The organism is Azospirillum sp. UENF 111221 (genome assembly GCF_058780625.1).
Window position 1 is genome coordinate 2,337,501 of record NZ_JBSNCH010000005.1, and the last position, 222,741, is coordinate 2,560,241.

At 68.0% G+C, this 222,741-nt stretch carries 217 protein-coding genes, 4 tRNA genes, 9 pseudogenes and 1 riboswitch (2 of these 231 running past the window's edge); of the genes and pseudogenes, 139 read left to right on the forward strand and 91 right to left on the reverse strand.

Translation table 11 applies throughout. From position 1 onward, the window contains the following. A protein-coding gene (locus tag ACWPN3_RS25830) for a glycosyltransferase family 2 protein (RefSeq protein ID WP_492239975.1) crosses the window boundary here: on the forward strand, window positions 1–795 show its final stretch. It extends 879 nt beyond the left edge of the window; 795 of the gene's 1,674 nt are visible here — the last part of the coding sequence; the start codon falls outside the window, past its left edge; its stop codon occupies window positions 793–795. 139 nt (window positions 796–934) lie between these two features. Continuing rightward, window positions 935–2,452 carry a phytoene desaturase family protein gene (locus ACWPN3_RS25835; RefSeq protein ID WP_158285417.1) on the forward strand — a complete coding sequence of 506 codons (1,518 nt, stop codon included), beginning with the start codon at window positions 935–937 and terminating at the stop codon, window positions 2,450–2,452. Between the two features lie 8 nt (window positions 2,453–2,460). Here the strand turns inward: ACWPN3_RS25835 and ACWPN3_RS25840 are convergent, their stop codons facing one another. The 16 genes from ACWPN3_RS25840 to ACWPN3_RS25915 all read right to left on the reverse strand — a co-directional run bounded on the left by ACWPN3_RS25840 (window position 2,461) and on the right by ACWPN3_RS25915 (window position 15,444). Continuing rightward, window positions 2,461–3,684 carry a beta-ketoacyl-ACP synthase gene (locus ACWPN3_RS25840; protein ID WP_109449864.1) on the reverse strand — a complete coding sequence of 408 codons (1,224 nt, stop codon included), beginning with the start codon at window positions 3,682–3,684 and terminating at the stop codon, window positions 2,461–2,463. Further along, window positions 3,684–4,409 carry a 3-ketoacyl-ACP reductase FabG2 gene (locus tag ACWPN3_RS25845; protein ID WP_109449866.1) on the reverse strand — a complete coding sequence of 242 codons (726 nt, stop codon included), beginning with the start codon at window positions 4,407–4,409 and terminating at the stop codon, window positions 3,684–3,686. The genes ACWPN3_RS25840 and ACWPN3_RS25845 overlap by 1 nt, the downstream gene beginning before the upstream one ends. Continuing rightward, window positions 4,406–4,882 (reverse strand): hotdog family protein, encoded by a 477-nt coding sequence (locus ACWPN3_RS25850; RefSeq protein ID WP_109449868.1) that lies wholly within the window; start codon window positions 4,880–4,882, stop codon window positions 4,406–4,408. The genes ACWPN3_RS25845 and ACWPN3_RS25850 overlap by 4 nt, the downstream gene beginning before the upstream one ends. Then, window positions 4,879–6,078 (reverse strand): beta-ketoacyl-[acyl-carrier-protein] synthase family protein, encoded by a 1,200-nt coding sequence (locus ACWPN3_RS25855; RefSeq protein ID WP_109449870.1) that lies wholly within the window; start codon window positions 6,076–6,078, stop codon window positions 4,879–4,881. The genes ACWPN3_RS25850 and ACWPN3_RS25855 overlap by 4 nt, the downstream gene beginning before the upstream one ends. After that, window positions 6,075–6,701, reverse strand: a complete 627-nt coding sequence (locus tag ACWPN3_RS25860) for a DUF3261 domain-containing protein (protein ID WP_109449872.1) — start codon at window positions 6,699–6,701, stop codon at window positions 6,075–6,077. Before ACWPN3_RS25860 ends, ACWPN3_RS25855 begins: the two co-directional genes overlap by 4 nt. A gap of 49 nt (window positions 6,702–6,750) precedes the next feature. After that, window positions 6,751–9,087, reverse strand: a complete 2,337-nt coding sequence (locus ACWPN3_RS25865; RefSeq protein ID WP_492239976.1) for an MMPL family transporter — start codon at window positions 9,085–9,087, stop codon at window positions 6,751–6,753. Beyond that, the gene (locus tag ACWPN3_RS25870) at window positions 9,084–9,731 is read right to left on the reverse strand and encodes a LolA family protein (protein ID WP_492239977.1); all 648 of its coding nucleotides are present in this window, start codon (window positions 9,729–9,731) and stop codon (window positions 9,084–9,086) included. Before ACWPN3_RS25870 ends, ACWPN3_RS25865 begins: the two co-directional genes overlap by 4 nt. Then, a complete protein-coding gene (locus ACWPN3_RS25875) occupies window positions 9,728–10,135 on the reverse strand; it encodes an acyl-CoA thioesterase (RefSeq protein ID WP_492239978.1) in 408 nt (135 codons plus the stop codon). Before ACWPN3_RS25875 ends, ACWPN3_RS25870 begins: the two co-directional genes overlap by 4 nt. After that, on the reverse strand, window positions 10,132–11,841 hold the full coding sequence (locus ACWPN3_RS25880) for an ApeI family dehydratase (protein ID WP_492261820.1): 1,710 nt from the start codon (window positions 11,839–11,841) through the stop codon (window positions 10,132–10,134). The genes ACWPN3_RS25875 and ACWPN3_RS25880 overlap by 4 nt, the downstream gene beginning before the upstream one ends. Then, window positions 11,838–12,419 (reverse strand): COG4648 family protein, encoded by a 582-nt coding sequence (locus ACWPN3_RS25885; protein WP_109449882.1) that lies wholly within the window; start codon window positions 12,417–12,419, stop codon window positions 11,838–11,840. Before ACWPN3_RS25885 ends, ACWPN3_RS25880 begins: the two co-directional genes overlap by 4 nt. Further along, the gene (locus ACWPN3_RS25890; RefSeq protein WP_014239597.1) at window positions 12,400–12,648 is read right to left on the reverse strand and encodes an acyl carrier protein; all 249 of its coding nucleotides are present in this window, start codon (window positions 12,646–12,648) and stop codon (window positions 12,400–12,402) included. The genes ACWPN3_RS25885 and ACWPN3_RS25890 overlap by 20 nt, the downstream gene beginning before the upstream one ends. 5 nt (window positions 12,649–12,653) lie before the next feature. After that, a complete protein-coding gene (locus ACWPN3_RS25895) occupies window positions 12,654–12,914 on the reverse strand; it encodes a phosphopantetheine-binding protein (protein WP_492239981.1) in 261 nt (86 codons plus the stop codon). Further along, the gene (locus tag ACWPN3_RS25900; protein ID WP_492261821.1) at window positions 12,901–13,683 is read right to left on the reverse strand and encodes a lysophospholipid acyltransferase family protein; all 783 of its coding nucleotides are present in this window, start codon (window positions 13,681–13,683) and stop codon (window positions 12,901–12,903) included. Before ACWPN3_RS25900 ends, ACWPN3_RS25895 begins: the two co-directional genes overlap by 14 nt. Then, window positions 13,673–14,404 (reverse strand): beta-ketoacyl synthase chain length factor, encoded by a 732-nt coding sequence (locus ACWPN3_RS25905; protein WP_492239982.1) that lies wholly within the window; start codon window positions 14,402–14,404, stop codon window positions 13,673–13,675. Before ACWPN3_RS25905 ends, ACWPN3_RS25900 begins: the two co-directional genes overlap by 11 nt. Then, window positions 14,401–14,826, reverse strand: a complete 426-nt coding sequence (locus ACWPN3_RS25910; protein ID WP_492239983.1) for a hypothetical protein — start codon at window positions 14,824–14,826, stop codon at window positions 14,401–14,403. The genes ACWPN3_RS25905 and ACWPN3_RS25910 overlap by 4 nt, the downstream gene beginning before the upstream one ends. Before the next feature lie 159 nt (window positions 14,827–14,985). After that, entirely contained in the window at window positions 14,986–15,444 is a 459-nt protein-coding gene (locus tag ACWPN3_RS25915; RefSeq protein ID WP_247873176.1) for an excinuclease ABC subunit A, read from the reverse strand. A gap of 427 nt (window positions 15,445–15,871) precedes the next feature. Between ACWPN3_RS25915 and ACWPN3_RS25920 the strand changes: the two genes are divergently transcribed. The 9 genes from ACWPN3_RS25920 (at window position 15,872) to ACWPN3_RS25960 (ending at window position 25,045) form a co-directional block, all read left to right on the forward strand. Then, window positions 15,872–16,531: a hypothetical protein gene (locus tag ACWPN3_RS25920; protein WP_098740578.1), complete on the forward strand. Its 660-nt coding sequence runs from the start codon at window positions 15,872–15,874 to the stop codon at window positions 16,529–16,531. Between the two features lie 159 nt (window positions 16,532–16,690). After that, window positions 16,691–18,328, forward strand: coding sequence for a hypothetical protein (locus ACWPN3_RS25925; protein WP_492239984.1), 1,638 nt, complete (start codon window positions 16,691–16,693; stop codon window positions 18,326–18,328). Continuing rightward, a complete protein-coding gene (locus ACWPN3_RS25930) occupies window positions 18,316–19,845 on the forward strand; it encodes a GspE/PulE family protein (protein ID WP_492239985.1) in 1,530 nt (509 codons plus the stop codon). Before ACWPN3_RS25925 ends, ACWPN3_RS25930 begins: the two co-directional genes overlap by 13 nt. Before the next feature lie 27 nt (window positions 19,846–19,872). Beyond that, complete coding sequence (locus tag ACWPN3_RS25935; RefSeq protein ID WP_492239986.1) at window positions 19,873–20,352, forward strand: hypothetical protein; 480 nt, start codon at window positions 19,873–19,875, stop codon at window positions 20,350–20,352. Window positions 20,353–20,535: 183 nt separating this feature from the next. Further along, window positions 20,536–21,240: a hypothetical protein gene (locus ACWPN3_RS25940; protein WP_492239987.1), complete on the forward strand. Its 705-nt coding sequence runs from the start codon at window positions 20,536–20,538 to the stop codon at window positions 21,238–21,240. A gap of 137 nt (window positions 21,241–21,377) precedes the next feature. After that, on the forward strand, window positions 21,378–21,929 hold the full coding sequence (locus tag ACWPN3_RS25945) for a hypothetical protein (protein WP_492239988.1): 552 nt from the start codon (window positions 21,378–21,380) through the stop codon (window positions 21,927–21,929). Next, window positions 21,917–23,437, forward strand: coding sequence for a type II secretion system protein GspD (locus ACWPN3_RS25950; RefSeq protein WP_492239989.1), 1,521 nt, complete (start codon window positions 21,917–21,919; stop codon window positions 23,435–23,437). The genes ACWPN3_RS25945 and ACWPN3_RS25950 overlap by 13 nt, the downstream gene beginning before the upstream one ends. Window positions 23,438–23,450: 13 nt before the next feature. Further along, window positions 23,451–24,632, forward strand: a complete 1,182-nt coding sequence (locus ACWPN3_RS25955; RefSeq protein WP_492239990.1) for a type II secretion system F family protein — start codon at window positions 23,451–23,453, stop codon at window positions 24,630–24,632. A 20-nt stretch (window positions 24,633–24,652) separates the two neighbouring features. Further along, the gene (locus tag ACWPN3_RS25960) at window positions 24,653–25,045 is read left to right on the forward strand and encodes a hypothetical protein (protein WP_492239991.1); all 393 of its coding nucleotides are present in this window, start codon (window positions 24,653–24,655) and stop codon (window positions 25,043–25,045) included. Window positions 25,046–25,066: 21 nt separating this feature from the next. On the opposite strand, the gene ACWPN3_RS25965 is transcribed toward ACWPN3_RS25960, so the two are convergent. Further along, entirely contained in the window at window positions 25,067–25,558 is a 492-nt protein-coding gene (locus ACWPN3_RS25965; protein WP_199237678.1) for a lytic transglycosylase domain-containing protein, read from the reverse strand. 192 nt (window positions 25,559–25,750) lie between these two features. Here ACWPN3_RS25965 and ACWPN3_RS25970 point away from each other — a divergent pair, with 192 nt between their 5' ends. Next, on the forward strand, window positions 25,751–26,701 hold the full coding sequence (locus ACWPN3_RS25970) for an MBL fold metallo-hydrolase (protein ID WP_492239992.1): 951 nt from the start codon (window positions 25,751–25,753) through the stop codon (window positions 26,699–26,701). An 18-nt stretch (window positions 26,702–26,719) separates the two neighbouring features. On the opposite strand, the gene tyrS is transcribed toward ACWPN3_RS25970, so the two are convergent. The 9 genes from tyrS to ACWPN3_RS26015 all read right to left on the reverse strand — a co-directional run bounded on the left by tyrS (window position 26,720) and on the right by ACWPN3_RS26015 (window position 34,773). Continuing rightward, entirely contained in the window at window positions 26,720–27,967 is a 1,248-nt protein-coding gene (gene tyrS, locus ACWPN3_RS25975) for a tyrosine--tRNA ligase (protein ID WP_492239993.1), read from the reverse strand. Window positions 27,968–28,183: 216 nt separating this feature from the next. Further along, entirely contained in the window at window positions 28,184–28,843 is a 660-nt protein-coding gene (locus tag ACWPN3_RS25980; RefSeq protein WP_098740568.1) for a YcbK family protein, read from the reverse strand. Between the two features lie 117 nt (window positions 28,844–28,960). After that, window positions 28,961–29,776 (reverse strand): RadC family protein, encoded by an 816-nt coding sequence (radC, locus tag ACWPN3_RS25985; protein ID WP_247873178.1) that lies wholly within the window; start codon window positions 29,774–29,776, stop codon window positions 28,961–28,963. A gap of 162 nt (window positions 29,777–29,938) precedes the next feature. Then, on the reverse strand, window positions 29,939–30,502 hold the full coding sequence (locus tag ACWPN3_RS25990) for a cytochrome b (protein WP_492239994.1): 564 nt from the start codon (window positions 30,500–30,502) through the stop codon (window positions 29,939–29,941). A gap of 17 nt (window positions 30,503–30,519) precedes the next feature. Beyond that, window positions 30,520–30,741, reverse strand: coding sequence for a hypothetical protein (locus tag ACWPN3_RS25995; protein ID WP_109449915.1), 222 nt, complete (start codon window positions 30,739–30,741; stop codon window positions 30,520–30,522). A gap of 75 nt (window positions 30,742–30,816) precedes the next feature. Further along, window positions 30,817–32,274, reverse strand: coding sequence for a sensor histidine kinase (locus tag ACWPN3_RS26000; RefSeq protein WP_492239995.1), 1,458 nt, complete (start codon window positions 32,272–32,274; stop codon window positions 30,817–30,819). Continuing rightward, the gene (locus tag ACWPN3_RS26005) at window positions 32,271–32,984 is read right to left on the reverse strand and encodes a response regulator transcription factor (protein WP_492239996.1); all 714 of its coding nucleotides are present in this window, start codon (window positions 32,982–32,984) and stop codon (window positions 32,271–32,273) included. The genes ACWPN3_RS26000 and ACWPN3_RS26005 overlap by 4 nt, the downstream gene beginning before the upstream one ends. Before the next feature lie 127 nt (window positions 32,985–33,111). Beyond that, window positions 33,112–34,065: a hydroxyacid dehydrogenase gene (locus tag ACWPN3_RS26010; RefSeq protein WP_492239997.1), complete on the reverse strand. Its 954-nt coding sequence runs from the start codon at window positions 34,063–34,065 to the stop codon at window positions 33,112–33,114. Between the two features lie 39 nt (window positions 34,066–34,104). Beyond that, window positions 34,105–34,773 carry a 4-carboxy-4-hydroxy-2-oxoadipate aldolase/oxaloacetate decarboxylase gene (locus ACWPN3_RS26015; RefSeq protein WP_109449924.1) on the reverse strand — a complete coding sequence of 223 codons (669 nt, stop codon included), beginning with the start codon at window positions 34,771–34,773 and terminating at the stop codon, window positions 34,105–34,107. Between the two features lie 403 nt (window positions 34,774–35,176). Between ACWPN3_RS26015 and ACWPN3_RS26020 the strand changes: the two genes are divergently transcribed. Further along, window positions 35,177–36,196, forward strand: coding sequence for a tripartite tricarboxylate transporter substrate binding protein (locus ACWPN3_RS26020; protein ID WP_492261822.1), 1,020 nt, complete (start codon window positions 35,177–35,179; stop codon window positions 36,194–36,196). Window positions 36,197–36,291: 95 nt separating this feature from the next. Here the strand turns inward: ACWPN3_RS26020 and ACWPN3_RS26025 are convergent, their stop codons facing one another. Next, window positions 36,292–37,260, reverse strand: coding sequence for a tripartite tricarboxylate transporter substrate binding protein (locus ACWPN3_RS26025; RefSeq protein ID WP_109453081.1), 969 nt, complete (start codon window positions 37,258–37,260; stop codon window positions 36,292–36,294). A 664-nt stretch (window positions 37,261–37,924) separates the two neighbouring features. Here ACWPN3_RS26025 and ykgO point away from each other — a divergent pair. The 10 genes from ykgO to ACWPN3_RS26075 all read left to right on the forward strand — a co-directional run bounded on the left by ykgO (window position 37,925) and on the right by ACWPN3_RS26075 (window position 49,410). Further along, complete coding sequence (gene ykgO / locus ACWPN3_RS26030) at window positions 37,925–38,050, forward strand: type B 50S ribosomal protein L36 (protein WP_012973122.1); 126 nt, start codon at window positions 37,925–37,927, stop codon at window positions 38,048–38,050. A gap of 234 nt (window positions 38,051–38,284) precedes the next feature. Continuing rightward, window positions 38,285–39,772 carry an FAD-linked oxidase C-terminal domain-containing protein gene (locus tag ACWPN3_RS26035; protein ID WP_492239999.1) on the forward strand — a complete coding sequence of 496 codons (1,488 nt, stop codon included), beginning with the start codon at window positions 38,285–38,287 and terminating at the stop codon, window positions 39,770–39,772. A 16-nt stretch (window positions 39,773–39,788) separates the two neighbouring features. Further along, on the forward strand, window positions 39,789–40,976 hold the full coding sequence (glcE, locus tag ACWPN3_RS26040; RefSeq protein ID WP_492240000.1) for a glycolate oxidase subunit GlcE: 1,188 nt from the start codon (window positions 39,789–39,791) through the stop codon (window positions 40,974–40,976). 93 nt (window positions 40,977–41,069) lie between these two features. Next, window positions 41,070–41,804: a heterodisulfide reductase-related iron-sulfur binding cluster gene (locus ACWPN3_RS26045; RefSeq protein WP_492261823.1), complete on the forward strand. Its 735-nt coding sequence runs from the start codon at window positions 41,070–41,072 to the stop codon at window positions 41,802–41,804. A 14-nt stretch (window positions 41,805–41,818) separates the two neighbouring features. After that, complete coding sequence (locus tag ACWPN3_RS26050) at window positions 41,819–42,319, forward strand: heterodisulfide reductase-related iron-sulfur binding cluster (RefSeq protein WP_492261824.1); 501 nt, start codon at window positions 41,819–41,821, stop codon at window positions 42,317–42,319. A gap of 189 nt (window positions 42,320–42,508) precedes the next feature. Then, window positions 42,509–43,216 carry a phosphatidylcholine synthase gene (gene pcsA, locus ACWPN3_RS26055; protein ID WP_109449934.1) on the forward strand — a complete coding sequence of 236 codons (708 nt, stop codon included), beginning with the start codon at window positions 42,509–42,511 and terminating at the stop codon, window positions 43,214–43,216. Between the two features lie 92 nt (window positions 43,217–43,308). After that, window positions 43,309–44,235, forward strand: a complete 927-nt coding sequence (locus tag ACWPN3_RS26060) for a cation diffusion facilitator family transporter (RefSeq protein ID WP_492261825.1) — start codon at window positions 43,309–43,311, stop codon at window positions 44,233–44,235. Between the two features lie 51 nt (window positions 44,236–44,286). After that, window positions 44,287–45,036 (forward strand): DUF72 domain-containing protein, encoded by a 750-nt coding sequence (locus tag ACWPN3_RS26065; protein WP_109449939.1) that lies wholly within the window; start codon window positions 44,287–44,289, stop codon window positions 45,034–45,036. 133 nt (window positions 45,037–45,169) lie between these two features. Continuing rightward, window positions 45,170–48,010 (forward strand): DUF2339 domain-containing protein, encoded by a 2,841-nt coding sequence (locus ACWPN3_RS26070; protein WP_492261826.1) that lies wholly within the window; start codon window positions 45,170–45,172, stop codon window positions 48,008–48,010. A gap of 83 nt (window positions 48,011–48,093) precedes the next feature. After that, window positions 48,094–49,410, forward strand: a complete 1,317-nt coding sequence (locus ACWPN3_RS26075; protein ID WP_109449944.1) for a hydroxyacid-oxoacid transhydrogenase — start codon at window positions 48,094–48,096, stop codon at window positions 49,408–49,410. A gap of 9 nt (window positions 49,411–49,419) precedes the next feature. Here ACWPN3_RS26075 and ACWPN3_RS26080 read toward each other — a convergent pair. Continuing rightward, a pseudogene (locus ACWPN3_RS26080) lies at window positions 49,420–49,827 on the reverse strand (GFA family protein); the annotation flags it as partial. 512 nt (window positions 49,828–50,339) lie between these two features. Then, entirely contained in the window at window positions 50,340–52,136 is a 1,797-nt protein-coding gene (locus tag ACWPN3_RS26085; protein WP_492240004.1) for an acyl-CoA dehydrogenase, read from the reverse strand. Between the two features lie 227 nt (window positions 52,137–52,363). Here ACWPN3_RS26085 and ACWPN3_RS26090 point away from each other — a divergent pair, with 227 nt between their 5' ends. Further along, entirely contained in the window at window positions 52,364–53,410 is a 1,047-nt protein-coding gene (locus tag ACWPN3_RS26090) for a transglycosylase SLT domain-containing protein (RefSeq protein ID WP_492240005.1), read from the forward strand. Between the two features lie 112 nt (window positions 53,411–53,522). Then, window positions 53,523–54,548: a nicotinate-nucleotide--dimethylbenzimidazole phosphoribosyltransferase gene (cobT, locus tag ACWPN3_RS26095; RefSeq protein WP_492240006.1), complete on the forward strand. Its 1,026-nt coding sequence runs from the start codon at window positions 53,523–53,525 to the stop codon at window positions 54,546–54,548. 36 nt (window positions 54,549–54,584) lie between these two features. Here the strand turns inward: cobT and ACWPN3_RS26100 are convergent, their stop codons facing one another. The 4 genes from ACWPN3_RS26100 to ACWPN3_RS26115 all read right to left on the reverse strand — a co-directional run bounded on the left by ACWPN3_RS26100 (window position 54,585) and on the right by ACWPN3_RS26115 (window position 58,196). After that, the gene (locus tag ACWPN3_RS26100; RefSeq protein ID WP_109449955.1) at window positions 54,585–55,154 is read right to left on the reverse strand and encodes a hypothetical protein; all 570 of its coding nucleotides are present in this window, start codon (window positions 55,152–55,154) and stop codon (window positions 54,585–54,587) included. Window positions 55,155–55,176: 22 nt separating this feature from the next. Next, window positions 55,177–56,325, reverse strand: a complete 1,149-nt coding sequence (gene dapE, locus ACWPN3_RS26105; protein WP_109449957.1) for a succinyl-diaminopimelate desuccinylase — start codon at window positions 56,323–56,325, stop codon at window positions 55,177–55,179. A 137-nt stretch (window positions 56,326–56,462) separates the two neighbouring features. After that, on the reverse strand, window positions 56,463–57,305 hold the full coding sequence (gene dapD / locus ACWPN3_RS26110; protein ID WP_109449959.1) for a 2,3,4,5-tetrahydropyridine-2,6-dicarboxylate N-succinyltransferase: 843 nt from the start codon (window positions 57,303–57,305) through the stop codon (window positions 56,463–56,465). A 123-nt stretch (window positions 57,306–57,428) separates the two neighbouring features. Further along, on the reverse strand, window positions 57,429–58,196 hold the full coding sequence (locus ACWPN3_RS26115; protein ID WP_492240007.1) for a pyrimidine 5'-nucleotidase: 768 nt from the start codon (window positions 58,194–58,196) through the stop codon (window positions 57,429–57,431). Window positions 58,197–58,431: 235 nt separating this feature from the next. Here ACWPN3_RS26115 and ACWPN3_RS26120 point away from each other — a divergent pair, with 235 nt between their 5' ends. The 4 genes from ACWPN3_RS26120 to ACWPN3_RS26135 all read left to right on the forward strand — a co-directional run bounded on the left by ACWPN3_RS26120 (window position 58,432) and on the right by ACWPN3_RS26135 (window position 62,949). Next, window positions 58,432–60,171, forward strand: coding sequence for a sensor domain-containing diguanylate cyclase (locus tag ACWPN3_RS26120; protein WP_492240008.1), 1,740 nt, complete (start codon window positions 58,432–58,434; stop codon window positions 60,169–60,171). Continuing rightward, window positions 60,168–61,496 (forward strand): DUF2336 domain-containing protein, encoded by a 1,329-nt coding sequence (locus ACWPN3_RS26125; RefSeq protein ID WP_109449965.1) that lies wholly within the window; start codon window positions 60,168–60,170, stop codon window positions 61,494–61,496. The genes ACWPN3_RS26120 and ACWPN3_RS26125 overlap by 4 nt, the downstream gene beginning before the upstream one ends. 30 nt (window positions 61,497–61,526) lie before the next feature. Beyond that, complete coding sequence (locus ACWPN3_RS26130) at window positions 61,527–62,159, forward strand: hypothetical protein (protein WP_492240009.1); 633 nt, start codon at window positions 61,527–61,529, stop codon at window positions 62,157–62,159. A 145-nt stretch (window positions 62,160–62,304) separates the two neighbouring features. Beyond that, window positions 62,305–62,949, forward strand: coding sequence for a hypothetical protein (locus ACWPN3_RS26135; RefSeq protein WP_492240010.1), 645 nt, complete (start codon window positions 62,305–62,307; stop codon window positions 62,947–62,949). A gap of 39 nt (window positions 62,950–62,988) precedes the next feature. On the opposite strand, the gene ACWPN3_RS26140 is transcribed toward ACWPN3_RS26135, so the two are convergent. Next, window positions 62,989–64,341, reverse strand: a complete 1,353-nt coding sequence (locus ACWPN3_RS26140; RefSeq protein WP_109453085.1) for a pentapeptide repeat-containing protein — start codon at window positions 64,339–64,341, stop codon at window positions 62,989–62,991. 333 nt (window positions 64,342–64,674) lie between these two features. Between ACWPN3_RS26140 and ffh the strand changes: the two genes are divergently transcribed. The 17 genes and pseudogenes from ffh (at window position 64,675) to thiC (ending at window position 79,415) form a co-directional block, all read left to right on the forward strand. Continuing rightward, the gene (gene ffh / locus ACWPN3_RS26145) at window positions 64,675–66,060 is read left to right on the forward strand and encodes a signal recognition particle protein (protein WP_376958309.1); all 1,386 of its coding nucleotides are present in this window, start codon (window positions 64,675–64,677) and stop codon (window positions 66,058–66,060) included. Window positions 66,061–66,121: 61 nt separating this feature from the next. Beyond that, the gene (rpsP, locus tag ACWPN3_RS26150; RefSeq protein ID WP_042704821.1) at window positions 66,122–66,478 is read left to right on the forward strand and encodes a 30S ribosomal protein S16; all 357 of its coding nucleotides are present in this window, start codon (window positions 66,122–66,124) and stop codon (window positions 66,476–66,478) included. 88 nt (window positions 66,479–66,566) lie between these two features. Next, the gene (gene rimM, locus ACWPN3_RS26155; protein ID WP_492240011.1) at window positions 66,567–67,142 is read left to right on the forward strand and encodes a ribosome maturation factor RimM; all 576 of its coding nucleotides are present in this window, start codon (window positions 66,567–66,569) and stop codon (window positions 67,140–67,142) included. A gap of 59 nt (window positions 67,143–67,201) precedes the next feature. After that, entirely contained in the window at window positions 67,202–67,948 is a 747-nt protein-coding gene (gene trmD / locus ACWPN3_RS26160) for a tRNA (guanosine(37)-N1)-methyltransferase TrmD (RefSeq protein WP_492241370.1), read from the forward strand. Between the two features lie 41 nt (window positions 67,949–67,989). Further along, window positions 67,990–68,385 (forward strand): 50S ribosomal protein L19, encoded by a 396-nt coding sequence (gene rplS, locus ACWPN3_RS26165; RefSeq protein WP_109150133.1) that lies wholly within the window; start codon window positions 67,990–67,992, stop codon window positions 68,383–68,385. Window positions 68,386–68,486: 101 nt separating this feature from the next. After that, window positions 68,487–68,621, forward strand: coding sequence for a 50S ribosomal protein L34 (gene rpmH, locus ACWPN3_RS26170; RefSeq protein WP_012973146.1), 135 nt, complete (start codon window positions 68,487–68,489; stop codon window positions 68,619–68,621). An 8-nt stretch (window positions 68,622–68,629) separates the two neighbouring features. Beyond that, a complete protein-coding gene (gene rnpA / locus ACWPN3_RS26175; protein WP_098740537.1) occupies window positions 68,630–69,016 on the forward strand; it encodes a ribonuclease P protein component in 387 nt (128 codons plus the stop codon). 15 nt (window positions 69,017–69,031) lie between these two features. After that, the gene (gene yidD / locus ACWPN3_RS26180) at window positions 69,032–69,361 is read left to right on the forward strand and encodes a membrane protein insertion efficiency factor YidD (protein ID WP_109449973.1); all 330 of its coding nucleotides are present in this window, start codon (window positions 69,032–69,034) and stop codon (window positions 69,359–69,361) included. A 55-nt stretch (window positions 69,362–69,416) separates the two neighbouring features. Further along, entirely contained in the window at window positions 69,417–71,144 is a 1,728-nt protein-coding gene (gene yidC / locus ACWPN3_RS26185) for a membrane protein insertase YidC (protein ID WP_109453089.1), read from the forward strand. A gap of 114 nt (window positions 71,145–71,258) precedes the next feature. Next, window positions 71,259–71,942: a ribosome biogenesis GTP-binding protein YihA/YsxC gene (yihA, locus tag ACWPN3_RS26190; RefSeq protein WP_109449975.1), complete on the forward strand. Its 684-nt coding sequence runs from the start codon at window positions 71,259–71,261 to the stop codon at window positions 71,940–71,942. A 13-nt stretch (window positions 71,943–71,955) separates the two neighbouring features. After that, on the forward strand, window positions 71,956–73,254 hold the full coding sequence (locus tag ACWPN3_RS26195; RefSeq protein WP_109449977.1) for a cation:proton antiporter domain-containing protein: 1,299 nt from the start codon (window positions 71,956–71,958) through the stop codon (window positions 73,252–73,254). A gap of 82 nt (window positions 73,255–73,336) precedes the next feature. Continuing rightward, window positions 73,337–74,236, forward strand: a complete 900-nt coding sequence (gene argB / locus ACWPN3_RS26200) for an acetylglutamate kinase (protein ID WP_098740533.1) — start codon at window positions 73,337–73,339, stop codon at window positions 74,234–74,236. 19 nt (window positions 74,237–74,255) lie between these two features. Next, window positions 74,256–74,552 (forward strand): hypothetical protein, encoded by a 297-nt coding sequence (locus tag ACWPN3_RS26205; protein ID WP_492240012.1) that lies wholly within the window; start codon window positions 74,256–74,258, stop codon window positions 74,550–74,552. A 112-nt stretch (window positions 74,553–74,664) separates the two neighbouring features. Continuing rightward, window positions 74,665–74,895 (forward strand): annotated as a pseudogene (locus ACWPN3_RS26210) (hypothetical protein); the annotation flags it as partial. Between the two features lie 138 nt (window positions 74,896–75,033). After that, complete coding sequence (locus ACWPN3_RS26215) at window positions 75,034–76,278, forward strand: FliM/FliN family flagellar motor switch protein (RefSeq protein WP_492261901.1); 1,245 nt, start codon at window positions 75,034–75,036, stop codon at window positions 76,276–76,278. 81 nt (window positions 76,279–76,359) lie between these two features. Beyond that, a complete protein-coding gene (locus ACWPN3_RS26220) occupies window positions 76,360–77,343 on the forward strand; it encodes a magnesium transporter CorA family protein (protein WP_109449983.1) in 984 nt (327 codons plus the stop codon). A gap of 77 nt (window positions 77,344–77,420) precedes the next feature. After that, window positions 77,421–77,555, forward strand: a riboswitch (TPP riboswitch). A gap of 132 nt (window positions 77,556–77,687) precedes the next feature. Beyond that, complete coding sequence (thiC, locus tag ACWPN3_RS26225; protein WP_492240014.1) at window positions 77,688–79,415, forward strand: phosphomethylpyrimidine synthase ThiC; 1,728 nt, start codon at window positions 77,688–77,690, stop codon at window positions 79,413–79,415. A 33-nt stretch (window positions 79,416–79,448) separates the two neighbouring features. Here thiC and greB read toward each other — a convergent pair whose 3' ends face one another. Both greB and ACWPN3_RS26235 read right to left on the reverse strand, forming a co-directional pair. After that, window positions 79,449–80,000, reverse strand: a complete 552-nt coding sequence (greB, locus tag ACWPN3_RS26230; RefSeq protein WP_492240015.1) for a transcription elongation factor GreB — start codon at window positions 79,998–80,000, stop codon at window positions 79,449–79,451. A 102-nt stretch (window positions 80,001–80,102) separates the two neighbouring features. Beyond that, window positions 80,103–83,099: an Rne/Rng family ribonuclease gene (locus ACWPN3_RS26235; protein ID WP_492240016.1), complete on the reverse strand. Its 2,997-nt coding sequence runs from the start codon at window positions 83,097–83,099 to the stop codon at window positions 80,103–80,105. Window positions 83,100–83,816: 717 nt separating this feature from the next. Here ACWPN3_RS26235 and ACWPN3_RS26240 point away from each other — a divergent pair. Both ACWPN3_RS26240 and ACWPN3_RS26245 read left to right on the forward strand, forming a co-directional pair. Beyond that, window positions 83,817–85,313, forward strand: a complete 1,497-nt coding sequence (locus tag ACWPN3_RS26240) for an N-acetylmuramoyl-L-alanine amidase (RefSeq protein WP_492240017.1) — start codon at window positions 83,817–83,819, stop codon at window positions 85,311–85,313. Window positions 85,314–85,528: 215 nt separating this feature from the next. After that, a complete protein-coding gene (locus ACWPN3_RS26245) occupies window positions 85,529–88,069 on the forward strand; it encodes a penicillin-binding protein 1A (protein WP_109449994.1) in 2,541 nt (846 codons plus the stop codon). A gap of 70 nt (window positions 88,070–88,139) precedes the next feature. Here the strand turns inward: ACWPN3_RS26245 and ACWPN3_RS26250 are convergent, their stop codons facing one another. Beyond that, window positions 88,140–89,264 (reverse strand): SGNH/GDSL hydrolase family protein, encoded by a 1,125-nt coding sequence (locus tag ACWPN3_RS26250; RefSeq protein WP_109449996.1) that lies wholly within the window; start codon window positions 89,262–89,264, stop codon window positions 88,140–88,142. Window positions 89,265–89,282: 18 nt separating this feature from the next. Continuing rightward, window positions 89,283–90,719, reverse strand: coding sequence for an MBOAT family O-acyltransferase (locus tag ACWPN3_RS26255; RefSeq protein ID WP_109449998.1), 1,437 nt, complete (start codon window positions 90,717–90,719; stop codon window positions 89,283–89,285). A 384-nt stretch (window positions 90,720–91,103) separates the two neighbouring features. Here ACWPN3_RS26255 and prfB point away from each other — a divergent pair. Both prfB and ACWPN3_RS26265 read left to right on the forward strand, forming a co-directional pair. Next, a protein-coding gene (prfB, locus tag ACWPN3_RS26260; protein ID WP_109450000.1) for a peptide chain release factor 2 occupies window positions 91,104–92,235 on the forward strand; the annotation gives its coding sequence in 2 pieces (ribosomal slippage) (window positions 91,104–91,172 and window positions 91,174–92,235; 1,131 coding nt in all). 143 nt (window positions 92,236–92,378) lie between these two features. Then, on the forward strand, window positions 92,379–92,690 hold the full coding sequence (locus ACWPN3_RS26265; protein ID WP_492261827.1) for a peptidoglycan-binding domain-containing protein: 312 nt from the start codon (window positions 92,379–92,381) through the stop codon (window positions 92,688–92,690). Between the two features lie 7 nt (window positions 92,691–92,697). Here the strand turns inward: ACWPN3_RS26265 and ACWPN3_RS26270 are convergent, their stop codons facing one another. The 4 genes from ACWPN3_RS26270 to ACWPN3_RS26285 all read right to left on the reverse strand — a co-directional run bounded on the left by ACWPN3_RS26270 (window position 92,698) and on the right by ACWPN3_RS26285 (window position 96,044). Continuing rightward, window positions 92,698–92,934, reverse strand: a complete 237-nt coding sequence (locus ACWPN3_RS26270) for a hypothetical protein (RefSeq protein ID WP_109450004.1) — start codon at window positions 92,932–92,934, stop codon at window positions 92,698–92,700. Between the two features lie 99 nt (window positions 92,935–93,033). Next, window positions 93,034–93,834, reverse strand: coding sequence for a trehalose-phosphatase (gene otsB, locus ACWPN3_RS26275; protein ID WP_492240018.1), 801 nt, complete (start codon window positions 93,832–93,834; stop codon window positions 93,034–93,036). Between the two features lie 872 nt (window positions 93,835–94,706). Beyond that, window positions 94,707–94,832 carry a hypothetical protein gene (locus ACWPN3_RS26280; RefSeq protein WP_492261828.1) on the reverse strand — a complete coding sequence of 42 codons (126 nt, stop codon included), beginning with the start codon at window positions 94,830–94,832 and terminating at the stop codon, window positions 94,707–94,709. Window positions 94,833–95,153: 321 nt separating this feature from the next. Next, window positions 95,154–96,044 (reverse strand): ROK family protein, encoded by an 891-nt coding sequence (locus ACWPN3_RS26285; RefSeq protein WP_492240020.1) that lies wholly within the window; start codon window positions 96,042–96,044, stop codon window positions 95,154–95,156. A gap of 218 nt (window positions 96,045–96,262) precedes the next feature. Here ACWPN3_RS26285 and ACWPN3_RS26290 point away from each other — a divergent pair, with 218 nt between their 5' ends. Then, complete coding sequence (locus ACWPN3_RS26290) at window positions 96,263–98,659, forward strand: ankyrin repeat domain-containing protein (RefSeq protein WP_492240021.1); 2,397 nt, start codon at window positions 96,263–96,265, stop codon at window positions 98,657–98,659. 54 nt (window positions 98,660–98,713) lie between these two features. On the opposite strand, the gene ACWPN3_RS26295 is transcribed toward ACWPN3_RS26290, so the two are convergent. Then, the gene (locus ACWPN3_RS26295; protein WP_492240022.1) at window positions 98,714–100,432 is read right to left on the reverse strand and encodes a caspase family protein; all 1,719 of its coding nucleotides are present in this window, start codon (window positions 100,430–100,432) and stop codon (window positions 98,714–98,716) included. A gap of 267 nt (window positions 100,433–100,699) precedes the next feature. Here ACWPN3_RS26295 and ACWPN3_RS26300 point away from each other — a divergent pair, with 267 nt between their 5' ends. Beyond that, window positions 100,700–100,963 (forward strand): DUF3126 family protein, encoded by a 264-nt coding sequence (locus ACWPN3_RS26300; protein ID WP_098740518.1) that lies wholly within the window; start codon window positions 100,700–100,702, stop codon window positions 100,961–100,963. A 35-nt stretch (window positions 100,964–100,998) separates the two neighbouring features. Here ACWPN3_RS26300 and ACWPN3_RS26305 read toward each other — a convergent pair whose 3' ends face one another. Then, entirely contained in the window at window positions 100,999–101,628 is a 630-nt protein-coding gene (locus ACWPN3_RS26305) for a hypothetical protein (RefSeq protein ID WP_109450010.1), read from the reverse strand. Window positions 101,629–102,350: 722 nt separating this feature from the next. Here ACWPN3_RS26305 and ACWPN3_RS26310 point away from each other — a divergent pair. From ACWPN3_RS26310 to ACWPN3_RS26340, 7 genes are all read left to right on the forward strand, one after another. Further along, window positions 102,351–103,100, forward strand: a complete 750-nt coding sequence (locus ACWPN3_RS26310) for an ABC transporter ATP-binding protein (RefSeq protein WP_492240023.1) — start codon at window positions 102,351–102,353, stop codon at window positions 103,098–103,100. Beyond that, entirely contained in the window at window positions 103,093–103,956 is an 864-nt protein-coding gene (locus ACWPN3_RS26315) for an ABC transporter permease (protein WP_492240024.1), read from the forward strand. The genes ACWPN3_RS26310 and ACWPN3_RS26315 overlap by 8 nt, the downstream gene beginning before the upstream one ends. Further along, the gene (locus ACWPN3_RS26320) at window positions 103,953–105,113 is read left to right on the forward strand and encodes an ABC transporter permease (protein ID WP_492240025.1); all 1,161 of its coding nucleotides are present in this window, start codon (window positions 103,953–103,955) and stop codon (window positions 105,111–105,113) included. Before ACWPN3_RS26315 ends, ACWPN3_RS26320 begins: the two co-directional genes overlap by 4 nt. Before the next feature lie 69 nt (window positions 105,114–105,182). Further along, the gene (locus ACWPN3_RS26325) at window positions 105,183–105,515 is read left to right on the forward strand and encodes a hypothetical protein (protein ID WP_109450016.1); all 333 of its coding nucleotides are present in this window, start codon (window positions 105,183–105,185) and stop codon (window positions 105,513–105,515) included. A 176-nt stretch (window positions 105,516–105,691) separates the two neighbouring features. Then, window positions 105,692–106,474, forward strand: a complete 783-nt coding sequence (locus tag ACWPN3_RS26330) for an ABC transporter ATP-binding protein (protein ID WP_492261829.1) — start codon at window positions 105,692–105,694, stop codon at window positions 106,472–106,474. Continuing rightward, entirely contained in the window at window positions 106,459–107,286 is an 828-nt protein-coding gene (locus ACWPN3_RS26335) for an ABC transporter permease (RefSeq protein WP_492240027.1), read from the forward strand. The genes ACWPN3_RS26330 and ACWPN3_RS26335 overlap by 16 nt, the downstream gene beginning before the upstream one ends. A gap of 49 nt (window positions 107,287–107,335) precedes the next feature. Then, on the forward strand, window positions 107,336–108,373 hold the full coding sequence (locus ACWPN3_RS26340; protein ID WP_492240028.1) for an ABC transporter substrate-binding protein: 1,038 nt from the start codon (window positions 107,336–107,338) through the stop codon (window positions 108,371–108,373). A gap of 19 nt (window positions 108,374–108,392) precedes the next feature. Here the strand turns inward: ACWPN3_RS26340 and ACWPN3_RS26345 are convergent, their stop codons facing one another. The 7 genes and pseudogenes from ACWPN3_RS26345 to ACWPN3_RS26375 form a co-directional block, all read right to left on the reverse strand. Next, window positions 108,393–109,106 carry an ABC transporter ATP-binding protein gene (locus tag ACWPN3_RS26345; RefSeq protein ID WP_492240029.1) on the reverse strand — a complete coding sequence of 238 codons (714 nt, stop codon included), beginning with the start codon at window positions 109,104–109,106 and terminating at the stop codon, window positions 108,393–108,395. Beyond that, entirely contained in the window at window positions 109,103–109,663 is a 561-nt protein-coding gene (locus ACWPN3_RS26350; RefSeq protein WP_492261902.1) for an ABC transporter ATP-binding protein, read from the reverse strand. Before ACWPN3_RS26350 ends, ACWPN3_RS26345 begins: the two co-directional genes overlap by 4 nt. A 64-nt stretch (window positions 109,664–109,727) precedes the next feature. Next, window positions 109,728–109,847 (reverse strand): annotated as a pseudogene (locus ACWPN3_RS26355) (ABC transporter ATP-binding protein); the annotation flags it as partial. Continuing rightward, complete coding sequence (locus tag ACWPN3_RS26360) at window positions 109,844–111,676, reverse strand: ABC transporter permease (protein ID WP_492240031.1); 1,833 nt, start codon at window positions 111,674–111,676, stop codon at window positions 109,844–109,846. The pseudogene ACWPN3_RS26355 and the gene ACWPN3_RS26360, both read right to left, overlap by 4 nt. A gap of 27 nt (window positions 111,677–111,703) precedes the next feature. Continuing rightward, window positions 111,704–112,987 (reverse strand): ABC transporter substrate-binding protein, encoded by a 1,284-nt coding sequence (locus tag ACWPN3_RS26365; RefSeq protein WP_492240032.1) that lies wholly within the window; start codon window positions 112,985–112,987, stop codon window positions 111,704–111,706. A gap of 154 nt (window positions 112,988–113,141) precedes the next feature. Further along, on the reverse strand, window positions 113,142–113,582 hold the full coding sequence (locus ACWPN3_RS26370) for a MarR family winged helix-turn-helix transcriptional regulator (RefSeq protein ID WP_109450029.1): 441 nt from the start codon (window positions 113,580–113,582) through the stop codon (window positions 113,142–113,144). 368 nt (window positions 113,583–113,950) lie between these two features. Continuing rightward, window positions 113,951–114,124 carry a hypothetical protein gene (locus ACWPN3_RS26375; protein WP_158285419.1) on the reverse strand — a complete coding sequence of 58 codons (174 nt, stop codon included), beginning with the start codon at window positions 114,122–114,124 and terminating at the stop codon, window positions 113,951–113,953. A 403-nt stretch (window positions 114,125–114,527) separates the two neighbouring features. On the opposite strand from ACWPN3_RS26375, the gene ACWPN3_RS26380 reads away from it, so the two are divergent. Both ACWPN3_RS26380 and ACWPN3_RS26385 read left to right on the forward strand, forming a co-directional pair. Then, on the forward strand, window positions 114,528–115,796 hold the full coding sequence (locus tag ACWPN3_RS26380; protein WP_098740506.1) for an outer membrane beta-barrel protein: 1,269 nt from the start codon (window positions 114,528–114,530) through the stop codon (window positions 115,794–115,796). A 350-nt stretch (window positions 115,797–116,146) separates the two neighbouring features. Next, window positions 116,147–116,731 (forward strand): polysaccharide biosynthesis/export family protein, encoded by a 585-nt coding sequence (locus ACWPN3_RS26385; RefSeq protein WP_109051350.1) that lies wholly within the window; start codon window positions 116,147–116,149, stop codon window positions 116,729–116,731. A 106-nt stretch (window positions 116,732–116,837) separates the two neighbouring features. On the opposite strand, the gene ACWPN3_RS26390 is transcribed toward ACWPN3_RS26385, so the two are convergent. Beyond that, the gene (locus tag ACWPN3_RS26390; protein ID WP_492240034.1) at window positions 116,838–117,032 is read right to left on the reverse strand and encodes a hypothetical protein; all 195 of its coding nucleotides are present in this window, start codon (window positions 117,030–117,032) and stop codon (window positions 116,838–116,840) included. 217 nt (window positions 117,033–117,249) lie between these two features. On the opposite strand from ACWPN3_RS26390, the gene ACWPN3_RS26395 reads away from it, so the two are divergent. After that, the gene (locus tag ACWPN3_RS26395; protein ID WP_492240036.1) at window positions 117,250–117,594 is read left to right on the forward strand and encodes a hypothetical protein; all 345 of its coding nucleotides are present in this window, start codon (window positions 117,250–117,252) and stop codon (window positions 117,592–117,594) included. Between the two features lie 55 nt (window positions 117,595–117,649). Here the strand turns inward: ACWPN3_RS26395 and ACWPN3_RS26400 are convergent, their stop codons facing one another. The 5 genes and pseudogenes from ACWPN3_RS26400 to ACWPN3_RS26420 all read right to left on the reverse strand — a co-directional run. Beyond that, window positions 117,650–118,786 carry an alginate O-acetyltransferase AlgX-related protein gene (locus ACWPN3_RS26400; protein ID WP_492240037.1) on the reverse strand — a complete coding sequence of 379 codons (1,137 nt, stop codon included), beginning with the start codon at window positions 118,784–118,786 and terminating at the stop codon, window positions 117,650–117,652. Window positions 118,787–118,797: 11 nt separating this feature from the next. Continuing rightward, on the reverse strand, window positions 118,798–120,099 hold the full coding sequence (locus ACWPN3_RS26405; protein WP_492240038.1) for an MBOAT family O-acyltransferase: 1,302 nt from the start codon (window positions 120,097–120,099) through the stop codon (window positions 118,798–118,800). 590 nt (window positions 120,100–120,689) lie between these two features. Then, window positions 120,690–120,765 (reverse strand) — tRNA-Thr (locus tag ACWPN3_RS26410). A gap of 83 nt (window positions 120,766–120,848) precedes the next feature. Continuing rightward, the gene (gene rlmB / locus ACWPN3_RS26415; protein ID WP_492261830.1) at window positions 120,849–121,364 is read right to left on the reverse strand and encodes a 23S rRNA (guanosine(2251)-2'-O)-methyltransferase RlmB; all 516 of its coding nucleotides are present in this window, start codon (window positions 121,362–121,364) and stop codon (window positions 120,849–120,851) included. A 46-nt stretch (window positions 121,365–121,410) separates the two neighbouring features. Further along, window positions 121,411–121,788: pseudogene (locus ACWPN3_RS26420) on the reverse strand (RNA methyltransferase substrate-binding domain-containing protein); the annotation flags it as partial. Between the two features lie 141 nt (window positions 121,789–121,929). On the opposite strand from ACWPN3_RS26420, the gene ACWPN3_RS26425 reads away from it, so the two are divergent. From ACWPN3_RS26425 to ACWPN3_RS26630, 42 genes and pseudogenes are all read left to right on the forward strand, one after another. Beyond that, window positions 121,930–122,015, forward strand: a tRNA-Tyr gene (locus ACWPN3_RS26425). Window positions 122,016–122,077: 62 nt separating this feature from the next. Further along, window positions 122,078–122,151 (forward strand) — tRNA-Gly (locus ACWPN3_RS26430). Window positions 122,152–122,231: 80 nt separating this feature from the next. Continuing rightward, window positions 122,232–123,422 (forward strand): elongation factor Tu, encoded by a 1,191-nt coding sequence (gene tuf / locus ACWPN3_RS26435; RefSeq protein ID WP_492240040.1) that lies wholly within the window; start codon window positions 122,232–122,234, stop codon window positions 123,420–123,422. Window positions 123,423–123,612: 190 nt separating this feature from the next. Further along, window positions 123,613–123,688, forward strand: a tRNA-Trp gene (locus tag ACWPN3_RS26440). 71 nt (window positions 123,689–123,759) lie between these two features. Next, complete coding sequence (secE, locus tag ACWPN3_RS26445; protein WP_014246876.1) at window positions 123,760–123,957, forward strand: preprotein translocase subunit SecE; 198 nt, start codon at window positions 123,760–123,762, stop codon at window positions 123,955–123,957. Window positions 123,958–123,960: 3 nt separating this feature from the next. Further along, window positions 123,961–124,491 (forward strand): transcription termination/antitermination protein NusG, encoded by a 531-nt coding sequence (gene nusG / locus ACWPN3_RS26450; RefSeq protein ID WP_012973192.1) that lies wholly within the window; start codon window positions 123,961–123,963, stop codon window positions 124,489–124,491. Window positions 124,492–124,650: 159 nt separating this feature from the next. Then, window positions 124,651–125,085: a 50S ribosomal protein L11 gene (gene rplK / locus ACWPN3_RS26455; protein WP_109451263.1), complete on the forward strand. Its 435-nt coding sequence runs from the start codon at window positions 124,651–124,653 to the stop codon at window positions 125,083–125,085. Window positions 125,086–125,089: 4 nt separating this feature from the next. After that, window positions 125,090–125,797, forward strand: a complete 708-nt coding sequence (gene rplA, locus ACWPN3_RS26460; RefSeq protein ID WP_492261831.1) for a 50S ribosomal protein L1 — start codon at window positions 125,090–125,092, stop codon at window positions 125,795–125,797. Window positions 125,798–126,106: 309 nt separating this feature from the next. After that, window positions 126,107–126,631: a 50S ribosomal protein L10 gene (gene rplJ, locus ACWPN3_RS26465; protein WP_098740499.1), complete on the forward strand. Its 525-nt coding sequence runs from the start codon at window positions 126,107–126,109 to the stop codon at window positions 126,629–126,631. 58 nt (window positions 126,632–126,689) lie between these two features. Continuing rightward, window positions 126,690–127,067 (forward strand): 50S ribosomal protein L7/L12, encoded by a 378-nt coding sequence (rplL, locus tag ACWPN3_RS26470; RefSeq protein WP_109451260.1) that lies wholly within the window; start codon window positions 126,690–126,692, stop codon window positions 127,065–127,067. Window positions 127,068–127,383: 316 nt separating this feature from the next. Further along, window positions 127,384–128,358 carry a hypothetical protein gene (locus tag ACWPN3_RS26475; protein ID WP_492261832.1) on the forward strand — a complete coding sequence of 325 codons (975 nt, stop codon included), beginning with the start codon at window positions 127,384–127,386 and terminating at the stop codon, window positions 128,356–128,358. Then, window positions 128,288–129,988 (forward strand): DNA-directed RNA polymerase subunit beta, encoded by a 1,701-nt coding sequence (gene rpoB / locus ACWPN3_RS26480; protein WP_492261903.1) that lies wholly within the window; start codon window positions 128,288–128,290, stop codon window positions 129,986–129,988. The genes ACWPN3_RS26475 and rpoB overlap by 71 nt, the downstream gene beginning before the upstream one ends. Continuing rightward, window positions 129,909–131,510 carry a DNA-directed RNA polymerase subunit beta gene (locus ACWPN3_RS26485; RefSeq protein WP_492261904.1) on the forward strand — a complete coding sequence of 534 codons (1,602 nt, stop codon included), beginning with the start codon at window positions 129,909–129,911 and terminating at the stop codon, window positions 131,508–131,510. Before rpoB ends, ACWPN3_RS26485 begins: the two co-directional genes overlap by 80 nt. Window positions 131,511–131,612: 102 nt before the next feature. Beyond that, window positions 131,613–135,787 (forward strand): annotated as a pseudogene (gene rpoC, locus ACWPN3_RS26490) (DNA-directed RNA polymerase subunit beta'). 121 nt (window positions 135,788–135,908) lie between these two features. Beyond that, window positions 135,909–136,976 (forward strand): alpha/beta hydrolase family protein, encoded by a 1,068-nt coding sequence (locus ACWPN3_RS26495; protein ID WP_492240043.1) that lies wholly within the window; start codon window positions 135,909–135,911, stop codon window positions 136,974–136,976. Window positions 136,977–137,252: 276 nt separating this feature from the next. Next, a complete protein-coding gene (gene rpsL, locus ACWPN3_RS26500; RefSeq protein WP_012973201.1) occupies window positions 137,253–137,624 on the forward strand; it encodes a 30S ribosomal protein S12 in 372 nt (123 codons plus the stop codon). Between the two features lie 12 nt (window positions 137,625–137,636). Further along, window positions 137,637–138,107: a 30S ribosomal protein S7 gene (gene rpsG, locus ACWPN3_RS26505; RefSeq protein ID WP_098740496.1), complete on the forward strand. Its 471-nt coding sequence runs from the start codon at window positions 137,637–137,639 to the stop codon at window positions 138,105–138,107. 27 nt (window positions 138,108–138,134) lie between these two features. Further along, entirely contained in the window at window positions 138,135–140,207 is a 2,073-nt protein-coding gene (gene fusA / locus ACWPN3_RS26510) for an elongation factor G (RefSeq protein WP_492261833.1), read from the forward strand. A gap of 38 nt (window positions 140,208–140,245) precedes the next feature. Next, a complete protein-coding gene (gene tuf, locus ACWPN3_RS26515) occupies window positions 140,246–141,436 on the forward strand; it encodes an elongation factor Tu (RefSeq protein WP_492240046.1) in 1,191 nt (396 codons plus the stop codon). 540 nt (window positions 141,437–141,976) lie between these two features. After that, window positions 141,977–142,285 (forward strand): 30S ribosomal protein S10, encoded by a 309-nt coding sequence (gene rpsJ / locus ACWPN3_RS26520; protein WP_012973204.1) that lies wholly within the window; start codon window positions 141,977–141,979, stop codon window positions 142,283–142,285. A 61-nt stretch (window positions 142,286–142,346) separates the two neighbouring features. Next, window positions 142,347–143,057 carry a 50S ribosomal protein L3 gene (rplC, locus tag ACWPN3_RS26525; protein ID WP_109452172.1) on the forward strand — a complete coding sequence of 237 codons (711 nt, stop codon included), beginning with the start codon at window positions 142,347–142,349 and terminating at the stop codon, window positions 143,055–143,057. Window positions 143,058–143,062: 5 nt separating this feature from the next. After that, window positions 143,063–143,683, forward strand: a complete 621-nt coding sequence (gene rplD, locus ACWPN3_RS26530) for a 50S ribosomal protein L4 (protein WP_109051340.1) — start codon at window positions 143,063–143,065, stop codon at window positions 143,681–143,683. Next, window positions 143,680–143,997 carry a 50S ribosomal protein L23 gene (locus ACWPN3_RS26535; protein WP_109452170.1) on the forward strand — a complete coding sequence of 106 codons (318 nt, stop codon included), beginning with the start codon at window positions 143,680–143,682 and terminating at the stop codon, window positions 143,995–143,997. Before rplD ends, ACWPN3_RS26535 begins: the two co-directional genes overlap by 4 nt. 16 nt (window positions 143,998–144,013) lie before the next feature. Then, on the forward strand, window positions 144,014–144,841 hold the full coding sequence (gene rplB / locus ACWPN3_RS26540) for a 50S ribosomal protein L2 (RefSeq protein WP_098740492.1): 828 nt from the start codon (window positions 144,014–144,016) through the stop codon (window positions 144,839–144,841). A gap of 12 nt (window positions 144,842–144,853) precedes the next feature. After that, a pseudogene (rpsS, locus tag ACWPN3_RS26545) lies at window positions 144,854–145,133 on the forward strand (30S ribosomal protein S19). 3 nt (window positions 145,134–145,136) lie between these two features. Next, a complete protein-coding gene (gene rplV / locus ACWPN3_RS26550) occupies window positions 145,137–145,532 on the forward strand; it encodes a 50S ribosomal protein L22 (protein WP_012973210.1) in 396 nt (131 codons plus the stop codon). Beyond that, window positions 145,532–146,281 carry a 30S ribosomal protein S3 gene (gene rpsC, locus ACWPN3_RS26555; protein WP_012973211.1) on the forward strand — a complete coding sequence of 250 codons (750 nt, stop codon included), beginning with the start codon at window positions 145,532–145,534 and terminating at the stop codon, window positions 146,279–146,281. Before rplV ends, rpsC begins: the two co-directional genes overlap by 1 nt. Before the next feature lie 12 nt (window positions 146,282–146,293). Then, window positions 146,294–146,725: a 50S ribosomal protein L16 gene (rplP, locus tag ACWPN3_RS26560; protein ID WP_014246894.1), complete on the forward strand. Its 432-nt coding sequence runs from the start codon at window positions 146,294–146,296 to the stop codon at window positions 146,723–146,725. Continuing rightward, window positions 146,722–146,928: a 50S ribosomal protein L29 gene (gene rpmC / locus ACWPN3_RS26565; protein WP_042694100.1), complete on the forward strand. Its 207-nt coding sequence runs from the start codon at window positions 146,722–146,724 to the stop codon at window positions 146,926–146,928. The genes rplP and rpmC overlap by 4 nt, the downstream gene beginning before the upstream one ends. A gap of 12 nt (window positions 146,929–146,940) precedes the next feature. Then, complete coding sequence (gene rpsQ / locus ACWPN3_RS26570) at window positions 146,941–147,195, forward strand: 30S ribosomal protein S17 (RefSeq protein ID WP_042694099.1); 255 nt, start codon at window positions 146,941–146,943, stop codon at window positions 147,193–147,195. 19 nt (window positions 147,196–147,214) lie between these two features. Further along, a complete protein-coding gene (rplN, locus tag ACWPN3_RS26575) occupies window positions 147,215–147,583 on the forward strand; it encodes a 50S ribosomal protein L14 (protein WP_012973215.1) in 369 nt (122 codons plus the stop codon). After that, on the forward strand, window positions 147,583–147,900 hold the full coding sequence (gene rplX, locus ACWPN3_RS26580) for a 50S ribosomal protein L24 (RefSeq protein ID WP_014246896.1): 318 nt from the start codon (window positions 147,583–147,585) through the stop codon (window positions 147,898–147,900). The genes rplN and rplX overlap by 1 nt, the downstream gene beginning before the upstream one ends. A gap of 10 nt (window positions 147,901–147,910) precedes the next feature. Further along, window positions 147,911–148,454: pseudogene (gene rplE / locus ACWPN3_RS26585) on the forward strand (50S ribosomal protein L5). 15 nt (window positions 148,455–148,469) lie between these two features. Further along, window positions 148,470–148,775: a 30S ribosomal protein S14 gene (gene rpsN / locus ACWPN3_RS26590; protein ID WP_098740488.1), complete on the forward strand. Its 306-nt coding sequence runs from the start codon at window positions 148,470–148,472 to the stop codon at window positions 148,773–148,775. 13 nt (window positions 148,776–148,788) lie between these two features. Next, complete coding sequence (rpsH, locus tag ACWPN3_RS26595) at window positions 148,789–149,187, forward strand: 30S ribosomal protein S8 (protein WP_085088120.1); 399 nt, start codon at window positions 148,789–148,791, stop codon at window positions 149,185–149,187. Window positions 149,188–149,200: 13 nt separating this feature from the next. Next, window positions 149,201–149,734, forward strand: a complete 534-nt coding sequence (rplF, locus tag ACWPN3_RS26600) for a 50S ribosomal protein L6 (RefSeq protein ID WP_063633869.1) — start codon at window positions 149,201–149,203, stop codon at window positions 149,732–149,734. A gap of 5 nt (window positions 149,735–149,739) precedes the next feature. Then, on the forward strand, window positions 149,740–150,102 hold the full coding sequence (rplR, locus tag ACWPN3_RS26605; RefSeq protein ID WP_098740487.1) for a 50S ribosomal protein L18: 363 nt from the start codon (window positions 149,740–149,742) through the stop codon (window positions 150,100–150,102). Between the two features lie 12 nt (window positions 150,103–150,114). Further along, a complete protein-coding gene (gene rpsE, locus ACWPN3_RS26610) occupies window positions 150,115–150,684 on the forward strand; it encodes a 30S ribosomal protein S5 (protein WP_014246902.1) in 570 nt (189 codons plus the stop codon). 2 nt (window positions 150,685–150,686) lie between these two features. Continuing rightward, on the forward strand, window positions 150,687–150,878 hold the full coding sequence (gene rpmD / locus ACWPN3_RS26615; RefSeq protein WP_042694084.1) for a 50S ribosomal protein L30: 192 nt from the start codon (window positions 150,687–150,689) through the stop codon (window positions 150,876–150,878). Window positions 150,879–150,882: 4 nt separating this feature from the next. Further along, complete coding sequence (gene rplO, locus ACWPN3_RS26620) at window positions 150,883–151,368, forward strand: 50S ribosomal protein L15 (RefSeq protein WP_434617528.1); 486 nt, start codon at window positions 150,883–150,885, stop codon at window positions 151,366–151,368. Between the two features lie 123 nt (window positions 151,369–151,491). Beyond that, window positions 151,492–152,832: a preprotein translocase subunit SecY gene (gene secY, locus ACWPN3_RS26625; protein WP_098740484.1), complete on the forward strand. Its 1,341-nt coding sequence runs from the start codon at window positions 151,492–151,494 to the stop codon at window positions 152,830–152,832. Continuing rightward, on the forward strand, window positions 152,832–153,479 hold the full coding sequence (locus tag ACWPN3_RS26630) for an adenylate kinase (protein WP_098740483.1): 648 nt from the start codon (window positions 152,832–152,834) through the stop codon (window positions 153,477–153,479). The genes secY and ACWPN3_RS26630 overlap by 1 nt, the downstream gene beginning before the upstream one ends. Window positions 153,480–153,570: 91 nt before the next feature. Here the strand turns inward: ACWPN3_RS26630 and ACWPN3_RS26635 are convergent, their stop codons facing one another. The 3 genes from ACWPN3_RS26635 to ACWPN3_RS26645 all read right to left on the reverse strand — a co-directional run bounded on the left by ACWPN3_RS26635 (window position 153,571) and on the right by ACWPN3_RS26645 (window position 156,243). Beyond that, a complete protein-coding gene (locus ACWPN3_RS26635; RefSeq protein ID WP_492240047.1) occupies window positions 153,571–154,344 on the reverse strand; it encodes a FadR/GntR family transcriptional regulator in 774 nt (257 codons plus the stop codon). Between the two features lie 163 nt (window positions 154,345–154,507). After that, a complete protein-coding gene (locus ACWPN3_RS26640) occupies window positions 154,508–155,425 on the reverse strand; it encodes a DMT family transporter (protein ID WP_492240048.1) in 918 nt (305 codons plus the stop codon). A gap of 113 nt (window positions 155,426–155,538) precedes the next feature. Next, window positions 155,539–156,243: a tudor domain-containing protein gene (locus ACWPN3_RS26645; protein ID WP_492240049.1), complete on the reverse strand. Its 705-nt coding sequence runs from the start codon at window positions 156,241–156,243 to the stop codon at window positions 155,539–155,541. 120 nt (window positions 156,244–156,363) lie between these two features. On the opposite strand from ACWPN3_RS26645, the gene ACWPN3_RS26650 reads away from it, so the two are divergent. After that, on the forward strand, window positions 156,364–157,221 hold the full coding sequence (locus ACWPN3_RS26650; RefSeq protein WP_492240050.1) for an N-formylglutamate amidohydrolase: 858 nt from the start codon (window positions 156,364–156,366) through the stop codon (window positions 157,219–157,221). Between the two features lie 18 nt (window positions 157,222–157,239). Further along, window positions 157,240–158,403, forward strand: a complete 1,164-nt coding sequence (locus ACWPN3_RS26655) for a carboxylate-amine ligase (protein WP_492240051.1) — start codon at window positions 157,240–157,242, stop codon at window positions 158,401–158,403. Between the two features lie 28 nt (window positions 158,404–158,431). On the opposite strand, the gene ACWPN3_RS26660 is transcribed toward ACWPN3_RS26655, so the two are convergent. From ACWPN3_RS26660 to ACWPN3_RS26670, 3 genes are all read right to left on the reverse strand, one after another. Then, window positions 158,432–159,526: an ABC transporter ATP-binding protein gene (locus tag ACWPN3_RS26660; protein ID WP_492261834.1), complete on the reverse strand. Its 1,095-nt coding sequence runs from the start codon at window positions 159,524–159,526 to the stop codon at window positions 158,432–158,434. After that, on the reverse strand, window positions 159,523–161,004 hold the full coding sequence (locus tag ACWPN3_RS26665; RefSeq protein WP_247873342.1) for an ABC transporter permease: 1,482 nt from the start codon (window positions 161,002–161,004) through the stop codon (window positions 159,523–159,525). The genes ACWPN3_RS26660 and ACWPN3_RS26665 overlap by 4 nt, the downstream gene beginning before the upstream one ends. Window positions 161,005–161,231: 227 nt before the next feature. Continuing rightward, entirely contained in the window at window positions 161,232–162,290 is a 1,059-nt protein-coding gene (locus ACWPN3_RS26670) for an iron ABC transporter substrate-binding protein (RefSeq protein ID WP_492261835.1), read from the reverse strand. A gap of 302 nt (window positions 162,291–162,592) precedes the next feature. Between ACWPN3_RS26670 and ACWPN3_RS26675 the strand changes: the two genes are divergently transcribed. From ACWPN3_RS26675 to queC, 4 genes and pseudogenes are all read left to right on the forward strand, one after another. Next, on the forward strand, window positions 162,593–163,918 hold the full coding sequence (locus ACWPN3_RS26675) for an O-acetylhomoserine aminocarboxypropyltransferase (protein WP_492240054.1): 1,326 nt from the start codon (window positions 162,593–162,595) through the stop codon (window positions 163,916–163,918). A 10-nt stretch (window positions 163,919–163,928) separates the two neighbouring features. Beyond that, window positions 163,929–164,744, forward strand: a complete 816-nt coding sequence (locus ACWPN3_RS26680) for an alpha/beta fold hydrolase (RefSeq protein ID WP_492240055.1) — start codon at window positions 163,929–163,931, stop codon at window positions 164,742–164,744. A gap of 133 nt (window positions 164,745–164,877) precedes the next feature. Next, the gene (locus tag ACWPN3_RS26685; RefSeq protein ID WP_492261836.1) at window positions 164,878–166,794 is read left to right on the forward strand and encodes a PAS domain S-box protein; all 1,917 of its coding nucleotides are present in this window, start codon (window positions 164,878–164,880) and stop codon (window positions 166,792–166,794) included. A gap of 85 nt (window positions 166,795–166,879) precedes the next feature. Beyond that, window positions 166,880–167,609, forward strand: a pseudogene (queC, locus tag ACWPN3_RS26690) (7-cyano-7-deazaguanine synthase QueC). 41 nt (window positions 167,610–167,650) lie between these two features. Here queC and ACWPN3_RS26695 read toward each other — a convergent pair. Both ACWPN3_RS26695 and ACWPN3_RS26700 read right to left on the reverse strand, forming a co-directional pair. Continuing rightward, window positions 167,651–168,655, reverse strand: a complete 1,005-nt coding sequence (locus ACWPN3_RS26695; protein ID WP_492240057.1) for a tripartite tricarboxylate transporter substrate binding protein — start codon at window positions 168,653–168,655, stop codon at window positions 167,651–167,653. Beyond that, entirely contained in the window at window positions 168,652–168,846 is a 195-nt protein-coding gene (locus ACWPN3_RS26700) for a hypothetical protein (protein WP_146208108.1), read from the reverse strand. Before ACWPN3_RS26700 ends, ACWPN3_RS26695 begins: the two co-directional genes overlap by 4 nt. A gap of 214 nt (window positions 168,847–169,060) precedes the next feature. On the opposite strand from ACWPN3_RS26700, the gene ACWPN3_RS26705 reads away from it, so the two are divergent. The 3 genes from ACWPN3_RS26705 (at window position 169,061) to ACWPN3_RS26715 (ending at window position 171,388) form a co-directional block, all read left to right on the forward strand. Then, window positions 169,061–169,537: a tripartite tricarboxylate transporter TctB family protein gene (locus ACWPN3_RS26705; protein WP_109452147.1), complete on the forward strand. Its 477-nt coding sequence runs from the start codon at window positions 169,061–169,063 to the stop codon at window positions 169,535–169,537. Further along, entirely contained in the window at window positions 169,534–171,036 is a 1,503-nt protein-coding gene (locus ACWPN3_RS26710) for a tripartite tricarboxylate transporter permease (protein ID WP_376958371.1), read from the forward strand. Before ACWPN3_RS26705 ends, ACWPN3_RS26710 begins: the two co-directional genes overlap by 4 nt. Window positions 171,037–171,154: 118 nt before the next feature. Continuing rightward, window positions 171,155–171,388 carry a hypothetical protein gene (locus ACWPN3_RS26715; protein WP_109452145.1) on the forward strand — a complete coding sequence of 78 codons (234 nt, stop codon included), beginning with the start codon at window positions 171,155–171,157 and terminating at the stop codon, window positions 171,386–171,388. Window positions 171,389–171,390: 2 nt separating this feature from the next. Here the strand turns inward: ACWPN3_RS26715 and ACWPN3_RS26720 are convergent, their stop codons facing one another. Further along, window positions 171,391–171,753, reverse strand: a complete 363-nt coding sequence (locus ACWPN3_RS26720) for a cupin domain-containing protein (RefSeq protein ID WP_492261837.1) — start codon at window positions 171,751–171,753, stop codon at window positions 171,391–171,393. A gap of 12 nt (window positions 171,754–171,765) precedes the next feature. Further along, window positions 171,766–172,491 carry an HAD family hydrolase gene (locus ACWPN3_RS26725; RefSeq protein ID WP_492240059.1) on the reverse strand — a complete coding sequence of 242 codons (726 nt, stop codon included), beginning with the start codon at window positions 172,489–172,491 and terminating at the stop codon, window positions 171,766–171,768. A 313-nt stretch (window positions 172,492–172,804) separates the two neighbouring features. Here ACWPN3_RS26725 and ACWPN3_RS26730 point away from each other — a divergent pair, with 313 nt between their 5' ends. Continuing rightward, window positions 172,805–173,017, forward strand: a complete 213-nt coding sequence (locus ACWPN3_RS26730) for a DUF1127 domain-containing protein (protein WP_098740467.1) — start codon at window positions 172,805–172,807, stop codon at window positions 173,015–173,017. 214 nt (window positions 173,018–173,231) lie between these two features. On the opposite strand, the gene ACWPN3_RS26735 is transcribed toward ACWPN3_RS26730, so the two are convergent. After that, entirely contained in the window at window positions 173,232–174,368 is a 1,137-nt protein-coding gene (locus ACWPN3_RS26735) for a type III PLP-dependent enzyme (RefSeq protein ID WP_109452139.1), read from the reverse strand. Between the two features lie 440 nt (window positions 174,369–174,808). On the opposite strand from ACWPN3_RS26735, the gene ACWPN3_RS26740 reads away from it, so the two are divergent. Continuing rightward, complete coding sequence (locus ACWPN3_RS26740) at window positions 174,809–175,387, forward strand: MgtC/SapB family protein (protein ID WP_492240062.1); 579 nt, start codon at window positions 174,809–174,811, stop codon at window positions 175,385–175,387. Here ACWPN3_RS26740 and ACWPN3_RS26745 read toward each other — a convergent pair. From ACWPN3_RS26745 to ACWPN3_RS26765, 5 genes are all read right to left on the reverse strand, one after another. Next, window positions 175,353–176,555 carry a multidrug effflux MFS transporter gene (locus tag ACWPN3_RS26745; protein WP_109452135.1) on the reverse strand — a complete coding sequence of 401 codons (1,203 nt, stop codon included), beginning with the start codon at window positions 176,553–176,555 and terminating at the stop codon, window positions 175,353–175,355. The genes ACWPN3_RS26740 and ACWPN3_RS26745 overlap by 35 nt on opposite strands. 111 nt (window positions 176,556–176,666) lie before the next feature. Next, window positions 176,667–176,852, reverse strand: a complete 186-nt coding sequence (locus ACWPN3_RS26750) for a hypothetical protein (RefSeq protein ID WP_109452133.1) — start codon at window positions 176,850–176,852, stop codon at window positions 176,667–176,669. A gap of 16 nt (window positions 176,853–176,868) precedes the next feature. Continuing rightward, window positions 176,869–177,810 carry a bifunctional riboflavin kinase/FAD synthetase gene (locus ACWPN3_RS26755; RefSeq protein WP_492261838.1) on the reverse strand — a complete coding sequence of 314 codons (942 nt, stop codon included), beginning with the start codon at window positions 177,808–177,810 and terminating at the stop codon, window positions 176,869–176,871. 130 nt (window positions 177,811–177,940) lie between these two features. Then, a complete protein-coding gene (locus tag ACWPN3_RS26760) occupies window positions 177,941–178,390 on the reverse strand; it encodes a MaoC family dehydratase (protein WP_042697280.1) in 450 nt (149 codons plus the stop codon). Window positions 178,391–178,855: 465 nt separating this feature from the next. Next, window positions 178,856–179,434 carry a septal ring lytic transglycosylase RlpA family protein gene (locus ACWPN3_RS26765; RefSeq protein ID WP_109452129.1) on the reverse strand — a complete coding sequence of 193 codons (579 nt, stop codon included), beginning with the start codon at window positions 179,432–179,434 and terminating at the stop codon, window positions 178,856–178,858. 169 nt (window positions 179,435–179,603) lie between these two features. Here ACWPN3_RS26765 and ACWPN3_RS26770 point away from each other — a divergent pair, with 169 nt between their 5' ends. Both ACWPN3_RS26770 and ACWPN3_RS26775 read left to right on the forward strand, forming a co-directional pair. Beyond that, entirely contained in the window at window positions 179,604–180,653 is a 1,050-nt protein-coding gene (locus tag ACWPN3_RS26770) for an alpha/beta hydrolase (protein WP_492240064.1), read from the forward strand. A 30-nt stretch (window positions 180,654–180,683) separates the two neighbouring features. Next, entirely contained in the window at window positions 180,684–181,697 is a 1,014-nt protein-coding gene (locus ACWPN3_RS26775) for a DUF6352 family protein (protein ID WP_492240065.1), read from the forward strand. A gap of 29 nt (window positions 181,698–181,726) precedes the next feature. On the opposite strand, the gene ACWPN3_RS26780 is transcribed toward ACWPN3_RS26775, so the two are convergent. Beyond that, window positions 181,727–182,791: an AI-2E family transporter gene (locus ACWPN3_RS26780; RefSeq protein WP_492240066.1), complete on the reverse strand. Its 1,065-nt coding sequence runs from the start codon at window positions 182,789–182,791 to the stop codon at window positions 181,727–181,729. Window positions 182,792–183,012: 221 nt separating this feature from the next. Here ACWPN3_RS26780 and ACWPN3_RS26785 point away from each other — a divergent pair, with 221 nt between their 5' ends. Further along, window positions 183,013–183,540 carry a CreA family protein gene (locus tag ACWPN3_RS26785; protein ID WP_492240067.1) on the forward strand — a complete coding sequence of 176 codons (528 nt, stop codon included), beginning with the start codon at window positions 183,013–183,015 and terminating at the stop codon, window positions 183,538–183,540. A 27-nt stretch (window positions 183,541–183,567) separates the two neighbouring features. On the opposite strand, the gene ACWPN3_RS26790 is transcribed toward ACWPN3_RS26785, so the two are convergent. Beyond that, on the reverse strand, window positions 183,568–184,521 hold the full coding sequence (locus ACWPN3_RS26790) for a M14 family metallopeptidase (protein WP_492240068.1): 954 nt from the start codon (window positions 184,519–184,521) through the stop codon (window positions 183,568–183,570). 298 nt (window positions 184,522–184,819) lie between these two features. On the opposite strand from ACWPN3_RS26790, the gene ACWPN3_RS26795 reads away from it, so the two are divergent. Then, window positions 184,820–185,686, forward strand: coding sequence for an N-formylglutamate amidohydrolase (locus ACWPN3_RS26795; protein WP_109452119.1), 867 nt, complete (start codon window positions 184,820–184,822; stop codon window positions 185,684–185,686). A gap of 88 nt (window positions 185,687–185,774) precedes the next feature. On the opposite strand, the gene ACWPN3_RS26800 is transcribed toward ACWPN3_RS26795, so the two are convergent. Next, window positions 185,775–186,095: a DUF1476 domain-containing protein gene (locus ACWPN3_RS26800; RefSeq protein WP_109452117.1), complete on the reverse strand. Its 321-nt coding sequence runs from the start codon at window positions 186,093–186,095 to the stop codon at window positions 185,775–185,777. Between the two features lie 190 nt (window positions 186,096–186,285). On the opposite strand from ACWPN3_RS26800, the gene ACWPN3_RS26805 reads away from it, so the two are divergent. From ACWPN3_RS26805 to ACWPN3_RS26820, 4 genes are all read left to right on the forward strand, one after another. After that, a complete protein-coding gene (locus ACWPN3_RS26805) occupies window positions 186,286–187,059 on the forward strand; it encodes an NRDE family protein (RefSeq protein ID WP_109452115.1) in 774 nt (257 codons plus the stop codon). Between the two features lie 146 nt (window positions 187,060–187,205). Continuing rightward, complete coding sequence (purC, locus tag ACWPN3_RS26810) at window positions 187,206–187,970, forward strand: phosphoribosylaminoimidazolesuccinocarboxamide synthase (RefSeq protein WP_042697247.1); 765 nt, start codon at window positions 187,206–187,208, stop codon at window positions 187,968–187,970. A 54-nt stretch (window positions 187,971–188,024) separates the two neighbouring features. Continuing rightward, a complete protein-coding gene (gene purS, locus ACWPN3_RS26815) occupies window positions 188,025–188,267 on the forward strand; it encodes a phosphoribosylformylglycinamidine synthase subunit PurS (RefSeq protein WP_014246942.1) in 243 nt (80 codons plus the stop codon). Between the two features lie 63 nt (window positions 188,268–188,330). After that, window positions 188,331–188,963 carry a DNA-3-methyladenine glycosylase family protein gene (locus ACWPN3_RS26820; RefSeq protein WP_109452113.1) on the forward strand — a complete coding sequence of 211 codons (633 nt, stop codon included), beginning with the start codon at window positions 188,331–188,333 and terminating at the stop codon, window positions 188,961–188,963. A 10-nt stretch (window positions 188,964–188,973) separates the two neighbouring features. On the opposite strand, the gene ACWPN3_RS26825 is transcribed toward ACWPN3_RS26820, so the two are convergent. Beyond that, window positions 188,974–189,957: a diacylglycerol/lipid kinase family protein gene (locus ACWPN3_RS26825; protein WP_109452111.1), complete on the reverse strand. Its 984-nt coding sequence runs from the start codon at window positions 189,955–189,957 to the stop codon at window positions 188,974–188,976. A 220-nt stretch (window positions 189,958–190,177) separates the two neighbouring features. Between ACWPN3_RS26825 and ACWPN3_RS26830 the strand changes: the two genes are divergently transcribed. The 6 genes and pseudogenes from ACWPN3_RS26830 (at window position 190,178) to ACWPN3_RS26855 (ending at window position 196,107) form a co-directional block, all read left to right on the forward strand. Beyond that, window positions 190,178–191,026, forward strand: coding sequence for a UDP-2,3-diacylglucosamine diphosphatase (locus ACWPN3_RS26830; RefSeq protein ID WP_109453359.1), 849 nt, complete (start codon window positions 190,178–190,180; stop codon window positions 191,024–191,026). Beyond that, a pseudogene (locus ACWPN3_RS26835) lies at window positions 191,023–192,022 on the forward strand (glycosyltransferase family 4 protein). Before ACWPN3_RS26830 ends, ACWPN3_RS26835 begins: the two are co-directional and overlap by 4 nt. Window positions 192,023–192,230: 208 nt before the next feature. Beyond that, on the forward strand, window positions 192,231–193,517 hold the full coding sequence (locus ACWPN3_RS26840) for a 3-deoxy-D-manno-octulosonic acid transferase (protein ID WP_492261839.1): 1,287 nt from the start codon (window positions 192,231–192,233) through the stop codon (window positions 193,515–193,517). Window positions 193,518–193,531: 14 nt separating this feature from the next. Then, window positions 193,532–194,530, forward strand: a complete 999-nt coding sequence (lpxK, locus tag ACWPN3_RS26845) for a tetraacyldisaccharide 4'-kinase (protein WP_492240071.1) — start codon at window positions 193,532–193,534, stop codon at window positions 194,528–194,530. Beyond that, entirely contained in the window at window positions 194,514–195,410 is an 897-nt protein-coding gene (locus ACWPN3_RS26850) for an LpxL/LpxP family acyltransferase (protein ID WP_492240072.1), read from the forward strand. Before lpxK ends, ACWPN3_RS26850 begins: the two co-directional genes overlap by 17 nt. Window positions 195,411–195,444: 34 nt before the next feature. Continuing rightward, window positions 195,445–196,107, forward strand: a complete 663-nt coding sequence (locus ACWPN3_RS26855; RefSeq protein ID WP_492240073.1) for a LysE family translocator — start codon at window positions 195,445–195,447, stop codon at window positions 196,105–196,107. A 28-nt stretch (window positions 196,108–196,135) separates the two neighbouring features. On the opposite strand, the gene ACWPN3_RS26860 is transcribed toward ACWPN3_RS26855, so the two are convergent. Beyond that, on the reverse strand, window positions 196,136–196,981 hold the full coding sequence (locus tag ACWPN3_RS26860) for a BglII/BstYI family type II restriction endonuclease (RefSeq protein WP_492240074.1): 846 nt from the start codon (window positions 196,979–196,981) through the stop codon (window positions 196,136–196,138). Window positions 196,982–197,168: 187 nt separating this feature from the next. On the opposite strand from ACWPN3_RS26860, the gene ACWPN3_RS26865 reads away from it, so the two are divergent. From ACWPN3_RS26865 to ACWPN3_RS26885, 5 genes are all read left to right on the forward strand, one after another. After that, window positions 197,169–200,285, forward strand: a complete 3,117-nt coding sequence (locus ACWPN3_RS26865; RefSeq protein ID WP_492240075.1) for a hybrid sensor histidine kinase/response regulator — start codon at window positions 197,169–197,171, stop codon at window positions 200,283–200,285. Window positions 200,286–200,511: 226 nt separating this feature from the next. After that, window positions 200,512–201,363, forward strand: coding sequence for an electron transfer flavoprotein subunit beta/FixA family protein (locus tag ACWPN3_RS26870; protein ID WP_492240076.1), 852 nt, complete (start codon window positions 200,512–200,514; stop codon window positions 201,361–201,363). 25 nt (window positions 201,364–201,388) lie between these two features. Then, on the forward strand, window positions 201,389–202,468 hold the full coding sequence (locus ACWPN3_RS26875) for an electron transfer flavoprotein subunit alpha/FixB family protein (protein ID WP_109452089.1): 1,080 nt from the start codon (window positions 201,389–201,391) through the stop codon (window positions 202,466–202,468). Between the two features lie 28 nt (window positions 202,469–202,496). Continuing rightward, the gene (locus ACWPN3_RS26880) at window positions 202,497–203,798 is read left to right on the forward strand and encodes an FAD-dependent monooxygenase (RefSeq protein ID WP_109452088.1); all 1,302 of its coding nucleotides are present in this window, start codon (window positions 202,497–202,499) and stop codon (window positions 203,796–203,798) included. Next, window positions 203,795–204,088, forward strand: coding sequence for a ferredoxin family protein (locus ACWPN3_RS26885; protein WP_109452087.1), 294 nt, complete (start codon window positions 203,795–203,797; stop codon window positions 204,086–204,088). Before ACWPN3_RS26880 ends, ACWPN3_RS26885 begins: the two co-directional genes overlap by 4 nt. 103 nt (window positions 204,089–204,191) lie before the next feature. Here the strand turns inward: ACWPN3_RS26885 and ACWPN3_RS26890 are convergent, their stop codons facing one another. Then, a complete protein-coding gene (locus ACWPN3_RS26890) occupies window positions 204,192–204,602 on the reverse strand; it encodes a response regulator (RefSeq protein ID WP_247873338.1) in 411 nt (136 codons plus the stop codon). A 284-nt stretch (window positions 204,603–204,886) separates the two neighbouring features. On the opposite strand from ACWPN3_RS26890, the gene ACWPN3_RS26895 reads away from it, so the two are divergent. Beyond that, the gene (locus ACWPN3_RS26895; RefSeq protein ID WP_109051293.1) at window positions 204,887–205,189 is read left to right on the forward strand and encodes a hypothetical protein; all 303 of its coding nucleotides are present in this window, start codon (window positions 204,887–204,889) and stop codon (window positions 205,187–205,189) included. Between the two features lie 55 nt (window positions 205,190–205,244). Here ACWPN3_RS26895 and nifW read toward each other — a convergent pair whose 3' ends face one another. The 6 genes from nifW to ACWPN3_RS26925 form a co-directional block, all read right to left on the reverse strand. Then, entirely contained in the window at window positions 205,245–205,580 is a 336-nt protein-coding gene (nifW, locus tag ACWPN3_RS26900) for a nitrogenase-stabilizing/protective protein NifW (RefSeq protein ID WP_109452086.1), read from the reverse strand. A 13-nt stretch (window positions 205,581–205,593) separates the two neighbouring features. Then, window positions 205,594–206,445: a serine O-acetyltransferase gene (gene cysE / locus ACWPN3_RS26905; protein ID WP_492240077.1), complete on the reverse strand. Its 852-nt coding sequence runs from the start codon at window positions 206,443–206,445 to the stop codon at window positions 205,594–205,596. Continuing rightward, complete coding sequence (nifV, locus tag ACWPN3_RS26910) at window positions 206,442–207,563, reverse strand: homocitrate synthase (protein WP_492240078.1); 1,122 nt, start codon at window positions 207,561–207,563, stop codon at window positions 206,442–206,444. Before nifV ends, cysE begins: the two co-directional genes overlap by 4 nt. Window positions 207,564–207,696: 133 nt before the next feature. Then, complete coding sequence (gene nifS / locus ACWPN3_RS26915) at window positions 207,697–208,926, reverse strand: cysteine desulfurase NifS (protein ID WP_492240079.1); 1,230 nt, start codon at window positions 208,924–208,926, stop codon at window positions 207,697–207,699. A 15-nt stretch (window positions 208,927–208,941) separates the two neighbouring features. Then, window positions 208,942–209,865, reverse strand: coding sequence for a Fe-S cluster assembly protein NifU (gene nifU, locus ACWPN3_RS26920; protein ID WP_109452081.1), 924 nt, complete (start codon window positions 209,863–209,865; stop codon window positions 208,942–208,944). A 58-nt stretch (window positions 209,866–209,923) separates the two neighbouring features. Further along, window positions 209,924–210,319: a HesB/IscA family protein gene (locus ACWPN3_RS26925; RefSeq protein WP_109452079.1), complete on the reverse strand. Its 396-nt coding sequence runs from the start codon at window positions 210,317–210,319 to the stop codon at window positions 209,924–209,926. A gap of 312 nt (window positions 210,320–210,631) precedes the next feature. Between ACWPN3_RS26925 and ACWPN3_RS26930 the strand changes: the two genes are divergently transcribed. Then, on the forward strand, window positions 210,632–211,144 hold the full coding sequence (locus ACWPN3_RS26930; protein ID WP_109452077.1) for a hypothetical protein: 513 nt from the start codon (window positions 210,632–210,634) through the stop codon (window positions 211,142–211,144). Between the two features lie 191 nt (window positions 211,145–211,335). Here the strand turns inward: ACWPN3_RS26930 and ACWPN3_RS26935 are convergent, their stop codons facing one another. Further along, on the reverse strand, window positions 211,336–212,373 hold the full coding sequence (locus ACWPN3_RS26935) for an alkene reductase (protein ID WP_492261840.1): 1,038 nt from the start codon (window positions 212,371–212,373) through the stop codon (window positions 211,336–211,338). A gap of 289 nt (window positions 212,374–212,662) precedes the next feature. Between ACWPN3_RS26935 and ACWPN3_RS26940 the strand changes: the two genes are divergently transcribed. After that, complete coding sequence (locus ACWPN3_RS26940; protein ID WP_109452073.1) at window positions 212,663–213,325, forward strand: TetR/AcrR family transcriptional regulator; 663 nt, start codon at window positions 212,663–212,665, stop codon at window positions 213,323–213,325. A gap of 3 nt (window positions 213,326–213,328) precedes the next feature. On the opposite strand, the gene rarD is transcribed toward ACWPN3_RS26940, so the two are convergent. The 4 genes from rarD to purB all read right to left on the reverse strand — a co-directional run bounded on the left by rarD (window position 213,329) and on the right by purB (window position 216,567). Then, window positions 213,329–214,255, reverse strand: a complete 927-nt coding sequence (gene rarD / locus ACWPN3_RS26945) for an EamA family transporter RarD (RefSeq protein ID WP_109452071.1) — start codon at window positions 214,253–214,255, stop codon at window positions 213,329–213,331. Window positions 214,256–214,446: 191 nt separating this feature from the next. Next, window positions 214,447–214,782 (reverse strand): Grx4 family monothiol glutaredoxin, encoded by a 336-nt coding sequence (gene grxD / locus ACWPN3_RS26950; protein ID WP_085088255.1) that lies wholly within the window; start codon window positions 214,780–214,782, stop codon window positions 214,447–214,449. An 87-nt stretch (window positions 214,783–214,869) separates the two neighbouring features. Next, window positions 214,870–215,109, reverse strand: a complete 240-nt coding sequence (locus tag ACWPN3_RS26955; protein ID WP_012973287.1) for a BolA family protein — start codon at window positions 215,107–215,109, stop codon at window positions 214,870–214,872. A 162-nt stretch (window positions 215,110–215,271) separates the two neighbouring features. Next, entirely contained in the window at window positions 215,272–216,567 is a 1,296-nt protein-coding gene (gene purB, locus ACWPN3_RS26960; protein ID WP_492240081.1) for an adenylosuccinate lyase, read from the reverse strand. Window positions 216,568–217,001: 434 nt separating this feature from the next. On the opposite strand from purB, the gene ACWPN3_RS26965 reads away from it, so the two are divergent. Beyond that, on the forward strand, window positions 217,002–220,274 hold the full coding sequence (locus ACWPN3_RS26965) for a bifunctional diguanylate cyclase/phosphodiesterase (RefSeq protein ID WP_492240082.1): 3,273 nt from the start codon (window positions 217,002–217,004) through the stop codon (window positions 220,272–220,274). A 34-nt stretch (window positions 220,275–220,308) separates the two neighbouring features. Here the strand turns inward: ACWPN3_RS26965 and ACWPN3_RS26970 are convergent, their stop codons facing one another. After that, window positions 220,309–221,067 carry a M48 family metallopeptidase gene (locus ACWPN3_RS26970; protein ID WP_492240083.1) on the reverse strand — a complete coding sequence of 253 codons (759 nt, stop codon included), beginning with the start codon at window positions 221,065–221,067 and terminating at the stop codon, window positions 220,309–220,311. Window positions 221,068–221,344: 277 nt separating this feature from the next. On the opposite strand from ACWPN3_RS26970, the gene ACWPN3_RS26975 reads away from it, so the two are divergent. Beyond that, on the forward strand, window positions 221,345–222,741 hold the 5' portion of the coding sequence (locus ACWPN3_RS26975; RefSeq protein WP_492261841.1) for a PAS domain-containing sensor histidine kinase. It continues 208 nt past the right edge of the window; only the first 1,397 of its 1,605 coding nucleotides appear in the window; its start codon is at window positions 221,345–221,347; its stop codon lies off the right edge, out of view.

Here is a 222,741-nt window from a genome sequence, read left to right on the forward strand (position 1 = left end):
ACCAATGCCGCGGGACGGCGGCATTCGCTGGACTTCCTGACGCGCGCCAACGCGGCGAAAGGCCTGCCGGCCCCGTCCTGGCGGGACGGGCTGCGACACCACATGGGCTTCGCCGTCAAGGCGCTCGACACCTTCATCGCCTGGGCCGCTCCGGAGCGCACCGGTCCCATCGCCGTCGACGGCGACGAGCCGCTGGGCCGCCTCGCCGCGGAGGGGCGTGGGGCGCTGCTGATCGTTTCGCACCTGGGCAACGCCGAATTGTCGCGTGCCCGCCTGGGGACCCGGTTTGGAAAAGACATCAACGTGCTGCTGCACACGCGGCATGCCGTCCGCTACAACCAGATGATCCGCTCCGTCCGCCCCGACGCCGCGGACCACACCATACAAGTCACCGACATCGGCCCGCAGACCGCCATCGATCTCAAGGAGAGGGTGGAGCGCGGCGAATGGATCGCCATCGCCGGGGACCGCACGCCGGTGGAGTTCAACGGCCGGGTCAGCAGGGTTCCGTTCCTCGGCCGGGAGGCCGCCTTCTCGCAGGGACCCTACGTGTTGGCGGCGTTGATGGGCTGCCCGGTTTACCTCCTGTTCTGCCTGCGCGAGGGACAGGGCCACCGCGTCACCTTCGAGCCCTTCGCCGAGCGCATCGAATTGCCGCGGCGCGGGAAGGACGACGCGCTCGCCGTGCTCGCCGCGCGCTACGCTGCAAGGCTGGAGCACCATTGCTTGCGCGACCCGCTGCAATGGTACAACTTCTTCGACTTTTGGGCTGACCCGAAGGCCGGGCCGCGGTGAAACCTTTCCACGCAGTGATACAGCCTGAGATGGCATCGATGGAGGCCGGGCGTATAGGGCGCTCGTCTCTCGCCCTGCACCGCCCGGCTTTCCTTCCATGACGCATCGTCCCTTGTCCGGTCAGTCCTCGGCATGGCCGATGCCGACGTTCGGCGGTTGGCCGGCTGGCGAGCACGAGCATCATGCGGTGGTGGTCGGCGCCGGGATCGGCGGGCTGTCGGCGGCGGCGACCCTGGCGGAGCGCGGGCTGAAGGTGCTGGTTGTGGAGGCGCACGACCGGCCGGGAGGCTACTGCTCGTCCTGGCTGCGCAAGGTCCGCGGCCGGGATGGGTCGGTGGGGCGCTACATCTTCGACGCCGGAGTGCAGGATTTCAGCGGGCTGGGGCCACGCGGACCGCTGCGGCGGCTGCTGGAGGGCCTGGGCGTGGCGCATCGCATGGACTGGCGCCGGGTCCGCCACCGCTATGTGCAGGACGGCCTGTGCCTGGATGTGCCGGACCGGCCGGCGGAGCTGGTGACGCACCTCCAGGCGCTGTTCCCGCAGGAGGCTCCGGGGATCGCCAGCTTCTTCGCGGAGATGGGGCGCGTCTACGCCGATCTCTACGCCGATGTGGATGAGACCGGCGGCGTGCCGATGCCGCCCGCCACGCTGGAGGCCATGCGGTCCTGGACCGCCCGCCGGCCCGACGCCTGGCGTTGGATGCACCGCCCCTACGCCGAGATGCTGGATACCCATCTGCGCGCCCCGCGGCTGAAGGCCCTGCTGACCACCATCAGCGAGTATCTCACCGACCGCCCCGAACTGCTGCCCGTGCGTGAGATGGCGCCGCTGTTCGGCTATTATCTGGAAGGCGGCTGGTACCCGGCCGGCGGCTCCCAGCGGCTGGCGGACCTGCTGTGCGCGGTGGTGCGGGAGCGGGGCGGCGCCGTCCATCTGCGCACCCGCGCCGAACGCATCCTGATCGAGGGCGGTCGGGCCGCCGGCATCGCCACCGCCGACGGAACGGTGCACCGGGCGCCGCTGGTGTTGGCCAATTCCGACGTGGTCGGCACGTTGACGCGGCTGGTGGACCCGGCGCTGCTGCCCAAACGCTACGCCCAGCGTGTGAGGGGGCTGAAGCGCGGCCCCACGGCGGTGCTGGTCAGCCTCGCCGTGGAGGGCGTTCCGGACCTGCCGGCCCGCGTGTTCGTCGGGGCGGACGGCCTGCATTTCGGCATCGGCAACCCGAGCGCCGTCGATGCGTCCCTGGCCCCGGAGGGCCACGCCGCCGTCAGCATGCTCTGCCTACGGCCCGAACCCGAGGCAGTCGAATGGTTCGCCGCCGACAAGGCCGCCAACCGCCGGCGCAAGGAAGCCTTCGCCGACCGTCTGGTCGCCGCGGCGGAGAGCGTGCTTCCCGGGCTGCGGGGGCGCATCCTCTACCGCCAGACGGCCAGCCCGACCACCTTCACCCGCTACGCGCTCGCCGACAATGGCGCGATCTACGGCGCCGCCCGCGGCCAATGGTGCCCGCCGAACAAGACGCCGCTGCCGGGGCTGATGCTGGTCGGCGCCGGCTGCCAAAGCGGTCCCGGCGTCGAAGCGGTGGTGATCTCCGGCATGGGCGCGGCAAACCTGGCAACGGGGTTCCCGGCGGAGGCCAGGGCGGCGGAGTAGACGCCCGTCTACCCGCGCCGGAACACCAGCGACGTGTTGATGCCGCCGAAGGCGAAGTTGTTGGACATCAGGAACTCGGTGTCGATGCGCCGGCCCTCGCCCATGACGTAGTCCAGCTCGGCGCAGCGTTCGTCCACATTGTCCAGATTGGCGGTCGGGGCGAACCAGCCCTCGCGCATCATCTCGATGCCCAGCCACGCCTCCAGAGCGCCGCAGGCGCCCAGAGAATGGCCGAAATAGCTCTTTAGCGAATGGATGGGCGCGCGCGGCCCGAAGACGGCGTGGGTCGCCGCGGTCTCGGCGATGTCGCCCCATTCGGTGGCGGTGCCGTGGCCGTTGACGAAGCCGATGGCGTCCGTCGACACCCCGGCGTCCTCCAAGGCCATGCGCAGGGCGATCTCCATGGTACCGGCCTGCGGCTGGGTGACGTGGTTGCCGTCGGAATTGCAGGCGAAGCCGACGATCTCCGCGTGGATGTTGGCGCCGCGGGCGATGGCGTGCTCGCGCTCCTCCAGGACCAAGGTGGTGGCGCCTTCGCCGATCACCAGCCCGTCGCGGTCGCGGTCGTAGGGGCGGGGGCTGGTGTGCGGGCGGTCGTTGCGGGTGGAGGTGGCGAACAGCGTGTCGAACACCGCCGATTCGGTCACGTCCAGTTCCTCGGCGCCGCCGGCGATCATGGCGTCGGCCTTGCCCCACTTGATCGCCTCGTAGGCGTAGCCGATGGCCTGGCTGCCGGAGGTGCAGGCGCTGCTGGTCGGGATGATGCGGCCGGTCACGCCGTAGAACAACCCGATGTTCACCGCCGCGGTGTGGCTCATCATCTGGATGTAGCTGGTCGCGTTGAGCGTCTTCGACGCGCCCTGGGTCATCAGCTCGGCGAAGGCGATCACCGGGGCGGGACTGCCGAAGGACGATCCGTAGGCGATGCCCATGCGCCCGCCGCGGACGAACGGGTCGTTCAGCAGGGCCGCGTCGTTCAGCGCCTTCTCGGTGGCGTAGACCGCCATCCGGGAGACCGGTCCCATGGTCCGCGTCTTCTTGCGCGGATAGCGGCTCTCCACCGAGAAGCCGGTCACCGGGGCGGCGAGGCGCGTGTTGATTCCGTGGAAACGGTCCCACTCCCCCATGGTGCGGACGGCGGTCTCGCCCTTCGCCATGCGGGCGCGGATGGTCGGCCAGTCCTCGCCCAGCGCGCTCACCCCACCCATGCCCGTGACGACCACCCTGCGCATCACACCATACCCCCGTTCACCGCGATCACCTGCCGCGTCACGTAAGCCGCCCCGTCGGAACACAGGAAGGACACCACCGCCGCGACCTCGTCCGGCCGGCCGGCCCGGCGCATGGGGACCAGCTTCAAGGCTTCCTCCATGGGCAGCCCATCGGTCATTTGCGTCTCGACGATGCCGGGCGCCACGCAGTTCACCGTGATGTTCCGCTTCGCCAGCTCGATCGCCAGCGCCTTGGTGGCGCCGATGATGCCGGCCTTCGCGGCGCTGTAGTTGACCTGTCCGCGGTTGCCGACCAGCCCCGACACCGACGACAGCGTCACGATCCGTCCGCCCCTGCGGGCCGAGACCATCGGCATCACCAGCGGCTTCAGCACGTTGTAGAAGCCGTCGAGGTTGGTGTGGAGAACCGAATCCCAATCGTCGTCCGCCATGGCCGGGAAGGCGGCGTCGCGGGCGATGCCGGCGTTCAGGACGGCGCCCCAATAGGGGCCGTGCGCCTCCATGTCGGCCTCCAGCGCGGCGCGGGCGGCGTCGCGGTCGGCGATGTCGAAGCCGAGCAGCCGGCCCTCGCCGCCGGCCGCGCGGACGTCGGCCAGCGTCGCCTCGCCGCCGGCCGCGTCGCGGCCGTAATGCACCACCACCGCGAAGCCGTCGGCGGCCAGCCGTTCGGCGACCGCGCGGCCGATGCCCTTGCTGGCTCCGGTGACCAGAATCGTCTTCTTCATCGTTCGACCTGAACTCCCTGGCTGGCGAGCAGCGCGGCCGTGTCCTCGGGCTGGTAGACGGTGAGCTGGGCCTTCGCCAGTTCGTCCCCGGTGCCCGCGCGCATCACCACACAATCGAAAGACCCAATGTTCTCGTCCCGGAAGACCGGCGCCACCGACACCTCCAACCGCTCGCCGATGGCGAACCAGGGAACGGAGGCGCGGAAGTCGCGCGTGCCCAGCAGCAGGCCGAGACGGACGTCGCCGCCGGCTTCCCTGGCCTCGGCTCCGGCCTGGGCGCCGCAGGTCTGCGCCATCCACTCCACGGCGACATGGGCCGGGGCGCCCCGCCCCGTCACCACGAAGGGCGCCCCCTCCCGCACGGTCAGCGCCGACACGAAGCGGTCGTCCACCCGTCCGACCGCCTCGTCCAGCAAAATCATCGGGCGTGCGTGCGGCAGCAAATCCTCGATGGACCACGGATACGCGCTCATCGCCATTCCCCCCGGCCCAGCACCAGGGCCACGTTGCTGCCGCCGAACGCGAAGGAGTTGCTGAGCATCGCCGCCGGTCCGGCGGGAAGCGCCGCGCCGGGGCCGATCAGGTTCAACGGCGGAATTTCCGGGTCGGGCGCGCCGTCCCACAGGTGTGGGGGCAGCAGGCCGTCGGGGTTGTGGGCTGGATTCAGGGCCAGCCACAGGAACGCCGCCTCGCACGCCCCGGCGGCGCCCAGCGTGTGGCCGGTCATCGCCTTGGTGGAGCTGCACGGGGTCGCGTCGCCGAACAGCGCGTGCACCGCCTTGCCCTCCATGGAATCGTTGAGCGCCGTCGCGGTGCCGTGCAGGTTGACATAGGCGATGTCCTGCGGCGCCAGCCCGGCGTCGTCCAGCGCCGCCCGCATGGCGGCGAAGGCGCCGCGGCCCTCCGGGTCGGGGGCGCTGACGTGGTGCGCGTCGGAGCTTTCACCCACCCCGAGAAGCTGAACCGGGGCATCCTCCGCGGTCAGCAGGAAGACCGCCGCCGCCTCGCCGATGTTGATGCCGTCGCGATTGGCGCTGAAGGGATTGCACAGGCCCGCCGATACCGCCTCCAGCGCGCTGAAGCCGCCCAGGGTCGTGCCGCACAGCGTGTCGGCACCGCCGACGACGGCGGCGTCGCACAGCCCCGAGCGGATCAGCCGCCGGGCGGACGCGAACACCTTGCCGCTGGAGGAGCAGGCCGTCGCCACCGTGTAGGCCGGCCCCGGCAGGTCGAGCGCGCGCGCCGCGAACTCCGCCGGCCCGCCGGTGGCAAGCTGGTCGTAATGAAACGGACCCGTCCACGCGCCGTCGCGGCGCATCGCCGTGAAGCCGGCCTCCGCCTCGGCCATGCCCGAGGTGCTGGTGCCGATGATCACGGCGATCCGGTGCCGGCCGTGGCGCGCGGCCGCCGTTTCGACGGCGTCGCGGATCTGCTCCAGGGCCAGCAGCAGCAGGCGGTTGTTGCGGCAGTCGTAGGTCTCCAGCCCCGCCGGGACCGGCGGCAGCGGCGCGTCCACCGAACCGACATGCACTGCGCGGCCGGGCACGAAGCCGGTGCGCGGGCGCAGACCGTCGCGGGTGCCGGCGAACAAGGCATCGGCCACCGCGACCGCCCCGGTGCCGATGGGGGTGGCGAGGCCCAGGGCGGCAAGCCCGAGCGGGTGGCTCATTGCGCCGCCGCCGCGGATGGCGCCGTGGATGCCGCCGCGGATGCTGCCGTGGACTGCACCTCGATCTCGTAGCCCCAGGCGAGGTTGGCGTAGCGCAGGGTGCCGGTCCATGGCGCGCCGTCGGCCCAGCTGCGTTCGGCGTGCAGCACCTCCTTGCCGTCGATGCGCACGCTGCGCCGGTGCGGGTCGGCGCTCAGCGTGCCGCCCGCGGGGGCGAGCGCCTTCTGCACGACCGCTTCGGGCCAGTACAGCACGACGATGTCGGCCAGCATGCTGCCCGGCCGCAGGGCCGGGGGCAGCCAGGGGGCGGTCTCCATCTTCAACCCGGCATCGCTCCAGGTGACGGTCATGGCGCGACGGCCCAGGCTGTCCACCCCGACCAGCAGGAACCGCTCCGGCGTGACGCTGATCCGGCCCTCGAAAACGAAGGTCTGCCCGTCGCGGCTGGCGGTGATGAGCTGTGCCGCCTCGATGCTCTGCCCGAGATCGGACGGGCGCGGCAGGGCCAGCGGCTCGCCGGGGGCGAGCAGCGGCGTGCTTGGGTCCGCCGGGCCGCTGCCGGGCACGGAGGCGCACGCTCCGAGCAGGAACAGGAGTGCGACCCACCCCTTATGCGTGGTCATGACGTGAGGTGATTTCCCAGAAATGTATCTAACCTAGAGCATACACCAATCAGAGTAACCGCGCACCGGTTGTGGCTTCATTGTGGCGCGCGCCGCGCGCGGCCAGCGGTGCGAAAAGAAAGGCAATGGAGATTCCGATCAGCATGGTCATGCCGAAGCTGTGCACCGCCGGAACGGCGCTGAAGGCCAGGAGCCCGAAGGACAGCAAGGTCGTCAGGGTCGCCAGCCACACCGCCAGCATGGTCACCGGCTGCTGCTCCACGCCGCTCTCCGCGCAGAAGACGGCGTAGTCCACGCCGATGGAGAGGATCAGCACCAGCGCCATGGCATGGAAGAAGGTGAAATCCTGGCCCATCAGCCCCACCGCCGCCGGCGCCAGGATGAGCGCCGCCCCGGGTGGCAACAGCGTCCACAGCCCCCCTCGCCAGCCGTAGCGCCACATCAGCACGGGCAACATCAGCAGTCCCGCCAGCCCGGTCAGCAGCAGCGCCCGGTGCCGGTACTTGGCGAGCAGCGCCGAGAAGTCCGCCGTCGGGTTCACCAGCCGGACGCCGGCCGTGCCGGCCACCGCGGCGCGCACGGCGTCCGGATCGTTCAGCCCCTGCAAGGCCACCACGTGCAGCCCCGGCCCGAGCACGAGCTCGCGCAGGAACGGCACGCTGTCCGCCGCCAGCGCTTCTTTCAGCGTCAGCACCCCGTCCGCCGCCTTGTCGTTCGGAGCCTTGTCATCCGGCCCGGCCGGCGGCAAGCCGAGGCTGGCGCGCTGCGCCGCCAGCAGAGGACCGTCGAGCGCCCCGGCGACCAGTGCGCGGTTTTCCCGTTGCGTCCGGGCGGACGGCACGAAGGCGGCCGGCATCTGGTAGCCGGCGATGCTTCCTTTCGCCTTCAGCCCGGCCAGCGTGGCGGCGAGATCCTCCTGCAGCCGCAGCGCCGCCTCGTCGTCCGCGGCCTGCACCAGCAGGAACTGCGCGGCGGTGGTGGCACCGATCAGCCGCTGGATCTCGTCCTGCTCCTGCCTCAGTTCCGCCGAGACCGCCTGCAACCGCCGGACGTCGTCGTCCGCCGACAGCCGCGCCAGCCCCACCGTTCCGGCCAGCGCGCAGCCCAGCAGGAGAACGACGCGCACGCCGCGCCAGCGGCGCTCCTCCCAGAAACCCCACAGGCCAGCCGCGGCGCGCAGCATCCAGGCGCCGTGCGTCAGCTTTCCCGCCCGGTCGAGCGAGGGCAGCCACAGCACCACCGTCAGGAAGGCGCCCACCAGTCCGATGATCGAGAAGGCGGCGATCTGCCGGAGCCCTGGAAAGGGCGCCAGCATCAGCGCCGCGTAGCCGATCAAGGTGGTGACCAGCCCCAGCGCGATGCCCGGCAGAACGTGGCGCAGCCGGTCGCGCGGGCTTCCCGACAGGGGGTCGAACAGGCTGGCGCTGTAATGCAGGCTGTAGTCCACCGCCACCCCGATCAGGCTGGACCCGAACAGCAGCGCCGCCACATGCAGTTCGCCGAACAGCAGCAGGCTTCCGCTCAACCCGACCGTCATCCCGACGCCCAGCGCCAGCAGATTGTGCAGCAGCGGTCCCGGCCGGCGGAACGCCAGCGCCGTCAGCACTATGGTGCCGACCAACGACAGCGTGCCGAGCGTGGAGGCTTCGGCGATCGCGGTCTTCGAGCCGGCGTGCGCGAAGAACACCGCGCCCAGCCGCTTCACCGTGACGCCCGGCATCTCCCCCACGGCGGCGTCGAAGGCGTCGACCAGCCGGTCCTGCAAATCCAGCTCGAACGGCTCGCCGGCCAGAACGGCGCTGACCAGAACCCAGGTCGTGCCGTTCTCGGTGACGCTGAGCATGCCCTCGTCGGGGGTGAGCCGCGACAGCGGGAAGGGCAGGTTGGTGAGGAAGGAAGGCAGCAGCAGGAACGGGTCGGTGCGCAGCAGCCCGGCGTCCACAAGCCCGGCGAAGCCGAATGCCTGCGCCTGCGCGCGGGTGGCGACCTCCTCCCCCTTGCCGGCCGCCAGGAGCGCCCGGTCGCCATCGCTGAGCAGGCTCTGGCGATGGGGAAAGTAGAGAGCCCCCAGCCGCTTCAGCCGGTCGACGTCGATACCCTCGCCGATCCGCTCCACCTGCCCCGTCGCCAGAAGGGCGTCGCCGAGCTTCGCCGCCGCCTTGCGGGCGGTTTCGCGGTCGGCGTGCCCGACCAGCACCAGCACCCGGCGACCCAGCGCCTTGGTCACCGCATCGTTGGCACGCTGCAGAACGGGGTCCTGCTCCTCGCGCGGCAGCAGGGCGAGCAGATCGGTGCGGAAGCCCAGCCCGTCGTGAAGGCGCAGCGCGAGATAGCCGCCGGCCAGCAGGACGAGCGCGAGCCAGAGCAGTGCCCCCAGCCGTCTCACGGACGCGCCGCCGAGGCCAGCAGCGCCGCCTCGTCCGCCGTCGGCGCTTCCGCGTTCAGACGCTGGTCGCGGAAGGTCAGGCGGTCGCGGTCGCCGTCGGGCTTGACGATCTCGACCTCTTCCACGAAGCGCCCGCCGCGCACGTCGATGGCGCGGATCGGCATGGTCGGGTCGTTGGTCCGGCGCGGCGTCAGGTGGAGGGTCCAGGCGTCGCGGTCGCCGCCGCGCTCAACCGCGAACATGTCCTCCAGCGCCTTCCAGTCACCGGTCAGCGCGCCGCCCAGCATGGTGTAGAGCTTCGACATGAAGGGCAGGCGCGCGGCGGGCAGGCGCATGGTCTCGTTGCCTTTCACCTCCTGCACGAGACCGGCGGGGCTCATGACGGTGGTGACTGCGAAGGGGGTCTCGGTGCGCCAGATCAGCCCGCGGCCCGGCGCCAGGGTGAAATGGCCCCCGCTCTTCAGCGGCGCCTGGAAGCCCTTGAGGAAACGCTCCTGCACGAAGGCGCCGCGCAGCACCTGCCCCTCATTGAGCGTCTCGGTGGCCAGCCTCTCGGAGGCAAGCGTCCCGGCGGCCGGCGTCTCGGCGGCCGGCGCCGGGAAGGCGGCCAGCAGGGTCAGGAGGAAAACGACGATGCGCGTCACAGCAGAGCCCTCACCTTGTCCGTGAACACCGCGGGGCATTCGAAGCACAGCTCCGCCCCCTCCTCCTTCACCGCGAGCTGCACCGTGCGCGCCTTGGTCAGCAACGTGCCGTCCTGCTCGTCATGGATGCGGTAGTCGATGCGGATGCGGTTCTCGTACTCGACCAGAGTCGCCGTGACTTTGACCGACTGACCGAAGCGAATGGGGCGCACATACTTCACATGGAGGTCGACGATGGGGAAAACGTATCCCGACGACGCCATCTCCGGGTAATTGTAGCCGATGCGGTCGAGCAGCGCGCAACGCGCCTGCTCCAGATACCGGGCGTAGTTGCCATGCCAGACCACCTGCATGGGGTCGAGGTCGTAGAACTGCGCGCGGGTGATGACCTCTGCCGAAATCATGGGGCGATCCCCTCCACGCCGATGGAGCCGGAGGACAGCGTCTCGTCCCCGCAGCGATACTCGAAGGACAGGCGGCGCCGTGCCGGGGCGTGGCGCAACGCCAGCGTCACCAGCGTGTCCGGAACGGTGACTCGCCGGAACTTCACCTGCAGCGCCTGCGCCGCCTCGATCCCGAGGCCGAGATGCGTGTTGGCGAACATCACCGCCCAATCGATCTGCGCCACGCCCGGCACGATCGGCATGCCGGGAAAATGACCATCGAGCTGCACGAGGTTGCCGGGAATGAAGAGGTCCAGCTCCACCCCGTCGGCAAGCGACCGGACGGCGCGGACATCGGGGGCGGTTGACCGGGGGCCAGCCATCTCAGGCAGGACGGCTTCAGAAAGGGCGGCTTCAGACAGGGTGGCCTCCTCGAACAGGGCGGCGATGTCGGCATGCCGACGCTTGCCCAACGCGCCATCCGGCAAACGGTTCACGAAGCGCCAGCGGCGCGGCAGGCCGGCAGGTTCCAAAACGGCGGACAATTCCCGCCGCAACGAGCGGCCGAAGCGGAAGGCGCCGATCTCCTCCAGGCGCGCCGCGCCCTCGGCGCTCGGCACCACGACGGCGCAAAGCTGCTCCAGCGTCAGCACGGCGGCGTCGGCCACCAGGGGGGAGCGGCGCAACTGCGCCTCCACCTCCGGCAAGCTGACGCGCTTGCCCTCCACCTTCGCGATCCGGTCGGCGCGGCCAAGGAGACGGAAGCCGCCGTCCCCGGCCATTTCCACCAGGTCGGAGCCGACATGCTCCCGCCCTTCCACATGCGCCGCTCCGACCCGCAGGCGACCCTCCGGGGTGCGTCCGGCGACGACGCCGGGCAGCGGGCGCCAGGGCGGATCACCGCCCTCGCGGCGGCGGTGGGCGATGGCTCCGGTCTCGGTGCTGCCGAAGATCTCGGTGACCGCTGTGCCGAAGACCGCCGCTGCCTCCCGCGCAGCGGGCTCCGGAAGGGGGGCTCCGGCCGACAGCACCAGCGCCGGACGCCGCGACGGCGGCAGCGGCGCGATGCCCGACAGCCGGGTCAGGTGCGCCGGGCTGGTGACCAGCACAGACCCCGCGTCGAGCGCGGCCGGCACCGTCTCCCACAGCTCGTGCATCGTGCTGGCGAAGGGGCGGCCGGTGACCAGCGGCCACAGCAGGCGGAAGTTCAGACCGTAGACGTGCTGGTGGGGGACCGTGGCATGCACGCGGGCGGTCGGCCCGGCCAGCCGTCCGAGCACGGCCTCGGTCGCCAGGGCTTCGGCCTCCAGCATGCCGAGGGTGCGGACCACCCGCTTCGGCTCGCCGGTCGAGCCGGAGGTGAAGAAGGTCAAGGGCGTCTCGGGATCGAGCGGGGTCAACGCCATCTCTTCGCCACCCGGCCCTTCGCCACCCGGCCGCAGATCGCCGCCGACCGGCACGGCACCGTCCGCGGTCAGGGCGGTCAGAGTTCCCGGCTGGGCGTTCGGCGGGATCGTCACCTCGGCGCCGGCGTGCAGCAGCGCCAGCAGCCCCACCGCGCCCCAATAAGCGTCCGCCGCGACCAGAAGCCCGCGCCGGCACCCCTTCAGCCGTGCCGCGTTGCCGGCCACGTCGGCCCGGAAGCGGGCGAAGGTGACGCCGTCGGCAACCGGCGCATCGTCCGGCCGCCCCACGGCGAGCAGACGGGAAAGCGGGATGGCGGTCATGCCCCGGCGTGCCTCCGGCGCATGGAGCGGCGGACCAGGACTTCGCCGCCGAACAGCAGGCCCATGACGATGTAGGCGATGAGACCGGTCCACAGCGCCCACGCCTCGTCGCTGCCCCACAGGGCCAGCGCCCCGGCGACGGCGGCGTTCGACACCAGCCAGACGGTCCACACCACGGTGACGGTGCGGCAGTAGGCCTGCCCCGACGGCGGCAGGTCGGGCTCATGGAGACGGGCGAATCGCTCGACGAGGCTGGGCGGGTGCCGCAGCGAGGCGCCGAACGCCGCCGCGGTGCCGAGGCTGAGCGCGACCGGATAGGCCTTGGCCGCCAGCGTGCCATCGAGCACGGCGAGCACGCCGACCAGGACCGCCGCCGCCGCCAGCGGAAGGCGCCAGACCCGCGCCGCAGGCGAAGAGCAAATGGCGAAGCGCGCCCCGATCAGCGCCAGGGCCACTGCCACGAAGGCCAGCGGCGGCACCGAAGCCCGCCCGCCATAGACCAGCACGGGATAGAGGGCTCCGGCGACGACCAGGGCCGCGACGCCGAGCGGGTGCAGCCTATTCCTGGAGGAGGGCATGCACACGGTCGAGAACATCGCCGACCGTGCGGACGCTCTTGAACTCCTCGGGCTTGAACTTGCGGCCGGTCAGTTCCTGCAGCTTCACCACCAGATCGACCGCGTCGATGCTGTCGAGGTCGAGATCCTCGAACAGCCGCGCCTCCCGGGAGATCTTCTCGGGCGGCACCTCGAACATGTCTTCGAGATAGCTTTGGAGGCGCGCGTAAATTTCATCCTGCGTCAGCATGGCCTCTACTCCGCATGCTGAGATTGAATGAAGCTGGCAAGAGACCGTACGTTGGCGAAATGTTGCTTCACGTCGTCCGTCACCGACTCAATCTTGATTCCGTAAGTCTTGCGCAGCGCGACCCCCAGTTCCAGGGCGTCAATGGAATCGAGGCCTAGTCCATCATTAAAGAGCGGCTCTTCGCTGTCAATATCTTCTGGGGCGATATCTTCCAGCTTGAGCGCGTCAACAATCAAAACCTTCAACTCACGTTCAAGCTTTTCCATCGGCCAACCGTTCCGCAAAATATTCTTCTAGACTGCGCACCAGCTTCCTGGCCGCCAGTGAGCGGTACTGATAGCCGAGCAACCCCGTAACGTCCAGACGATCCCCTACCATGACGCGAAAAATCGGCCGTCGCGGTGGGATCATCCACCATTTTTCGCCCTTAATGAGCGTGGGCGGATCGCAGGTTATCGTGACCGGTTGCACCTCGGCTTCCAGCAGGGTGGCCAGATTGGCGAAACCGCGGCGGAAACGGATCGGCTCGCCGGGGACGGTGCGCGTGCCTTCGGGAAAGATGATGAGTTCGTCGCCGGCCTCCAGCGCGGTGCGGCAGGCGTCGAGCAGCGCCTCCGGGTCGAGGTCGTTGCGGATGTAACCGGCGCCGCGCACCATGCCGCCCAGCCAGCGGCTTTCCCACAGTTCCTTCTTCACGATGCACTGGGCGCGCGGCATCAGCGCCATCAGAATCACCACGTCGAGCAGCGAGGGGTGGTTGGCCACCACCAGCTTGCCATGCCCGTCGCGCAGGCGCTCGGCGCCCTCGACCTTCAGGTCGATGACGCGCAGCACGCGCAGCATGCGGATGTAGAAGCGGAAGATCAGATGGATGAGGTGTTGGCAGCGCTGGCGCCGGACAGCACCCGCCGGGCTGGTCAGCGCCAGCAGCGGAAAGATGGTGGGCGCCAGGATTGCGCCGCCGCCGAACAGGAAGGCGAAGGCGAATCCGGTGGCCGCGCGCCGCCACAGCCTGTCCAGAACCTTAGCCGGCACGGTGCCACACCCAGTCGAGCCGCGCCCCGCGCGAGGTTGCCCGGGGCGCTCCGGACAGCAGGAAGCGCATGAAATCGAGCGCCGTGGACTCTGCGGCCGGCCCGCCGGCCGACGGCGCGCAGTGCAGCGCAAGCCCTTCGCCCTCTCCATCCGCGGGGCCGAGCGCCAGGGCGACCGCCAGCGGCAGGGCTTCGTCGGCTGCGGTGTGGAAGTGCGCGTATTCGTCGGGCATCGGCGCGTCGGCGTAGAGCAGAAGCACCGGTTCCGACGGGTTTTCGGCCAGGCTGGCGGCGGCCTCCAGCAGTCCGAAGGTGAAGCTGTCGGGACCGGCGGCGAGCGCCGTGTGGCCTCGGCGGTTGCCGGTGTGGATGGACAGCAACCCGGCCAGGCCGTGATGCACGGACAGGCTGAACTCGGCCGGCGACGGCAACTCGCCCTGCCGCAGCGAATCGATGATGCCGACGGTCCGCGCCAGCTCGCCATGGCCGGAGGCGAGGACGTAGCGCGCCGTCTGCGCCGCGTCGCCGCAGGCCAGCGCGGCGGCGATCAGCCTCTGCCCGATGGGCGAGGTGCGGCGGCGCAACATCATGGGGAGCGCCGGCGGCTGGGCATCGTCGGACAGGGCGGGCGCACCCGCCCAGGCCCGCCACGCGGCGCGGGTGCTGCGCTCCGGCGCCCAGGCGCACCAGCCGCGGATGGCGACACGCAGGGTTTCAGTCATGGCGCGGACGGGACCCGGGGTTCGGCCTGGCGCAGGCGCCGCTCGATCTCGTCCTGCAGCGCGCGCACCAACTTGTTGTAGGCCTGATGAACGGTTTCGCCCCGCTCCCGTAGGTTGGTCGTGGACACATGATCGATGGTGTAGCTTTCATGCGAATAGCGGATTTCGACGACCGCCTCGTGATCCTTCCATGCCTTCGTCGCCAGAATCTCACCGGGCGCCTTCCACTCCGCGGACCAGCCGCGGTCGATCGCCGCTTCCATGATCGTCCGCTGGAGGACCGCGGCTGACAGGTTGCGCGACGCCGCCGGCATGGGCTGGTCGGTTACCCGGTAGATGGGCTGCCGGCGGCTGCAGCCGCCGAGCACGGCGACCGTCGCGAGAATGAGGAAAAGCGTGCGGATGCCGGTCTGCAAAGTCATGTCCTGCCGTTTCCGGACGCCATGTGGAGCGAGTGCGGACCCTATCATGGCAGGGTCACGTTGTGGATAGAGGCGCGCATCGATTTTGCGATACGGTTGCCGGTCTTGCCGTCGATGGCCGGAGCCGTCGTTGCGACGGCAAGGCCCATGCCGGCGGCTTTACTTGGCGCCCAGCTTGACCACGGTTCCCTTGAGCGCCACGCCTGCCATGATGTTGCCGGCGCCGCACATGTATTCCGTATTGCTGTTCGTTTCCGTGTTCTTGTAATTGCTTTTGATGTCGATCACCGCGTTACCGCCTTCTTTGCGGGCGCGCTCCTGCAGTTCCAGAACGGCGCTGAGAAAGACCCACTCGCAAGCCTCCTTGTCGGATTTGTTGAATGCGTTGGTCTTCTTGTTTGTGGCCCATTCGCCGACGACTTTGACCGGATTGGGATGTTTCTGGTTGCCAAAATAAAGCTTCACGCCCTTGTCCAGCTTCTCCTGGGCTGCGGCTGTGTTGAGGGCGGACTCTATCGGAAACATCAGGTGCGCGTCCCGGGCCGAAGCGGGAGATGCGGCAGAGACAATGGCCGATGCGACGGTGGAAATCAGCGCCAGGGTAGCGGCTTTGTTCACGGTCCCTCCCAAAGAAAGAATATTTCGCAGACGATGCTATCTTAAGCGGAGGCATTGGCTGTGCAACCGCTTTCATGATTCTTCGGTTGGCGGCCGAACCCGCCTCGGACCGCCGCTGGCGGCAGAGTCAACGCCCGGTGGCTTCTCGGTGTTTCCGGTCTTTTGCCGTTCGCGACCCTTCATCCGCGGAATGGACCGCTGTGACGAGAGTGTGCGGTGGGTTGTCGGGCTATGGGGAACCCGCGCTCTACAGTCGGTGCGCAAATCAACGCCTGCGCGAAATTAACCTCTCATAAACGCCTTCACGGCGAACCTATTTTAGACAAAAGCAAGGCAGAGGGAAGGTCGCCGGGCCGGGAAGGGGCTGGCGGGCCGGCCTCCTGCCGCGCGACCACCAGCCGTGTGCCGGCCGCCCCAGGAGACATGAATGTTCAATATTTTGACCGTCATTATTTCGGTCGCTCTTACGGCGGTGATGGGAGCCGCCGGCGTGTTCTATGTCGGTAGCGCCTTCACCACCGCCGGTCCGAAGGCCGCCGCCGTCGGCATCATCCAGGCGCTGTCGCAGGTCGATGCGGCCTGGACGCTGTATGGCAGCAACGGCAACACCACGACCCTGGGTGCCGCAGGTTCGACGTTCCCGACCATGTCCGGTGCGGCGACGCAGACCGACTTGATCAACACCGGCTATCTCGCCGCCGTGCCGACCGCTCCGACGATTTCCGCCACCTGGAACGGCGTCGCCGGTGCCTACACGCTCGACCTGACCAACACGGCGACCGCCACCGGCGTCACCCAGTTCGGCAGCTTCGCCAACGGCGGCATCTTCCTGGTGCTGGGCACCACGGCCCTGTCCCAGTGCACGGAAATCGCCCGTGCCGGCGGCCAGATCTCCGCCACCGGTACGCTGGCCGTTCCCGGCACCGGCCTGACGCTGACCGTCGCCACCCCGGCCGCCTTCAACACCGCCTTCACCGGCTACAAGTTCGGCTGCGTCCAGATCACCACGGCGACCGCGCTGACCTTCAACAACGTGACCGGCATCGCCGGTGACAACAACAAGTACGTCGCCTACTACAAGTTCTAAGCGTCGTCTGAGGCGCCCTGTTGCTGACCGAAGCGCCCCGACCCCTGTGGCCGGGGCGTTTTCTTGTGATTTTCCGGGTCTTTTTCCGGAATGCGCGGCAACGGGATTGGTCCGCGACCCGGCGGCAAGATAGAGTGGGCCCGATTTGGAGGCCATGCCATGACATCGCTGATCCTGATGACGATCATGGCCATCTCGCTGGTGGCGACGACCGGCTACACCGCCTACACCATGGTCGACGCCTCGAACCGGATCAGCCAGGCGCAGCGAAGTGCCGCCGACATGCACCGGCTGGCGGCGCTGGTCGAGGCCAACCTGCGCGTTCTCGACAATGACGGAGTCGCCAGTCCGCCGGCGCCCGAGGATCCGCCTCCCCGTCCGGCAGGCGCCGCATCCGCAAAAGGGCAGGCATCGACCGGCAAGGCTGCGGCCAAGGAGCCGGCGCAGCCGGCCGGCACCCTGCCGCGCTGGCTGATGCCGGGCACCCGGACACCCTGGGGAGCGGTCTACGGCTATTGCGTGTTCGCTCCGGCATCGGACCGGGCGGCGGCGCAGCTCCGCACGGCGTCCTGGCCGGCGGGGGCGGCCGGCGGCGGGCGCAGCTACGTGGCGGCCGCACCCGCGGCTCCAACGGAGTTGGCCCGTGCCGGGGTGATCGCCGCGATCGTGGCGCCGCCGATCGGCTCGACCGCTCTGCCGGACTGCGCGGCCCTGACCTTCCGCGACGGCCGGATCGAGGTTGCCGAGGGCAGCGCCGTCGCCGTCACCCGCGGGGCCTCGGCCGATCTCGCAGCGCTGGCCGCCTCGGCGACCGTCACGCGCCATGTGGCGCCGACCGCGCAGGGCGATGCGACCGGGACCAGCCCGGCCGACGCCATGACCCTGTCGGCCGCGCTCGGCCATTGGCAGGCGACCCGGCCCTCGACCATGGTCCTGCGCCTCGCCCCCGGCCGGCACGAGCTTCCGGCGGCGCAGGTTCAGGCGCTGGCCGCGGATCAGGACGGCGGCCGGGCGGTGCGGCTGGTGCTGAAGGCGGAAGCCGCCGGAGTCGTGGTGTCCACCAACCCGCCGGACGTGGCGCTCCGGCTGCCGACCGATACCCGGATCGAGAATGTCGGCTTCGAGATGCCGGTCGAGGCGCTTCCCGGCACCCGGCTGACCTTCGCCGGCAACAACGCCATCTCGACCAACCGGGCCGCCGGGCTGCGGGTGGCGCATGCGCGGTTGGACGTCGCGGGCGGGAAGCTGACGGTGACGGCGCCCGGCGGCGACGGTGTGCTGGTCGACGGCGGCACCGCCCTGTTCCGCGACGCCGCCGTCGAGGTGACGGTGGGGGCCGGGCGCAGTGCGCTGGTGTCCTCGCTGGGGGCCGGCGTCACCTTCACGGCCGAGTCGCGGCGCCCGTCCTTGCAAGTCCATGGCAGGGGATTGCCGATGGCGGCGCTGCGCAGCGGCGGCGGCCAAGCCATCCTCGACCGGACCGATGTTGCCGTCGACAACGGCACCCCCTTCGGCATCGTCATCGAGAACGGGCAGTTGGAGATGAAATCCTCCGTCATCGGCGGGCCGGCGGCGCGGCCGGGCAGTGCCGGTGTCCTCGACCTCGGCGGGTCGCACGCGGTGGCGGACCCCAACAGCCACATCTGGTCGGCGCCCGGCGGCCGCTGCGCCCAGGGGGCGCTGTTTTCCCAGCAGGCTGTCGCGGGGGAGGGGGCGCGGGCCGTTTCCGGGGCCGCCGCATCGGGCGCGGTCCTGCCGTCGGTCGCCAACCGGGCGAGCTGGACATGCCGGTCCTGAAGCCGTCCGCCGCCTTCCGCGAAGAACTTGCCGGCTACCTGCTGCGCAAGGGGCTGGTGACGCGCGGCATCCTCGATGCGGCGATGGCGGAGCAGCGGGTGACCGGCGAACCGCTGGGCGCCATCCTGGTGCGCAACGGCTTCCTTGCCCGCACCGACCTGGATGAGGCGAAGATCAGCCACGAGACCGCCCTGGAAACGCCGGAGGCGATGGGCGGCACGCCGATCCCGCTGCCGCTGCTGGAGCGGCACGCGATCATCGTCACCGGGCTCAGCGACGATGCGGTGCATGTGGCGACGCTGCACGACGAATCGGTGGCCGGCCGGGTGGCCGCCCGTTACTACCCCGGGCGGATGGTGCGCTTCAGCAGCTTCGTCCCCGACCAGTTCGACGAGTTCCTCGACCGCGTCCGCCGGGCCCAGTCCGGGCTGGAGGACAGCGATCCGGTGGAGCAGCTGGTGTCGCGCGCGGTGGAGGCCGGGGCGTCGGACATCCACATCCTGCCGCGCCGCAAGACCTGCAGCATCTTCCTGCGGGTGGACGGCATCCGCCGCCTGATGGACGAGACGGCGTCGACCACCGCCGCCACCATCGTCGCCCGGATCAAGGACCGCTCCGGCATGGATCTGGCGGAACGGCGGCTGCCGCAGGAAGGGCGGTTCGAGGTCGAGCATCGCGGGCGGCCGGTCGATCTGCGCGTGACCACCGTGCCGTCGGTGGATGGCGAGATCATCGTCATGCGCATCCTGGACGTGGAGCGGGTGCAGCCGAACCTGGACCGGCTGGGCATCAGCCAGGTCGGCGACTGGCGCCGCGCGGTGGACCGCCGCCATGGGCTGTGCCTGGTCTGCGGGCCGACCGGGTCCGGCAAGTCGACCACCCTGAGCGCGACCGTGCGTGAGATGGACCGGCTGGGCCGTGCCATCTACAGCATCGAGGACCCGGTGGAATACCGCATGGCCTATACGGGCCAGGTGAATGTCAACCCGGCGGTCAAGCTGGACTTCGCGCGGGTGGTCCGCACCTTCATGCGCGCCGATCCCGACGTGATCGTGCTGGGCGAGGTGCGCGACGAGGAGACCGCGCAGATCGCGGTGCGCGCCGCCGACACCGGCCATATGGTGCTGACCACCCTGCACACGGGGTCGGTGAACGGGGCCATCGACCGGCTGCGCCATCTCGGCGTTCCGGCTCACGACATCAAGTCGCTGCTGCGCGGCGTTCTGGTCCAGTCGCTGGTCCGCACCCTCTGCCGGGCCTGCCATGGCGCCGGCTGCGCGGCCTGCGGCAATGCCGGCTATGCCGGGCGGACGGCCGTCAGCGAATGCGCGGTGTTCGACGAGCCCGCCGCGGTGGTCGCCGCGGCGAAGGGGGCAAGGAACTGGCGGTCGCTGTATGAGGATGCGGTCGCCAAATTCCACGCCGGCGTCACCACCGCGGCCGAACTGCGCCGCGTCTTCGGCAGCGAGGCCAAGGGTGTGGAGCAGCGCATGCCGGCGCCGCGGCCGAAGACGTGAGGCGGAAGACATGACACGTCGGCGGCGATGAACATCATCCAGGCGATCTTCGCCCTTGCCCTGATGGGCATGGTGGTGGCGGGCGGCATCCAGTACGTCAACCCTTCGGCCATGGCGAAAAGCCGCGTCGCCTCGCAGGCCGATTCCGGCTTTTCCGTGCTGGAGGGCGCCTATCGCAGCCGGCAGGCCAGCGGTGCCGCGGTGCCGGCCGCCGACGGATGGCAGGCGGCGCTGTTCCCGGCCTTCGGCACGATGCCGCCGGCGGTGTCGGGGCTGTCCTGGTCCTACGGCGTGCAGGCGGAGGGGACCTGGTTCTGCCTGTCCGGCCCGCTGTCCGGCGGCTCTGCCGTTGGAGTTGGCGGCGATCCGGTGACGGGGGCGCTGGCTTCGCTCGCCACCCGGCGGCCGGAGGGGCTGTACGAGGTGACGCGCACCTGCGGCGGGGCGGGGGGAGAGCCGGCGGGAACCATTGCCGCCACCCTGTGGATGCAGCGGACGACGCGATAGGGGAGTGGCCCCGGTCCTCACGTTGTTTCAGCCCCGGCCATTGACCGCGGGGCGTCGGCGGGCATAGAGATGCTGCGGCGCCCTGTCCGTGCGTGGTACCTTGGACGGACTGTCGCCACCTCTTTCGGTCGAGTCGGGAAGGCAGGGGCGTTCTTGGGCAGCGGCGGTCTCGCGACCAATGTCATGTACGGCTTCCTGGAAGGTGTGGAGCGCCGCGACGCCCTCGCCTATGCGCGCTCGTTCGCGCGGCGCACGGTGGGAAGCTCCGAACGCTGCTGGTACGCGGTCGAGCCGCTGTGGACCGGCTTCCTCTATGAAATCCACGAGGGCGGCCCCGGCCGGTCCTTCCTGCCCGATCTGGTGACGGAGCTCGACGCCAATCCCGGCGGAATCGCGCTGGTGCCGTCGGGACGCCGGGTGTTCGAGCTGACGGTGCGCAACGGGCGTCCGGTCGGCGGGCTGCTGCCCGAGGCCAAGAGCCGGCAGGTCCAGCTTCAGATGGCGGCGATCCGGCCGACGGTGCCGGTCGACGGCAAGGCCTATGGCGTGGTGATCCCGCCTTGGGTGACCGCCGATCAGGTCAGGCTGCGCACCATCCGGGCGACGCGGCGGATGCGGCGGGTGTCGGCGCCGGTCTCGGTGCCGCTGGCGCTGTCGTCGGTCGGCTTCGCCGCCGGGCTGGGGCTGCTGACCACCGGCGGCGGGCTGTATTACTGGTCACCGCACCGCGTGCCGCAGCCGCAGGCCCTGACGCTGGAACAGATGCCCCACCGGCAGTGGGAGGCGGCGCTGGCCGCCATCGGTCCGGACAATTATGTCAGCAAGCTGGAATACCGCGACGGCAAGTGGAGCATCGAGATTGCGGGCCAGCCACCGAGTGCCCGCTGATGCCCCCGCTGATGCTGTGGACGGTCGCCGATTTACCCATTCTCAAGCATAATGCCGGGAGTATTGCCGCCGGACCTGATGGTCGCAACCGGCGGGCGGGAACGATGGCGGACCGGGTTTCCGGGATGATGAGACAGATGGCGGGAGCGGCCCTGCTGGCGGCGTCGCTGTCGGCTGGCCCACTGCTTCCCGCTGCCGCGCTGGCGGAGGAGAGCCCGTTCCTGCCGCCATCGGCCCGCCAGGACAATCTGGAGCGGCGCCTGCAACAGCGCATCGACACCGCGGTGTCCGGGCTGGAGGAGCGGGTCGCCAAGGCGATGATCGATGCCCTCGATGGGCGCACGCGCGACGGTGCCCTGCCGCGGGCGGTCGAGGATGCGCTGACCCGCCGGATGGCGGTGCCGGGCGGGACCTTGCCCGGTGGTGCCTCCGCCGGAGCGATGGCGCCGGGCGGACGCCGCCAGGGGGCGGCCCTGGCCGGCAGCCCGCCGGGGGCGCCGCCGCTGCCGCCGCTGCCCAACATGCCGGGGTCCGCCATGTCGGCGGCCGATCTGGTGCCGTCGGGCGCCACCTTCGTCGGCTGTCTCGACGGCCGCGCCTTTTTCCAGGACCGTGCCGGCACGCCGTTCCTGATCGACCCGCGCGCCTTCCCGGCGACGGGCGGGGGACCCGCCACATGCGCAAGATGACCGTGATCTGCAAGAGCGGCTTCCTGCTGCCCGCAATGCTGGGGCTGCTGGCCTCCTGTTCCCTGCCGGAGGTGGCCGAGCTGCCGAAGCGCGAGACGGTGGTCGCCGCCGCCGAACAGCGCCTGACCGAGGACAACTCCCCGGCGGTGACCGAGGTGCCGGTGGGCCGCGGCATGCTGGTCGCCCAATCCCTGCGCCAACCGCTGCCGGCCAGCCTCGCGGCGCGCCAGATCTCGGTCAGCTTCCCGTCGGGCGAGAACACGCTGGACCGGCTGACCAGTATGATGACCTATTCCGGCGTGCCGGTCGCCACCCGGTTCGAGGGCACCGACGGGGCGGCGATGCTGCGCCAGACCCTGCCGATCCGCGCCTTCACCGGCAGCTTCACCGATCTGGCCGGCGTGCTGGAGACCGGCATGGGCGTGGTGGCGTGGTGGCAGAACGGCACGCTGTTCCTCAGCAACCGCGACCGCTTCGCCTTCACCGTGCCGCAGAACCAGGCGGTCATCGATTCGGTGATGACCGACCTGAAGACGCTGGGCGCCACCGACATCACCCAGTCGCTGCGCGGCGGGCAGGTGGTCTTCTCCGCCTCGCCCACCGTCTACAGCGAGGTGATCCAGCCCTACATCGACCGGCTGCACCGCAACATGGCGATGGTGCGCATCCAACTGGCGGTGGTCAGCCTGGGCCTGACCGACCAGTCGGCCAGCGGCTTCGACTGGAACGCGCTGGCCTTGCAGTTCAACCGGCTGCAATCGGGTGCCACCACGACGACCACCAACGGGGCGACGACGGTCAACGGTGGGCTTGGCGGCACCGTCTCGGCGGGCCAGGCACCGATCTCCGTCAACATCTCCAACCCCGGCACGCTGCTGGGGGTCAGCGGCGTGTTCAATGTCGCCGGCGCCATCTCCTTCCTGTCGAAGTTCGGCAACACCGACACCCGCCAGAATGTCGAGGTGCACACCCTGTCGGGGGCGGAGGTGACGCTGCGCAGCGGCCAGACCATCCCCTATGTCACCGGGGTCGGCGTCACCGCCGTCGGCGGGCTCGGCACCACGACCGCCGCGACCGGCAACGCCGCGCTGAACTCGCCGGGAGTGGTGGGGTCGGCGCAGACCGGCACGGTCCAGACCGGGCTGACCATCAAGCTGACGCCGCATTTCGATGCCGACAACCAGATCGTCACCATCGACCTGAACCTGCTGCTGAACAACCTGATCGAGTTCCGCGACCTGAATGCCGGCAACCAGGTCGGCATCCTGACCCAGCCGGTGACGCAGGAGCAGGCGCTGAACGACATCGTGCGGGTGGTGGCCGGCAACACGGTTGTGCTGGGCGGCCTGCAGACCGACAGCCGCGGCTTCAGCGGCAACCAGCCGACGGTGACCCGCGGGGCGATCGACAAGGGGGTGATCGGCAAGCAGGCGCAGGACATCAGCAAGGACGCGCTTTTCCTGATCCTGCGGCCGACCGTGACGGTCTTCCGTCCGGCCGCACGCTGACGGGACGGCGGCGATGGCGTGGTTCGAGGTCAGGCTGCTCGCCGGCGGCCGTGCCCGCTCCATCGAGGTCGAGGCCGCCGACGAACGCCGCGCCCGCGATGCCATCAGCGGCCGGGGCCGCGTGCTGTCGGTGCGGCGACGGCTCAAGGTTGGCGGCTGGGGCCGGCCGCTCGACCGCAACGAACGGCACATCCTGTTCATCCGGCTGGCGGCGATGCTCGACTCGCGCGTCGGGCTGGCCGAGGCGCTGCGCCGCATCGCCGCCGCCTTCCGCGGGCGCATCCGCCGCACCGCCGAACGGATGGCCGACGCGGTGGAGCTGGGCGACGACCTTGCCGACGCCATGCTGCGCCAGCCGCGCAGCTTCCCACCGGTGCTGGTGGCGCTGGTGCGGGCCGGCGGCTTCGGCGAGGGCACGCCGGCGGCACTCCGCACCGCCGCCGAGTTCGAGCGGCAACTGGCCGGGGCGCGCCAGGGCTTCCGCTCCGGGCTGGCGCTGGCGGTGCTCTATGTCGTGACGTCGGGCGTGGTGATGGTCGGCACCTCCTTCGTCCTGACGCCGCTCCTGCTCGAGACCGAGGTGTTCCGGCGGGCGGGGGAGGAGGTGAATGTCGACTGGGTCTATCTGCTGTCGAACCTGACCACCGGGCTGGTCGCGATTGTGCTGGCCGTGCTCGCCGTGCTGGGCGGGCTGGCGACCGTCGGCCGGCGGGCCGCACCGGAACAGGTCGACCGGCTGGTGATGGGGATCCCGCTCTACCGCGACATCGCGCTCGGCATCCAGCACCATGTGATCTTCCGCGAGCTGTCGCTGCTGGTGGCCGGCGGCGTGCCGATCGACCGGGTGCTGCGGCTGACCGCCGACGGCGCCCCCGCCGGTGCGCTGGCCGCCGACCTCATTGATGCGACGCGGGCGGTCGCCGCCGGGCTGCCCTGGACCGACGCCATGCGGGCGCTGCCGGGCACCGACCGCGCCTCCATCGCCGCGGCGGAGAACCGGGTGGAACTGGCGCAGAGCCTGTCGGCGCTGGCCGAGCAATACCGCGACCTCTACCTGCACGCCGTCGCGGTGGCGGAACCGGTGCTGCGCGGCCTGTCCGTCGTGGTGGTCGGGGTGGCCGGCATCGTCATGTTCGGCCTGACCATCGTGCCGATCCTGCAACTCGCCGAGCACATCGCGCGGCAACCCTTTTAAGCCGAGGAAACTCCACCGCCATGACCGGCCCCCTCTTCGCCCCCGGATCGGCCCGCACCGCCTGCATCGCCCTGTCGGTCTGCGGCGTCCTGTTCGCCGGGGTCGGAGCGGCTTTGCATATCCGCAGCTATCTGCTGGGCGAGGCGGTGGCCGAGGGCGGCAGCCGGTCGGACGGCATCTGCCTGGGGGCGGCCCGCCGGATGGGCGGGGAACTGACGATGACGCCGGAGGGCTTGCGCGTCACGCTGCCGGACGCGGTCGACCAACGGACCTCGCTGACCGATGCGTCGGGCCTGCTGGCCTTCTGCCCGGACATGACGCTGTCCTATTTCTGCATGGGGCTGTCCTGCGGTCCCGGCGGCCAAGGTGGGAAGGTCGGCATGCAGGTGGAGCTGACGCGCAAGGCGCTTTAGCTGGGTTTGCTTGGTCTGGGCTTATTTGGGCTGGCTGGACAGTGACTTCGCGGCTTCGATGACGCGCCGCAGGTAGCGGGCGTGGAACTCCGGCGTGCGGCTGTGATAGTTGCCGACGGCGGTCCAGAAATTCTCCCAGCCGACGGCGTCGATCTCCCGCCGCAGGATCCAGGCGGTGACCCGGATGTTGTAGCAGGGGTCGAAGGTCAGCGCCTGCTGCACCACCTCCGGCGGGACGCGGCCGGCGGCGATCACCGGGAACCAGATGCTGTTGATCTGCCCCGGCCCGCAATCCTTGGTGCCGTTGCTGTTGGCCGAGCAGGCGCCGGGCGTGCCCTGTTCCACCGCCAGGATCAGCCGCAGCGCATCGGCCGGCACCTGCCATTCCACCGCCGCCATGTCCAGGCAGTGCGGCGGGACGGCGGCGATGCCCTTCGGCGCGCGGTCGGCCAGGGCCGGGGTTGCGGCAACCAGCAGCGCGGATGCCAGCAGTGCGGCAATATCGAAACGCACCCACCGTCTCACCCGATGCCTCCCCCCGCGACCAGACGCATGCATGAGAAGGCGGCGGCGCCCGCTAACAACCGGTTAATTCAAACGCATTGCATGGTTTCAAGTGAAACGATATGGTTTGCCCAACCGATCAATGACGGCCGTGCGTCCCTGGAGGGTTGGGGGTATCGGCCGCGCCTGTGGAGAAAACGGATGTCCAAGAACTTCGCTTCGCACGCCGACCTGGACGAGAAGACCGTCAGTTTCGACAAGCTGTCGGACAACGCCTATGCCTACACGGCGGAGGGCGATCCCAACACCGGCATCGTCATCGGCGACGATGCGGTGATGGTGATCGACACCCAGGCGACGCCGGTGATGGCGCAGGATGTCATCCGCCGCATCCGCGAGGTCACCGACAAGCCGATCCGCCATGTCGTGCTGTCGCATTACCATGCGGTGCGCGTGCTGGGCGCCTCGGGCTATGCGCCGGAGCAGATCATCGCCAGCGAGGACACCCGCGACCTGATCGTCGAGCGCGGCGAGGCCGACATGGCGAGCGAGATCGGCCGCTTCCCCCGCCTGTTCCGCGCCGTCGAGTCCGTCCCCGGCCTGACCTGGCCGACCATCACCTTCCGTGGCCACATGACGATGTGGCTGGGTTCGCTGGAGGTGCAGTTGCTGCAACTCGGCCGTGGCCACAGCAAGGGCGACACGGTGGTGTGGCTGCCGCAGCAGAAGATCCTGTTCTCGGGCGACCTCGTCGAATATGGCGCCACGCCCTATTGCGGCGACGCCTATTTCACCGACTGGCCGGCGACGCTCGACGCCCTCGCCGCGCTGAAGCCGGAGAAGCTGGTGCCCGGCCGCGGTGCCGCCCTGACCACGGCGGAACAGGTGCAGGAGGGGCTGCGCGGCACCCGCGCCTTCACCAGCGACCTGTTCGAGCTGGTCAAGCAGGGGGTCGCGGCCGGCAAGGACCTCCGCGCCATCTACAAGGACACCTACGCCGCGCTGAAGCCGAAATTCAGCCACTGGGTGATCTTCGACCATTGCATGCCGTTCAACGTCACCCGCGCCTATGACGAGGCGACCGGCCATGTCGATCCGCGCATCTGGACCGCCGAGCGCGACATGGAGATGTGGCGCCAGCTGGAGGGCTGACGCCACCTTTACCTATCCTCACGCGGTGACGATCAGGCGGACATGACGCTTGCGGCCGGCCGACAGCACGGCCGGCGCGGTCAGCGTCGCCGCCTCGTCGGTCACCGGCCGGCCGTCCCGCCGGGCGCCGCCCTCGCGGATCAGGCGGCGCGCCGCCCCCTTGGAGGCCGACAGGCCGGCCGCCACCAGCGCATCGACCAGCGGCACGCCGCCGGTCCCCTCGGCAAGCCGCAGGATGACTTCCGGCAGTCCGTCGCCATTGGGGGCGAAGGGGCTGCCGGCCGCCGACGCCGCCCGTTCCGCCTCCACGGCGCCATGGCATAGGCGGGTCGCCTCGGTCGCCAGGACGATCTTCGCCTCGTTGATCTCAGCACCCCCCAGCCGCTCCAGCCGGGCGATCTCGTCGAGCGGCAGTTCGGTGAACAGGCGCAGGAAACGGCCGACATCGGCGTCCTCGGTGTTGCGCCAGAACTGCCAGAAATCGAAGGGCCTCAGCGCGTCGGCGTTCAGCCACACCGCACCGCCGGCGGTCTTGCCCATCTTGGTGCCCGACGCCGTGGTCAGCAACGGCGTGGTCAGACCGAACAGCTCGCGCCGCTCGACCCGGCGGGCCAACTCGATGCCGTTGACGATGTTGCCCCACTGGTCGGACCCGCCCATCTGCAACAGGCAGCCGTGGCGGCGCGACAGCTCCAGGAAATCATAGGCCTGGAGGATCATGTAGTTGAACTCCAGGAAGGTCAGCGGCTGCTCGCGCTCCATCCGCTGGCGCACCGACTCGAAGCTCAGCATGCGGTTGATGGTGAAATGGCGGCCGACGTCGCGCAGGAAGGGGACGTAGTCCAGCCCGTCCAGCCAGTCGGCATTGTCGACCATGACGGCGTCCGCCGGGCCGTCCCCGAAGGTCAGGTACTGGCCGAAGACGCTGCGCAGGCCGGCGGCGTTCGCGGCGATCTGCGCCTCGTCCAGCATCGGGCGGCTGGTGTCGCGGAAGCTGGGATCGCCGATCCGGGTGGTGCCGCCGCCGATCAGCACGATGGGGCGGTTGCCGGTGCGCTGAAGCCAGCGCAGCGCCATGATCGACAGCAGATGCCCGACATGCAGGCTGGCCGCCGTGGCGTCGTAGCCGACATAGGCGGTCAGCGCCCCGCCCGGCGCCGCGGCGGCGAGGCCCGACAGGTCGTCGGCCGGATCGCTGCAGTGATGGAGGAAGCCGCGCTCGCGCAGGATGCGCAGGAACTCGGCAGCATTGGACTGGGTCGGCATCGAAGACGTCTCTACGGTTGGCCGGGCCGTCCGGAGACTGTCTCTGTATGGGGAGAGAACCATGGCCGCCGGACTTGCGACGGCATGGTTTCGGGTATGACCGATCGACGCCGCGCTATGTGAGCGGCGGATAATACATCGGGGCAGTGAGGGCGATGCGGTCGGTCATGGCGCACTCCCTACACCGGCATGAGGGAAAAATCCAGCCTTGGACGATCACTTCCGTCCAAGCATCTGGCGGCGGGCGATGGCCCGGTGCAGCTGCATGCGTTGCGACACCGTGCGCAGGCGGGTGCTGCGGGCGCCGGGGGCGAACAGACCGTCCAGGTTCTGGCCGAACATCTCCCAACTGCGCAACGGGCCGGTGTCGATGTGCAGGAAGTGGGAGCGCGGATACCAGCCCACCCCGCCGCGCTTCAGGTCGAGCGCGCTGCGGTGCGCATCGGGCAGGCGCGACGGCAGGGTGACGTCCAGCGCGCGGCCCAGCAGGTGCTGGCTGTGCTCCGCCACGCCCAGGCTGCGGGCGGCCAGCATGGCGTTGGTTTCCGGCGTGCGGAAGGCCGACAGGATGGTCGCCTTGGACTGGCCCACCGCCTCCAGGATATCGGCCAGGAAGTCGAGCGTGCCGACGTCGACCGGCCCCTCCTTGTTGGCGCGGTGGTCGCGCAGGAATTTGCCGAGGTCGGCCATCGCGTCGGGCAGCGGGCCGTCGGCGTCGCGGTAGGGGCCGTCGAAGGTCTCGCCGGTGTGCTGGTTGGTCAGGGTCAGGCGGCGCGGGGCGGCGGGGGCGGCCATCGCGCGGTCGGACATCAGCACCAGGGCTCCGCAGCCGATCAGCAGGCTGCGGCGCTTCAGGGAGAGGGGCGAGGAGGACATGCGGTCGGTCGATCTTTCGGCGGGGCAGCGTCAGGTCAACAAAATGGCGACCGATTCGCAAATGCAAAGTGGCGGCGCATGGCGCGGCTGCATGGCAAGCAGGGGATGAGGAGCGGGTTACAGCAGGCGCTGCGCCTTGAAGCTGGTGTGCCGGCCGCCCTTGCCGATCACCAGATGGTCGTGCACGACAAGCCCCACGGCGTTGGCGGCGCGGACGATCTCCTTGGTCATCTCAATGTCGGCGCGGCTGGGGGTGGGGTCGCCGGAGGGGTGGTTGTGCACCAGGATCACGGCGGCGGCCGACAGCTCCAGCGCGCGCTTCACCACCTCGCGCGGGTAGACCGGGGTGTGGTCGATGGTGCCGCGCTGCTGCACCTCGTCGGCGATCAGCTTGTTCTTGCGGTCGAGGAACAGCAGGCGGAACTGCTCGGTCGGCTCATGCGCCATGGCGGCGGCGCAATAGTCGATCAGCGCCTGCCAGGAGGCCAGCACCGGCCGGTCGATCACCCGCTGCTGCAAGGCGCGCAGGGCCGCCGCCCCGACGATGCGAACGGTGGCGACGGCATTGTCGGTGCCGAGCGACACGCCGTCCGCCTTCAGGCCGCGCAGCCGTTCCGGTGGGGCGTTGACCACCCCCCACAGGTCGCCGAAGGTCCGGATCAGCAGCTTGGCCAGCGGCCTCACATTGCGCCGCGGGCTGGCGGCGAACAGCACCATCTCCAGCAGCTCGTAATCCTCCAGCGCGTCCGGGCCGCGGTCGAGGAAGCGGCGGCGCAGCCGTTCGCGATGGTCGAGATAATGGGGATCCTCGGCGGCGGCCTCATCGTCGGCGTCGCCAGCGGCATCGGGGGCGGGATCGGGGGTGGAGCCGGCGGTCGAGGCCAGCAGGTCGGGGAAGGGCAGGAGGCCGGCGCCTTGGCCGGCATCGTCCATTTCCGCTCCGCCTGCCGCACGTCCGGTCTTCCGGCCGCGTCCTGTCGTCTTGCGTTCTGCCATCGCCCATCGCCATGCATATGTATGGCAAAGACTATAGCGTCTGGATGCGCGAGCGCACAGGGGCGGCGCTCGCATGGGTGGAGAAAGACGGCCGCGGGATCAGTCGGCGAGGCCGGGCTGGCTGCGTCCATGGCGGCCCGGCAGCATGCGGGCCAGCACGCCGTCGCGGCGGACGAAATGGTGCCACAGCGCCGCTGCCGCATGCAGGGCGGCAAGGGCAAGGATCAGGTTGGCGCCAAGCTCGTGGATCTCCTTCACCGAGCGGCCAAGCGTGCGGTCGGCCTCGACGGGGGAGGGGATGGTGAACAGGCCGAAGAAGGTCAGCGTGTCGCCGCGCAGCCAGGTCAGCACCACGCCCACCAGCGGGATCGCCAGCATCAGGGCGTAGAGGCCGAAATGGACGAGTTGCGAGGCGCCGCGTTCGGCCGGCGTCATCTCCGGCGGCAGGGCGGGGGTGCCGCGGGTCAGGCGCAGCACGATCCGCGACAGCACCAGCCCGAGCAGGCCCAGGCCGAAGGAGATGTGCAGCCACCAGATCGTGGCCCGCATGGGGTGCCCGCGCTCGTAGAAATCCTCGCCGAAGGTCAGCAGATAGAGGCCGACGATCAGCAGGGCGATCAGCCAGTGCAGGGTTTTCTGGGTGGTGCTGTAGGTGGTGGGCATCTGGAACGCGCCTCCGTTCAGGCGGTGATGTTGAGCGTGCGGCCGCGGTTGGGGTCCGCCGGCAGGCTGGGGGTGGCGCTGCGCTGCTCGGTGGACTGGGCGCTGGCGCTCTCGCGGGTGTCGTTGTCGCGGTCGCCGTCGCTGTCGATCCCGGCCGTGGCCGTCGCGGTCGCGGACGGGCGGCTCTGGAGCGGTGACGGCATCGTCGGCAGGGCGGTCGGGGAGGTGGCGGACAGCATCGGCGGTCTTCCTGGCAGGGGCGGAAAGTCCCCACCGGTCTAGACCGCCAAGCTTACAGGGGGCTTACGGCGGGCTCACAGGGGGGCTTGCGGCACACCCGCGGCAGCCGGAATCGGACGGGCTGCGTCGCTTCGCCGCGGCATGGGCGGGAAATGCAGGGTGAAGGTGGCGCCGCCGCCGGGGGTGTCCTCGACCGCGATGCCGCCGCCATGCGCCTGCATGGTGCGCGCGACGATGGACAGGCCCAGCCCGGCCCCGCCTGTTCCGTCAACATGCGTTCCGGCGCCGTGGCGGCTGTCGCGCCCGCCCTGCCAGAAGCGCTCGAACACGCGGGTCCGCTGGTCCGGCGGGATGCCGGGGCCGCGGTCGATCACCCGCAGCAGCGGCCCGCCGTCGGCGGACTGCGCCAGCTCCAGGCTGACCGTGCTGCCGGCCGGGGCATGGCAGACGGCGTTCTCCACCAGATTGCGCAGGGCGCGGAACAGCGGGTCATGTGCGCCACGCACCGGCAGCGCCCGCTCGTCGCCGATCACCTCGATCAGGCGGCCCTTGCCGAGCGCCAGCGGGGCGAGATGGGCGGCGGCCTCCACCGCAAGCCGGGACAGATCGACCGACTCGTCGGGGGCGATGCGCAGGGCGTCCAGCCGCGCCAGATCGAGCAGCTGGTCGACCAGCCGCGCCATGCCGGCGACATCCTCGCGAATCGGGGCGCCCGCGGCGCCGATCAGCGCCAGATGGGCGTCCAGCACCGCCAGCGGCGTGCGCAGCTCGTGCGCGGCGTCGGCGATGAAGCCGCGCTGCGCCTCGTAACCGGCCTCCAGCCGGTCGAGCGCCTGGTTGACGGCGCGGACAAGCGGCAGCACCTCGCGCGGCATGCCCTGCTCCGGCAGCCGTTCCGACACGCTGTCCGGTCCGATCTCGGCAGCACGGGCCGAGGCGCGGCGCAGCGGGCGCAGGCCGCGGTGGATGATGACCAGATTGACGATGATCAGCACCAGGGCGAAGGGCAGCCAGATCCAGCCGAAATGCTCGACGAACTCCTCTAGCAGCCATTCGATGTGCAGCTCCTCCTCGCCGGAGGCCACCTGGATCCAATAGGCCCGGCCGCCGACCTCGATGCGGTGGCTGAGGCCGTAGAGCGGCGGCTCGCCGTTCTGCGCCGGCACGCGGAAGACGCTGCGCGGCCGTTCGGTCGCGCCAGGGTCGAGCGGACCGTCGACACCGCTGGAGCCGAGCAGCAGCCGGCCCCCGCCATCGACCAGGGCGAAGGAGGCGGCATTCACCCGCAGCATCGCCTGGACCGGCTCGGACAAAGTGGTGTTCAGCGTGCCGTCGGGGCCGCGCACCGCCTTCTCGATCACGCGGGCGACGCCGGACAGGGTGCGCTGGCGCATCCGGTCGTGGGTGCCCTTGAACTCGACATAGAGCAGCAGCGCCGTGGTGGCGACCGCCAGCAGCGTGACCAGCACCAGCCAGCGTGCAATGGAGGCCAGCAGCGACGGCGGGCGCCCTTTGTCCGCGCCGCCGCTCATTGCCCGCTCTCCGTGCCGGCCTCCGCCCCCTTCTCCGCAGGCACTTCGGTCAGGATGTAGCCGATGCCGCGCAGGGTCTGGACGCCGGCGGTGGCGCCCGCGGCAAGCAGCCGCTTGCGCAGCCGGTGGATCAGCACCTCGACCGCATTCGACCCGACCTCCTCGCCGAAGCCGTAGAGGCCGTTCTCCAGCGCCGCCTTCGACACCACCCGGCCGGCGCGGCGCAGCAGCAGTTCCAGCGCGTCCAGCTCGCGCCGGCTGAGGTCCAGCGGCCTGCCGGCGACGCTGGCCAGCCGGGCCGCCGAATCGAAGGCGAGGTTCCCCTGTTGCAGCACCATGCCCAGCGCCGCCCCCGGCCGGCGCAGCAGGGCGCGGATGCGGGCGACCAGCTCCTCCAGCGCGAAGGGCTTCACCAGATAATCGTCGGCCCCCAGATTCAACCCCCTGACCCGGTCGTCCACGCAATCGCGGGCGGTCAGGATCAGCACCGGGGTGGCGTCGGCGCGGGCGCGCAGGGCCGACAGCAGCGTCAGCCCGTCGGCATCGGGCAGTCCGAGATCGAGCAGCACGGCATCGAAGCCGGTGACGGCCAGGGCGGCCGACGCATCCTCCGCACTGTGGACGAGGTCGACGGCGAAGCCGGCCTTGCCCAGCCCTTCGGCGGTCAGGGCGGCCAGCCGGCGGTTGTCTTCGATCAGCAGCAGCCGCAAAGGGAAATTCCCGGAACCGGTGGGCGGGTGGCCGCGACTCTCCGCCTTTTGCCGCGCGGCTGCAAGCCGGGCAACAAAAAGGGCCTTCCCCGGCATGCCGGCGGAGGAAGGCCCCTTGCCGTCGCACTCAGACGATGGCGGTGTCCGGGATGGTTCCGGTCAGCACGGCGCGGACATTGTCGGCGATCATATGGCCGGTGCGGACGCGCGCCTCGTCGGTGGTGGCGCCGATGTGCGGGGTCAGGATCAGGTTCGGCACGCCCTGGAACGGGTTGTCGGCCGGCAGCGGCTCCGTCGCATAGACGTCGAGCAGGGCGCCGCCGAGATGGCCGCTCGTCAGCGCCGCCGCCAGTGCGGCCTCGTCGACGATGCCGCCGCGGGCGACGTTGACCAGGATGGTGCCGGGCTTCAGCCGGGCGATCACCTCGGCACTCACCAGATTGTGGGTGTCGGGCGTGTAGGGCAGGTGGAGCGACAGCGCGTCGGCACTGTCCCAGATGCGGTCGAACGACACCTTCTCCACGCCCATGCGGGCCCAGACCGGATCGTCGGCCGGCACATGCGGGTCGGCGGCGATCACCGTCATGTCCAGCCCCTGGGCACGGCGGGCGACATGGCGGCCGATGCGGCCGAAACCGACGATGCCCAGAATCTTGCCCGACACCTCACGCCCGATCAGCCGGCCGCGCGGCCATTTGCCGGCGGCCACGTCCGGCGTCGCGAAATAGGTGGTGCCGCGCACCAGCATCATCAGGCCGGCGATCGCCAGCTCCGCCACCGACACCTCGTTGGCGCCGGTGGCCGGCAGGACGGCGATGCCGCGCTGCTGGCAGGCCGGCACGTCGATGTTGTCCAGCCCGACGCCCAGCCGGCCCACCGCCTTCAGGTTGGGGAAGGCGTCGAAGAAGGCGCCGCGGATCTCCGTCTCGTTGCGGATGCAGATGGCGCGGGCGTCGCGGCCCATCGCATACAGCTCGTCCAGGCGCTTATAAAGGGTCTCGTCGTAATGGACGTCGAAGTCGCGGCGCAGCTCGTCCACGGCGCTGGGCTGCATGAATTCGGAAATGATGATGTCGGGCATGGCGGGGGACTTCGCTGGAGGGGGCGGTCGGCGGGCGGGTCAGAGCGCGATGTTGGCGGCGTCGAGATAGGGCTTCAGGTTCAGAAGCTCGATGGTCGTCTCGCCGGCTTCCAGCTTGTGGCGGTAGGCCTCTTCCGCGGCCTCGCGGGCGGCGGCCTTCGCAAGCGTGTCGGCAGCCAGATCCTGCGGCACCACCACCACGCCGTCGTCGTCGGCGACCACGATGTCGCCCGGCGAGACCATCACGCCGCCGACCACGACCGTCGTGTTGACGTCGCCCTTGGCGTCGGTTTTGTTGGTGCCCTTCATGTTGGTGCCGCGGCAGAAGACCGGGAAGCCCATGTCGCGGATGGCGGTGGCGTCGCGCACGCAGCCGTCGATCACCAGCCCGCCCAGACCGCGGGCGATGGCCGACGCGGTCAGGATGTCGCCCCAGGGGCCGGCATCGGTCATGCCCTTGAAATCCACCACCAGCACGTCGCCGGGCTTGGCCAGCGCCACCGCGATGTGGATCATCAGGTTGTCGGTCGGCCCGCAGGACACGGTCAGCGCCGGACCGCACAGCCGCATGCCGGGGAACAGCGGCTTGATCGGGTAGCCCATGGCGCCCTTCTTGCCCATGGCCTCGTGCAGGGTGGCGGGGGCCTGGGCACGCAGCGCCTCCAGCGTCACGGCGTCGGGACGGGCGAAATCCTTGTGAACGGTCATGCCGGGAACAGCCTTTCGCGAATGAACGGCATCCGGTGCGGCGTGCCCCGGACGATCCTTATGACGGGTGAATCACGACGGATAGACAAGTATTAGAATATTTTGCTGTAACTGAGAACATCGAAACGGAGGTTGATTGCTGGAAAATCGCCTCTACGATGGGTCGTGCCGCAAGAAGGCGCCAGAACGGTGTCTGATGATCGATAAAAAGCAATTGGAAGATGCCGCATCCGCAGGATCGGCGGTTCCCGGGGCGGTTCCGGGTACAACGCTGGATCGTGGTCCCGGCCGTGGCGCGGATGCGAACCGAAGGAGGCGATGTATGGATATGAAGGCGCATTCCACCGTTCAGGATGGATCGACAGGACCCGCCGCCGCGGCTGGAATCGGCCGGTTTGGCGCCTTGTCGCACGGGTTCCTGTCGCGCGGGCTGGGGCGGCTGTCGGCGGCCGCCGGGATTGTCGCCACTGGGGCCGCCGCCGGGCTGGCGGCGGTCATCGCGCTGGCGGCGCCGGGTGCTGCCCTGGCCGCCTATCCGGAGAAGCCGATCAGCCTGATCGTCGGCTATGCCGCTGGCGGCGGGTCCGATTTCATCGTCCGGTCGCTCGCCCCCTTCATCGAGAAGGAGCTGGGCGGCAGCGCCCGGGTGATCGTGATGAACCGTCCGGGTGCGGGCGGCGAGATCGGCTTCGCTGCCATCGCCGACGCCACCCCCGACGGCTACACCATCGGCCTCATCAACTCGCCCAACGTCGTGACGATCCCCATCGAGCGGCATGCGCGCTTCTCGCTCGACCGGCTCGACCCGCTCTACAATCTGGTCGACGATCCCGGCTCCTTCGTCGTCCACAAGGACAGCCCGTTCCAGACGCTGGCCGACGTCGCCGCCTTCGCCAAGGCCAACCCCAACAATGTGACGGTCGGCACCACCGGCATCGGCTCCGACGACCATCTGGCGATGCTGATGTTCCAGCGCCTGACCCAGACCCAGCTGACCCATGTGCCTTTCCCGGGCAGCGCCGACGCCCACCGCGCCCTGCTGGGCCGGCATATCCAGGTCACTTCGATGAACATCGGCGAATCGGCGCGGGCCCGTGAAGGCGACCCGATCCGCATCCTGGGCGTGATGACCGAAAAGCGGTCGGAGCAGGCCACCGACGTGCCGACCTTCAAGGAACTCGGCTTCGATGTGAAGATGTCGTCGCTGCGCGGCCTCGCCGCCCCGATGGGCCTTCCGCCGGAGGTGCGGACCCGGCTGGTCGACGCCATCGCCAAGGCGGTCCAGCATCCGGAGTTCCAGGACATCGCCCGCAAGGCCTACCAGCCGCTGCGCCTGCTGCCCTCCGACCAGTATGCGGCGGAGCTGAAGACCCAGGAGGCGACCTTCCGCACCATCTGGAAGGAGACGCCCTGGCTGAAGTGAGGGGCTGACGAAGGGATCGTGAGTTTTTCAAAACGATAAAGGGCGCCGGTGCAAGCCGGCGCCCTTTCCTTATCGTCCGAACCCTGCGGGGGCTCTTACTTCAGCCACGGGTTGGTGGCCCACAGCTCGCGCAGCTCCTTGGTCGACTCGGCCAGTTCGGCGGCGTACTGGTCCGGCGCCAGCAGGCGGATCGGCTGGTACAGCTCCTTCGCCTTGGCCTGGAAGCCCGGATCGTTGGCGGCCTTGCCCAGCGCGTCGACCAGCTTGGTCCGCACCTCCGGCGGCAGACCCTTCGGCGCCGCGATGCCGCGCAGCGACGACATCAGCGCGTTGAAGCCCTGCTCCTTGAAGGTGCCGACGCCGGGGGCCTGCTCCACCTTCTTCTCGGCCATCACGCCCAGGACGGCGATCGGGTCCTTCTGCTTGTACTGCATCGCCTCGCCGATGTTCACGGCGCTCAGCATGATCTTCTTGTTGGCCAGCGCCGCCTCGTTGGCGGCGGAGCCCTGGAAGGGCACATGGGTGAAGGTCACGCCGGCCTGGCGCTGGAACACCAGCATCGCCAGATGGTCGTCGGAGCCGATGCCGGTGGTGCCGACCGTCACACCGTTCGGGTTGGCCTTGGCGAAGGTGACGACGTCGGTCAGCGTCTTGAACTGACCTTCGGTGTTGACCGCGAAGGAGCTGGGATCGTCGACCAGATTGTAGAGCGGGTCGAGGCGGTCCAGCGAATAGCGGGCCTGGCGCTCGATCGGGATGGCGTTGACGTTCGGCGAGTTGATGGCGCCGATGGTGTAGCCGTCGGGGGCGGCGTCGGCGATGGCGGCAAAGCCGATCTCGCCGCCGGCACCGGGCTTGTTCACCACCTCGACCCGGCTGCCCTCACCCAGCTGCTTTTCCAGGAAGGGTGCCAGGGCGCGAATCAGCAGATCGGTGCCGCCGCCGGCGCCGAAGGCCACGATCATCGTGACCGGCTTCTCCGGATAGGCCGCCTCGGCGTTCGTGGCCGACATGAACAGCGCGCCGGCCGCGGCTGCCAGAGAGAGAGCTTTCCAGAACTTCATGATCCCCCCATCGATGATGCGCTGCGCAGGCGACCGCATGCGGCGTGCCATGCGCGGAACGGGACGGAGTCCGGGCCGATCCGGCACGAATCGACAACCTTTCCGACGGGATCGGCTGTAATCATGCGCGATGGCGGTCCGGATGCCGCTGAATATCTGAGGATGTTCCTACATCAGCAAGAACAGCCCTTCAACTCCGCAGCATACGATTTCGGATCGTCGCGTCAATACACCGCAGAATATTGCGAAGGATTGATGAAGCTATCAGGGTGTCATAAGTAAATACTGTGTATCGGCTCGATTGTGTGGCAGTTTTTGTTGGATTTTTTTGGGGAGGGCAAAGTCGAGAATCGTGGGCGGACAGTCATCTCCGGCCCGCCGCCCATCGGCGCCGTCTAACGCGAAGTTGTATATCTTCCATACAGTTTGCTGGACCGTCCCATGGATTTCTCTTTATTGGAGAGATGGTATCAGCATTATGTCCCATAAATATCCTATGCCCATCCGTCCTCCCGCATCTGTCGTTCCGGCGGGGTGGATGGGGCGGCAAAGGCTGAGCGGCAGGGAGGTGCTTTTCGGAGCGTTCCCGAGCGTTGACAGTCGGTGGGCACCGCACTATGGTGCGCGCCTTCAATCGAGCCGCCGAGCGTTCAGGAACAGCATCATGAAAATCGTCAACTCCCTGAAGTCGATGAAGACGCGCCATAAGGCCTGCCGCGTGATCCGCCGCAAGGGCCGCGTCTACGTCATCAACAAGCAGAACCCCCGTTTCAAGGCCCGCCAGGGCTGATCGATCCGCAAGGGTCGATCGACTGCGAGGCCGGGCATCGCGCCCAGCTTCCCGTCATCGGGTGTTTACGCAAGAGCCGCGCCTTCGGGTGCGGCTCTTGCGTTTTGTGGCCTGCGCTTTCCGCAGGATGCTTCCGGCCGGATGGGGCGGGAGCGGCATCGTCTTGTCTTACGGTTGCGGCGGATGGTACGTGTGGCGGACGAGTTCGCCGCAACGGGATAAGGACCGCCCGCCATGAAGATGCCGGTGCCGGACAGCGGGGTGATCGCCCGCCGCCGGGAGATCGTGGAGGCGTTGCGCGCCATCGTTCCCGGCGAAGGCGTGATCGTCGACGAGAACGAGCTGCGCGCCTACGAGTGCGACGGTCTGACCGCCTACCGCCAGCTGCCGATGGTCGCCGTGCTGCCCAGCACGGTGGAGCAGGTTTCGCAGGTCCTCAAAGCCTGCAAGGCGATGGGGGTGAAGGTGGTGCCGCGCGGCGCCGGCACCTCGCTGTCGGGCGGCGCCCTGCCGCTGGCCGACGGCGTGCTGCTCGGCATGGGCAAGTTCAAGCGCATCCTCGACATCGACTATGCGAATCGGTGTGCCACCGTGCAGCCGGGGGTGACCAACCTCGGCATCTCCAACGCCGTCGCGCATGAGGGCTTCTATTACGCCCCCGACCCGTCCAGCCAGATCGCCTGCACCATCGGCGGCAACATCGCCGAGAATTCCGGCGGCGTGCACTGCCTGAAATACGGGCTGACCACCAACAATGTGCTGGGGCTGGAGATGGTGCTGATGGACGGCACCATCCTGCGGCTGGGCGGCAAGCATCTGGACGCCGGCGGCTACGACCTGATGGGCATCGTCACCGGGTCGGAGGGGCTGCTCGGCGTGGTGACCGAGGTCACGGTGCGCATATTGAAGAAGCCGGCGACCGCTCGCGCGGTGCTGCTCGGCTTTCCCAGCAGCGAGCAGGGCGGCGACTGCGTGGCGGCGATCATCGCCGCCGGCATCATCCCCGGCGGCATGGAGATGATGGACCGCCCGGCCATCCATGCGGCGGAGGCCTTCGTCCATGCCGGCTATCCGCTGGACGTCGAGGCGCTGCTGATCGTCGAACTGGACGGCCCGGCGGCGGAAGTCGACCATCTGATCGACCGGGTCGAGGCGATCGCGCGGGACAAGGGCGCCTGCTACGCCCGCGTGTCGAAGAGCGAGGAGGAGCGGCTGGCCTTCTGGGCCGGGCGCAAGGCCGCCTTCCCGGCGGTGGGGCGCATCAGCCCCGATTACTACTGCATGGACGGCACCATCCCGCGCAAGGCGCTGCCGCTGGTGCTGCAACGGATGCAGGAGATGTCGGACCGCTGCGGCCTGCGCGTCGCCAACGTCTTCCATGCCGGCGACGGCAACTTGCATCCGCTGATCCTCTACGATGCCAACAAGCCGGGCGAGCTGGAGGCGGCGGAGGAGTTCGGCAACAGCATCCTGCGCCTGTGCGTCGAGGTCGGCGGCGTGCTGACCGGCGAGCATGGCGTCGGCGTCGAGAAGCGCGACCTGATGACCGACCAGTTCGACGAGGCCGACCTCCAGCAGCAGCAGCGGCTGAAATGCGCCTTCGACCCCGACGGGCTGCTGAACCCCGGCAAGGTCTTCCCCACGCTGCACCGCTGCGCCGAGCTTGGCCGGCTGCATGTCCACCAGGGGGAGCTGCGCTTCCCCGACATCCCGCGCTTCTGAGGGGCCGCTGTCAGCCATGACCATCACCACCTTGAAGCCGGAAACCACAGCACAGGTGACCGACGCGGTGCGCTGGGCGCTGTCGGCCAATGAGCCGCTGGAGATTCTCGGCAGCGGCAGCCGTCGCGGGCTGGGGCGCCCGGTGCAGGCCGGCCACGCGCTCGACCTGTCGGGCCTGTCCGGCGTCATCGCCTACGAGCCGGAGGAACTGGTGCTGACCGCGCTTGCCGGCACGCCGATGGACCTGATCCGCTCCATGTTGGCGGACCGCGGCCAGCATCTGGCCTTCGAGCCCCCCGAAGGAGGGACGCTCGGCGGGCTGGTCGCCAGCGGGCTGGCCGGGCCGCGCCGCATATCGGCGGGATCCGCCCGCGACCACACGCTGGGCATTGCCGGTGTCAGCGGCCGGGCCGAGGCCTACAAGGGCGGCGGCAAGGTGGTGAAGAACGTCACCGGCTATGACGTGCCCAAGCTGATGGCGGGGTCGTTCGGCACCCTGACCGCGCTGACCGAGATCACGGTGAAGGTGCTGCCGGCGCCCGAGGACAGCGCGACGCTGCTGCTGTCCGGGCTGGACGATGCGGCGGCGGTGGCGATGCTCGACCGCGCGCTGCGCAGCCCCTACGAGGTGTCGGGCGCCGCCCATCTGCCGGCGGGGATCGCCGCGCGGTCGGGCGTGGCCGCGGTGTCGGGGGCGGGCGGGGCGGTGACGCTGGTGCGGTTGGAGGGGTTCGGCCCGTCGGTCGCCGCGCGCGTCGCCATGCTGCGCGAGGAACTGCGGGCCGATGCCGTGCTGGGTCGCGACGAGTCGCTGGCGGTCTGGCGCGAGGTGCGGGACGGGGCGGGGCTGGAAGCCTGCTTGGGGGAGGGTGGCGACGCCCATCTCTGGAAATTCTCGGTTCCCCCGTCGGCCGGCCCCGCCACAGTCGAAGCCATCCGCCGGACGCGCGACGTCGAGGTCTTCTACGACTGGGGCGGCGGGCTGGTCTGGCTGGCGGCACCGCCCGACTCAGGTGCCGCGATCCGTGGTGCGCTCTCCGCCGGCGGCCATGCCACGCTGGTGCGGGCGCCCGAGTCGGTGCGCGCGGCGACGGACGTGTTCCAGCCCTTGCCCGAGCCGCTGATGGCGCTCAGCCGCCGGGTCAAGGAGAGCTTCGACCCCAAGGGCATCCTCAACCCCGGCCGCATGTATGCGGGTCTGTAACGGGAAGACCGATCTCGATGCAAACCAACTTCTCGCTGGCCCAGCTGGCCGACGCCGCGATCCGCGAACTCGGAGCAGATCCTGCGCAAATGCGTGCATTGCGGCTTCTGCACCGCGACCTGCCCGACCTACACCATCCTGGGGGACGAGCTGGACAGCCCGCGCGGCCGCATCTACCAGATCAAGGACATGCTGGAGAAGGGCGGCCCGCCGCCCGAAACCACGGTCAAGCACATCGACCGCTGCCTGTCCTGCCTGTCCTGCATGACGACCTGCCCGTCGGGCGTCCATTACATGCATCTGGTCGATCACGCCCGCGCCCATATCGAGGCCACCCACAGCCGCCCGCCGGCCGACCGGGCGGTGCGCGACCTGATCGCGCGGGTTCTGCCCAACCCGCGGCTGTTCCGCATGGCGCTGCTCGGCGCCTCCTTGGGCAGGCCCTTCCGCGCGATGCTGCCCAAGCGGCTGTCCGCTATGCTGGCGCTTACCCCGTCCAGCGTCCCGGTGCCGAGCTACAGCGACCGGCCCGGCGTCCATCCGGCGGAAGGACCGCGGAAGAAGCGTGTCGCCCTGCTGATCGGCTGTGCCCAGCAGGTGCTTGCCCCACAGATCAACGAGGCGACCATCCGTCTGCTGACCCGCCACGGGGTCGAGGTGGTGGTGTCGAAGGGTGCCGACTGCTGCGGCGCCTTGACGCACCATATGGGCAAGGAGGATCTCGCCCACGCCGCCGCGAAGAAGACCATCGACGCCTGGACGAAAGAGATCGAGAGCGGGGACTCGACGCCATCGTCATCAATGCATCGGGCTGCGGCACCAGCGTGAAGGATTACGGCCACATGTTCCGCGAGGATGCGGCCTATGCCGCCAAGGCGGCACGGGTGGCCGGTCTCGCCAAGGATGTCACCGAGCTGATGGACGAGATCGGGCTGGCCCGGCCGGTGGTGGAGACCGGGCAGGTCATCGCCTACCACTCCGCCTGCTCCATGCAGCACGGCCAGCGCATCAAGGAGCCGCCGCGCGCCCTGCTGCGCGCCGCCGGATTCCTGGTGAAGGAGATCCCCGACGCGCATCTCTGCTGCGGATCGGCCGGCACCTACAACATGCTGCAGCCGGAACTGGCGGGAGAGCTGCGCACCCGCAAGGTCGCGGCCATCGAGAGCACCCAGCCCCAGGCGGTGGCGGCCGGGAATCTCGGCTGCATCGCCCAGATTGCCGGCGGGACGGGACTGCCGGTGGTCCATACGGTGGAACTGCTGGACTGGGCGACCGGCGGCCCGATGCCGGATGCGCTGGCCGGACGCCCGGCCTTCCGGCAGGGTGGGGTGCGGGCGGCCTGACCATCGGGGCGGGGAGAAGAGGGCGTGCACGACAGCGTGGGCGGAACCGGGGGGTTTCGTACCCCCACAATTCTGTGTTTATCTGCGTCCAACTGTGTCAGAAAATCCGCCCGCCTCACCGCCTATCGTTCCAGCCCCCGCCCCGTTCAGGTCATCGCCTTGTCCTCGCCACCCACGGAAAACATCGGCATGAGCGCCGCCTACGGAATCACCCATCGCCTGTCGGCCTGGGGCGTTCACATCTTCACGGCCAGCGGCGCCGTGCTGGGGCTGCTCGGCCTTCTCGCGGCGGCGGCGGGCGATGCGAAGCTGTGCCTGATGTGGCTGGGCATCGCCCTGGTCGTCGACGGCGTCGACGGCACGCTGGCCCGGCGCGTCTCGGTCAAGCAGGTGCTGCCGGGCATCGACGGCTCGGCGCTGGATCTGGTGATCGATTACCTGACCTATGTCGTGGTGCCGGCGGTGTTCATGCACCGCTTCGGCCTGCTGCCGGAGGGGCTGGTCAGCATCGCGCTTGCCGCCTGGGTGCTGCTGACGGCGCTCTACTGCTTCGCCAATGTCGGGATGAAGAGCGGCGACAATTATTTCGTCGGCTTTCCGGCGATCTGGAACGTCGTGGCCCTCTATCTCTGGCTGCTCGACCTCAATCCCTGGTTCAACGCGGCCGTCGTGGTGGCGCTGGGGCTGCTGACCTTCACCACGGTCAAGTTCCTGCATCCCTTCCGCGTCAAGGCGCTGATGGCGCTGAACATCGCGGTGACCACCGTCTGGCTGCTCTGCTGCATCGCGCTGGTGGTGGTGGAGCCGGCGCGGCCGGGCTGGCTGTTCGGCCTGTGGCTGGCGACCTCGGTCTATTACGCCGCGGTCTGCGCCTGGCGGACGCTGCGCGGTCCTTGATGGCGCGCTAAAGGGAGCCCTGGGGGGAACCGCCGCGGCGGATGGACGTTGCTCATGCGCAAATCCGTCCGCTTCAGCGAAGGGGTCCCGTTTTGGCCGAAGGCTCCACCAAGGTCGTGCTCGCAGCGCTCGGCGGCAACCTGATGATCGCGCTGACCAAGTTCGTCGCCGCCGCGATGACCGGCAGCGCCGCCATGTTCAGCGAGGCGATCCATTCCGTCGTCGACAGCGGCAACCAGCTTCTGCTGCTCTACGGCATCCGCCGCGCCCGCCGTCCGCCGACGCCCCAGCATCCCTTCGGCCATGGGCGCGAGGTGTATTTCTGGTCCTTCGTCGTCGCGGTCCTGCTGTTCGGCATCGGTGCCGGCCTGTCCATCTATGACGGCTGGCACGCGCTGTCCCATCCGGAGCCGGTGCAAAGCCCCTGGGTGAATTTCGCCGTTCTGGGCTTCGCCGTGCTGTTCGAGGGTTTTTCCTGGATCGTCGCGCTGCGCGAGTTCCGCCGCGGCCAGAGCGGCGTCGGCATCCTGTCCGCCGTCCACCGCTCGAAGAACCCGTCGGTCTTCGTCGTGCTGCTGGAGGACACCGCGGCGCTGATCGGCCTGCTGCTGGCCGGCATCGGCCTGACGCTGGGCGAGGTGACCGGCAACCCGATCTTCGACGCCTACGCCTCCATCGCCATCGGCGTGGTGCTGGCGGTCGTCGCGGCGCTGCTGGCCTACGAGTCGAAGGGGCTGCTGATCGGCGAGTCGGCCGACCGCCGCGTCGTCGAGGGTATCCGCCGCATCGTCGGCGAGGAGGCGCGGGTGAAACGCCCGCTCGACGTGCTGACCATGCATATGGGCCCCGACGACGTGCTGCTGAACCTGTCGGTGGAGTTCCAGGACAGCCTGAACGCCCGCGAGGTGGAGGATGCCGTCTGCTCGCTGGAAAGCCGCATCCGCAGCCAATATCCGATCATCCGCCGCATCTTCGTCGAGGCCGAGTTCGCTGCGCGCCCGCCGCGGCCGCGACGCTGACGGAACCGCCCCGGTTCAGGGGCTTCCGCCCCATGGAATGCCGGCCGAGTGATGGCGCAACCGGCCGGGCACCCGATCCGGATCGGCACGGCGGGCTGGAGCATCCCGAAGCTCTCGGCCGCCGCCTTTCCCGTGGACGGCACCCATCTGGAGCGCACCGCCCGCGTCATGCCGATGACCGAGGTGAACAGCAGCTTCTACCGTCCGCACAAGCCGGAAACCTGGGCGCGCTGGGCGGCCTCCACCCCGCTGGGCTTCCGCTTCGCGGTGAAGCTGCCCAAGGCGATCAGCCACGACGCCCGGCTGGTGGGCGCGGAGGCGGCGCTCGACCGTTTCCTGGCCGAGGCGGGGATGCTGGGCGACCGTTTCGGTCCGCTGCTGGTCCAACTGCCGCCCAGCCTGCGCTTCGACCGCGCGGTGGTGGAGGGTTTCTTCACGCTGCTGCGCACCCGGTTCGACGGTGACGTCGTGTGCGAGCCGCGCCATGCCAGCTGGTTCACCGATGCGGCAGAGGCATTGCTGGTCTCCCACCGCGTCGCCCGCGTCGCTGCCGATCCCGCCCCGGTGCCGGGAGCGGGCGAGCCGGGCGGTTGGGATGGCTTGCGCTATTGGCGGCTGCACGGATCGCCGGTGATGTACCGCTCCGCCTACGAACCGGCGGTGCTGGACGCGCTGGCCGAGAGGCTGGCGGCGGAGGCGGCGCTGCGACCGGTCTGGTGCGTCTTCGACAACACCGCCGACTTCCATGCCGTCGACGACGCGCTGGCGACGATGGCGCGGCTGCGAGCGCTCCAGTCCTGAAACGGGTGTCGGTCATAGGTGGAATTCTCCAATGGGGGAGCCTCCAGCACGACCGAGACAGTTCATTGTTGCAAAGCTATCCTGCCACGAAACGCCCCCGGAGATGGGGCAACGGCGTGCAGGCGGTGCGGTCATGGAGTTCCTCGTCCTACTGCTGATTTTCGGCTTCATCACCCACCGGCTCGACCGGAGGCTGAAGGTGCAGGCGGCGGAGATCGCCCTTCTGCGCGGCAGGCTGGACAAGGCACTGACCGGGACCTTGCCTTCCGCCGCCGCCGTGCCGGCCGGAGCTGCCGAACCGCCCATCGGGGCGCCCGTCGGGGCTTCCGCCGGAACGCTGGAACCGGAGATCGAGCCACCTCCCGAAGCCGCGGAGATCGGCGAACCGGTCTTCGCCTCGCAAGCGGCTTCGGAAACGGAAGAGCCGGCACCGCCTCCAAGCCCCACCCCGCAACCCGCGGCCCCGCCGCATCGGACGGGGTGGCGCGAGCTGGAGGACTCTCTCGCCTCGCGCTGGCTGATCTGGCTCGGCGGCGGCACCATGGCGCTGGCGGCGGCCTTCTTCATCAAGCTGTCGGTCGATCACGGCTGGCTCGGGCCGTCGGTCCGTGTCGCGCTGGGGCTGCTCTCCGGCCTTGGGCTGATGGTGGGGGGCGAGTGGCTGCGCCGCCGGCCGATGCAGCGCGCCGTCGCCGCCTTGCAGCCGGACTACGTGCCGCCGGCCCTGACCGCCGCCGGCCTGTTCACCGCCTTCATCAGCGTCTATGGCGGATTCGCCCTGTTCGGCCTGTTCACCCCGCTGGTCGCCTTCGCGCTGCTGGCCGGCCTGTCGCTGGCCGCCATCGGCCTGTCGCTGCTGCAAGGGCCGCTCATCGCCGCGCTGGGGCTGCTGGCCGGCTATGTCTCCCCCCTTCTGGTGTCCACCGGCAACCCGGACGCCTGGAGCCTGTTCGCCTATCTGCTGGCGCTGAACGGCGCCGGGATGGGGGTGGTGCTGTATCGCGGCTGGCGCTGGCTCGGCTGGGGCGCTCTGGCCGGTGCCGCGCTGTGGCCGCTGTTGTGGATGATCGATCCCTGGCGCAGCGGCGACGAGCTGCCGACCGGCCTCTATCTGCTGCTGACCTCGGCGCTGTTCCTGGTGCCGGCGGTGCGCGGCGTGCTGGACCAGACGCTGCCGGAGCCGGCCCCCGCCACCGGCTGGCGCACGGCTTTGCCCGGCTGGGCCCGGCGCAAGCGGCGCCACCCCGCCGACCGGCTGGCGATGACGGCGACGGTGGTGTTCGGGTTCCTGATCGCCGCCATGACTTGGCGCGACTCCCATGGATCGGTGTCGCTGATCGTCCTCGGCCTGTTCGCCCTGCTGGCGATGGTCGGCGGGCGGCGGACCGAGCGGATCGCCGGCGTCGCCTGGATCGCGGCGCTGGGCGTCCTGCTGTCGCTGGCCCCCTGGAGCCTGCCCTATGTGCCGGCCAGCCCGCCGCCGCTGAATGCCGACGGCCAGCCGCTGATCGTCGCCGATCCGGCCGGCTATCCGGCGGCGGTCGCGCATTTCCTGTGGGTGGCGGGCGGATTCGCCGCGCTGTTCGGCATCGGCGGTTTCATCGCCTTGTGGGACGCGCGGCGGGCGGCGCTGTGGGCCTCGATCTCGGCGCTGGTGCCGCTCGCCCTGCTGACGCTGGCCTATGCCCTGGTGGAGCCGCCGGAGACCGCCATCGGCTGGCCGGCGGCGGCGCTGGGTCTGGCGGCGCTTCTGGTCGGCGCCACCACGCCGCTGGGGCGTCACCGCCACCGGCCCGGCGCCTCGCTGGGGCTGGCCGCCTTCGCCGCCGGCGCCACCGGCGCCATCGCGCTCGGCGCCACCATGGTCCTGCAGGAAGCGTGGCTGACGGTGGCGCTGGCGATGCAGGTGCCGGTGCTGGCCTGGCTGGAGCGGCAGCTGAGCCTGCGCGAGCTGCGCGGCGTCGCCCTGCTGGTGGCGGCGGCCGTGCTGGTGCGGCTGGCGATCAACCCCTCGGTGCTGGAGTATGAGGGCTATGGCTGGATCGCCTACGGCTATGGCCTGCCGGCGCTGGGCTTCCTGGTGGCGGCGAGCTTGATGCGGTCGGCCCCTGATGGCAAAGGCGACGATCTGGTGGTGATGGTGCTGGAGGCCGGCGCCCTGATCTTCACCACCCTGATGCTGTCGCTGGGCGTTCACCGCTGGATGGCCGGCAGCCTGGAGGCGGCGCCGTCCAGTCTGGCGGAGGTGGCGCTGCACACCCTGTCCTGGCTCGGCCTTGCCCTGCTGCTGGCGGTCGACCGGCGGTGGAGCGCGCGGCCCGTCGCGGTTTGGGGCCGGCGTCTGCTGGTGCTGCTGGCCGCCGCGACCGCCCTGTTCCTGCATCTGCTGGCGCTGAACCCCTTGTGGAACGACGAGTGGGTGGGCAACTGGCCGGTGGTCAACCGGCTGCTGCTGGCCTATGGCGCGCCGGCCATGCTGGGGCTGGTCTATCTGTGGTACGACCCGCCGCCGTCGGCGCCCTTGCGCAGTGCGGCCCCGGTGCTGCCGCTGCTGCTGATCGCCACCAATCTGGCGCTGGAGATCCGCCGCGCTTTCCAGGGGCCGGTCCTGTCCGGCTACGAGATGTCGGACGCCGAATGGTACAGCTATTCGGCCGGATTCCTGCTGTTCGCGGTGGCGATGCTGGTGGTGGGCATCCGCTTCGGCTGGGGCTGGATGCGCCATGCCGGGCTCATCCTCGTGCTGGCGGTGGTCGCCAAGGTGTTCCTCAGCGACATGTCGGACCTGGAGGGCATGTACCGCGTCGCTTCCTTCCTCGGCCTCGGCCTCAGTCTGGTCGGCACCGGCTGGCTCTACCAGCGGCTGCTGCGCCCGCCGTCGGCCGGCACGCCGCCGGAGCCGTCAGCGCCATTGGGGCCGCCGCCGACAGACGATCTGCCGACTGACAGTCTGTTGGACCAACGGACGCATTGACAGGCCGGGCGGGGGACGCTCCCATACGGTGAAGGATGGGCCGGAGCGGAAATCCGGCCCCCGCCACCGGAGGAGCAGCGCTCATGCACAGCGAGACGCACGGCAACGCCTATCCCATCCTTCCCGACGGCGAGGAGGGCTTCACCGTCGAGGCGGCGCGGATGAAGTTCGGCCCCGGCATGCTGGCGGAGCTGGGCGGCGACGCTCTGTCGCTGGGCATGACGCGGGTGGCGCTGTTCACCGACCCGCGGGTGGCGGCAACCGCTCCGTTTGGTATGGCGCTCGAGTCGCTGAAGCGGGCCGGCGTCGATCCGGTGGTGTTCGACCGCTGCCGGGTGGAGCCGACCAGCGCCTCCTTCCTCGACGCCGCCGACTTCGCGCGGGACGGCGGTTTCGACGGCTATGTCTCCATCGGCGGCGGCTCGGTGATCGACACCGCCAAGGCGGCGAACCTCTACGCCACCCACCCGGCCGACTTCCTCGCCTACGTCAACAAGCCGCTGGGCGAGGGCATCCCGGTGCCCGGCCCGGTCAAGCCGCACATCGCCTGCCCGACCACCTGCGGCACCGGCAGCGAGACCACCGGCGTCGCCATCTTCGACCATGTGGAAAAGCAGGTGAAGACCGGCATTTCGTCGCGCTTCCTGCGGCCGAGCCTTGCCGTCGTCGATCCGCGCACCATCGACAGCCTGCCGCCCGGCGCCATCGCCGCCACCGGCTTCGACGTGCTGACCCACGCCATCGAGAGCCACACCGCGCGCCCCTTCCGCTCCCGCCCAAAGCCGGAGTCGCCGACGGCCCGCCCGCCCTACCAGGGCGCCAACCCGTGGTCGGACATCGGCAGCCTTCAGGCGATCCGGCTCGGCGGGCAATGGCTTGAACGGGCGGTCAACGACCCCGACTGTGCGGAAGCCCGCGACGCCCTGATGTTCGCGGCGACGCTGGCCGGTCTGGCCTTCGGCAATGCCGGCGTCCACATCCCGCACGCCATGTCCTATTCGGTGGCGGGGATGAACCACAGCTTCACCGCCACCGGCTACGAGACGGTGGACCCGATGGTGCCGCACGGCATCTCGGTGGTGCTGAACGCCCCCGCCGCCTTCCGCTTCACCGGCCCGGCCGCTCCCGAGGCCCATCTGCGCGCCGCCGAGGCGCTGGGGGCGGACACGCGCGGCGCCGCGCCGGAGGATGGCGGCGAGCTGCTGGCGACGCGGCTGATCGGCATGATGCGGGCGACCGGCCTGCCGAACGGGCTGTCGGCGCTCGGCTATGGCGAGGCCGACATTCCGGGTCTGGTCAGGGGAGCGGCCGCCCAGCAACGCCTGCTGACCATCGCCCCGCGCCCGGTATCGGAGGACGACCTGCGCGGGCTGTATGCGGACGCGATGCGCTACTGGTGAAGGTTGCCGCTACTCTGCCATCGTTTCGCCGGAACCGCCGAACTCGGCCGGGAAGTCCTTCAGCTTCGGCAGGCCATCCCGCATCGGCAGCACGGTCTCGGCGTAGTTGACGTGGACGGCGGGGGCGAAGGGCAGGGTCGGCAGGGTCGCGGAGAAAACGTCCACGAGGCCGAGCGGCGGGTGATTGGTCATCAGATGCCCGCCGCACTTCGCGCAATATTGGCGTTGGCTGACCGGCGTCTTCTGGAAGGTCGCGAGATGTTCGGCACCTGCGGTCACGCGCACCGCGTCGGGCTTCCACAGGGTGAAGGCGTTGACCGGGCCGCCGGACCAGGAGCGGCAGGACCGGCAATGGCAATAGCCCATGGCCTCCGGCGATCCGGTGACCTCCACCTCCACCGCACCGCAGAAGCAGCTGCCCGTATGAGTTCTCGGTCTGAGTCTCTGTGCTTGTCATGGCTTACGACTTCATCTTTGTTGGTGATGCGAACAATATGACGCTATCACCGATAACAAGGATGTTCAGTTGGCCATTAGGACCATGCTCATTCGATAGGCGATAACAAAGCTCCCCGAAAAAACAGGGCAGTCGGAAACCGGCGGAAGGATTGGGGTGGACGACGCAGGGAAAGCCCCTCTCCCACTGGGAGAAGGAATGCCGCGCTGGCTTTGGCAGGATGCCATCTTGAGGGCGAATACCGTCTGGCCTGATTTTCGGCGGAACGTTGTCTGAAGCATCTGCTGAATATAGGATTAGCGTCCTGCTTTCTCGCGGAGCCCCTATGTCCCCCGTTGCCCGGTTTCCCACCCCCTTCACCGCTCAGCGCCGCCATGGCGATGGCGGCGTTGAACAGTTGAACAGGGGCCGGAAAACCGTTTCACGGCGTTTCAAACGTTCCATCCACCCCCGCAAAACAGGGGTGCAGACCTCAGAACTGGTCTTCGCTCAGCGCCATCACGGTGTTGCGGGCGCTGGCGATGGTCGGCAGCAGGGCGGGGGCGGTCGCCAGAACCTGCTCGGCGTAGAAGCGCGCGACGATCAGCTTGGTTTCCAGAAAGGCCGCGTTGGCGCCGGGCTGGCGCAGACCCTCCATCGCCTTCATCGCCGAGCGGGCGAGCATCCAGCCGCCGGCAACCGTGCCCCACAGCTTCAGGTAGGCCACGGCACCGGCGGCGGCGCCTTGTAGGTCGCCCTCCGCCTGGGTCGCGACCATCCAGTCGATGGCGCGGTCCAGCGCGTCCAGACCGGCCGACAGCTCGGTGCGGATCACCGCCAGATCGTCGCCGGGGGCGGCCCCCAGTTCTTCCACCGTCGCCCGCATGTCGGCGACGAAAGCACGGGCGGCGGCCCCCTTGTCGCGGCCGGTCTTGCGGAAGGTCAGGTCGTTGCCGTGGATGCCGTTGGTGCCCTCATAGATCGGGGTGATGCGGGCGTCGCGGTAATGCTGGGCGGCCCCCGTCTCCTCGATGAAGCCCATGCCGCCATGGATCTGCACGCCGGTGGACGCCACCTCGCAGCCGATGTCGGTCGACCACGCCTTGACGATGGGGGTCAGCACATCGACCCGCGCCGTGGCCGCGGCGCGGACGCCCGCATCCTCGTGGTGGCGGGAGATGTCCAACTGCGTGCCGGCATAGAGCGCTAGGGCGCGGGCGGCTTCCGTCTTGGCCCGCATGTCCAGCAGCATGCGGCGCACGTCCGGATGCTTGATGATGGCGACGCCGGAGCCCTTGGGATCGGCCAGATCCTTGCTCTGCACGCGGCTCTTCGCATAGTCGCGGGCCTGCTGGTAGGCGCGTTCGGCAATCGCCACGCCCTGGATGCCGACGCCGAGCCGGGCGTTGTTCATCATCGTGAACATATATTCGATGCCGCGGTTCTCCTCGCCGACGAGGTAGCCGATGGCGCCCTCGTCGTCGCCGTAGGCCATGACCGCGGTCGGGCTGGCCATGATGCCCAGCTTGTGCTCCAGGCTGGCGCAGCGCAGGTCGTTGCGCTGGCCGGGCGTGCCGTCGGGGTTGGGCAGGAATTTCGGCACGATGAACAGGCTGATGCCCTTGATGCCGGCCGGGGCGTCGGGCAGGCGGGCCAGCACCAGATGGACGATGTTCTCCGTCAGGTCATGCTCGCCATAGGTGATGAAGATCTTCTGGCCGCTGATGCGGTAACTGCCGTCGCCGGCCCGCACCGCCCTGGTCCGCACCGCGGCGAGGTCGCTGCCCGCCTGCGGCTCGGTCAGGTTCATCGTCCCGGTCCATTCGCCGGAGATCATCTTCGACAGATAGACCGCCTTCTGCTCGTCGCTCGCATGCTCGGTCAGCAGATCCACCGCGCCCTGGGTCAGCAGCGGGCAGAGGCCGAAGGACAGGTTGGCGGCCTGCCACATCTCGTTGACCGCGAAGGCGACCGTCCAGGGCAGGCCCTGCCCGCCATACTCCGGCTCGAAGGGCAGGCTGTTCCAGCCGGCTTCGGTGAACTGGCCATAGGCCTCCTTCCAGCCGGTGGCGGTGCGGACGACGCCGTTCTCCAGCTTGGCCCCTTCCTTGTCGCCCACCCTGTTCAGCGGGGCGAGCACGCCGGAGGCGAATTTGCCGGCCTCCTCCAGGATGGCGTCGACCAGATCGGGGGCGGCGCTGTCGCAGTGGGGCAGGGCGGCGATGGCGTCGAGGCCGACCACCTCGTTCAGGACGAAGCGCAGATCGTCGACCGGAGCGGTGTAGGTCATGGCGGGGCGAGTCTCCCAGGACGTATTTATGGGGGCGAATTGCTTGGTTTACCTATAGGTCAACATACAGCATCGGATGGCGCTTGGCGAGAGGGCGGGATGCCGCGTCCATCCCCTTCATCAAGGCTAGGCCAGCCATGGGGCAGCATCAACCCCCCAGCCGACTGGCACGGCGTCTGCATAGGAAAGGACGCCTCCCACCGGGGCCTTCACACGGGGATCGACCCATGACCTACGCTTCCGCCCTCGGCAATCCCAGCAACGCCGCCACCCAGGCCGCCGCCGCCTCGCGCGGTCCGGCCACTGTGGAGGCTGCCGTGCGCAATGCCAGCGCGAAGACGGGGGTCGATTTTTCCTACCTCATGGAAAAAGCTGCCGTGGAGAGCGGGTACCGCACGGACGTAAAGTCCTCCTCCTCCTCGGCGACCGGGCTCTACCAGTTCATCGACAGCACCTGGCTGCAGACGATGAAGGAGCATGGCGCCGACCATGGCTATGGCAAATACGCCAACGCCATCCAGACCCGCGGCGACGGCCGGCCCTATGTCTCCGACCCGGAGATGAAGAAGGAAATCCTGGAGCTGCGCAAGGATCCGACCGCGTCGGCTCTGATGGCCGCGGAATACACCCGCGACAACAAGGAGTATCTGGAAGAGACGGTGGACGGCAAGATCGGCTCGACCGAGCTGTACATGGCGCATTTCCTGGGGGCCGGCGGTGCCTCGAAGTTCCTGAACGCGATGCAGGAGAACCCCGGCCGCACCGCCCGCGACGTCTTCCCCGACGCCGCCGCCGCCAACAAGAACGTCTTCTACGACAAGGCCACCGGCAAGGCGAAGTCGTTGAAGGAGATTTACGACCGCTTCGCCTCCAAGTTCTCGGAGAACCCGATGGCGAATTTCGCCCCGGCCCAGGTGGCGAACGACGCGGTGCGCAAGCAGGACATGCCGGACGGCTTCACCACCCAGGTGCCGACGGCCCCGGCCAAGGCGCTGAACGGCACGCCGCTGTCGATCTATCAGGTGCTGGCGCTGAACGCGCTGGAGACGCCGGACGAGGTCGACAGCGTCAGCGGCCGCCCGGCCCGCCTGCGCGACAAGGAGCATCGCCGCATGCGCGACGAGCCGGTGCGCACCGACCAGTCGTCGGGCACCGGCGTCGCCGTGGGCTTCGGCCTCGGTCTGGGCCGGATCGTCGGCTCCGAATCGGCGACGCCGGTCGCGTCCGCCACCGCGGGCGCGGCCGGAACCGACGCGGTCTCCAAGGCGGCGTGACGCTGGAAGCGGAGCGGGGAGGGGGCAAAATACCCTACGCTGGCGCTTTGACTTGATCGCCGGATGGGTGCAAGGTCGCGCCGTTTTTGGCGCTCACCCCTCAGGACCGATCATGAGCAACCAGCAGCCCGCCGTCACCTTCGAGGAAATCCGCGCGCTCGTGCGCAACCTGCCCGGCCCCGACCTGGAGGCCGGCACCGCGGCTCTCCAGCGCGAACGGCAGCTGACCAAGCCGGCGGGCTCGCTCGGCCGGCTGGAGGAGATCGCGCAGTGGATGGCGACCTGGCAGGGCCAGCACCCGGCCGAGGCGCGCCGCCCGCGCGTCGCCGTCTTCGCCGGCAACCATGGCGTGGCCGCCCGCGGCGTCTCGGCCTATCCGGCCGAGGTGACGGTGCAGATGGTCGCCAACTTCCAGAACGGCGGGGCTGCGGTCAACCAGCTCTGCGAGGTCGCCGACGCCGACCTGCGCGTCTATGAGCTGGACCTGGAGAACCCGACCGCCGACTTCACCCAGGGCCCGGCCATGGGTGAGGAGGAGTGCTGCCGCACCATGGCCTACGGCATGATGGCGGTGGAGATGGGCGTCCAGCTGCTGTCGCTGGGCGAGATGGGCATCGCCAACTCGACCTCGGCGGCGGCGCTCTGCCTCGCGCTGTTCGGCGGCGAGGCGGCCGATTGGACCGGCCGCGGCACCGGCATCGACGACGACGGGCTCGCCCGCAAGATCGCCGCGGTCGAGGCCGGCGTCGCCGCCAACCCGCAGGTCAAGGACGACCCGTTCGAGGCGCTGCGCTGCCTGGGCGGCTACGAGTTCGCCGCCATCGCCGGCGCCATCCTGGCCGCCCGCGTCGCCCGCGTTCCGGTGCTGCTCGACGGCTTCGCCTGCACCGCCGCCGCCGCGGTGCTCTACAAGGCCGACCGCCGCGCGCTCGACCATTGCATGGTCGCCCACCGCTCGGTCGAACCGGGCCACAGCCGCCTGATGCAGCTGATCGGCAAGGAGCCGCTGCTCGATCTCGGCATGCGGCTGGGCGAGGGATCCGGTGCGGCGCTGGCGATCAACATCGTCAAGTCGGCCGTCGCCTGCCACGCCGGGATGGCAACCTTCGCCGACGCAGGCGTCAGCACGCAGGGGTGATTGTGGAGTCGGGTGTCGTGAGGGCTTCCGTGGCCCTCACAGCATCCCGTCCGCCAGATCGCTGATCGCGGCCGACAGGAACAGGTCCAGCATCACCAGCGCGGCGGCGGCAAGACCCGACAGCGACAGGGCGGTGCGCAGGACGAACCACTGGTAGGTCAGCATCGCCATCATGACGCCGAAGACGAGCGCTTCGGACACGCCCGACGGCAGCAGGCCGGCGGCGGACAACAGGATGGCCGGCAGATAGATCGCCATCTGCACAACCGCCGACCAGTTGTAGGCGGCGAGCGCACCGGGATAGAGCTGCTCCTTGCCCAGCAGAGACGCGATGCGGAACAGGGCGAGCGGGAAGGCGGTCCAGCTGACCACATAGGCGATGCCCTCCACCGTCACCAGCTGCAGGACCGGTGTGCCGTCCAACTGGTCCCACAGGCGGATCGCCAGCAGCAGCGCATAGGCCGGCAGCACCACCAGGGCAGCGTAGAAGGAGTTCAGCGCGCCGTCGGGCGTGCGGTCGAAGAACTCCATCCCCGTCCGGTCGAAGCGGGCCAACCGCCAGGCGCCGGTCAGTGCGGACAGGATGGCGGGCGTGGTCAGCGGCATCGTGGTGTCCCGGTCAGACCTCTCACCCGGCAAGGCGCGTGAACACGCCCTTCAGGATCGACTCGTAGATGGCGGTCAGCTGGCGCAGATCCTCCACCGAACAATATTCATCCACCTTGTGCATGGTCTGTCCGACCAGCCCGAATTCCACCACCGGGCAGACATTCTTGATGAAGCGCGCGTCCGACGTGCCGCCGGTGGTCGAGTATTCCGGCCGGCGCCCGGTCACCCCCTCCACCGCCTCGGCCACCAGTTCGGTCAGCGGACCCGGCGGGGTGACGAAGCTGTCGCCGGAGCAGTAGACCTCCAGCTCATAGGCGCCGCCGACGGCATCGAAGGTCCGGCGCAGCCACGCCTCGATGCCGGCCGGGGTGTGGGCGTCGTTGAAGCGGATGTTGAAGGTCGCCTTGCCCTGGGCCGGGATGACGTTGGTCGCCGTGTTGTCGACGTCGATGGTGGTCAGCGCCAGGGTGGAGGGCTGGAAATGCGCCGTGCCTTCGTCCATCGGGTCTTCGGTGATGGCGGCCAGCATGCGGACCAGCCGCGGCAGCGGGTTGTCGGCCAGATGCGGGTAGGCGACGTGGCCCTGCGCGCCGAACACGGTCAGGAAGCCGGTCAGGCTGCCGCGCCGGCCGATCTTGATCATGTCGCCCAGCGCCTTGGGGTTGGTCGGCTCGCCGACCACGCAGGCATCGATGCGCTCGCCGCGCTCGGCCATCCACTCCAGCACCTTGCGGGTGCCGTTGATCGCCACCCCCTCCTCGTCGCCGGTGATCAGCAGGCTGATCGAGCCGGCGGGGGGCCCGTCCTCCAGCCGGCGCGACACCGCGGCGACGAAGGCGGCGATGGCGCCCTTCATGTCCACCGCGCCGCGGCCGAACAGACGCCCGCCCATCACCTCGCCGGCGAAGGGATCGACGGTCCAGCCCCGGTCGCCCGGCGGCACCACGTCGGTGTGGCCGGCGAAGCAGAAGTTCGGCCCCTCGGTGCCGAGCCGGGCATAGAGGTTCTCGACCGGCTCGGTCCCCTCCTGCTGGAAGCGCAGGCGGTGGCAGGTGAAGCCCATCGGCGCCAGCGCCGCCTCCAGCACGCTGAGCGCACCGTCGTCGCGCGGCGTGACGCTGGGGCAGCGGATCAGATCCTGGGCGAGGGCGACGGGGTCGATGGTCATGCGGCTCTTTTCCAACCGGCCCGGCCTCCGCCGGTCGTCATCCCCGCGAAGGCGGGGATCCAGGTGCAGGGCCGGAATGCTGTATGCGACGCCTGGACCCCCGCCTTCGCGGGGGTGACGCTTGGTCTATTGGCGGATCAATCCCGCAGCAGGTCGTTGATCGCGGTCTTGGAGCGGGTCTTCTCGTCGACGCGCTTGATGATGACGCAGCAGTACAGGCTCGGGCCCGGCGTGCCGTCGGGCAGCGGCTTGCCCGGCAGCGAGCCGGGGACGACGACCGAATAGGCCGGGACGCGGCCCATGAAGATCTCGCCGGTGTGGCGGTCGATGATCTTGGTCGAGGCGCCGATGTAGCAGCCCATGGAGATGACGGCGCCTTCCTCGACGATCACGCCCTCGACGATCTCCGAGCGGGCGCCGATGAAGCAGTTGTCCTCGATGATGACGGGATCGGCCTGCAGCGGCTCCAGCACGCCGCCGATGCCGACGCCGCCCGACAGGTGGACGTTCTTGCCGATCTGGGCGCAGGAGCCGACGGTGACCCAGGTGTCGACCATGGTGCCGCTGTCGACATAGGCGCCGACATTGACGAAGCTCGGCATCAGGATGACGCCGGGGGCGACATAGGACGACTTGCGGGCGATGGCGCCGGGCAGGGCGCGGAAGCCGGCGTTCTGGAACTGGCCTTCGCTCCAGCCCTCGAACTTCGGCGGCACCTTGTCGTACCAGGAGGAGCCGCCGGGACCGCCGGGGATCATCTCGTTGGCGTTCAGGCGGAAGGACAGCAGCACCGCCTTCTTCAGCCACTGGTTGACCTTCCAGCCGTCCGCGGTCTTTTCCGCGACGCGCAGATCGCCGGCGTCCAGCGCGTCCAGCGCCGAATTCACGGCGTCGCGGACCGAACCGGTGGTGGCGGTGGTGAGATCGGCGCGGTTTTCCCAGGCGGCGTCGATGGTGGCTTGCAGGCTGGCGTGGCTCATGGCGCGGTCGTTCTGCTGTCGATTGTCCAAGGGACGGCACCATGGAGCCGCATCGCCGCCCCTGTCAACCATACCCGCGGCCGGCATCGGCCGGTTTGCGACAAAGCCCCCGGACTGCCCCCCTCAAACCCCCGCCACCGCCGCCAGCCAGGAGGGCAGGTCGTCGACGGTGTGGTCGATGTGGACCCCGGCGCCGACGCCGGCCTTCTCGTACTCCTTCTCGCCGCGGACCCAGACGGTGGTCATGCCGAGCGCATGGGCGGGGGCGAGGTTGCGGGCGATGTCCTCCACCATGCAGGCGTCGGCCGGATCGACGCCGTGGCGTTCCACCAGCGTGGCATAGGGGCGGGGATCGGGCTTCGGCACGAAGCCGCCGGCGGCGATGTCGAACACGGCGTCGAACCGGTCGAGGATGCCGAGCCGGCCGGCGACGTTCTCGGCATGGCGGACCGAGCCGTTGGTGTAGATGATCTTGCGGCCGGGCAGCCGCGCCAGCGCGTCGGCCAGCAGGGCGGAGGGCTGGACCCCGGTCACGTCGATGTCGTGGACATAGTCCATGTAGGCGACCGGATCGACGTCATGCTCCATCATCAGGCCGCGCAGCGTGGTGCCGTATTCGCGGAAGAAGTGCTTCTGCCGCACCCGCGCCTCGTCCATCCCGATGTTGAAATGGGTGGCGATGAACTCGTTGATCCGGAGGTCGACCTGGGCGAACAGGTTGCAGGACGCCGGATAGAGCGTGTTGTCGAGGTCGAAGATCCACACGGCGCGGTTGCGCAGGGCGGCGAGGGGATGGGGCGCGGAGCCGGAGGTGGAGCCGGTCGTGAAACCGGTCGTGGAGCTGGGCGCCGGAGCGGCGGCCCTGTCCTGGGGGGAGGTCGGGACGGTCATCCCACAAGAATGGGGCCGCCGCCGTCCGGCCGCAAGGCGCTTCACATGGTCGCAGGCGCGCAGCCGCCCTTTGGCCAAGCCGACGCTATGGGGAGTCTCCCGCGTCGTTGGTTGATTGAAGATTAACCCCTAAAGAGGTAGCATGGACCAGACCTTGTAATGGTTTACAGCCAAAGGTTTCCGCTCCGCCTGCCTCGTGGCCCGCAAGCCTCGTGGATTGCCCTCTGGGATTGCCGTGGACCTTCTTCTGACCACCGGTACCTCTGCCACCGCTTCCGCCGCCACCGGCGGCCAGACCGGCCCCGTGCCATTGGTCGCGCTGTATCCCGGCCCGGCCCTGCGGCTGGATTCGGCGCTGGCCGTCGCCGAAGCGAATGCCGAGGCGGAAGACATGATGGACAGCGATCCGCGCTGGCTGCCGGAGTTGCGCAACTGGCTGTCGGCCTCCAGCGTGGCGCCGGGGCTGCGCTCGGTGCCGGTGGAATCGCTGCGCGGGATCATGATCGTCGAATGGGCCGGCGTGCCGCTGCCCGACGGCGGGTTCCTGCTGCTGGGCCGCGACGACACGCTGGAGCGCCAGCTGCGCCACACGCTGACCGAATCGCGGCGGCGCTACAAGGATCTGGTGGAGGTCTCTTCCGACTTCGCCTGGGAGACCGGGCCGGACGGCACCTTCGTCTTCGTCAGCCATAAGGGTGCCTTGGGTTATCCGGCCGACGCGCTGATCGGCTGCGACCCGCGCAGCTTGGCGCTGGAAGAGGCGGAAGACCTGCCGATGCCGTTCGACTGCCGCCGGGCGATCGACCAGACGGAGCTTTGGCTGAAGAGCGCCGACGGCACGCCGGCCTGTGTCGTCGCCTCCGCCCTGCCGCTGTTCGGGGTGCAGGGCGACTGGATCGGCGCCCGCGGCGTCTGCCGCGACGTGACCGAACAGGTGCTGCGCTCCAACGAGCTGGCGCGCATCCGGAACCGTGAACGGCTGCTCGGCCACATCGTCCATACCCTGCGCGACAGGCTCGACGCCGCGGAGGCGCTGGCCGTGGCCGCGACGGAAACGGCGCGGGCGCTCAGCGCCGACGGCTGCCGCATCTATCGGGCGGAGGAGGGTGCGGCCGGCGGCAATGGGGGCAGCCGTGTCGTGCTGTCGCTGGTGGCGGAGTTCGGCGCCAAATTGCCGGGCGTCGGCACCGCCCTGCTCGACCGCATCGCCAACAGCGAAGGGCTGGTGACCGACCGGCTGGGCGACGTGCAGCTGATCGGCGAGCGGACGGAGTACCGGCAGGCGGCGAACGGCGCGCTGCTGGTCTGGCGCGCCGGCGATTCCGAGCCATGGGACGAAGACGACCGCCATCTGATGTCGGGCGTGGCCGACCATATCGGCATCGCGCATGCCCATCTCGCCTACCAGGAGCGGCTGCGCCGGCTGTCGGAGCGCGACGGGCTGACCGGACTGTTCAACCGCCGAACCTTCTTCGAACGGCTGGAGGAGTCGATCTGCCGGCCGGACAGCGGGCCGTCGGCCCTGCTCTATGTCGACCTCGACAATTTCAAGGCAGTCAACGACCTGCATGGCCACCAGCAGGGCGACGCGGTGCTGAAGGCCATCGGCACGCTGCTGAGCACCGGGGTGCGGCCGGGCGACCTGCCGGGTCGCCTCGGCGGTGATGAGTTCGTGCTGTGGCTGGGCCGCACCGACGAGGCGAAGGCCCGCATCGTCGCCGAACGGCTGCTGAACGGCATGCGCGATCTGGCCCACCTGTCGGCCAGTCCCGAGAAGCCGCTGGGCCTGTCGATCGGCATCGCCGTCCACACCCCCGGTCGCGGCGAATCGGTGCGGGAGTTGACCGACCGGTCCGATGCCGCCATGTACGACGCCAAGAAGAGCGGCAAGGGCCATTTTGCCCTGGCCCCCGCCTATCGGGCGGCCGCTCAGGCATCCTCCTCCGATGTTTCCGCCGCGGAGCCTATACCGTGACCCCGCCCGCCAATCCGCGTCCCGAAACCCTCGACCCCGCCGACTATGAATCCGCCAAGCGGATGGTGCAGAGCGAGGATCCGGCGGTTCGCCGGAAGGTTGCCGAGCATCCCAAGACCCGGCCGGAGCTGCTGTATTTCCTTGCCGCCGATGCCGCGGCCGAGGTGCGGCGCGCCATCGCCACCAATGCCGGCACGCCGCGGCAGGCCGACCTGCTGCTGGCCAAGGACCGCGAGGTCATGGTGCGGCAGGCGGTGGCGCGGAAGATCGCCCGCCTGCTGCCGGAGCTGTCGGCCGACCAGGCGATGCAGATCGAACGGTTGACGGTGGAATGCCTGGAGACGCTGGCCCGCGATCAGGCGACGGAGGTGCGCGGCATCCTGGCCGAAGCGCTGAAGGACCTGCCCAACGCGCCGCACGGCGTGATCAACCGGCTGGCCCGCGATGTCGAGCTGTCGGTCTGCGCGCCCGTGTTGCAGCATTCGCCGATCCTCACCGAAGAGGATCTGACCGACATCATCATGAAGGGGCCGGTGCGGGGCGCGATGACCGCCATCGCCAGCCGGCACAACGTCACAGCCTCCGTCGCCGACGCCATCGCGCGCTCGGACGACGAGGCGGCGGTGACGGCACTGCTCGGCAACCCGTCGGCCCAGATCCGCGAAGAGACGCTCGACCGCATCCTCGATCAGTCGCCGCAGCACGAACCCTGGCATTCGCCGCTGGTCCGCCGACCGCGGCTGCCGGCCCGTGCGGTGGCGCGGTTGGCCAGCTTCGTCGCCGACAAGCTGCTGAAGGTGCTGCAGGATCGCGACGACCTCGACCCCGACGCCACGCGCGGGCTGGTGGAGGCGGTGCGCCAGCGGGTGGGGCAGGCAGCCGGCGCACCGCCCGGCCTGCCGCTCGGCCCGGTCGATTTCGGCGAGGAGGCCGTCGGCGGTGCCGCCGCCGGGCCGGAGAAGCCGGTCGAGCGTCCCGGCGACAAGGCGGCACGCCTGAACAAGGAAGGCAAGCTGACCGAGAAACTGATCGAGGGCTCGATGGTGGAGGGCGACCGCGGCTTCGTCATGGCCGCCTTGGCGGAGCTTTCGCAGATTCCGCTGCCGGTGGTCGACCGCATCGTCGCCACCCATGCGCCGCGCGCCGTCACCGCCCTGGTCTGGCGCGCCGGGCTGACCATGCGCTTCGCCCGGCAGGTTCAGTTGCGGCTCGCCCAGATTCCGCCAAAAACAGCGCTTAATGCTCGGGACGGCACGCACTATCCGATGACCGATGAAGAGATGCGCTGGCAGCTCGAATTTTTCGGCGTCGAGGAGAAGGCGTGACGTTTTCCCCCTGTTCGGGTTGTCTCCGGTATGCGTGTCGCCTTTCTCGCCTTCTTCTTCGTCCTGATCGCCGCCGCCACCAGCTTCGCCGCCCCGCCGCGCGAAACGCCGGAGGAGCGCGAGGTCGCAGCCACCTTCGACGCCGCCCGCACGGCGCTGTCCGAGAAGCGTGGGTCGGCGGTGATCCCGCTGCTCACCCGCAATTCGGTCAAGACGCTGGAGTCGGTGCGCGACGCCGCCCGCCAGCCCGGCGATGCGCCCCTGCAACGGCTGGAGCCGGCGGAGCGTTTCGCCGCCATGGGGCTGCGCCGCTATCTTGGCCCGGCGGACCTGCGGCGCATGTCGGTCGGCGACATCGCCAACCATGCGCTGAAAGCCGGCTGGCTCGGGCCGAACGTCATCTCCCGCAGCGCGCTGGGGCCGGTGCGGGTGAAGGGCGACCGGGCGTCGGGCCTGCTGATGGTCGACAACCGGCCGGCGCTGGTTCCTGCCGATTTCGTCCGCGAGGGCGGGGCATGGCGCATCGACCTCGCCAGCGTCTTCACCTTCGGCGGCCAGATGCTGAAGGGCTTCGCCGCCATGGCCGGCAAGGATGAAACCGCCTACATCGGCGAACTGCTCGACCGGCTGCCGGCCAAGCCGGGAGCGATGACGGTGCAGTGATCCGGAAGCGGTTCTTCCATTCCCTTCATCCACCCTCTTTTATCCAGCCTCTTTAATCCCTCCGCCCGCATCCATCGGTGCGATTGCGGCGACTCCGGCGATTGCGTAGACTCGCGCCCGCTTCCACCAAGTGTTGGCGCCGACGATGACCGCACCGGAAGAGACCGCTTCCTCACCGACCCCCGGCCGTGCCGTGCCCTGCGGCGCCCGGTTCCGTGCCGACGTTCTGGAGCTGGCCGCCGCCCGCGGGGCAGCAGTGCCGATGCTTGTGGCCGCCGCCCTGCTGCTGGCGCCGAAGGGGGGTGCCGATCCGGGCCTGCGCGACCCGGAGGGGGAGGCGCTGCTGGAGGTGGGAGAGATCGACGCCAGCGACGGTGCGATCCGCAAGGCGCTGGCCGCCGCCCTGGCGCTTGCCGATCCCGGCGCCCGCATCCTGCCGGGCGAGGATGTCCGCCGGCTCGAAGCCGCGGTGGAGACGCTGGGCTACCGCAACAAGACGCTGGCCCACGCGCTGCAACGCCTGTCCTTCCAGCCGCTCGACGGCCGCATCACGCAGGTGCGCGACGCCGCCCAGCTGTTCGGTTTCGTCAATGAATGGTGCTTCGACGAGGATCAGGTCCGGCGGCGCTTCCGCGAATTGGCGCCGGTCTATCATCCGGACACCGGCATCGTCGCCTGCCGCGAGCGGATGGGCCAGCTGATCGACGCCCGCAACCTGCTGGTCCGCCATGTCCGCAGCGTCTACGGCTCCGGCGACTGGATGGCGCAGCGGGGCGGGCCCTCCGTTTAAAACTTTGGCCGCCTGAATTCGGAGTCCTGAACCGACCGCTCAGCTGGCCAGCCCGATCGCCTCCTCGACGATCGCCTGGTCCATGGTGGCGCCGTCCAGCACCGCACCGGTCAGGTCGGCACCGGTGAGGTCGGCTTCGCTGAGGTTGGCGCCGCTCAGGTCGGCACCGGCGAGATTGGCGCCGGAGAGGTTGGCCTTGCGCAGGTCGGCCTTGCACAGCAGCGCCATGCCGAGCCGGGCGCGTTGCAGGTTGGCCCGCCAGACATGGCCGCTCATCGTCTGGATATGGACGGGGCCGAGCTGGGCGCCGGTCAGGTTGGCGCCGGTCAGGGTGGCGCGTTCGAAATTCACCCCGCGCAGGTCGGCCTTCGACAGGTCGGCCTTGCGCAGGTCGGCCAGCGACATATCGGCTATCGCCATGGCGGCACCCGACAGGTTGGCGCCGCGCAGCGCGATGCATTGCAGGATCGCCGCCGACAGGTTGATCCCGTCCAGCCTGCGCCCCGACAGGTCCAGCGCCGACAGGTCGGCGCGCTTGCCGGCCTTGCCGCCGCTGTCGATCCAGCTCAGATGCTCCATCAGCATCTCGCGCAGGTCGTCCTCCGGGTTCTCCAGCGTCTTTGCCAGCACCGCCGCCTGGAGGTTGGGCGAACGCATCTGCGCCGCGTCCAGAATGGCGCCGATCAAGGTGGCGCCGCTGAAATTGGTGCGGTTGATGGCGCAGCCGGTCATCACCGCCCCGGACAGCCGGGCGCCCGACAGGTTCGCCTCCGTCAGGTCGGCGTCGGTCAGGTCGCAGCCGGTCAGGTTGGATCCGGTCAGGTTGGCGCGCATGAACTTGGTGCCGCGCAGGACGGCGTCGGTCAGGTCGGTCTGCATGACGAAGGCGTTGGCGATCTTGGCCCGCGACAGGTCGGCGCCGCGGATGGTCGCCGCCGTCAGTTCCGACGTCAGGACGGAATCCTCATATTCATGGGCGTACATCTCGCCGCTGGAGTCGTAATGCAGCAGCGTGCCGTCGCGCAGGTCGACCTCCACCAGCGTCGCCTCGCTCAGCACGGCGCCGCGCAGGCAGGCGCCGCGCAGATCGGCCCGGCGCAGATCCGCCTTCTCCAGGTTGGCGAGCCGCAGGTCGGCGGCATAGAGGTTGGCGTTGGCGAGGTTGGCGCCGGTCAGCCGGGCGCTGAACAGCTTCGCCCCCGACAGGTCGGCGTCGGACAGGTCGATGCCGGACAGATCGAGGTGCGACAGGTCGCGCATCTTCAGGTTGGCGCGCACGCCGCCGGGCTGGCTTTTGCGGAATGCCTGGTGCCGCAACAGGATCGCGTTGAGCTGGCTCTGGGTCAGCTTGGTTCGCGGGCTGTTGGACCCAAAGCCCTGGGCGGACGACATCGCCGGCATACCTTCTCTATTTGGTGACTCATAATCCGAAAGAGTCGCCAAAATTTGGTTAAGGGTTGATGGCTTGTGACAAGCTTGGGGCCGATAACCGCCTCCGGGCAAGGCAGACGTAAGGACGACAGCAAAAGACCGACTGTGGCGGTTGACTCGGCCTGCCGGCTTCTCTATGGTCCGCCGACCTGTCTTCCGCAAAGCCGATAGACCGGGTACCCCGGCCCAACGCCGGGTATCTCCGCCAGTCCGCGAAATTCGCGCACTGGCGCTTTCGTGCTTGTGCGGGTGGCGGCCCTGACGCTGGACCCGGAACTGGGGAACGAGTATCGCATGTTCGAAGGCCTGACCGGACGCCTGGGCGACATCTTCGACAAGCTGCGCCGCCGTGGCGCGCTGACCGAAGAGGACGTCTCCGCCGCACTGCGCGAAGTTCGCGTGGCGTTGCTGGAGGCTGACGTCGCTCTGCCCGTCGTCAAGCAGTTCGTCACCCAGGTGAAGGAACGCGCCGTCGGGCAGGAGGTGCTGAAGTCGGTCACCCCCGGCCAGCAGGTCATCAAGATCGTCCACGACAACCTCGTGGAGATGCTGGGCGAAGGCGCCGAGATCAACCTGAACGCCGCCGCCCCGGTGCCGATCCTGATGGTCGGCCTCCAGGGTTCGGGCAAGACCACCAGCACCGCCAAGATCGCGCTGCGCCTGAAGACGAAGGACCGCAAGAAGGTCCTGATGGCCTCGCTGGACGTCCGCCGTCCGGCCGCCCAGGAGCAGCTGAAGGTTCTCGGCGAGCAGACCGGCGTCGCCACGCTGCCGATCGTGCCGGGCCAGGACCCGGTCGCCATCGCCAGGCGCGCCATCGAGACCGGCCGTCTCGAAGGCTATGACGTCGTCATGCTCGACACCGCCGGCCGCCTCGCCATCGACGAGGAGCTGATGGCGGAGGTCGCGGCCGTCCGCGACGCGACCAAGCCGGTGGAAACCCTGCTGGTCGCCGACGCGATGACCGGCCAGGATGCCGTCACCGTCGCCACCAATTTCAACGACAAGGTCGGTATCACCGGCATCGTGCTGACCCGCATCGACGGCGACGCGCGCGGCGGTGCCGCCCTGTCGATGCGCCAGATCACCGGCAAGCCGATCAAGCTGCTGGGCGTCGGCGAGAAGATCGACGCGCTGGAGCCCTTCCACCCCGACCGCATCGCCGGCCGAATCCTCGGCATGGGCGACGTGGTGTCGCTGGTGGAGAAGGCCGTCGAGACCATCGACAAGGACGAGGCCGAAAAGCTCGCCCGCAAGATGGAAAAGGGCCAGGGCTTCGACCTCGACGACATGGCGATGCAACTGAAGCAGCTCCGCAAGATGGGCGGCATGTCCGGCCTGATGGGAATGCTGCCGGGCATCGGCAAGATCAAGGACCAGCTGAAGGACGCCAACGTCGACGACGGGATGATCAAGCGCCAGGAGGCGATCATCTCCTCGATGACCAAGGCGGAACGCAAGAACCCCGACCTGATCAAGGCTTCGCGCCGCAAGCGCATCGCCGCCGGTTCCGGCACTTCGGTGCAGGAGGTCAACAAGCTGCTGAAGCAGTTCGAGACCATGCGCGGAATGATGAAGCAGGTGCAGAAGCTTGGGAAGAAGGGGATGCTGCGCGGCGGCCTCGGAAACCTGCTGCCGAAGGGACTCGGCGGCTTTGGCGGCAAGGGGCCTTTCGGCTGACCTGACCGCCTCTCGAAATCACCCGATACCTGTTTGACTTGAGAAGAGAAAGTTTCGACCAATGGCTTTGAAGATTCGTCTGGCTCGCGGTGGTGCGAAGAAGCGTCCGTTCTACTCGATCGTCATCGCGGACGCCCGCAGCCCGCGTGACGGCCGCTTCATCGAGAAGATCGGCACCTACAACCCGATGCTGCCGCGCGAGCATGAGCAGCGCATCATCCTGAACGCCGAGCGCGCCAAGCATTGGCTGTCGGTCGGCGCCCAGCCGACGGACCGCGTCGTTCACTTCCTGGCCACTGCCGGCCTGGTCGAGAAGCCCGCCGTCCGCGAGACTCCGAAGAAGTCGGCTCCGAAGGCCAAGGCGCAGGAGCGTCTGAAGGCCGAGGCCGCCGCTGCCGCGGCTGCCGCAGAAGGCTGACCTTGGGGCTGAGGTTGGGTCTAAAGGTAAGGTCGGGCCGGTTGGCCCGCAGGGTTGAGGTCGTGACGACGTGCCGGGTGCTCCTTCGATGACCGCCAAAATCTGTGTCGGCCAGTTCGCGGGATCGCACGGCGTGCGGGGGCTGGTGAAGCTGCGCAGCTTCACCGCCGAACCTGCCGACGTCATGACCTACGGCCCGATGTCGGACGAGACCGGGACCCGCCGGTTCACGGTGACGCTCCAGGGCATGGTCAAGGACAACTTCCTGGCCAAGGTCGACGGGGTGACCAGCCGCGAACAGGCGCAAGCCCTGGCCGGTGTGCGGCTCTATGTGGAGCGCGGCGCTCTGCCGGCGACGGAGGACGAGGACGAGTTCTACCATGCCGATCTGATCGGCCTGCGTGCGGAACTCGCCGACGGAACCGTCTACGGCACGGTGAAGGCGATCTACGACTTCGGCGCCGGCGACGTGCTGGAGATCAGGACCGCAGGCGGGCCTTTGGAGATGCTTCCCTTCTCCAAGGCCTGCGTGCCGGTGGTCGATGTCCGGGGCGGCCGCATCGTCGTCGACCTTCCCGCCGTGATCGAGGCCCGCGAGGACTCCGGTGACGAGGCGGAGGAGGGTGAAGAGGATGGAGACCGGAGCGGGGAGGAGGGGCCGTGAATCACGGCGCCGACGGTCCGCGGGTCTGGACGGCCAAGGTTCTGACGCTGTTCCCGGAAATGTTTCCGGGGCCGCTCGGCCACTCGCTGGCGGGCAAGGCGTTGGAAAATGGAGTCTGGGCGCTGGAATCGGTGGACATTCGCTCGTTCGCGCGCGATAAACACCGCTCCGTCGACGAGACCCCCTTCGGCGGAGGGGCCGGCATGGTCATGCGGCCCGACGTGCTGGACGCGGCTTTGACTGCGACGGCGGGACCTGTGGGGGCACCGGGACGCGGCCGGGCGATTTATCTGTCGCCTCGCGGACGGGTGCTGAACCAGGAACTGGTCAAGGAGCTGGCCGCCACCCCGGTGGTGACGCTGCTCTGCGGCCGGTACGAAGGGGTGGACCAGCGGGTCCTCGATGCGCACGGCCTCGAAGAGGTCAGCCTCGGGGATTTCGTGCTGTCCGGCGGGGAGCTCGCCGCGCTCAGCCTGATGGATGCCGTGGTGCGCTTGCTCCCCGGTGTCATGGGCAATGTTGAGACGGCGGGCGAAGAGAGTTTCGAACGGGGGTTGCTCGAATACCCCCACTACACCCGGCCGGCGGTCTGGACCGACGGACAGGGTGTGGAGCGCACGGTGCCGGAGGTTCTGCTGTCCGGTCACCATGGGAAGGTCAAGGCCTGGCGGCTGGCCGAGGCGGAGAAGATCACGGAGGCCCGACGGCCGGACCTGTGGTCGCTCTACCAGGCGAGCCGTCCGGCAGTAACTGTTACGAACAAGGGTCGGCGGCAGGCTCGCCGGCGCGACCCGAAACCGGAGTGACGGTCCGCCGCGAGGCGCGCCGATAGAAAAGGGGTAGTGCTATGAACCTGTTGCAGCAGCTCGAGCAGGAGCAGATCGAGAAGGCCCTCGGTGGCAAGACGATCCCGGAGTTCTCCTCGGGCGATACCGTCCGCGTGAACGTGAAGGTCGTCGAGGGCACGCGCGAGCGCGTCCAGGCCTATGAGGGCGTCGTGATCGCCCGCAAGAACGCCGGTGTGAACAGCTCCTTCACCGTTCGCAAGATCAGCTACGGCGAGGGCGTGGAGCGCGTGTTCCCGCTGTACTCCCCGCGCATCGACTCGATCGAGCTGGTCCGCAAGGGCGCCGTCCGTCGCGCCAAGCTGTACTATCTGCGCGATCTGCGCGGCAAGGCCGCCCGCATCGCCGAGCGCACGACCGGCCGCGGCATGGTCAACGGCCGCCGGGCTGCCGAGTAAGGCGCCTTCCGGTTCGGTTCAGGTTCATAGATACGGCGCCCGGCCGTCCGGCTGGGCGCTTTCTTCCCGTCACCATCAGCAAAGTTTAAGGAGTAGGCGCCATGAAGCGCACGTTCCAGCCGTCCAAAATCGTGCGTAAGCGTCGTCATGGCTTCCGCGCCCGCATGGCCACCGTCGGCGGCCGCAAGGTGATCGCCCGTCGCCGCGCCCGCGGCCGCAAGGTTCTGAGCGCCTGATCCCCGCTATGGCGGCGCCGGGCCACGAGGTCGGGCGCCTGATGCGGCGGCCGGAATTTCTGGCCGTGGCCGGGACACGGCGAAAGCATGTGGCTCCCGGCCTGATCCTCCAGGTGCGCCGGCACGACGACAAGCAGCGGCCCGCCGAAGGCGGTCCGCCAATCCGTCTCGGTTTGACGGCGAGCCGCAAGGTCGGCAACGCGGTGGTGCGCAATCGTGCCCGCCGCCGTTTGCGTGAGGCCGCGCGGCAGATTCTGACCGTTCATGCGGCGCCCGGCCACGACTTCGTGCTGGTCGCCCGCGGCGGCACGGCCGAGCGGCCGTGGACCGACCTGCTCGGCGACCTTGCCGCCGGGCTGAAGCGCCTCGGCCTGTGGCGCGAGGCGGAAGGGTAGGAGGCTCGCGACGTCATGTTTCGCATCGCCGGCCTCAGCCCGCTCGCGCACCTGCTCCGCGCGCTCGTCTATCTCTATCGCTGGACCTTGTCGCCCTTCGTGGGCTGGCAGTGCCGTTTCCAGCCGACCTGCTCCTGCTACGCCATCGAATCGCTGGAAAAGCATGGGGCCATCCGGGGGGGATGGCTGACTGTGCGCCGGCTCGGGCGTTGCCATCCCTGGGGCGGGTCGGGCTGGGATCCCGTGCCCGATCCCGTGCCGCGGCCGGCGCCCCTGGCGCCGCATCGCTGCGGACTGCGGGAAAAGGGGCATGCGGCGGTTGCCCAGCCCGGCGAAAACCCGTAACAAGGCCGCGCACACGCCGCCCTTCTTCCAAAGGCCCCACGGCAACCGGGACGCCATGACCGACCAACGCAACCTCATCATCGCGATTGCCCTGTCGATCGCCATCCTTCTGGGCTTCCAGTTTTTCTACGAGAAGCCGCGGGTGGAGCAGCAGAAGCAACTCGCCGCCCAGCAGGCCGCCCAGACGGAGCAGTCGGTGCCGGTGCCGGCCCCCGGCGTGCCCGCCCAGCAGCCTCCGGCCACGGCTGAGGTCGCGAAGGAGCGCCCCGTCCTGCTCGCCGAGCAGCTGGCGGCCGGTACCCGCGTGAAGATCGACACGCCGGCCCTGCACGGCTCCGTCAACCTCGTCGGCGGCCGCATCGACGACCTGACGCTGGCCCAGTACCACGAGACCCCGGACCCCAAGAGCCCGGAGATCGTGCTGCTGGCCCCGGCCGGCACGCCCGCCGCCTATTATGCCGAGTTCGGCTGGGTCCCGCAGGGCGCCGGCATCGCCGCTCCGACCGCGACCACCCGCTGGACCGCCGACGGCGCCGCGCTGACCCCTGACAAGCCGCTGACCCTGACTTGGGACAACGGCCAGGGGCTGGTGTTCGAGCGCAAGATCGCCGTCGACCCGGACTTCATGTTCACGGTGACGCAGACCGTCCGCAACACCGGCACCGCCCCTGTCACCCTGCTGCCCTACAGCCTGGTGTCGCGCAGCGGCACGCCGCACACGTCGGGCTACTACATCCTGCATGAAGGCCCGCTCGGCGTCTTCAACGGCTCGCTGACCGAAGAGAAGTACGACGACGTCCGCAAGGCCGGCTCGATCGCCAAGGAGACCACCGGCGGCTGGGTCGGCATCACCGACAAGTACTGGCTGGTGTCGCTGGTGCCCGACCCGAACGAGAAGGTCACGGCGCGCTTCCTCTACAACCAGGTTGCCAACACCGACCGCTACCAGACCGACACCATGGGTGCGCCGGTCACGGTGGCGCCGGGCGCCTCGGCCGAGAACACCGGCCGTCTGTTCGCCGGTGCCAAGCAGGTGAAGCTGCTCGACGGCTACTCCGAGAAGCTGAACATCAAGAACTTCGATCTGGCGATCGACTTCGGCTGGTTCTACTTCCTGACCAAGCCGTTCTTCTACGCGCTGGATTTCCTGGGCCGCATCATCGGCAACTTCGGCGTCGCCATCCTGGTGCTGACCGTCTGCGTCAAAGCCGTCTTCTTCCCGCTCGCCAACAAGTCCTATCAGGCGATGAGCAAGATGAAGGCCCTGCAGCCCAAGATGCAGGAGCTGCGCGAGAAGTTCAGCGACGATCAGGCGCGCATGAACCAGGAGCTGATGGCGCTGTACAAGCGCGAGAAGGTCTCTCCAGTGTCGGGCTGCCTGCCGATCCTGATCCAGATCCCAGTGTTCTTCTCGCTCTACAAGGTGCTGTTCGTGACCATCGAAATGCGGCATGCGCCGTTCTTCGGCTGGATCCACGACCTGTCCTCGCCCGATCCGACGACCATCTTCAACCTGTTCGGCCTGATCCCCTGGGATCCGCCCGCCATGCTGCATCTCGGCCTGTGGCCGCTGATCATGGGCGTGACGATGTGGTTCCAGCAGAAGATGAACCCGGCCCCGCCGGACCCGATCCAGGCGAAGGTGTTCCAGTTCCTGCCCATCGTCTTCACCTTCATGCTCGCCGGCTTCCCGGCCGGTCTGGTGATCTACTGGGCCTGGAACAACACCCTGTCGGTTCTGCAGCAGTGGACCATCATGAAGCGCATGGGCGTGAAGGCCTGATCCGTCAGGTCCTGACCCCCCTGCCCAATGCCTGAGACCTGCCGCCGGCAAAGACCCTTGACGGGCCTCTGCCGGCGGTATGTTTTTTAGCCGACCCAAACGAGAGCGCCCGCCATGACCAGCCCCGCCACGCCGACCCCCGACACCCCCAGCATCGTTTCCGGCTTCGACGAGGCCGCGCTGGAGGCCGGCCGGCTGCTGTTCGCCAAGGAATGCGACTTCGTCTGGGGCGCCAACGCGCTGAACCAGCTGCCCGAGGCGGACCTGCCGGAGGTTGCCTTCGCCGGCCGGTCGAATGTCGGCAAGTCGAGCCTCGTCAACGCGCTGACCGGACGCAAGACGCTGGCCCGCACCTCCAACACGCCGGGCCGCACGCAGCAGCTGAACTTCTTCAACCTCGGCAATCGACTGAAGCTGGTGGACATGCCCGGCTACGGCTATGCCAAGGAATCGAAGGAGAAGGTGGAGGCGTGGAACGACATGGTCCGCCGCTTCCTGCGCGGCCGGGTCACCCTGCGCCGGGCGCTGGTGCTGATCGATTCGCGCCATGGGATGAAGCCCCACGACCATGAGATCATGGAGATGCTCGACCGCACGGCGGTGCCCTACGTCGTCGTGCTGACCAAGGCGGACAAGGTCAAGGCCGCGGATCTCGACAAGGTTCGCCGTGACACCCAGGCCGGGCTGAAAAAGCACCCTGCCGCCTTCCCCGACATCCATGTCACCAGTTCCGAGAAGGGCATCGGCATCGCGGAACTGCGCGCCAGCCTCGCCGCCCTGGCACTCGGCGCGGAATAGGCGGGCCGCGGCGATGGGCGGTCTGTCTCCCGCGCTGCTGTTCCTGATGCAGGCCCTGCTGCTGATCGCCGGGCCGTTTCTGCTGTGGCGGCTCGGCGGCGGTCGTCACATCGCCCCGATGGTGGTGGTCCAGATCCTGTTCGGGGTGGCGCTGGGGCCGTCGCTGCTCGGCCGGCTGGTTCCCGATCTGTGGGGCGTGCTGTTCGCACCGGCGGCGCTCGCGCCCTTGTCCGGGTTGGCCTTGATGGCCGTGGTGTTCTTCGCTTTCCTGACCGGCCTCCATCTCGATCCCGCCGAGTTCCGCGGGCGGGGTGGGGCCTTCGCCACGGTGGCGCTGTCCAGCATGCTGGTGCCGACCCTGCTGGGCGGGGCCCTGGGCTGGTGGCTGGCCGGCGCCTTTCCCGCCATGACCGGTACGCGCGCCACACCCGGCCTGTTCGCCGCCGGCTTCGGCATCTGCGTCGGCGTCACCGCTCTGCCGGTGCTGGGCGCCATCCTGCGCGAGATGGACCTGCTGGGCGACCGGGTGGGGCGGCTGGCGCTGGGCTATGCCGCGGTAAACGACGCGTTGCTCTGGCTGCTGATCACCGCGGTGCTGGCCTGGTCGACCGCCGATGGGGCGGCTGGCGGCGGCGACGCCTGGGCGGTGGCGAAGGTCGGCCTTCTGGGCTTTGCCTATGTCGGGGCGACGGTTCTGGTGGTCCGCCCGCTGCTTGACCGCCTGCTGGAGCGGGTGGCGCCGGACGGGCGGATGGGCGACACCGCGGTGGTGGTGACCTGTGCGGCGTTGCTGGCATCGGCCGCGGTGACCGAGTTGATCGGGCTGCATTATATCCTGGGCGCCTTCATAGCGGGCAGCGCGATGCCGCGCCGCTATGCGGCGGCGATCCTCGACCGGCTGGAGCATTTTGCCACGCTGATCCTGCTGCCCTTCTTCTTCACCCTGACCGGGCTGAAGGTGACCCTGACGTTGGACGATCCGGCGCAATGGACCGTCTTCGCCCTCGCCAGCCTCGCCACCATCGCCGGCAAGATGGCCGGCACCACGCTGCCCGCCCGCTGGACCGGGGAGTCCTGGCCCGACGCGCTCCGGCTCGGCACGCTGATGCCGTGCAAGGGGCTGATGGAGGTCATCGTCCTGACCGTCCTGCTGGAGGCGGGCGTGCTGTCCGGCCCCTGTTTTTCGGCGATGGTGCTGATGGCGGTGGCCGTCACCGCGCTGACCCAGCCGATGACGCGGCTGGCCGGATTGTGGCGTCCGGCCGGCGGCACGGCTGCCGCGGCCGCAGGAGGCCGTCACGGGGGTGTGTGACCGATAAATTGCCCCCTAGGCAACCGGCCGACCTTTCCGTTAAAGAAGCCCGACACTCCACCCCGACAAAGGGCATCCTCCCGTGCAGACTCCCACCCGTGACGAGTGGCTCGCCAAGGCCCGTACCCTGTCCGAAGCGCTGCCCTACATGCGCCGTTATGCCGGGAGCACCTTCGTCATCAAGTACGGCGGCCACGCCATGGGCGACGCCAGCTTGGCGGAGCTGTTCGCGCGTGACATCGTCCTGCTGAAGCAGGTCGGCATCAACCCGGTGGTCGTCCATGGCGGCGGGCCGCAGATCGGCCAGATGCTGGAGCGTCTGAAGATCAAGTCCAGCTTCATCGACGGCCTGCGCGTCACCGACAAGGAGACGGTCGAGGTGGTCGAGATGGTGCTGGCCGGCTCCATCAACAAGCAGATCGTCGCCGCCATCAACAGCGCCGGCGGCCGTGCCGTCGGTCTGTCGGGCAAGGACAGCAACCTGATCACCGCCCGCCGTCTGGAGCGCGTCCAGCGCGATCCCGACAGCAACATCGAGCGGGTGCTGGACCTGGGATTCGTCGGCGAGCCCTACAAGGTCAACCCGCAGATCCTGCATGCGCTCGCCCAGTCGGACATCATCCCGGTGATCGCGCCGGTCGGCTTCGACGTGAATGGCGACACCTACAACATCAACGCCGACACGGCGGCCGGCGCGGTCGCGGCGGCGGTGAAGGCGGCGCGCTTCTTCCTGCTGACCGACGTCGCCGGCGTGCTCGACAAGGAAAAGAAGCTGATCGAGAAGATGTCGCTGGAGGATGCCCACAAGGCCATCGCCGACGGCACCGCGTCCGGCGGCATGATCCCGAAGATCGAGACCTGCATCGGTGCGGTGGAGCAGGGCGTCGATGCCGCTGTTATCCTGGATGGCCGCGTGCCGCATGCGCTGCTGCTTGAGATCTTCACCGAGGGTGGCGCCGGCACCCTGATCGGCAAGGCCTGACGCTGCTTATGGGGACCCGATGAACGACCTGCGCAAGGACCTGCTCCGCCAGATGAAGGCCATCCGCGAGAAGATGGACCCGAAGCTGGTGGAGCGTGCCCGGCTGGCCGCTCTGGGCAAGGTCCCCTATGACAGCGACGCGGCGAAGGAGGCTGTCGGCCATTTCCTCGACGCCAAGCGGGATGGCGGCGCCTTCCGCCGCAAGCTGGAACAGGCGCTGAAGGACGAGGGCGCGATGCTGGACCTCGATGACGGGGGGAAGGCCGCGCCCGCCAAACCGCCCGAAAAGCCACGTCGCGGCGGTCGTATCGTCTAGACTTTTGGTGTTCCGCCTGCTCTCGTGGTCGGCGGTGAGCATTCGCCAGGACCCGAATCTCTGGCAGGGCCATTCGGGATCCACTCTGCGCAGAACTGCCTGGGAGGCCGGCATGGCGGCGGACGGAGTTCCCTTGTGCGGTTTGCGGACTGTGCCGGCTGACCGGCTTGCCCGTCTTCTCGGTGGCGAGGCGCCCCAGACCATTGCTGCGGTGCTGTCCGCTCTTCCAGCTGAAGTGGCGGCCGAGGCGCTGATGGCGTTGGACGACCAGCTTCAGCCGCTTGTGGTGCGCTGCCTGTCGCGCACACGTCGGCCATCCCCCGCCGCGCTCGCGGTTCTCGACCAAGTGCTGACGATGGCCGAGTCTGCGGAAGTCCGCCGTCGGGGCGGAGGCCCTCGCCCGTATTCTCGACCATGTGGCACCGGACCGGCAAAACGCGCTTCGCGTTGCCGCCGATGCCGCCCCGTGGAAACCGCCCCCATGGATACCGTCGTCGGGCCCAGCCCACCGGCGCAGGATGCGGAGGCAGGCTGGACCCCGCCGGTTCTGTCATCGGGCCTGGCGGCCCTGCTCCAGAACAGGCGGGTTTCGGTAGACCGCCTGCCGATGCTCGAGGTGGTGATCGACCGTTTCGTGCGCATGCTTGCCACCTCCCTGCGCGCCCATAGCGGTGCGTCTGTGGATGTGGCTCTGATGAGCATGCGGTCGGTGCGCTTTGCCGACTGGATCGATGACGAGACGGGCGAACGGCCGCTGATCCCGTTTCGTGCGGATCCCTGGGACGATTACGGACTGCTCGCCATCGACCGGGCCTTTGTCGAGGCGTTGGGAGAAGCCTTGCTCGGCGGCGATCCGGCCGATGTTTGCCTGCGCATTCCGTCGCGCACTCTCAGCAAATTTGATTTTGAGTTGGCGATGGGGATGGCCCACCGGCTGCTGGGCGACCTCGGAGCGGCTTTCCAGCCGGTGGGCACGGTGCGTTTCGATGCGGACCGCATCGAAACATCCCCGCGTTTTGCGACCATCGCCCGACCGTCTTGCGGCTGCATGTGCGTGCAACTCGCGGTCGAACTGGAGGGGCGGAGCGGTGGCCTGGATCTGCTCCTGCCCTATGGGCTCTTGGAACCGGTGCGCCCACAGCTTCAGTCCATGTTTGCCGGAGAACGCTTCGGCAATGATCCGTTGTGGCGCCGCCATCTGGTGCGGGAGACGCTGCACAGCATGACGACCGTGCAGGTTGTGGTCGGTACGATACAGCTGCCATTATGCGATCTGCTGGCGGCGGCAGCTGGGACGGTCTTTGCCGTCGACGGCGACTCCGATGGGGCCGTCCGCGTCGAGGTGGCGGGGCGCTCGCTGGTGACCGGGCGGCTCCGTGCCGGCAAGCGGTGCTGGCGGGTTGTCGTCGCCTCCGAACCGGATGACCTGGAGATCCCCCGTCAACTCCCCCAGATGGCTGCATCGGTGGCGGACGCCGGAGCGAAGCCGGCAATGTCCGCCCTGCTTGAGGTGGAAGTGACGCTTTCGGTCATCGTTGGCACGGTGGAACGACGCCTAGCCGACATTCTGGCGCTGATCCATGGGGGCGTGTTGGATTTGGACCGTCCGGTTCAGGCGCCGGTCGATGTCTGTGTCGAAGGGCAGGCAATTGCCCATGGCGAACTGGTTGACGTAAATGGAGGGTTTGGGGTGCGTCTGCTGGAAATGGCGAGCGCGCGGGGGTGATGCCGTCGATCACGTTGCCGTCCTGCTGTTCCACATGGGCAAAGGATAAGCTCAGTTCAAAGCCACGCGAGGAGCGCAGACTTGCTGCATGTTTTTGTCAATGACGGCGGTCTGCTGCGCTGGGACAGGGAGGCCGCAGACGTGTCGGTCACGCTGCCCGACACTGCCGTGTGGCTGGACCTGATCAACCCGACGCCCGACGAGCTGGCGCGGGCGGAGGCGCTGATCGGCACCGGCCTGCCCACCCGCGAGCAGATGGCGGAGATCGAGGAATCGAGCCGTCTGCGCGTGGCCGGTGGTGCCTTGACCATGACCGTCACCGCCCTGGTCTGGGCCGACACCGACGAGCCGCGTATCGCCACCGTCAGCTTCGTTCTGGCCGGCCGGCGGCTGGTGACCATCCACGACATCGACCCGCAGGCCCTGCTGGCCTTCCGCCGCCGCGCCACCCATGGGCAGGTCTCCGCCGCCCGCGGCGAGCTGGTGCTGGCCGCCCTGGTGGACGGGATGATCGACCGCACCTCCGTCGTGCTGCGGCGGACCGGGGTGGAAATGGATGCGCTGAACCGCCGTTACTTCCGCGGGCGCAAGCTGCGCTCCCGCGGCGAGACGCTGGACGACGCCCAGACGTTGAAGCGCATCGGCCATGCCGGCCATCTGATCGGCAAGGCGCGGATCAGTCTGGCCAGCCTCACCCGCATGACCGATTTCCTGGCGCGCGGCGACGGCTGGAACGCCGGCAAGGCGACGCGGCGCTGGGCCAAGACCACCCTGCAGGATCTGCGCGGGCTCGACCAGTATGCCCGATTCCTATCGGGAAAGGTCGCGTTGGCGCTGGACACCGCATTGGGACAGATCAATGTCGAGCAGAACGAGATCGTCAAGATCGTGTCGGTCCTGACCGTCCTGCTCTATCCGCCGACCCTCGTCGCCAGCATCGGCGGCATGAACTTCACCGACATGCCCGGCAGCCAGTCGCCCTTCGGTTATGCCAGCGCCTTGGGTCTGATGCTGCTGTCGGCGTTGCTGCCGATGGTCTATGTCCGGTCGAAACGCTGGATGTAGCGCGTTTCCACAATATGGCAGGCGGATCGTCCGCAGCGCTTTCCTTTTGACACGACCGTCCGTCGGCGGCAGGATGGGCCGCATTCCAGGGGGGTCCCGACAGGGGGCTGAGATACCAACGGCCGGGCGGCGCACTGCGCAAGCCGGCAGCGTGGTGACCCTTCGAACCTGATCCGGGTCATACCGGCGAAGGGAGGGACCTCGTGACGGGCCGATTCTCGCCCCGTCCGGCCGTATCGGCCCCGCCACGCCGGGGAAGCCATTCCGAGAACGGCCCGCACGAAGATACCGCACCTCCGTCCGCAGTCCCGGGTTTGTCCGCCCACCTCCGACGGAGAAACCCAATGCCTAAGGACTTCAACGAGACCGCCATCCGCATTTCGACCGGCCCGCTGCCGTCGTCGCGGAAAATCCACGTGCCCGGCACGCGCTTCCCCGATCTGCGCGTCGCCCTGCGCGAGATCGCGCTGTCGGGCGGCGAGCCGCAGCTGACCGTCTATGATGCTTCCGGTCCCTACACCGACGAGTCGGTTGCCATCGACGTCCGGACCGGCCTGTCCAAGCACCGCCGCGACTGGATCCTGGCGCGCGGCGATGTCGAGACCGCCGACAACGGCGTGCTGCGCGCCAAGGGTGGCGGGGCGGTGACCCAGATGGCCTATGCCCGCGCCGGAATCGTCACCGCGGAGATGGAATACATCGCCATCCGCGAAAATCTGGGTCGCGCCGCCGCCTTGGAGGCTGCCCGGGACGGCGAGGATTTCGGCGCCGAGATTCCCGACTTCATCACCCCGGAATTCGTCCGTGACGAGGTGGCGCGCGGGCGGGCGATCATCCCGTCCAACGTCAACCATCCCGAGTCGGAGCCGATGATCATCGGCCGCAACTTCCTGACCAAGATCAACGCCAACATCGGCAATTCCGCCGTGACCTCCTCCATCGAGGAGGAGGTGGAGAAGATGGTCTGGTCGATCCGCTGGGGGGCGGACACCGTGATGGACCTGTCCACCGGCGCCGACATCCACCAGACCCGCGAATGGATCCTGCGCAACTCCCCGGTTCCCATCGGTACCGTGCCGATCTATCAGGCATTGGAGAAGGTGAAGGGTAGGGCCGAGGATCTGACCTGGGAGCTGTTCCGCGACACGCTGATCGAGCAGGCGGAGCAGGGCGTCGATTACTTCACCATCCATGCCGGCCTGCGGCTGGCCCACATCCCGCTGACGGCGAAGCGGGTGACCGGCATCGTCTCGCGCGGCGGCTCGATCATCGCCAAATGGTGCCTGGCGCATCACCGCGAGAATTTCCTCTACGACCACTTCGCCGACATCGTCGAGATTTGCCGGACCTATGACGTGGCGCTGTCGATGGGCGACGGGCTGCGGCCGGGCAGCCAGGCCGACGCCAACGACGCCGCCCAGTTCGCCGAGCTGGAGACGCTTGGTGAGCTGACCAAGATCGCCTGGGCGCGCGACGTGCAGGTGATGATCGAAGGGCCGGGCCATGTGCCGATGCACAAGATCAAGCACAATGTCGAGAAGCAGCTGGCGCTGTGCGGCGAGGCGCCCTTCTACACGCTCGGGCCGTTGGTGACCGACATCGCACCCGGCTACGACCACATCACCAGTGCCATCGGTGCGGCGATGATCGGCTGGTTCGGCACGGCGATGCTCTGCTACGTCACGCCGAAGGAGCATCTCGGCCTGCCCGACCGCGACGACGTTAAGGCCGGCGTCATCGCCTACAAGATCGCCGCCCATGCCGCCGATCTCGCCAAGGGACACCCGGCGGCGCGGTTGCGCGACGATGCCATGTCGCGTGCCCGCTTCTCATTCCGCTGGCGCGACCAGTTCGCCCTGTCGCTCGATCCCGACACGGCGATGGCCTATCACGACGAGACCCTGCCGGCGGAAGGCGCCAAGACCGCGCATTTCTGTTCGATGTGCGGGCCGAAATTCTGCTCGATGAAGATCACGCAGGAAATCCGCGACGCCGCGGAGTCCGGCATGGCCGAGATGTCGGAGAAGTTCCGCCAGTCGGGTGGGGAGATTTACCAGCCGACAGCGGAATAAAGTCTGGCGGGGGGCGGGTCGCCGCCCCCTTCGTCAGTCGGCGTACCGGATCTCCAGCACTTCGACCTGTTCCAGTCCCGCCGGGGTGCGCACGTCCACCAGATCACCCTCCCGCGCCTTAAGCAGGGCACGGGCCATGGGGGAAATCCAGCTGACATGGCCGCGGTCGGGGTCGACCTCGTCGGCGCCGACGATGGTGACGGTGTTCTCCGCCCCATCCTCGCGGGCATAGGTGACGGTGGCGCCGAAGAAGACCTGTTCGCGGTTCTTCTGGTCCTGCGGATTGACCACCACCGCCGATTCCAGCCGCTTGTTCAGGAAGCGGATGCGGCGGTCGATCTCGCGCAGGCGCTTCTTGCCGTACAGATAATCGCCATTCTCCGAGCGGTCGCCGTTGCCGGCGGCCCAGGACACCACCTCCACCATCTTCGGCCGCTCCACCCGCAGCAGGTGGCGCAGTTCCTCCTGCATGCGCTGGAAGCCGGGCGGGGTCATGTAGTTCTTGAAGCCCTGCGGCAACGGTGCCGGATCGTCGAGGTCGTCGTCGTCCTGCGTGTCGGTCTCGCGGGTGAAGGCCTTGCTCATGGTCCGACCTGTCCTGTGGCAGGGGTGATAACGTCCGGGAAAAGGAAAAGGCGCCTTGCGGCGCCTTTTCCCGTTCCAGAGGTCCCGGTTGGGCCGTTGGGCTTACCGCTTCCACCAGCCGCGGCGCGGCTTGGCATCGGCGTCGGCATCGTTGTCAGCCGCAGCCGGCTCGGGAGCCGGGGCCGGCGTGGCTGCCGCGGGCTCGGACGCGGCTTCGGCCGGGGCCTCGGCAGCAGCCTTGCGCTTGCGCGACGCCTTCTTGGCCGGAGCGGCTTCGGCAACGGTCTCCGCCGGCGCCTCGACCGCAGCGGCGGCCTTGCGCTTGCGGCCCTTGGCCGGGGCTTCGGCAGCGGCCGCCGGAGTCGGCTCGGGCGCGGCTTCGACCGGCGCCTCGGCGGTGGCCTTGCGCTTGCGCGACGCCTTCTTCGGCGCGGTTTCGGCAACGGCCTCGACCGGCGCTTCGACCGGGGCAGCGGCCTTGCGCTTGCGGCCCTTGGCCGGAGCTTCGGCGACGACCGCAGGAGCAGCCGCGGGGGCGGCTTCGACCGGCGCCTCGGCGGCGGCCTTGCGCTTGCGCGACGCCTTCCTGGCGGGCGCCTTGGCAGCGTCGGCCGGAGCGGCCACCGGCGGTTCGGTGGCGGTCACCGGAACCGGGGCTTCCTCGACCGCCGGAGCGGCTTCGCCGGCCAGGATCCAGTCGAGATCGCTCGCCTCGGCCGGAGCCTGCGCCGTCTGGGCCGGAGCGACCGGAGCGGCGTCGGGCTGCTGGTCGGCGGCGTCTTCGCCGCCCTCCAGGCCTTCCGCACCCTCGCGGCGCGACCGGCGACGGCCACCACGCTTGCCGCGGCGGCGCTTCTTGCGGCCATCGCCGTTGCGCTCGCCGGCATCGGCGCCGGTCTCGTCCTCGCCGTCATCCTCATCCCCGTCGTCGCCTTCGGCGTCGGCGGAATCGGTCTCGGGTTCGGAGATGGCGGCACCGGGGATGGCTTCGGCGGCAACCGGCAGAACGCTCTCATCGGCGTCCTGGCCGGCGTCCTGATCCGCCTCGTCCGTCTCGGCCTCGCCTTCGGCGCTGTCGCCCTCGGTCCGGCCGTCCTCGCGGTCACGGCCACGGCCACGGCGGCGGCGGCGGCGGCGGCGGCGATCCTCGCCGGTGCCCTCGCCGTTGGCTTCGGCACGCTCGCCGGTCTCCTCGGCCTGCACGGCCTCGGTCTCGGCTTCCGGCTCCTCCACCGTTTCGACCGGCTCGGCGGCGAGCGCGCGGTCGGTCTCTGCCATCACGCGGTCGGCGCTGACCAGCGGGGCGTCCTCGTCGGGCAGGCGGGCCTTGTTGCGCTCCAGACGGTGATCCGGTGCAATCAGCCCGTCGTCGGCCTGGACCATCACGCTGAAGGCGTGACGCTCTTCGATCTTGGCCAGTTCACCGCGCTTCTGGTTGAGGATGTAGAGCGCGATGGAGGTCGGGACGAAGATGGTGATCTCGGCCGAGCGTTTGCGGATGCCCTCTTCCTCGATGGCGCGCAGGACGTGCAGCGAGGCGGATTCGACCGACCGGACGACGCCGGTGCCCGAGCAGTGCGGGCAGCGCTCGAAGTTGGTCTCCAGGAGCGACGGACGCAGACGCTGGCGCGACAGTTCCAGGAGGCCGAAGGCGGAGATGCGGCCGAGCTGGATGCGCGCCCGGTCGTTCTTCATCGCCTCCTTCATGCGGCGCTCGACGGCGGCGTTGTTCCGCGGCTCCTCCATGTCGATGAAGTCGATGACGATCAGGCCGGCCAGATCGCGCAGACGCAGCTGGCGCGCCACCTCGTCGGCGGCCTCCAGGTTGGTCTTGTAGGCGGTTTCCTCGATGTTGCGCTCGCGGGTCGACTTGCCGGAGTTGACGTCGATGGAGACCAGCGCCTCGGTCGGGTTGATGACGATGTAGCCGCCGGAACGCAGCTGCACCACCGGGCTGTGGATGGCGTCGATCTGCGTTTCCACCTGATAGCGGTGGAACAGCGGGATCTGGCTGTCGCGGTACAGCTGGACGCGCTGGGAATGTCCCGGCATCAGCATGTCCATGAACTCGCGCGCCGTGCGGAAGCCGGCCTCGCCCTCGACCCAAATCTCGTCGATGTCGTTGGAATAGAGATCGCGGATCGACCGCTTGATCAGGTTCGCCTCTTCATAGATGAGGCAGGGCGCCGACGACTTCAGCGTTTGTTCGCGGATGTCGTCCCACAGGCGCAGGAGATATTCCAGGTCGCGCTTGATCTCGGGCTTGGAGCGCTCCAGCCCGGCGGTGCGCAGGATCACCGCCATGCCGTCGGGAATGTCGAGATCCGACAGGATTTCCTTCAGGCGCTTGCGGTCGGCCGGGTTGGTGATCTTGCGGGAAATCCCGCCGCCACGGCCGGTGTTGGGCATCAGGACGCAGTAGCGGCCGGGCAGCGACAGGTAGGTGGTCAGCGCGGCGCCCTTGTTGCCGCGCTCCTCCTTCGTCACCTGCACCAGCATGACCTGCCGGCGCTTCACCACTTCCTGGATCTTGTAGGAGCGCAGCGGGCGCGAGCGGCGGCGCTGGGTTTCCGCCTCCTCGTCCTCGTCGCCGCCGAGCGTGTCGGGGGCGGCGCCTTCGGACGGGGCGGCCTGCTCGTCGGCGGCCTCGGCGTCTTCGCCGCTGTCGTCACCGTCTTCCTCATCGGACGCCTCGGGCGCGATGGGGGAGGGCATCGGCGACCATTCCTCGACCACCTGCTCGGGGCGGATCGGCTCGGCCATCACGGCGCCGTCGGCGGCGGCCTCGGCCCGGGCTTCCGCCTGCTCCTCCAGCCGGCGTTCCTCGGCCAGCAGGGCCTCGCGGTCGGCCATCGGAATGCGGTAATAGTCGGGATGGATTTCGGAGAAGGCGAGGAAGCCGTGGCGGTTCCCGCCATACTCCACGAAGGCCGCCTGGAGCGAAGGCTCGACCCGCGTCACCTTCGCCAGGTAGATGTTGCCCTTCAGCTGCTTGCGGCTGGCGATCTCGAAGTCGAGTTCTTCCAGCCGGTTGCCATTGACCACGGCGACCCGGGTTTCTTCCGGGTGCGTGGCGTCCACCAGCATGCGCTTGGCCATATACGATCCTCAACGGCGCGACCCAGGGAACCCGCGCGACCGGTCGGGCCGCCTGGACGCAGCGTCTGTTGTGGGCGAAGCATACGGCACGACGGACCGGAACCGCCGAACGGCGCTGACGAGAGCAGCCAGGACGGCCCGGTCGACACGCGCCGGGCTGCCGCCTTGCGGCCACAGCCAGCTTCGAGGTTTCGTCCTCTCACCGCCAATCCGAACGCGCCACCCTGCGACGTCCCTCCGGCGCGGATGGCCGGACAGGCGGTGTCGAGGGCGACGCCGCAGCCCCTTGGATCAGGCCCCGTGACCGGCGATCGGCTGACCTTCGGCTCGATGGAATCGATGTCCGGGGATCAGCGAAGCGACGCTCACCTTGGAAGTCCGACCCTGGTCTGGCGAATTGCGGTCTGTCGCAAAGATACCATAGACAAGCGATCCCTCTTGCACAACGCGGAAATGCGCCGATTCGGCGAACAAGTTCGTCGCGGGGAAGCCGGGCCGCCACCTTCCACCGGGGCAGCCCGTCCGGGGTGCGGTCCGGCCACGCCGGGGCTTGCCGTCCCCTCCACTGTTGCAGGAACGGCACCCCCGGCCGGAATTGACTCGGGCTCTGACGATCCGCGTTGAGAGCGTTGAATTGGCTGGGCTATAGCTGGTCATCCGGCGCCTGCTTGCGCTGCTTGCCCATTGCCGCACACCCTCTGCCGCCGAGGAGATTTGATGCCACGGCCGCCCAGCCTGCCCGCCACCGCACCCGACCGCCACCCGCATTCCGCCGGTTCGCCGCGCAGATCGGTTGGCCGTGTCCTCGGGGTGCTTGTGCTGGCACTGGTGCTGCTGGGCTTCGGGTCGGCCGGGATGACGGCCGGGCCGGCGACGGCGCAGACCACGGCGGCCCTGCCGTCGGCGCCGCCGCGCACCGCGGTGGTCGATGCCCGGCTGGGCATCCATCCGGACAAGACCCGCTTCGTGCTGGAGCTGAGCGACCCGGTGTCCTTCACCGTGTCGTTGGTCGCCGATCCCTACCGCATCGTCGTCGATCTGCCCGATCTGATCTGGCCCGGCGGGTCGCTGCCGATGGAGGGCAAGGGGGTGGTCGCGCGCTACCACCATGCCGGAGGTCCGCGCGGCACGCGGCTGACCTTCGAGACGGTTGGTCCCGCCCGCCTGCGCGAGGGCTACATGATCCCGGCGCGCGACGGCCATCAGCCGCGCCTCGTCCTCGACCTGGAAAAGACGACGCCGGCCGAGTTCCGGCAGCTCGCCGGGGCCGGCAGGGATGCGAAGGAGGTCGGCGGCAAGGGGCAGCTGACGATGTCCTCCATCGTGTCTTCGGCGATGGCGATCCCGGCGCCGGTTCCGGCCCCGCAGCCGTCGCCGCCCGCCGCCGATCCCGCCAGCACGGTTCCGGCTCCGCCGCCCTTCGCCCCGCTGCCGCCGATTCCGCCGGCCCAGCTGATCCCGGCCGCTCTGCCCGTCGCTCCGCCGCTGCCGGACAACAAGCCGCCGACGGTGGCGGAAAAGCCGCTGATCGTGCTTGATCCCGGCCATGGCGGCCAGGACCCCGGCGCCATCGGCGTCGGCGGCATCTATGAGAAGGACATCACGCTCGCCACCGCCAGGGAGGTGAAGCGCCAGTTGGAGGCGACCGGCCGCTACCGGGTGAAGCTGACCCGCGACAGCGACGTGTTCATCCGCCTGCGCGACCGTGTCGCCATCGGGCGCGAGGCCGGGGCCGACCTGTTCATCTCGCTGCATGCCGACAGCATCAGCAGCGGCGACATGCGCGGCCTGTCGATCTACACCCTGTCCGACAAGGCGTCCGACCGCGAGGCAGAGATGCTGGCCGCCAAGGAGAACAAGGCCGACGCCCTGGTCGGTCTCGACCTGTCGGGCGAGAACCAGCTTGTCGCCAACATCCTGATCGATCTGGCCCAGCGCGACACGATGAACCATTCCAAGCGCTTCGCGACGCTGGCGTTGCAGACGCTGGGGCGCGACGTGCCGCTGATCTCCAGCCGGCCGCACCGGCAGGCCGGCTTCGCCGTGCTGACCGCGCCCGACGTGCCGTCGGCGCTGATCGAGATGGGGTATCTGTCGAACCGGCAGGATGTCGGTCTGCTGACCTCCGGCGCGCACCGCGAGCGGCTGGGCAAGTCGCTGGCGCGGACCATCGACAGCTATTTCCGCTGGCTGCACGGCGCGCAGCGCAGCTGAAACGCGACAGCGAGGGGCGGATTACCCCTTTTGCGCCGGCGATTTCTCGCGCATGCCCTCTGCGCGTCACATTTTCCTGACATGACGGGAACGGGGGCGGCGCTTCCCGGCGCGGCGGTGTAGGATGCGCCGCCCTGTCAGGCATGGCTCGCGGTCCCACCCCGGAAAGGGGCGGGCTTCAGCCACGCCGTTCGTCGTTTCTTGCGGGATTGGTCATGCGTCTCCTTCTGTCCTTGCTGATGGCCTTCGTGATGCTGGTTCTTGCCGGCGCCGGGGGGCTGGTCTTCCTGTTCGAGCATTACGACCACGACCTGCCCGACTATACCAAGCTGGCCAACTACGAGCCGCCGGTGACCACGCGCATCTATGCCGGCGACGGGCGCCTGATGGCCGAATTCGCGTCGGAGCGGCGCATCTTCGTGCCGATCGACGCCATGCCGCGCCAAGTGATGAACGCCTTCATGGCGGCCGAGGACAAGAATTTCTACGGCCACCAGGGCGTCGACCCCATCGGCATCCTGCGCGCGATCCTGACCAACATCGAGAATTTCGGCCGCGAGCGCCGGCCGGTGGGCGCCAGCACGATCACGCAGCAGGTCGCCAAGAACATGCTGCTGACCAACGAGGTGTCGTTCGCCCGCAAGATCAAGGAAGCGATCCTGGCGGTCCGCATCGAGCGGGCCTTCACCAAGGACCGCATCATCGAGCTGTATCTGAACGAGATTTTCCTGGGCAACCGCTCCTACGGCGTGGCGGCGGCGGCGCTGAACTATTTCAACAAGGCGCTGGACGAGCTGAGCATCGAGGAGGTCGCCTTCCTGGCGGCCCTGCCCAAGGCGCCGTCCAACTACAACCCCGACCGCCAGCATGACGCCGCCATCGCCCGCCGCAACTGGGTGATCGGCCGCATGGCGGAGGACGGCTACATCACGCCGGAGGAGGCGAAGGCCGCCCAGGGGCGCCCGCTGGTCACCCGCAAGCGCGACGAGCAGGAGGTCGTGACCTCCGAATATTTCGCCGAGGAGATCCGGCGCGAGCTGGTGAAGCTCTATGGCGAGCAGGCGCTGTACGAGGGCGGGCTGTCGGTCCGCGCTTCGATGGACCCGGTGCTGCAGGCCACCGCCACCAAGTCGCTGCGCGACGGGCTGATCGCCTACGACCGCCGCCATGGCTGGCGCGGCCCGGTCGCCAAGATGGAGAATTTCGACAACTGGCCGAAGAAGCTGGCCGCCATGCCGCCGCCCGCGGGCTCCGAGGGCTGGAAGCTGGCGGTCGTGCTGAAGGACGATCAGGCGGACGGGCTGGACATCGGGGTGGCCGACGGCACCCGCGGGCGCATCCCGCTGTCCGAACTGCGCTGGGCCCGCGCCTCCAAGGACGGCGACGTCGCCGGCCCGGCGATCCGCAAGCCGTCCGACGTCGCCAAGCTGGGCGACATCCTGCTGGTCGAGGCGGTGAGCGGCCCGCCGGCCAAGGACGAGGACGAGAAGCCGGCCAGGAAGAATGACAAGTCCGCCGCCAAGGAACTGCCGCCGGGCAGCTACGGCCTGCGCCAGATCCCGCAGGTCCAGGGCGGTCTGGTGGCGCTCGATCCGCACACCGGTCGCGTGCTGGCGATGGTTGGCGGCTTCTCCCCGGCGATGAGCGTGTTCAACCGCGCCACCCAGGCGCTGCGCCAGCCCGGTTCGTCCTTCAAGCCCTTCGTCTACCTGACGGCGCTGAACCAGGGCTTCACCCCGTCGTCGCTGGTGATGGACGCGCCCTTCTCCTTCGATCCGGGCGGCGGGCAGCCGGTCTGGCGGCCTGAGAACTACAGCCACGAATTCTACGGCCCGACCCCGCTGCGCGTCGGCATCGAGAAGTCGCGCAACGTCATGACCGTCCGCCTCGCCCAGCAGATCGGCATGGACAAGGTCAAAGCGCTGGTCGAGAAGTTCGGCATCGTCGACAACCTCCAGCCCTATCTGCCGATGTCGCTGGGTGCCGGCGAGACGACGGTGCTGCGCCTCGCCACCGCCTACGCCATGCTGGACAATGGCGGCAAGCGGGTGGTGCCGACCTTCATCGACCGTGTGCAGGACCGCAACGGCAAGACCGTGTTCCGCCACGACAACCGCGCGTGCGAGGGCTGCACCAACGTCAGCTGGAAGGACGGCATGGCGGTGCCCGCCGTGCCCGACACCCGCGAGCAGGTGAACGACCCCCGCACCACCTACCAGATCGTCTCGATCCTGGAGGGCGTGGTCCAGCGCGGCACCGCGGCGGCGCTGAAGTCGCTGGGCAAGCCGCTGGCCGGCAAGACCGGCACCACCAACGACAGCCACGACGCCTGGTTCATGGGCTTCTCGCCCGATCTGGTGGTCGGCACCTATATCGGCTTTGACCAGCCGCGTTCGCTGGGCAGCCACGAGACCGGCGGGTCCGCCGCCGTGCCGGTGTTCAAGGAGGTCATGCAGGTGGCGCTGAAGGACAAGCCGGCGACGCCGTTCCGCGTTCCGCCCGGCCTGCGCCTCGTCCGCGTCAACCCGGCCAACGGCCAGTTGGCCCAGTTCGGCGACAACCGCGCCATCTGGGAAGCCTTCCTGCCGGGCACCGAGCCCAACCCCGACCAGCCGCAAATGGTGCTGGACGGGTCCTCCCAGGGGGCCGGTGCCATGATGGGCGGCGACCCGAACGCCGCCGGCTTCGGGGCCCAGCAGCCGGGGATACCGGCCCCGCCGGCCGCGGCGACGCTGGGAACCGGCGGGCTGTACTGAGCTGAAAAGAGATAGGGGCGCCCACTGCGGGCGCCCCTTTTCGTTCGCTAAAGCGGCGACACCCTGACGATCAGTGCGTCGTGTTTCCGGTTCCCGACAGCGAGGCCATCGCATCGACCGGGCAGCTGCCGAGCGGGCGCAGGTCGGGTTCCATCGCCGCGAACATCGCGCGCACGCCGTCCTCGTTGACGTGCAGGGCGTCCATGAACAGCTCGTCCTTGTCCACCGCGCGGCGGGCGTCGATCACGGTGACGCCGGCGGGCAAACGGCCCTTCAGGTCGGCGAAGAAGGCGTCGAAATTCTTCAGCTTGCCGGCATAGGTCGGGAAATAGGGGGTGATGACCACCGCCACCCGGGTGCCCTGTGCCTGGGCGCTGGCGATGATGTGGTCCAGCGCCTGCCAGTTGGCGGCGTCGGCGGTCATCATCTCCTCCGGTGCGGCGGCCAGCTGCGCCTTCATCGGGTCGGGAATGGCGCCCACCAGGGTGCGGTCGGCGGCCGGCTTCACCAGCCCGGCGATCAGCCGCATGGTCTGGTTGTTGTTGAAGGTCATCAGGTTGAAGGCGTGGTTGGCCATCCACAGCTCCTGGTTTTCCTGACGGACGAAGGCGTCGATCCGCGGCGAGTAGTAAGCCAGCAGCGGCAGGTCGGCCAGATCGTGCGGATTGTCGACCAGGCCGGTCGGCTCCAGCACCAGCAGGCGCGGCGCGCCGTGCCGCTCGACGTAATCGTCCCACAACAGGGCCGACAGGACGGTCGGCGCCCCGCCCATGCCGAGGTTGAGCGCCCGGCCGCAGGTCATGTCCTGAAGTGCCGAGACCGGGAAGTGGTTGTCCGCCCGCGAGTTGCCGAGCACCAGCACGTCGGCCGGGCCGCTGGCCGGCTTGGCGGTGGGGCCGGCCGCCGGACCGTTGGCCGGCCGCGGCTGCGTCGTCAGGGCGGCCTTCACCAGCAGGGCGTTCGGCTGCTCCTCCTGGCCGGCGGGCGGCTTGATGCCGGGCTTGGTACCCGGCTGGGTGCCCGGATTGGTCCCTGGGCCGATGGCGGGCTGCTGCGCAGCCTCGAACGGGCGGTAGACCGTCATGAAGCGATCGCTGGAGCGCAGCAGAAGATCGCCCAGCGCCGAGGCCAGAACCCGGTCCATCGCGGTGACGGTGGCGAGGATCAGCGCGATGCAAGCCAGAAGGCGGTACATGGGGAGGTCTCCGTCCGGTCAGAACTGGAAGTAGATGAAGGCGTGGTTGGCGAAGCTGCCGAACAGCAGCATCACCAGGATCAGGGCCGAGCAGGCCATCGAGCGCGCCACCACATTGGTCCCGGCATAGCGGCGGCCGGCGCCGCGCTCGACCATCATGTCGACCAGCAGAACGATCAGGCCGGCAACGGCGACGCGGATCAGCGTGCTGGCCTGCTGGTTGCCCTGCTGGAGGCCGAAATCGCCATGGCCGATGATGCCGAGGATGGTCCAGACGGTTTGCAGGTTGTCGGCGCGGAAGGGCAGCCAGGTGAGCGTCACCACGATGAAGACGAGGCCGATCATCACCAGCCGCCCGGCGGCCAGCATCGGGCCGTTGAGGCGCACCGGGCTGGCGGCTGCCAGCCGGCGCACGCCGTCCTCCACCAGCATCAGGCCGCCATGCATCGCGCCCCACAGCACGAAGGTCCAGTTGGCGCCGTGCCACAGGCCGGAGATCAGCATGGTGATGACCACGTTGCGGATGCGCAGCCAGCGCGTGCGGCTGCCGCCCATCGGCACATAGAGATAGTCGCGGAACCAAGTGGACAGCGAGATGTGCCAGCGCCGCCAGAAGTCGCGCATGCCGGTGGCGAAGTAGGGGCGGGCGAAATTCTCGCACATGGTGTAGCCGAAGATCTGCGCCAGCCCGATGGCGATCAGCGAATAGCCGGCGAAGTCGCCGTAGATCTGCAAGGAAAAGCAGACCAGCCCGATCACATGCTGGAGCGCATTGAAGAACTCCGGCTGGTGAAAGCGGGCGTCGACCACCACGGCGGCGTTGTCGGCCAGCCCGATCTTCAGGAAATAGCCCCAGATCACCTTTTCCAGCCCGGCGAAGCGCTCCTCGAACGGGATCTCGCGCGGGCGCTGCTGGATTTGCGGCAGCAGGTCGCGCGCCCGCACGATCGGGCCGGCCACCAGCTGCGGGAAGAAGGCGACGAAGGTGGCGTAGCGCATCAGCGAGCGCTCCGGCTCCTTCACCTCGCCGGTGTATAGGTCGATGCCATAGCTGAGGTTCTGGAAGGTGTAGAAGGAGATGCCGACCGGCAGCAGGATGTCCAACGTCCGACGTCCGATCTCCACCCCCAGCGAGGCCAGGGCGATCTCGGCGCTGTCGGCGAAGAAATTGTAGTATTTGAAGAAGAACAGCATGCCCAGGTTGGCGCCCAGGCTGATGAACAGGTACATCTTCTTCGTGCTGCGGTCGGGCGAGTCTGCGATCTTCAACCCGCAATAAAAGTCGATGAAGGTGCTGAGCGCCAGCAGCCCGCAGAACCGGTAATCCCAATAGCCGTAGAAGATATAGCTGGCCACCAGCAGGAAGGGCGTGAAGGCGCGCGTGCGGGCCAGCGCCATGAAGCCGGCGCTGAACACGGTGATGAACAGCAGGAAATTCAGGCTGGTGAAGCTCATCGTGCCCCCGGCAGAGGTGTCGCGCGTCCAGGCGTTCGCGCAAGGAAGGCCCTGCGCGGAATCGCGCACGGGGTGTCCGGCGGAATCGCGCAAGAAAGGTGAAGAACGACGCAGAAGATAAGCTCGATTTCGGGGAATCCCGGCCGCCGCGGTAGGGTTGTGCGGCCGGATATGGGACGTACTCTGAAATGAACCGGTCCGATGATTCCAAACGGATAGGACCACCAAGCAGGGGCTCGGCCATACTCGAAAGTGGCAAGCCGTCCCGGTGCGGCGGCGCGGTCCGGGGCGGCCCTGCTCATTAAGGGGGTGCAAGGCGGGGGACGAGCGGCTACATATGCAGCCGACACACCCTTCAACTCTGGCTGACGAGGAGGCACCGCCATGCGGGCCGAGATCGAAGCGGCCGCCGGCGAGATCAGAGAATCGCTGGCGCTGCTGAGGAGGCATCTTTGACTGGGACAATGCACTGCGGCGTCTCGACGAACTGAACAACCTCGCTGAGGATCCCAAGCTTTGGGACGATCCGACGCGGGCCCAGACCATCATGCGCGAGCGCACCCAGCTCGACACCTCCGTCGCCGGCTACCGCGCGCTGGAGCGTGACCTGTCCGACAGCCTGGAGCTGATCGAGATGGGCGAGCTGGAGGGGGACGCCACCGTCGTCGCCGATGCGGAGGCCCAGCTTTACGGACTGCGCGACCGCGCCAACAAGCTGCAGATCGAAAGCCTGCTGTCGGGCGAGGCCGATGCCAACGACTGCTTCGTCGAAGTGAATGCCGGCGCCGGCGGCACGGAGGCCCAGGATTGGGCGCTGATGCTGATGCGCATGTACACCCGCTGGGCGGAACAGCACGGCTACAAGGCGGAATGGCTGGACGAGACGCCGGGCGAAGAGGCCGGCATCAAGTCCGCGACCGTTCAGATCAAGGGCCACAACGCCTATGGCTGGCTGAAGACCGAGGCCGGCGTGCACCGTCTGGTGCGCATCAGCCCGTTCGACAGCCAGGCGCGGCGCCAGACCAGCTTCTCGGCCGTCTCGATTTCCCCGGTGATCGACGACAAGATCGACATCGAGATCAACGAGAAGGACTGCCGCATCGACACCTACCGGGCGTCGGGCGCCGGCGGCCAGCACATCAACAAGACGGACTCGGCGGTGCGCATCACGCACATCCCGACGAACATCGTGGTGAGCTGCCAGCAGGAACGGTCGCAGCACAAGAACCGCGCCAAGGCGTGGGACATGCTGCGTGCCCGCCTGTACGAGCGCGAGCTGAAAATCCGCGAGGATGCCGCCGCCGCGCTGGAAGCCACCAAGACCGACATCGGCTGGGGCCATCAGATCCGCTCCTATGTCCTGCACCCCTACCAGATGGTGAAGGATCTGCGGACGGAGGTGGAGACCTCGCAGAGCCAAGCGGTGCTGGACGGTGCGCTCGATCCCTTCCTGGAGGCGGCACTCGCCGCCCGGATCAAGGGGCAGAGCGACGACGCGCACGCCGCCGGGGGCTGACCGGTCGGAACGAAGGAAAGGGCGGTCGCTTGCGGCCGCCCTTTTCGATTCGGTGCGTTTTTGGAATGCCCATCCATGGAATGGAAGGGTGGGCTCGGCTGTTTCAACAGACTGCTACTCCAACGATGCGGAGCGACCGATCCATGAACAGACTTCTGCTTCCGGTTCTTTGCGGCGCCATGCTGCTGGCGACTCCGGCCTTTGCTGCCTGCGAAACGGACAACCTGCCCGACGAGATGCGCCGGGCCTTCATCTCCGGCGCCCAGGAGGCGCTGAACGACCATGGCTTCAACGCCGGTTCGGTCGATGGCCAGATGGGATCGCGCACCCGCACGGCGATCCGCTCCTACCAGCGCGCGGCCAAGCTGCCGGTGGACGGCTGTGCCACCCAGGGCCTTCTCGACCACCTGAATTTCAGCCAGCCCAAGATCTACGGCCCCAACAAGCCGCGCTGATCCGGCGTCAGGCCAGCATGTCGAGCAGGCGCCGGCTGTTTTCCTGCGTCGCCTGGAGCACCTTGGCGTTCGCGGCGAAATCCACCTGGGCCGAGGTCAGGTCCAGCACCACGGCGGGGTCCAGGTTGCCGGCGGCGATCTGTTCCGACGCCGCCTCGGTGCGGGCCTGCGCGTCCTGCAGGCCGTCGACGGCGCTGGCCTGCGGCCGGTAGGGCGTGGCGGTGGTGGCCGATCCGATGTCCATGGCACGCTGTCCGGCTGGTTGAGCGGCCAGCGTAGCGCGGCGGGGGTTTAGGGTTGGTGAATGGGGGCGGTGCTCCCCCGGATCGTCAACCGTCCGTCATCACCCCTGCGCCAGCCAGTCCGCCAGCCGCCCCAGGAAGGCCGCGGCCTCCGCCGGGTCGTGCAGGCTCCAGGTCGCGGCCGTCTCCGCCGGGCCGTCCATCACCCGGATGCCGATGCCGTTCCCGTCTCCCCGGCTTGCCAGGGCGCGGAAGGCATCCTCGTCGGTTTCGTCGTCGCCGAGATAGATCGGCATGGTGCCGTCCCCTTCCAGCCCCAGCGCCTCCAGCAGGGCGAGCACGGCGCGGCCCTTGTCCCAGGGCAGGTTGGGGCGAAGCTCGAACAATTCCTTGCCGCCGGTCATGCGCAGGCGCGGCTGGACCTCCACCACCGCGCGGACGACATCGGCGACCCGGGGCTTTTCGGCTGAGGCGACCTGACGGGTGTGGATGGCGATGGCGAAGCGCTTGCGCTCCACCAGCGCGCCGGCGATGCCGCCGAGCCGGTCGCGCAGATTGCTGTCGGCGATGTCGAGGTCGGGGACATACTCCACCCCCACTTGGCGGCGCAGGCCCGGACCGCGCAGGTCGAAGCCATGGCTGCCGGCATAGACCAAGCCGTCCACCGCCACCATCGCCGTCAGGTCGTCCAGGTCGCGGCCGCTGACGAAGGCGACCGGGCAGAGCGCCGACAGCCGCTGCACCACCGCGCGCGCCTCGTCGGGCATCGTTGCCAGTTCGGGACGCGGCGCAATGGCGGCCAGCGTTCCGTCATAGTCGAGGAAGAGGGCAGGGGTGCGGCTGCCCAGGGATGCGGTGAAGGCGTCGAATTCCGCCAAGGCGGAGGGGGGATGGAGGGTCAAGGCTGGGTCCTCAGCGCCGCTGCCGGTCGGAATGCGGCGGTCGGCCAATGCCGGCACGCCGCGTTGGTGTAACGGCCGGACTGCCGGACTGGCTTGCGCTCCAGCAAAAGGATTGACCCGGCTGTGGCCGATGCGCAACAGGCCCCTCCAAAAGCTGCGGCCCCACGCAGGGGCCGGCTTTGGGGGTTGCAGCGCCCCCCGCTTCTGGTACTGTTGCAGTGCAGCAAGCGATTGCTGCTTCGCCCTTCTTGGGCGTTTCCTCCCTAAACTCAAGGCCGCTGTTTCCAGCGGCCTTTTTCTTGCCAGAAAGCCCCCCGGGAAGGCAACCCCTGACAAAAGTCATAGCGCTGCGATCTTCATGTCTGAAACCGGGAGGCCGGGGCAAGAGCAGCAAGGGGCCATCGCAGCGCAGCGGGTCAAGAGAATTCAAAATTCCTTTTGTTTACAAATAGATGAAGCGGGGTTTTCCGGCTCTTCGGCGCGGCCCCCTGCGCGGCGGGCGCGGGCGGGAAGGTCGCGTCCGCAAATTTGGCGGCATCATCGGCCAGCATGTGCCCCCGGATTTTTTTCGTGCGGAGCGCGCAGGGGAGTGAAAAACCGCCGCAGGGGGAACGGAGGCACTGCCGCCGGAGGTCGAACTGTCGTATAGATCGAAGCGAAACGCCTATCCGCCGTCATCCACAGGAGCCGTTCCCATGGACATCGCCATCATGGTTCTCGCCGTCGCGTTCTTCTTCTGGCAGACCATCACCGATTGAGCGCATCGCCGACCGAACCGGCATCCGACGGTCAGGCGAACGGAAAGGGCGGTCCCATCGGGCCGCCCTTTTTCCATGTCGCCAATTCAATGCCGCCAATGGCGGACTGGCGCGTCAGTCGGCGGCGATGGGCGGTTCCAGCCGGGCATGGGCCGACGCGATCAGTTGCAGCGTCTCCATGATCGAGCCGATGGCCTCATGCAGGTCGGCCTGCTCGTCGCCGGGCAAGGTCGCCAGCACCGTTTCCAACTCGACCGCCGCGTCCTGCAGACGCGCACAGGCATGCTCCAGATGGAGGCCGGTGCCAAGGACGGCTTGCTGACCACTTGCCCCAGGATCATTTGCAGAATGCAAACGAACTGCCGGTTTTCCCGCCCGCGTCGCGTTCCGGTTTGCAAAATGCAAATGAACGCTGCTGCCCGTGGCTCGCGTCCCCAATTTCTTCCGCATCATGGGCATATCCCCCGTTCGGTCTGAAGGGAGAATGCGCAAGTCCCGTGCCACCCGTGACCGTTGGTTGCGTCTGCTGTCTCGAAAGTGGTGCTGTGGCCGGGACGCCGGTCAGTCCGGCCACAGGCGGGCGGCACCGCGCATGCCGCTTTCCGCGCCATGGCGGGCGACGGCCATCCGGGTGCGCGGATCGGCGGTCAGGGCCCAGGCGCCCCAGCGCCGCGTCACCGTCTCGCACAGGCCGGGCAGGGCGGACAGGCCGCCGCCGATCACAATCATGTCGGGATCCAGCAGGTTCAGCACCGGCGCCAGCGCGCGGGCCAGGGCATCGGCATGGCGGGCCAGCGTTCCGGCCGCGGCGGCATCGCCGACGAGCGCGCGGGCGGCGATCTCCGGCGGGTCCAGCGTCTCGCCGGTCAGATGACGGTGCAGGCGCGATAGCCCGGCCCCGCACAGCATGGTTTCCAGGCAGCCGATCCTGCCGCAGCCGCAGGGCACCGGCGGGCCGTCCGCCTCCTCGCGCCAGGGCAGCGGCGCATGGCCCCATTCGCCGGCCAGCCCGTTGGCGCCGGGCAGGATGCGGCCATCCACCACGATGCCGCCGCCGACACCGGTGCCGAGGATGACGCCGAACACCACCGGACCTCCGCCGGCCGCCGCCCCATCGGTTGCTTCCGACAGGGTGAAGCAGTTGGCGTCGTTGGCGATCCGCACCGGCCGCCCGATCCGCCGCGTTGCGTCTGCAACGAGGGAACGGCCGTCCAGCCAGGGCAGGTTGACCGCCCTTACCCGTCCGGCGGCGGCGTCCACCACACCAGGCAGGCTGATGCCGATACCGCCGGTTCCAGCCGGGTCGAGGGCGTTCACCGTCTCCGCCAAGGCGTCCAGCGTGGCGTCGAAGCCGCGGGGGGTCGGACGGCGGTGGCGGGCGAGTTCCGTCCCGTCGCCGTCCAGCGCCACGGCGGCGATCTTGGTGCCGCCCAAATCGATTCCGACTTGCATGACTGTCGCTGTCCGGATGGTGGGATATGACCGAATTTCGGCGGCAACCCTATACCTCTCCCCCGTCCGGCGGACCAGGGTTGCTTTCGCGCCGGAAGGGTCAGTCCACCCACCCCGGAAGAGAGGGGGCAACCGCCCTTTGCTCCGTCGGGGCTTGGGGGGCGCATCACTAAAGTCTCATCAGCGCATCCTTCACTGATCGGCGTCTTGAGATGTCCATGGACCGTTCTGCCCCGAAACATTCCTCGCGCGCCCGGCGCGCCGCTCCGGGCCACCACGATCCCGTTTCCGAATCCGCCGGTGTCACGGCGGCCGAGATTCGCGATGGACTGGTGCTCGCCTTCCTGGCGCGCAAAAGGCTGCTGGTGCTGGTGGGCGATGCCGGCTCGGGCCGTCCCGCCCTGTTCCGCCAGCTGGTCGAGCATGTCGAGGCCGACGGTGCCATGGCGCTGCCGGTCGCGGCGTCGGTCGGATCGGAGGTTGAGGATCTGGTCGCTGCCGCCGGCACCGGTGCCCTGCCCGATCTGGTTCCGGGGGAGGACGGCGAGACCGATTTCGACACGTTGATCGCGGCGCTGGAGGAGCGGCTGGAGCTTGCCGGATCGGGCCTGCTGGCGGTGGACAACGCCGCCGTGCTGGCACCGCCGGTGCTGGCCGATCTGGTCGATCTGACGCGGGCGGAGACGCCGGCCGGACGCTTCATGCAGGTGCTGCTCTGCGGCACGCCCGAGCTGGAAGGCACATTGGCGCGCGCCGGTCTGACCGATGAGTTGCGCGACATGGGCGTGATCTACCGGATGACGGCGGGCGGCTTCGTCGACGACGTGCGGGAGCCGGCTCCGGCGCTGCAGCCCGTGTCCCGGCCTGCGCCCCTTCCCGGGCCGATGCTGGCTGTACCGCCCCAGCCCCAGCCACAACAGGCTCCGGTGCAATCCGCCGCGATTCCACCGGCGAACGATTGGTCGGTGGGGCAGCGCCGGGAAAACCCGCCGCAAGAGACCTGGCAGCAGGATGAGCGTTGGGAGGGCCAGGGCTGGTCGCCGGACGGCGGTCAGGCCGGTGCCGTGCAGGCGCCGCGGCGCACCGCGCTTTATGCCGGGGCGGCGCTGACCACGCTGGTCCTGCTGGGCGCCGCCGGTGCCGCCATCGCCACCGCCGTGCCGGGCGCCTTCCCCGACCGTGCCCTGGCCATGGTCGAGGAGGGCTGGGCCAAGGCGCGCGATGCGGTCGAGCGCACCGTGCAGGGCCTGACCGGTGCCACGGCTCCGGCCGAGCGGCAGCATGCCGTCACGGTGCCGGTCGCACCGGCTGCGGACGCGACCGCCTCGGCCGCCATCGCTCCTTCCACCGCATCGACGGCCCCGACCACGCAGACGGCTGTCCAGGCGCCCGCCGCGCCGCCCACCGCCGGCACCCAGACGGTGTCGAAGCCGGCGCCGCCTGCCTCGACGACCGTGCCGGCGGCGGCTGCTCCGATCGAAACCGCGGCGTTGCCGCCGGCCCAGGCGCAGCCGTCGGCCGCCAAGGCCTCCTCGACCGGCAACACGGAAGCGGCGCCGGGCGTCGCCTCGCTGCCGCCGCTGGAAGACCCGTCGACGACCGCCGCGGTTCCCGCTGCTCCCGCCGCTCCGGATGCCGACACCGCCCTGCGCGTGCGGACGATGGTCGATCAGGCCCGCCGCCAGATCGCCGGCAAGCGCCTGACCACCCCGCCGGGCGACAATGCCTATGAGACGGTGCAGCGCATCCGCCAGATCGCGCCGTCGTCGCCGGAGGTGGCGGAGTTGCTGACCACCATGACGGACACCTATCGCCGCTGGGCGATGCTGGCCGAGCGGGACGGCGATTGGTCGGAGACGAAGCGTTTCTACGAGCGGGCGCAGATGATCTCGCCGGAAAGCCCCGATCTGGCCGAGCGCATCCGTGCCGCGAGCGAACAGCGGGTCTACACCGGTCCCTCCGTCGGGCCTGCCAGCGGGACCGCTATCGGCACCGCTGGCGGCACTGCGCCAGGAAGCTCCGCGGCGCCGGTGAAGGCGACGCCGGGGCTAGGCGACCGCGAATCGGTCCTGGCCCTGCTGCGCAATCCGGCGGAGCTGTCGCGCACGCTCCAGGCCGGCGCCAGCGCCGACACGCGGCTGGACAATGGCAAGACCCTGCTGATGATCGCCGCCGAACAGGGGCTGGCCGACGCGGTGCGCGTGCTGCTCGACCGCCATGCCCGCACCGACCTGCGCACCTCCGACGGCGCCACCGCTGTGATGTATGCCGCCTGGGGCGGGCATGACGGGGTGGTCCGGGCGCTGGCCGAGGGCGGCGCCGACCTCGACACCACCAACAGCGATGGCAAGACCGCGCTGATGGCCGCCGCCGCCCGCGGCCACCAGGAGGTGGCGCGCACGCTGATCCAGCGCGGGGTGATGGTCGACCGCACCACCGCCTATGGCTGGTCGGCGCTGATGTACGCCGCCAACAACGGGCACGAGGCGGTGGCGAAGCTGCTGCTCGACAGCGGGGCGAACCCCTACCGCATGGATGCCAACGGCAATTCGGCCCTGACGCTCGGCGCGTTGCAGGGGCATGTGCAGGTGGTGGAAGCCCTGAAGCCGCGCTGATCGAAGCCGGGTTGATCCTACCGGCGGATCTCGCCGGTAGCGTCTACTGGCCGTTTACTGGTCAAGGCGGACGGAACCGCGCCACATCCCGGCGCTCTGTCCGCCATTGGCGTAGTGGAAGATGCCGGGGCCGTCCGGCTGGCCGTTGCGGAACCGTCCGGCGAAGCGGCTGCCGTCGTTGAAGGTCATCACGCCGAAGCCGGACATCAGATCGCCCGACCACTCCCCTTCATAGGTCTGGCCGTTGGCGAAATGGTAGACGCCGGTTCCCTGGCGGATCGGGCGGCCCAGTGCCGTGCTGGCTCCCGAATTCGACGAGGGCTGTGCCCAGCCGCCCTCATAGCGGTCTCCGCCGGAAAAGCCGTAGCTCCAGAACCGGCTGTCGGGTCGGCTGCGCGCCCGCTCCGCGGCGGTGCGGGCATCGCCCAGCGCGCGCATCGCCTGCTGCTCCGCCTCCACCGCCGGGCCGTCCGGGCTGGAGAAGCCGGTTCCGGCCGGTGCGGTGGGGAAACTGCGCTGCTCGGTCTGGACCGGGTCGGAGTTGCCGGCGGCGGGCGGTTCGCTGCCCTGGTCCAAACCGGGGTCGCCGAAGGACGGTCCGGCCTCCACCGGGCCGCGGCCACGGGCAGCCTGCGGCGACGGGTCGGCCCAGCGGGCCGACAGCGCCCCTGCGGTGAGATAGCCGGTTCGCCCAGCCGGATCGCGCACGCGCAGCCAGCTTCCTTCCGGCACCGACTCCAGCACCGTCACGGCGCTGCCTGCCGCCAGTTGGGCGACGCCGCGGGCACCGACCGCCGGCCGGTCGAACAGGACGCCCGGCTTCGCCATTTCATAATTGCCGGGCGGAAGGCTGGAACCGGTCACCGCCGGCGGTTCCTTCGCCGGAGCGGCGGCCGGAGGCGTGGCTGGCGGGGTGGCCGGTGGCTTGGCAGGGGCGGCGGCAACCGCCGGCACCAGCACCAGAGTGCTGCCCAGCCGGTCCTGCAGCCAGGGCAACTGCCGGCCGTCGCTGCGTTCGGCCACCGAACGTGCGACCTCGGCCAGCGAATCGCGGAACGTGACCCCGGGTTTGACCATCTCGCGCGCCAGCGCGGCGGTGAAGGCATCGGGCCCCTTGCCCGACTTCGGCGGCACCGGCGGCACGCCCGGACGATGGGCATAGACGATGAACAGGCCGTCGGCCTCCATCGGCGTGCCCAGCGCGCCGCCGCCGACCCGCTGGGCCAGTGCCTCGGCGACGCCGGGATCGATCACCACGATGGACTTGCGCCCGCTGTCGCGCAGATCGCCCAGCACGCCGTCGAGGTCGAGGGCGTTGCGCGGCAGGTCATCCGCTCCGGTGGGGGCGGCATCGGCGGGCAGCAGGAATTCCCGCTCCCCCAGTCCGACGGCGAGGCCGGTGTAATAGACGAAGCCGAGGTCGGCCCCCGACAGCGCCTCGCGGAAGCGCTCCAGCGCCGATTCCATTGCGACCCGTCCGACATTGTCGGCCCGCGTCACCGAAAAGCCGGCGCTGCGCAAGGCCGATGCCATGGCGGAGGCGTTGGCGGCCGCCTGATCGGACCGGCCGTCGAGTGCTGTGTAGCGGCCGTTGTCGATGACCAGCGCCACGCGCTTGCCGGTCTCCGCCCGGGCGCCGCCTGCCTGCATGCCGCCGAAGGGCAGGGCGGCCAGCAGTGCCGCCGTCAGGACGGTCGCCTCGAGCCGGCGCCTCCACCGGCCGGCCGGGCGGCGGTCTGCATGGCTTGCGGTCGGGAGTGCGGTCTTCGTCACGGCGTTCCATCCTTACGTCATCGCGGCAGCCCGTTGCCGGGAAGCGTACCGCCGCGGGGAGCATAGCCTTTTCCGCCAGTCGGGAGCGCCGCTCATTCGGAGCGTCGGACTGTGCCGGCGTTACCCCGCGTGGGCGAGGGCAGGTCTGGGGCGGCTCTGGCGCACGTGCCACACCTCCGGTAGCAGCGGGAGATCCGGCGATGTATCGCTTTCCCTTCGCGGCGAAGCCGCCTATATGACGCTCCTTCGCAGACAACGAGGTTCGCCATGCCGCCCGCCAAGCCGTCCGCCGTCCGGATGTCCGACACCGAAATCGCCCGCGTGCAGATGTATCTGCGCAAGACGCTGGGCAATCCCAAGATCGTGATCGAGCCGCCGGCCAAGCCCGGCCAGTCGGCCGAAGTGACGGTGGATGGCGAGTTCTTCGGCACGCTGAACCGTGACGAGGACGAGGGCGAGGTGTCCTATGCCCTGAACGTCGTCATCCTGGAAGAGGACCTGCCGGAGCCGCCGGCCATTCCGCGCCGCTGATTTCCGGTTTTTTCCAGTCTATCGCCTGGGGCGCCCTAGCGGCTGCGAGCGCGAAGCTCCGCTGCCAGGGCGGCCAGCAGGGTCTGCCCGCCCGACAGGGTCAGGCCGCGGACAAGGACGATCGCCTTGTGCCCGCCGCGCCGGTGCATGACCAGCCGCACATTGCGGCTGCCGGCAGCCTTCAATTCCGCCTTCACCGCATCGTTGGGCGCCACGTTGCCGGCGACCAGCGTCATCTCCGCCTTGTGACGGTAGTCGTATGCCGGATCGATCCAGGCGACGAACAGCGGCTTGCCGCCCACCATCGGATAGAGCGCCAGATCCCGAATCGTTTCGTGCGGATGGATGCGCGCGCCGTCCACCGTCAACCCACGTTCCGTCACCCCGAGCCGTACGGCGCGGCGCTGCACCGTCTCCGACAATGTCACCACCCACAACAGCAGCACCGGCACCGCGCAGAAGGCCGCCAGCCATTGCAGCATGCCGGACAACTCGTCGGGTGCCAGCCCGGCCCCGGCGATGAAGCCGGTCGCCAGCAGCCCCGCGATCAGCAGATAGCGCGTGCGGATCACCGGCGTCAGCACCGGCGTCGCCACGAACACGGTGCCGGCCGCGCCGTCTTCGCGCGTGACTTCCAGACTGGGGGGCGGCTTGGCGGCGGGCATGTCGCTGGCGCGGTCGTGAACGGGGCGTGATCCTGTTCCGGCAGGGTGCCGCCCGTCCAGTTCTTTCGCCCTGTCCCTTCCACCGGGCATCCGCACCCGCGTTGCGTGTCCGGGCGGGATGACCTCTCGCCCCTGCCTTGAAAATGGTGGGGGCGTGGTAATCTGCGGGGCAGGAGGTGACGCGAGCCGCTTCCTGAATGACGGGACCGGTTTCCCGGCCCCGCCAATGTTGGCTTACCTATCCTGGTCCGTGTTGAAGCCGGCTTCGAACTCGAACTTCAGCTTGAACCAGAAGCGGCCGAGCCACTTCAGGAATTTTCTCACTCGCGCCACCTCCTTCCGGTTGCTGTTGGCGCATCGTGCGCGTCCTTATGCGCGAGAATACAGGGCGTGCATGTGCGTGCCAAACGCGCTGCGGTGAAAATTTCCCTCAAAGTTGCGTTCCGATGCCCTTGGGTGAGAGGGCTGGGCTTTTGCAACCCTGGTGCCCTGGTCGGGGCGGTGATAGTTTGCGGGGTGGATGATTTCTGACCAAACCGTCAGATCCGTCTTCCAAACCAGCCCGCTATCCGCCCTGTGAAGGACCGCCGCCCGTGACCTTCCCAAATCCGCTCGATGTCCGGGAGGCGTCCGCTTCCAGGCAAGGCTCGGACCGGGCCGCTTCTTCGGCCAAGTCTTCTTCGGCCAAGTCCCCGGTGGTTGTCGAGGCAAGCAAGCTCTCCTTGGTTTATCCCACGGCGGACAAGCCGGTCACGGCGCTGAGCGAGGTCGACCTGACCATCGCCAGGGGCGACTTCGTCTCGCTGATCGGTCCCAGCGGCTGCGGCAAGACCACGCTGCTGCGCGTGATCGCCGATCTGGAGCGTCCGACCGCCGGCCAGATCGCCATCGAAGGCATGACGCCGGAGCAGGCGCGGCTGAAACGGCTCTACGGCTACGTTTTCCAGGCCCCGGCGCTCTATCCGTGGCGGACGGTGGAACGCAACGTCATGCTACCGCTGGAGATCATGGGGATCGCCCGCGCCGAACGACAGGCACGGGCCCGCGAGCAGCTGGAGCGCGTCGGCCTGTCGGGCTTCGAGCGCAAGTTCCCCTGGCAGCTGTCGGGCGGCATGCAGCAGCGCGTCTCCATCGCCCGCGCTCTCGCCTTGCAGCCCGACCTGCTGCTGATGGACGAGCCGTTCGGCGCGCTCGACGAGATCACCCGCGACCACCTGAACCTGCATCTGACCCAGCTGTGGCGGGCGACCGGCAAGACCTGCGTCTTCGTCACCCATTCGATTGCCGAAGCGGTGTTCCTGTCCACCCGCATCGTGGTGATGAGCCCGCGCCCCGGACGCATCCTCGACGTCATCGACTGCGATAGCCTGCCGCGCGAGCGCACGCTGGACATCCGCGAGTCGCCGGAATTCGCCGCCATCGCCCACCGTGTGCGCGAGGGGCTGAAGGAAGGGCACAGCTACGATGACTAAGCGTGCGCTTCCCGTCACCGTGATGACGCTGCTCCTGCTGGCGGCCTGGTACATCGGGGCGGCGTGGCTGAACTGGCCGCAGGCGGCTGAAACGCTGGCGCGCGCCAACAGGCCGGCCGGCTTCGCGGATGTGCTGGCCCAGGCCTATGCGATGAAGCGGCCGATCCTGCCCACCCCCGATCAGGTGGTGGTGGAGCTGTGGAACTCCCTGACCGGCTACGCGCCGACCAGCCCGCGCAATTTGCTGTTCCATGCCTGGGTGACGGCGGAGGCGGCGCTGACGGGTCTGGCGATGGGGCTGGCGCTGGGCATCCTGCTGGCCGCCGGCATCGTCTATACCCGGACGCTGGAAGCCAGCCTGCTGCCCTGGGTGATCGCGTCGCAGACCATCCCGATCCTGGCGATTGCCCCGATGATCGTCGTCATCCTCGGCAACATCGGACTGACCGGGCTGCTGCCGAAGGCGGTGATCTGCATGTATCTCTGTTTCTTCCCGATCACGGTCGGCATGGTGAAGGGGCTGCGCTCCGCCGATCCGCTGTGGCTCGACCTGATGCGGACCTATTCGGCGAGCGGGCTGCGCGCCTTCTGGTCGCTGCGGCTGCCGGCCTCAATGCCCTTCCTGTTCGCCAGCCTCAAGGTGTCGGTCGCCATCAGCGTGGTCGGCGCCATCGTTGGCGAGCTGCCGACCGGCGGGCAGGCCGGGCTGGGGGCACGGCTGCTGTCGGGGTCCTATTACGGCCAGACCGTGCAGATCTGGGCGGCGCTGATCATGGCCTCGCTGCTGTCGGTGGCGCTGATCGCGGTGGTGCGTGGGCTTGAGCTGGTCCTGCTGGGCCGGGCGGGGGCGCGATGAGCGATTCGACCGGCGATGAGGCGACAAATCCCTACCGCACCAGCCTGCGCACGGCCGCCGATTGGGGGCTGGTCGCCATCGCCCTGCCGGCGCTGGCGGCATTGGCCCTGCCGGTGGGCGCCCAAGGCGGCGCCGTCCTCGGCTGGTTCGGCGGAACCATGGCGCCGCTGTTCCTGATCGGGGTGGTGCTGGCTGTCGTTGCCGGCGCGTCGGCACCGAAGCGGGTCTGGGGCGCCTGGCCGGAATTGGCCGGCGTGGCGCTGGCCTGGCTCCTGCCGCTGCATCTGCTGAACGAGGGGCTGGACCTGTCGGCCGGCTGGGGGCTGTGGCTGTTCCTGGTCGCGGCGACGCTGCTTTTGTGGCGGGTGATGGGGGTGCTGGCCGGCGTGCCGGGCTGGACCCGCTCCGTCATCGTGCCCGGCCTGTTCGGGCTCGGCCTGCTGGTGGGATGGGAGGTGCTGGTCCGCGGCTTCCAGGTGCCGGCGATCCTGCTGCCGCCGCCCAGCCGCATCGCGGCGGCGCTGGCCGCCAACGCGCCGGTGCTGTGGGACGATTTCCGTCAGACGGTGCTGACCTCCGTCCTGCGCGGCTATGTCATGGGCTGTGGTGCCGGACTCATTGTGGCAATCCTTGCCGACCGCGTGCCGTTTCTTGCCCGCGGATTGCTGCCGCTCGGCAATCTTGCCAGTGCCATCCCGGTGGTCGGCATCGCGCCGATCATGGTGATGTGGTTCGGCTTCGATTGGCAGTCGAAGGCGGCGGTCATCGTCGTCATGACCTTCTTCCCGATGATGATCAACACGCTTGCCGGCCTTGGCACTTCGGAGCGCATCCAGCTCGACCTGATGCGCAGCTACGCCGCCGGCTATGGCCGCACGCTGGTGAAGCTGCGGCTGCCCAATGCGCTGCCCTTCCTGTTCAACGGCTTGAAGATCAACTCCACCCTGGCCCTGATCGGCGCCATCGTTGCCGAATTTTTCGGCACCCCGGTGGTCGGCATGGGGTTCCGCATCTCCACCGAAGTGGCGCGGATGAATCTCGACATCGTCTGGGCCACCATCGCCGTGGCGGCGCTGACCGGTTCCGGCCTGTATGGCGCGCTGGCGCTGCTGGAGCGGGCGACGACGGCCTGGCATCCGTCGATGCGGGGGCGTTGACGGGTCTCGCGAAGCCGCTGGCACGGCCATTGCTTTCACCCAGCCATTCAAGCCGGCAGGGAGGTGGGCATGGCCGATGTCGTCGTTCTGAAGCATGTCCGCCTGACGCGGGCCCTGCTCGCCATCGAGATGGCCGCCGCGTCGCTGGACGGTGAGCTTGTCGCCCTGCGCACCGCCGGACAGGCCGGTCTGCTGGGCGATTATGCCGAGGAAGCCACGCTCCTGCGCACCTATGTTCGCACCTTGCGCGTCCTGTTGCAGGCGATGACCCCCGACGAGGTGGACGAGGCGGGCCTCAGCGAGCGCCATGCTTTGGCGGAAGCGGCGGTCGGCCGTTGCGCCGCCGCGCTGCGGGTGCTGGATTTGCCGGTCGGTGGTGGCCCGGTCAGCGGAACCGCCTGACGACCGCTGTCGCGAAACCGACAGCGGCTTGACGCCTTCCGGCCACTACCATACTGCCGTATGGCTGGGATGCGGAACGCCTTTCCCCTCTCCGCCGCCGGATCGCCGCGCTATAGTGGCAGGCCCAACGAACAGTCGGACTCCACCGACAAGGCTGCAGGCTTGATAAGGGCGCGATGAGGCTTCTCGTTTCCGATCTGACCCACCGCTATGACGATCTGACCGTGCTGGACGGCATCGACCTGACCCTGGCGGAGGGGGAAATCCTGGCGGTGATCGGCCCCAGCGGCTGCGGCAAGTCGACCTTGCTCGGCATCGCCGGCGGCATCGTCGCGCCGACCTCCGGCAGCATCCGGGTGGAGGGGGAGGTGCCGGACGGCTGCCTCAACCCGATCACCTTCATCTTCCAGGACTTCGCCCTGCTGCCCTGGCGCACGGTGGAGGACAATGTCGCCCTGGTGCTGGAGCATCACCCGCTCTCCGCCGCCGAGCGGCGCGAGCGCATCGACAGCGGCCTGCGCCGCATGGGGCTGTGGGAGTTCCGCAAGGCGCTGCCCAAGCAGCTGTCCGGCGGCATGCGCCAGCGGGTCGGCATCGCCCGCGCGCTGGCGGTGCGTCCGGCGATGCTGCTTCTGGACGAGCCGCTGTCGGCGCTGGACGCCCAGAACGCGCGAGCTGCTGATGGACGATTTCCTGGAGCTTTGGCGGCGGGAGAAGACCACCGCCCTCTATGTCACCCACAATCTGGACGAGGCGCTGCGGCTGGCCGACCGTGTCTGCGTGCTGAGCCGCCGTCCGGGCCGCATCCGCGAACTGGTCACCATCGAGGAGCCGCGGGAGCGCCGGCAGGAGCCGTCGGCCCAGTTTCATCTGGCCGAAGTGCGCGACCGCTTGTGGCACCTGATGAAGGCCGAAGCCCAGATGGCCGACCGGGAGATCGCCCGTGCCTGACAGCCTGAACCCGCCCACCGCAGCCGCGGCGTCCGCGATGGGCCAGCCCGTCCGCTTCCGTGGCGGCGGTTTTACCGTAAAACGCCATCCCTGGGCGGCGCTGGCCGCCTTCGCCGTGCTGATCGCGGTATGGGAAGGCGCGAGTCGTCTCGGCCTCGCCAGCCCGCTGTTCCTGCCGCCGCCGAGCGCCGTCGCCCGCGCGCTGGCCGGCATGGTGACCGACGGATCGCTCTGGCTGAACCTGAAGGCGTCGCTGGGGCGCATCGCCGTCGGCTGGGTGCTGGGCACAGCGGGCGGCATGCTGGTCGGCTTCGCCATGGGGATCTTCTCCACTGCCCGCGCGGTCGGCGTGCCGCTGGTGTCGGCCTTCTTTCCGATTCCGAAGATCGCTCTTCTGCCGCTGTTCATCCTGTGGTTCGGCATCGGCGAGCCGTCGAAATTCGCAACCATCGGCTTCGGCGTCTTCTTCCCAACCGTCATCGCCACCTACAGCGCCATCGATTCGGTGCCGCGCAACCTGATCCGCATGGCGCAGAGCTTCGGTCTGCCCTGGCGGTCGATCCTGCGCTCCATCGTTCTGCCGGGCGCCTTGCCGGGCATCCTGGCCGGCTTCCGCATCACCGCGTCGATCGCGCTGATCCTGGTGGTGGCAGCGGAGATGATCGGTGCCGAATACGGCATCGGCGCCTTCGTGCTGATGGCCGGCAATCTGATGCAGACCGACACGCTGCTGGCTGGCGTGCTGGTGCTGTCACTGCTGGGGCTCGCCATCGGCACGGTGCTGTCGCAGCTTGAACGGCGCCTGCTGAACTGGCGCTGACCGGCTTTTTCCCAAGAAACCGAACCATCCATCGGGAGGATTTCCGTCCATGACCGCCGCCATGACCCTGGCCCGCCTCACCCGGCGTGCCCTGATCGCCACCACTGGCGCCGCCTTCGCCGCCGGCACCCTGATGTCCGCCGCGCTGGCGCAGCCGCTGGAGAAGGCGACGGTCGGCGTGCTGGCGCTGTCCTCCTCCGGGCCGATCTTCATCGCCAAGGCCAAGGGCTATTTCGAGAAGGAGGGGCTGGACGTCGAGCTGAAGATGTTCACCTCGGCCCAGCAGGTTCCGGTCGCCGTCACCTCGGGCGATGCCGATTTCGGCGTCACCGGCCTGACCGCCGGCTTCTACAACCTCGCTTCCAAGGGGGCCGTGACCATCATCGCCGCGCAGAGCCGCGACGAGCCGGGCTTTCCCTTGAGCGCCTATCTCGCGACCAACGCCGCCTATGACGCCGGGCTGAAGACGCCGGCCGACCTGAAGGGCAAGCGGGTCGCCATCACCACCGTCGGCTCGACCTTCCATTACATGATCGGGCTGTTGGCGCAGAAGCACGGCTTCACGGTCAAGGACGTGACCATGGTGCCGTTGCAGGACGTGCCGAAGATGGTCGCCGCCTTCAAGGGTGGGCAGGTCGACGCCATCATCGCGCCCTCCACCGTGTCGCGGCAACTGGTGGCCGACGGTGCCGGCAAGATGCTGGGCTGGGTCGGCGACGAGACGCCCTGGCAGCTCGGTGCCCTGTTCACCGCGCCGAAGACGATGAAGGACCGCCGTCCGCTGGTCGAGAAGTTCGTCCGCGCCTACAAGACCGCGCTGGCCGAATACCACGCCGCCTTCAACGGCAAGGACGCCTCGGGCAATCTGGTGAAGGGCCCCGGCTATGACGAACTGCTGGGCATCATCGCCGACGCCACCAAGCAGAAGCCCGACATCGTCGCCGCCGGCCTGCCCTATGTCGATCCGCAGGCCCGCCTGCTGGTGGACGACATCGTCAATCAGGTGAAGTTCTGGCAGTCCGAAGGTCAGGTCGACAAGGCGCTGGATCCGAAATCGGTGATGGACCTCAGCGTCGCGGGTCAGTGAGGTTAAGGGGAGGGGGCGGTCACACCGCCAGATAGGCCGCTCTCACCCCGTCATCCGCCATCAGCTCCGTCATCGGGCCGGTCCAGCGCGGGCGGCCGGTTTCGATGACGCAGGCGCGGTCGGCGACCGATGAGGCGAAGGACAGGCTCTGTTCGGACAGCAGCACCGACAGCCCCTCCGCCTTCAGCTGCCGCACCGCCTCGGCCATCTGTTTGACGATCAGCGGCGCCAGGCCCTCCGACGGTTCGTCCAGCAGGAGCAGCGACGGGTTGCCCATCAGCGTGCGGGCCAGCGTCAGCATCTGCTGCTCGCCGCCGCTCATCCGGGTGCCGCGGCGTCCGCGCATCTCCGCGAGGTTGGGGAACAGCGCGAACAGTTTCTCCGGCGTCCAGGCGGGGGCGCCGGGGCGGGACGGCTGGCGGCCGACCTCCAGATTTTCCTCCACCGTCAGGTCGGCGAAGATGCGGCGATCCTCCGGCACATAGCCGACGCCGAGCCGGGCGATGCGGTGGGCGGGCAGGGCGGACAGGTCGCGGCCGTCGAAACGCAGGGTCGCGGCACGCCGCTCGACCAGTCCCATGATCGCCTTCAGCGTGGTGGTCTTGCCGGCGCCGTTGCGCCCCATCAGCGCCACCACCTCGCCCCGCCCGACCGTCAGGGCGATGCCGTCGAGGATGTGGGCGCGGCCGTACCAGGCCTGGAGGCCGTCGACCGTCAGCAGGGGTTCGCTCACGCCTTGCCTCCCAAATAGACGGACTGCACGCGCGGGTCGGCGCGCACCTGATCCGGCGAGCCCTCCGCGATCAGCCGGCCGCGGTCGAGCACCAGCACGCGGGTGGCGTGGCCGAAGACGGCATCCATGTCATGCTCGGTGAACAGCACGGCGAGCCCGCGCTCGCGCACCAGCTCCGCTGTCAGCGCCATCAGGGCAAGCCGTTCCGCGGGCGCCATGCCGGCGGTCGGCTCGTCCATCAGCAGCACAGTCGGCTCGCTCGCCAGCGCCATCGCCAGTTCGACCCGCTTGACGTCGCCATAGGCCAGCACGCCGCAGGGCCGGTCGGACTGTGCCGCCATGCCGACGCGGTCCAGCAGCGCCAGCGCCGGTTCGCGGAACTGGGCGGCTGCCGGGCGCCACAGCCCGAACAGCCGGCGGGCGCGCGACAGCAGGACCATCTGCAAGTTCTCCGCCACCGTCATCGAGGCGAAGGTCGCGGTGATCTGGAACGTGCGCCCGACCCCCAGCGCCCAGATGCGCCGCGGCGGCAGCCCGACCAGTTCGGTGCCGTCCAGCCTGACCGAGCCCGAGTTCGGGACGCAGCTGGCCGTTCAGCAGGTTGAAGCAGGTGCTCTTCCCGGCGCCGTTCGGACCGATCAGCGCCAGCAGGTCGCCGGAACGCAGGGTGAAGGACACGCCGCCCACCGCCTGCACCCCGCCGAAGGAGCGTTGCAGGTCGCGCACCACCAGCTCGCTCATGCCCGCCTCCTGATGCCCGAGAGGAAGCCGACGATCCCCTTGGGGAAGACCAGCACCAGCGCGACGATGATCAGGCCCAGCACCAGCCGCCACCAGTCGGTCAGGCTCATCACCTCCGACTCCAGCAGATGGAACACCAGCGCACCGGCCAGCGGGCCGGCGACGGTCTGGATGCCGCCCATCAGCACCATCACCAGCGCGTCGACCGACTGCGGCACCGCCAGCAGGGTGGGGAAGACGCTGCCCTTGGCGAAGGCATAGAGACCGCCGGCCAGCCCAGCCGCGGTGCCGGCCAGCACGAAGGCCATCCATTGGAAGCGGCGCACGTCGATGCCCACCGATTCGGCGCGGAGCCCCGAGTCGCGCCCGGCCCGCAGCGCGTAGCCGAAGGGGGCGAAAGCCGCCCGGCGCAGCAGCCACAAGGCACCGCCGCACAAGCCCAGCGTCAGCCAGTAATAGGTCGCCTTGCCCGCCGCCCAGGCCGGCGGCCAGACGCCGAGGATGCCGTTGTCGCCGCCGGTCACCGCATACCATTGGAAGGCGATCGACCAGACGATCTGGGCGAAGGCCAGCGTCAGCATGGCGAAATACAGCCCCGACCGCCGCACGCAGAACCAGCCCGCCACCAGCGCCCCCAGCCCCGCCAGGACCGGCGCCCCGGCCAGCGCCAGCGGCATCGGTGCCCCCAGATGCTTGACCAGCAGGGCCGAACCGTAGGCGCCCAGCCCGAACCACGCGGCATGGCCGAAGGACACCAGCCCGCCCAGCCCGATCAGCAGATGCAGGCTGGCGGCGAACAAGGCGAGGATCACCACCTCGGTCAGCAGGATCAGCGCGTAATCGCCGGCGACCAGCGGCGCCGCGGCGAGAAGTGCCAGCAAAGCCAGCGCCCACGGCCCGGCGTGGCGGCCGGCCGACAGCGGCACGGTAACGGTGGCGGGTGCGGTCGGCGGCACCTCCTCGGCCCGGCCGAGCAGGCCGTGCGGGCGCAGCACCAGAACCACCGCCATGAACAGGAAGACGATCACCAGCGTGATCTGCGGGAAGACCAGGATGCCGAAGGCCTGCAATTGCCCGATCAGCAGCGAGGCGAGGAAAGCGCCGGTCAGGCTGCCCATGCCGCCGACCACGACGACGACGAAGGCCTCGACCACGATGGCCATGTCCATCTGCAAGGTCACCGATTCGCGCGGAACCTGCAGCGCGCCGCCCAGCCCGGCCAGCGCGCAGCCCAGGAACAGCACGCCGGTGAACAGCCGCGCCGGATCGACGCCGAGCGCGCTGGTCATCTCGCGGTCCTGCGTCGCCGCACGCACCAGGGTGCCCCAGCGGGTGCGGTTGAACAGCAGCCACAACAGCCCGAGCACCAGCGGCCCCAGCCCGATCAGAACGAGGTCGTAGAGCGGGAAGGGCTGGTCGAGGATGTCGATGGAGCCCTTCAGCCCCGGCGCGCGGCGGCCCAACAGATCCTCCGGCCCCCAGGCCCAGGCGGTCAGATCCTGAACCACCAGAACGACGCCGAAGGTGCCCAGCAGCTGGAACAGTTCCGGCGAGCGGTAGAGCCGGCGCAGCAGCCCGATCTCCATCGCCGCCCCCAGCACGCCCATCGCCAGCACCGCGGCGGCGACCGAACCCCAGAATCCGGCCGGCGTGCCGCCGAACCGCTCGATGAGCGACCAGCCGGCATAGGCGCCGACCATGTAGAAGGAGCCGTGCGCGAAATTCACGATCCGCGTCACGCCGAACACGATGGTCAGCCCCGACGACACCAGGAACAGCGTCGCCGCGGTCGCAAGCCCGCTGAGGGCCTGGACGAGCAGGAAGGACATGGGGGGAGGCGCCGGAAACCGGGCGCCTTACTCCGCCGGCCGCATCTTGCGCGCCGCGTCGTCGGGCGGCAGGTAGTTGGCACCGTCGGCGTAGCGCCAGTCCTTCATGGTGCCGCGGCCGTTCTTCACCGTCGTGGTGCCGACATAGGCGCCCATGGTCGCCTGGTGGTCGGACGCGCGGAAGGTCACCGGGCCGACCGGGCTGTCGATGGTCAGGCCGGCCAGCGCATCGACGATCGGCTCCGCGTTGGCCGACTTGGCCTTGGTGATCGCGGCGGCGACCGCCTTCATGGTGATGTAGCCGACGATGGACCCCGCCTTAGGCGACTCCTTGAAGCGCGCGGTGTAGGCGGCGACGAAGGCCTTGTGGGCGGGCGTGTCGATCTGGTCCCAGGGATAGCCGGTGACGATCCAGCCTTCCGGCGCCTCGTCCTTCATCGGCTCAAGGTATTCCGGTTCGCCGGTCAACAGGCTGACGACCTTGCGGTTGCGGAACAGGCCGCGGCCCTCGCCCTCGCGCACGAACTTGGCGAGGTCGGCACCGAAGGTGACGTTGAAGATGGCGTCGGGCTTGGCGGCGGCGAGCGCCTGCACAGTCGGCCCGGCCTCCAGCTTGCCCTGCACCGGCCACTGCTCGGCGACGAACTCGACGTCCGGGCGCTTTTCCTTCAGCAGCTGCTTGAACCACGCCACCGCCGACTGGCCGTATTCGTAGTTGGGGGCGACAGTGGCCCAGCGCTTGGCCGGCAGCTTCGCCGCCTCTTCCACCAGCATGGCCGCCTGCATGTAGGTGCTGGGACGCAGCCGGAAGGTGTAGCGGTTGCCCTTCGACCAGGTGATGGCGTCGGTCAGCGGCTCGGCCGCGACGAAGGGCATCTTGTTGCGCGCGGCGAAATCGGCGACCGCCAGCCCGATGTGGGAGAAATAGGTTCCGGCCAGCACGTCGACCGCCTCGTTCGTCACCAGTTCCTGCGCGACGCGCACCGCGTCGTCGGGCTTGCCGGCATCGTCGCGCGAGACGACCTGAAGCTCGCAGCAGCCGATCACGCCACCTTCGGCGTTGATCTCCTCCAGCGCCAGCTGCCAGCCCTGGCGGTAGGGAATGGTGAAGGCGGGCAGGCCGGTGTAGCTGTTGATCTCGCCCACCCGCACGGGTGCGCCGGAGAATTTCACCGGCTCTTTCGCCGACTGGGCCGCGGCTGGGCCGGCAGTGAGAGCCGCCGCTGCAATCGCGATTGACAGGGTGGCGCCCAGAGCGGCGGGGCGAAGGAGCTTCGCCAGCGGCGAGGCGGTCGGGTGGCGGTGCTTCATCCTGCGGGGACCCCGGTTCGTAAGAGACCAGCGGCGTGTCCGGTCGCGGTGCGACGCAACACACCGCGTTCATAGCAAACCCGGCGCAAAAGTCACCGACTGATCGGGGTTTTCCCGCCCGTGCCCCTCCTTGGCTGCCCTCTCGGGGTGCCGCCTACATCAGGCGGGCCAGCAGCGACATGAACTGCACCCGCTCCTCCTCGCTCAGCGGGGCCAGCGTCTGCTCGTGGGCGGCGGCGGCATTCGCCATCAAATCGATGACCAGGGCCTGGCCGATCCGGGTCAGCCGGACGCTGGTGCGGCGGCGGTCCTGCGGGTCGGGCTGGCGTTCCACCAGGTTGCGTTCCACCAGCCGCAGGATCACGCCCTGGGTGGTGGCGGGATCCATGTAAGTGAGGCGGCCAAGCTGGTTCTGCGACAGCGGGCCTTCGGCATGCAGCGTGGCCAGCGCCCCCCATTGCGTGGGCGTCAGCAGCTGGTCGCCGATCACCTCGATGAAGATCGCCGAGGCACGCTGATGGGCGCGGCGAAGGCGGTGGTGAACCTGGCCGGCCAACTGGTAATCGCCGGGAGGCAGTCGTCCGAAGTCGTCCATGTCAACGGGCCCGTGGTTCGCGCCCGCCTTCGGTCCGGGGCGAAGGCTGGGGCGGACACGGACCGCCGCTCCCGGCTGCGTGGGCAGGGATGGCGCGGCGTTTCCCGCCTGTCACCATCCGATGCGTCCATCATGCGTTCCTCATGGAAAGGGTAGAAAACACAATGGGCGCAGTGCAATCTTCGCAGATGCGGCATAGAGCCACAGGAATGCGAATGTCATCGCTTGCGCAACAAAAGAAGCGCCGCAAGCCTGAAAATAAGCTGCGAACGGATTCTGTCGCAATTCGGAGAGTATGCGCCACCGATTCATGGCCGCGGCGGCGCGATACCCTTCCGCCGCCGCCGCACTTCACCGGCTGCTTTTGCTCAGGGCGTCCGTTTGGGCGGATAGCTGTCGGGCGGAGCGGTCTTTTCGGCTGGACTGACGGCATCGTCCTTTTCGGGGGGAGTCACGCCGCCCGGCGTGTAGGGCGGGGTTGTGGCGTCGGGCGGACGCTTGGTCGAGGGCGGCGGGGGCGGTGTGTCGAGTCGGCGGGTCATGCGGCACCTTTGCGGATCAAGAAACGTGATGAACAACCCGCCGCCGGGCGGGCGGTTCCAAAGCACGAGCCCTGTTGCGCCATCGGCTTCGCCTCGTTGCTCTATGACCTTCATCTTAGGACCATTTGAAAAAGACGCTGGAATCAAGCAGACCACCGCTTCAGGCCACAGTGACCGGCCGGCAGCTTTTTGTTGCGGCCACACCACAGGGGCCGGCAAAAGCAGCGGTGCATGGGCTTCACTGTTGCGTGGGAAGCACGGTTTGTTGTGTCTTTGCCGAGGATGCGTCCGCAGCGGTCCCGGCCGGGGTTCTGGCCGAAGACCGGCGGCGGCGCGCCTCCCACCAAGGAGCCGGACCCCCGGCCCAGTGAGCCGACCGAACCCAGCCAAGCGCGGTGACTCCATGAAGACCAGCACCCTTTCCCTTCTCGCCCTCGCTCTCGCCTCGACCGGGCTGACGTCGCTTCCCGCCGCCGCCCAGGACGACCTGCAGCGTGGCGAAACCGTGCTGGAGCGCCGCCGGCCGGAGCTGGAGCAGCTTGGGCTGCGCGCCGGCTCCTTCCTGTTCCTGCCGCGGGTGGAAGCCGGCGCCACCTATGACACCAACGTCTACGCCACCCGCGACAACCACGAGGACGACGTCATCTGGACGGTCCGGCCGCGGCTGGACATCAAGTCGGACTTCTCGGCCCACGCGCTGAACTTCTCGGCCTCGGCCGATGCCGGCCGCTACAGCGACCATTCCGGCGAAAACTACACGGATTATGCCGTGCAGGCCGACGGCCGCTTCGACGTGAACAAGGGCGGCGCGCTGGACGGCCAGCTGTTCCACCGCCGCAATCACGAAGGCCGCGGCGACATCAACAGCCTGCAGGGCTATGCCGAGCCGGTGACCTTCCTCACCAGCGGCGGCGAGGCCGGCTACACCCAACGCTTCAACCGCCTGCGCGCCCGCGTTTCCGGTTCGGCCCAGTACATCTCCTATGACGACGTCGACCTGATCGGCGGCGGCGTCGCCCGCCAGGGCGACCGCGACCGCTGGGAATATGCATCGGTCGGCCGTGTCGGCTACGAGTTCATCGAGGGCTACGAGGCCTTCGTCCAGGGCACCTATTCCTGGACCCGCCACAAGAACGACCGCGACGCCTTCGGCCTCGACCGCGACTCGGACGGCTACGAGGTGGTGGGCGGTCTGGCCACCGACCTGACCGGCCTGATCACCGGCGAGGTCTTTGCCGGCTACCTCGTCCGCAACTACAAGGATTCGCGGCTGGAGGATTTCAGCGGCCTGTCCTTCGGCGGGCGCGTGAACTGGGCGGTCACCCAGCTGACCGGCATCAGCGCCACCGCCAGCCGCCAGGTGCGCGAGACGTCGGCCAGCCCCGGCTTCGGCACCGCCTCCAGCTACACCCGCACCCTGGTCGCGCTGGGCGTCGACCACGAGCTGCTGCGCTCGCTGGTGCTGAACGGCCGCCTGCAATACCGCCAGGACGACTTCAACGGCAACGACCGCAACGACAAGGTCTATACGGCCGGCGTCGGCGGCACCTACCAGATGAACCGCAACCTGTATCTGACCGGCGGCTATACCTACGAAAAGCGCAATTCCAACATCAGCTCCGCCGAGTACAGCGACAACCTGATCTATCTGCGACTCGGCGCCCAGATGTAATCCAGCAGGTAATCCGCCGGAATCGGATCGGCCGGCCGGGAAAGTCCCGGCCAAAGGTCCTAAAGGTTCCGCTGAACAGGGCAGGGCGTCCGTCCTATGACGGGCGCCCTTTTCTTATGCCTGCTCTTATGATCGATGGCGATGTACTGAACAGATCCGAAGGCGGTAATTCCTCTCCACTTTTTCCCAAGCGCTTGCGAGTTGCTAGTCTCCACCCGAATTCAGGTGCGTGACCAAAGGGCGCCGCTGCAAGGCGGCCGGCGGATGGATCGGTTTCTCGGAACCGATCCGTCGAACGGGCCGGACCGGCGCTGTGGCAGGCATCCACCAGCCAGGGAAAGGGTTTAGGGATGAATCGACGTCAGGTGATCCGTGCGCTGGGCCAGGGGATCGGGTTGGCCGCGCTCGCCGTTGCCATGGTCGGCTGTGCCGGCGGCAACGACGCGCCGATGGAGACCGCCAGCGCCGGTCAGATCGGCGAATACCGTCTCGGCCCGGGTGACGCGCTGCGCGTCATCGTGTTCGGCGAAGAGCAGCTGTCCGGCGAATTCCGCGTCGACGGCACCGGCAAGGTTGCCATGCCGCTGATCGGCGAGGTTTCGGCCAAGGACCGCAACACCCGGGACCTGGAGAAGGAAATCGCTACCCGGCTGTCCGCCGGCTATGTGAAGGATCCGAAGGTCAGCGTCGAGGTGCTGAACCACCGCCCCTTCTTCATCCTGGGCGAGGTGCGCAACCCCGGCCAGTACCAGTATGTCAACGGCATGACCGCCCTGTCGGCGGTGGCGATGGCCGGCGGCTACACCTACCGCGCCAAGGAGGACTACGTCCTCATCACCCGCGGCAGCGATCCCAAGAAGGAAATCCGCAAGGCCCCGATCACCACCTCGGTGATGCCGGACGACGTGGTCCGCATTCCGGAGCGCTATTTCTAAGCAACGGTTTCCAAGAGCCAACGGCAGGACGCTGCCGGATTGCAAGAAAGCCCGGCCGGGGAGCACCCGGCCGGGCTTTCTGCCGTCTGCGGATCGGGATGTCCGATCAGGTGTCGAGCGTGTCGCCGCCCTTCTTCTGCCCCGGCGGCATGCGCTGGTTCGCGGGAACGACCGCATCGCGGGAGATACCGTGCGGCGGGGTGGTGCCGGCGGCTTCGTCGTCGGTGCCGAGCGGCGCCGCGGCGGGATCGGTGGCGGGAACCTTGTCGCCGGTCAGGCCGCGGTCGATGTCCGCGCGCATCCGATTCGCTTCCGCGCTGGGGGTGGTCGGCGTCCGGTCACCCGACTCGGGATGGGGCTTGGTCATGGTCGGCCTTTCGCGCAAACTGCTGTGAGGGGCATTCCGATGCCTTCTCCAACCGCCGCGTCCTGCCGGGGGTTCCCCGCCGGGGCATATCGGTGGGCTTATCGGCGATCGTAAGACCCGGCCCGACCACTCAACGCCATGGGAGCGCCCGATGCCCGACACCGGCCTGACGCTGTTGGCGTTCGTCATCCCGGCGATTGCGGTGACCCTGTTGCTCGTGGCCACGGTCCTGGCGGTCCGCGCCCGCGGTTGGCGGCGGCTCTATTGGGCCTGCTGCGCGATCCTGATCGCCGGCGGCAGTGCAGGGGCGGCGATTGCCCTGTGCTGCCTGTCTCCGACGGTGCTGCCCGACGGGTCCATCAGCGGAGAAATGCCCCCGACCTTCGGAGCCGGACTGATGCTGGCATTCGTGGGATGCGGCAGGGCCCTGCTCGGCCTGATCTTCGTCGTGGGCAGGGCCCGTCCGCGTCAGGGCCGGGGCGCAGGCTGGCGGTGAAACCTGACTGACAGAACTTGGAAAAGGTGAGGGTAAGCTCCCGGCCTACCCCTGTTCACTCCGCCGGGACGGGGTTGTTGAGCGAGCGTTCGACGAACTGGTAGACGACGACATCCGGCTTCTGCGCCTCGATCAACGCCTTGTCGAAGCGCAGTCCCTTGTGCTCCGTGACCACCGCCTTGCTGAAGCTTTCGGCGATGTACGGGAACATCGGGATGGTGAAGGAGTCGCGGAACCACACCACGCTGGGTGCCGTCGGCAGATCGGCGCGCAGGATGTTCTGCACGATGCCGTTCGGCATCGAGACGTCGTTGGCGCGCAGCTTGGGCGGCCTCAGGGACTCGTAGCGGACCTCCTCTTCCTGATAAACCGCGGCCAGTCCCAGCATGCGGGCGAGGTCGAGGTCGACGCCCTGGCGCATGACTTGGACCTGCTTCATGTCGGCCGGCGTCAGCGGCGTGAAATCAGGGCGGACCGTCTTGATCCACTCCACGATCCGCCGATAGCCGATGGCGAAGGCGGCATCGCCCGTCCAGTGCGTGTCGGCCTGGAGATAGACCTTCATGCTCTTCTTCGCGGCGACGAGGTCGGCGGTCATGTCCTTGAACACCAGCGGCGAGCGACGTTCCGCCAGCCGGCGCACGATCTGCTCCATCCGGCTTTCCGGGTTCACCTGGGTGGCCCAGGCCGGCAGATCCTCGAGATAGACGCGCTCCTTGTTGGGGATCGCGACCATCAGCATGGGGACGCCGCGCTCCGCCAGCCATGCCTGCCGCCGTTCCATCACGTCGATCCAGCGGTCCAGCTCCTCCGGCGAGAAGCGGTCGATGCCGCGCGTCTGCTCGAGCGCATGCTCGCCCGTATAGAACAGCCAGCCGTTCCGGCCGAGCACGACAAGCGGCGAGGTGCTCTGCCCGAACACCTTGACCCGGATGAAGTTGTTGGCGAGGACGAGATCGTTGCGGAAACCGAAATGGTCCTTCAGCCACGCCTCGAAGCGCTGCGGCAGGACGGAAAACTCGTCGAAGGTGGCGGGCAGGTCGGGCAGCTCGTTCGGCGCCCGCATTTCGGTCGCCGTCACGCCCGTCCCGACCGACAGCGTCTGGCCGATCATGGGCAGCAGCAGGAGCGCCAGGAAAATCCCGATGCACAGTTTCTGCAACAGCGTGCTGTGCACGATCCCGAGAGACATCGCTCGCATGGTCAGAACCGGAAGTAGATGAACGGGTTGTAGGTGCCGGCCGCGAGGCTCATGACCGCCAGCGCGAACATGCCGAGCAGGCCGGCGAGGTACAGCGCCTCGCCGGTGCCGACCAGCATGCGCCCGCCGGTCGCGTTCCGCACCGCATCCAGCCCGCCCCGCACCAGCCGGCCCAGCAGCGGCGTCGCGGCGACCGCGCCGATGACCAGGGCGGTGACGGTTTCCGGCGTCAGGAACTGCAGGACATGCGGCGCCAGAGGGCTGGGATGGCCGGCGCCGGCCATGGCCTTCAGGAAGATCCAGGCATGGCCCAGCGTGTCGGCGCGGAAGAAGACCCAGCCGATCATCACCACCAGCAGCGTGTAGACATGGCGGACCGCCGGCGCCGACCGGTCGAGCATCCGGGCGATGCCCAGCCGCTCGAACACCAGGAAGGCGCCATGCCACAGGCCCCAGACCACGAAGGTCCAGCTGGCGCCATGCCACAGGCCGCACAGGAAGAAGACGATCAGCAGGTTGCGGTAGGTGGCCAGCGGACCGGCGCGGTTGCCGCCCAGCGGGATATAGAGATAGTCACGGAACCACATCGACAGCGAGATGTGCCAGCGGCGCCAGAATTCGGTGATCGACTGGGCGATGTAGGGATAGTTGAAGTTCAGCGGGAAATGGAAGCCGATCATCAGCCCCAGCCCGATGGCCATGGTCGAATAGCCGCAGAAATCGAAAAAGATCTGCAGGGTGTAGCAGACGATTCCCAGCCAGGCGATCGGCAGGCTCAGTCCCGTCGGGTCGAGCGCGAAGATCTGGTCCGCCGCCACCGCAACCGTGTTGGCGATCAGCACCTTCTGCGCGAGGCCGATCACGAAGATCTGAATTCCCTCGGCGAACAGCCCGGCGCTGACCCTGCGGTTGTGGATCTCGTCGCGGATGTCGTGGAAGCGGATGATCGGTCCCGCCACGAGCTGCGGGAACATTGTGATGTAGACGGCGACATAGATCAGGCTGCGCTCGACCGGAACCTGCCGGCGGTAGACGTCGATCAGGTAGGACAGCGCATGGAAGGTGAAGAACGAGATGCCGAGCGGCAGATGCACCTGCGGCGGTCCCGACAGCAGGTTGGGGAAAACCGCGGCCACCATCTCGTAGAAGAAGCCCAGATATTTGAAATAGACGAGAATGCCCAGGTTGACGACGACGCCGGCACCCATGGCGAGTTTGCGGCCACGCCCTTCCTGGCCGGCGATCCACAACCCGAAGGCATAATTGACGAGGATCGACAGCAGCATGACGTAGGTATAGATCACCTCGCCATACGCATAGAAAACCAGGCTGAAGAAAAGCAGCGTCCCGTGCTTCAAGGGCAGGGAATAATAGCAAAAGATAAAAATTGGCAAAAAATAAAAGATAAATACGATAGAGCTGAAAACCATCATCCACCCTTATGCCATCCCTGCTGCGCGCCTGTGGGTCCGGAACTCCAAATTCAAGCGGCATTTCGGTCCAGAGCGGCATGGGATATACCCCAGATCGGGTGCCGTATCCAGACCTATGCGGGAACAGTGCAACCCTACCGCGACGGGCCGGCAAGGCTTCCCGGTGTGCGTTGCCTTGCCCGTGACCGCAGAGAGTCGGAAAGCCCTCTGGTTGCAACCGGATGGGCGCCTAGGGGCGCGCCGATGGCGGATGCTTGGCAGAAACGCCACAATGGCTGGGCGGTGAGTGACAGAAAAGAAGACCGCCCTGCGCACGCCTCCAAGCGATTGGACGGCCCCAAGGTCCGATGAGCCCGTCATGTCGGCGGCTTGAACCCGCCTCAGCGGAATGGCAACCGACCGACTTTTTTCCCAGAAAGCAAAACGGCCTAGCGCAGTGTGCGCTAAGCCGTTGAAAAATCTGGTGCCGGATACAGGAATCGAACCCGTGACCTTCTGATTACAAATCAGCTGCTCTACCAGCTGAGCTAATCCGGCGCCCGCCGCTTGCGGGAGGCACACCTTAGCGCCCCTTTTCCGCGTAAACAAGCACTTGACCACGATGGTGTTGCGGGGCGCGATCACTCACGCAGGCGGGCGACCTCATAGAGTGCCACCGCGGCGGCATTCGAGACGTTGAGGCTGCCGACCGGTCCGCCTGTCGGCAGCCGGGCGATCGTGTCGCAGCGCTCCATGGTCAGCCGGCGCAGGCCGCTGCCTTCCGCGCCCATCACCAGCACCGTCTTTCCGGTCAAATTCAGCTTGGCCAGCGTCGACGGTCCCGATTCGGCGAGCCCCACCGACCAGAAGCCGTTCTGTTGCAGATCCGTCAGAGCCCGGGCCAGATTAGTGACGCGGATCAGCGGCACCGCCTCCAAAGCGCCCGAAGCGCTCTTGGCGAGAACACCGGTCGTCTCGGGAGCATGGCGCTCGGTCACCACGACCGCACGGGCGCCGAAAGCGGCGGCGGATCGCAGGATGGCGCCGACATTGTGCGGGTCGGTCACCTGATCGAGCGCCACGATGACCGCCGAGATTTCCCCCGCCAGCTCGTTGCACAGAATCCTCGATGCCCAGATCGGGCAGGGGAGAGGCATCGACGACGACGCCCTGATGCACCGCACCAGGCGGCAGCATCCTGTCAAGCTCCACCCGGTCGGTCGGCGACGCCTCCGGCCTTTGCAGCCCTTGGGCGCGGGCGGCGGCAATTGCCGGTTCCAGCGCGGCGCGGCCCGAGTCGGTCACCAGCAGGCGATGGATGCGCCGTTCGGGGTTGGTCAAGGCGGCGGCCACCGGGTGAAGTCCGTAAATAAGGACGCCACGTGCCGCGGGTCCCCGTCCTCCCTTGGCCGCCTTGCGGCCGCCGCGCGCTCCCTCGTCCCCTTCGTCCTGCCGCGGAGACGCGCCCGGCTGAGGCCGGCCGCCGGATCGGTCGGCGTTGCGGTCGGTATTGCGGTCGGTATTGCGGTCTGCGGGACGGGCGGAGGAGGGGCCGGAACCGGGATGTCTGGAGCGCGTCATGATACCCACGAAGAAGGGGAGGGGGCCGCAGCGGACTGCGGCCGAATTTTTTCTGGTGTGAACCGCTTAACCCGTGTTGACAAGGCCTGAAAAATTCGCATATTGCCGAACTCCGCGGCGGGCATCGCCAGGCCGCGGACTGGAAGGGTGGCCGAGTGGTTAAAGGCAGCAGACTGTAAATCTGCCCGCGTACGCGTACGCTGGTTCGAATCCAGCCCCTTCCACCATTACTTTCCACGGCTTGTCCGTGATCGCGTTTGCCCCGGACGGTCGCGCCGGCGGGATGCTTGCGGGTGTAGCTCAATGGTAGAGCAGAAGCCTTCCAAGCTTACGACGGGGGTTCGATTCCCCTCACCCGCTCCAATCCCGCGTGCGCCACGGAAAACCGATCTCGGCCGGGCCATTGTGTGCGTCCGGAACGTCGGGAACGAAAGACCAAAGCGATGGCGAAGGCAAAGTTTGAGCGGAACAAGCCGCACTGCAACGTTGGCACGATCGGCCACGTCGACCACGGCAAGACGTCGCTGACGGCGGCGATCACGAAGGTGCTGGCGGAGTCCGGCGGCGCCACCTTCACCGCTTACGACCAGATCGACAAGGCGCCGGAAGAGAAGGCGCGCGGCATCACGATCTCGACGGCCCACGTCGAGTACGAGACGACCAACCGTCACTACGCGCACGTCGACTGCCCGGGCCACGCCGACTACGTGAAGAACATGATCACGGGCGCCGCCCAGATGGACGGCGCGATCCTGGTCGTGTCGGCCGCCGACGGCCCGATGCCGCAGACCCGCGAGCACATCCTGCTGGCGCGCCAGGTTGGCGTTCCGGCGCTGGTTGTGTTCATGAACAAGGTCGACATGGTCGACGATCCGGAGCTGCTGGAGCTGGTCGAGCTGGAAGTGCGCGAGCTTCTGTCGTCCTACCAGTTCCCGGGCGACGACATTCCGATCACCAAGGGTTCGGCGCTGTGCGCCCTGGAAGACCGTCAGCCGGAGATCGGCCGTGACGCCGTCCTGGCGCTGATGAAGACGGTTGACGAGTACATCCCGCAGCCGGAGCGTCCGGTCGACCGTCCGTTCCTGATGCCGATCGAAGACGTGTTCTCGATCTCGGGCCGCGGCACGGTTGTGACCGGTCGCGTTGAGCGTGGCATCGTGAAGGTCGGCGAGGAAGTCGAGATCGTCGGCCTGAAGGCGACGGTGAAGACGACGGTGACCGGCGTCGAGATGTTCCGCAAGCTGCTCGAGTCCGGTCAGGCCGGCGACAACATCGGCGCTCTGCTGCGCGGCACGAAGCGTGAGGACGTCGAGCGCGGCCAGGTTCTGGCCAAGCCGGGTTCGATCACCCCGCACACCAAGTTCAAGGCCGAAGCCTACATCCTGACGAAGGAAGAGGGTGGCCGTCACACGCCGTTCTTCACCAACTACCGTCCGCAGTTCTACTTCCGTACGACGGACGTGACGGGCATGGTTGCGCTGCCGGAAGGCGTCGAGATGGTGATGCCGGGCGACAACGTCGCCATGGATGTCGCTCTGATCGCCCCGATCGCCATGGACGAAGGCCTGCGCTTCGCCATCCGCGAGGGTGGCCGCACCGTCGGTGCCGGCGTCGTTGCCAAGATCATCGAGTGATGCTATAAGCCTGCCTCCCCCGTCGGACCCCGGTCTGGCGGGGGAGGTTGTCTGCCTGAAGAGTACGGTTGGGCTTCCGGAAAGCCGTTCTGAAAGTTATTCCGAAAGTCAGGTCGAAAGGCCTTGACACAGCCGCCTAAAGAATGGTTTAAGCGGCCTCCCACGCCGAAAGGTGTGGCCGGACGGAGATAGGAGTGTAGCTCAATTGGTAGAGCACCGGTCTCCAAAACCGGGGGTTGGGGGTTCGATCCCCTCCACTCCTGCCATCCCGTCCCAATAATGATTAGGGTAAAAGCGGCGCCCTCACAGTCGCTCCGGAGCTCGCACGGTTCGCACGATGGCTAAAGTCAATCCCGCAGAATTCGCGCGCGAGGTCCGCCGCGAGGTAGCCAGGGTTACCTGGCCGACCCGCAAGGAAACCGGCATCACGACCGCCATGGTGTTCGTCATGGTCGTGCTCGCCGCCCTGTTCTTCCTCGTCGTCGATCAGGTGCTGGCGGTTGCCGTTCGCTTGATCCTTGGGCTGGGGGGCTAAGACATGGCTGCGCGCTGGTACGTCGTTCACGTTTATTCGGGTTTCGAAAAGAAAGTCTCCCAGGCCATCCGCGAAAAGGCGGCTCAGAAGGGTCTGGAAGACAAGTTCGAGGAAATCCTGGTCCCGACCGAAGAAGTGGTCGAAGTGCGCCGGGGTTCCAAGATCAACACCGAACGCAAGTTCTTTCCCGGCTATGTCCTCGTCAAGATGGACCTGACCGACGAATCCTGGTCGCTGGTGAAGAACACGCCGAAGGTTACGGACTTCCTGGGTGGCGGCGGCAAGCCGCAGCCGATTTCCCAGCGAGAGGCCGAGCGGATCATCCATCAGGTGCAGGAAGGCTTTGAGCGCCCCAAGCCCTCGATCACCTTCGAGGTGGGCGAGCAGGTGAGAGTGAGCGACGGTCCCTTCACCTCGTTCAATGGTGTCGTCGAGGAAGTCGACGAAGAGAAGTCCCGCCTCAAGGTGGCGGTTTCGATCTTCGGTCGCTCCACGCCGGTCGAGTTGGAATACACGCAGGTCGAAAAGATCTGATCGCAAGGTTCCACGGTTTATGAGTCGGAGCTGCCGGTGCTTGCATCGGTGGCTCCATTCTGTTGCGGGAGGCTCGCCATGGCCGAACCGCAAAACCCCGCGGCGCCGCGCCGGACCAATCGGTCAAGAGCGTGAGGCGTCGTCCCAGGAGGTTGTGAGATGGCGAAGAAAATCGTCGGTTACATCAAGCTGCAGGTCCCGGCCGGCAAGGCCAACCCGTCGCCGCCCATCGGTCCGGCGCTCGGTCAGCGCGGCCTGAACATCATGGAGTTCTGCAAGGCGTTCAACGCCAAGACGGCGGACCTGGAAGTCGGCATGCCGATTCCCGTGGTCATCACCGCCTACGGCGACCGCACCTTCACCTTCGTGACGAAGACCCCGCCGGTCAGCTACTTCCTCAAGAAGGCTTCGGGCAAGGACAAGGGTTCGACGACCCCCGGCAAGGGTGGTTTCGTCGGCCAGGTCACGACCTCGCAGATCCGCGAGATCGCCCAGAAGAAGATGGTCGACCTGAACGCGCACGACGTCGAAGCCGCCGCGAGCATGATCGCCGGTTCCGCCCGCTCGATGGGCCTCGAAGTGGTGGAGGGCTGATCCTATGGCGAAGCTGGGCAAGCGTCTGACCGACGCCTACAAGACCGTCAACCGCAACTCCTTCTACTCGCTGGAAGAGGCCGTCACCCTGGTCAAGGGTGCCGCCAAGGCCAAGTTCGACGAGACCATCGAGATCGCGATGAACCTCGGCATCGATCCGCGCCACGCCGACCAGATGGTCCGCGGCGTCGTGAACCTGCCGAACGGCACCGGCAAGACCGTCCGCGTGGCGGTGTTCGCCCGTGGCGCCAAGGTCGATGAGGCTCTGGCCGCCGGCGCCGACGTTGTCGGCGGCGACGATCTGGCCGAACAAATCCTGGCCGGCAACATCAACTTCGACCGCTGCATCGCCTCGCCCGACATGATGGGCGTGGTCGGCAAGCTCGGTAAGGTGCTGGGCCCGCGCGGCCTGATGCCGAACCCGAAGCTGGGCACTGTGACCCCCGACGTCGCCGGCGCCGTCAAGGCCGCCAAGGCCGGCGCGGTGGAGTTCCGTGCGGAGAAGACCGGCATCATCCACGCCGGCGTGGGCAAGGTCAGCTTCTCGGAAGAGGCGCTGGTCCAGAACATCCGCGCCTTCGTCGATGCCATCACCCGTGCCAAGCCGACCGGCGCCAAGGGCCAGTACCTGCTGAAGGTCTCGCTCTCGTCGACGATGGGCCCGGGTCTGAAGCTCGACCTCTCCAGCGTGTCGGCTCCGGCCGCCGCCTGATGACCCGTTTCGCCGCCGTCTGCCCTCGGGCAGCGGTGGCGTCCGGGCGGACCGCCTGAGGGGGAAACCCCGAGGGGACCCGCCCATCCCTGTCCGAGACCGCTGGTGTCCGTCCCCGACCGCAAGGAGAGGGAAGGGCTTAAAATTCACCCGCGCAGACAGGAGTTGAACCCGTTTACCCCTCCGGCCCCGCCGCCATGCGCGACGGGAACCGGTTCAGGAACGGCTTGACTTCTGGGACAGGTTCGCCGGATCTCCGGCCCTTCGGGGACGGGGGTCCATGTACACCTCTGTGCAAGGAGGCGATCCGTGGATCGTACACAAAAAGAAGCGACGATCGCGGCTCTGCAATCGAAGCTCCAGGACACGGGCCTGGTGGTGGTCACCCACCATCTGGGCCTGACGGTGAAGGAAGTCACCGACCTGCGTGCGAAGGTTCGGGCTGCTGGCGCCAGCTTCAAAGTGACGAAGAACCGGCTCGCCCGTCGTTCCCTTCAGGGGACGCAGTTCGAAGGTCTGGACGGTCTCTTCAAGGGACCGACGGCGATCGCCTACTCGAAGGATCCCGTTGCGGCTGCCAAGGTGGTGGCCGACTACGCGAAGACCAACGAGAAGCTCAAGATCGTCGGCGCCAGCCTCGGCACCCAGATTCTGGACGCGGAGGGGGTCAAGGCCCTCGCTTCGCTCCCGTCGCTGGACGAACTGCGTGGCCGCCTCGTGGGCATGATCCAGACCCCGGCGACCCGTATCGCCGGTGTCCTCCAGGCTCCGGGCGGCCAGGTCGCCCGCGTGCTTGCTGCCTACGCGAAGAAGGACGACGAGGCGGCGGCCTAACCAGGCCTAGTCACTCGTTTTTTACATCCCCAGAACTCAAGTCGTTTGGAGTAGTAACATGGCTGATCTGCAGAAGCTCGTCGACGATCTGTCGGCCCTGACCGTCCTGGAAGCCGCCGAGCTGTCGAAGCTGCTCGAAGAGAAGTGGGGCGTCTCCGCCGCCGCTCCGGTTGCCGTCGCCGCCGCCGGCCCGGCCGCTGCCTCCGCCGCTCCGGCCGAAGAGCAGACCGAGTTCACGGTGATCCTCGCCGATGCCGGCGACAAGAAGATCAACGTGATTAAGGAAGTCCGTGCGATCACCGGCCTGGGCCTGAAGGAAGCCAAGGACCTGGTCGAGGGCGCTCCGAAGCCGGTCAAGGAAGGCGCCACGAAGGACGAGGCCGCCAAGATCAAGAAGCAGCTTGAAGAAGCCGGCGCCAAGGTCGATATTAAGTAAGACCTTGTTGCGTACGAAGCACACAGTACCAAGCCGGACGGCGGTCGGTTCCCTAGGGGACCGGCCGCCGCACGGCATTTTCTGCCTTCCGCCGGACCGGGCTTGCCCGGCCCGGCTCTTTCCGTCCCCATCATGGGGATGGCCCGCGCGGGCGCCCTCGGGACCGGTCGACAGCAGTCGGCTCGATCCTACGGTCGGTTGAACGGTCGGTATAACGCGCATCACGTACAGACGTTTGGGGACATCCATGGCCAAATCCTTTACGGGTCGTAAACGTGTTCGGAAGAGCTTCGGGCGCATCCCGGAAGTCACCCAGATGCCCAACCTCATCGAGGTGCAGCGCAGCTCCTACGATCACTTCCTGCAAATGGACGTCGCCCCGGAAAAGCGGGCGAACCTGGGCCTGCAGGAAGTCTTCAAGTCGGTCTTCCCGATCAAGGACTTCTCCGACCGCGCGGTGCTGGATTTCGTCAAGTACGAGCTTGAGCAGCCGAAATACGACGTCGAGGAATGCCAGCAGCGCGGCATGACCTTCGCCGCCCCGCTGAAGGTCACCCTGCGCCTGTCCGTGTTCGACGTTGAGGAGGACACCGGCCTCCGTTCGATCCGCGACATCAAGGAGCAGGACGTCTACATGGGCGACATGCCCCTGATGACGGCCAACGGCACCTTCGTCATCAATGGCACCGAGCGTGTCATCGTCTCGCAGATGCACCGCAGCCCGGGCGTCTTCTTCGACCATGACAAGGGCAAGACCCACGCGTCGGGCAAGTATCTGTTCGCCGCCCGCGTCATTCCCTACCGCGGTTCCTGGCTCGACTTCGAGTTCGACGCCAAGGATCTCGTCTACGTCCGCATCGACCGCCGCCGCAAGCTGCCGGCCACCACGCTGCTGTTCGCCCTGGACGGCGCGGAGACCGAGGCGCTGCGCGCCGAGCGCAAGGCCAACCGCAAGGACCTGCTGCCCTACGAGGCGCAGGGCATGGCCAAGGAAGAGAATCCTCAACTACTTCTACGACACGATCACGTACACCCGGTCGGCCGGCGGTTGGAAGACCCCGTTCAGCGCCGAGCGGATGAAGGGCGTCAAGCTGATCTCCGACCTCGTGGATGCCGCCACCGGCGCCATCGTCGCCGAGGCCGGCACCAAGATGACCCCGCGCGTCATCAAGAAGCTGGTCGAGGCCGGCCTGACCGAGCAGCAGGTCTCCACCGAGGAGCTGACCGGCCGCTACCTCGCCGTCGACATCATCAACGAGCGCACGGGCGAAGTCCTGTTCGAAGCCGGTGACGAGCTGTCGGCGAGCGATCTCGACAAGCTGGAGAAGACCGGCGTCGACGAGCTGCCGGTGCTGGCGATCGACCATCTGAACGTCGGCGCCTACATCCGCAACACGATGAACGCGGACCGCAACGCCAGCCGCGAAGACGCGCTGATCGACATCTACCGCGTGATGCGTCCGGGCGAGCCGCCGACCCTGGAGTCGGCCGAAGCGCTGTTCTCCGGCCTGTTCTTCGACAGCGAGCGCTACGACCTGTCGGCCGTCGGCCGCGTCAAGATGAACGCCCGCCTGAACTTCCAGACCGACGACCAGATGCGTGTGCTCCGCAAGGAGGACATCCTGGAGATCCTGAAGGTTCTGGTGAACTTGAAGGACGGCCGCGGCGAGATCGACGACATCGACCATCTCGGCAACCGCCGCGTCCGCTCGGTCGGCGAACTGATGGAGAACCAGTACCGCGTCGGCCTGCTCCGCATGGAGCGTGCGATCCGCGAGCGCATGAGCTCGGTCGAGATCGACACGGTGATGCCGCACGACCTGATCAACGCCAAGCCGGCGGCGGCCGCCGTGCGCGAGTTCTTCGGCTCGTCGCAGCTGTCGCAGTTCATGGACCAGACCAACCCGCTGTCCGAGATCACGCACAAGCGTCGTCTCTCGGCTCTCGGTCCGGGCGGTCTGACCCGCGAGCGCGCCGGCTTCGAGGTGCGCGACGTGCACCCGACGCACTATGGCCGCATCTGCCCGATTGAGACGCCGGAAGGCCCGAACATCGGTCTGATCAACTCGCTGGCGACCTATGCCCGCGTCAACCAGTACGGCTTCATCGAGAGCCCCTACCGCAAGGTCATCGACGGCAAGGTCACCAACGAGGTGGTCTATCTGTCGGCGATGGAGGAGGGGCGCTACGTCGTCGCCCAGGCGAACGCCGAACTGAACGCGGACAACAGCTTCGCCGCCGATCTGGTGTCCTGCCGCCAGGGCGGCGAATACCTGATGTTCCGGCCGGAAGCCATCGACCTGATCGACGTGTCGCCGAAGCAGCTGGTGTCCGTCGCCGCGGCGCTGATCCCGTTCCTGGAGAACGACGACGCCAACCGCGCGCTGATGGGCTCGAACATGCAGCGTCAGGCGGTGCCGTTGGTCAAGGCCGACGCCCCGCTGGTCGGCACCGGCATGGAGGCGACCGTCGCCCGCGACAGCGGCGTGACCATCGTCGCCAAGCGCTCGGGCATCGTCGACCAGGTCGACGCCACCCGCATCGTCGTCCGTGCGACCGACAGCTCGGACAGCACAGCGCCGGGCGTCGACATCTACAACCTGCTGAAGTTCCAGCGTTCCAACCAGAACACCTGCATCACCCAGCGTCCGCTGGTGAAGGTCGGTGACCGGGTGAACGCCGGCGACATCGTGGCCGACGGTCCGTCGACCGATCTGGGCGAGCTGGCGCTCGGCCGGAACGTGCTCGTCGCGTTCATGCCGTGGAACGGCTACAACTTCGAGGAACTCGATCCTCATCAACGAGCGCATCGTCAAGGACGACGTCTTCACCTCGATCCACATCGAGGAGTTCGAGGTCATGGCCCGCGACACCAAGCTGGGCCAGGAGGAAATCACCCGCGACATTCCGAACGTGGGTGAGGAAGCTCTGAAGAACCTCGACGAGGCCGGCATCGTCTATATCGGCGCCGAAGTCCGTCCGGGCGACATTCTGGTCGGCAAGGTGACGCCGAAGGGCGAAAGCCCGATGACGCCGGAAGAAAAGCTGCTGCGCGCCATCTTCGGCGAGAAGGCCTCGGACGTCCGCGACACCTCGCTGCGCCTGCCGCCGGGCGTGGTCGGCACCATTGTCGAGGTCCGCGTGTTCAGCCGCCGCGGCGTCGACAAGGACGAACGCGCGCTCGCCATCGAACGCGCCGAGATCGAGAAGCTGGCCAAGGACCGCGACGACGAGCGCGGCATCCTGGAGCGCAGCTTCTACACCCGCCTGAAGGAAGTGCTGATCGGCCAGACCGCGCAGTCCGGTCCGAAGGGCATGAAGGGTGGCACGGTCCTGACCGACGAGGTGCTGGCCGGCCTGTCGAAGGGCTTGTGGCGCCAGATCGCCATCGCCGACGAGCAGGTGATGGAGACCGTCGAGAACCTGGCGAAGGTGTTCGACAACTCGATCAAGGCCCTGCAGGACCGCTTCGAGAACAAGGTCGACAAGCTGCAGCGCGGTGACGAGCTGCCGCCGGGCGTCATGAAGATGGTCAAGGTCTTCGTCGCGGTGAAGCGCAAGCTGCAGCCGGGCGACAAGATGGCCGGCCGTCACGGCAACAAGGGTGTCGTCTCGCGCATCATCCCGCAGGAGGACATGCCCTACCTGGAGGACGGCACCCCCGTCGATCTGGTGCTGAACCCGCTGGGCGTGCCGTCGCGCATGAACGTCGGTCAGATCCTGGAAACCCACCTCGGCTGGGCGGCCTCGGGTCTCGGCAAGCAGATCGGCCGTGCGGTCGACCAGTACCGTCTGGCCATCCGCCAGAAGGCCGAAGGCGCTCCCCAGTTGGAGGCCCTGCGCGGCACGCTGAAGTCGGCGTACGGCGAGGTGACCTACAATGAGGACATCGCCGACATGACCGACGGCGAGCTGCTGGAGCTGGGCGGCAACCTGCGCAAGGGCGTGCCCTTCGCGACGCCGGTCTTCGACGGCGCCCGCGAGGAGGACATCTGCGTCCATCTGGAACGCGCCGGCTTCGACCGGTCGGGCCAGTCGACGCTGGTGGACGGACGTACCGGCGAGACCTTCGATCGCAAGGTCACCGTCGGCTACATCTACATGCTGAAGCTGCACCACCTCGTGGACGACAAGATCCACGCCCGGTCGATCGGTCCCTACTCGCTGGTCACGCAGCAGCCGCTGGGCGGCAAGGCCCAGTTCGGCGGTCAGCGCTTCGGTGAGATGGAGGTCTGGGCGCTCGAAGCCTACGGCGCCGCCTACACGCTGCAGGAAATGCTGACGGTGAAGTCGGACGACGTGTCCGGCCGCACCAAGGTCTACGAAGCCATCGTCCGCGGCGACGACAACTTCGAGGCCGGCATTCCGGAATCGTTCAACGTGCTGGTCAAGGAGCTGCGCTCGCTCGGCCTGAACGTCGAACTGAACCAGCGGTCCTACTGAGCCGATTTGACGTGACCAAACCCCGGAGCGGCGCATTCGCGCCGGTCCGGGGTCATGCACTGCCCTTAACCGACAACGCGGCGATGCCAGCGGGAGACGGTCATGAATGAGTTGATGAACATTTTCGGCCAGGTCCAGGGGCCGCAGAGCTTCGATCAGATCCGCATCCAGATCGCGAGCCCCGAGCGGATCCGGTCCTGGTCCTACGGCGAGATCAAGAAGCCGGAAACCATCAACTACCGCACCTTCAAGCCGGAGCGCGACGGCCTGTTCTGCGCCCGCATCTTCGGCCCGATCAAGGACTACGAGTGCTTGTGCGGCAAGTACAAGCGCATGAAGTATCGCGGCATCATCTGCGAGAAGTGCGGCGTCGAGGTCACGCTGTCGAAGGTCCGGCGCGAGCGCATGGGCCACATCGAGCTGGCGTCCCCGGTCGCGCACATCTGGTTCCTGAAGTCGCTGCCGAGCCGCATCGGCCTGCTGCTCGACATGACGCTCAAGGATTCTGGAGCGCATCCTTTATTTCGAAAACTACGTCGTCATCGAGCCCGGCCTCACCCCGCTCAAGCTGCATTCGCTGCTGAGCGAGGAAGAGTTCATGAACGCCCAGGACGAGTACGGCGAGGACGCCTTCACCGCGTCGATCGGTGCCGAAGCGCTGCGCATCATGCTGTCCGCGCTCGACCTCGACGAGGAGAAGAAGCGCTGCCGTGAGGATCTGCGCGACACCAACTCCGAGGCCAAGCGCAAGAAGCTGGTCAAGCGCCTGAAGCTGATCGACGCCTTCCTGGCCTCGCAGTCGCGGCCTGAGTGGATGATTCTGGAAGTGATTCCGGTAATCCCGCCCGAGCTGCGTCCGCTGGTGCCGCTCGATGGCGGCCGTTTCGCCACGTCCGACCTGAACGACCTGTACCGCCGCGTCATCAACCGCAACAACCGTCTGAAGCGGCTGATCGAGCTGAAGGCGCCGGACATCATCGTCCGCAACGAGAAGCGCATGCTGCAGGAGGCCGTCGACGCTCTGTTCGACAACGGCCGCCGTGGCCGCGTCATCACCGGCGCCAACAAGCGTCCGTTGAAGTCGCTGTCGGACATGCTGAAGGGCAAGCAGGGCCGCTTCCGTCAGAACCTGCTCGGCAAGCGCGTCGATTACTCGGGCCGTTCGGTCATCGTCGTCGGTCCGGAGCTGAAGCTGCACCAGTGCGGCCTGCCGAAGAAGATGGCGCTGGAGCTGTTCAAGCCCTTCATCTACGCCAAGCTGGAGCTGTACGGTCTCGCCTCCACCATCAAGGCCGCCAAGCGGATGGTGGAAAAGGAGCGTCCCGAGGTCTGGGACATCCTGGAGGAGGTCATCCGCGAGCATCCGGTGATGCTGAACCGGGCGCCGACGCTGCACCGCCTCGGTATCCAGGCCTTCGAGCCGACGCTGATCGAAGGCAAGGCGATCCAGCTGCACCCGCTGGTCTGCACCGCCTTCAACGCCGACTTCGACGGCGACCAGATGGCCGTGCACGTTCCGCTGTCGCTTGAAGCGCAGTTGGAAGCGCGCGTCCTGATGATGTCGACCAACAACATCCTGTCGCCCGCCAACGGCAAGCCGATCATCGTGCCGTCGCAGGACATCGTGCTCGGCATCTACTACATCTCGATGGACCGCCCGAGCGAGAAGGGCGAGGGCATGGTGTTCGCCAATGTCTCGGAAATCGAGCAGGCGCTGAACGCCAAGGTCCTGTCGATCCATGCCAAGATCAAGGCGCGCTACGTCGGCGTGGACGACGAGGGCGAGGAGCTGATCAGCATCGTCGAGACGACGCCGGGCCGCATGCTTCTGTCGGAGCTGCTGCCGCGCCATCCGAAGGTGCCCTTCTCGCTGATCAACCGCGTCCTGACCAAGAAGGACGTCGGCAACGTTATCGACGCCGTCTACCGCCATTGCGGTCAGAAGGAGACGGTGATCTTCGCTGACCGCCTGATGAAGCTCGGCTTCGGCCACGCCTGCCGCGCCGGCATCTCCTTCGGCAAGGACGACATGGTCATCCCGGCCGCCAAGGAGAAGCTGGTCAACGAGTCGAAGGAGCGGGTGAAGGAGTTCGAGCAGCAGTATCTCGACGGCCTGATCACCCAGGGCGAGAAGTACAACAAGGTCGTCGACGTCTGGTCGGAATGCACCGAAAAGGTCGCGTCCGAGATGATGAAGGCAATCTCGACCACCGAAGCCGGCAAGCCGGTCAACTCGGTGTACATGATGGCCCACTCCGGTGCCCGTGGTTCCGCCGCGCAGATCCGTCAGCTGGCCGGTATGCGCGGCCTGATGGCCAAGCCGTCGGGCGAGATCATCGAGACGCCGATCATCTCGAACTTCAAGGAAGGCCTGACCGTGCTGGAGTACTTCAACTCCACCCACGGCGCCCGCAAGGGTCTGGCCGACACCGCCTTGAAGACAGCGAACTCCGGTTACCTCACCCGCCGTCTGGTCGACGTGGCGCAGGACGCCATCATCGTCGAGCATGATTGCGGCACCGAACGCGGCATCACCGTCAAGGCGGTGATCGACGGCGGCGAAGTCATCAGCCCGCTGGGCGATCGAATCCTCGGCCGCACCGTGGTCGGGGCGGTGATCGACCCGCTGAACGGCGAGCTGATCGTCGAGGACGGTGGCCTGATCGACGAGCCGACGGTCGACCGCATCGAGCGGTCGGGCATCGACTCGGTCAAGATCCGCTCGGTCCTGACCTGCGAGACCCGCGACGGCGTCTGCGCCAAGTGCTATGGCCGTGATCTGGCCCGCGGCACGCTGGTGAACACTGGCGAGGCGGTCGGCGTCATCGCGGCGCAGTCGATCGGCGAGCCGGGCACCCAGCTGACGATGCGTACCTTCCACATCGGCGGTGCGGCGCAGCGCGGTGCCGAGCAGAGCCAGATCGAGGCGGCGTTCGACGCGACGGTGCGGATCAACAACCGCAACGTCGTCATGAACTCGTCGGGCATCCCGGTCGTCATGGGCCGCAGCACCGAAGTGATCCTGCTCGACGAGCAGGGCCGCGAGCGGGCGCGTCACCGCGTGCCGTATGGTGCCAAGCTGCTGGCCGATGAGGGCGTGAAGGTCGAGCGCGGCGCCAAGCTGGCCGAGTGGGACCCCTACACCCTGCCGATCATCACGGAGCGCGCCGGTACCGCCCGCTACATCGACCTCGTGGAGGGTATCTCCATGCGCGAGGTGATGGACGAGGCGACGGGCATCAGTTCCAAGGTGGTCGTCGACTGGCGCCAGCAGCCGCGCGGTGCCGATCTGAAGCCGCGCATCGCGCTGGTGGACGAGCGGGGCGAGCTGATCACCCTGCCGAACGGACTGGAAGCCCGCTATTTCATGTCGGTGGACGCCATCCTGTCGGTGGAGAACGGTGCCGAGGTCCGGGCCGGCGACGTGCTGGCGCGTATCCCGCGCGAGTTGTCCAAGACTTCGCGACATCACCGGCGGTCTGCCGCGCGTGGCCGAGCTGTTCGAAGCGCGTCGTCCGAAAGACTTCGCCATCATCTCGGAGATGAGCGGCCGCGTCGAATTCGGTAAGGACTACAAGACCAAGCGCCGCATCGTCGTCCGCAACGACGAGAGCGGTGACGAGAAGGAGTATCTGATCCCGAAGGGCAAGCACATCTCCGTGCAGGAGGGTGATTATGTCGAACGCGGCGATCTGCTGATGGATGGCAACCCGGTGCCGCACGACATCCTGGCGGTGATGGGTGTGGAGGCCTTGGCCGACTACCTGATCAACGAAATCCAAGACGTCTATCGACTGCAGGGCGTGAAGATCAACGACAAGCACATCGAGGTGATCGTTCGCCAGATGCTGCAAAAGGTCGAGATCACCGACGCCGGCGAGACCACCTTCCTGGTGGGCGAGCAGGTCGACCGTCAGGAGTTCGACGAGGAGAACGAAAAGACCGTCGCGGAAGGCCTGCAGCCGGCGCACGGCCACCCGGTTCTCCAGGGCATCACCAAAGCCAGCCTGCAGACGCGCTCGTTCATCTCGGCCGCGTCGTTCCAGGAAACCACCCGCGTCCTCACGGAAGCGGCCGTCGGCGGCAAGGTCGACAATCTGGAAGGCCTGAAGGAGAACGTCATTGTCGGCCGTCTGATTCCGGCCGGCACGGGCTCCGTGGTGAACCGCCTGAAGCTGATCGCCGCCGAGCGTGACCGCGAGGCGGCCCTCGAGGCCGGCGCTCCGGAGGAAACTCCGGCCCTGCCGACCCCGGGTGAGGAAAGCAGCGCGGCCTGATGCGGCGCTGATTGGTTGGGTGTTAGAAAAAGTCCGGGCGCCTCCGAAAGGAAGCCCCGGACTTTTTCTTTGTCCGGCTTTTCCTTTGGCCGGATCGGAGGATGATATGATGCGGCGGAGGTTGATCGCGCTTCTGACGGTGGTCTTTGTCACGCTGCTCCTGCCGGCGGCCACCGGATCGGCCCTTGTCGACCCGCCGGAAGCGACGGTTGCGGTGGGATACCGGTCAATGACCATCGCCTCGCCGGTGCGTGGCGGCGAGGTCACGGTCGGCATCTGGTATCCCGTTGCAGGCGATGGCGATGGTGGTGCCGGCACGCTTGTCGGGGGCAGTCGGGTTTTCAGGCCGACGCTGGCCCGGACCGGCTCGCTTCCCCAAGGGCGCCATCCCCTGCTGGTGATGGCGCATGGTGGGTTGCGCGCAGGCGGTCATATCGGAGACTGGCTTGCGGCCGGGCTGGCGCGGGCCGGCTATGTCGTGGCGCTCATCGAACCCGTCGGGTTCCAACCGGATGGCGCCGGTGTGCTCAAGGAGCTGGCCGCCAGGCCCGCGGACATGAGCGCGGCGATTTCCGCGCTGCTTGGAAACGCCGAATTGTCGTCGGCGATCGAGCCCGGACGGATCGGCGCGGTCGGGCTGTTGCGTGGCGGAACCTCGGCCATGGCGTTGCTCGGAGCACGGATCAGCGGCGAACGCTACGCGACCCTGTGCGAGGGATCGCCGGGGGATCGTGATTGCCGTTGGTTCGCCAACGCCGGTATTTCCTTCTCCGGTCTGGATCTCGGTCCGGTGGGGGCCAACCACCGTGACGCTCGAGTGCTTGCCGGTGTGGCCGTAGCCCCGGAATTGACCAGTGTCATGACGTCGGAGGGGCTGATGGCGGCCAGCCGCTCGATGTCGGTCCTGCTGCTCGGCGAGGCGGTGATCTCAGGGGCGAAGGTGGACGATCTCGCCGGCTTCCTGCCGACCGACCGTTTTCGCTCCGTGGCGGGGACGACCCCCTTCGACCTCTTCCCGGTTTGCGCCGCCCAAGCTGCGGCTCTTTTGCAGGAGAACGGGGAGGACGATTCGCTCTGTCGTGAGGATGCCGGCCCACGCCGCATCGCCATTCACCGGGAATTGCGCGATCTGATCATCCGCGCGCTGTCGGAGTTGGGGCTGCCCCCGATGCCGACTGATCTCCGGTGACGGGTCCGACAGGCGCTCCGGAGCGCTCCGCCCGGCCGGGTCCAAACGCGGCGCAAAGCCCGCTTGACTCCATTCACCCCTTTCCTTAAAGTCCGCGAACTTCAAAGGCCGCCGGGGCTCTCCGTGCGTCCGCTTGAATCCACCGATCCCGCCGATCGGAGTCCTCCGGTCGGCTTTCGCTCATTCAGCCCGCTCGGAACGGCAACGTTTCGCAGGCGGGCTTTTGCTTCGTCCGGCTCGTCCGGCCGAGTGATCTTGAAGGGATGAAGGGCAGATATGCCGACGATCAACCAGTTGATCCGTAAGCCGCGCGAGCCGTTGGCCGCGCGCAACAAGGTTCCCGCGATGGAGGCCTGCCCGCAGAAGCGTGGCGTCTGCACTCGCGTTTACACCACCACCCCGAAGAAGCCGAACTCGGCGCTCCGTAAGGTCGCCCGCGTTCGTCTGACGAACGGTTTCGAGGTGACGAGCTACATCCCTGGTGAGGGCCACAACCTCCAGGAACACTCGGTGGTCATGATCCGCGGCGGTCGTGTGAAGGATCTTCCCGGCGTTCGCTATCACATCATTCGCGGCACGCTGGATACCCAGGGCGTCAAGGATCGTAAGCAGCGTCGTTCGAAGTACGGCGCGAAGCGTCCGAAGTAAGGAGAATTCACGATGTCCCGTCGTCATCGCGCCGAGAAGCGTGAAGTCCTGCCGGACGCCAAGTATGGCGACCGCGTCCTGACGAAGTTCATGAACTGCCTGATGTTTGACGGCAAGAAGTCGTCGGCTGAAAGCATCGTCTATGGTGCGCTGGGCCGCATCGAGGTCAAGACCAAGAACGACCCCGTTCAGGTCTTCCACGACGCCCTCGCCAACGTGAAGCCGCACCTCGAAGTGCGGTCGCGTCGCGTCGGTGGTGCGACCTATCAGGTTCCGGTCGAGGTCCGTTCGGATCGCGCCCAGGCCCTGGCAATCCGTTGGCTGATCAGCGCCGCCCGTGCCCGCTCGGAAAACACCATGACCGAGCGTCTGTCGGGTGAGCTGCTCGACGCCGCCAGCCAGCGCGGCACTGCCGTGAAGAAGCGCGAAGATACGCACCGCATGGCGGAAGCCAACAAGGCGTTCTCGCACTACCGCTGGTAAGGTTAACGCCTGTCCTGGTGATTTTGCATGCCCCGCTCGCACGCCCTCGACCGTTACCGCAACATCGGCATCATGGCTCACATCGATGCCGGAAAGACGACGACGACCGAGCGCATCCTGTTCTATACCGGCAAGTCCTATCGCATGGGCGAGGTCAATGACGGCACCGCCGTCATGGACTGGATGGAGCAGGAGCAGGAGCGGGGCATCACCATCACGTCGGCGGCCACGACCTGTTTCTGGCGCGACCACCGCATCAACATCATCGATACGCCCGGCCACGTGGATTTCACCATCGAAGTCGAGCGGTCGCTGCGTGTTCTGGATGGCGCCGTTGCCATCTTCGACGCGGTTGCGGGGGTCGAGCCCCAGACCGAGACCGTGTGGCGGCAGGCCGACAAGTACGGCGTGCCGCGCATGGCCTTCGTCAACAAAATGGACCGCGTCGGCGCGGACTTCGACGGTTGTGTCGCCATGATGGCCGAGCGCCTTGGCATCAAGCCGCTGGTGGTTCAGCGTCCCATCGGCAGCGAGGCCGGCTTCGCCGGTGTCGTCGATCTGGTTTCGATGCGCGCCACGATCTGGAAAGCCGAAACGCTCGGCGCCGAATTCCAGCACACCGAAATTCCCGAGGAGTTGGCCGGTCCGGCTGCAAGCGCCCGTCAGGCGCTGCTGGACGCTGTGCTGGACCTCGATGAGGCGGCAATGGCCGCCTATCTCGAGCGCGGCGAGGAGCCGACGCCCGACGCGCTGCGCGCTTTGATCCGCAAGGGGACGATTGCCGGCGCCATGGTTCCCGTGCTCTGCGGGTCCGCCTTCCGCAACAAGGGCATCCAGCCGATGCTGGACGCCGTGGTCGATTACCTGCCGGCGCCGAACGACATCGGTGCGGTGACGGGCCATGCGGTGGGTGGCGACCGGGCCGAGGAGCGCGCCGCCAACGACAGTGCGCCCTTCTCCGGCCTTGCCTTCAAGGTGATGAACGACCCCTATGTCGGGACGCTCACCTTCTGCCGCATCTATTCAGGCACCGTCAGCGTCGGCAATTCGCTGCTGAACCCCATCAAGGGTGAGCGCGAGAAGATCGGTCGGATGCTGCTGATGCACGCCAACAGCCGTGAAGAGATCGAGCGCGCCCACACCGGCGACATCGTGGCCTTCGCCGGTCTGGAGCACACGGCAACCGGCGACACGCTGTGCGACGCCGCCAAGCCGATCGTGCTGGAGCGTCTCGACGTTCCGGAACCGGTGATCGAGATCGTCGTCGAGCCGCGCACCGACGCCGACCACGACAAGATGGCGGCGGCATTGAACCGTCTCGGCCATGAGGATCCCTCGTTGCAGGTTACGGTCGACCGCGAAAGCGGCCAGACCGTGATCCGCGGCATGGGCGAGCTGCATCTCGACATTATCGTCGACCGCATGAGGCGCGAGTTCCGCGTCGATGCGGCTGTCGGTGCGCCCAAGGTCGCCTATCGGGAGACCGTGCTGCGCTCGGCCGAAATCGACCATGTCCACGCCCGACAGACCGGCGACCGCGCCCAGTTCGCACGCGTGATGCTGAAGCTGGAGGCGCTGGATCGCGGCGCCGGCTTCGTGTTCGAGAACCGGGCGGCGGGCCTGCCGCGCGACTTCGTCGCCGGTGTGCAGAAGGGCCTGGAGGCCGCGAAGGACAGCGGCGTCGTCGCCGGCTATCCGGTGGTGGACGTCAAGGCGACGCTGACAGGCGGCGAGGCGCACGACGTCGATTCCTCGCCGCTCGCCTTTGAACTCGCGGCGAGGACCGCCTTCCGCGAGGCTATGACAAAAGCCGCTCCGGCGCTGTTGGAACCGCTGATGCGGGTCGAAATCATCACGCCGGACGACTATATGGGCGACGTCATCGGCGACCTGAACGGTCGCCGGGGACAGATCACCGGCATGGACCAGCGCGGCAACGCGCGAATCGTCACGGGACTGGTTCCCTTGGCGGCCATGTTCGGCTATGTGAACTCCCTGCGCTCCATGAGTCAGGGCCGCGCGCAGTACAGCATGCAGTTCGACCATTATGAGCCGGTGCCACAGGCCATCGCGGACGGCGTCCGCGCCAAGGTGGCCTGAAGACCGCTGGAACGATTGAGAAACGGAGAGACCACCCCATGGCGAAGGCAAAGTTCGAGCGGAACAAGCCGCACTGCAACGTTGGCACGATCGGCCACGTCGACCACGGCAAGACGTCGCTGACGGCGGCGATCACGAAGGTGCTGGCGGAGTCCGGCGGCGCCACCTTCACCGCTTACGACCAGATCGACAAGGCGCCGGAAGAGAAGGCGCGCGGCATCACGATCTCGACGGCCCACGTCGAGTACGAGACGAACAACCGCCACTACGCGCACGTCGACTGCCCGGGCCACGCCGACTACGTGAAGAACATGATCACGGGCGCCGCCCAGATGGACGGCGCGATCCTGGTCGTGTCGGCCGCCGACGGCCCGATGCCGCAGACCCGCGAGCACATCCTGCTGGCGCGCCAGGTTGGCGTTCCGGCGCTGGTGGTGTTCATGAACAAGGTCGACATGGTCGACGATCCGGAGCTGCTGGAGCTGGTCGAGCTGGAAGTGCGCGAGCTTCTGTCGTCCTACCAGTTCCCGGGCGACGACATTCCGATCACCAAGGGTTCGGCTCTGTGCGCCCTGGAAGACCGTCAGCCGGAGATCGGCCGTGACGCCGTCCTGGCGCTGATGAAGACGGTTGACGAGTACATCCCGCAGCCGGAGCGTCCGGTCGACCGTCCGTTCCTGATGCCGATCGAAGACGTGTTCTCGATCTCGGGCCGCGGCACCGTGGTGACCGGCCGTGTTGAGCGCGGCATCGTGAAGGTCGGCGAGGAAGTCGAGATCGTCGGTCTGAAGGCGACGGTGAAGACGACGGTGACGGGCGTCGAGATGTTCCGCAAGCTGCTCGACTCCGGGCAAGCCGGCGACAACATCGGCGCTCTGCTGCGCGGCACGAAGCGTGAGGACGTCGAGCGCGGCCAGGTTCTGGCCAAGCCGGGTTCGATCACCCCGCACACCAAGTTCAAGGCCGAAGCCTACATCCTGACGAAGGAAGAGGGTGGCCGTCACACGCCGTTCTTCACCAACTACCGTCCGCAGTTCTACTTCCGTACGACGGACGTGACGGGCATGGTTGCGCTGCCGGAAGGCGTCGAGATGGTGATGCCGGGCGACAACGTCGCCATGGAAGTGACGCTGATCGCCCCGATCGCCATGGACGAAGGCCTGCGCTTCGCCATCCGTGAGGGTGGCCGCACCGTCGGTGCCGGCGTCGTTGCCAAGATCGTCGAGTGATGACCCATCCGGCAGCCGCCGCAAGGCGGTCGCCGGAGAGGGACGGGTAGGGCGGTCGGAGCGATCCGGCCGCCGGATGTAAGAGACGGGCCGTCGTTCCTGCGCGAGCAGGAAGGTTGGCCCGCCCGGTTCTAGCCATCGGGCGTCGGTGTTCGGAGCCGTCCGCCTGTCAACCCAGCTTCCTCCGATCCGGGGGGAGATTCAGGATTGACACGCGGGCGCTGAACGCCTAGAGATTACGCCCTCTGGATTTTGGGTTGGTGGTAGGCAGCTTCGGCCTAGACGCAGCCCGAGACGAACGGCACGGCGCGCCTCCACGGGAGGCGCGCCGTCTGCTGATCGGAACATCCCCTCCGCGCCTCCCGCGCAGGGGATGTTCTTTTTCGTGTCGGCCCGTCGCATCGGTCACAGTGTCGCCCGTCGGCCCCGTTTCGGTGGTTCGGCGCGCGGCCTTGCGCTGTCGGCGAAGCCCCGAAGCAGCTCGTGGAGTTCCGGTGACGCGTCCGCGTCATCGCTAGAAGGTGCAAGGGACGTTTGGACATGGACAGCCAGAACATCCGCATCCGTCTGAAGGCGTTCGATCATCGCGTGCTCGACCAGTCGACCAGCGAGATCGTCAACACCGCCAAGCGGACCGGCGCGCGCGTGCGGGGCCCGATCCCCCTGCCGACGCACATCGAAAAGTTCACCGTGAACCGTTCGCCGCACATCGACAAGAAGTCGCGCGAGCAGTTCGAGATCCGCACCCACAAGCGCCTGCTCGACATCGTCGATCCGACGCCGCAGACCGTGGATGCGCTCATGAAGCTCGACCTCGCCGCCGGCGTCGACGTCGAGATCAAGCTCTGATTTTGGTTTGGTAAGGGACCTCTCCGGTAATCGGATGTCCCTGGTCAGGAGATAAAGAACAATGCGATCCGGTTTGATCGCGCAGAAGGTCGGCATGACCCGCGTCTTCACGGACGACGGCCAGCATGTTCCGGTCACTGTGCTGAAAGTCGACAGCTGCCAGGTCGTCGCCGTTCGCACCGAGGAAAAGGATGGCTACACCGCCGTCCAGCTCGGCGCGGGCGCCATCAAGGTCAAGAACGTCAACAAGCCTGAGCGCGGGCATTTCGCCAAGGCGCGTGTGGAGCCCAAGCGCAAGCTTGTCGAGTTCCGCGTCGATGCCGATGCCCTGATCGAGGTCGGTGCCGAGCTGTCGGTGTCGCACTTCGTCGCCGGCCAGTTCGTCGACGTCACCGGCACCTCCATCGGCAAGGGCTTTGCCGGTGCGATGAAGCGCTGGAACTTCGGTGGTCTGCGCGCCACGCACGGCGTGTCGGTGTCGCACCGCTCGCACGGTTCGACGGGTAACCGTCAGGATCCCGGCAAGGTCTTCAAGAACAAGAAGATGGCCGGTCATCTCGGCGACGAGCGGGTCACGGTCCTGAACCTTCAGGTCGTGTCCGTCGACGAAGCCCGTGGTCTGATCCTGCTCAAGGGTGCCGTCCCCGGCGCCGAGGGCGGTTGGCTGCGCATCCGTGACGCCGTCAAGAAGAAGGCTCCGGAAGGCCTGCCCTTCCCGGCCGGCATCAAGTCTGCTCCGGCGGCGGAAGCCCCGGCCGAGACGCAGGAGTGAGCGCCATGAAGGCCACGATCAAGAATCTGAACAACGAAGCCGTCGGCGAGATCGAGCTGTCGGACGCCGTGTTCGGTCTGCCGGCCCGCACCGACCTGCTGGCCCGCATGGTTAACTGGCAGCTGGCCAAGCGCCGCTCCGGCAACCACAAGACCAAGGGCATCAGCGAGATCAGCGGCACGACCAAGAAGCCCTATGGGCAGAAGGGCACCGGCCGCGCTCGTCAGGGCTCCATCCGTTCGCCGCAGTTCCGCGGCGGTGCGACCATCTTCGGGCCGGTGGTGCGTTCGCATGCCCACGACCTGACCAAGAAGGTCCGCAAGCTGGCGCTCAAGACCGCCCTGTCGGCCAAGGCCGCCGAGGGCAAGCTGATCGTCCTCGAGGCCGCGGCCGCCGAGACGCACAAGACCAAGGAACTGGCGGCCCGTCTTGCCACCCTCGGCCTGACTTCGGCGCTGATCATCGATGGCTCGAACCTGGACGATAACTTCGCCAAGGCTTCGCGCAACATCCCGCTGATCGACGTGCTGCCGGAGCAGGGTGCGAACGTCTACGACATTCTCCGCCGCGACACGCTGGTCCTGACCCGCAACGCGGTCGAGCAACTGGAGGCTCGCCTGAAATGAGCAAGCAGTCGAAACCTGCGGTGAGCCAGGAGCGGATGTACGACCTGATCCTCGCTCCCGTCATCACCGAGAAGTCGACGTTGGTGTCGGAGCATAACCAGGTCACGTTCCGCGTGCCGCTCACGGCCTCCAAGCCGGAGATCAAGGCCGCCGTTGAAGGTCTCTTCAACGTCAAGGTGACCGGGGTCAACACCCTCGTTTCCAAGGGCAAGACCAAGCGGTTCCGCGGCACCATCGGCCGTCGCTCGGACTTCAAGAAGGCCGTCGTCACCCTCGCCGAGGGTAACAAGATCGACGTGACCACGGGCATCTGAGCGGGAGTGTGATCCGATGGCTCTGAAGCAATACCGCCCGATTACGCCGTCGCTCCGCCAGCTGGTCATCGTTGACCGCTCGGAGCTGTGGAAGGGCAAGCCGGTCAAGACCCTCACCGAGGGCCTGACCAAGTCTGGTGGCCGCAACAACACCGGCCGCATCACTGCGCGCCGCATGGGTGGCGGTCATAAGCGTACCTACCGTCTGGTGGACTTCAAGCGTCGCAAGTTCGACGTTCCGGCCACCGTCGAGCGGCTGGAATACGATCCGAACCGCACGGCCTTCATCGCGCTGATCAAGTACCAGGATGGGACCCTGTCCTACATCCTGGCGCCGCAGCGCCTGAAGGTCGGCGACACCGTGATCTCCGGCGAGCGCACCGACGTGAAGCCCGGCAACGCGATGCCGCTGAAGAACATCCCGGTCGGTTCGATCGTGCACAACGTCGAGCTGAAGGCCGGCAAGGGTGGTCAGGTGGCTCGTTCCGCCGGCACCTACCTGCAGCTGGTCGGCCGCGACGGCGGCTACGCCCAGTTGAAGCTGCCGTCCGGCGAGCTGCGCATGGTTCGTGGCGAGTGCATGGCCACCCTGGGTGCCGTGTCCAACCCGGACCAGATGAACACCAACCTTGGCAAGGCCGGTCGCAACCGCTGGCTGGGCAAGCGTCCGTCGGTCCGTGGCGTCGCCATGAACCCGATCGACCACCCGCACGGTGGTGGTGAGGGTCGCACCTCGGGCGGCCGTCATCCGGTCACGCCATGGGGCAAGCCGACCAAGGGCAAGAAGACTCGTCACAACAAGAAGACGGATGGCCTGATCCTGCGCCGCCGTCATTCGAAGTAAGGAGGTCGAACGATGGCACGCTCCGTTTGGAAGGGCCCGTTCGTCGACGGCTATCTGCTGAAGAAGGCGGACAAGAGCCGGGCTTCGGGCCGCAACGAGATCATCAAGATCTCGGTCGCGTCGTTCGACCATCCTGCCGCAGTTCGTCGGTCTGACGTTCGGCGTCTACAACGGCCACAAGTTCCTGCCGGTTCTGGTTACCGAGCACATGATCGGTCACAAGTTCGGCGAGTTCGCTCCGACGCGGACCTTCTATGGCCACGCGGCGGACAAGAAGGCGAAGAGGAAGTAAGCCATGGGCAAGTCTGCCAACCCCAGCCGGGTCGCGGAGAACGAGGCTCTGGCCCGCAATCCGATGATCCGCACCAGCCCGCGGAAGCTCAACCTCGTCGCCCAGCTCATCCGGAACATGGATGCCAGCCGCGCCGTGGCCGAGCTGACCTTCTCCAAGCGCCGCATCGCCGGCGAAGTGAAGAAGGTCCTGCAGGCCGCGATCGCGAACGCCGAGAACAACCACCAGCTCGACGTCGACCGTCTGTACGTGTCGTCGGCGACGGTCGGTCGCGCTCTGGTGATGAAGCGCTTCCACGCCCGTGCCCGCGGTCGTGGCGCCCGGGTCGAGAAGCTGTTCAGCAACCTGACGATCATCGTCCGCGAGCGTGACGCCGCCGTTGCCGAGGGGGCCGAGTAATGGGTCAGAAAATCAATCCGATCGGGCTGCGCCTCGGCATCAACCGGACCTGGGACAGCCGTTGGTTCGCCAAGCGCGACTACGCCAATCTGCTGCACCAGGACCTGAAGCTGCGTGGCTATCTGCAGGGTCGCCTGCAGCAGGCCGGTTGCTCGCGCGTCGTCATCGAACGTCCGGCCAAGAAGGCCCGCATCACCATTCACTCGGCTCGTCCGGGCGTGGTGATCGGCAAGAAGGGCGCGGACATCGAGAAGCTGCGTCTTGAGCTGTCCAAGATGACCGGCAGCGAGGTGAGCCTGAACATCGTCGAGATCCGCAAGCCGGAAATCGACGCTCGCCTCATCGCCGAGAACATCGCCAGCCAGCTTGAGCGCCGTGTGGCATTTCGTCGCGCCATGAAGCGCGCCGTGCAGTCCGCCATGCGTCTGGGCGCCCAGGGCATCCGGATCAACTGCTCGGGCCGTCTCGGCGGTGCGGAAATCGCCCGCATGGAGTGGTACCGCGAAGGCCGCGTTCCGCTGCACACCCTGCGCGCCGACATCGACTACGGTGTGGGCACCGCCAAGACCACCTACGGCACCTGCGGTGTCAAGGTGTGGGTGTTCAAGGGCGAGGTGATGGCTCACGACCCGATGGCGCAGGACAAGCGCATGGGTTCCGAGCCGGTGTCGACCGATGGCGAGCCGCGCCGCGAGCGGCACGATCGCCGCGACCGTCGCGAGCGCTCCGAGCGCTCCGAACGCGAGTAAAGGGGCCGAGCGATGCTTTCTCCCAAGCGCACGAAATTCCGTAAGGCCCACAAGGGCCGCATCCACGGCAACGCCAAGGGCGGTACCGCCCTGAATTTCGGCTCCTTCGGCCTCAAGGCCCTGGAGCCGGAGCGCATCACCGCCCGTCAGATCGAAGCGGCCCGCCGCGCGATCACCCGTGCGATGAAGCGTCAGGGCCGCGTCTGGATCCGCATTTTCCCGGACCTCCCCGTCTCCACCAAGCCCGCCGAAGTCCGCATGGGTTCCGGTAAGGGCTCGCCGGAGTACTGGGCGGCTCGCGTGAAGCCGGGTCGCATCCTGTTTGAACTGGACGGCGTGCCGGCAGATGTGGCAAAAACCGCCTTCGCTCTGGCGGCCGCGAAGCTGCCGATCAAGGTGAAGCTGGTGACCCGCCTGGGCGGTGTCGAGGAGACCGCGGCATGAAGGCCGTAGACATTCGTACGAAGAGCGCGGATGAGCTGAACGATCAGCTCATCCAGCTCAAGAAGGAGCAGTTCAACCTGCGCTTCCAGAAGGCCTCCGGCCAGCTGGAGAACACCGCGCGGGTGAACACGGTGCGCCGCGACATCGCCCGCATCAAGACCATCCTCGGCGAGCGCGCCCGCTCCGCCGACGCCGGCAAGTAAGGGGGATCATCCATGCCTCGCCGCGTTCTGCAGGGCACGGTGGTCAGCGACAAGTGCGACAAGACCGTTACGGTTCTTGTCGAGCGCCGCGTCATGCACCCCGTGTACAAGAAGTTCATTCGTCAGTCGAAGAAGTACGCCGCCCACGACGAGGGTAACCAGTTCAAGGTCGGCGATACCGTTTCGATCATCGAATGCCGCCCGATCTCGAAGTCCAAGCGTTGGACGGTCGTGACGGAGTCCGCCGCCGACAGCGGCGCCGCGTGATAACGAAAGGTCGTAAACAATGATCCAGATGCAAACCAACCTGGAAGTCGCCGATAACAGCGGGGCGCGCCGGGTGCAGTGCATCAAGGTGCTTGGCGGGTCCAAGCGGAAGGTCGCGACCGTGGGCGACGTCATCGTCGTCTCGGTCAAGGAGGCCATTCCGAAGGGCCGCGTCAAGAAGGGTGACGTGCATCGCGCCGTCATCGTCCGCACCGCGAAGGAACTGCGTCGGGAGGACGGGTCGGCGATCCGTTTCGACCGGAATGCCGCCGTGCTGATCAACAAGCAGGGCGAGCCGATCGGCACCCGTATTTTCGGGCCGGTCACTCGCGAGCTGCGCGGCAAGAAGTTCATGAAGATCATCTCGCTGGCGCCGGAGGTGCTGTAATGGCCGCCAAGATCAAGACCAAGGACAAGGTCGTTGTCCTGACCGGCCGCGACAAAGGCAAGACCGGCGAGGTGTTGAAGGTTTTCCCCAAGGAGAACCGTGCCGTTGTGCAGGGCGTGAACGTGGTGAAGAAGCACCAACGTGCCAGCGCCCGCTCGCAGGGTGGCATCATCGAGATGGAGGCGCCGATCAACGTCTCCAATCTCGCTCACGTCGATCCCAAGGATGGCAAGCCGACCCGCGTCGGTTTCAAGATCCTTGAGGATGGCCGCAAGGTGCGTGTCGCCAAGCGGTCCGGCGAAGTCATTGACCTGTGAGGACCCGGGCATGACCGCACGTTTGAAAGAAGTTTACGATTCCAGAGATCCGCGCCGCTCTGAAGTCGGAATTCGGCTACAAGAACGACCTGGAAGTTCCGCGGATCGAGAAGATCGTGGTCAACATGGGTGTCGGCGAGGCTGTCGCCGACTCCAAGAAGATCCAGCTCGCCGTGGCCGAGATGGCCGCCATCACCGGTCAGAAGCCGGTGGTGACCAAGTCGCGCAAGTCGATCGCCCAGTTCAAGCTGCGCGAAGGCATGGCGATCGGCTGCAAGGTCACGCTCCGCCGCGACCGCATGTACGAGTTCCTGGATCGCCTGGTGACGATTGCGTTGCCGCGCGTCCGTGACTTCCGCGGTATCCCGGGTGACAGCTTTGACGGCCGTGGCAACTATGCCATGGGTGTCAAGGAGCAGATCATTTTCCCGGAGATCGATTACGACAAGATCGATCAGATCCGCGGCATGGACATCATCATCGTCACTTCGGCGAAGACCGATCAGGAAGCCAAGGCTCTCCTGAAGGGCTTCGACATGCCGTTCGTGAGCTGAGGCTGGAGCACGACCATGGCTAAGACCAGTGCCATCGAAAAGAACAAGCGTCGCGCCAAGCTGGCCAAGCAGTACGCGAACAAGCGTGCGCGCCTGAAGGCAATCGCGAACGACAAGGCCCTCCCGCCGGAAGAGCAATTCGCTGCCCGCCTCAAGCTGGCCGAACTGCCGCGCAACTCCTCGAAGGTGCGCATCCGGAACCGCTGCGAAATGACCGGGCGTCCGCGCGCGTTCTATCGCAAGTTCAAGCTGTCCCGCGTCACGCTCCGCGAACTGGCCTCGACCGGCCAGATTCCGGGCATGACGAAGTCGAGCTGGTAAGGAGGGTCCGAGAATGTCTTTGAGCGATCCGCTCGGCGATATGCTGACCCGCATCCGCAACGGTCAGCACGCCCGCATGTCCGTTGTGGTTTCCCCGGCGTCTAAGCTGCGCGTCAACGTCCTGGAAGTTCTGAAGCGTGAAGGCTTCATCCGCGGCTGGTCCGAGGAAGAACTGCGTCCGGGCGTCAAGAACCTGAAGATCGAGCTGAAGTACCACGAAGGCGAGCCTGTCATTAAGCAGATCGCCCGTGTGTCGAAGCCCGGCCGCCGCGTCTACTCGAAGATCGCCGACCTGCCCCGTGTCTACAACGGGCTCGGTCTGTCGATCCTGTCGACCCCGCGCGGCGTGATGTCGGACAATGAGGCCCGCTCCGCCAACGTTGGCGGTGAAGTCCTCTGCCGCGTGTTCTAAGGGGGATTGGCAGATGTCGCGCATTGGCAAGCATCCCGTGCCGGTCCCGGCTGGCGTCGACGTAAAGGTCGACGGTCAGCAGGTGACGGCCAAGGGCAAGCTGGGGCAACTCAGCCTGACCCTGATCGACGACATCACCGCCTCGCTGGAAGACGGCAAGGTGGTGGTGAAGCCGGCAAACGACAGCAAGCGCGCCCGCGTCATGTGGGCGACCTCGCGCACCCTGATCAACAACATGGTCACCGGTGTCAGCCAGGGCTACACGATCAACCTGGAAATCAACGGCGTCGGTTACCGCGCGGCCGTGCAGGGCAAGGAGCTGGTTCTCCAGCTCGGCTTCTCGCACGACGTGAAGTACCCGATCCCGGAAGGCATCACGATCAAGTGCGACAAGCCGACGGCCATCTCGGTCAGCGGCTACGACAAGCACAAGGTCGGCCAGGTCGCCGCCGAGATCCGCGGTTGGAAGAAGCCGGAGCCCTACAAGGGCAAGGGCATCAAGTACGAGACCGAAACCGTCCTGCGCAAGGAAGGTAAGAAGAAGTAACCGCCATGCTGAAGCCAAAGCAACTCCACGAGCGCCGCAAGCAGCGCGTGCGCGCGCAGATTGCCAAGAAGGCCGGCGGGCGCGTTCGCCTCTCGGTCTTCCGGTCCAATCTGCACATCTACGCCCAGATCATCGACGACGTGAACGGCCAGACGCTCGCGTCTGCCTCGTCGCTCGAGAAGGAGCTGCGCGAGCAGCTCAAGCACGGCGGCAACGTCGATGCTGCCAAGCGCATCGGCGAGCTGATTGCCGAGCGCGCCAAGGCCGCTGGGATTACCGAGGTCGTGTTCGACCGCGGTGGTTACATTTACCATGGCCGGGTCAAGGCCCTGGCCGACGCCGCCCGTGAGGGCGGGCTGTCGTTCTAAGGAGGCCCGGATATGGCACGTGAACGTGGGGAGCGGGACAACCGCGACCGGCAGCCGCGCGAGCGGGAAGAAAGCGAGCTGATCGAAAAGCTCGTCGGCATCAACCGCGTTGCCAAGGTGGTCAAGGGTGGTCGTCGCTTCGGCTTCGCCGCTCTGGTCGTCGTTGGCGACGGCAAGGGTCGTGTCGGCGTCGGCTCGGGCAAGGCCCGCGAGGTCCCGGAAGCCATTCGCAAGGCGACCGACCAGGCCAAGCGCGGCATGATCCGCGTCCCGCTGCGCGAAGGCCGTACGCTGCATCATGACACCAACGGCCACTTCGGTGCCGGCAAGGTCGTGCTGCGGGCGGCTCCGGCCGGTACCGGCATCATCGCCGGTGGTCCGATGCGCGCGATCTTCGAGGCTCTTGGCGTCGCTGACGTCGTGACCAAGTCGATCGGCACGTCGAACCCGCACAACATGATCAAGGCGACCTTCGACGCCCTGACCCAGGTCACCAGCCCGCGGTCCGTCGCGGCGCGCCGTGGTCGTCGCGTGAGCGACATCCTCGGTCGTCGCGAGGCCGGCGCCGGTCAGGAGGCCTGATCATGAGCGAGAAGAAGACCGTCGTCGTGACCCAGATCGGCAGCCCGATCGGCCGCAAGCACGACCAGCGCGAAACGCTGGTCGGTCTGGGTCTCAACAAGCTGCACCGGACCCGCGAGCTGGAGGACACTCCGGCCGTGCGGGGCATGATCGCCAAGGTCGCGCACCTGGTCCGCGTCGAGAACGAGGGCTGAGATCATGACCAAGCTTAATGACCTGCGTGACAACGCCGGTGCCCGCAAGGCGCGCATGCGCGTCGGTCGCGGTATCGGTTCGGGCAAGGGCAAGACCGCTGGCCGCGGCGTGAAGGGTCAGACCTCGCGCACCGGTGTGGCGATCAACGGCTTCGAAGGCGGGCAGATGCCTCTGCACCGCCGCCTGCCGAAGCGCGGTTTCCGGAACATCTTCGCCAAGGAATACTCGGTGGTTAACCTGGGCATGGTCCAGAAGGCCATCGACCTGGGCAAGCTGAACGCCGCCGAGACCATCGATGCCGCGGCGCTCAACGCCGCCGGCGTCACCGGCAAGGTGAAGAAGGACGGTGTCCGTCTGCTGGGCAAGGGCGAGCTGACCACGAAGGTTTCCTTCACGGTCGCCGGCGCGTCCAAGTCGGCGATCGAAGCCGTCGAGAAGGCGGGTGGCAGCGTCACGCTGACCGCTCCCGCCGCCGAAGCCGCCGAGTAAAGTTCCGCGACAAGCCCGTGCTTGCGCGCGGGCTTTCGGGGCACTACAAAAAGCGAAGTCGCGAGGGGCGGCCTGCGTCATGCAGTGCCGCCCCGTTCGCGCTTACGGGACAGGGATTGGACCATGGCATCAGCGGCCGAGCAGCTTGCCGCCAACATCAATTTCGGGGCTTTCTCCAAGGCGACCGAGCTGAAAAAGCGGATTTGGTTCACCTTGGCGGCCCTGATCGTCTATCGGCTGGGCACCTACATCCCGATTCCGGGCATCGATCCGCACATCCTGCAGGACGTTTTCAAGCAGCAGGGCAGCGGCATCCTCGGGATGTTCGACATGCTGGCCGGCGGTGCGCTCCACCGCATGACCATCTTCGCGCTCAACATCATGCCGTACATCTCGGCGTCCATCATCGTGCAGTTGCTGACCGCCGTGTCGCCGCAGATGGAGGCCATGAAGAAGGAAGGCGAGGCCGGGCGCAAGAAGCTGAACCAATACACCCGGTTCGGCACCGTCGTTCTCGCCACCGTCCAGGCCTACGGCCTCGCGGTCGGGCTTGAGTCGATGCGCGGCTCCACGGGTGCTGCGGTCATCGACCCTGGCCTGTTCTTCCGCATCGCCACGGTCATCACGCTGGTCGGCGGCACCATGTTCCTGATGTGGCTGGGCGAACAGATCACCGCGCGGGGCATCGGCAACGGCACCTCGCTGATCATCTTCGCCGGCATCGTCGCGGAACTGCCGCGTGCGCTGGTCAACACGCTGGAACTCGGCCGCCAGGGCGCGCTGTCCACCGTCTTCATCATCCTGATGCTGGTGATGGCGGTCGGTGTGGTGTTCTTCATCGTCTTCATGGAACGCGCCCAGCGCCGCCTGCTGGTGCAGTACCCGAAGCGTCAGGTCGGCAACCGGGTGTTCGGCGGCGAAGCGTCGCACCTGCCGCTGAAGATGAACACGGCCGGCGTGATTCCGCCGATCTTCGCCTCGTCGCTGCTGCTGCTGCCGCTGACCGCGGTCGGCTTCGCCGGCGGCGAAGGGCCGGAGTGGCTGCAGGCGGTGTCGCGCTATGTCGCGCACGGCACGCCACTCTATATGCTGCTGTACGCCTCGCTGATTGTGTTCTTCTGCTTCTTCTACACCGCCATCGTCTTCAACCCGACGGAGACGGCCGACAACCTGCGCAAGTACGGCGGCTTCATCCCCGGCATCCGTCCGGGCAAGAACACCGCCGACCACATCGACTACGTGCTGACGCGGCTGACGGTCATCGGCTCCGCCTACCTTGTGGCGGTTTGTCTCCTCCCCGAAATCCTGATATCCCAGCACTCGGTTCCGTTTTATTTTGGCGGCACCAGCCTGCTGATCGTGGTCACCGTCACGATGGACACGGTTGCGCAGATTCATTCCCACCTGCTGGCCCACCAGTATGAGGGATTGATCAAGAAATCGAAGCTTCGGGGGAGAAAGTAATGAACCTCATACTGCTCGGTCCGCCGGGCGCCGGGAAGGGGACCCAGGCGCGCCGTCTGGAAGACACTCGTGGTCTGGTGCAGTTGTCGACCGGCGACATGCTCCGCGCCATGGTGGCGGAAGGCGGGCCGCTCGGGCAGCAGGCGAAGGAGATCATGGCCGCCGGCAAGCTGATGCCGGACGAGCTGATGGTCAGCATGATCGCCGAACGCATTTCGAAGCCTGACGTGAAGAACGGCTTCATCCTCGACGGGTTCCCGCGCACGGTCGCTCAGGCCGAGGCGCTGGATCGGATGCTGGATGAGAAGGGCCTGAAGCTCGATCACGTGATCGAGATGCGGGTGGTCGACGACGTGCTGGTTGACCGCATCACCGGCCGTTATACCTGCGCCAAGTGCGGCAAGGGCTATCACGACAGCTTCGAGAAGCCGAAGGTCGAGGGCGTCTGCGATGTCTGCGGCAGCACCGAATTCAAGCGGCGCGCCGACGACAATGCGGAGACGGTGACCACCCGCCTGGGCCAGTATCACCAGCAGACCGCGCCGATCCTGCCCTATTACCAGGGCCGCGGCGTGCTGAAGGTGGTGGACGGCATGGCCGACATCGATGAGGTTACCAAGCAGATCGGGACGATCCTCGCCAGCTGAGGATCGCCGTCGGTCGGATAGAAAAAGGCCGCAGTCTCCGTCCGGAGGCTGCGGCCTTTCTTTTTGCCGTCTTTGGAGCGGGCTGCCGGTGTCAGCCGGCGCTGGGGGAGGGCGAGGCGTCGGTCGCGCTGTCGGTGCCGCCGGCGGAATGGTCGGACATCGTGCGGTAGCGCGCCAGGATCCAGCCGAGATGAGCGGTGACGGCGTTCGCGGCGCCGTCCGGGTCGCGGCGGGCGAGGGCCTGATGGATGGCACGGTGATGCTCGATCATCAGCGCTTCATGGTTTTCCATGAAGGGTTCCGTGTGCTTCATCTCGACCATGTTGCCGAGGATGTCGCGGATGGTCGACAGCAGATGGAGGTAGACCGGACTGCCCGACGCCTGGGCGACAGCGACGTGGAAATCCATGTCGTCGGCAGCGCGACCGCCGTCGCGGTTGGTCTCGGTCATCGCCGCCAAAATGCGGCCGATGGTGTCGATTTGCTCCGGCGTCGCGCGCTCCGCGGCGCGGCGGGCGGCCCAGCTCTCCAGTGCCATGCGGATTTCGACAAGGTCGCACAGGTTCTGGTGGGTGCTGCGGACCATGGCGGTCAATGCCCCGTCCATTACACCGGCCGAGGAGACGACACGGGTGCCGCCGCCCTGGACTGCGGTCAGGAAGCCCTGCGTCTTCAACTTCTGCAGCGCGGCGCGAACGGAAACCCGGCTGACATGCAGCTGTTCAGCCAGCTGGCGCTCGCCCGGCAGACGTTCCCCCGGCACCAGCTCGCCCCGCGCAATGCGGTCGAGGAGCTGTTGCGCCACCCACTCCGAAATGCGCTGGGAAGAGGAGGGGACGTGAGCGCTGTCGTCGGTGCCGGGCACGGGTTGTTCCCCTTTGGTCGGAAGGCGGTTCATTGCTGGATGGTCATACCGGTAACGGTCCCTGCGGGTGCGGTCAATGCCCGACCGTCGCGCTGCGGCGCCTTGCCCACGGGATGGAAAACTATGGCGGCGATGGCGATGGGCAACCGCCCGGACCTGGGGGTCAGCGGCCGCCGGGGCGGGCCAGCAGGATGCCCGCCAGGATCACTGCGGCACCCAGTGCCTGCAACGGGCCCAGAGGCTCGCTCAGGAGAATCCAGGCGAGGATGGCTGCCGCTGCCGGCTGAAGCAGCAGGCTGACCGAAGAGAAGGACGCCGGCAGATGCGCCAGGGCGTAGGCGATCAGGCTCTGGCCGCAGGCGTGGCTGAACAGGGCAAGCCCCGCCAGCACCGCCCAGCCGGACGCGCTCGCCGGCAGCATCGGCTCGCCGTCATACAGGCCGATCGGCAACAGCACCAAGGCGGATATCGCGCCGCTCCAGGTCATGATGGTGGCGGTGGAGAATTCCGCGCGCAGCCGCCCGACCGACAGGATGTAGCCGGCATAGAAGGCGGCGGTGAGCAGGGCCAGCCCATCGCCGAACAGATGATCGGCATCGAGTTGGAAGCTCTCCCCCATCAGCACGATGGCGCCCGCCAGTGCCAGCAGCATGCCCATGACGAAACGGCGGGTGATCCGCTCCTTGAACAGGAACCAGGCGGCCGGCGCCACGTAGAGCGGGGCGAAGTTCGCCAGCAGCGTCGAGTTGGCGACCGAAGTGAAGCGAATCGACGTGTGCCAGATCGCAAGGTCGCCGGCGAAGAACAGGCCGGCCAGCGACAGGCGGGCATAGTCGGAGACCGAGGAGGGGCGGCGGCTGGAGCGCCCGCCGTGCTGCCGCGACTCGGCGGCCATCCACAGCCCCAGTGCTGGCATCGCCAGTGCGGTCCGCCAGAAGCCGGTGGCGACCGGTCCGACCTCCGACAGCCGGACGAAGATGGGGGCAAAGGCGATGCCCAAGGCGCCGACCAGCAGCGCGATCAGGGCGATGCGCTGGGTCCGGTAGGCATGGTCGACGGGGAAGGCACTGGCGTCTGGCATGGACCGCTTATAACGGCCGCCCGGTTGCCGGGCCAGCGGGACGCAAGTCATGGCTGCCGTGCGCCCCCGGGACTCTCCCGAAGGCTGCCGGCGGCGATGGGAAAAACCGCGGATCAGCGCGGACGGATGCGGCGCAGCGCGACCGACTCGTCGTCGTCCGAACCGAAATCGTCATAGTGCACCGGGCAACGGCCGTCCTTGCGGGGATGGTCCTTGACGGTGGCCGGATACCAGTCGCCTTTCCATTCCACGGACACCCGCATGCCGGGCTGGCACAGCGACGAACCGGCGGCATAGCCACCATTGTTGGACATCGGAGCGGCCCCCATCGGCGCCTGCATCATCGGCGCCTGAACGCCGCCCGGCGGCACCGGGCTCAGCATCGGCGCGGCGGGCGCCGGCTTTTCCTGGTCGCAGAAGGCGGTGCAGACGCGCTTGGCGACCACCTGCCCGCCGCAGCTTCCGCCGAAGCAGTCGCGATAGTCGGATTCGCAGCGCGCTTCGCAACTGCTGTTGCCGCAGGAATAGGAGCGGTCGAAATCACCCACCGACTTCTTGATCGGCTTCTTCTCCGCCTGCTGGCGGTTGACGTAGGCCTGATAGTCGTAGAGGGCGCGCGACCGCGCCTCGTTCACGCAGGCCTGCTGCGACATGCCGCAATTCTGGCGGCAGTAGTTGCGGTTCTGCTGGCACTGGTTGACGCAGAGCCGACCTTCGGCCGAGCTTGGCGGGACGAGGCTGTACTGCGTCTCGTAAACGGGTCCGCAAGCGCTGAGCAGCGCCATCACGGCAAGGCAGAGGGAAAGCAGGCGAAGCATGCGGGTCGTCTTCCGGGTGGGTTCGCGCGGGAGAGGGAAGGACAGCCTAGCATCTTGCCGTTCGGGCTACCACCATCGGCCGCGCTTCCGCCCGGTGTCGCGGTTGCGTTAGTGTGGCATATGGCCACATCACCTTCCGAACATCGCCAGCCCGTCACCGCCCCCGCGCCGGCACCGCGCAGTGCCGTTCCGCTGCTGGGACCCGGCGATCCGCCGCCGGCGACCACGCTGAACCCGGATGCCGGCGGACCGCTGCTGCTGCTGTGCGACCACGCCTCCCGCGCGGTCCCGCGGTCGCTGGCCGACCTCGGTCTGCCGGAGGAGCAGCTCTGCCGCCACATCGCCTACGACATCGGCGCGGCCGAGGTGACGCGGCGGCTGGCGGAGCGGTTCGGCGCCACCGCGGTGCTCTCCGGATTCTCCCGGCTGGTGATCGATCCGAACCGGGCGCTTGAGGATCCGACCGCCATCCCGGTGGTCAGCGACGACGTGGTGATCCCCGGCAACCGTGCGCTCGATGCCGAGGCCCAGGCGCAGCGGGTGGAGGCGCTGTTCAAGCCCTACCACGCCGCGGTCGCGGCGGCGGTCGCAGCGATCCGCGCCCGTGGGCAGGTGCCGGTGCTGGTTTCGGTGCACAGCTTCACCCCGGCCATGCGCGGGGTGGCGCGGCCCTGGCACATCGGCGTTCTGTGGGACAACGATCCGCGCCTGCCGGTGCCGCTGATCGACGCGCTGAAGGCCGACGGCCGCTGGTGCGTCGGCGACAACCAGCCCTATTCCGGCCGCGGCACGCTGGGCGGCACGGTGGAGACCCATGCGACCCCCGCCGGCTACCCCAATGTCCTGCTTGAGGTGCGGCAGGACCTGATCGCCACGCCGGAGGGCGCCGATCTCTGGGCGCAGGTGATCGGCGACGCGCTGGACCCTCTGCTCTCCCTGCCGTCGCTGACGGTCGTCCACCATTATCCCCGGGCCTGACACCGCATGGAAAGCACCGTGACCGAACCGTCCTTCACCCTCGGCCTGGAAGAGGAATATCTGCTGGTCGACCGCGGCACGCGCGACATCGTGACCAGCCCGCCGGACGAGATGCTGGAAGCCTGCCAGGAACAGGCGCCCGGCCGCATCCATCCGGAATTCCTGCGCTGCCAGATCGAGGTGGGAACGCCGGTCTGCAAGACGCTGGACGAGGCGCGGGCCGAGTTGGCGGCGCTGCGCGGCACGGTGGCCGGGGTGGCCGACCGCTACGGGCTGGCGCCGATCGCCGCCTCGACCCACCCCTTCGCCGCATGGGAGCCGCAGAAGCACACCAACCGCGACCGCTACAACATGCTGGCCCGCGACCTCGGTGCGCCGGCCCGCCGGCTGATGATCTGCGGCATGCATGTGCATGTCGGGATCGAAGACGACGACCTGCGCATCGACCTGATGAATCAGGTCCGCTATTTCCTGCCGCACCTGCTGGCGCTGTCGACCTCCTCGCCCTTCTGGCGCGGGCGCGACATGGAGCGCCGCTCCTACCGGCTCAGCGTTTGGCACGAGCTGCCGCGCACCGGCATGCCCGCCAGCTTCCAGAGCTATGGCGAGTATCAGAGCCACGTCGCGGTTCTGGTGAATGCCGGGGTGATCGAGGATGCCAGCAAGCTGTGGTGGGACATCCGCCCGTCCTCGCGCTTCCCGACGCTGGAGATGCGCATCACCGACATCTGCACCCGGCTGGACGATGCGGTGACGGTGGCGGCGCTGTATCGCTGCCTGCTGCGCATGCTGTGGCGGCTGAAGCTGCGCAATGTGACGTGGCGGCCCTACAAGAACCTGCTGATCGAGGAAAACCGCTGGCGCGCCCAGCGCTACGGCCTGGACAGCGGGCTGGTCGATTTCGGGCAGGGCCGCATCGTGCCCTACGCCGACCTGCTGGACGAAATCATCGACCTGACCCGCGAGGATGCCGAGCATTTCGGCTGCACCGCCGAGGTCGGGCGGGCACGTGAAATTCTGAAGCGCGGCACCAGCGCACACCGGCAGATCGAGATCTTCCAGGCGGCGCTCGCCGACGGCGCCAGCGAGGACGAGGCTTTGCGGCGGGTGGTGGACTGGCTGGTGGAGGAGACGATGGTGGGGGTGCGGGACGAGCCGTCACCGACGGGCGTCACCGCCTGATCCCGCCCCCCCGGCGTCCACGGAGTTGTCAGCGCAGGGGCGTGTCGAAGATATGCGCCTCGCCCTCGACATGGATGCGGACGCGGCTGCCGATCCTCGGCAAATCCAGGCTGGAATGGCGCAGGAGCAGCGGGTTGCGCTGCCCCGGCACAGTGCCGAGCGCCACCGCGACCTTGCAGACGGAGCCGCCGAACTCGACGTCGATGACCCGCCCCCAGCTTTCCGCACCGCTCTCCCCGGCCTTCGGCGGGGTGTTCGGCGGGGCGTCGCGGTCGTCCACCACCAGCCGGAGCTGTTCGGGGCGCAACATGATCTCGGCCGCGCCGCGCCGGGAACCGGCGCTCACCGCCAGCCGGCCGAGACTGCAGCTCGCCCAGCCGTTTTCGACGTCCGCCGGCAGAATGATCGCATCGCCGAGGAACGCCGCCGTCTCGCGGTCGCGCGGCCGCCGGTACAGCTCCTGGGGCGAGCCGACCTGCGTCAAGCGGCCTTCGCGCATCACCGCCACCTGATCGGCGAAGGACAGCGCTTCGGCCTGGTCGTGGGTGACGAGGATCGTCGCGATCCCGGCTTCGCAGAGCACCCGGGCGACGGTGCGGCGCAGGGAGTCGCGCAAGCCGGTGTCGAGCGCCGAGAAGGGCTCGTCCAGCAGCATCAGCGCCGGCTTGCGGGCGAGCGCGCGGGCGAGCGCGACGCGCTGCTGCTGGCCGCCGGACAGTTCGTGCGGCCGGCGCTCCAGCATCTGCGGATCGAGTTCCACCGCATCCAGCAGTTCGAGGATGCGGCTCCGCCGGCCGGCATCGCCGCGCTCCAGCCCGAAGCCGATGTTGTCGGCGATGCTGAGATGGGGGAACAGCGCGCCGTCCTGCGGCACATAGCCGATGCCGCGACGGTGGGCCGGCACGATTCCGGCGCCATCCACCAGCGGGTGCCCGTCGAGCAGGATACGGCCGCTGTCGGCGGACTCGAAGCCGGCGACGATGCGCAGAAGCGTGGTCTTTCCCGAGCCGGAACGTCCGACGATGGCGGTGCGGCTGCCGGCATGCACCGAGAGGTCGACATCCTCCAGCGCCACCGCGTTGCCATACCGTTTTCCCAGTCCCTGAACCTGAAGGAAGCTCATCGTCCGGCGGCCCGTTTCGATTGGATGTGGAGAAGGATCGTCATCGGCAGCGATGCGGCGACCATCATCACCGCATAGGGGGCAGCCCCCGCATAGTCGATCTCGCTGGTCAGCGACCAGAATTCGGTGGCCAGCGTGCGCGTGCCGCTGGGGGCGAGCATCAGGGTCGCCGTCAGCTCGTTGGTGATGCCGAGCGCCACCATCGCCATGCTGGCCGCCGCACCGGGGGCGGCGAGCCGGAAGGTGATCTGGCGCACCGCCTGCAACGGTGTGCGGCCAAGCGCCATGGCCGCCCGCTCCAGCTCGACCGGCGCCTGGGCGAGGCTGGCCCTCAGCCCGACCAGGGCCCGCGGCAGGAACAGCAGCAGGTAGGCCAGCAGCACCGTGCCGACGGTTTGGTAGAGCGGCAGCGCGACCCGCACGGTGATCGTCACCAGCGACAGGGCGACGACCACGCCCGGCAGCGAGCCGACATAATAATGGCAGGCTTCCAGAAGACGCTGGAGCCGGCCGGGCGCACGCACCGACAGCCAGGCCATCGGTGCGGCGGCCAGCGTGGTCAGCAGCGCGCCGGCCAGCGCCAGGGCGACGGTCTGGACGATGGCGCCGCCGATGTCGGCGCCCTGCCAGATGCGGGAACCGCCGATGGCCAGCCAGCGGCCGAGCGTCAGCAGCGGGACGCCGAGCGAGAGTGCGGCGAACAGCAGCGGGATCAGCAGGCAAGGCAGGGTCGCGCGGCCGAGTTCGACCGGTGCCGCCCGTCTTGCGGCGCCGCTGCCGACACGGGCGTAGCGTTCGTGGCCGCGCAGCAGCACCTCGCCGCCCATCAGCCCCATGCAGAGCAGCACGAGCACGCCGGCCAGCATGTTCGCCGCCGGGCCGTTGTAGGCCGACTGGAACTGGTCGACGATGGCGGTGGTGAAGGTGTCGAACTGGATCATGACGTAGAGGCCGTATTCGGCCAGCAGATGCAGGCCGATCAGCAGCGAACCGCCGCAGACGGCCAGCCGCAGCTGGGGCAGCACCACCGTCAGGAAAACCCGCCATGGTCCGTGGCCGAGCGAGGCGGCGACGTCCTCCATCGTCGGATCGAGCCGGCGCAGCTGGGCGGCGACCGGCAAATAGAGGAACGGGGAGTAGGCGAGCACCGAGACCAGCACCGCTGCCGCCAGCCCGTGCAGGCCGGGGGCGACGGTGACCCAGGCATAGCTGTGGACGAAGGCGGGGACCGCCAGCGGCGCCACCGCCAGCCAGGCCCAGAACCGCCGTCCCGGCAGGTCGGAGCGCTCGGTCAACCAAGCCAGCGTGACCGCCACCAGGATGGAAAGCGGCAGGGTCAACAGCACCAGCAGCAGCGTGTTCACCAGCAGCTCGCCGACCCGGCGGCGGAACACCAGCTCGACCACCGTGTCCCATCCGGTCTGGAAGGTGATCCAGACGACGAAGGCGAGCGGCATCAGCGCAAGTGCCGCGACCACAGAGGTGACGGCCAGGACCGGCAGTGCCGCCTGCTTGGGACGGCGTGCGGTGACGAGGGAGGCCGCGGCATGAAGCGTGGGGCGGTCGCGGTCCGCCTGCGGCTGGGAAGAGTGTGGGTGAAGAGCGATGACGGTGAACTCCGGAACCGGCTCCGGGTCCGTCCGGATGGACGGGCCTGAACTGCCGCCGCCCGCGGGTTCGATGCCGCGGGCGACGGCAGATTGGATTACAGCAGGCCGGCCGCAGTCATCAAGTCGGTGACGGCCTTGTTGTTGAGAGCCTCCGGCTTGACCTTCGGCGCCTGCAGCTTGTCCAGCGGCTCCAGCTTGGCATTGGACGCGATGCCGCTGGCAACGGCATATTCATAAGAATCGCCGTCGCGCAGCACTTCCTGCCCGCCCTTGCCGGTCAGGAACTTCACGAAGGCCTCGGCCTCGCGCTTGTTCTTGCTGGATGCCAGCATGCCGGCGCCGGAGATGCTGACGAACGCGCCGGGATCGCCGTTGCGGAAATAATGCAGGGCGACGTTCTTGCTGTTCTCGCCGCCGGTGCGGGCCTGATCGCCGATGTAGTAATAATGGTAGATCACCGCGCCCTCGACCTCGCCGGCATTCACCGCCTTCATGGCGACGCTGTTGCCGCGGTAGGGCTTGGCGTTCTCCTTCATCGCCTTCAGCCAGGAGGCGGTGGCCGCCTCGCCTTTCAGCTGAAGGAGCGCGCCGACGATGGCCTGGAAGTCGGCACCGGCGGGCGAGGCGGCCCAGCGGCCCTTCCACTCCGGGTTGGCGAGGTCGAGCAGCGACTTCGGCAGCTTGTCCTGCGTCAGCTTGCCGGTGTTGTAGGCGAAGACGGTGGAGCGGGCGGCGATGCCGACCCAATGGCCGTTGGCCGGGCGGAAGCTCTCGGGCACCGGGGCCAGCGTCTCGGCGCCGAGCGGCGCGAACAGCCCGGCATTGTCGACCAGGGCCATCGCCGGCGAATTCTCCGTCAGGAACACGTCGGCGGGGGAGGCGGCGCCCTCCTGCACGATCTGGTTCCCAAGCTCCATGTCGCTGCCGTTGCGCACGGTCACCTTGATGCCGGTCTCGCGGGTGAAGCGCTCCACCCACTCCTTGGTCAGGCTGGCGTGCTGGGCGTTGTAGACCGTGATGCCATCGGCACTCGGCGTCGCCTGGGTGGGGGCCGTCTGCGCCGAGGCGGTGCCGGTGAGGGCCACGACCGGCAGGGCGGCGAGAGCGGAGGCGAGGGCGAGCGACCGGACGAACCGGGAGCGGGAGATCTTCATTCCAACCTCTTCTTCGGACAGGCCGGGCCTCGAGGGACCAAGCCATCGCCGCCTTTTAGTCCCTCCCGCCACTTGTTGCAACTTGTTCTCATTCGCGTAAACTTGTCCAACGACTGGCTTTTTCGTCGATCCAACCACCTTGACGCGCGCGTCACGTCTCCATACGATTCCGCACCGTCGATGCCGCAGGAATGCGGGTTGAACAGGGCTGGCAAATAAGACGCTGAAAAGCAAAGAGGGCCGCTCCATCGCAGGCGGCCCTCTTTTAATTTTCGGTGCCAACTTCGAGGGGAGGGGGGAGCATGGCGGGCGCCAAGTTCCTGAAGTTCGATACGCAGAGCCTGCATGCGGGGCAGAAGCCCGATCCGGCCACCGGGGCACGGGCGGTTCCGATCCACCTGACCTCCTCCTACGTCTTCAGCGACGTCGATCAGGCGGCGGCGCTCTTCAACCTGGAGCGGCCCGGCCACATCTATTCGCGCATCTCCAACCCCACCGTCGCGGTGCTGGAGGAGCGGCTGGCGACGCTGGAAGGCGGGGTGGGCGCGGTCTGCACCGCCAGCGGACAGGCGGCGCTGACGCTCGCCATCATGACGCTGATGGGGGCGGGCGGGCACATCGTCGCCTCCTCCTCCATCTATGGCGGCAGCCGCAACCTGCTGGCGTATACCCTGCCGCGCTTCGGCATCACCACCACCTTCGTCCATCCGCGCGACTTCGACGGCATCCGCGCCGCGATCCGTGATGAGACCCGGCTGGTCTTCGGCGAGGTGCTGGGCAATCCGGGGCTGGAGGTGCTGGACGTGCCGAAGGTCGCGGCCATCGCCCATGAGGCCGGGATCCCGCTGCTGATCGATTCGACCTTCACCACCCCCTATCTCTGCCGGCCGTTCGAGCATGGCGCCGATCTGGTCATGCATTCCTGCACCAAGTGGCTGAGCGGGCATGGCACCGCCATCGGCGGCGTGGTGATCGATGGCGGCCGCTTCGACTGGGAGGCATCGGGCAAGTTCCCGACCCTGACCGAGCCCTATGCCGGCTATCACGGCATCGATTTCGCCGAGGAATACGGCCCGGCCGCCTTCATCGCCCGTGCCCGTGCCGAGGGTTTGCGCGACTTCGGCGCCTGCATGAGCCCGATGAACGCCTTCCAGATCCTGCAGGGCGTGGAGACGCTGCCGCTGCGGATGAAGTGCCACATCCACAACGCCCGCAAGGTCGTGTGCTTCCTGGAAGGGGAGCTGAATTCGGAGAAGGGGGCGGTCGCCTGGGTCTCCTACCCGGAACTGGTCGATCATCCCGACCATGCTCTGGCCGCCCGGCTGCTGCCGCATGGCGCCGGTTCGATCATCTCCTTCGGCATCCGGGCCGGCGCGCAGGGCGGCGGCCGCGAGGCCGGACGGCGCTTCATCGAGTTGCTGACGCTGTTCTCGCACCTCGCCAATGTCGGCGACGCCAAGTCGCTGGTGATCCATCCGGCCAGCACCACCCACGCCCAGCTCGATGCCGAGGCGCTCAAGGCCTCCGGGGTGGGGGAGGACATGATCCGCCTGTCCATCGGGCTGGAGGATTGCGAAGACCTGATCGACGATCTGAAGCAGGCGCTGCGCGCCGCCACCAAGGGCTGAGGGCCGCGCCATGCAGCTGACCGTCAACGGAAACCCCGTCTTCATCCACACCGGCGGCCGGGACATCGACCCCGCCCGTCCGGCTGTCGTGCTGATCCACGGCGCCGGCATGGACCACAGCGTGTGGAGCCTGCAAAGCCGCTATCTCGCCCACCATGGCCGCTCCGTCCTGGCGGTCGATCTGCCCGGCCATGGCCGTTCCGGCGGCGGGCCGCTGGACAGCATCGCCGCCATCGCCGACTGGGTGATCGCCCTGCTGGACGCCGCCGGGCTGGAGCGGGCGGCGCTGGTCGGCCACTCCATGGGCGCGCTGGTGGCGCTGGACGCCGCCGCTCGCCATGGAGGCCGGGTCGAGGCGGTGGCATTGCTGGGCGTGGCGGAGCGGATGCCGGTCCATCCGGACCTGCTGGCCGCGGCCCATGCCGGCGAACAGTCGGCCATCGAGATGGTGATCGGCTGGGGCTCCGGCCCGCGCGGCCATGGCGGTGCCCAGGGCGGCGGCTGCCCGACGCCGGGGCTGGCGCTGATCCCCGGCGGGCGCCGGCTGATGGATTCGGTGCGTCCGGGCGTGCTGGGCGTCGACCTCGCCGCCTGCAACGACTATGGGCAGGGGGCCGATGCCGCGGCGATGGTCGCCTGTCCGGCGCTGTTCCTGCTGGGGGCGCTCGACAAGATGACCCCGGCGAAGGCCGGACGGTCGCTGGCGGCCCGCGTCAAGACATCGCAGGTCGTCGTCCTGCCGCAGACCGGGCATATGGTGATGACCGAGTCCCCCGATTCGGTGCTGGAAGCCTTGGCTTCCTTCCTGTCCCTGCGGCGGGGATAGGGGTTTCAACGCGGAAATCATGCACCCGGAGTGGGGTTGATCCTGACATGAACCGTTAACGCCCTCTGATTACCCTGCGGACGGCGGGATCGAGCGCAATCCCGCTGTCCGCATCAGGGTCGGGGGTGTCGTCTTGCAGGATGGCCTGTCCAGGGAACTCAGGATCGGCGGCCTGTTCCAGGATCGCCGCGAGCTTGTCGCTGTGCTGTCGCCGGACGGGCGCGTGCGCCACATCGGCGAGTCCGCGGGCGACCTGCTGGGCTATCCGCCGGAGGCGCTGGCCGGCGCATCGCTCGGCGAGCATATCCACCCCGACGATGTGGAGGAGGCGCAGCACAGGCTGCAACTCCGCGTGAACGCTCCCGCGGGCAGCAGCGGCCGCGCCGTTTTCCGCTTCCGCCATGCCGATGGCGGCTGGCGCTGGCTGGAGGTCACCACCCGCAACGAGCTAGCCGACCCGGCCATCGGCGGGCTGGTGCTGAACATCCGCGACATCAGCGACCACATCGCCCTGTCGGAGCGGCTGCGCGCCAGCGAGGCGCGTTACCGCACCCTGGCGGAGGCGGTGCCGGTCGGCATTCTGCAGGCCGATTCCACAGGGCAGGTGCAGTTCGCCAATGCCCGTCTGGCCGGGATCACCGGGCTGGAGCCCGACCGGCTGCTCGGCAGGGGCTGGCTCGATGCCGTGCATCCGGAGGACCGGGAGCGGGTGGCGGCGGATTGGCGGCTGGACTCGGGCTGCGATGCCGCGACGACCGATTTCCGCTTCCACGATCCGGACGGGACGGGGGCCGACCGCCGGGTGCTGTGCCAGCGCATCCGCCTGGAGGATGGCGGCACCATCGCCACCATCACCGACGTCAGCGAATATGTGCTCACCGCCAACGCGCTCCGCCTGTCGGAGGCGCGCAACGAGGCGGTTCTCGACACCGCCGCCGATGCGATCCTGACCGTCGACGAGGCGGGCGTGCTGCTCAGCTTCAACCGTGCGGCGGAGGCGATGTTCGGCGTTGCGGCGGGCGACCTGCTGTGGCGCCCGCTCGACCGCCTGATCCCGCTGGCCGATTTGAGGGAGGAGGGCGGCATCCGGCTGGAGTTCGCTCCCGGCCAGACCACCGCCCTGGTCGCCCGCGACCGTGCGGCGGAGGCGGAACGTGCCGACGGCACCCGCTTTCCTGTCGAGCTGTCGGTCAGCGCCAGCGAGGTGGAGGGGCGGCGGCTCTACACCGCCATTCTTCGCGACGTGACCGAGCGTCGGCGGGTCGAAGCCGAGCTTCTGGCAGCCAAAGAGGCGGCGGAGGCCGGGGACCAGGCGAAATCGACCTTCATTGCGACGATGAGCCACGAGTTGCGCACCCCGCTGAACGCGGTGATCGGCTTCTCCCAACTGTTGGAGACGCAAGCCGGGACTGCCGCGGCGGGCGGGCGGCAGAATGACTTAATGGCTGACTGCGTCGGGGCGATCCGGCAGGCCGGCGAACAGCTTCTGGCGATCATCGACGACATCCTCGATATGGCGCGCGTCGATGCCGGCGGGTTGTCGCTGGTCGAAGGATCGGTGAACCTGTCGGCGTTGATCGAGCGCGCGGTGGCGGATCTGCGCTTCCATGCGACCCGTCAGGGCGTGACGGTCGAGGTGATGGCCGACGGCGACCTGCCGCCGATTCGCGGCGACGACCGCCGCCTCGGGCAGGCCTTGGGGAACCTGCTGTCCAACGCCATCAAGTTCAGTCATCCGGGTGGTCCGGTCAGCCTGTCCGCAGGGCTCGCCGCCGATGGTTGGGTGGAGCTGTCGGTGTGCGACCGTGGCGTCGGCATGCGGCAGGAGGACGTCGCGCAGGCGCTCACCCCCTTCGGCCAGATCGACCAGACCGTCACCCGCCGTCACGAAGGCATCGGTCTCGGCCTGCCGCTGGCGCTGCGTCTGGTGGAGGCGCATGGCGGCACGCTGACGTTGGACAGCGCGCCGGGGCAGGGCTGCACCGCCACCATCCGGCTGCCGCCCTCGCGCATCATGACCATCGCGGAGTTGCTGGCGTCGATGTCCTGATCTGGCCTGTGCCGCCCGGATGTGCCAGAAGCTGTCGCGGGATGTCCGCCTTGTCGGTGGACGGTTTCGGAAAGGCAGGTGTGCGATGGCGGATCGGAACGGTGTCAGGGACGCGGTGGTGCTGGTCAGCGGCGGGCTCGAACTCGACGACGGTGCTCGCCATCGCCAAGGCCGAGGGCTACCGGGTCAATGCGCTCAGCTTCCGTTACGGCCAGCGCCATTCGGTGGAACTGGAAGCGGCGCGGCGGGTGGTCGCGGCGATGGGGGTGGAGCGGCATGTGATCGCCGACATCGACCTGCGCGCCTTCGGCGGCTCGGCCCTGACCGACTCCATCGCCGTGCCGAAGCACGACAGCACCGCCGATCTGCAGGCCGGGCTGGGCGAGGGCATCCCCGTCACCTATGTCCCGGCGCGCAACACCGTCTTCCTGTCCTTTGCGCTGGCCTGGGCGGAGACGCTGGGAGCATCCGACCTGTTCATCGGCGTCAATGCGCTGGATTACTCCGGCTATCCCGACTGCCGGCCCGAATACATCGCGGCGTTTGAAACACTCGCCAACCTCGCCACCAAGGCCGGGGTCGAAGGCACCAGCCGCTTCAGGATCCATGCACCGCTGATGACGCTGGACAAGGCCGCCATCGTCCGCCGCGGGCTGGAGCTGGGGGTGGACTACAGCCTCACCCACTCCTGCTACGATCCGACGCCGGAGGGGTTGTCCTGTGGCGCCTGTGACAGCTGCCTGCTGCGTCTCAAGGGCTTTTCCGAAGCCGGAATGACCGATCCGATCCGTTACGATACCGGAATGAATGCGTAACAGAAGAGATCGTTTCGCGATCGGTTCTTATATCCAGGCCGTCACTTCCAGGGCATCTCGGTCCACAGGCTGCGGAACTCGCCGTCCAGCTGCATCAACTCGGCGGTGAAGGCGTCGGGGCCGACGATGCGCAGCGGCTGGAAGGTCTCGCGCGCCTTGGCCTGGAATTCCGGATCCATGGCGGCCTTGGTGATCGCCTCGATCAGGGGGCGGCGGATCTCCGGCGGCAGGCCTTTCGGAGCACCGATGCCGCGCATCGACACCATGTCGATGGCATAGCCCTGCTCGCGGAAGGTCGGCAGGTCGGGTGCCATGTCCCAGCGCGATCGGCTCATCACGCCCAGCATCCGCACCGGATCGCCACCGGCGAGTCCACGCAGCCCCTCGCCCAGATTCTGGTCGCAGATCTGGATGTGCTGGCCCAGCATCGCCCGGTAATTCTCGGCGCTGCCGGGAAAGGGCACATGGGTGAGGTGAACCCCGGCCTGCCGTTCCAGCAGGAGCATGGCGAGATGGTCGTCGGAGCCGATGCCGGTCGAACCGACGGTGAGAGCGCGGGGATTGGACTTGGCCTGGGCGACCACGTCTGCGACCGAGCGGAACGGGCTGTCGGCGCGGACGGTCATCACGCCGGGGTCGTCGACGATGTTCACCAGCGGATCCAGCCGATCCAGGCCGTAGCGCGCCTGCCGTTCGATCGGGATGGTGATGAGGTTCGGCGTGTTGATGAAGCCGATGGTGTAGCCGTCGGGCACGGCGTCGGCGATGGCGGCGAAGCCGATTTCCCCGCCGGCGCCGGGACGGTTCAGGATGACGATCCGGGCGCCTCCCAGATACCGCTCGATGTAGGGCGCCAGCATGCGGGCCGTCACGTCGGTCGATCCGCCGGCCCCATAGGCCACGATCATGGTGATCGGCTTCTCCGGATAGGCGGCCTGCGCCATCGGGGCGGCCGCAGCGCACAGAACCAGCGCCGCGAGTGCCGTGCCGAAAAGGGATGCGGCACGGCCGCCGGCCATGCGCAGTAATCGGGTCGCTGCTGTCATCGCTCCATCCCTTCTTTCGTGCCGATGGGGCCGGCGCCGGCTCCGCTCGCCTCGGCACCCGCATCCACACGCCGTCGCTTGTGCGTGTATTGGCTAAATTTATTGATATCGAAAAGGGTGTCTCCGCGCGAAATGCCGCGGATAAAGTTTGAAAATTTCCTTTTATCGCGAATTAAAGCGCGCAACGTCATGCATATGACACTCGACGGAGATGCGCTGCGCGACGATAATGCAACCCGCGGATTCGGGTGCCGAGGGTTCGGAACGGCCAGTGTGGACTGCGCCCGGTTGGGCGCGGGCCCGCTCCCTCCCGTGCCCCTCGTCCGATGAACTCGTTCCACGAAGCGAGAGCGCTGCACCCGGCCTACTCGCCGTTGCGTGCCTGAGAGAGCGGACATCCATCCAATGACACATACCCTGAGATCGCCACGGCCGGCTGCCTTCCGGCTGAGATCGCCCCAGGACCTGGCGGCCGGGCTGCTGCTCGCCGCCATCGCACTCGGCGGCCTGTGGCTGGCGCGCAATTGGGAGGCCGGGTCGCTGGCCCTGATGCAGGCCGGCTTCTTCCCGCGGCTCGTCTGCTATTTCCTGCTGTTGTCGGGGCTCGCGACGATGTTTCGCGCCCTGACCGCCGATGCGCCGGCGGCATTGGCCTGGGCATGGAGGCCGTCGGTCGCCATCACCGTCGCGGTGGTGGCCTTCGCCGCCCTGCTCGACAAGCTGGGACTGGTGCTCGCCATCCTGGCGCTGATCGGGATCGGCGGGCTGGCCGGCCGGCCGCTGCGCCCGGGTCCCTTCACCGCATTGTGGGCCACGCTGGCCTCCGCCTGCGTCGCTATCTTCTCCTGGGGACTGGGCCTGCCGCTCCAGATCTGGCCATGATGGACGTCTTCGCCAATCTCTGGCTCGGGCTGGGCGTGTCGGTCGAGCCGATGAACCTGCTCTACTGCTTCCTCGGCGCCCTGATCGGCACGCTGATCGGCGTTCTGCCGGGGCTGGGGCCGACGGCGACGGTGGCGCTGTTGCTGCCGATCACTTTCTACCTGCCACCGGTCGGCGCGCTGATCATGCTGGCCGGCATCTTCTACGGCGCCCAGTATGGCGGCTCGACCACCGCCATCCTGGTGAAGCTGCCGGGCGAATCCTCGTCCGTCATGACCTGCCTGGATGGCAACGCCATGGCGCGCCAGGGCCGCGGCGGCGTGGCGCTGGCGACCGCGGCACTGGCCTCGCTGTTCGCCGGCATCGTCACCACGCTGGTCATCGCCGTCGCCGGTCCGCCGCTTGCCGGGGTGGCGCTGGCCTTTGGTCCGTCGGAATATGTGGCGCTGATGCTGGTCGGGCTGATTGGTGCGGTGATCCTCGCCCACGGCTCCGTCGTCAAGGCGGTGGCGATGATCCTGATCGGGTTGCTGCTGTCGATGGTCGGCACCGACGTCAATTCCGGCCAGATGCGCTTCACCTTCGACATCCCGCAGCTTTACGACGGGCTGGACTTCGTGCCGCTCGCCATGGGGCTATTCGGTCTGGCCGACATCATCATCAACCTGGAGGAGACGGAGGGGCGCGGCATCGAGCCCTCGCCGATCCACCGGCTGTGGCCGAGCTGGCAGGACTTCAAGGACGCCTGGCCGGCGGCGGTGCGCGGCACGGCTCTCGGCGCCTTCCTCGGCATCCTGCCGGGCGGCGGGGCGACGCTGAGCGCCTTTTCCTCCTATGCGCTGGAAAAGAAGGTGGCGCGGGATCCGGCTGCCTTCGGCAAGGGCGCCATCCAGGGTGTCGCCGGGCCGGAGGCCGCCAACAATGCCGGCGCCCAGGCCAGCTTCATCCCGATGCTCAGCCTCGGCATTCCGTCCAACGCGGTGATGGCGCTGATGATCGGCGCGATGATGATCCACGGCATCACACCGGGCCCGCAGATCATGACCAAGCAGCCCGACCTGTTCTGGGGCATGATCGCCAGCATGTTGGTCGGCAACATCATGCTGGTGGTGCTGAACCTGCCGCTGATCGGCATCTGGGTGCGGCTGTTGCGCGTTCCCTACGCCTACCTGTTTCCCGCCATCCTGGTCTTCTGCTGCATCGGCACCTACAGCCTGCGCAACGACGTCTTCGACGTGGTGATGATGGCCGGCTTCGGCCTGTTCGGGTATGTGCTGAAAAAGCTGGACTGCGAACCGGCGCCGCTGCTGCTCGGCTTCGTCCTCGGCCCGCTGCTGGAGGAGAATCTCAGCCGGGCGATGCTGCTGTCGCATGGCGACCTGGGCATCTTCGTGTCCCGGCCGATCAGCGCCGGCCTGATGGCGGTGGCCGCCGGCCTGCTGGCCCTGATCCTGCTGCCGGCCTTCCGCCGCCAGCGCGAGGTGGCCTTCAAGGAGTAAGCGTCGCCTCTGCGGGGTGAGTCCTGCGGCAATCCGCTGCGGGACTCGTCTCTTGCCGAACAAGATAAAATTTTATATAAAAGCATATCGATTGTTGGGAATGGTGAGGGAGCGCATCATGGCCGCCACCGCCTGGATGGGACAGCGTCTGCCCGGCCGTGCCGCTCAGGCGGTACTCCGCGCACATCGCCGGGCCAATGCCCGCAAACGCGTCTGGTCCCGCGACATCGCCCGCCTGATGCTGGTTGCCTCCATCCTCGTCCTGGGCGTGCTGGCGGTGGAGATCGGGCGCAAGGCCGTCACCATCCTCAGCCACAACACCGTCCAGCAGTCCGTCGAGATCACCGGTTAGGGTCAGGGCAGGATCACCACATAGCGCTTTGTGGTGGCCGCGATCACCGTCCAGCTTCCCTGGAATCCCGGTTCGATGACGAAACGGTCCCCGGCCTTCAAGGTCCATGACCGGCCATCGTCATGGGCGACGATGCTTTCGCCTTCCAGAATCTCGCAATATTCCCACTCGTCATAGACGATGCGCCAGGAGCCGGGCGTCGACCGCCATGTGCCGGCGAACCGCTTGCCATCGGGCGACTCGTAGCCGTTCCAACTGGTGAAGACCGGCGCGCCCGACAGGATGCGCTCGGCTGCCGGTGCGCCCGTTTCGGGGGTGATGCCGTCGAGGTCGGCCAGGAGCGACAGGGGGATGGGCAGGGTCATCGTCAGGGCTCCTTACCAGTCGGCCAGCAATGCCGGCAAGTCGCGAACCGACCCCAGCCGGCGGTAATGTTCATCCGGCACCTCGGCCTCTTCATGGGCCCAGGTGATGGCATAGGGGATATGGACGGCATGGGCGCCGGTCGCCAGCACCGGCAGGATGTCGGAACGCACCGAGTTGCCGACCATCAGGAAGCGGGCCGGGTCGATGCCGTGGCGGTCCATCACCCGGCGGTAGGTGGCCGGGTCCTTCTCGCTGACGATCTCCACCGCCTGGAACAGGTCCGACAGACCGGAGCGCGCGATCTTGCTTTCCTGGTCGAACAGGTCGCCCTTGGTGATCAGCACCAGCCGGTGACGGCCGGCCAGCGTTTCCACCACCTCCTTCACGCCGGGCAGCAACTCCACCGGATGCTCCAGCATCGCCTTGCCGAAGTCGATCAGGCTCTGCAGGTCGCGGGCGGGGACATGGCCGTCGGTGACGGCGATCGCCGTCTCGATCATCGACAGCACGAAGCCCTTGATGCCATAGCCATAGACCCCGAGGTTCGCCCGCTCCGCCTCCAGCAGGCGGCGGTCCAGGTCGGTCGGGTCGGCGGCGTGGGCGAGCAGGGCGCGGAAGCGGTCCTGCGTCATCGAAAACAGCGATTCATTGTGCCAGAGCGTGTCGTCGCCATCGAAGCCGATGGTCTCGAACTGCTGGCCGGCGGGGGTGCCGGCGGGGCTGGGGATGCTGCTCATGAGCCTGTCCACTGGTCCGCAGGATTGATCCGTAAGTAAAACAATACATGGCCCAAGTCGGTCTGCCTTGTCCAGGGGGTGCCGATGTGGAGGTCCTTTATTGTCCGTCTAGCGAACGGTAAGTATCCGCAATGACGATTTTGCCACAGATCGGTGACATTCCATGGCGAGTTCTTCGCTGCCTGCAAAGCGGGCATGTTGCCGTCGGGGGTGGCAACATGGCTCAAAGAAGCATAATTATATTTCCACACAAGGAGGACGTGATCGCCGACCGGCGGACCCTCCAAAACAAGACATCTCAGGAATCTCCATCATGGCAACCCTTCTGCACTCGGCCGAGACCGGCCACGCCAACACCACCTTCGGCCATGTCGTCGAAATCGCCTCGAACCTGTTGGGCCTGTGGCGCCAGCGCGTCGTCACCCGCCGTGAACTGGGCTATCTGGACGACCGTATGCTCCAGGACATCGGCTTCAGCCGCCTGGATGCCGAGCGCGAGATGTCGAAGCCGTTCTGGCGCGAATGAGCGCCTGTACGCCGGCCGGCGAACGCACTGAAAAAGGCCGCTTCCGTTGATCGGAGGCGGCCTTTTTCTTTGTCCGATGCTTAGGCGTGCTCAAAAAATAAGCTGCACAAAAAATCGCCGGCTGGAAAAGAGAAAGCCCGCCGCCGGGTGAACCGGCAGGCGGGCTTTCTCTTGGTGGACTGAAGCCGGGCAGGGCAACCCCCCGCCCGTATCCTCAGATGCAGTAGTGCTTGAGAGGCTCGAAGCCGTTGAAGCAGACGGCCGAGTAGGTCGTGGTGTAGGCGCCGGTGGCGTGGATGCGCACGCGGTCGCCGGACTTCAGGCCCATCGGCATCTTGTAGTCGGCACGCTCGTACAGCACGTCGGCGCTGTCGCAGGTCGGGCCGGCGAGGATCACCGCCTCGCGGTCCTCATCCTGCTCGTCGCCCAGCACCTCGATCGGGTACTGGATCGCCTCGTCCATCGTCTCGGCCAGACCGCCGAACTTGCCGATGTCCAAGTAGACCCAGCGCTTGGGATCCTCGGCCGACTTGCGCGACACCAGGACCACTTCGCTCTCGATGATGCCGGCGCTGCCGACCATGCCGCGGCCCGGCTCCACGATGGTCTCCGGCAGGTGGTTGCCGAAGTGGGTGCGCAGCGAGTCGAAGATCGCCTGGCCGTAGGCGGTGCATTCCGGCACGTCGGTGCGGTAACGGGTCGGGAAGCCGCCGCCCAGGTTGATCATGCCCAGGTCGACGCCCAGCACCTCAAGCTCGCGGAACAGCTGCGCCACCTGGAAGATGGCGTGGTCCCACTGCATCAGGTCCTTCTGCTGCGAGCCGACATGGAACGACACGCCATAGGGCTGCACGTTCATGTCGCGGGCCTTCAGCAGCAGCTCGCGCGCCATCGGCAGGTCGCAGCCGAACTTGCGCGACAGCGGCCATTCGGCGCCTTCGCCCGAGGTCAGGATGCGGCAGAACACACGGGCGCCGGGGGCGGCACGCTCGATCTTCTCCAGCTCCGGCTCGCTGTCGAAGGCGAACAGGCGCACGCCCAGCTCGAAGGCGCGGCGGACGTCGCTCTCCTTCTTGATGGTGTTGCCGAAAGAGATGCGGTCCGGGGTGGCGCCGGCAGCCAGCGCCATCTGGATTTCCGGGACCGAGGCGCAGTCGAAGGCCGAGCCGAGACGGGCCAGCAGGCTGAGGATTTCCGCGGCCGGGTTCGCCTTCACCGCATAGAAGATGCGGGCGTCGGGCAGGGCGTCATGCAGATCGTTGTAGTTCTGCTCGACGACATCCAGGTCGATGACGAGGCAAGGGGTCTGCGGGCGCTGCTCTTCGAAAAAGCGCGCAATCTTCTGGGTCATCTCAGTCTCCTGGGACGCAAGATGATGGAACGGAAAGGGCGAAGTCGGGGGGGAACGGAGCGGCCGAGCGGGCCGATCAGCAACTGAAAAAGCTGATCAGGCGCTCAAGCCGCCAATACTGGATTTCCCCGTACAGAACCCTGTTCTGTCCGTATGGTCCAGGAGCGGCAAATTTCGGAGACGGGTGAGCACGCGCCCACCCACAACAACATCAACCATCGTAACCTCCAAGTCGCCGCCTTGTTTAAGGGACGGTCGGGGATCACGCGTTACGTCGTTGCATAACCACATCTCGGAGACGCCGAGGGGCGGGCCAGCGGCACGTGCGCTTGCGAGTTCGCGTTACATAGATCCAACGCGAACGATTGCAAAGTGAAAAATGCCGTCTGCCCCAAAAAAGTGGCAGACCGTTTGGAGGGCGGAAAAACCGGAGCAATTTCATGGGCTTGACCAGTGTTCTGACTTCCGGGGAAATCGGGCTGCGGCTGCTGGCGGCGGCCCTGTGCGGCGCTTTGCTTGGACTCGACCGCGAGATGCGGGGCAAGGCGGCGGGGTTGCGCACGCATACGCTGATATCCATCAGCTGTGCGCTGACCACGCTGGTTGCATTGGAGCTTTACGCCGGGCTGCAGGCGACGGGGGACGAGCGGCCGAGCGATCCCGTCCGCGTCATCCAGGGGGTGGCCCAGGCGGTCGGCTTCATCAGTGCCGGCGTGATGTTCCGCTCGGGCGACAGCGTGCGCGGGGCGACCACCGCGGCGGTGATCTGGGTGGCCGGCGCGCTCGGGATCGCCTGCGGCGCCGGATATTACATGCTGGCGGGGATGACGCTGGGCCTGTGCCTGCTGGTGACGATCCTGTTCACCATCCTGCTGGATCGCTTCCCGCAGTTGGGCAAAGAGGACGGCGACGATGCCGGGAAGGCTCGGAAGCGCCGCGGCACCTCCCGTCATTCCTCCCGTCACTCCGCCGATCAGGGCCGGATCAGGCGGATTGCCCGCTCGTCGCCGCGGGGATGACCAGCAACCGGTGCGCCAGCAACGCCCCCAGGGCGACCAGCCCGATGGCCCCCATCATCGGCAGGGCGGTGCCGTCGTTCATGTGGCCGACGACGATGCCGATGACCGCGGCGATGGCCATCTGCGCGAAGCCCAGCAGCGAGGAGGCCAGCCCGGCCATGGTGGCGTAGGGACCGACGGCGTTGGCGCTGGCGTTCGGCAGGGTCAGCCCGGTGCCCAGGATGAACAGGAAGACCGGCACCACGATGGCCAGCAGGTGCAGCACCCCGGCCAGCGCCAGCGCCCCGCCGACCAGCCCGCCGCCCATCGACAGCAGCGTGCCGATCCGGATCATCCTTGGCCCCCCAAGCCGCGGCGTCAGCCGCCCGGCCAGGAAGGTGCCGAGCATGTAGCCCAGCACCACCGCGCCGAAGCTGGCGCCATACTGGGCCGGCGTCAGGTGCATCTGCTCGATCAGCACGAAGGACGAGCCTGAGATGAAGGAGAAGATGCCGCTGTAGGAGAAGGCGACCACCAGCACATAGCCGAGGAAGCCGCGGTTGCGCAGCAGGAGCAGGTAGTTCGCCGCCAGCCGGCTCGGTCTCAGGGCGTCCTCGTCGCGATGTGCGTTGGTCTCGCCCAGCATCGACCACACGGCGGCAAGGATGCAGCAGGCAAAGACGGTCAGCAGCACGAAGTTGGCGCGCCAGCCGAACCATTCCGTCAGCACACCGCCCAGCATCGGCCCCACCGCCGGGGCCAACGCCATCGCCATCGACATATAGGCCAGCACCGTCGCCGCCCGGTCGCGCCCGAACACGTCGCGCACCACCGCGCGCGCCACCACCGGGCCGCAGCAGGCGCCCAGCGCCTGGAAGAAGCGGGCGGCGATCAGCGCATCGATGCTGCTGGTCATCGCGCAGACGGCGCTGGCCGCCAGATAGATCGTCACCCCCACCAGCAGGGTGGGGCGCCGGCCGAACCGGTCCGACATCGGGCCATAGACCAGCTGCGACACCGCGAAGCCGACCAGGAAGATCGACAGGGTCAGCTGCACCGTGGCGACGTCGGTGCCGAACACCCGCACCAGCGTCGGCAGCGACGGCAGATACAGGTCGGTGGACAGCGGGCCGAAGGCGACCAGCGCCGTCAGCAGGATGCGGATGGTCAGGGAGTCTGGACGGGGCATGGAGGTTCGGGACGGCTTGCGGCGGGAAGCGGGGACGGGGCGGCACTGTATCAGATGAAACCACCGCCGCCAGTGCGGATCGCCGCCCGCCTGTTCAAGCCTGCTGCGCGTTCATCCCGGCCGGTTGGCCGGCAGCGTCATGCGGATGCAGCGTGACAGCACGGTGTTGCCGGTCATCTCGCGGTAGTTCTGGATGATGATCGGCTCGGCCGCCTTGCATTGCTCCATGCTGGCGAACTCCAGGGTGGTCGGGCCGCCCTGGTTCAGCATGAACAGCAGCATCAGGACCCGTTCCATCCAATTCCCCTCCCGGTCAGCCGGCCGCCAGCACGGCGCGGGCGGCGGCGGCATCCTGCACGATCTGGTCCTTCAACGCACCGAAGCTGGGGAACTTCATCTCCGGCCGCAGGAAGTCGATCATCTGGACCCGCAGATGCAGATCGTACAGGTCGAGATCGACATCGAACAGGTGGGCCTCCAGCCGCGCCACCGTGCCGTCCACGGTGGGGCGGGCGCCGAGATTGGCGACGCCCGGCAGCCAGACCGTCTCACCGGCGCGGTCGATGCCGGCGCGCACCGCATAGACGCCGAAGGCCGGGCGCAGATACTCGCCCAGCTCGATGTTGGCGGTCGGGAAGCCGATGGTGCGGCCGCGCTGGTCGCCATGGACGACACGTCCCTCGATCTCCCACGGATGGCCCAGCACATGGGCGGCCTCGCGCGGCCGGCCGGCGGTCAGCGCGTCGCGCACGCGGGTGGAGGAATAGACGCCGCCCTGCTCGTCGGACACCGGCCCGACCTCGGTCACGCCGAAGCCCTGGGTGCGCCCGGCCTGCAGCAGGAAGGCGGGATCCCCCGACCGCTTGTGCCCGAACAGGAAGTCGTAGCCGCAGACGACATGCCGCACGCCCAGCCCGCCGACCAGGATTTCGTCGACGAAGGCCTGCGCGGTCTTGTGGCGGAAGCCGTCGTCGAAATGGCAGACGATCAGCTGGTCGACGCCCAGCGCCTCGATGTGGCGGGTCTTGACGCGGAAGGGCGTCAGGCGGAAGGGCGGGTCGTCGGGACGGAAGACGCTGCGCGGGTGCGGCTCGAAGGTGACGAGGGCGGACGGCACCCTCAATTCCGCGGCGAGGCGTTGGGCGGTGCCGATGACCGTCTGATGCCCGCGATGGACGCCGTCGAAATTGCCGAGCGCCACGACGGCGCCCCGCTCTTCGGCCGGCAGGTCGGCGGTGTGTCTGTACAGTCGCATGCGCGCCCCGGTGCTGTGGGCGGACCCCGGCGGGTCCGCTTGCTCGGGCGTCTATATAGACCGACGCCGGCGCGGGGTAAACGCGCCGGCGTGTTTTACGCTCGCAGACAGGCCGATTGGCCCTATGCGATCAGCCGCGGGACGGAACCATCAGCAGCGCTTCGCCTTCGACCACCACGGTCTCGCCGACGGTGCAGACCGTCTTGATGACGCAGCGGCGCTTTTCCGGGATCAGTTCGGTGACGGTGGCGCGGGCGGTGACGGTGTCGCCGGCGCGGACCGGCGCCTTGAACTTCAGGGTCTGGCTCATGTAGATGCAGCCCGGCCCCGGTAGCTTGGTGCCGAGAACGGCCGAGATGAAGCCGACCGTCAGCATGCCGTGGGCGATGCGGCCCTGGAACATGGTGGTCGCGGCATATTCCTGGTTGATGTGGACCGGGTTGGTGTCGCCGGAAATGCCCGCGAACAGGACGATGTCGGCTTCCGTCACCGTCTTGGCGAAGCTGGCCGTCATGCCGACGGACAGGTCTTCGATGCAGTAGCCTTCGGTATCCTTGCGGACCTGACGCACGTCGTCCATCGCAGCAATTCCTCTTTCTCTCGGTGCCTGTTCCGGCATCTGACGCCCGGGCGCCGTGCCGTTCGCTGCAATGCGTCATGTGCACCGCAGCGATGGGAATGGCACCACGTCTCCTCCAAAAATGCAAAAAAATCTCTAACGTCCTGCGCAAGTTGGCGAGGACGCCGGCCGCTCCGTCCGGCAGGCTTTGCGTCAATGGAAGCCGGAACGACGGTAAAGGATTACTTACAAACCAAGGTAATGCAGGAGAAATCACGCCGGATCATGGACTTATCATAAAAGCCCGAGCCGCTCCAACCGATATGGCGCCATGGATGCGACTGTTTCGCCACCGTCTGGAGCGTCGGTGGCGAAGTCCCGTTCTTTTCAACGGTTTGACCGTATGGTGACGGTTGGTTCGGCGATGCAATATAATAAGGGTGGCAGGCGCGGCGAATCGGAAGCCCTTTTCGCCGCGCCGCAGCATTACTTGCCGGAGCCGGAGTGCGACACTGTGTCGCTTCTGCTCCCGCCGGAATTTCCGCTGTTCCGGTTGCCCTCGCCCTGGGCGACCTGATTGCCGGGGGTCAGCTGGTCGACCTTCTCCTCCACCTTTTCGCGGGCGGTGTCGGTCGGCTGTTCCGACGGCTTGACCTCGACCTTCACCGGGGCGGTGCCGTCCTCGATCATGTCCAGCTTCTTGGCGGCGGAGCGCGACAGGTCGATCACGCGGCCGTCGACATAGGGGCCGCGGTCGTTGACGATGACGTCGACGCTCTTGCCGTTCTCCTGATTGGTGACGGTGGCCTTGGAACCCAGCGGCAGGGTGCGCGAGGCGGCGGTCGCCTTGTTCTGGTTCATCGTTTCGCCGTTCGCCGTGGTGCGGCCATGGAACTTCTGGCTGTAGAAGGACGCTTCCCCCTTGTGGACGAGGATCTCCTCGCCATCCTCATGCTCTACATGCACGGGCGGAACCTTGGCCTTCCCGTTCGCCAGCACCGGGACGGCAGTCCCGCACAGGGTCGCGGCGGTCAGCGCCAGGACGATAATGCGTGTTGTCTTCATCGGTACACCTCCAACGGCGGACCAACGCCATTCAAGGAAAAGAGTTCCCTCGCAGGAGTGGGACAAGACATCGCCACTATTTCTGGTTTCTTATATCTTGACGAATTCGGAGTGGGTTGCCCTCGGGGGCGCCCCTCCGGTCCACAACACAACGGTCAGGGGAGAAAGCATGGCCGATGATGCCGCCTGGACTGCATCCGAATTTGCGGCGGATCACCTCGCCAATGGTGTGTCCGCCCCGGCTGAGATGCGTCAGGTGACGATGCCCGACGGGGCTCGGCTGCGCGTGGCCGTCTGGCCGATGCCGGAGCGGGCCCGCGGCACGGCGCTGGTGCTGACCGGCCGGGCGGAGTTCATCGAGAAATATGCCGAAACCACCGAGGCGCTGACCGCCCGCGGTTTCCGCGTCGTGGCGGTCGACTGGCGCAACCAGGGCCTGTCCGACCGGCCTTTGCCCAACCGGCAGATCCATCACCTGACAGATTTCGCGACCCTGGTGGACGATCTCGACGAAATCCATCGGCAGGTGGTGGCGCCGGTTGCGGCGGAGACGGGCGGGCCGGTGATCCTGCTGGCCCATTCGATGGGCGGGCTGGTGGCGACTCTGGCGCTTGTCCGCCATGCCGCCGACGATCCGGACCGCTACGCCGCCGTCCTGCTGGCGGCGCCGATGTATGCCATCCACAGCGGGCCGCTGCCGCGCTGGCTGGTGCGGGTGCTCGCCAGCCTTGGGCTCGCCTGCGGCTGGGGCGCGCGCTATGCGCTGGGGCAGGGCGATTACGATCCGGCCGATGGGCGCTTCAGCCTGGACAACAAGATCACCGCCGATCCGCGGCGGTATGCCGCCTACCATGGACCTTTTGCCGAGCGGCCGGAGCTGCGCGTCGGCGGTGTCAGCTTCGCCTGGGTCGCCGCCGCCCTGGATGCGGAGGATGCGCTGCGCCACGTCCTGCCGCTGGAGCGGGTTCGCACGCCGGTGCTGCTGCTAAGCGCGCCGGAGGACCGGGTGGTGCGGGCGGAGGCCCACAGCATGGTGGCCGCCCGCCTCGGCAACGCCCATCTCGTCGGCTATCCCGGCGCGCGGCACGAGGTGCTGATGGAATGCGACGCCATCCGCGACCGGGTGTGGGCGGACATCGACGCCTTTCTCGACAGGACCCTCGGCAAGGGGGCCGGGCACAAGACACTTGCGCCGGCCGGCGGCTCTGTCGTCCGATAGGCGCCTTCAGGACCAAAGGTGCCCAGCAGCATGACCGATTTCTGGACGGCGTCCGGTTTCCACCTGTTGACCCGCGACGCCGACAACCATCTGGCGGTGACGCCCGACTTTCTGCGCGCCTACCTGCTCCGGCCCGAGATGCGCCCGCCGGAGGAGGCCTGCGACGCCGAGCGCACGCTGCACGCCGCCCTGCTGGACGATCCGGCGCGGATCGTGCCGGCTCCGCTGCTCGACGCCATCGCCGATGCGGACGCACGGGAGAATTTCCAGGTCTGGCTGGCCTTCCGCGACCGGTTGCTCGCCGCCGGGACGCTGGAGGGCTGCTACATCCGCCTGTTCCGCGAGGGTGCCCGCGGCGTGCCCGGCCTGTTCATCGACCAGCTGGTCCACGCCATCCTGCGCGGCATCCTCGACGAAACGCCGTCCGGACTGCGGGCGCGGGCGGGGGAGCTGTTCTTCCGCGAGCAGACGGTGTCGGTGGAGGACGGCCGCGTCCGCGTCGCCGATGCCGAGACTGTGGAGACGATGGCGGCGTCCGGCGGCTTCGGCTCGCTCGGCCGCCTCGTCGTGGAGGCCGGCACCACCCCGCGCAGCGTCGAGTTGGACATTCTGGACGAGACCAACCACCCGCTCTACTGGGGACGCGACGCCCGCCACGACACAGTGCTGGACATCACCTTCGCCGCTGCCGGGCTGGACGCGCTGGCCCGCGTGCTGGAGGCCTGGGTCGGGCATTTCCTGGGCGTGACCGTCAGCATCCAGCCGGTGCAGACCATCCGCGACGACCGCTGGGTCTGGCATGTCGGGCTGGACAGCGCAGCATCCGCGATCCTCAACGACCTGTACAACGGGGTAGAGGTGGGGGAGGAGCGGCTGGCCCGCATCCTCGCCCTGTTCCGCCTGGACTTCGCCGATCCCGCCGCCATGCGCCCCGACGTCGCCGGCCGGCCGGTCTATCTCGGGCTGGCGATGACGGAAGCGCGGCGGCTGACGCTGAAGCCGCAGAACCTGCTGGTGAACCTGCCGCTGGCCTCGGTGGCGTGAGGGAGACATGAGGGGGGCGTCGGCTCCCCTCAGTCGCCCAGCAGGGCGCCGACCGGTTTCAGCGGTTCGTGGGCGTCGAACAGGATCTTCAGGATCGCCAGGATCGGCACGGCCAGCAGCGCTCCCGGAATGCCCCAGAGCCAGCCCCAGAACAGGATCGACACGAACACTGCGATGGGGTTCAGCGACAGACGGCGGCCGACGATCATCGGAGTGAGGAAATTGCCCTCGATGGTCGTCAGCGCCACGAAGGACAGCGGCGGCAGGATGATGGTGCCGAGGCTGTCGAAGGTCAGGACCGACACCAGGAAGAGCACGCCGGTCATCACCGCCGGGCCGATGAAGGGGATGTAGTTGGCCAGCGCCACCATCACCCCCCACAGCGCCGGGTTGGGCAATCCCCACAGCCACATCAGCAGGCCGGTCGCCAGCCCCAGGATGGTATTGATGGCCGTGATGGTCAGCAGATAGGCGGCGATATTCTGCTGCAATGTCGCCGCGACCATGGCGTAATGCACCCGGTCGTCGATGTTGCGCATGGTGCCGATCAGCGCCTCCAGCGAATGCCGGCCGCGGGCGAGAAAGAAGTAGAGCAGCACCAGCAGGATCACGACATTGGCCAGCACCGTTTCGACCTGGCTGACCGCCTGCTCCATCAGCGTCGGGCCGCGCACCACCACCTCGCGCACCGGTCCGGCCTCGTTGCCGGTCTCCTTGGTGATCTGTTCGATCTGGCGCGACGCTTCGCGGGCGCGGTCGATGCCGGCGCGGATGTCGCCGAGCTTGAACTCCAGCTCGTGCATGACCCGCGGCATGCGGTTGACCCATTCCGCCGCCGGGCCCGACAGGGTGTAGACCGCCAGTAGCACCCCGCCGAACAGCGATAGCACCATGATGGCGGCGCCGATGCCTTCCGGCACGCGGACGCGGTAGAGGGCGCGGACCAGCGGCCGCAGCAGGAAACTCAGGATCAGCGCCAGCATGATCGGCAGCAGCACGTCGCGCCCGAAATACAGCGCGAACAGCAGGGCGATGACGAACAGGCCGACGGTTGCGATGGTTTGCGGATTGCGGCGATGGCCAGGCGGGGGCACGGGCTCTGTCGCCGGTTCCGGCGTTCCGGCGAGCGGAGCCTCTGGCGCAGGGGGATGCGCGGGGGGAATCGAGGCGAACTGGCTGCGGTCTGTCATCGCGGTGGCCGGACCTCCGAAGGTGGGCGCTTGACGGTGGCGCCCGATCCTCCGATCTAGGGGAGTGTTTTGCCGGACCGCGCTGCCCGCGGTCCCCGCCCGTCCTTGCCGGAGACCCAGTCGCGATGCGCAGCCCGTTTCCCCTGATGAACGTTTCCGCCGGCCTTTTGGTTCTGGGCCTGCTGACCGCCGGGCTGACGCTGCCGTCAGCAGCGGCGGCGGACGACGTGATCGGCCGCTTCTCCAACGACTGGACCGGCAACGGACTTCAGGTCCAGGCCATCGAGGACCCCAAGGTGAAGGGGATCACCTGCCATCTGGTCGATTTCGACCGCAGCCTGATCGACCGGCTGAGCAAGGGCAACTGGTTCGAGGATCCGTCGAACGCCTCCATCGCCTGCCGCCAGACCGGGGCGGTCACCGTCGGCGACATCGACCTGTCGCAGAAGGGGGAGGAGGTCTTCTCCGAACGGAAAAGCCTGATCTTCAAGTCGATCGCCATCCGCCGCATCTATGACCGGCCAAACGACACGCTGGTTTATGTGGTGTACAGCCGACAGGTGAAGGACGCTTCGGCCAAGACCTCGATCTCCACCGTGCCGCTGTTCAGCGCGAACGCGACCTGGACGAAGGGCAAGCCGGCCGTGAAGTGAGCGGCCGGTCCGGCCCCACATCCATCGTCAGCCGACGATCCGCCCCAGCCGCACCGCCGTCTGGCCGGCCTTCACACGGCGGGCGGGCATGATGAGAACGCAGTCGTTGTAAGGGGTCTGGATCGCGCGGCCGTCGTCCCAGCCGATGACGGTTCCGGCGCGGCCGATTACCTCCATCCCGACGAAGGGGGCGGTGAAGCGGAAGCGCTCGCTGGCGGCGGTGATGGCCTCGGTCACCTCGACCAGCCGCTGCGGATCGGTTCGCGGGCGCATGCGCGGACCGTTCGCCGGTCGCTCGATCATCTCCAGGCCGAGAAGCAGGCGCAGGCAGCTTTCCAGCGCCACCGTCGCGGCTTCCGTCCGCCAATGCTGGCCGCATTCGACCAGGATGGCGGTGTGCGACCCCTCGGGCTTGGCGAAGTTGCCGTAATCGATCAGTCTCTTGCCCCCGGCATGCCCGCCGTCCGCCACCACCCAGGCCGGATAGCCGAGGCCGAGCGCCAGATCGCGCCCGCGGGTGGTCCGTCCGCACAGGGTCAGCGGTGCGGTGTCCGCCGTCATCGAATGGAGATCGAGCAGCAGATCCGCCGATTCATAGACCGGCCGCAGGGCGCGGGCACGCCGAAGCTCGATGCTGTCGCGCCGGCCGTCGAGATGCTCCGGTGACCACAGCCGGTTGAAATCCTCGTCCAGATAGCGCGACGCGTAGGGGTTCTGGCGGTCGAAGGTGGCGTAGGCCGCAGTGTTGGCGAAGACGAAGGTCAGCCGCCCGCGCGTCGGCCGCAATCCCATGCGCAGCAGGGCGTCCAGCGCTATGGCGCCGCACAGTTCGTTGCCGTGGACGAGCGCGTTCAGCACCACGTGCGGCCCGGGCTCCGCCGCCGACAGGCTGGTGACGTGGTCGATGCCGGTGTTGCCGCGCCGGTAGGGCGCGATGTCGGGCGGCGTGAGTTCTACGGGGGCGAAGAGCGGGTCGGTCAAGCGGCAAGCTCGCCAGCGGTGGGCGCTCCGAACAGTATGGCGAACCAAGCGACTCCACGCCAGTGCGGGCCGGTGCGCAGCCGCGGTTTTTTTGGCTGATGCGCCTGGCGCAATGTTGCGGCGGCATGGCAGCATCATGACGAATTGCCGTCGACTGCGAGTTGACGCATGGGTTATAGGATCCGCCGGATCGATAAGGGCGGCGGTGGACGTTGCGGCACTTGGACTGGCGGTTGTTCCGCCCGGGTTTCCTGGGTGGGGGCTATCTGGTTGTGGGTCGTCTGGTCGGGGCAGGTCGATGAGCTTCGTGATCGATGACGTTCTGGTCCGCAACGACCCGGTCGGCCGGCGCCTCCCGGTGCTGTTCGATTCGCCGCACAGCGGCAGAATCTATCCCGACGATTTCCGGGTGATCTGCCCGCATCCGCTGCTGCGTCAGGCCGAGGACACCCATGTCGAGGAGCTGTTCGCCACTGCCCCCGACCATGGCGCCACCTTGCTGTGCGCGCTGTTCCCGCGCACTTGCATCGATGTGAACCGTGCCGTCGACGACATCGACCCGGCGATGATCGACGGCGATCTGCCGCTGCCGGTGCGTCCGACCCCGCGCAGCACGCTGGGCATGGGTCTGATCCGGGCCATGCTACGGCCGGGCGTGCCGCTCTATGACGGGAAGCTGCCGGCGTCGGCGGTTGCCGACCGCATCGACCGCTATTACCGCCCGTACCACGCCCAGATGCGGATGGCGCTGGACGGGCTGGCGGAGCGGTTCGGCGCCGTGTGGCACGTCAACTGCCATTCCATGCCGTCGTCGCTGCGGCCGGACGGGCGCGATCCGCTGGCGGTGGATTTCGTCATCGGCGACCGCGACGGCACCACCAGCGAGCCGGGTTTCGTCCGGCTGGTGGCGGACACCCTGCGCGGCCTCGGCCATCGGGTGGCGATCAACGATCCTTACAAAGGCGTGGAACTGCTGGCGCGCTATGGCGAGCCGGCGCGTGGCCGCCATTCGATCCAACTGGAGATCAACCGCCGCCTCTACATGAACGAGGAGACGCTGGAGCGCCACGATGGCTTCGCCCGGCTGAAGGGCGACATCGACACGCTGATCCGCCGCATCGCCGACTATGCCGGCCAGCGCGTCCTGCACCGCGCAGCGGAGTAGGCGCCCCGCCGGGATCGGGTCGGCGGGGTCGCGAAGGACGTGCGGAGGCCCGTTCCCGTCAGGCCCGATCCACTCAGGCCCGTTCCACTCAGGACTGCGTGACCTGCTGGCGCGCGATGTCCAGGAAATGCGCCATCTGCTTTTCGACGCGGTGGTCGGAGATGTCGACCCCGCGGGCGTGCAGGTCTGCGCTCAGCTTGTCCCGGATGTCGTGCGGGCCGGGGGTCGCGATGTCGGTGTCCACGATCTGGCGGGCATAGGCCTCGGCGTCGCCACCGGACAGCCCCATCAGGTCGGCGGCCCATTCGCCGGCCAGCCGGTCGCGCCGGGCGCGGATGCGGAAGAGCAGGTCCTCGTCGTGCTGGAACTTGTTCTCGAAAGCCTTTTCGCGGTCGTCGAAGGTCGTCATGGGGACCCAGGCTCCTTTATTGGTTTCGCTCCCTTATATGAAGATAATATAGCCCGACGGCGGCTGTCGTCACTGCCCCGCCGCGTCGCACCCGCGGATATTCTGCAGAGCCTCCCCGGTCGGCGGGATACCCTCGGATGCCGCCGAAGACGGGCACGACAAAAGACTCGAACGAAAGACAGGGCAAGGCATGTGCAGTGTGATTCTCCTGCGGCGACCCGATGCAACTTGGCCGCTGGTCGTCGCCGGGAACCGTGACGAGATGGTGGGGCGCCCCTGGTTGCCACCGGCCCGCCACTGGCCCGACCGACCCAACGTGGTCGCCGGGCTGGACGAGCTGGCCGGCGGTTCCTGGATGGGGCTGAACGACGAGGGGGTGGTGGCGGTCATCCTCAACCGCTTCGGCACGCTGGGGCCGGAGGCCGGCAAGCGGTCGCGCGGCGAACTGGTGCTGGATGCGCTCGACCATGCCGATGCCGCCGATGCGGCGCGCAGCTTCGCCGATCTCGACATCCGCGCCTACCGCCCGTTCAATCTGGTGGTCGCCGACAACCGCGACGCTTTCCTGGTCGTCCACCGCGGCGCCAACCCGCGTCACCGGCCGGAGGTGTCGTCGATCCCCGCCGGCGTACACATGCTGACCGCCTTCGAGATGGACGACCCGCAGGACCCGCGCACCGCCTTCTACCGTCCGCTGTTCGAGCATGCCATTCCGCCGACCCTCGACGCGCTCGACGCGGAGAGCTTCGCCTGGGGCGGCTGGCCGGAACTGATGGGCAGCCGCATCTGGGAGGGCACGCCGGACGAGCGCGGCGCCATGGATTTCCTGCTGCCGAGCGGCTTCGGAACCTCGTCCAGCTCGCTTCTCGCGGTGCCGCGGGTGGAGCGTCCCGACCTGAACCCGATCTGGCACTTCGCTCCCGGCCGGCCGCATGCGGTGGACTATGCGCCGGTGGAGCTGTGAGGCGGCGGAGCTGTAAACCGGCGGCACAATCCTGCCCTCCAGCCCCCGTCGTTGTGTTCGTGCACCCGGCTTGCTATATCACTCAGGCACATTCCTGGGCCGGCAAGCTCGCTTGACCGGTCCTTACGTATTTGGACGAAGATACGATGACACGACGCCGGCGCATCTACGAAGGCAAGGCCAAGGTACTCTTCGAAGGGCCGGAGCCGGGCACCCTGGTGCAGTACTTCAAGGACGACGCCACCGCCTTCAACAACCAGAAGAAGGGCGTCATCACCGGCAAGGGGGTGCTGAACAACCGCATCTCCGAGTATCTGATGAGCCGTCTGTCCGAGATCGGCGTGCCCACGCACTTCATGCGCCGCCTGAACATGCGCGAGCAGCTGGTGCGCGAGGTGGAGATCATCCCGATCGAGGTCGTCGTCCGCAACGTCGCCGCCGGCAGCCTGTCGCGCCGCTTCGGCATTCCCGAAGGCACGCCGCTGCCGCGGTCGATCATCGAATACTACTACAAGTCGGACGAGCTGAACGACCCGATGGTCTCGGAGGAGCACATCACCGCCTTTGGTTGGGCGGCTCCCCAGGATCTCGACGACATGGTCGCGCTCAGCTTGCGCGTGAACGACTATCTGTCCGGCCTCTTCCTCGGCATCGGGCTCAAGCTGGTCGACTTCAAGCTGGAGTTCGGCCGTCTGTGGGAGAACGAGGAGATGCGGATCGTCCTGGCGGACGAGATCAGCCCCGACAACTGCCGCCTGTGGGACGTCAAGACCAACGAGAAGCTGGACAAGGACCGGTTCCGCCAGGATCTGGGCCGTGTCGAGGAAGCCTATCAGGAGGTCGCGCGGCGCCTCGGCATCCTGCCGGAAGGCGGGCCGAGCGACGTCAAGGGTCCCAAGACGATCCAGTGACCGCCATCCAGCAACCACCCCTCCACCCAACACCGTAAAGCGAGCGGACATCCGATGAAGGCCAAGGTTCACGTCACCCTCAAGCGCGGCGTTCTCGACCCCCAGGGCAAGGCCATTGCGCACGCGCTGCACACGCTGGGCTTCGACGGCGTCGAGGACGTCCGCGCCGGCAAGGTGATCGAGCTGCAGCTCAAGAGCACCGACGAGGCGACCGCCCGCAAAGAGGTCGAGGCGATGTGCAGCAAGCTGCTCGCCAACACCGTGATCGAGGACTACGCCATCGAGCTGGTGGCCTGATCCGCCGGCAGCCTTGATTAAGCGGTTTCTTGATTCAGCGGTTTCCGGAGTGGAGCGCGGCAGATGAGTGTTGACCATCTGGCCGCGCTCGACCCCATTTTCGCCGAATGCTTGCGCGTCGGCGGCCCGGTGATCCGGGATTTCAGCCGGCCGACCGGATTCGTCGGCCTGCTGCGCATGGTGATGGAGCAGCAGCTTTCCACCAAGGTTGCGCTGGCGCTCTGGGCCAAGCTGCAGGACCGGCTGGGCGGCACCGTCACCCCCGACGCCATCCTGGCGCTCGACGACGACAGCTTGCGCGCTTGCGGTTTCTCCCGCCAGAAGATCGGCTACGCCCGCGGCCTCGCCGAGGCGGTGGCGAGCGGCCGGCTCGATTTCGACATCATCCACGACCTGCCCGACGAGGAGGCGATTGCCCGGCTCGTCGCGCTGAAGGGCATCGGCCGCTGGAGCGCCGAGGTCTACCTGATGACCACGCTCGACCGGCCGGACATCTGGCCCATCGGCGATCTGGCGATTCAGCTGGGCGTCCAGCGGCTGAAGGGCTGGGCGGACAAGCCGAATGCTAAGCAGCTGATCGAGGTGGCGGAGCCGTGGCGGCCCCATCGCTCACTGGCGGCTCGGCTGGTCTGGCACCATTACGTGGCGTTGCAGGAGCAGGCACGGGCGGCGCGGGGCTTGCCGCCGTCGCGGTGATCGGAAAACCTCACCCAGCCAGCACCGGCAACCGCCACCCCGCGAGCGCGATCTCCACCGGCAACCGCGCCAGAACGTCGCCGTCGCCCTGCACCGCATCGGCGAACAGCCCGTCGCCGGCCGGCCCCTCGATCCGAACGCGCCTGGCCGTCACCACCCGATAATCCGGAAAGCGCGCCAGCCGCCCGGCGGTGACGCCCCAGACATAGCGCAGCGCGTTCAGCCGCCCGCCGCGCGGGAATAGGCAGACATGCAGCTCCGGCTCCGTCAGCCGCGCATCGGGTGCGCAGATGAAGCGGCCGCCGTAGAAATGCCCCTTGGCGACGATGACCGACGCCACCTCCTGCGGTTCGCCCCAGCCGTCGCCATTATCCAGAGTGACCCGATAGCGGTGGTCGGGCCGGGTCGCCAGTTGCACCAGCGTCTCGGCGACATAGGCGCCCTTGCCGATCAGCCGCTTCACCCGGGGATCGACCCGCTCCACCACCCGCGCGTCCAGCCCGACCCCGGCCATCAGCGAGAACACCCGTCCGTTGGCCTGCGCCGGCCAGATCATCGTCCGCCGTCCGCTGGCAATCGCCGTTGCGATGCGCTCCGCATCCATCGTCAGGCCCAGTTCGGCCGCCAGCACGTTGGCGGTGCCCATTGGCACGATGCCGAGCGGCAGCGGCCGACCCGCCTCGGCATGGGCGGCCAGCCCGTTGATGACCTCGTTGATGGTGCCGTCGCCGCCGGCCGCCACCACCGCATCCACCTCGGCGGGATCGGCCGCGCGGGCAAACGCCTCCGCATCGCCGCGCCTGCCGGTCGGCCTGACGGTGACGCCGATGCCGCGGGCCTCCAACCGGGCGACCACCGCGCGAAGCCGCCGTGCCCGCCGCCCGCCGGCAGTCGGGTTGTGGATCACCAGCAGCCGTCGCATGTCGATGGCCGCATCCTCGCCGCTGCCCATGCCAACCGCCGGACTTTCATCCATCAGAACCGTGTCGCGCACCAATTCGTTCTCCCTGGCCGGCGCGAAGGGCGCCTTCTGTTGCAGAACAGTGAAGGGCTCGTGGCGGTTCCATTGCAGTAAAACTGCGGCGGTATGACGATAGCCCAAATCGTTGTGACGAATAGGTGCGGGTGTTTCAAATCATTGTCAAGGAGTGCCTCTTTCCTTTATACGGCAGTTGTCTTGATGGCCATCGGCCATGGCGACGACGGAGCGGAAGATGGACGCCGTCCCAGCGGTCAAGCGGTACCGCAGCATTTGGATATCCGACGTTCATCTTGGAACGCGCGGCTGTCAGGCGGAACTGCTTCTCGATTTCCTGAAGCACACCGAATCGGATCACCTGTACCTGGTCGGCGACATCGTCGATGGCTGGCGGCTGAAGAAAAGCTGGTACTGGCCGCAGGCCCACAATGACGTGGTGCAGAAGATCATGCGCCGCGCCCGCAAGGGGGTGGAGGTCTATTACATCCCCGGCAACCATGACGAGGCGGCGCGCGATTACGTCGGGCTGCAGTTCGGCGGCGTGCATGTGGTGGACGAATGGGTCCACACCACCGCCGACGGCCGCCGCCTGCTGATCACCCACGGCGACAAGTTCGACGCGGTGGTGCGCTACGCCAAGTGGCTGGCCCTGCTCGGCGACCACGCCTACGTCACGCTGCTGCACGTCAACACCCTGTTCAACTGGGTGCGCCGCAAGCTCGGCTTCAATTACTGGTCGCTGTCGGCCTACCTGAAGCACAAGGCGAAGACCGCGGTCGAATTCATCGGCAAATACGAAGAGGCGCTCGGCGAGGAGGCCCGCCGCCGCAAGGTCGACGGCGTCGTCTGCGGCCACATCCACACCGCTGAGATGCGCGACATCGAAGGAATCCTCTATTGCAACGACGGCGATTGGGTCGAGTCCTGCACCGCCTTGGTCGAGCACGACAGTGGCGCGCTGGAAATCATCCACTGGACGGAGGTCATGGCGCAGCGGCTTGCCACCACCGGTCCCAGCAGCAGTCCCACCGGCGGCAAGATCAAGGCGAAGGAACTCACGGCGAAGGAACGGGAAGCGGCGTGAACATCCTGATCGTCAGCGACGCCTGGCACCCGCAGGTGAACGGCGTCGTGCGCACCATCGGCACCGTGCGCGCGGAGCTGGAGGCGATGGGCCACAGCGTCGAGGTGATCGGCCCCGACCGCTTCCGCACCCTGCCGATGCCGACATATCCGGAAATCCGGCTGGCGCTGGGGGCGAAGCGGCGGTTGTGGGCGATGATCGACGGCCTGCGGCCCGACTGCATCCACATCGCCACCGAAGGGCCGTTGGGCTTTGCCGCCCGGTCCTATTGCCTGAAGCACGGCAAGCCCTTTACCACCGCCTACCACACCCGCTTTCCCGAATATGTGCGCGACCGCGCCCCGATCCCGCTGGCGCTGTCCTATGCGGTGGTGCGCCGCTTCCACAAGCCGTCCTCGGCGGTGATGGTGGCGACCCAGACCATCGAGGACGCGCTGACGACCCGCGGCTTCGCCAACATCCGCCGCTGGACCCGCGGAGTCGACACCGAGCTGTTCCGGCCCCGCGACAAGGACTTCCTCGATCTGCCGCGTCCGGTGTCGATGTATGTCGGGCGCGTGGCGGTGGAAAAGAACCTGGAGGATTTCCTGCGCCTCGACCTGCCCGGCACCAAGGTGGTGGTGGGCGACGGCCCGGCGCGGGAGGAGTTGCAGCGCAAGTATCCGGCCGTCCATTGGGTCGGCGCCAAGCATGGCGAGGAGTTGGCGAGGCATTATGCCGCCGCCGACGTCTTCGTCTTCCCGTCGCGCACCGACACCTTCGGGCTGGTGCTGCTGGAGGCGCTGGCGTCCGGCGTGCCGGTGGCGGCCTATCCGGTGCCTGGACCGCTGGACGTGGTGGACGGCTCCGGCGCCGGCTGCCTGGACGAGGATTCTGAAGCGCGCGGTCGAAGGGGCGCTGGCGATCCCGGCGCAGACCTGCCGCGACTATGCGCTGGGCTACTCCTGGCGCCGCTCGGCCGAACAGTTCCTGTCGAACCTGCGACCCTTTTCGTAAGCGGGAAGCATTCGGGATGCGCCGCAGCCTTTTCCGCGCGGTTGGCGCTTGTGACGCTTTGAGGGAGCGATGAGGGGCCTGCGTCGCACCGGCCCCTGTTACGGAACCGTTGCCGCGTGCTAAGGTGCCGCCGGGCGCGTCGCCGGTGGTCCGTATCAGGGGCACCGGCAACGCGCCCGTTGTCGTACGTCTCCTGTTCCGGGCCTTGATGCTGCATTCCCTCTACCGTGGCCTGACGACCGTTGCCGGGCCGGCGGTGCGCCTCTATCTCGACCGGCGCCGTGCTGCCGGCAAGGAAGACCCCGCGCGCCAGGCGGAGCGGTTCGGCATGGCATCGCAAGCCCGGCCGGCCGGTCCGCTGGTCTGGATCCACGCGGCCAGCGTGGGGGAGGCGAACTCGGTCCTCGTGCTGGTCGGCCGGCTGCTGGACGGCGCGCCCGACCTGACCGTGCTGATGACCACCGGCACCGTCACCTCGGCCGAGCTGATGGGCCGGCGGCTGCCGCGGCGTGCGATCCACCAGTATGTGCCGGTCGATCTGCCGGGCGCGGTCGACCGTTTCCTCGAACACTGGCGGCCCGACGCGGTGTTGTGGACGGAATCGGAGATCTGGCCGAACCTGCTGGCCGGTATCCGCGCCCGATCCATCCCCGCCGCGCTGGTCAATGCCCGCATGTCCGAACGCAGCTTCTCGCGCTGGCGCAACGTGCCGGGGCTGATCGGCGGCCTGCTGTCGACCTTCCAGGTGACGCTGGCCCAGACCGAAGGCGATGCGGAGCGGCTGCGCCGGCTCGGCGCCTCCGGTGTCGCCAGCGTCGGCAACCTGAAATTCTCCGCCGAGCCTCCCCCCGCCGTTGCCGACGCGATGGAGCCGCTGCGGGCATCCCTGGCCGGCCGGCCCGTCTGGCTGCTCGCCAGTTCCCACCCTGGCGAGGACGAGATCGCCGCGGCGGTCCACACCGCGCTGGCCCCCGTGCTGCCCGGGCTGCTGACGGTCGTCGCCCCGCGCCATGCCCATCGCGGCAACTCCATCGCGGAGCTGATGCGGGCGCGCGGGCTGCCGGTTCTTCAACGGACCGCCGGGCATCGCCTGCCGGGTCCCGAGCATGCCGTCTATGTCGCCGACACCATGGGCGAGCTTGGGCTGTTCTACCGTGCGGCACCGGTGGTGTGCATGGGCGGCTCCTTCATCCCCCATGGTGGACAGAACCCGGTGGAGCCGGCGCAGCTGGGCTGTGCCGTGCTGTACGGGCCGCACATGTTCAATTTCGGCGAGATCACCCACATGCTGGAAGCCGCCGGCGGCGCCCTGCCGGTGGCGGACGGCGAGGCGCTGGCCCGCGAGGCGCGCCGGCTGCTGACCGATGACCGTGCACGAGACCGCATCGTCGCGGGTGCGGCACGGGTGACCGCCGACAACCGGCGGATCATCGACCGGGCGCTGGCGGCGCTGGCCCCGGTGCTGGGCGCGGCCGGCATCCGGACGGCTGCCTGAGGGGACGCGCCGCCGTGAAGACCCCCGCCTTTTGGTACCGGCCGCCCGGTCTCGCCTCCACCCTGTTGGCACCGCTGGGTGCGCTCTATGGGCTGGCCGGGCGGCGGCGCATCGCCGGAACCGTTCCGCGCAAGGTCGGCGTTCCGGTGGTCTGCGTCGGCAATCTGGTGGCGGGCGGCGCCGGCAAGACGCCGGTCGGGCTGTCTGTGATTGCGGCCTTGCAGGCCCGCGGTGTCGCCGTCCATGCGCTGACCCGCGGCCATGGCGGGCGGGAGGCTGGTCCGCTGGCGGTCGATCCCGGCCGCCACACCGCCGCCGACGTCGGCGACGAGGCGCTGCTGCTGGCCGGGGCGGCGCCCTGCTGGGTGGCGCGCGACCGGTTGGCTGGGGCGGAGCGCGCGGTTGCCGCCGGAGCCAAGGCAATCGTCATGGATGACGGCTTCCAGAACCCGGCCCTGCACAAGGATTTGTCGCTGATCGTGGCAGACGGGGCGGTCGGTTTCGGCAACGGCCGGCTGGTTCCGGCGGGGCCGCTGCGGGAACGGGTGGCCGACGGCCTCGCCCGCGCCGATGCGCTGGTGATCCTGGGCGAGGACCGTCACGGTCTGGCGGCGCTGGCCGGCGGACGCCCGGTGCTGACCGCCCGGCTGGAGCCCGATCCGGAGGCCGCCGCCCGTCTCGCCGGGCGCGACGTGCTGGCCTTCGCCGGCATCGGCCGGCCGGAGAAGTTCTTCGCGACGCTGGAGGCGCTCGGCGCCCGCATCGCGGAGCGGGTGCCCTTCGCCGACCATCACCCCTACCGTCCGGCCGAGGTGGCGGCGCTGCTCGACCGCGCCGCGGCGTTGGGCGCCGTGCCCGTCACCACCGCCAAGGACGCCATCCGCCTGCCGCCGGAGTTGCGGGCGAAGATCGCCGTCCTGCCGGTGTCGGTGCGCTGGGCCGATGAGAGCGCGCTCGCCGCGCTGCTGACGCATGTTTCGCTGAAAGGAAGCCCCGATGGCCAAGCCGCGTAGCCCGTTTCAGAAATGGCTGACGCGCCGCATCGGCTATCCGGTGGAGGCGCTGCTGGTCCATGGCGTCTGCGGTCTGTTCCGGATGCTGCCGCTCGACCGCGCATCGGCGCTCGGCGGCTGGATCGGCCGGACGGTGGGGCCGTGGCTGCCCAACAGCGCCCGTGCCCGGCGCAACCTGACCCGCGCCTTCCCCGAGAAGAGCGGGGCGGAGATCGAGGCGATCATTCGCGGCATGTGGGACAATCTCGGCCGCACCATCGCCGAATATCCGCATCTGGAGCAGATCGGCCGTGAACGGATCGAGGTGGTCGGCATCGAGCATGTCGATGCGCTGCGCGAGGACGGCAAGGCCGGTATCCTGGTCTCCGGCCATCTGGCGAACTGGGAGGTCCAGTCGGTCGCCTCCCGCATGCTGGGGCTGGAGCTGGGGCTGGTCTATCGCGCGCCCAACAACCCGATGGTCGGTGAACTGCTGGTGAAGCTGCGCGGGGCGGCGACCGGCATGCAGATTCCCAAGGGGCCGGACGGTGCCAGGATCCTACTGCGTCACCTGACCAGGGGCGGCCATGTCGGCATGCTGATCGACCAGAAGATGAACGACGGCATTCCGGTGCCTTTCTTCGGTCGCGACGCCATGACGGCTCCGGCGGCTGCCGTCCTCGGCATGAAGATGCAGCTCCCGCTGTGTCCGGCGCGGACCGAGAGGCTGGAGGGGGCCCATTTCCGCGTCACCGTCCTGCCGCCGGAGGAATACCCGACCAGCGGCGACCGCAATGCGGATGCGCGAATTCTTATGGAAAGGCTGAACCGACTGTTGGAGGATTGGATCCGCGACCGGCCGGCGCAATGGTTGTGGATCCACCGCCGCTGGCCCGACTGAGCACCCGAACCTCTCGCCGAAGGTCCGTCCTGCGATGACCCTGCCGCTCGACCTCCACCTGCTGCAACTCTATATGGTCGCCGTCTGTGTGCTGGTCCTGGCACCGGGACCGGACTCGCTTCTGGTGCTGACCCGCAGCATCGCCGATGGCCGGCAGGCGGGCGTGGTGGCCACCATCGGCATCTGCGTCGGCAACACCGTCCATTCGCTGCTGGCCGCCGCCGGCATCTCCGCCCTGATCGCGGCGTCGGCGTCGCTGTTCGACCTGCTGCGCTATGCCGGCGGCGCCTATCTCGCCTGGATCGGCCTGCGGTCGCTGTGGAGCGTCTGGACCAGCCGCGGAGCCGAGCCCGTTCCGTCCATCGAGGCCCCGGCCCCGGCGGGCACCTCCCGCGTCTTCGTCCAGGCGCTGCTGACCAACCTGCTGAACCCGAAGATCATCCTGTTCCAGCTGGCCTTCGTGCCCCAGTTCATCGCCCCGGAGCTGGGCCATGTGGCGTTGCAGACCTTCATCCTTGGCAACATCATCTCGGTGCTGGGCGGTCTCTATCTGGTCGGCATCGCGGCACTCAGTGCCGGGGCCGCGCGGCGCGTCCTGTCCAGCCCGCGGGTCCGCACGGCGCTGGACGGCATCGCCGGCGTCCTGTTCCTGGGCTTCGCGGTGCGGCTGCTGCTGACCGACCGCAAATTCGCGTGAAGAAGCCGGTGAGGGCTCCCTGGCGCCCTCACCACAGATCGTCCTCGTCCTCCGCACCGGTATCGACATCGAAGGTCGCGGCCTGCCGGACCACCGGATGGCTGTCCTTCCAGTCGTCGAAATCCGACACCAGCGCCGGACGGATGCCGAGCGCCAGCACCGGGCAGCCGCCGCCGCGGCCGGCATCCAGCCGGTAAAGCAGCTTCTTCATCCAGGTGGTGCTGGCACCGTACTTGTTCTGGAAATTCTTCATCTCGACCCGCCGCGCCACCTCGGTGAACAGCGGGATCAGCTCGGCGCTGCGGGTCAGCAGGACGCCGGCATTGATGATGCCGCATTCGTAGAAGGTGCGGGCGGCGTAGAGGTCACGGTCGAAGGTCTGGTCCTTGCTGTTCCATTCCAGGTCGAAGGACACCCGTCCCTTCACGAAGTCGATCTTGTGCCCGTCGATGAAGCCGTTGACCTTGTACAGCTCCTCGCGCTGGCGCTGTTCGGTGACGGTCCGGCCGCGGTTCTTGCCGGCGACGCGGCGTTTCTCCTCGTGCGTCACGATCATCTTGGTGATGAACAGGTCGCCGCGGATGCGCGTCTCGTTCCAGCCCAGCGGGTTCAGCATCCGCTCCATCGTCTTGGCGATCTGCGATTTGTTGCCTCCGGACGCCACGATGTCCTCGGTGCGGATGCGAAACTCCATCAGCCGTTCGGTGATCTCGCGGAACTCGGCCGTGCAGGCATGGGCCAGGATGCGCGCGGCGTTGCGGTAGCTGTGCACCTCGTACAGATCGAGGAAGCCGGGCGGGAACAGGTCGCCCAGGTCGGGATCCCGCGCCTCGATCAGCGGGGCCTTGTCGTGGATGCAGGCAAGCAGGTTCATGACGGCACATGCGCGATGGAAAACGGCGCCACCATGGCGGCTGCCGCCCGGCAAATCCACCCTTTCAGCCCGATGGCCGCCGGAGGGGGCCGAACTGGCGGCCATTCCCCGACATATGCTAAGGTCGCCGGCGCTTTGGGCCGCGTGTCGGGGTGGAAAAGCGCGGCAAGTTCGGCGGGGGACCGTGATGAGCGACGAATTCCTGTTCGCGGAGGAGGAGCCCGCCGTCGAGGCGGTTGCCGAGGCTGCGGAGCCGGTCGAACCCTGGCTGATCCTGATCGTCGACGACGACCCGGCCATCCATGCGACCACCAAGATGGTGCTGCGCGGCTTCACCTTTGAAGGACGCCCGGCGCAGTTCCTGTCGGCCGCCACCGCGGCGGAGGCACGCGGGGTGCTGCGCGACAACCCGGCCATCGCGGTGATCCTGCTGGACGTCGTGATGGAATCCGACGATGCCGGTCTGCGGCTGGTCCGCTACATCCGCAGCGAGCTGAGCAACCGCCGTGTGCGCATCATCCTGCGCACCGGCCAACCGGGGCAGGCGCCGGAACGCGACGTTATCCTCAGCTACGACATCAACGATTACAAATCGAAGACCGAGCTGACGGCGCAGAAGCTGTTCACCTCTGTGGTCGCCGCGCTGCGCGGCTATCAGGACATCACCGCCATCGAGGATCACCGGGAGGGGCTGGAGCGCATCCTGGACTCCTCCTCCACCCTGCTGGGCAAGCGGACGATGGCGGAGTTCGTCCGCCATGCCGTGGCCCAGATCGTCGGCGTCTGCCCGCCGGCCAATGGACTGATGTCGGGTGGGGTGTCGGGCGGGGTGGCGCTGGTCAGCCGCCTGTGCGACGGGCCGCGGCCGTCGGAGCCGCTGGTGCTGGGCGGTGCCGGCTGCCATGTCGGGATGGAGGGGATCCCGCTGTTCCTGGCGCTGCCGCCCGACGCGGCGCAGGCGGTGACCGCAGCGCTGGCCGATGGCCGCAACCGCTATGAGCGCGGGCACAGCGTCCTGGTCTTCCGCTCCGCCACCCGCCGGCACGACACCGTGGTCTATCTCGGGCATGGCCGCGCCCTGACGGCCGACGAGCGGCGGCTGCTGGAGGTGTTCTGCGCCAAGGTCGCCATCGGCTTCGACAACGTCCACCTGTACGAGGAACTGACCGAGCTGAACCGCAGCCTGGAACGGCAGGTGGCGGAGCGCACGCAGGATCTGGTGGCGGCGCGCGTGGCGGCGGAGGCGGCACGGTCGGAGGCGGAGGCGGCCAATCAGGCGAAGTCGCTGTTCCTGGCGACGATGAGCCACGAAATCCGCACGCCGATGAACGGCATCCAGGGCATGCTGGAGTTGCTGGAGCACACCAGCCTGACCGGCGACCAGCGCGAACTGGTCAGCGTGGTGCGGGAATCGGCCGGCGCCCTGCTGACCATCATCAACGACATCCTCGACTTCTCAAAGATCGAGGCCGGCCGGCTCGACCTGGAGCGGGTGCCGGTGGCGCTCGCCAATGTGGTGGAGGGGGTGGCCGACACGCTGGCGCCGGGGGCCAGGGCCAAGGGGCTGTCGCTGGTCACCTACATCGACCCCGACCTGCCGGCGGAGGTCGTCGGCGATCCGGTCCGCATCCGGCAGGTGCTGTTCAACATCGCCGGCAATGCGGTGAAGTTCACCCAGTCCGGCTCGGTCACCGTGCGGGTGGAACTGGCGCATTTCGACGGCGACCGCGTCATCATCCGCGTCGCGGTGACCGACACCGGCATCGGCATCTCCAGGGAAAACCAGACCCGCCTGTTCCGCCCCTTTACCCAGGCGGAGGCATCGACCACCCGCCGCTTCGGCGGCACCGGGCTGGGGCTGTCGATCTGCCGGCGCCTGGCCGAACTGATGGGCGGCGACATCGGCGTCAACAGCGAGGTCAATGTCGGCTCCACCTTCTGGTTCACCTTCGCCGCCGATCTGGTTGCGGTGGACGAACCGGCCGTGACGCAGCGGGCGCCGCTGCAGGGGGTGACCGTCCTGCTCCTGGCGGCGGATGCGCAGGAGCGTGGCTTTCTCGCCCGCTATCTGAACGCCGACGGCGCGCAGGTGGTGGAGGCGGCCGACGCCGACGCCGCCTTGCGCACCCTGTTGCCGACCGCCGCCTGCGATGTTCTGGTCGCCACGCTCGGCACCGACACCGCGGCGCTGGACCGCGATCCGCGCGGCCGGGTGCGCGGGCGCGTGGTGATCGGTGGCGACGCGCTGAGTTCCGGCGATGCGGCGGAGCTTGGTGCCTCCGGTGCCGGCACAATGGTGCTCGGCCGGCCGGTGCGCCGGGTCGGGCTGGTCCGCGCCATCCTGGCCGCCGCCGGCCGGATGGCGGCAGGGGAGGGCGGGCGCGCCGACCGGCAACCCGCGCCGGAGCCCGCCGCCCCGGCCGCCGGCCGCCGCCGACTGCCCACGGTGGAGGAGGCGCGGGCACGGGGCCGGCTGATCCTGGTAGCGGAAGACCATCCGACCAACCGTCAGGTCATCCAGCGCCAGCTGACCCTGCTCGGCCATGTGATGGAGACCGCGGAGGACGGTGCCCAGGCGCTGGCCCTGTGGCGGGCCGGCGGCCATGGCCTGCTGCTGACCGACTGCCAGATGCCGGAGATGGACGGCATGGAGCTGGCCCGCAGCATCCGCGCCGCGGAGGGGGAAAGCGGGGCTCGCCTGCCCATCGTCGCCATCACCGCCAACGCGACGGAGAACGAGGCCCAGCTTTGCCTTCTCGCGGGCATGGACGACACGCTGGCGAAACCGGTCAGCCTTGCCGACCTGCGCCGGGTGGTGGACCGTTTCCTGCCGCCGGTGGACGGCGAAAGCGGGGAGGGTGAGGAATTGGACGATCCGTTGCAGAGCAAGGTACCGGTGACCGGCGGGTTGCAGCAACCGGAACCTCAGCCCTCGCCCCGGCATGCTCCTGCCGCCGCTCCCGTCATCGCCGATTTGCCGCCGCTCGATCTTGAGGCGCTGACCGCGCTGTTCGACGGCGACAGCGAGTTCGTCCGGCATCTGCTGGGGGAGTTCGTGACCTCCAACAGCGCTTCGCACCATTGGCTGGTCGACGCGCTGGCCGGCGAGATCTGGGACGAGGTTCGGCAGGCCGCCCACAAGCTGGCGGGGTCCTCGCGCACCGTCGGCGCCCGCGACCTTGCCGCCGCCGCCGATGCGGTGGAACTGGCGGTGATCGACCACCGGCTCGACGGCATCGCCGACATGGTCGCCCGTATCGGCGTGGAGCTGGACCGGGTCGTCGCCCACATCGAAACGGTCTGAGCCCGCACCCGCCGCGGCTGTAGCGAAACCGACATCAGCTTCCCCTTGTCGCCTTTGCGACACGGGGAGGGCACTTTCCGACTTTTGAAAATCTCCAGTGTTTCCCGTGACTTGGCCGGCCTCCGCCGGCTGGCACGCTGCTTGCTGTCTTGGGTGTATCCCGGCCCGGTGCCGGCCCCAAACCCACATGCGCGCCACAGCGAGAGCGGAAGCCAAGGAGAACGGGATGCACATCGTCGTCTGTATCAAACAGGTGCCCGACAGCGCCCAGATCCGCATCCATCCCGTCACCAACACCATCATGCGGCAGGGCGTGCCCGCCATCATCAACCCCTTCGACCTGTTCTCGCTGGAAGAGGCGCTGCGGCTGAAGGACAAGGTGGGCGCCCGCGTCACCGTGCTGACCATGGGGCCGCCGATGGCGGAGACCTCGCTGCGCAAGGCGCTGTCGCTGGGAGCCGACGACGCGGTATTGCTGACCGACCGCAAGTTCGCCGGCTCCGACACGCTGGCGACCTCCTACGCCCTGACCTCGGCCATCCAGAAGCTGTCCGAGGAGGATCCGGTCGACATCGTCTTCTGCGGCAAGCAGACGGTGGACGGCGACACCGCCCAGGTCGGCCCCGGCATCGCCACCCGCCTCGGCTTCGAGCAGCTGACCTACATCACCAGGATCGAGGATCTGAACACCGCCTCGAAGGAGATCGTGGTGCAGCGCCGCTCGGAAGGCGGCGTGCAGGTGCTGAAGACGAAGCTCCCCTGCATGATCACCATGCTGGAGGGCACCAACACCATCCGCTTCGGCAAGATGGACGATCTGTTCCGCGCCGCCCGCTACGAGCTGAAGAGCTGGAGCCGCGATTTCACCGGAGCCGAGGAAGGCCGCGTCGGGCTGAAGGGCTCGCCGACCGTGGTGTCGAAGGTGTTCGTGCCGAAGCCGCGGGCGGAGAAGGCGAAGATGATCGTTGCCGACGCCGACACCCCCGACGCGATGGCCGCCGCCGCCATCGACGCCATCTTCGCTGCCCAGCCCAAGCTGGCCGGCGACCTGCTCGCCCGCGCCGCGGCCGGGCTCTGACGATTTACCCGCGGGAGACCCGACGATGAGCGAACCGAGCAAGCCCCAGGGCCGCAAGTTCCAGCTTCCCGAACACCTGAAAATTTACAAGAACGTCTGGGTGATCGTCGAGCAGGAGCGCGGCATCGTCCACTCCGTGTCGCTGGAGCTGCTGGGCGAAGCCCGCAAGCTGGCCGACAAGCTGGGGGTGGAGGTCGGTGCCGTGGTGCTGGGTGCCGAAAGCCCCGACCTGAACCGCATCTGCGGCGACGCCATCGGCTATGGCGCCGACATCGTCTACAAGGTGACCGATCCGGCGCTGGCCGATTACCGCACCGATCCCTATTGCCGCGTCATGACCGACGTGGTGAACACCCATAAGCCGGAAATCGTGCTGTTGGGCGCCACCACGCTGGGCCGCGATCTGGCCGGCGCCATCGCCACCACGCTGGCGACTGGGCTGACCGCCGACTGCACCGAGCTGGACATCTACGCCGACAACCGCTCGCTGGCCGCCACCCGGCCGACCTTCGGCGGCACGCTGCTCTGCACCATCCAGACGCTGGCCTACCGGCCGCAGATGGCGACGGTGCGCCCGCGCGTGATGGCGATGCCGGAGCGCGACGACGCCCGCATCGGCCGCGTCATCGAAATCCAGCCGGACCTGCGCGAAGAGGACATCGTCACCAAGGTCCTGAACTTCATCGCCGACCGCGAGCAGAACGAGGCGCAACTGGCCTTCGCCGACATCATCGTGTCGGCCGGCAAGGGTTTGGGCAAGGTCGAGAACATGAAGCTGGTCTTCGATCTCGCCAAGATTCTGGGCGCCGAGGTCGGGGTGACCCGCCCGCTGGTCCAGGCCGGCTGGGCGACCAACGACCGTCAGGTCGGGCAGACCGGCAAGACGGTGCGGCCCAAGCTCTACATCGCCGCCGGCATTTCCGGCGCCATCCAGCATCGGGTCGGCATGGAGAAGTCGGACCTGATCCTGGCGATCAACACCGATCCGAACGCGACGATCTTCGACTTCGCCCATCTCGGGCTGGTCGGCGACGCGCTGAAGATCCTGCCGGCGCTGACCGATGCCTTCGGCCGCCGCCTCTCCGTCAACCGCATGGCCGGCTGACCGCCGGACGAGAAAGGAGCCTGTCGACATGGTCGAAAAGTTCGACGCCATCGTCATCGGTGCCGGCCCGTCCGGCAACGCCGCCACCTACACGTTGGCAAAGCAGGGGCTGAAGGTGCTCCAGCTCGAGCGCGGCGAGTATCCCGGCGCCAAGAACGTCCAGGGCGGCATCATGTACGCCCATGAGCTGGAGAAGATCATTCCGGACTTCCGGGACGATTGCCCGACCGAGCGCCACATCATCGAACAGCGCGTCTGGCTGCTGGGTGACGACAATTACGTCGGCACCAACTACCGCTCGGAAGCCTTCAACAGCGACAAGCCGAACCGCTACACCATCATCCGCGCCAACATCGACAAATGGTGGGGCGAGCAAATCCGCAAGGTCGGCGGTCTCCAGATCTGCGAGACGACGGTGACCGAGCTGATCCGCGATGCGTCGGGCAAGGTCATCGGCGTCCGCACCGACCGCGAAGGCGGCGAGATTCACGCCGACGTCGTCATCATGGCCGACGGCGTCAACGCCCTGCTCGCCAAGCGCGCCGGGTTGCAGGACGAAGCCGCGCCGGAGAATGTGGCGCTGGCGGTCAAGGAAATCCTCTTCATCGATCCGGAGCTGATCCAGCAGCGCTTCGGCATCAAGGAGGACGAGGGCGTCGTCATCGAGATCATGGGCAAGGTGACCAAGGGGATGGTCGGCACCGCCTTCCTCTACACCAACAAGGAATCGCTGACGATCGGCATCGGCTGCCTGATCTCCGACTTCAAGAACGGCGATTGCCCGCCTTACCGGATGCTGGAGGATCTGAAGAAGCATCCCGTCATCAAGCCGCTGATCGAAGGGGCGGAGATGAAGGAATACGCCGCCCACATGATCCCGGAGGGCGGCTACAAGGCGATTCCGCAGCTCTATGGCGATGGCTGGATGGTCGTTGGCGACGCCGCCCACTTCAACAACGCCGCCCACCGCGAGGGCTCCAACCTTGCAATGGCGTCGGGCCGGATGGCGGCGGAGACGGTGATCGAGCTGAAGTCCGCCGGCAAGGGCTTCAGCGCGCCGAACCTGGCCGCCTACAAGAAGAAGCTGGATGACAGCTTCATCATGAAGGATCTGAAGAAGTATCGCGAACTGCCCGGCATCATGCATGGCAACAAGCAGTTCTTCGGCGCCTATCCCGACGAAATCACCGCGGCGGCCCACAATTGGTTCACCGTGGACAGCGTCGACAAGAAGTCGAAGGAAAAGCAGATCATGAAGTCCTTCATCAAGCGCCGCTCGGTGATGGGACTGGTCGGTGACGCAATCAAGCTGGTGAGGGCCGTGCGATGACAATGATGGTGAAGGTCGAAGAGAAGCTCTATCAGAACCGCTACATCGTCGACGAAAGCCGGCCGCACATCCAGATCAAGAGCGTGGAGGCCTGCCAGACCTGCGAAAAGCAGGCTTGCACCTTCTGCTGCCCGGCGGCCTGCTACAGCAAGAACGAAACCGGCGGCGTGACGCTGGTGACCGACGGCTGCCTGGAATGCGGTACCTGCCGTGTCGTCTGCCAGGACAAGGGCAACATCGCCTGGGATTATCCGCGTGGCGGGTACGGCATCAGCTACAAGTTCGGCTGATCCGGTCTTTCATTGTCTTTCCCCTGAACCGGTTGGCCTCCGCGCGGTGACGCGCGGGGGCCGATCTGTTTTCGGAAGGGAGGAGGCTTCCGCCGACGCTTTTCTACACCCGGCTCTGCAACGCCTCTGTCGCCTGCCCCAGCGCCCGTTGCAGTTCGGCCGGGAAATAGGGCTTGCGGACAAAGCCGAAAGGATCGCATTCGGCGGCGCGGTGGCGGGTTTCGGGGTCGCCGAAGGCGGAGGTGAAGATGCAGCGGATGCCGGTCCGCTTGCGGATCGCCGCCGCGGCCTCGATCCCGTCGCGCGGCCCCCGCAGGCGGATGTCCATCATCACGATGTCCGGACGCAGCCGCTCCGCCGTCGCGACCGCGTCATCCGCATTGTCCTCGATCCCGACGACGGCGAATCCAAGCATGCCGAGGACCTCCTCCAAAGCCATGGCGGCGAGGCTTTCGTCTTCGACGATGAGGATGCGGACAGGACTGTCGGAGGCAGGCGATAGGTCGGTCATCATGATCGTGCAAGGAGTGTCACAATGATTTTACAGGAGTCGTGCAATCGGCGAACCTGAAAAGGCGGGGTTATGACCAATGGTGCAGCCTGCGTCCCTTGCATGGGTGAGGGTGGAAAAGCGTCGGCTGGGCTGTCCGCGAACCCTTGTTTTTCACACCTGCGGCGTACCATCTGACTGTTAAGGCTGTTTTCACGAGCGAGCATCGCGGGCCTGCACCCGTCCCTTGCAAACTGTCGGACGGGTTATCTGCGGGTTTGCGGCCTTTTTGCATGAGGAGACCGGCGATGGATCTGCGCGTCTGTTTTGAAAACATGGAAAGCGTCAACGTCAACGACGCGGCGATGATGAAGCACTACACCAAGAGCTATCTGGCCGATTTCGACCCGGAATGGGCCGGCTTCATCATGCTGCCGCACAGTGAGACCATGCGCGCGACGATGGAGCCCGCCTGGCAGGTGCTGATCCGCGGCGCCACGCCACGCACGGAGCAGGAGCTGCTCCGCTATCTCGACGAAAATCCGATGGCGGCCTACCATGTTCATGTCTACCGGCGCGACGGCAGCCCGAACGAGAGCAAAATCCACTGACGACAAAGGGGGCGCTGCAGGCGCCCCCCTTGCTCCGCAAAACGGCGCCGGCGGTTCAGCCGACCGGCGTGCCCAGCAGGCTGTCCAGCGGGACGAAGCGGTCGGCCATCTTGCGCGCCTCTTCCTTGTGGACCTTGAAGGTCTTCTCCGCGATGGCGTTGGAGACGACGAAATCCTGGTACGCCCGTTCCAGGTGGAAACGGTAGCGTGCCGCCGTGCCGTCGTCGTCCAGCCCTTCCATGCCGATGTCGTCGGACAGGTAATCGTGGAAGCGCTGCAGGATGTGCAGCCGGTTCACGTTCACAACACGCTGGTCGTAGGTGACGTGGAAGAAGCGCAGGAAGTCTTCCGCGGTCTCCAGATCGTCGAGGTCGTCGGTGAAATCGCTCATCGTCGAAGGCTCCTCACGCGTGCTGCTGGGTGGAAGGCGAGGGGGCGCACCCCTCCTGGTCGCAGATGTTGCCGCAGGAACTGCAGGCCACACCGTCCAAGCGTATATCGCTGTGTATGTCGTTCAGGCGAAATTCCGACAGGCGGATGCTTTTAGCAGGAAACTGTGACGTTTCCGCTGCGGTGTGGGCCTCGAGCCGGGCTTCAATGCGGTTTATGTGGTCGATCAGGCAGGCGATGGCCTTGCCGACCGGATCGGGCATCAGATGATGTTCCAGATCGATGCCGTGATTGGAAAGGTGGGGGTCGGACAACTGGCGGTGTGCTTCCGGCCGCACCACCCGGCCGGGGATGCCGACCACGGTCATGCCCGGCGGCACCGGCTTGGTCACCACCGAATTGGCGCCGACCCGCGCGCCGGCGCCGACGGTGATCGGTCCCAGGATCTTGGCGCCGGCACCGACCAGCACGCCGTCCATCAGCGTCGGGTGCCGCTTGCCCTTGGTCCAGGACGTGCCGCCCAGCGTCACGCCGTGGTAGAGAGTCACGTCGTCGCCGATCTCCGCCGTCTCGCCGATCACCACCCCGGCGCCATGGTCGATGAAGAAGCGGCGGCCGATGCGGGCGCCGGGATGGATGTCGATGTTGGTCACCGCGCGGGCGACATAGGACAGGAAACGCGCCGGCCAGCGCAGCCCCCGCTGCCAGGCTGCGTTGGCGACGCGGTGGATCACCAGCGCATGGATGCCGGGATAGCAGGTCAGCACGTCGAGGACGTTGCGCGCCGCCGGGTCGCGGTCGAACACGCAGGCGACGTCCTCGCGCAGCAGGACGACGATTCTCGGAGGAGTTCTGGCCTTCGTCATGTCGCCGCCTCCAGAAAGGCGTGCAGTTCCTCGGGAGTTGGCGGCCGCTTGGCGCGGGTGGCCAGCGCGCGGACGCGCGGCAGCACCGCCTGTGCGGCGGCGTCGTCGCAGGCGATGCCGAGCCGCTCATAGGCCAGCTTCACCGCTGCGGTGCCGGAATGCTTGCCAAGCACGATGCGGTGTTCACGCCCGACCTCGGCCGGGTCGAAATTCTGGTAGGTGCTGCGGTCGCGCAGCAGCCCGTCGACATGGATGCCGGCCTCGTGGGTGAAGACGGCGGCGCCGACGATCGACTTGTTGACCGCCACCGGCCGGTTGGACGCCCGCTCCACCAGATCGCTGATGGTGCCGAGCGAGCGCGTCTCGACGCCGGTGTCGATGTGGTAGAGGTGCTTCAGCGACACCACCACCTCCTCCAGCGGGGCATTGCCGGCGCGCTCGCCCAGCCCGTTCACCGTGGTGTTGACGTGGGTGGCGCCGCCCAGCACCGCGGCCAGCGAATTGGCGTTGGCGAGGCCCAGATCGTCATGGGCGTGGATCTCGATCTCCAGGTCGGTGGCGCGGCGCAGCCGCTCGATGCAGGCGCGCGTCTGGAAGGGATCGAGCACGCCGAGCGTGTCGGCGAAGCGGAAACGGCGGGCGCCGGCTTCCTGCGCCACCGTGGCGGCGGCGATCAGGAAATCCATGTCGGCGCGCGACGAATCCTCGCCTCCGACGCTGACCTCCAGCCCATGGTCGCGCGCCTGTTTCACTTGGCGCTCGATCTCGGCCAGTGCCCAGGCGCGGCTCCGTTTCAGCTTCCTGGTGATGTGGATGTCCGACACCGGCATCGACAGGTTGACGAAGCCGACATTGCAGGACAGCGCCGCCTTCAGATCGGCGTCATGCATCCGGCACCACACCATCAGCCGGCCTTTCAGCCCCAGCGACGCCACGGCGCGGATGCCCTCGCGCTCCTCCTCGCCCATGGCCGGGATGCCGATTTCCTGCTCCGGAACGCCGGCGGCGTCGAGCGCCTTGGCGATGGCGATCTTCTCGTCGAGCGTGAAGGCGACGCCGGCGGTCTGCTCGCCGTCGCGCAGCGTGGTGTCGTTGATTGTGGCGAAGGTGGTGGGCATGGGGGCACCTCGCGCGCGGGGACCGGCTGTCCCCGTTGATAAATGTCGCAGGCCGGGCCGGGGACCCGCCCCGACGGGGTGTCGTCGGGCGGGGTGCCGGGACGGGCCACCGACCCGGCCTGCGATTCCGGTGTTAGGAATAAACGGGTGCGAACTCTTTGGGCTTGCCGGCTTCCTGCTGCCAGTAGGGCGACAGGCTGCGCAGCTTGGCGATGATGCCCGGCACCACGGCGATGACGTGGTCGATCTCGGCGTCGGTGGTGTCGCGCGACAGCGAGAAGCGGGTGGCGCCGTGCGCCGCCGTGTAGGGCACGCCCATGGCACGCATCACGTGGCTCGGCTCCAGCGACCCCGAGGTGCAGGCCGATCCGGAGGACGCGGCGATGCCCTGCTCGTTCAGCAGCAGCAGGATGGCCTCGCCCTCGATGAACTCGAAGGCGATGTTGCAGGTGTTGGGCAGCCGGTGGTCCGGGTTGCCGGTGACGAAGCAGGCCGGCACGGCGGCCAGGATCGCCTGTTCCAGCCGGTCGCGCTGCGCCTTCACCCGCGTGTTCTCCTCGCCCATGTGGGTGAGGGCGAGGTGGGCGGCGGCGCCCAGGCCGACGATGGCCGGGGCGTTCTCGGTGCCGGCGCGGCGCGAGCGTTCCTGGTGGCCGCCGCGCAGCATCGGACGGAAGCGCAGGCCGCGCTTGACGTACAGCGCACCGATGCCCTTGGGGGCGTGCAGCTTGTGGCCGGACAGCGACAGCATGTCGACGGCGCTGTCGGCGAGCTTCATCGGGATCTTGCCGACCGCCTGGACGGCGTCGGTGTGGAAGACGGCGCCGACCGCCTTGGCCATTTGCGCCAGTTCCTCGATCGGGAAGATCGTCCCGGTCTCGTTGTTGGCCCACATGATCGACACGATGGCGACCTGGTCCGACAGCGCCGCCCGGTAGGCGTCGATGTCGAGGTTGCCCTTGCCGTCCACCGGGATGCGGTGGATCTTGTAGTCGCGCTTCTTCTCCAGATAGTCGCAGAGCGCCAGCACGGCGGGATGCTCGACCACGCTGGTGACGATCTCGCGCTTCTTCGGATAGGCCTCGATGATCGACAGGATCGCGGTGTTGTCGCTTTCCGTCCCGCCCGAGGTGAAGACGATCTCGCTGTCATGCGCAGCGCCCAGCAGAGCCTGCACCTGCTTGCGCGCCCATTCGATCTTGCCGCCGACCGCGGCGCCGAAGGCGTGCATCGAGGACGGGTTGCCGAAATGCTCGGTGAAGAGCGGCAGCATTTCCGCCAGCACGTCGGGGTCGACGCGGGTGGTGGCGTTGTTGTCGAGATAGATGCCCCGGTTGGGAATGGTCGTGTTCGGGATCGTCATCGCCGGTTCCTCCCCTTAGCCCGCATGGGCCGGCATGAGGGACGCCGGCTTGACCCGGACGAACTCGCCGAGCGCCTCGACCAGCTTCATCTGCACGCCCATCATGGTGCCGGCCGACTGCGAACAGCCGGAGCAGGCGCCGGTCAGCCGCACGTAGATGTCCTTGCCGTCGATGTCGACCAGCTCCACGTCGCCGCCGTCGCGCTGGATCTGCGGGCGCATCTCCTCGATGGCGGACATGATGGCCTGCATGCGCTGCACGTTGGTCAGCTTCGGCGCGGCGGCCGGTTCCGGTTTGGCCGGCAGCGGCTTGATGGCGTCGAGGCCGACGGTGCCGGGGGTGTGCTTCGCGGCGGGTTTCAGCGCGCCGGTCTTGGCCATCACCGCTTCCAGCACTTCCTCGATCTTCTCGTGGCAGGTCTGGCAGGAGCCGCCGGCCTTGGTGTAGTGGGTGACTTCCTCCAGCGAGGTCAGGCCGTTGACGGTCACCGCGCGCTCGATCATCGCGGCGTCGACCCCGAAGCACTTGCAGATCAGCTCGCCTTCCTCGTGGTCGTCGACCCACTCCTCGCCCTTGTAGTTGGCGATGGCGGCACGCAGGGCCTCCGCACCCATGACCGAGCAGTGCATCTTCTCCGGCGGCAGGCCGCCCAGATACTCGGCGATGTCGCGGTTGGTCAGCGTCAGTGCCTCGTCCACCGTCTTGCCGATGATCATCTCGGTCAGCGCTGAGGAGGAGGCGATGGCCGAGCCGCAGCCGAAGGTCTGGAACTTGGCGTCCAGGATGACCTGGGTGTCGGGATCGACCTTCAGCATCAGACGCAGCGCGTCGCCGCAGGTGATGGAGCCGACCTCGCCGACCGCGTTGGCGCTGTCCAGGACACCGGAGTTCTTCGGGTTGAAGAAGTGTTCCTTGACCTTGTCGGTGTAGTTCCACATGTCGCTGCTGCCTTTCCGTGGGGTGCGCGCCTAGGGGAAGAGCTATCTGAAAGCGGGATCAGTGGGTCGAGTAGGGGGCTGACGATCCGCAGCTCGACGACGACGTCGAGCAGGAGCCCCCGCCGCCGTCGCCTGCCGAGAAGGACTTGCCGCAGCCGCAGCTGCTCGTCGCGTTCGGGTTGTCGAACTTGAAGCCCGAGCCTTCGATGCCCTCGACGAAATCGACCACCACGCCCGACAGGAAGGGCTGGCTGTTGGCGTCGACGAAGATGGTGACGGGGCCGAAGCTGAGCACCGTGTCGTCGTCGCCCGCCGCCGCCTCCAGGCCCATCTGGTATTTCAGGCCGGCGCAGCCGCCGTCGGTCACCGCGATCCGCAAGCCGGCGGCAGCACCGCCGGACTTCGCCAGGACCTGTTCCAGGGTGGAGACCGCCGCATCCGTCAGAGTCACCATGTCCCGCCTCCTCAAGCCGCGTTGCCGGGGGTGCCGGCCAATCTGACGAGGTTAAAAGCAAGCGGTGTGCCAATCTAACAAGTCATTGAAACAAAAGGATTGTCAGGTCAGGCGGGCGTGGCGAAAGTCCGACAATGTTTCGCCTACAAACGGTTTTGTCGGGTTTGGTGCGTGTCGGATTCGCGACAGCCGCGACACTTCGCCGCACAAAAATAATGTGGTCTTTCCCGGCGTCCCCACGCGTACCATGGGGGCGTCGTCGGTGCGTCGGATGGTTGATTGCAGCAGCGGAAAACACAGGCGAGGGAAGCGATGAGCGACGAACCGATCGAACTCCGGATGTCGAACGGCCGCATGGCCTTCGGCGACGTGCCCGAACAGATCGACGAGCTTTTGCAGGAGGCGGTGAAGGCCCGCGACGTGCCCGAGGCCTGCGAGGCGCTGCTGTGGGAGGCCCACCGCAAGGGACCGCGGGTGCTGCCGGTCTTCTACGCGCTCTACAAATTCTACTTCAACCGCAAGAAGCTGGGGGAGGCGGAGCGGGTGGCCCGCATCGGGCTGGATGCCGCGGCTCTCCAGGGCGGCTTTCCCGCCGACTGGTCGCGGTTGACCGCAGGCTCCACCGACTGGACGGCGGCCGGGCCGGCGCGCTTCTTCCTGTTCACCATGAAGGCGCTGGCCTTCATCGAACTGCGCCGCCACAACCGCGACAAGGCGTTGGCGATCCTCGCCAAGATGGCGGAGATCGACCCTGCCGATCAGGTCGGCTACGGCACCATCGCGGCACTTGCCCGCGGGTTGGACGGAGAGGGCGGGGCGGCGTGAGCGACCCGGCCAGATAAGGCGGTCCCATAAAAAAGACCCCCGGCCCAGGGGGGAACCGGGCCGGGGGCAGGGGGGATTTGCGTCTCACGACGCGCTCACGACGCGCTCTCTCACGTCGAGAGGAATTGCGGCCCCGATTGGGGATTTCCGACTGGGGATTCCAGGGGGCGGAAGTCGGGGCCGCAAACCTGTCAGGCGGCGACCGATTCCAGCGCCGGGTAATCGGTGTAACCCTTGGCATCGCCGCCGTAATAGGTGGTCCGGTCCGGCTCGGCCAGCGAGGCGCCGGCACGCAGGCGCACGGGCAGGTCCGGGTTGGAGATGAAGGCCTCGCCGAAGCTGACCGCATCGGCCTCGCCGTTGGCGAGCGCCGCGTCGGCGTCACCGCGGCTGTAGCCGCCATTCAGGATGAACGGACCCTTGTAGGCGGCGCGCAGGGTGGACGCCACGTGCGGCGCGCCCTCCGGCGGGGCCATGTGGTGGCCGGGCTTGCCCTCGATCACATGCAGATAGGCGAGGTTGAAGGGGTTCAGCGCCTTGGTGATCGCCAGGAAATGCGGCAGCGGGTCGCTGTCCTTCATGTCGTTGAACACGCCGGTCGGCGACAGGCGGACGCCGATGCGGTCGGCGCCGACGGCATGGGCCGTCGCCTCCAGGATCTCCAGCAGGAAGCGGCAGCGGTTCTCCACCGTCCCGCCATACCGGTCGGTGCGGGTGTTGGTGCTGTCGCGCAGGAACTGGTCGATCAGATAGCCGTTGGCCGCGTGGATCTCGACGCCGTCCAGGCCGGCATCGAAGACGGCGCGCTTGGCGGCGTCGGCGAAATGACGGACCAAGGCAGGGATTTCGGCGGTTTCAAGGGCGCGCGGAACCGGGAAGGGTTCCATGCCGGCGCCGGTGTAGAGCTGGCCCTTCGCCGCGATGGCCGACGGGGCGACCGGGGCGGCGCCGTTGGGCTGGAAGCGCGGGTGGGAAATGCGGCCGACATGCCAGAGCTGGGTGACGATCCGCCCACCGGCCGTGTGCACCGCGTCGGCGACCGCGCGCCATGCCAGGGTCTGGGCGTCGGTGTGGATGCCCGGCGTGTTGGGATAACCCTGGGCGGTGTCGCAGACCTGCGTCGCCTCGGTGATGATCAGGCCGGCGGATGCGCGCTGCGCATAATATTCGGCGGTCAGCGCGGTCGGGCAGTTGCCGTCGCCGGCGCGGCTGCGGGTCATCGGCGCCATGACGACGCGGTTCGGCAGTTCGATCGCGCCGAGACGCAGCGGGGTGAACAGAATCCGGAGTGGCGGTGCTGTGCGTGTCGTTGCTGTGCGGCATGGCGGGAATACCCCCTGTTGGGCAATAGGCTTTTGGGGTGAGGGCTTGTATGTATGTGAGTACATACTTGAACCGACGCCTGCCGCTTGTCAAGTATGTATCTGCATACTTATTATGAAGCCGTCCGACATGACGCTGCCTATCGTGAAGCGGCCCGTCATGACGGCGGCGGGGCGGACTGGAGAGGGACGGGTCTTGGACGCAAGCACTGAAGCCGACGGCTGTTGCCCCGGAAACGGCACCGAGGGCGCCTGCGAAGGCGGGGCGCGCAAGCGCGACCGTGCCGCGACGGAAAGCGCGCTGCTCGACGCCGCCAAGGTGGTGTTTGCCGAGCGCGGCTTCGACGCGGCGACGACCCGGGAGATCGCCGGGCGGGCCGGGGTGAACGAACAGCTGATCCAGCGCTATTTCTCAGGAAAGAGCGGGCTGCTGCTGGCGGTGGTCGAGCGCTATTGGCGCGAGGAGTCCGGTGGCTGCGACCTGCCGCCGCCGGACGACGATCTGGAAACCGATCTCGCCCGCTTCCTGCATGCCCATTTGAAGCACAGCTGGAAATGCCGCGACTTCACCCGCGTCGTGCTGGCGCGCGCCCTGGTCGATCAGGCGGTGGCGGACGAGATGGCGCGCACCCTGTCGGAGAGCCGCATCCCCTGCCTGCTGAAGCGGCTGGAGGGCTATCGCGACCGCGGCGCCATCGCCGCCGACGCCGACCTCGCCAATGTGGCGGCCGGCATCGCGACGCTCAGCTTCGGGCTGGGCTTTCTCGATCAGGTGGTGTTCGGCCGCGACGATGCCGGCATCTGCGCGATGGTCGGCACGCTGGCCCACACCATCGCCCATGGCCTGACGCCGCGCTGACCCCTACTCCGCAGCTGCCGCGGCGCGGGTGGTGGCGCGGTGGCTGTGCACCGCGTCGGCGGTGAAGACGGCGAGGGCCACCCAGATGCAGGCGAAGGTGATGGCGTGGCTGTGGGTGAAGGCCTCGCCATAGACCAGCACGCCCAGCAGCAACTGCCCGGTCGGCCCGACATATTGCAGCAGACCCAGGGTGGTCATGGTCAGCCGGCTCGCGCCGATCATGAACAGCACGAGCGGCACCGCCGTCATCGGTCCGGCCAGCACCAGCAGGGTGCTTTCCCCCCAGCCATGGCCGAAGGCGCCGTCGCTGCCCAGCCACAGCAGATAACCCAGCGCCGCCGGCAGCAGCAGGGCGGTTTCCACCAGCAGTCCGATCACCGGATCGATCGCCGCCTTCTTGCGCACCAGGGCGTAGAAGCCGAAGGACAGTGCCAGCGACAGCGCGACCCAGGGCACGGCGCCATAGCTGACGACGAGGCTGCCGACGCCGGCCGCGGCGATGGCGACCGCCAGCATCCGGCCGCGGCTGAGCCGTTCGTTCAGGAACAGCACGCCCAGCAGCACATTGACCAGCGGGTTGATGAAGTATCCCAGGCTGGCCTCGACCAGCCGGCTGTTCACCACCGCCCAGATGAAGACGGTCCAGTTGACGGTGACCAGCAGGGTGGTGACCACCAGGATGCCCAGCCGGCGCCAGTTGCCGACCGCGGCGACGACGGCCGCCGGCCCGCGGGTCGCCAGCACGCCGATGCCGACCAGCACCACGGTCCACACCACGCGGTGGGCGACGATCTCCACCGCGCCGACATCGCCCAGGGATTTGAAGAAGACGGGGTTGACCAGCCCCCAGATCAGGTAGGAGGCAAGCGCCGCGACGAACGCGGCGGTTGTGGAGGTCGGGGCCTTGGCGGGCGGCGGGGTCTGAGCCATACCGTCCGTTTAGCACATTGTTTGGGCAATCCGGCAGCGGGCCGCCGGGCATGGCCGGGCTGCGCGGCCGGCATCGCTACACGTCATCCTGGCGTCGGGTATCGAAAATGCCCGGCATGGAAAAGGTGCCGGGCATGAAAAAGCCCCGCCGGAGCGGGGCTTTTCCGTTTCTCACCGGACCGGCGATGCGGTCAGGCGGCGGTGGCGACGCCCTTGTCGGCCATCAGGGTCTGCAACTCGCCCGACTCGTACATCTCGCGGACGATGTCGCAGCCGCCGACCAGCTCGCCCTTGACGTAGAGCTGCGGGAAGGTCGGCCAGTTCGAGTATTCCTTCAGGCCCTGGCGCAGGCCCGGGTCCTCCAGGATGTTGACGCCCTTGAACTTGACGCCGGTGTGGCTGAGCACCTGGACGACGGCGGCGGAGAAGCCGCACTGCGGGAACACCGGGGTCCCCTTCATGTACAGCACGACATCGTTGTTCTTGATGTCCTGCTCGATGCGCTCGACGACGTTCTGATCGACCATGACCTGATAACCCTTCCGATTAAGGCCCGGCGGCGCCGGGGCCTTGTCCGTTGCAACTTTGATCAGGCGCCTTCCGGCAGCCTTGCGTCAGGCGCCTTCCGGCACCGCGGTGGTCAGCGCCAGGGCGTGCAGTTCGCCGCCCATCTTTCCCTGGAGGGATGCGTAGACCATCTGGTGCTGCTGCACCCGGCTCTTGCCCTTGAAGGCGGCGGAGGTGACGAGCGCGGCATAGTGGTCGCCGTCGCCGCGCAGGTCCGCGATCTCCACGACCGCGTCCGGGATGCCTTCCTTGATGAGCTTTTCGATCGTGGCGGCTTCCATCGCCATGGGTCTGGTCCTCGCTCTGTTCAGGATTGCCCCGCCCGGGCACACGCTTATCGAGATAGAGTAGGTGCGGCCGGGCCGTTTGTCATCCACCGGCAAGTCTTTGCCGCCCTGCGGAAGACGCCGTAACGGCCCGGACGCCCCTCATTCAACAGGAGACGCCTGTTATTCGCCGAACACGCGCTTGAACACCGTGTCGACATGCTTGGTGTGGTAGGTCATGTCGAACATCGGCTCCAGCTTGTCGCGGCCGATGTGCTTGGCGATGTCGGCGTCGTTCGACAGCAGGTCCAGATAGTTGCCGCCCTTCTCCCACACCTGCATGGCGTTGCGCTGCACCGCCTTGTAGCTGTCCTCGCGGCTCATGCCGGCCTGGGTCAGGGCCAGCAGGACGCGCTGCGAGAAGACCAGCCCGCCCAGGTCGTCCAGGTTCTTCTGCATGCGCTCCGGATAGACCACCAGCTTTTCCATCATGCCGGTCAGGCGCACCAGGGCGAAGTCCAGCGTGACGGTGGCGTCGGGGCCGATCATCCGCTCGACCGAGCTGTGGGAGATGTCGCGCTCGTGCCACAGCGCGACGTTCTCCAGTGCCGGGACGACGGCGGCGCGCACGATGCGGGCCAGGCCGGTCAGGTTCTCCGACAGCACCGGGTTGCGCTTGTGCGGCATCGCCGACGAGCCCTTCTGGCCGGGGTGGAAATACTCCTCCGCCTCGCGCACCTCGGTGCGCTGCAGGTGGCGGATTTCCGTGGCCAGATTCTCGACGCTCGACGCGATCACGCCCAGCACGGAGAAGAAGAAGGCGTGGCGGTCGCGCGGGATGACCTGGGTCGACACCGGCTCCACCGACAGGCCGAGCTTGGCGGCGACATGCTCCTCCACCCGCGGATCGATGTTGGCGAAGGTGCCGACGGCGCCGGAGATGGCGCAGGTGGCGATGTCCTGGCGCGCCTGGACCAGACGCTCGCGCCCACGGGCGAAGGCGGCGTAATGGCCGGCCAGCTTCAGGCCGAAGGTCGTCGGCTCGGCATGGATGCCGTGGCTGCGGCCGATGGTGACGGTGTTCTTGTGCTCATAGGCCCGGCGCTTCAGCGCGGCCAGCAGGGCGTCCATGTCGGCCAGCAGCAGGTCGGCGGCCTGGGTCAGCTGGACGGCGAGGCAGGTGTCCAGCACGTCCGACGAGGTCATGCCCTGGTGGACGAAGCGGGCTTCCGGACCGACATATTCGGCGAGGTTGGTCAGGAAGGCGATGACGTCGTGCCGGGTCTCGCGCTCGATCTCGTCGATGCGGTCGATCTCCCACTTGCCGCGCTCCCACACCGCCTTGGCGGCCTCCTTCGGGATCACGCCCAGCTCGGCCTGCGCGTCGCAGGCGTGCGCCTCGATCTCGAACCAGATGCGGAAGCGGTTCTCCGGCTCCCAGATGCGGGCCATTTCGGGGCGGGTATAGCGGGGGATCATCGGCACTCTCCGGAGGATGCTGGCGCTGGAAAAGGAGCGGCTGCAGGTCTGATAGCACGCGCGCGCGACCATAGCGGTGCCGGGGGGCGTTTTAAAGCCTCGCGATGGCCCGATCCGTCCGCCCAACCGGCTTGTCTGCCCGCTCCGCTGTTGGCGGCATTAATCTTCACGGGCGAATCTTTGCCAGCCTAAGGGAATCCGCGCCTAACGTTGCGCGGGCGGACTTTCCATCAATTCCCTGTCAACATAGGGATCCGCACGCCACCGTCCATCCAGACGCGAGGAAAACAGTCAAAGAGTCGCGCCTGGGTGGATTTGATTTGCTTGCAGTTGAATCCGCGCGAGCATTAAGCAACACTTGCACAGCGCATCGGGACCGGCCCCAGCCGGTTTCCGCGAGTTCCGCCGAACAGGCCATCCGAAGGGAGCCCTTCTTGTCCGACCCCGTCGCCGAGCTGGTCCGTGCGCCGTCGCGCTCGTCCGACGAGGCCCGGCTCTACCGCCTGCAATTCCTGGCGTCGATGGCGCTGGTCTCGGCGCTCGTCCTCGGGCTCGGCCTCTATTTCGTCTGGCAGCATTGGGCCGACTTGGAGCACGACCTCCAGCAGAGCGAGGCGCGCTATGTCGAGGAGCAGCACCAGGCCCTGGTGCAGGAGGTGGAGAACGCGCAGTCCTACCTCGCCTACATGCGCTCGCGCGTCGAACCGCTGCTGAAGGAGCAGCTGCGCGCCCAGGTGGACGAGGCCTATTCCATCGCCCGCAGCGTCCATGACCGGGAAAAGGACATCCTGCCCGAAGCGTCGGTGAAGGAATCGATCAAACAGACGCTGCGGCCGCTGCGCTTCTCCGGCGGGCGCGGCTACTACTTCATCAACGACCTGAACGGCGAATCGGTGCTGATGCCGGTCGACCCGGCGCGGGAGGGGACCTCTCCCTTCTCCGCTCCCGATCCGCAAGGGGCCGCGGTGATGCGCGAGCTGATGCGGGCCGTCCAGGATCCCAGCCTGCGCGGCTTCGCCCGCTATCGCTGGCGCATGCCGGACGATCCGGTCCAAACTGGCGACAGATCGGCCGTGGACAAGATGGCCTTCGTCCGCCGCTTTGAACCCTATGACTGGGTGATCGGCGCCAGCGACGCGCTGGGAGCGGTGGAGGCGCGGTTGCAGCACGAATCGCTGGAGCGTCTGCGCGCCTTCCGCTTCGGGGAAACCGGCTATGTCGGGGTGCTGCGCCAGGACGGGCAGGTGCTGCTGTCGCCCACCGCCCCGGCGTCGGAGGGGATGAACGCCCGCGACCTGCCATGGAAGACCGAGCGCGACCTCGTCACCCGGTTGCTGGAACTCGGACGCCAGGGCGGCGGCGAGCTGCGCTATGACTGGATCCATCCGGTCACCGCCCGGCCGACCCCGAAAATGGCCTATGTCTCGGCCCCCAGCGTCTGGGGCTGGATCCTGGTCGCCGGCTTCTACATCGACGATGTCGGCAAGGAGATGGAGGTCCGCCGGGCGGAAATCAGCCGCGGCGTCAACCAGCGGGTCTGGACCACGGTGGCGGTGCTGGCCGTGGCGCTGGCGGCGTCGGTCGGCGTGTCATGGCTGGTCACCGGCTGGATCCGGCGCATCGTCGGCGGCTATCAGCTGCGGGTCAGGCACAGCGACAGCATGCTGCGCGAACGGGCGCGTCAGCTGTATCTCGCCAACTTCTTCATCGACCATGTGTCGGAGATCGTCGTGCTGGCCGACGCCGGCCTGCGCATCGCCTACATCAATCCCTTCGGCTGCCAGGCCCTGGGCGGAACGCTGGAAGACCTCGTGATGGGGCAGGCCGATCTGCTGAAGCGCTTCGCCGCCGAGGGCGAGGCCGCGGCCAGCCATTACGAGACCGCCTACCGCACCGCCGACGGCCGCACGCTGGAGCTGGAGGTCACCGCCAGCCGCATCACCTACGAAGGCGACGTCTATTACTCGGCCATCGCCCGCGACATCAGCGAGCGCAAGCGGGCGGAGTGGCAGCTCCGCCTGTCGGCCAAGGTGTTCGACAATGCGGCCGAGGGCATGTTCGTCGCCAACGAACACCGGCAGATCGTCGCCGCCAACGACGCCTTCTCCCGCATCACCGGCTACGATCGGGACGAGGTGCTGGGCCGGGGCCCCGACTTCCTGCGCTCCGACCGCAATCCCTCCGGCTTCTATGAGGAGCTGTGGGCGCAGCTGCTCGAAAACGGCCATTGGGCCGGCGAGATCTGGAGCACCCGCAAGAACGGCGAGGTGTTCCCGGAGTGGCTGAGCGTCAAGCTGGTCTGCAACGAGGACGGCGCCGTCGCCAACTATATCGCGGCCTTCAGCGACATCACCGCGACCAGGGCGCAGGAGGAGCGCATCCGCCATCTGGCGCAGTTCGATTTCCTGACCGACCTGCCCAACCGCTTCCTGCTGCGCGACCGGCTGGAGCGCGCGATGCTGGCCGCCGGGCGCCACGGCACCAAGGTCGGGCTGCTGTTCGTCGATCTCGACCGCTTCAAGACGATCAACGACAGCCTGGGACATCAGGTCGGCGACGACCTGCTGCGCGAGGTGGCCGGGCGGCTGACCGGCACCGTGCGGGCGGGCGACACCGTCAGCCGCCAGGGCGGCGACGAGTTCATCATCCTGATCGGCGACATGGGCAGCCCCGACGCGGCGGACATCGTCGCGCGCAAGGTCCTGCACACCCTGTCTGAACCCTATCTGATCGACGGGCACGAGTTGCGGGTCACGCCCTCCATCGGCATCGCCATCTACCCCGACGACGGCACCGACATCGACGGGCTGCTGAAAAGCGCCGACATGGCGATGTATGCCGCGAAGGATGCCGGGCGCGCCACCTACCAGTTCTTCACGCCGGAGCTGAACCGCCGCGCGTCGGACCGGATGTGGACCGAAAACAACCTGCGCCGGGCGCTCGCCAACAACGAACTGGAACTGCATTTCCAGCCGCAGTTCTCCATGGACGGCCGCCGGCTGATCGGGGCGGAGGCGCTGGTGCGCTGGCGCCAGCCCGACGGCACGCTGATCATGCCCGGCCAGTTCATCCCGGTGGCCGAGGATACCGGCCTGATCCTGCCTCTGGGCGATTGGGTGCTGGGCGAGGCCTGCCGCCGCGCGGCCGAACTGCTGCGCCACCATGACCTGCTGATCGCCATCAACCTGTCGGCGGTGCAGGTGCGCCGTCCGGGACTGGCGGAGCGGGTGGCCGGCTGGCTGTCGGCCTACGGCATCCCGCCCTCGGCACTGGAGCTGGAGGTGACGGAAAGCGTCCTGATGGACGAGTCCGACGTGGTGTCGGAAACCTTCTCGCGGCTGCGCGAGCTGGGGGTGCCGGTCGCCATCGACGATTTCGGCACCGGCTATTCCTCGCTGGCCTATCTGAAGCGCTTCCGCGTCGACAAGCTGAAGATCGACCGCAGCTTCGTCAGCGGCCTGCGCGCCGGCAACCCGGACAGCGGCGCCATCGCCGAGGCGATCATCGGCATGGCGCGGTCCTTGCGCATGCAGACGCTGGCCGAAGGGGTGGAGACCGAGGAGCAGTATGGCTGCCTCGCCGAGATGGGCTGCGACCAGTGCCAGGGCTATCTGCTGGGCCGCCCGATGCCCTACGAGGATTTCCTGGAGTTCGTCCGCCGCGACGCAGCGGCAGCCGAGCCGCGGGTGGCCGAACCGGTGGGTTAGGCGGTCGATCAGGGCAGGCGTCACCCACCGGGCGTCACCCGTACCGCAGCAGCCGCGTACCGTTCGCCTTCAGCCAGGCCCGCGGCCAGTCCACGCCGCTGCCGTCCGTCAGGCTGGCGCACAGCGCCCAGAAGCGCGGCGAGTGGTTCATCTCGCGCAGATGGGCCACCTCGTGGCCGACCACGTAATCCAGCACCGGCTCCGGCGTCAGGATCAGCCGCCAGGAGAAGGACAGCCGGCCGGTGGACGAGCAGCTGCCCCAGCGGCTTTTGGTGTCGCGGATCGTGACCGCCGCCACGCGGGCGCCGATGACCGCGGCCTTCAGCCGGGCACGGGTCGCCAGCTCGCGCTTGGCCTCCGCGGTCAGGAAATCGCGGATGCGGCGGGCGACATGCTCGGGCTGGCCGCCGACCAGCAGGGCACCGTCCTCAAGGCGCGTCGGGCCGCGCATGGCAGGGTCGTGGCGGATGACATGCTCGATGCCGAGATAGGGCACGCTGGCGCCGTCGGCGAAGGGCAGGGACGGCGGCATCGCCGCCAGCCGCGCCCGCAGCCAGCCGTCATGCCGGCCGACGAACTGGCGGGCATCGGTTTCCGACACGCCGACCGGCACCACCACCTGGACCAGCCCGCGTCCGGCATCGACACGCAGGGTCATGCGGGTCGCACGCGCGCTTTCCCGCAGCTCCAGCGGAATCGGCAGGCCGGATATCTCCAGCGCGCGGGGCGGCTGGGGCGGCCGGGCGGCGGATCGCTTGCGGCGACGCACAAGGGTGGGGAGGCGTTGCACCATGCCGTCTTATAGCGCGGCCACTGCCGGCTGCGGAAGCATCCTCCGCCCTTTGTCTGAATGGTGCCGCGGTCCGGTTTCGGCTTAAAGCATTAGGGCTTTTGAACGATCCCGGCCTATGGGATCGACTGAGGTCACATTTGACACGATCGATCGGGGCACAAGATAAAGCAGAGGTAACGCGGTGGTCTGTAGACCTCCCATTTGCCGCCGGTTCACATGTTCGTTTGCCTATGGTTGTTCCGTTAGCCTCGCCCCTTAGCATTGCCGAGTACATGCCATGCCCCTCATCCCTGGAAAGACTCCGACACGTGAGGATTGGCTGGACACACTGCTGTCGGCCAGCGCTTCTCCCCAGGCCCTGCTTGGCGAGGACGGGCGCGTGCTGGTGGCAAATCCGGCCTTCGCCATCCTGATCGGCCATGGGCCGGGCAGGGTGGAGGGGCTGTCGCTGGCGGAGGCCGGGCTGCCGGCCGGAACGGCCGAAGCGATCGACGGGCTGCGGCGGCGGGTGATGGCGACCGGCACGCCTGCCTCCGCCACCGGACCACTTCCCGGCTTTCCCGTCACGCCGGCATTGACGCCGGTCACGGGCGCCGATGGCCGTATCCACGCGGTGGCTCTCGTGGCCGACGCCGGGGCGGCCGCCTTGGCGCAAGCAAGGGCGGAGGCGGCGCAGGCCCGCGCCGATGCCGAGCGCGCCCGCACCGCCAAGGGCAAGTTCCTGTCGGCGGCCAGCCACGACCTGCGCCAGCCCTTCCAGGCGATGCACCTGTTCCACCATCTGTTGAGCGGCAGGCTGACCGATCCGGCCTCCATCGAGCTGGCGAACAAGCTGGAGCAGGCGATCCTCGGCGGCGAGGCGCTGCTGCGCGCCCTGCTGGAGGTCTCGGCGCTGGAGGCCGGGCTGGTCACCGCCAAGCCGCAGACCTTCCCGGTCGACGAACTGTTCGCCAAGATGCTGGAGGAGTTCGGCCCGGAGGCGGAGGCGAAGGGGCTACGCCTGAACATCCACCCGTTCGACGCCCACATCACCAGCGACCCGGCGCTGATGGAACGGCTGCTGCGGCCGATAATGGCCAACGCCCTGCGCTACACGCTGAAGGGCGGAGTCCTGCTGGCGGCACGGCGGCGCGGCGAGTTCCTGCGCATCGAGGTTTGGGACACCGGTGTCGGCATCGACCCGTCCAACCATGCCGTGATCTTTGAGGATTTCCACCAGCTCGGCAATCCGGGGCGCGACCGCAAGCAGGGTCTGGGTCTAGGCCTTGCCATCGTGCGGCGGCTGGGGCAGGTGCTGGGGCATCCGGTGACGGTGCGCTCCAGGCTCGGCAAGGGCTCCGTCTTCGCGGTGGAGGTGCCGCTGGCCGGCAATGACGGCGACCGCTCGGGCGACGAGTTCGGCGACAGCGAGCCGGAGCCGGCGGCCGGGCGGTCGTCCTTCGCTGCCGCTCCTGCGGTGACCGGCACGGTGCTGGTGATCGAGGACGACGCGGTGCAGCTTGAGGGGATCGGGTTGTTGCTGCGCGGCTGGGGCTATGCGGTCATCCCCGCCCGCGGCATCGACGAAGCCTGTGCCGGGCTGGGGGGCGGTGCTGCGGCGCCCGACCTCGTGCTGTCCGACCTGCGGCTGTCGGGACCGGAGACCGGCATCGACGCCATCCAGGCGGTCCGTGC

Excerpts from the sequence above, each read along its gene's own strand:
- ACWPN3_RS25835 (WP_158285417.1), top strand. The coding sequence starts at position 935 with ATGCCGACGTTCGGCGGTTGGCCGGCTGGCGAGCACGAGCATCATGCG.
- ACWPN3_RS25840 (WP_109449864.1), bottom strand. The coding sequence starts at position 3,684 with ATGCGCAGGGTGGTCGTCACGGGCATGGGTGGGGTGAGCGCGCTGGGC.
- ACWPN3_RS25845 (WP_109449866.1), bottom strand. The coding sequence starts at position 4,409 with ATGAAGAAGACGATTCTGGTCACCGGAGCCAGCAAGGGCATCGGCCGC.
- ACWPN3_RS25850 (WP_109449868.1), bottom strand. The coding sequence starts at position 4,882 with ATGAGCGCGTATCCGTGGTCCATCGAGGATTTGCTGCCGCACGCACGC.
- ACWPN3_RS25855 (WP_109449870.1), bottom strand. The coding sequence starts at position 6,078 with ATGAGCCACCCGCTCGGGCTTGCCGCCCTGGGCCTCGCCACCCCCATC.
- ACWPN3_RS25860 (WP_109449872.1), bottom strand. The coding sequence starts at position 6,701 with ATGACCACGCATAAGGGGTGGGTCGCACTCCTGTTCCTGCTCGGAGCG.
- ACWPN3_RS25875 (WP_492239978.1), bottom strand. The coding sequence starts at position 10,135 with ATGATTTCGGCAGAGGTCATCACCCGCGCGCAGTTCTACGACCTCGAC.
- ACWPN3_RS25880 (WP_492261820.1), bottom strand. The coding sequence starts at position 11,841 with ATGACCGCCATCCCGCTTTCCCGTCTGCTCGCCGTGGGGCGGCCGGAC.
- ACWPN3_RS25885 (WP_109449882.1), bottom strand. The coding sequence starts at position 12,419 with ATGCCCTCCTCCAGGAATAGGCTGCACCCGCTCGGCGTCGCGGCCCTG.
- ACWPN3_RS25890 (WP_014239597.1), bottom strand. The coding sequence starts at position 12,648 with ATGCTGACGCAGGATGAAATTTACGCGCGCCTCCAAAGCTATCTCGAA.
- ACWPN3_RS25895 (WP_492239981.1), bottom strand. The coding sequence starts at position 12,914 with ATGGAAAAGCTTGAACGTGAGTTGAAGGTTTTGATTGTTGACGCGCTC.
- ACWPN3_RS25905 (WP_492239982.1), bottom strand. The coding sequence starts at position 14,404 with ATGACTGAAACCCTGCGTGTCGCCATCCGCGGCTGGTGCGCCTGGGCG.
- ACWPN3_RS25910 (WP_492239983.1), bottom strand. The coding sequence starts at position 14,826 with ATGACTTTGCAGACCGGCATCCGCACGCTTTTCCTCATTCTCGCGACG.
- ACWPN3_RS25920 (WP_098740578.1), top strand. The coding sequence starts at position 15,872 with ATGTTCAATATTTTGACCGTCATTATTTCGGTCGCTCTTACGGCGGTG.
- ACWPN3_RS25925 (WP_492239984.1), top strand. The coding sequence starts at position 16,691 with ATGACATCGCTGATCCTGATGACGATCATGGCCATCTCGCTGGTGGCG.
- ACWPN3_RS25930 (WP_492239985.1), top strand. The coding sequence starts at position 18,316 with ATGCCGGTCCTGAAGCCGTCCGCCGCCTTCCGCGAAGAACTTGCCGGC.
- ACWPN3_RS25935 (WP_492239986.1), top strand. The coding sequence starts at position 19,873 with ATGAACATCATCCAGGCGATCTTCGCCCTTGCCCTGATGGGCATGGTG.
- ACWPN3_RS25940 (WP_492239987.1), top strand. The coding sequence starts at position 20,536 with ATGTACGGCTTCCTGGAAGGTGTGGAGCGCCGCGACGCCCTCGCCTAT.
- ACWPN3_RS25945 (WP_492239988.1), top strand. The coding sequence starts at position 21,378 with ATGGCGGGAGCGGCCCTGCTGGCGGCGTCGCTGTCGGCTGGCCCACTG.
- ACWPN3_RS25950 (WP_492239989.1), top strand. The coding sequence starts at position 21,917 with ATGCGCAAGATGACCGTGATCTGCAAGAGCGGCTTCCTGCTGCCCGCA.
- ACWPN3_RS25955 (WP_492239990.1), top strand. The coding sequence starts at position 23,451 with ATGGCGTGGTTCGAGGTCAGGCTGCTCGCCGGCGGCCGTGCCCGCTCC.
- ACWPN3_RS25960 (WP_492239991.1), top strand. The coding sequence starts at position 24,653 with ATGACCGGCCCCCTCTTCGCCCCCGGATCGGCCCGCACCGCCTGCATC.
- ACWPN3_RS25970 (WP_492239992.1), top strand. The coding sequence starts at position 25,751 with ATGTCCAAGAACTTCGCTTCGCACGCCGACCTGGACGAGAAGACCGTC.
- tyrS (WP_492239993.1), bottom strand. The coding sequence starts at position 27,967 with ATGCCGACCCAGTCCAATGCTGCCGAGTTCCTGCGCATCCTGCGCGAG.
- ACWPN3_RS25980 (WP_098740568.1), bottom strand. The coding sequence starts at position 28,843 with ATGTCCTCCTCGCCCCTCTCCCTGAAGCGCCGCAGCCTGCTGATCGGC.
- radC (WP_247873178.1), bottom strand. The coding sequence starts at position 29,776 with ATGGACGATGCCGGCCAAGGCGCCGGCCTCCTGCCCTTCCCCGACCTG.
- ACWPN3_RS25990 (WP_492239994.1), bottom strand. The coding sequence starts at position 30,502 with ATGCCCACCACCTACAGCACCACCCAGAAAACCCTGCACTGGCTGATC.
- ACWPN3_RS25995 (WP_109449915.1), bottom strand. The coding sequence starts at position 30,741 with ATGCTGTCCGCCACCTCCCCGACCGCCCTGCCGACGATGCCGTCACCG.
- ACWPN3_RS26000 (WP_492239995.1), bottom strand. The coding sequence starts at position 32,274 with ATGAGCGGCGGCGCGGACAAAGGGCGCCCGCCGTCGCTGCTGGCCTCC.
- ACWPN3_RS26010 (WP_492239997.1), bottom strand. The coding sequence starts at position 34,065 with ATGCCCGACATCATCATTTCCGAATTCATGCAGCCCAGCGCCGTGGAC.
- ACWPN3_RS26015 (WP_109449924.1), bottom strand. The coding sequence starts at position 34,773 with ATGACCGTTCACAAGGATTTCGCCCGTCCCGACGCCGTGACGCTGGAG.
- ACWPN3_RS26025 (WP_109453081.1), bottom strand. The coding sequence starts at position 37,260 with ATGAAGTTCTGGAAAGCTCTCTCTCTGGCAGCCGCGGCCGGCGCGCTG.
- ykgO (WP_012973122.1), top strand. The coding sequence starts at position 37,925 with ATGAAAATCGTCAACTCCCTGAAGTCGATGAAGACGCGCCATAAGGCC.
- ACWPN3_RS26035 (WP_492239999.1), top strand. The coding sequence starts at position 38,285 with ATGAAGATGCCGGTGCCGGACAGCGGGGTGATCGCCCGCCGCCGGGAG.
- glcE (WP_492240000.1), top strand. The coding sequence starts at position 39,789 with ATGACCATCACCACCTTGAAGCCGGAAACCACAGCACAGGTGACCGAC.
- ACWPN3_RS26050 (WP_492261824.1), top strand. The coding sequence starts at position 41,819 with ATGTTCCGCGAGGATGCGGCCTATGCCGCCAAGGCGGCACGGGTGGCC.
- pcsA (WP_109449934.1), top strand. The coding sequence starts at position 42,509 with ATGAGCGCCGCCTACGGAATCACCCATCGCCTGTCGGCCTGGGGCGTT.
- ACWPN3_RS26065 (WP_109449939.1), top strand. The coding sequence starts at position 44,287 with ATGGCGCAACCGGCCGGGCACCCGATCCGGATCGGCACGGCGGGCTGG.
- ACWPN3_RS26070 (WP_492261826.1), top strand. The coding sequence starts at position 45,170 with ATGGAGTTCCTCGTCCTACTGCTGATTTTCGGCTTCATCACCCACCGG.
- ACWPN3_RS26075 (WP_109449944.1), top strand. The coding sequence starts at position 48,094 with ATGCACAGCGAGACGCACGGCAACGCCTATCCCATCCTTCCCGACGGC.
- ACWPN3_RS26085 (WP_492240004.1), bottom strand. The coding sequence starts at position 52,136 with ATGACCTACACCGCTCCGGTCGACGATCTGCGCTTCGTCCTGAACGAG.
- ACWPN3_RS26090 (WP_492240005.1), top strand. The coding sequence starts at position 52,364 with ATGACCTACGCTTCCGCCCTCGGCAATCCCAGCAACGCCGCCACCCAG.
- cobT (WP_492240006.1), top strand. The coding sequence starts at position 53,523 with ATGAGCAACCAGCAGCCCGCCGTCACCTTCGAGGAAATCCGCGCGCTC.
- ACWPN3_RS26100 (WP_109449955.1), bottom strand. The coding sequence starts at position 55,154 with ATGCCGCTGACCACGCCCGCCATCCTGTCCGCACTGACCGGCGCCTGG.
- dapE (WP_109449957.1), bottom strand. The coding sequence starts at position 56,325 with ATGACCATCGACCCCGTCGCCCTCGCCCAGGATCTGATCCGCTGCCCC.
- dapD (WP_109449959.1), bottom strand. The coding sequence starts at position 57,305 with ATGAGCCACGCCAGCCTGCAAGCCACCATCGACGCCGCCTGGGAAAAC.
- ACWPN3_RS26115 (WP_492240007.1), bottom strand. The coding sequence starts at position 58,196 with ATGACCGTCCCGACCTCCCCCCAGGACAGGGCCGCCGCTCCGGCGCCC.
- ACWPN3_RS26130 (WP_492240009.1), top strand. The coding sequence starts at position 61,527 with ATGCGTGTCGCCTTTCTCGCCTTCTTCTTCGTCCTGATCGCCGCCGCC.
- ACWPN3_RS26135 (WP_492240010.1), top strand. The coding sequence starts at position 62,305 with ATGACCGCACCGGAAGAGACCGCTTCCTCACCGACCCCCGGCCGTGCC.
- ACWPN3_RS26140 (WP_109453085.1), bottom strand. The coding sequence starts at position 64,341 with ATGTCGTCCGCCCAGGGCTTTGGGTCCAACAGCCCGCGAACCAAGCTG.
- ffh (WP_376958309.1), top strand. The coding sequence starts at position 64,675 with ATGTTCGAAGGCCTGACCGGACGCCTGGGCGACATCTTCGACAAGCTG.
- rpsP (WP_042704821.1), top strand. The coding sequence starts at position 66,122 with ATGGCTTTGAAGATTCGTCTGGCTCGCGGTGGTGCGAAGAAGCGTCCG.
- rimM (WP_492240011.1), top strand. The coding sequence starts at position 66,567 with ATGACCGCCAAAATCTGTGTCGGCCAGTTCGCGGGATCGCACGGCGTG.
- trmD (WP_492241370.1), top strand. The coding sequence starts at position 67,202 with ATGTTTCCGGGGCCGCTCGGCCACTCGCTGGCGGGCAAGGCGTTGGAA.
- rplS (WP_109150133.1), top strand. The coding sequence starts at position 67,990 with ATGAACCTGTTGCAGCAGCTCGAGCAGGAGCAGATCGAGAAGGCCCTC.
- rpmH (WP_012973146.1), top strand. The coding sequence starts at position 68,487 with ATGAAGCGCACGTTCCAGCCGTCCAAAATCGTGCGTAAGCGTCGTCAT.
- rnpA (WP_098740537.1), top strand. The coding sequence starts at position 68,630 with ATGGCGGCGCCGGGCCACGAGGTCGGGCGCCTGATGCGGCGGCCGGAA.
- yidD (WP_109449973.1), top strand. The coding sequence starts at position 69,032 with ATGTTTCGCATCGCCGGCCTCAGCCCGCTCGCGCACCTGCTCCGCGCG.
- yidC (WP_109453089.1), top strand. The coding sequence starts at position 69,417 with ATGACCGACCAACGCAACCTCATCATCGCGATTGCCCTGTCGATCGCC.
- yihA (WP_109449975.1), top strand. The coding sequence starts at position 71,259 with ATGACCAGCCCCGCCACGCCGACCCCCGACACCCCCAGCATCGTTTCC.
- ACWPN3_RS26195 (WP_109449977.1), top strand. The coding sequence starts at position 71,956 with ATGGGCGGTCTGTCTCCCGCGCTGCTGTTCCTGATGCAGGCCCTGCTG.
- ACWPN3_RS26205 (WP_492240012.1), top strand. The coding sequence starts at position 74,256 with ATGAACGACCTGCGCAAGGACCTGCTCCGCCAGATGAAGGCCATCCGC.
- ACWPN3_RS26215 (WP_492261901.1), top strand. The coding sequence starts at position 75,034 with ATGGATACCGTCGTCGGGCCCAGCCCACCGGCGCAGGATGCGGAGGCA.
- thiC (WP_492240014.1), top strand. The coding sequence starts at position 77,688 with ATGCCTAAGGACTTCAACGAGACCGCCATCCGCATTTCGACCGGCCCG.
- greB (WP_492240015.1), bottom strand. The coding sequence starts at position 80,000 with ATGAGCAAGGCCTTCACCCGCGAGACCGACACGCAGGACGACGACGAC.
- ACWPN3_RS26235 (WP_492240016.1), bottom strand. The coding sequence starts at position 83,099 with ATGGCCAAGCGCATGCTGGTGGACGCCACGCACCCGGAAGAAACCCGG.
- ACWPN3_RS26240 (WP_492240017.1), top strand. The coding sequence starts at position 83,817 with ATGCCACGGCCGCCCAGCCTGCCCGCCACCGCACCCGACCGCCACCCG.
- ACWPN3_RS26245 (WP_109449994.1), top strand. The coding sequence starts at position 85,529 with ATGCGTCTCCTTCTGTCCTTGCTGATGGCCTTCGTGATGCTGGTTCTT.
- ACWPN3_RS26250 (WP_109449996.1), bottom strand. The coding sequence starts at position 89,264 with ATGTACCGCCTTCTGGCTTGCATCGCGCTGATCCTCGCCACCGTCACC.
- ACWPN3_RS26255 (WP_109449998.1), bottom strand. The coding sequence starts at position 90,719 with ATGAGCTTCACCAGCCTGAATTTCCTGCTGTTCATCACCGTGTTCAGC.
- ACWPN3_RS26265 (WP_492261827.1), top strand. The coding sequence starts at position 92,379 with ATGAACAGACTTCTGCTTCCGGTTCTTTGCGGCGCCATGCTGCTGGCG.
- ACWPN3_RS26270 (WP_109450004.1), bottom strand. The coding sequence starts at position 92,934 with ATGGACATCGGATCGGCCACCACCGCCACGCCCTACCGGCCGCAGGCC.
- ACWPN3_RS26285 (WP_492240020.1), bottom strand. The coding sequence starts at position 96,044 with ATGCAAGTCGGAATCGATTTGGGCGGCACCAAGATCGCCGCCGTGGCG.
- ACWPN3_RS26290 (WP_492240021.1), top strand. The coding sequence starts at position 96,263 with ATGGACCGTTCTGCCCCGAAACATTCCTCGCGCGCCCGGCGCGCCGCT.
- ACWPN3_RS26300 (WP_098740518.1), top strand. The coding sequence starts at position 100,700 with ATGCCGCCCGCCAAGCCGTCCGCCGTCCGGATGTCCGACACCGAAATC.
- ACWPN3_RS26305 (WP_109450010.1), bottom strand. The coding sequence starts at position 101,628 with ATGCCCGCCGCCAAGCCGCCCCCCAGTCTGGAAGTCACGCGCGAAGAC.
- ACWPN3_RS26315 (WP_492240024.1), top strand. The coding sequence starts at position 103,093 with ATGACTAAGCGTGCGCTTCCCGTCACCGTGATGACGCTGCTCCTGCTG.
- ACWPN3_RS26320 (WP_492240025.1), top strand. The coding sequence starts at position 103,953 with ATGAGCGATTCGACCGGCGATGAGGCGACAAATCCCTACCGCACCAGC.
- ACWPN3_RS26325 (WP_109450016.1), top strand. The coding sequence starts at position 105,183 with ATGGCCGATGTCGTCGTTCTGAAGCATGTCCGCCTGACGCGGGCCCTG.
- ACWPN3_RS26330 (WP_492261829.1), top strand. The coding sequence starts at position 105,692 with ATGAGGCTTCTCGTTTCCGATCTGACCCACCGCTATGACGATCTGACC.
- ACWPN3_RS26340 (WP_492240028.1), top strand. The coding sequence starts at position 107,336 with ATGACCGCCGCCATGACCCTGGCCCGCCTCACCCGGCGTGCCCTGATC.
- ACWPN3_RS26360 (WP_492240031.1), bottom strand. The coding sequence starts at position 111,676 with ATGTCCTTCCTGCTCGTCCAGGCCCTCAGCGGGCTTGCGACCGCGGCG.
- ACWPN3_RS26365 (WP_492240032.1), bottom strand. The coding sequence starts at position 112,987 with ATGAAGCACCGCCACCCGACCGCCTCGCCGCTGGCGAAGCTCCTTCGC.
- ACWPN3_RS26370 (WP_109450029.1), bottom strand. The coding sequence starts at position 113,582 with ATGGACGACTTCGGACGACTGCCTCCCGGCGATTACCAGTTGGCCGGC.
- ACWPN3_RS26375 (WP_158285419.1), bottom strand. The coding sequence starts at position 114,124 with ATGACCCGCCGACTCGACACACCGCCCCCGCCGCCCTCGACCAAGCGT.
- ACWPN3_RS26380 (WP_098740506.1), top strand. The coding sequence starts at position 114,528 with ATGAAGACCAGCACCCTTTCCCTTCTCGCCCTCGCTCTCGCCTCGACC.
- ACWPN3_RS26385 (WP_109051350.1), top strand. The coding sequence starts at position 116,147 with ATGAATCGACGTCAGGTGATCCGTGCGCTGGGCCAGGGGATCGGGTTG.
- ACWPN3_RS26390 (WP_492240034.1), bottom strand. The coding sequence starts at position 117,032 with ATGCGCGCGGACATCGACCGCGGCCTGACCGGCGACAAGGTTCCCGCC.
- ACWPN3_RS26395 (WP_492240036.1), top strand. The coding sequence starts at position 117,250 with ATGCCCGACACCGGCCTGACGCTGTTGGCGTTCGTCATCCCGGCGATT.
- ACWPN3_RS26400 (WP_492240037.1), bottom strand. The coding sequence starts at position 118,786 with ATGTCTCTCGGGATCGTGCACAGCACGCTGTTGCAGAAACTGTGCATC.
- rlmB (WP_492261830.1), bottom strand. The coding sequence starts at position 121,364 with ATGCCTCTCCCCTGCCCGATCTGGGCATCGAGGATTCTGTGCAACGAG.
- tuf (WP_492240040.1), top strand. The coding sequence starts at position 122,232 with ATGGCGAAGGCAAAGTTTGAGCGGAACAAGCCGCACTGCAACGTTGGC.
- secE (WP_014246876.1), top strand. The coding sequence starts at position 123,760 with ATGGCTAAAGTCAATCCCGCAGAATTCGCGCGCGAGGTCCGCCGCGAG.
- nusG (WP_012973192.1), top strand. The coding sequence starts at position 123,961 with ATGGCTGCGCGCTGGTACGTCGTTCACGTTTATTCGGGTTTCGAAAAG.
- rplK (WP_109451263.1), top strand. The coding sequence starts at position 124,651 with ATGGCGAAGAAAATCGTCGGTTACATCAAGCTGCAGGTCCCGGCCGGC.
- rplA (WP_492261831.1), top strand. The coding sequence starts at position 125,090 with ATGGCGAAGCTGGGCAAGCGTCTGACCGACGCCTACAAGACCGTCAAC.
- rplL (WP_109451260.1), top strand. The coding sequence starts at position 126,690 with ATGGCTGATCTGCAGAAGCTCGTCGACGATCTGTCGGCCCTGACCGTC.
- ACWPN3_RS26475 (WP_492261832.1), top strand. The coding sequence starts at position 127,384 with ATGCCCAACCTCATCGAGGTGCAGCGCAGCTCCTACGATCACTTCCTG.
- rpsL (WP_012973201.1), top strand. The coding sequence starts at position 137,253 with ATGCCGACGATCAACCAGTTGATCCGTAAGCCGCGCGAGCCGTTGGCC.
- rpsG (WP_098740496.1), top strand. The coding sequence starts at position 137,637 with ATGTCCCGTCGTCATCGCGCCGAGAAGCGTGAAGTCCTGCCGGACGCC.
- fusA (WP_492261833.1), top strand. The coding sequence starts at position 138,135 with ATGCCCCGCTCGCACGCCCTCGACCGTTACCGCAACATCGGCATCATG.
- tuf (WP_492240046.1), top strand. The coding sequence starts at position 140,246 with ATGGCGAAGGCAAAGTTCGAGCGGAACAAGCCGCACTGCAACGTTGGC.
- rpsJ (WP_012973204.1), top strand. The coding sequence starts at position 141,977 with ATGGACAGCCAGAACATCCGCATCCGTCTGAAGGCGTTCGATCATCGC.
- rplC (WP_109452172.1), top strand. The coding sequence starts at position 142,347 with ATGCGATCCGGTTTGATCGCGCAGAAGGTCGGCATGACCCGCGTCTTC.
- rplD (WP_109051340.1), top strand. The coding sequence starts at position 143,063 with ATGAAGGCCACGATCAAGAATCTGAACAACGAAGCCGTCGGCGAGATC.
- ACWPN3_RS26535 (WP_109452170.1), top strand. The coding sequence starts at position 143,680 with ATGAGCAAGCAGTCGAAACCTGCGGTGAGCCAGGAGCGGATGTACGAC.
- rplB (WP_098740492.1), top strand. The coding sequence starts at position 144,014 with ATGGCTCTGAAGCAATACCGCCCGATTACGCCGTCGCTCCGCCAGCTG.
- rplV (WP_012973210.1), top strand. The coding sequence starts at position 145,137 with ATGGGCAAGTCTGCCAACCCCAGCCGGGTCGCGGAGAACGAGGCTCTG.
- rpsC (WP_012973211.1), top strand. The coding sequence starts at position 145,532 with ATGGGTCAGAAAATCAATCCGATCGGGCTGCGCCTCGGCATCAACCGG.
- rplP (WP_014246894.1), top strand. The coding sequence starts at position 146,294 with ATGCTTTCTCCCAAGCGCACGAAATTCCGTAAGGCCCACAAGGGCCGC.
- rpmC (WP_042694100.1), top strand. The coding sequence starts at position 146,722 with ATGAAGGCCGTAGACATTCGTACGAAGAGCGCGGATGAGCTGAACGAT.
- rpsQ (WP_042694099.1), top strand. The coding sequence starts at position 146,941 with ATGCCTCGCCGCGTTCTGCAGGGCACGGTGGTCAGCGACAAGTGCGAC.
- rplN (WP_012973215.1), top strand. The coding sequence starts at position 147,215 with ATGATCCAGATGCAAACCAACCTGGAAGTCGCCGATAACAGCGGGGCG.
- rplX (WP_014246896.1), top strand. The coding sequence starts at position 147,583 with ATGGCCGCCAAGATCAAGACCAAGGACAAGGTCGTTGTCCTGACCGGC.
- rpsN (WP_098740488.1), top strand. The coding sequence starts at position 148,470 with ATGGCTAAGACCAGTGCCATCGAAAAGAACAAGCGTCGCGCCAAGCTG.
- rpsH (WP_085088120.1), top strand. The coding sequence starts at position 148,789 with ATGTCTTTGAGCGATCCGCTCGGCGATATGCTGACCCGCATCCGCAAC.
- rplF (WP_063633869.1), top strand. The coding sequence starts at position 149,201 with ATGTCGCGCATTGGCAAGCATCCCGTGCCGGTCCCGGCTGGCGTCGAC.
- rplR (WP_098740487.1), top strand. The coding sequence starts at position 149,740 with ATGCTGAAGCCAAAGCAACTCCACGAGCGCCGCAAGCAGCGCGTGCGC.
- rpsE (WP_014246902.1), top strand. The coding sequence starts at position 150,115 with ATGGCACGTGAACGTGGGGAGCGGGACAACCGCGACCGGCAGCCGCGC.
- rpmD (WP_042694084.1), top strand. The coding sequence starts at position 150,687 with ATGAGCGAGAAGAAGACCGTCGTCGTGACCCAGATCGGCAGCCCGATC.
- rplO (WP_434617528.1), top strand. The coding sequence starts at position 150,883 with ATGACCAAGCTTAATGACCTGCGTGACAACGCCGGTGCCCGCAAGGCG.
- secY (WP_098740484.1), top strand. The coding sequence starts at position 151,492 with ATGGCATCAGCGGCCGAGCAGCTTGCCGCCAACATCAATTTCGGGGCT.
- ACWPN3_RS26630 (WP_098740483.1), top strand. The coding sequence starts at position 152,832 with ATGAACCTCATACTGCTCGGTCCGCCGGGCGCCGGGAAGGGGACCCAG.
- ACWPN3_RS26640 (WP_492240048.1), bottom strand. The coding sequence starts at position 155,425 with ATGCCAGACGCCAGTGCCTTCCCCGTCGACCATGCCTACCGGACCCAG.
- ACWPN3_RS26645 (WP_492240049.1), bottom strand. The coding sequence starts at position 156,243 with ATGCTTCGCCTGCTTTCCCTCTGCCTTGCCGTGATGGCGCTGCTCAGC.
- ACWPN3_RS26650 (WP_492240050.1), top strand. The coding sequence starts at position 156,364 with ATGGCCACATCACCTTCCGAACATCGCCAGCCCGTCACCGCCCCCGCG.
- ACWPN3_RS26660 (WP_492261834.1), bottom strand. The coding sequence starts at position 159,526 with ATGAGCTTCCTTCAGGTTCAGGGACTGGGAAAACGGTATGGCAACGCG.
- ACWPN3_RS26670 (WP_492261835.1), bottom strand. The coding sequence starts at position 162,290 with ATGAAGATCTCCCGCTCCCGGTTCGTCCGGTCGCTCGCCCTCGCCTCC.
- ACWPN3_RS26675 (WP_492240054.1), top strand. The coding sequence starts at position 162,593 with ATGGCGGGCGCCAAGTTCCTGAAGTTCGATACGCAGAGCCTGCATGCG.
- ACWPN3_RS26680 (WP_492240055.1), top strand. The coding sequence starts at position 163,929 with ATGCAGCTGACCGTCAACGGAAACCCCGTCTTCATCCACACCGGCGGC.
- ACWPN3_RS26695 (WP_492240057.1), bottom strand. The coding sequence starts at position 168,655 with ATGACAGCAGCGACCCGATTACTGCGCATGGCCGGCGGCCGTGCCGCA.
- ACWPN3_RS26700 (WP_146208108.1), bottom strand. The coding sequence starts at position 168,846 with ATGACGTTGCGCGCTTTAATTCGCGATAAAAGGAAATTTTCAAACTTT.
- ACWPN3_RS26705 (WP_109452147.1), top strand. The coding sequence starts at position 169,061 with ATGACACATACCCTGAGATCGCCACGGCCGGCTGCCTTCCGGCTGAGA.
- ACWPN3_RS26710 (WP_376958371.1), top strand. The coding sequence starts at position 169,534 with ATGATGGACGTCTTCGCCAATCTCTGGCTCGGGCTGGGCGTGTCGGTC.
- ACWPN3_RS26715 (WP_109452145.1), top strand. The coding sequence starts at position 171,155 with ATGGCCGCCACCGCCTGGATGGGACAGCGTCTGCCCGGCCGTGCCGCT.
- ACWPN3_RS26720 (WP_492261837.1), bottom strand. The coding sequence starts at position 171,753 with ATGACCCTGCCCATCCCCCTGTCGCTCCTGGCCGACCTCGACGGCATC.
- ACWPN3_RS26725 (WP_492240059.1), bottom strand. The coding sequence starts at position 172,491 with ATGAGCAGCATCCCCAGCCCCGCCGGCACCCCCGCCGGCCAGCAGTTC.
- ACWPN3_RS26730 (WP_098740467.1), top strand. The coding sequence starts at position 172,805 with ATGGCAACCCTTCTGCACTCGGCCGAGACCGGCCACGCCAACACCACC.
- ACWPN3_RS26735 (WP_109452139.1), bottom strand. The coding sequence starts at position 174,368 with ATGACCCAGAAGATTGCGCGCTTTTTCGAAGAGCAGCGCCCGCAGACC.
- ACWPN3_RS26740 (WP_492240062.1), top strand. The coding sequence starts at position 174,809 with ATGGGCTTGACCAGTGTTCTGACTTCCGGGGAAATCGGGCTGCGGCTG.
- ACWPN3_RS26745 (WP_109452135.1), bottom strand. The coding sequence starts at position 176,555 with ATGCCCCGTCCAGACTCCCTGACCATCCGCATCCTGCTGACGGCGCTG.
- ACWPN3_RS26750 (WP_109452133.1), bottom strand. The coding sequence starts at position 176,852 with ATGGAACGGGTCCTGATGCTGCTGTTCATGCTGAACCAGGGCGGCCCG.
- ACWPN3_RS26755 (WP_492261838.1), bottom strand. The coding sequence starts at position 177,810 with ATGCGACTGTACAGACACACCGCCGACCTGCCGGCCGAAGAGCGGGGC.
- ACWPN3_RS26760 (WP_042697280.1), bottom strand. The coding sequence starts at position 178,390 with ATGGACGACGTGCGTCAGGTCCGCAAGGATACCGAAGGCTACTGCATC.
- ACWPN3_RS26765 (WP_109452129.1), bottom strand. The coding sequence starts at position 179,434 with ATGAAGACAACACGCATTATCGTCCTGGCGCTGACCGCCGCGACCCTG.
- ACWPN3_RS26770 (WP_492240064.1), top strand. The coding sequence starts at position 179,604 with ATGGCCGATGATGCCGCCTGGACTGCATCCGAATTTGCGGCGGATCAC.
- ACWPN3_RS26775 (WP_492240065.1), top strand. The coding sequence starts at position 180,684 with ATGACCGATTTCTGGACGGCGTCCGGTTTCCACCTGTTGACCCGCGAC.
- ACWPN3_RS26785 (WP_492240067.1), top strand. The coding sequence starts at position 183,013 with ATGCGCAGCCCGTTTCCCCTGATGAACGTTTCCGCCGGCCTTTTGGTT.
- ACWPN3_RS26795 (WP_109452119.1), top strand. The coding sequence starts at position 184,820 with ATGAGCTTCGTGATCGATGACGTTCTGGTCCGCAACGACCCGGTCGGC.
- ACWPN3_RS26800 (WP_109452117.1), bottom strand. The coding sequence starts at position 186,095 with ATGACGACCTTCGACGACCGCGAAAAGGCTTTCGAGAACAAGTTCCAG.
- ACWPN3_RS26805 (WP_109452115.1), top strand. The coding sequence starts at position 186,286 with ATGTGCAGTGTGATTCTCCTGCGGCGACCCGATGCAACTTGGCCGCTG.
- purC (WP_042697247.1), top strand. The coding sequence starts at position 187,206 with ATGACACGACGCCGGCGCATCTACGAAGGCAAGGCCAAGGTACTCTTC.
- purS (WP_014246942.1), top strand. The coding sequence starts at position 188,025 with ATGAAGGCCAAGGTTCACGTCACCCTCAAGCGCGGCGTTCTCGACCCC.
- ACWPN3_RS26820 (WP_109452113.1), top strand. The coding sequence starts at position 188,331 with ATGAGTGTTGACCATCTGGCCGCGCTCGACCCCATTTTCGCCGAATGC.
- ACWPN3_RS26830 (WP_109453359.1), top strand. The coding sequence starts at position 190,178 with ATGGACGCCGTCCCAGCGGTCAAGCGGTACCGCAGCATTTGGATATCC.
- ACWPN3_RS26840 (WP_492261839.1), top strand. The coding sequence starts at position 192,231 with ATGCTGCATTCCCTCTACCGTGGCCTGACGACCGTTGCCGGGCCGGCG.
- ACWPN3_RS26850 (WP_492240072.1), top strand. The coding sequence starts at position 194,514 with ATGGCCAAGCCGCGTAGCCCGTTTCAGAAATGGCTGACGCGCCGCATC.
- ACWPN3_RS26855 (WP_492240073.1), top strand. The coding sequence starts at position 195,445 with ATGACCCTGCCGCTCGACCTCCACCTGCTGCAACTCTATATGGTCGCC.
- ACWPN3_RS26860 (WP_492240074.1), bottom strand. The coding sequence starts at position 196,981 with ATGAACCTGCTTGCCTGCATCCACGACAAGGCCCCGCTGATCGAGGCG.
- ACWPN3_RS26865 (WP_492240075.1), top strand. The coding sequence starts at position 197,169 with ATGAGCGACGAATTCCTGTTCGCGGAGGAGGAGCCCGCCGTCGAGGCG.
- ACWPN3_RS26870 (WP_492240076.1), top strand. The coding sequence starts at position 200,512 with ATGCACATCGTCGTCTGTATCAAACAGGTGCCCGACAGCGCCCAGATC.
- ACWPN3_RS26875 (WP_109452089.1), top strand. The coding sequence starts at position 201,389 with ATGAGCGAACCGAGCAAGCCCCAGGGCCGCAAGTTCCAGCTTCCCGAA.
- ACWPN3_RS26880 (WP_109452088.1), top strand. The coding sequence starts at position 202,497 with ATGGTCGAAAAGTTCGACGCCATCGTCATCGGTGCCGGCCCGTCCGGC.
- ACWPN3_RS26885 (WP_109452087.1), top strand. The coding sequence starts at position 203,795 with ATGACAATGATGGTGAAGGTCGAAGAGAAGCTCTATCAGAACCGCTAC.
- ACWPN3_RS26890 (WP_247873338.1), bottom strand. The coding sequence starts at position 204,602 with ATGATGACCGACCTATCGCCTGCCTCCGACAGTCCTGTCCGCATCCTC.
- ACWPN3_RS26895 (WP_109051293.1), top strand. The coding sequence starts at position 204,887 with ATGGATCTGCGCGTCTGTTTTGAAAACATGGAAAGCGTCAACGTCAAC.
- nifW (WP_109452086.1), bottom strand. The coding sequence starts at position 205,580 with ATGAGCGATTTCACCGACGACCTCGACGATCTGGAGACCGCGGAAGAC.
- cysE (WP_492240077.1), bottom strand. The coding sequence starts at position 206,445 with ATGACGAAGGCCAGAACTCCTCCGAGAATCGTCGTCCTGCTGCGCGAG.
- nifV (WP_492240078.1), bottom strand. The coding sequence starts at position 207,563 with ATGCCCACCACCTTCGCCACAATCAACGACACCACGCTGCGCGACGGC.
- nifS (WP_492240079.1), bottom strand. The coding sequence starts at position 208,926 with ATGACGATCCCGAACACGACCATTCCCAACCGGGGCATCTATCTCGAC.
- nifU (WP_109452081.1), bottom strand. The coding sequence starts at position 209,865 with ATGTGGAACTACACCGACAAGGTCAAGGAACACTTCTTCAACCCGAAG.
- ACWPN3_RS26925 (WP_109452079.1), bottom strand. The coding sequence starts at position 210,319 with ATGGTGACTCTGACGGATGCGGCGGTCTCCACCCTGGAACAGGTCCTG.
- ACWPN3_RS26930 (WP_109452077.1), top strand. The coding sequence starts at position 210,632 with ATGAGCGACGAACCGATCGAACTCCGGATGTCGAACGGCCGCATGGCC.
- ACWPN3_RS26935 (WP_492261840.1), bottom strand. The coding sequence starts at position 212,373 with ATGGCGCCGATGACCCGCAGCCGCGCCGGCGACGGCAACTGCCCGACC.
- rarD (WP_109452071.1), bottom strand. The coding sequence starts at position 214,255 with ATGGCTCAGACCCCGCCGCCCGCCAAGGCCCCGACCTCCACAACCGCC.
- grxD (WP_085088255.1), bottom strand. The coding sequence starts at position 214,782 with ATGGTCGATCAGAACGTCGTCGAGCGCATCGAGCAGGACATCAAGAAC.
- ACWPN3_RS26955 (WP_012973287.1), bottom strand. The coding sequence starts at position 215,109 with ATGGCGATGGAAGCCGCCACGATCGAAAAGCTCATCAAGGAAGGCATC.
- purB (WP_492240081.1), bottom strand. The coding sequence starts at position 216,567 with ATGATCCCCCGCTATACCCGCCCCGAAATGGCCCGCATCTGGGAGCCG.
- ACWPN3_RS26970 (WP_492240083.1), bottom strand. The coding sequence starts at position 221,067 with ATGGTGCAACGCCTCCCCACCCTTGTGCGTCGCCGCAAGCGATCCGCC.